We start from the raw sequence: 230686 nt of genomic DNA, 5'->3' as shown, positions 1-230686 counted from the left end.
AATGAAACAACTTATAAAGAAGGCGATATTAAACCCGCCATTTGTGAAATGGTGTAGCCAGACAATTTACCAAAGTCTATTGGGTTGTATTAAGCTTTATGAATTCACTAGTGATTCTAAATGGAAGTTTAGGGCGGATGATATTTTCGAGATATTATACACCATACAACAAGAGGACGGAGGTTATGATATTGGATATGATTTTAATTTTGGCTTGCTTCACAAAAAGGGAGAAAGTACATCTCCAGAAATGATTGGACTATTAGCCACAGTAGAATATGGTCGGGTTTTTGGGTTTAATGATAAGGTTAGGGATTCTTGTGACAAATCCATAAACTGGATTAAGAAATATGCAATAAACTGTGGTGACGAAGGATATTATATTCCGTATGCTCCATATTCAACGTCTAATGTAATGGTTTATAATGGAACCAGTTTTGTTTGTGGGGCATTAGGATACTACCTTGGAATATTAAATATAACTAATGATAGTGAGTTAATTTGTATATATAATGGAATGGTAAAGTATTTGGATATAAATCTGTTAAATTCAGATAGATATTTAGGTAGATTTTGGCCATATTATGACCAAAAGAGAACGGATATAAAATCTCCTCAAAAAGATAAAATTGATAACTATCACCAAATGCAGCAGGTAGAGATGCATTCATATGCTGAAAGGGTATGTCCGGCATTTAGGCAAGATAAACTAATTAGGGATGCCGCAAATTATGTAGTTGATATTTTTGATCAAGAAGGGATAGTTCCATATACAAATAATCCTAAGGATTTTGGTGGAGGCATTCATCTATGGGGATTTAGCTCAATCTTGTCAGGTTTAATTTTAGCAAATCGTGTTCTCAAAGATAACCCTAAATCTATAGATCGTGTAATTGAATCGGTAGTCAAGTTTATTATAGACAGTGGATGGAATGGGAAATATTTTTATCCCGTTGTCAGTATTCAAGGCAACAAGATGAGTGATGTTTATATGGTTAGATCAGATGCTTGGGTTTTTAATAATCTGGCCTCTGTTTTGGATTACAAAACAATTAAAATTGATAAGAATGCTTTAGTTAATATCTTGGATCGTTGCTATGTGATGATGCATTCTGTTAATTTTTCGGGAAAAGAAAGCCATGCTTCAAGCTTAAGAACTCGATTTGTTGGGAAGATTATAAAATTGTTTAAATAGGATAACATTCAAATTGAATATCAATATAATGCTTTAATTAAAAATATGATACGAGTTTTTGAATTGATAAAATCAGATCTTTATCGTTATTATGGAAAGACTGACAAAAGGACTTTTTTAAAATCATTTTTTTTAGTAGAAGGATTTAGATTTATGTTTTTCTATAGAATTAAGTCCACTTTGTCTAAAAAAAATCCTCTGTATTGGCTCTTTTACATAATCGTTAGACATTATAGCTATAAATATGGTTTTCAGTTTTTTTCAGCCAAAATTGGAAAGGGATTCTATATCGGCCATTTTGGGAATATAATAATAAATGGAGGGACTCATATAGGTGATAATGTTAATATATCTCCAGGTGTGGTCATAGGTCAGGTAAGTAGGGGTAGGCTTAAAGGAGTTCCTAAAATTGGGAATAATGTTTGGATTGGAAGTAATGTGGTTATTGTGGGAAATATAAAGGTCGGAAATAATGTTTTGATTGCCCCAGGAACGTATGTTACAACTGATGTCCCAGATTTCTCTTTAGTAAGAGGGAACCCCTGTGAAATTAGTAGTAGTCGAGGTGTAGAAGGTTATGTTTGTAATGCTTGGTTAGTTGAAGATGGAAATGAATAGTCAGAATGTACTTATTATAACATACGAATTCCCTCCTATTATTGGAGGGGCCGGAGTTTATGCTCATGATATGGCAATAGGTCTAGCATCGAATCAATGTAATGTTGACATCGTAACATATAATCATTTGCAAGAAAGTTCCGTTATCAAAAATCGCTTAAAATCCTCCTATGATATTAATGTCTTTGATTTTATCCCTCGAAATGGGCTGCATTTTTTGCAGTTTTTCTTTTTAATAAAGAAAATTATAAGAATAAAAGAATATGACTTTATTATTTTAAGCGATGGTAGAGCAAAAAAAATATTTTCTGTATTTAGTCAGTCCTTTAAGAAAGAAATTCCAAAGTCTATTAGTGTTTTTCATGGAAATGAAATTAATTCTTTTTTTGTCAAGCCTTCTAGGCTTATACGCTTTTTTAGCTTAAGTGGAAAATTAAAACGATTATTTTCTAGACAAAGACTTTTGATTACCGTAAGTGAAAATGAGAAACAAACTTGGAATAAGTTTATGCCAGAACTTAAAAATAAAATTGCTTTGGTTCAGCACGGGGTAAATGAAAATACCTTTTATGTAAGAACTCCAGATGAAATTAGTGAATTAAAGAATTTTTTTGGGATACCCTTAGGTAAAAAAGTACTTCTTTCTGCTTCCCGGTTAATTCAAATGAAAGGGCAAGATAAGGTGTTAGATGCCTATTCAAGGATTTTAAGTGAACTTTCCGACGTTTTTCTCCTGATTGTTGGTGATGGATGTTATCTTGAAAGTTTGAAGAAACAGGCAGAAAGTTTAGGAATAAGCAATAGTGTCAATTTTGTTGGCGGTGTAGATAGAGAAACACTTTCTAAATATTATGCTATTGCGGACCTTTTTGTCTTGCCAAGTAGGTTGGAAGAATCCTTTGGTCTAGTATATATAGAAGCGGCTGCATGTGGAGTGCCATCAATTTCAGGGAACTTGGGTGGAGTGTTTGAGGCAGTTAAAGATGGTTTAACAGGTGCAATTGTAGATTCATTTAATGTGGATGAACTAGAAGGGAAAATGAAATATCTATTAATTAATAATTCTGCTAGAAGGGAATTAGGTCAGAATGCATTGAAGAAATTTAAAAGTAGCTTTACTAGTAAGGTTATGGCGCATAATTTGATTGTAAATTTGAGAAAACAGTAGATGAATAGAACTTTGATTTTGGTGCTTTCCGTTTTATTTTTTTCTCTAGTGATGTTTCTAGAGCATAGGCTGTCAATTTTTATTTGGGCATGTTTCTGGATTTTCACAGGAAGATTAATAATTTCCACAACCATAAAAAAGTATAAAACTACCTCTGTTAATGTTTTTTATCTGTTTTTTCTTATTTATAGTATATATTCGATAGCGTGTAATTATTCATATGTGTCAAGCCCGCTTGTTGATTATTTTTATGCAAAGGACTCTGTGCATTTTTACAATTACGCTTCGATGCTAGGAGAGTTGCCAACAATGTGGAATGTGATTTTGACTTCTTTCACTGATTTCGTCTGTGCAGATTGGAAAGCTTTTGCCTTAATTTCTGGAATGATTGCTTTTGTTACAAATCATATAGATGGGAACAGTATTATTGTTCAAAAATTAATCATTGTGTTTTTTTCATCAATGATTTTACCTTATGTTTTTATAATAGCCACTCATTATTTTGATAAAAGAAAAGCACTTTTTGTTACTTTATTATATGGCTTTCTTTCTTATTCTTTGTTCTACTCTGCCGTTTTAGTAAGAGACGTTCCTATTGGTTTTTGTTTTATATTATTGATCTATTTGTTTTACACAAAGCAAAGCTTAAGTAAAGTTCCATTATTTTTGGCTTTATCGGTAATAGTGTTTTTGTTCCGCCCGGAACATGGTATATTTTCATTGATATTCCTATTCGCTTATTTATATCTTTATTTAGAAGAAAATGATTCAAAATATAAGTTTGTTCTTGTCCTTCCAATTTTTTTACTGGCGATTTTAGCAATTAGTAATCAAATTGGAAATTTCTTCAATATGTTAAATACAACCTCAGATGTGTATCTTGGTTATTCAAAAGATGTCGCTTCAGGGGATTCTTTGGGTGCGTCTCTTTTGAAATTGCCTTGGGGGATTCGCCACATAGCTGCGGGACTGTTTTCACAAACGTTGCCTTTCCCATTTTATGTAGGTTTAGATAAGGAAGGATTAGGGTTTATTCCATTGAGTATAGCCGCTTTATTTTGGTTTTTTATTTGGGCCCAATTATTGCTACTTCTTTATTCCGCAAAGCTTAGAGCATTAATAGATAGAAGACTTTTTGTTCTTTTTATTATTGCACTCATCCTAATTCTTGGCGCTTCAGTAAACGCAGACACCAGAAGGATTATGGCGATCAATCCAATAATTTTGATAGCCAGTATGAATGTTTATTTGGGAGCTACTAAAACTATGAGATTAAATTTGGCTCTCTTAACATTATTTTTATATCTGTCACTACTTGGGATGTATTTTGTAATTAAGGGTTAACCACTTTGAAAAATAATATGAAAAAAATACTTTTATTATTGTGTAGCTTCTTTTTTATTGAATCTTCGTTTGCACAAAAAAGCAACTGGTACTATCCATGGAATAACCGTTTGGATAATCTCCAAAAAGTTAAGTTAAATGATGTTATTCCAGTCTTATTAAGTGGTTCCAATTATAGACTTCTAGCTGTAAATAATTTAAAGGGAAAAAGAGTTGAGGGCATAAATGTACTTTCAAAATTTGCAAGTGTGAAAATATACTATTTACCCCTTATGACGGACTATAAGAATAGAAATATTTTAGATAGAATGGTTCCGGTTGAGGGTTCTGAACTCCAACCTTATAACAAGACCCAATATTTTTTAGTTCGTTTTTATGGTGTAAAATATGGTAATGAGACTTTAAAGATTACGATAAATACAGACGAGGACTCTTGTATCCTAACTAAAGAAATCAAAGTATCTGATATTAAGTTTCAAAATCCATTAAGTTTGAATGTATGGGCGTATTTTGATTATAACTTCTTGACAAAGGGGAATAAATCAAAAATTGTTGATGATTTAATTAGCCATAACTCCAATGTGTTAGTTATCCCTCCAGGCTTATTCCCCGCTGTTGGGAATATTAGTGAAGCAGGGTTAAGTAAGTTAAGGGGGTATTTGAAGGGAACTAATAATAGATTTAAGTACTATTTACTGTACCTTGGTTATAATCAAAATACAAAGAGTGTTTTAACAAGTTCGTGGAAAGATAGTTTTCTTAAATGGAATAAAGTTGTATCCAATATATTCGCCGATCTGAATATCCCAGCTCAAAATGTTTTACTCTATCCTTATGATGAGCCAAAAGGCAATAGTGTAAAAACACTAAGCGAATTATATGATTGGTGTAGATCAGAGAATATTAATAATCCTTTTTTTGCAACAATAGGCAATTACGATGCGATTCCTTTAGCAAAGAAACTGGAGTATTTACAAGTATACTCTGGTAGCATGGAGTTCGTAAAAAAAATTAATGAGCTTAAAAAGCCTACTACCGCTCTTTGGTTGTATGAAATTCCAGCTGGTAGCCGGAATATAATGGCCTCCTTATATCAAAAGATTGGAATTAAGGCCTTTTCTTTAAACGCAATGGGTATAGGAGCATGGAATTATGCAGATGTTAATTCTGCCGTTGGCTCTCTTGGTCTAAAACAGTTTAGCGAGGGACGAGGTTCTTGGGATATTAGTACAAAAATCCCTACAAGCGATAATACATTGATATATAGAAAAGGTAATGAGATTTTTTCTAGCTTAAGGTGGGAGGCTCTAAGTTATGGAATGGAGGAATATGCATTTCTTAATATTTACAAATTGAATCACGGAGAAAATTTATCAAATTCCCTTGTAAATAAATTGCTATCTGGAGCGATTGATGCTAAGGAATGGGAATCTATTAAATACCAGGTTTTAATTGGATTCTAGATGACGGATAAGAGGATATTGTTAGTCGGAACAATGCCACCTCCATTGGGGGGGTGACTGTTCATTTGTCAAGACTTGTTTATACATTGCTAAATAAGGAGGTTCCATGTGACTTTTTTGATTATAAAAAGGAGAAGTTGAGGGAAGCTTTCAGTAAGATAATAAAAGCAAAAATAATTCATACTCACTTTAGCAATAAAATAGTTAGACTTTTAACTACATTTTTATTTAGATGTATGAATAAGAAAGTCATAATAACTTTTCACGGAAAATATTCATTTAATAGTTTCTTTGATGTTATGACTCTTAAATTTTCATCTTGCAATTTAGTATTAAACGATTATAGCTACAGAAATGCTCTAAAAAAAATTAATAGCCGAAATAAAGTACAACTTATATCAGCATTTATCCCACCAATGGAAAGCGAGTATGAACTTTCAAATAAGATAAATGAACTACTTTGCCTTAAAATAAATGAGAAGGATATAATAGCTTGCACCAATGCTCATAATTATGTGCTTGATGAGAATGGAAATGATTTATATGGGATCGATTTTTTGCTCAATATTTTCGTGACAATACCTAATTCATGTCTTTTAATTTCAGATCCATCGGGAAAATTAAAGGAACAGTATTCAGCTTTTGCTTCTAGCGACAATATTCTATTTATTTCTGAACCTCATTCTTTTGTAGAAATAATAAAAAAGTCAAATGTATTTATAAGGGCAACAACATCTGATGGAGATTCGTTATCGGTTAAGGAAGCATTATATTTAAATACAAAGGTAATAGCTTCTGATTGTGTAGATCGCCCAGAAGGTTGTTTTATTTACGTAAATTCAAGTAAAGAATCTTTTTTAGATTGTCTATATGAAAATAAAAATCGAATGCCTGTTTTTATTCAAAATAGTGCAGATCAGGTAATGGAATTATATAAGACCATACATTAATATTTAATGATTATAAATCCCAATAATGAGCATAGCCGTTTTTCTTAAAGAAAATTTAAGATGTATCCCACCCAGTATAGGAATGCTGGTTAATAAAATTCCTTATTCGTTAAGGCCGGGACTTGCCACTATTTATAAAAAGAGAGCAGTAGAAATAAAGAAGTTTGAGAGACTTTCAGCAAGGGAAAAGCAGACCTTTATATTGAATAGAATAAAAGATTTAACGGAATTTAGCTATTCTAATACCAAGTTTTATAAAAATTACTATGATAGTAAAGGATTTCACCCTAGTAAATTGAAATTATTTGATGATATTCAAAAAATACCTCTAACATCAAAATCAATATTAAATGAATATGACATTGAAGACAGAAGTTCATACGTTTCAGATAAATATATTGTGAATACTGGTGGATCCTCTGGTACTCCCTTTAGTTTTTACATACAACCAAGTTCAATGGGTCATGAATGGGCCCATATGCATCATGTATGGGGCAAGTTAAATTATAAAGTGTCTGATTTTAAATTGATGTTTGGAGGAAGAAGTGATTTAAGGAAAGCGATCGAATATGATGTTGTTAGGAATCATTTTGCGGTCGATATATATGCGGAGTACAAATTGGTTGCAGATCAACTAAAAAGAATTCTAAAAAAACATACAATTAGCTATCTCCATGGCTATCCTAGTTCAATTTATGATTTTGCTATTTATTGTAAAAATGAAAATAATGAACTTGGAGCCTTGTTAAAAAAAGGACTTAGGGGGGTTTTTTTGGGCTCTGAATATCCTCATGAGCATTATAGAGCAATTATTGAAGAAATTTTTAATGTTAAGACCATCTCTTGGTATGGACATACTGAAAGGGCAATTTTAGCTTATGAGAAAGAGGAACGATTTAAGTACGAGCCTTTTGGAACTTATGGTTTTTCAGAAGCTCTAAACTCAGAGGAAAATGATTATCGGTTAATTGCCACAAGTTATTATAATTTTGCTTCACCTTTAATAAGGTATGATACAGGAGATAGAATATCGGAAATTGAAACGGATGAAGGAATTCTTAATAGTTTCAAAATAACAAAAGGCAGAGAAGGAGAATTCATATTGGATAATAATGGTAAAATGATTAATCTCACAGGATTGATATTTGGAAGACATCACGAAATTTTTAATTATTCAAAATTTATTCAAGTAAAACAAATCTCAGTAGGAAAGATTGAAATTCATTTTGTTTCTGATTCAATTGAGGTAGATGAAGCCAGTAAATTTTTTGACGAAAGGAATCTGAATCTAGAAATAACTTATGTAAAGCGAGATCAACCATATAGAACAAGTTCAGGCAAGACCGCTTTACTTATTAAATAATAACATAATGAAACAAATTATTCAGGATCTCAAGAACGGAAATACTATTTTAGAAGAAGTACCTGCGCCAGTTGTTAAGGCTGGTCAAGTGTTGATCCAAACTACAAGAAGCTTAGTCTCATTAGGGACCGAGAGAATGTTAGTTGAATTTGGAAAAGCTAATTTTTTACAGAAAGCCCGCCAGCAACCTGATAAGGTAAAGCAGGTTCTAGATAAGGTAAAAACCGATGGGTTAAAACCAACTCTCGATGCTGTTTTCAATAAGCTTGGGCAGCCTTTACCTTTAGGTTATTGTAATGTCGGAAAAGTCATTGCGGTTGGTAAAGGAGTTAGTGACTTTAAAGTGGGTGATCGAGTGGCTTCTAACGGAAACCATGCGGAATATGTTTCAATACCACAGAACTTAGTTGCAAAAATTCCGGATGATGTTTCAGATGATGAGGCGGCATTCACTGTTATAGGCGCGATAGGTTTGCAAGGTATCCGTTTGGCAAACCCTACCCTAGGAGAAACCTTTGTTGTTGTTGGGCTGGGGCTAATTGGCCTTTTAACAGCACAGCTTTTAATAGCAAATGGATGTACTGTTATTGGCTTTGATTTTGATCCTCAAAAAATCACTTTGGCTAAAAGCCTTGGAATTACTGCAGTAAATCCTGCCGATGGTAATGATCAGGTTCAATTTGTTGAATCATTTACAAATGGAATTGGAGCCGATGGTGTTATCATAACAGCTTCAAATAAGGGCAATGAAATAATTGCTCAATCTGCAAAGATGTCTAGAAAACGTGGACGTATAATACTAGTTGGTGTTGTTGGTTTGGATATTAGTAGGGCAGATTTTTATGAAAAAGAATTAACCTTCCAAGTTTCTTGCTCCTATGGTCCAGGTAGGTATGATGAAGATTATGAACAGAAAGGGCGCGACTATCCTCTAGCATTTGTTCGGTGGACTGAAAAAAGAAATTTTGAAGCAGTTCTACAGTCCATCAGTAAGAAAAATATTAACGTACTTCCGTTAATCACTGAACATGTTGACTTGAGTGATTTTGAGAATATCTATGGCAATATGTCTGGTTCTAAATCGATAGCTTCTATTCTTGTTTATGAGAATAAAGAACAGGAACCAGAAAGAGTAATAACATATGATAGCAAACAGTTTTCAGGAAGTAATGGGGTTGTAGGTATTATTGGAGCTGGTAATTTTACAAGTGCAATGATATTGCCATCTTTGAAAAAGACGACTGCTCTAGTTAAGTATATCGCAAGCTCTGGAGGACTATCTGGAACAACACTAGCCAAGAAATTTGGTGTTTCAAATTCGACGACTGATTACAGTAATCTGTTAACAGATAAGGATGTTGATTTAATTCTCATTACAACTCGCCACAATTTGCATGCAAAGATGGTGATTGAATCATTAAAAGCTAATAAGCATGTTTTTGTTGAAAAGCCTCTCGCGTTAAATTCTGAAGAACTGCAAATGATATTGAGTACCTATGAATTGACAGATAAAACTATAAATGTCGGATTCAATCGAAGGTTTGCCCCCTTAGCAATTAAAATGAAGTCTTTATTGGGAAATGAAGCCACCCCAATAAATATTATAGCCACAATGAATGCAGGGGCTATACCGGCAAATGCATGGGTGCATGATATGTTAGTCGGAGGCGGAAGGATTATTGGCGAGGCATGTCATTTTATTGACTTATGTACGTTTCTAGCCGGATCAAAGGTGAAGTCAGTTTGCATGAATTCAATGGGTATTAGTCCTAGTGAGGAAACTGATAATGCATCAATTCTTCTAAAATATGAAAATGGGACAAATGCAGTAATAAATTACTTCTCTAATGGGAGTAAATCATATTCAAAGGAACGATTGGAAATTTACAGTCAAGAGCGGACTCTGGTAATGGATAATTGGAGAAAGCTTCAGGGATTTGGGTTTAAAGGATTTTCATCTGAAACATCAGGTCAGGATAAAGGGCATTTGAATCAGTTCAAGGTTTTAATGGAAAGTGTCAGAGGTGGTGGGAAGCCTATCATTGAAATGGAGGAAATAATTAACACAACATTAGCCAGTTTTGCCGCAATAGAAAGTATGAAAACTGGAAGTTGGATTAATATATAGAAATTATATTTCATAATAAAAACATTTATAAAAAGTATGCTTATAGACATTATTGCGGGGGCTAGGCCTAATTTTATGAAAATTGCTCCAATTATAGCGTCAATTCGAGACGCAATGGAAGCAGGAAACGATATTTCTTTTCGCTTAATCCATACTGGACAACACTATGATAAGAAAATGTCTGGTGACTTTTTTGAGCAATTGGGAATTCCGGAGCCTGAAATTAATCTTGGAGCAGGAGGAGGCACACAAGCAGAACAAACAGCCTCTATCATGGTCGGTTATGAAAAGCTTTTATTAGAAAATAGGTCTAGTTTGTGCCTTGTAGTGGGGGATGTTACTTCTACAATGGCATGTGCAATTACCGCTCAAAAACTACATGTAAAAGTAGCACATGTTGAGGCAGGAATCCGATCAGGCGATTGGACAATGCCAGAAGAGATTAATCGTATGGTAACGGATAGCATTACTAATTATTTCTTCACTACTACTGAAATTGCTAATGAAAGTCTCAGGAGAACTGGTGTAACCGATGATCGTATTTTTTTTGTTGGGAATACAATGATTGATACTTTGCTGAAGAATAGGGCTAAATTTATTAAGCCAAATATTTGGACAGACTTGAATCTTAATGAACAGAAGTATATCGTAATGACTCTGCATCGGCCTGCAAATGTTGATGAAGAAGGAAAGCTTAAAAAACTTATTCACGAAATAATCGATAATAGTGAAGACCTTCCTTTGATTTTTCCTGTACATCCTCGGACTGCCAAGATGCTGGAAGGTCTTGGAATTAGCCATGATCGATTACATATGATCGAACCATTAGGGTATTTGGAATTTAATTATCTAGTTGAACGGGCAAAAGCAGTAGTAACTGATTCAGGGGGTATCACGGAAGAAACTACCGTCATGGGTATTCCATGCATGACTTTAAGGGATAATACTGAGCGGCCCGAAACAATTACAATTGGCACTAATGAATTGCTCGGAACAGATCCAAGATCCATAAAACCAGCTATGACCAAATTGTTCTCTGGGGAATGGAAAAAGGGAGCAATACCAGAGTTATGGGATGGTAAAACTGCTGATAGAATTGTGCAACATCTATTAAAAATAAAAGCCTAGTTTTTATTTAGATGATTAGTAGATTCAGATTATTATTTGATACTGTAAGACATTTAAAACTTGTTCAAATATATTATCAGGTTTTTTATCGCTTAAAAAAGAGAAGGAACTTGAATTATTACAATTCTAGTTCTAAGGGTGACTCTTATTTTAATCGGTTGTCTTTTAGTTTGAAAAATTCTCCAGGAGGATTTGCTAGTGACGATAGGGCTTTTAATTTCCTTAATCTATCCCAAGACTTCCACGACAAAATTGACTGGAATTATCAAGGATACGGTAAGCTTTGGAATTATAATCTTCAATATTTTAATTATTTAAATCATGATGATTTAAGTGTAGAAAGTAAAAATGATTGGCTTTTAAATATAACAGACTGGCTTAACGATGGACGTTTAAAGCTAGAACCCTATCCGGTTTCACTAAGAATTATGAATATGATTCATTATTGTTCTTTTGAAAATAGACAAGATTCTATAATCGTTGATTCAATTTATAGGCAAACAAAATATCTTAGTAGACATCTTGAATATCATTTATTAGGTAATCATTTATTAGAGAATGGTTTTGCGTTGATTATGAGTGGGTATGCTTTTGATGAGAAAGATTGGAAAGTAAAAGCTGAAAGTATTCTATTTAAAGAGTTAGAAGAGCAAATATTAGATGATGGAGGTCATTTTGAATTAAGCCCAATGTATCATCAAATTATATTGTTTCGGGTTCTTGAACTATGTGATTGGTATACTAAAGTAGAGGGACAGAATCCTGTGTTTTTAGCATTCGTACAGCAAAAGGCTATTAAAATGTTGAATTGGTTAAAAAATATGACTTTTTTGAACGGAGATATACCACACTTTAATGATAGTGCGACTGGAATAGCATTGAGTTCAAATATACTTTTTGATTACGGAAATAGATTGGGGTTTTCCCAAGCCCTGATTCAAGATTTAAGCGAGTCAGGATATAGAAAATTCAGCTCCAATACTTATGAATGTGTTGTTGATGTAGCCCCCATAGGTCCTTCATATCAACCCGGTCATAGTCATGCTGATGCCTTATCTTTTGTATTGTATGGAAATAAAAAGCCATTTATTGTTGATACAGGGACATCCACTTATCAAATAGGAAATATTAGAAGTTGGGAGAGATCAACTGAGGCTCATAATACGGTTGTTATAGACGCTACTAATCAATCAGAAGTCTGGGGAGGTTTTAGAGTTGGTAAGCGTGCCAAGGTGAAGATCATAGCAGAAGACCATAAACAGTTAATTGCCGAGCATGATGGTTATCGCCATAACTTTAAGACGCTGCATAAAAGATCATTTGCCTTTGCAGGGAATAAGATCGAGATTTTGGATGAGATTGGATCCTGTAGTGGCATTTTGGCATTTCATTTCCACCCATATTGTATAGTGCAGCTTTTGAATGAAAAATCGATTAAAATAGAAGGGATTGGGGAAATTACTTTAGAAAATGCCGAAAGCCTTTCATTGATTCAATATGAATATGCGAATGGTTACAATAATTATTTAAAGGCCAGTAAACTTATCGTGAATTTTAAGAATAATGTTAAAACCACTATTCATTTTAATTATTAAATAATGAAAAAGTTATTATACTTTAGCTTCTATTTTGAACCGGACTTATGCGCAGGGTCATTTAGGAATTCCCCCTTGGCGAAAGAACTTGCAAATCAGATAGAAGGTAAAGCGGAAATAGATGTAATTACTACTTTACCAAATCGTTATGGTACATTTGATGCTTCAGCGCCTGCTTTTGAGGATCGTGGTAATATCAAAATTTATAGGATCCTTATCCCTAAGCACAAAAGTGGATTCATGGATCAGATAAATTCTTTCAAAACGTATTTTATTGAGGCAAACCGATTAATCAAGGACAAGAAATACGATATGGTGTTTTCATCATCTTCACGCTTATTTACTGCATATTTAGGATATAGATTTGCTAAAAGGCAGGGTATTCCGTTGTATCTGGATATTAGAGACATATTTATTGATACGATGAAAGATGTTTTGAAAAATCCAATATTGAAGGCAGGTGTGATGCCTGTTCTTAAAATTATAGAAAGAAAAGTGTTTTCGTATGCAACCCATATCAATTTAATATCTGGCGGGTTTAAATCATATTTTGAAAAATTCAAACAACCTAAGTATTCGTATTTTTCAAATGGAATTGATCCTGAGTTTCTAAATCTGGCTGCAACAAGTGCTAAAGATCGTCCGTATAAACTCATTACCTATGCTGGTAATTTAGGTGAAGGACAAGGTTTACATATTATAGTACCTCCGGCAGCAAAAGCTTTAGGTGAAGGTTACCGCTTTCTAATTATAGGTGATGGAGGGGTTAAGCAAAAGTTAATTGATGAAATTGAACGTCTTCAATTGACAAATGTAGAGATAAGGAAGCCGGTGCCTCGAAAAGAATTATTAGAGATTTACGATGATTCTGATTTTTTGTTTTTACATCTTAATGATTACGACGCATTTAAGAAAGTTCTTCCATCTAAAATTTTCGAATTAGGAGCTTACGATAAACCGATTATTGCGGGTGTTGCTGGTTTCGCTAATCAATTTATCGATGAGAATATTCCTAATCGTATTCTTTTTTTACCGGGACAAGTTGATGAGATGGTTAGGCAGTTGGGGGAATATAAATATCATACGGCTTTTAGAAATGAATTTAAGGCTAAATTTAAGCGTGATGTAATAAACACCCAGATGGCTAAATCAATAATAGAGAATTTGCCATGAGTAATATATTAATTTCTGGAATTAAGGGTTTCGTAGGGTCAAATTTATCATCGTATCTTAAAAATAATAAATACGTTGTATCAGGTTTAGGCAGAAGACAGCTGGATCAAAATTTAAAGGATTATTCTGAATTTACATGGGATGACCTTTCTTTGATTAAAGAGAAAGAGTTCTGTGCTATTATTCATCTTGCAGGAAAGGCACACGATCTTAAAAAGACGGCAAATGATGATGAGTATTTTAAAGTAAATACTGACCTAACGAAATTGTTATTTGATCTTTTCCTTCAGAGTGAGATTAAGGATTTCATCTACTTTAGTAGTGTTAAAGCTGTAGCTGATAAAGTTGACGGAATTTTGAAAGAAGATGTGATACCATCACCTTATACTCCTTATGGTCAGTCAAAACTACAAGCAGAATCTTATTTATTAAGTAAGTCGTTGCCTGCGGAGAAAAGACTTTTTATAATTAGACCTTGTATGATTCATGGGCCAGGAAATAAGGGGAATCTTAACTTGCTTTATAAAGTGGTGAAGAAGGGAATACCATATCCACTTGCAGGATTTGAGAATCAGCGGTCTTTTTTGTCTATTCATAATCTTAATTTTATTATCGAAAAAGTAATTTCGAACCAGGATATAGCTGGTGGCATTTATAATGTTGCAGATGATGAAGCTTTATCTACTAATGATGTGATTAAGATAATTGCAGATGCTGATGGTAAAGAAGCAAGGCTTTGGAAAATAAATTCCGGAATTATTAAGACTTTCGCGTCGATAGGAGACAAATTAGGCCTTCCATTGAATTCAGAAAGGCTAAAGAAACTTACGGAAAGCTATGTAGTATCTAACGATAAGATTAAGCATGCGTTGAAAATTGAAAATTTACCTACATCCTCCAGAGAAGGACTTTTAACAACTATAAAAAGTTTCCGTTCAAGTTAAGATTATGCTTTACATTTTTATTTTTATTTTTTTGTTCCTATCTATGTTGATCTACTTCAAGATTGCGGACAAGTTCAATATCATAGACAAGCCGAATGAAAGAAGCTCGCATACTAAAACGACTATAAGAGGTGGTGGTATAATTTTTCTAATATCTATAATAGTATCTGGTATTCTAGAACAAGAATACCAGGTTCCGGTAATTGGAGCAACTATTATTGGTGGTATAAGTTTTTTAGATGATCGTATTACCCTTTCTAGCAGAATTAGGGTTTTGTTTCATTTGGTTGCAGTAACATTAATGTTTTATTTCTTGCCTGTGTTTGGAATTATACACTGGTGGGGAGTTGTAATACTTTATGTTCTTGTTATAGGTGTAATTAATGCTTATAATTTTATGGATGGAATAAATGGAATAACCGGACTGTATAGCGTGGTTATTTTAGGGGGATTGCAGTATGTAAATTTATATAAAACCTCTTTTGTGACTCCAGATGTAATTTGGCTTCCAATGATTTCTTGCCTAGTCTTTCTCTATTTCAATTTCAGAAAAAAAGCAAAATGCTTTGCTGGTGATGTTGGAAGTGTAACAATGGCCTTTTGGATTATTATGCTAATACTCCAACTCATGATAAAAACAAACAACTACTTGTATATTTTGTTTTTAGCGGTATATGGTGTAGATGCGGTATTAACAATCATACACAGACTAGTTTTAAAACAGAATATTTTTGAGGCACATCGCCTGCACTTTTATCAAATACTGGCCAATGATCAAAAAGTACCTCATTTAGTTGTTTCTTCAATATATGGAGTATTGCAATTATTGATAATCGCATTGATAATTTCAGGAGGACTAAATTTTTATGTTTTGGGAGGGATAGTTTTAATTCCTTTGATCTTGATTTATATAGTAATGAAACCAAAATTGATGCTTAAAACAGCTTAATGGAAAAATCTTATGTAATATATGGAGCGGGTGGACATGCTAAGGTTATTGTTGATTTAATACTAGAGCATAATGGTACGGTTGAATGTGTTTTTGATGATAATGTAGAAGAGAATGCAACGTTCATGAGTATCCCGGTTTTAAAATATGACCCTGAATTATATAAGCATTCAAAAATGATTATTGCTATTGGAGATAATAACGTTCGCAGATTGCTAGCTCATAAATTGAAACACAATTTTGCAACCATAATTCATCCTAAGGCATCAGTCTCAGAGTTTGCTTTAATCGGCAGAGGAACCGTTGTTCTTGCTAATGCCGTAGTGCAAGCAGAAGTAAGTATTGGGGATCATAGTATCGTAAATATAGGTGCATGTGTAGATCATGAAGTTAGTATTTCAGATTTTGTACATATTGGTCCTCTGGCTTATATTGGAGGAGCTGCTTTGATAAAAAATGGAGTAAAAATTGATCCGGGTGTAATTGTATTGAGGAACACAGAAATTGCGGAAAACAGCCACATAACGCCTCTTTCGTTAGTGAAAGAATAACCATTTGCTTGCAAATAACAATATACCTATTTTTGGGTATTTAAATTTTGGTTTAATTATTGTTAGTTTGGTCTTTGAATAAAAATCACCCAATGAATGTTCGCTAAAGTAGAAATTGTACCGCGCTGGATTATATTTGCAATAGATATTTGTTTGAGTGTTTTTGCACTGATTTTAGCAAAAGTTCTCAAGAATAACTTCATTATTGAGAATATTAATTCACTTGCATTATATAAATCTATATTGCTCGTAGTAGTCGTAAATACTTTTGTTTTTTTTAATATTAAAACTTTCGCCGGTATTGTTCGCTATACCAGCGCTCAGGATTCATTCAGAATCTTATTTGCTGTTGTGCTAAGCTCATTAACCATTTTCTTTTCAAACGCAATTATTATTGTATTAAATGGAGACCGAATAATCAGCAATGTTACTATTATTACCTATTCCCTGTTCAGCTTTCTGTTCTTAATAACCTACAGAGTTATTGTGAAGTACTTTTTTATGTACATTAAAAATGCTAAACTGGACAAAATCAGAATAATTATTTACGGAGCAGGAGAAGCTGGTGTTGCCACCAAAAGAACCTTTGACCATGATGCCAAAGTAAATAAAACTATTATAGCGTATGTTGATGATGACCTGCGCAAAGTTGGGAAAACCATTGATGGGGTAAAAATTCTGGATGCTGCAACACTGGAAACATTAATCATCAAACACGAAGTGGATGAAGTGATCTTTGCATCTTATACAATTCCAGCCGACAGAAAGGAACAAATAGTTGATGTTTGCTTGGAGAATGATGTTAAGGTGTTAAATATTCCCCCACCAGATGTATGGTCGAGAGGAGATAGAAGCACAGCCCAAATTCAAAATCTTAATATTGAAGATTTATTAAATAGAAAACCAATCCATATTGATACTGAAGCCATACAAAACCAGTTAAAGGGCAAACGCATCCTTATTACAGGAGCTGCGGGATCTATTGGGAGTGAAATAGTAAGGCAGGTATTGAAATTTGGATCAGGCCTGATCATTTTATGTGATCATAGTGAAACTGCCTTGCACCATTTGCACCTGGAACTGGAAGAAACCCACAAAGACATTAATTTCCACGCCTTTATTGGGGATGTAAAAGATGAAAAACGAATGAACTTCCTGTTCGACACTTTTAAGCCTCACTACGTGTATCATGCCGCGGCATACAAACATGTGCCTATGATGGAAGATAATCCGGCAGAGGCCATTAAAACCAATGTACTGGGCACAAAAACAATTGCTGACCTGTCGGTGAAACATGGTGTACAAAAATTTGTAATGATCTCTACAGATAAAGCGGTTAACCCAACTAACATTATGGGGGCTTCTAAACGTATTGCGGAGATCTACGTACAGTCGCTAAACAACTCGCTGTCGACGGAGGATTTTATATTCTCTAATGGCCTGGGATATATCAATGATTTAAATGTTAAACCAATTACCAGATTCATTACTACACGTTTCGGTAATGTATTGGGTTCTAATGGTTCAGTAATACCAAGGTTTAAGCAGCAGATAGAAAAAGGTGGGCCTGTTACAGTTACCCATCCGGAAATTACCCGCTACTTTATGACCATCCCTGAGGCATGCCGATTGGTACTTGAAGCAGGCTGCATGGGTAAAGGTGGTGAAATCTATGTTTTTGATATGGGCAAGTCTGTGAAGATTGTAGAATTGGCCAAGAAAATGATTCGTCTTGCCGGTTTGGTGCCTAATGAAGATATTAAAATTACTTACTCTGGCTTAAGACCAGGTGAAAAGTTATACGAAGAGCTGTTGAATGATAACGAAAATACCATGCCAACCCACCATGAGAAAATCATGATTGGTAAAGTGCGCGAGTATGTTTTCAATGAAGTAGAAGCTCAGATCTATAAATTGGTAGATCATGCTGTGATTAACGACAATAGAAAAGTGGTGATCCAGATGAAAACAATTGTTCCTGAATTTAAAAGCAAAAACTCGAAATTCGAGGAGTTTGATGTGGCATCAAATTAATTTTTTTGTCTATCAATTAATTGATCAATTATTTGTTTCAGCAATTTTGCTGCTCCTTCAGCTTCTTCAACCTGGTAATGACCAAAACCTAACAGCATATAATTAACCTTACTGTCCGTTTTTTGATTGTTCGGGTGAAAAGGAACCTCAATTCCCATATTTCCCAGCTGAAGGAGCAAAGTATTTAATGCAACCTCGTCTCGAAACTTTAACCAGAACATCAGTCCGTGTTCAGGCATTTCAAAACTAATATGATCGCTAAGGTAATTGCTTAAAACCCATTGCAAATTATCACGATTCTTTTTTGCATTTAGCCTGAGGGTTTTCTGGTAAGCAGCCAGCTCCCCGTTCATCATCATATCGGCAAGTGCATTTTCTGTAATTACCTCGCGCTGCTCAATAGATTGCGCAGGTAAGGTCCTTAGTGCAGTTATGAATTGGAGGGAAGCTGCAATAATGCGCACGGAATGGGTATAAGGAGTGGCCATACTTAGCCTGCCGAGATAGATCACGTGCCCATCATGGTCATAACACGCCAAAGGCTTGTAGGATGATGAACCGTAATAGAATTCATGATCTTCGTCTTCTTCCAGAATGCAGGTGTTATATTTCTTTGCCAGGTCAATAAGCTGTATGCACTGGGCTTCTGTTAGTGTACAACGCTCAGGGAAGCTGCTTTGAGGCCTTACATAGATGGCCCGGACTTTTGTTTGCTTAAGCAGCTGTTCTATTTTCTTTAAAAAATGCTGGTCCTCAGTGCTTAAGGTATGCACAATGGCACCACATTCTCTTAGCACATTGGTTAACATTAAATCGAATATGCTGGTATTGATAACCACCTCATTGGGCTGATGTAATAAGATTTTAAAGACCCTTTCCAGGCAAGGTTTTCTGTGTATTATAATTTCAAGCATTTCTGCTTTTATGCCAAAACCGCGCTTTTGGTTTAGCTCTGTAAGCACTGCATGCTTAAAACGCTCGCCTTTGTAAGAGGTAAGCATTTTGGCCTGACTTAAATTCGCATTTCTGATCTGATGGATTGCACAGTATTTATTAAAGCTATCCTGTGGAAACAACATTTGTAGCGGAGCGTAAGTTCCAATTGCCACAAAAGGCTGCGGTATATAGTGGGGTGGTGGCTGAGAATGTTTTTTACGTATTTCCAGGCCTGCCGGAAACCTGTCGGGGAAGCCCGAGGGGCGGTACGGAACCTCCTCGCCGGGAATTCTTTGGGCTACAAAAGTGCCTCCACCAGGTTTTGTTGAAAGCCAGCCTTGAACAATAAGGTTAGAGTAGGCCCTTTTAATGGTGCCCACACTTAACCCGTTGATTGCTGCAAATTGCCTGTAGGGGAGCAGTACATTGCCGGGTATAAGGTTCCTGCATTTTATGTGTGTTACAATAAAATTTTCAGCTTGTAAACGCGGCTGCCGCTTATCCAGCTTAGGAATAATCCAATTAAATGGGGTCTTATTCATAAGGAACACTATTGAGTTTCTTGACTAAATGATAAAGTTGTTAACTCGAAGTTAATGGAAAAGTTTAGTAAAGTGGTAATAGAAAATTGGGTACAGCGAAAAAAATCAAATTGGGTACAATGTAAATTATTGTAAGACAAGATATTGTCTTTTGTAGAAGCTAAAATAAATACTTACTAATAATTAAGATTGGATGATACAGCAAAAAATTTATATCGTATTGGTTACAGGGGCTAATGATGCAGATCCGATTGCCGACATATTTTACCATCATGAGGATGCGGTAATGTGTGCAGCCGGATTAAATAAAACCTATCAGATCATTGAAAAGAACTTGCCGCTGCATCAGCTGTTTCAGCCTCTTTTTACATTTTTTTAAACCAGGTTAAAATGCGTAAGCTAAAATATGATAACAATGGTATTTCTAAAATATTCAAGAAATAACCTTTTCCGGACGGTGCTAGCTGGAACAGGTTTCACACCAATAATGAGCAGGAAAGGAAGGGGTATGAATAGTGTGATATTACATACCCATTTACCCCAGACTCAAAAAAACGCGCAAACGTTTGATTTTACCATTAAACCGCGAAAAATAGAAAAAATGATTAGAAAATCTGATTTTAAAGCTTTATGTTTGAGGAGTTTTAGAACCCATTTTTTATTTATTTACCTATTGAAAAAAATATGTGTGGAATAGTTGGTTACATAGGCCATAGAGAAGCTTGGCCTTTAGTTATTAAAGGATTAAAACGGTTAGAATACCGTGGATATGACAGTGCCGGAATAGCGCTGATCAATGATGACGGTTTGAACATATACAAGAAAGCCGGAAAAGTTCAGGATCTTGAAAATTTTGCTGAAGGCAAAAACTTATCCGGTACCATTGGTATCGGACATACCAGATGGGCAACTCATGGTGCACCATCCGACAGGAACTCACACCCTCATACTTCGCACAGTGGTGATTTAACCATCATACACAACGGAATTATTGAAAATTATGCTACCCTTAAAGAAGTGCTGATCAGCAAAGGGCATGAATTTAACAGTGATACCGATACTGAAGTGCTGATTCACCTGATTGAAGAAATTTATAAACAGGAAAGTGTTGATCTTGTTGAGGCGGTAAGGCTTGCGCTTCATGAAGTGAACGGTGCTTATGCCATTGTAGTGATGGACGAAGCTCAGCCTGATCAGCTTATTGCTGCCAGAAAAGGTAGCCCTATGGTAATAGGTGTAGGCCAGGGCGAATATTTTATCGCTTCGGATGCTACGCCAATTGTAGAGTATACTAAAAATGTAATTTACCTGAACGATAATGAAATCGCATTTTTAAAACGCGATGAGTTAGTGATTAAAAGGTTGGATAACGTGGTTCAGACACCATTTATTCAGGAGCTGAACCTGAAACTTGAAATGCTGGAAAAAGGTGGTTATGACCACTTTATGCTTAAAGAGATTTATGAGCAGCCACGTTCTGTAAGGGATTGCTTAAGAGGCCGTATTTATCCTAACGAAGGTAGGGTACAGCTTGGAGGAATAAGTGAATTTGCCCATAAACTGAAAAATGTTGACCGCATTATCATTGTTGCCTGTGGTACTTCGTGGCATGCCGGGCTGGTTGGCGAGTATTTAATTGAAGAATATTCGAGAATTCCGGTTGAGGTAGAATATGCTTCGGAATTCAGATACAGAAACCCGATTATTACTGAAAAAGATGTGGTAATTGCCATTTCTCAATCGGGAGAAACCGCTGATACCATGGCTGCTATTGAAATGGCCAAAGAAAAAGGTGCAACTATTTTTGGTGTTTGTAATGTGGTTGGTGCTTCAATTCCGCGCCTTACCCATGCAGGAGCTTATACCCATGCCGGTCCTGAAATTGGTGTGGCTTCAACAAAAGCCTTTACTGCTCAGGTTACAGTATTAACTTTAATTGCTTTCCACCTTGCACAGCAAAAAGGAACCTTAACAAGTTCGAAACTTGCTGAGCTGCTTACAGAGCTGGATAACATCCCTCAAAAAATTGAAAAGGCGCTGGAATCAGAAAGTCTGATCAAGGAAATTTCTGCTAAATTTAAAGATTCAAGAAACTGCTTGTTCCTGGGCAGGGGAAGTGGTTTCCCTGTAGCGCTTGAAGGTGCATTGAAGCTTAAGGAGATCTCTTACATCCATGCTGAAGGTTATCCGGCGGCAGAAATGAAACACGGTCCTATTGCCTTAATTGACGAGGAAATGCCGGTTGTGGTTATTGCTACCAAAAACTCATCTTACGAAAAAGTAATCAGCAACATTCAGGAAGTTAAAGCCAGAAAAGGAATTGTTTTGGCGATAGTAACCGAAGGTGATACTGAAGTGAGAAAAATGGCTGATTACTGCATCGAGATTCCTGATGCAAGTGAAGCATTCCTGCCACTATTGGCTACAATACCATTGCAGTTATTATCATACCACATTGCGGTAATGAGAGGTTGTAACGTAGATCAGCCAAGAAATTTGGCCAAATCAGTTACCGTAGAATAAAATTTTTAAGAAGAAAGGCGGTAAGTACCGCCTTTCTTCTTATCTTGTGTGCCGGGCATGGCAATCAGCTCTAGGGTGCAAGTCCCGAACACACTTTGCAGTAGGAAGTGTTAGCCAATAGCAAGGGTGTCGCAGGCGACTGCGAATCCGAAGGAAGCTGGCGGCAAATATGGGGACTTACGAACAGGAACTGTATATAAGGCGAGGTGATATGGGTGATGTTGCAAGACAAACAAAAGCCCTATACTGCACAGAATATCACTATGTAGATACAGAGGTCACATCCATAGAAAGCGGGTTGCCTTACCCCGGGAGATCTCCCTATAATCTGTCGAGAGCAAGTGCGATTGCTGTAGAAGAAACAATGGACAGTATCGTAATGCCCATCTGGTACAGGGAGAAGTCAGCCGAGGTCATAATACCTATATTTTTTTAGGGAAGGACTGAATGTTGGGATGGCAAAGGAAACAGAAAGTTTATGGCAGAGTGATTACAGCGGAACCACTTTAGAGAACTGCTTACATGATGGTAGGACGGAATCCGAGAGTAGACTGTAAGAGGAGCTGAGCCGAGCCGTGCAACCAATGTGCACAATGCCTGGGAAAGAGTTTTTTTTTAGTAGTATGCTTGAAGAAATATTAGACATCCGAAATGTACAAAGCGCCTTTAGGCAGGTAACCGCCAATAAGGGAGCTGGTGGTATTGATGGTATGCAGACCGATGAACTTCGGGACTACCTGAATATCAACTGGCAGACATTACGGTCTGATATTTTGAACGGCAGTTACCGCCCGAGTGCGGTAAGAAAGGTAGAGATACCCAAGTCTGGTGGGGGAGCAAGGATGCTTGGCATCCCAACGGTCATTGATCGGTTGATTCAACAGTCTATTTCCCAATGGCTGAGTCCGAAATATGAGGGCGACTTTTCTTTCAGTAGTTATGGTTTCCGTCCAAAGCGCAAGGCTCATCAGGCAGTGCTCAAGGCACAGGAATACCTTAATGCTGGTTACACATGGATTGTGGAGCTTGATCTGGACAAATTCTTTGATCGGGTAAACCATGACAAACTCATGTGCCTGCTATCAGGAAAGATAAAAGATAAGCGTACATTAAAGCTTATCCGTTTATATCTGAGCAGTGGTATGATGGAGAACGGGCTTGTTTCCCCAAGAAAAGAGGGCACACCACAGGGCAGTCCACTTAGTCCGCTTTTATCCAATATTGTTCTTCATGAACTGGATGCTAAGCTCGAAGAGCGGGGTCACAAGTTCGTACGATACGCTGATGATTGCAGTATATATGTTCACAGCAGAAAATCGGCAGATAGGGTGATGGATAACATTACCAGCTATCTGGAAGGAGGTCTAAAGCTGAAAGTGAACCGTGAAAAGAGTAAGGTGAGCAGACCATCACAGAGTACCCTGCTGGGCTTCTCGTTCTACAAGACGGGCAAAGATTGGAAAATGAGGATTGCAACCAAGTCTGTTAAGATTATAAAACAGAAACTCCTTGGACATACTAAACGCAATGATCCAATTACTATCATCGAACGGATCAGAAAGCTTGATATGACCATTAGGGGTTGGGTCAACTATTTTTCCATTGCAGGGGCTAAGCATGTGATGATAAGGCTGGATGAAATGACACGGGTCAGACTGCGGATGATCATCTGGAAACAGTGGAAGAATGCAGGATGCCGAAGCCGAAACCTGATCAAACTGGGGGTTGGAAAGCAGAAGGCATTCGAATGGTCTAATAGTAGGAAGTCCTATTGTCGACTGGCACGTAGTCCAATCCTTCAGGGTAATCTGAGTATTGAGTATTTCGCAAAGCTGAAGTACATTGGATTTGCCAACTACTACTATTGGAAAACTGAACACCAAACGAAGTTATTCTAACAAACCGCCGTATGCCGAACGGCACGTACGTGTGGTGTGAGAGGACAGATAGGGAAATAATCCCTATCTTCCTACTCGATTAGATTTAATCTACCTACTAATGATAAAACGTTTCTCACTCATTGCTTTTTGTATCATCCTCACAATTGCTTCGTGCAAAAAGAAGGATTCTGGAATTAAACCTGAAGAAATTCTAACGACTCTTGACAGGGTAAATATTGACGACCAGTTTGAAGCATTTTTAGAATACGATAAAAAGGATAGACTTGTAAGATATTCACGAGGTTCTGAAGAAGAGTATTTTGAATATAATGATAAGAATGAGGTAGTAAAGGTTACTGAGATTAATTCTTTTGCCTCTCCATCATTTAATTCAAGCACCACCACAATTTTTTATAAGAATGGTCTTCCTTTTTCCGGATCCAGAATAGATAACCCCCCTTATTCTAAAAGCCCTAACCATGAATACTATGTAGATAGTGTAAGCTATAAAGTGGTAAGTAATGCGGTAACGGAAATAAAATATTTTGACCGAAAATCATATAATTACTATACCCGGGAGCTTGTAAGGTCAAGTACTGATACATTGGGGAGATATGTTTTTTCTTATGTGAATAAAAACCTTGTATCTGAAACGTTAGTCGGAGATAATACAATAAAATATACATACGGATCAAAAAAGGGGATTTTATCTGCTAAGAAACTTCCTTTTGTGTTGTACGGGAGTGCTCTCCCAGTTTTATACGCTGAAAATGAGCTGTTAACTACCGAAGATAAAGTAGAAACCCGAACCTATAATTACACCTATAATCAGGCTGATTTTCCCGTTTCTGCAAAAGTTGTGGTGACTTATAAGGCTGATTACGCTCCAATGTCTTATAATCAAAGTTTTATTTACAAATAGTTCTTTTACCGAGACGATCGGGTATGATTCAGACTTTTAAGTTTAACCTGATCAGTTCTATTTTACTATTGATTTAAGTGTCTGATAGATATTCTTATTTCTTTAAAGGATCAAATACCGCAACCGCTACTCTGGAGTCGGCACAACCGTAATATAAAAACCATTTTTGCTGGTGGTAAATAAGCCCCTCAACAAATACAGTTCCTGCAGGGTATTGTCCGCTTTTCTCAAATGATTCTGTTGGGACAAAAAATGGTTTATCCAATCTGCTAATCACTTTCTCAGGGTTTTTAGCATCAAAAAGTACCTGTCCGGCTGCATAGGTGTTGGCGGTATAGTTTTTATCGGCCTTGTCTCCGGAAGCATTTTTTCCGTTGTACAATACCAGGATTCCTTTATCGGTTAACAGTGCAGGTGGGCCTGCTTCTGTGAGGTCACTATCGAAGTAATTCTTTCTTGGCTTAATCAGCTCTTTAATCTTTCCCTCGGCATCAAGCGTTGGCGCCCAGTTTACCAGATCATCAGAGGTTGCGGCGTTCAGGAACTTTTCGCCCCAGTACATCAGGTATTTTCCATTCACTTTTGCAATCACCTGTTTCCCATTTACCAGTTTGGTAACAATGGAGGCAGATTTGGTAAACATATCATAGAATTTGCCATTGTAGGCCTTTGCAAATGCGGGTCCGTGTTTAGTCCAGTTCACCAGGTCTTTTGATGTGGCTACCCCCAAACGGGCTACTTTTTTGTTCCATTGTGTGTAAAACATAACGTAAGTGCCGTCGCTGGTTACAGCTATTCTGGGATCTTCGCATCCGCCCGGATTTTCATGTTCTTTTTGACTGTCGTTGCCCGGATAAAACACAGGCTCAGGTTTTCTTTTAAAAGTTAGTCCATCGGTACTGTAAGCATATCCAAGTCTGGATGTTCTGTGTCCTATTCCAACTCCTGATTTATCTTCGGCCCTGTAAAGGACTACAATTTCTTTCCCTTTTACGGTTGCTGCGGGATTAAAGGTATCATTTGATTCCCAGTCGACATATTTACCGGATAACGGGTCTAAAAAGGTAGTGCTGGTATTGGGTGAGATAATGGGGTTTACACCGGCAGGTCTTAAAAAAGGCCCTAATGCCCATGAGGGTAATTTTTCGGCTGTAGTTTGTGCGCTGAGTTTTTTTGCGGAAAGACCGGCAGTAAGAATGAGAAGTAACAGGAGCTTGTAGTGTTTCATTTGGTTAACTTATGGTGGTGTGAACCCTAAATTAAGATAAAATAAAGCGTTTTAGCAAATCGATCAAATTTGATACAATGGTTTTTATGAATTATCATTAAAAATTATTAACTCACATTTATTATGAGAAAAATACTTTTATTTCTGTTCTGTGTTTTGTTGTATACCCAGGGTTTTGCCCAGGCAACAGCTTATGAAATTAAGAAAAACATTAGCTATTACCCGGCATCGGAGAAGGCAGATGCCTATCGCGAGGAGCGATGCAAGCTTGATGTGTATTATCCCAAAAATAAAACGAATAGCTCAGCTATAGTCTGGTTTCATGGCGGCGGCCTTACCGGTGGCGACAAAGAAATGCCAAAAGAACTGCTTGAAAAAGGCTTTATTGTAATTGGAGTTGGCTATAGGTTGTCGCCAAAAGTACCTGTTGCAGCTATTATTGAGGATGCAACGGCTTCAGTAGCATGGACTTTTAATAACATTGCCAAATACGGCGGAAATGATAAGCTGATTTTTGTTTCAGGTCATTCGGCAGGGGCTTACCTGGGTATGATGCTGACCTTAGATAAAAAATACCTTGCAAAGTATAGTATTGATGCCGACTCCATTGCCGGGTTGATTCCTTTTAGCGGGCAGGCCATTACCCATTTTACAGTTAGACAAGAGCGTAAAATAAGAGATGTTCAGCCAATAATTGATGAATATGCCCCCTTGTACCATGTTCGTGCTACGGCACCGCCAATGCTATTGCTTACCGGCGACAGGGAAATGGAAATGCTGGGGCGTTATGAAGAAAATGCTTATCTGGCAAGGATGATGAAACTTGCAGGAAATAAAAATACGGTGCTGCATGAATTACAGGGTTATGGCCATAATATGGTTTATCCTGGTATTCCTTTGCTGATAAATGAGGTAAACAGGTTAAGTAAGGAGATTAAGGCAAATTATAAGATCGGCTTATAAAATTAGGTGTAAAAATTGATGCATATGCCGTTCTGTTCCTGGTCTTTGACGGTCCAGTGCAGATCTTCTTTGTTTATTAGTTAAAATGTTCAATTATACATAAGTTCGTTCGAAAAAATGTAAAAGTTAGCAATAATACAAACGTACATGTGTATATTTGTTTTGAAAATGGGAGGAAATATGTATCGGAATGAATTTGAAGATTTACTAGCCTGGAAGACTAAAAAGAACCGCAAACCGATGATTATCCGTGGAGCAAGGCAGGTTGGTAAAACATGGTTGATGAAGGCATTTGGTAAACAGGAATACGCACAAACTGCTTATGTTAATTTCGAAAGTAACAAACTACTTAAAGGAGTCTTTGAGGAGGATTTTAACATCAACAGAATCATCACCGCATTACAAATAGAAACCGGGATAGTGATACAGCCAGAAAACACACTGATTGTATTCGATGAAATCCAGGAGGCGCCAGGAGCGCTGACCTCACTGAAATACTTTTATGAAAATGCGCCGGAATATCACATCATTTCTGCGGGCTCATTACTCGGGGTTGCTTTGAATAGACAAACGTCCTTCCCCGTTGGAAAAGTGGAGTTTTTAGACCTTTATCCACTGAGCTATATAGAGTTCCTTAATGCCAAAGGTCAGCAAGCGCTGTTAGAAGTGTTAAAAAGTCAGGACTGGAGCCTGATTAAGGTGTATAAAAATAGATATATTGACCTGCTGAGACAGTATTATTATGTAGGTGGCATGCCCGAAGCTGTTCTTGCTTTTACACAAGAGGAAAATTTCAGAGAAGTAAGGGCAATACAAAAACGTATTTTGGAGGCTTATGAGCAGGATTTTTCCAAACACGCACCTCATGAAATTGTGCCGAGAATCAGGATGCTGTGGAATTCAGTCCCCTCTCAATTGGCAAAAGAGAACAAAAAGTTCATCTACGGATTAATCAAACAAGGCTCCCGCGCCAAAGAATATGAACTGGCTATGTCATGGTTGATTGACTGCAGGCTTATCCATAAAGTATCTCGCTCAAGCAAGCCTGCAATCCCACTGAAAGCCTATGAAGATCAGAGCGCTTTCAAATTATTTTTGCTCGATGTTGGCCTGCTTGCAGCAATGGGTGACATTGATGTAAAAACCCTACTGGAGGGGAATGCAATATTTGAAGAGTTTAAGGGGGCCTTGACAGAGCAATATGTACTCCAGCAATTGAAAACAACAAAAGAAATAAACGTTTACTATTGGTCAGCCGAAAATGCCACTGCAGAAATCGATTTTCTTGTACAATATGACCATAACATTATCCCAATAGAAGTTAAAGCCGAAGAAAATCTCAGGGCCAAAAGCTTACGGAACTACGTAGATAAGTACGGGCCAAAACTTCCCATACGAACCTCCATGTCTGATTTCAGACAGGAGACCTGGCTGAGTAATCTTCCTTTATATGCGATCAGCCAATTAACATCATTATAACGGGATCGTCTTTTCACAAACAGAAGCGTATTGGTGGTGCAATGGGCGGACAGTTCACAGCCAATTGCTGAGGAACTGCTTCATTGCATCTTTATACTGCTCGCCGATAGTAATGTTTATGCCCCCGATTTGCACCGTATTTTTGGTGACTGCATCAATTTTATCAAGCGCGATGATAAAGGAGCGGTGTACCCTCATGAACCTGCGGGCGGGGAGTTTATCTTCAAGTGATTTTAAGGTAATAAGGGATAGCAGAGGTTTGGCCTCGCTAGCAAGGTGGATTTTTGCATAATCTTTTAAGCCCTCGATGTAAACGATGTCTTTTATGGCCACACGAACCAGCTGATATTCTACCTTAAGAAATATGTATTCTTCGTGATCAGCAGGTGGTTGTTTGGTATTGAGCATTTCGGCATAGGTTTTAGCTTTGCCCGCTGCCTTCAGGAATTCCTCGTAATCGTAAGGTTTTAGCAGGTAATCGAGCGCATCAACCTTGTAGCCCTCTATTGCATAATTGTTAAAGGCGGTAGTAAAAATTACGCGCAGTTTTGTGCTTCCGGGTCTGCTTTCGAGTGTTCTGGCCAGTTGGATACCGGTGAGATCAGGCATTTGAATGTCCAGAAAAATAAGGTCTATCTGCTGCTGATACAAGGCTTCTAAAGCCTTTATTCCGCTCGAAAAGCTTCCCGCCAATTTTAGAAAAGGTGTTTGCTCAATAAAACTACAGATCAGGCCAAGGGCCAGGGGCTCATCATCAACTGCTATGCAATTCAGTATCATTGAGGGTTAGGGTTAAGTTAACAATAAATGCCTGCGCATCTTCAGTGGTATGGGCACTAAAAGTATGCTTGCCGGGATATAACAATTCAAGCCGTCTTTTGGTGTTGCTTAAGCCAATTCCGCCATACTCATCGGCAGTTACAGCATTGTTTTTAAAAATGGAGTTTTTTACGGTCATGGTTAACTGTTTGTCCTGCAATTCGAGCGAAATGGATATTTCAGAAGGTTCTGTTGTACTGACCCCGTATTTAAACGCATTTTCGATATAGGGAAGGAACAGCATGGGCGCGATCTGAGGATCGGACTTAAGCACCGGTTCCTGGAACATTACAGTGGTGATGTCGTTTAAACGCAGTTTCATCAGTTCAATATAATCAACAATAAAGGAAACCTCTTTACTGAGCGGGGTGATGCCCGATTGAGTTTCATAAAGGAGGTAGCGCATCATACGCGACAACTTGTGCAATGCCTTTCTGGACTTCTCTACATCTACATGGGTTAAGGCATAGATGTTATTTAAGGTGTTAAAAAAGAAATGAGGATTGATCTGGGCTTTTAAAAAGGATAGCTCTGAGCCTATTTTCTCTTTCTCGAGGGCTTCGCGGCTTTGTTTATCGGCCTGCCATTTCTGAATAAGAGTAACGCTGGTGCTGATGCCTACCATAAACATGGTCATCATGATTAGAAATACATCGACCTTGTCTGACCTTTTTGGCGGTCTGGGTATCCCGAGTTCATTAAATGCCTTTGTCATAAGGGCCGGTAAATTTAATGTGTTGTCTATCACTTTTATGAAGGGACCTGCAAAAATGGCTATAGCCAAAATAACCAATACAAAGGTTAGTGTTTTGTTTTTTAGCAGCAACTGAGGGACCAGGATTTTGCTGTTCACATAAAATACGGCAATGAGCATAAGCAATATACAGCCTTGCTTAATCCAGAACTGAAAAGGCAGGGTAATATTCCATGATAGGGGCTGGTGAAAAAGAAGCACAAAAGCAAATAGCAGCCATGAAAATACATGGAGTAGGATGCTGATATAGGAACGGCTTTTTGAGGAAACCATCGGTTTAAAATTTAGTGAATATTATTGAGTACAAGGTAGGGAACCTATTAAGATAAGTGCAAATGTTTCCGTCGATTCCTATTGGCTCCCCGTCGATGTATTTGGGATGCCGGTCTATCGCGTTTTTTTTTGATGCAGAATAGCCCTTGTTTTGATCAGGTAATATGGTTTTATATACATAGATATGTCAAGATTAACAAGTAAAATTCTGCTGCTTTTATGCCTCGCCTGCTTCAGCCTCCGTGGTTTTGGTCAGGATACGGCATTAAAGATGTTGCCTCCGGTCTGGGACCTGGAAGCATGTTTGCAGTATGCAAAGGCAAATAACATTCAGCTTAAAAGCCTGCAACTGAACAAGCAAAGTGCGCAGCAGGATAAGCTACTGGCGAAATCGGCTTTACTGCCTGATCTATATGGTTCGGCTTCTCAATCCTTTAACCATTATAACATGGCTACCAATGGTAGTTCTGATGCGTTTAATTATTCGGGATCTTATGGTTTAAGCTCGTCGTGGACGCTTTATAAAGGAGGCTACCTTAAAACAGATATTAAGGAAAAGGACTTATCGGTTCAGTCGGCCAATTTGAGCATCCTTGAAAATGAAAACGACATTACTTTACAGATTACGCAGGCTTACCTGAATATTCTGGTAGATAAGGAGAGCATCATTTACAACCAGGGTCTGTTAAAAACATCGCAGGCACAGCTTGATCAGGCCCAGTGCCAGTTTGCGGTTGGATCTGTAGCGCGTAAAGTTGTAGCCCAGTTTGAAGCACAGCTTGCATCGGATAAATATAATTTAACTACTTCGGAGAATGCAGAACGTCAGGATAAAATAGCACTTAAACAGTTGCTGCAATTGCCGGATGCTAAAGAATTTGATGTAGTGAGACCGGACACTGTAATTTCGACAGCGAGTATTACTGACCTGAATACGGTACAGCAGTATGCTTTGCAGAACCGTCCGGAGGTTAAGAATGCAGAGCTGGGTGTACAGATCTCGGACCTTGGGCTTACTAAAGCAAAATCGGGTTACCTGCCTTCGCTAACATTGGGTGCAGGTATGGGTACAAGCTATGCGAAAGATCCGAACTATAATGCCTTCAGGCAGTTTGATAATAACTTTTATCAGCAGGCTGGCTTAACCTTGTCTATCCCCATTTTTACCAAAAGGCAAAATAAAACCAATGTTGCCAAAGCAAAAATTGAGATTGCACAGTCTAAACTTACGCTGGAAAACACAAAGACCACACTGGCCTTAACTACTGAGAAGGCATATATTAATGCGCAAAATTCGCAGAACCAGTTTTCATCGGCAACGGAACAGCTAAAGTATAATCAGGAAGTATACCGCATTGCCAACCAGGAATTAAAGATAGGAGCTGCAAATATTGTAGAGTTTTACCAGCAAAGGAATTTATATGTACAGGCTATGCAGCAATACATACAAGCCAAATACAATGCGGCACTGGCTGCAAGAATCTATGAATTTTACTTAGGAACACCCATTAAATTATAAGTCATGAAGTCCAGAAAAATTATTCTAATCATTATCTCCATTATAGTTGTACTTGGTTTGGTCTGGTACTTCTTTTTAAGGGGTAAAGAACAGCACGTGGTGCTTACCAAAGAGCAACCGTTAAGGGGTTCAATTTCGACAAGTGTTACCGCTACCGGAACGGTACAGCCGGTAGATACGGTGACTGTTGGAACACAGGTTTCGGGAACCATTTCTGCACTATATGCCGATTTTAACTCCACTGTTAAGAAAGGGCAGCTGCTTGCTGAACTGGATAAAACACTGATACAGGCGCAGGTTGATCAGGCCAAAGCCAGTTTGGCGCAATCTCAAAGTAACCAGACCTACCAGCAGGCAAACTATGGCCGGCAAAAACAGTTGTTTGAAACAGGCTCTATCAGCAGGGCTGAGTATGATCAGGCATTGAATACATTGCAGGTGGCAAGTGCGAATGTGAACAATGCAAAAGCACAGCTCAGATCAGCAGAAAGGAACCTTTCTTTTACACAGATCTATTCGCCCATAGATGGCGTGGTATTGGGACGAAGTGTGAGTATAGGGCAAACTGTTGCAGCAAGTTTTAATACGCCAACGATTTTTACCATTGCCAAAGACATTACCAAAATGCAGGTTCAGGCAAAGGTGGATGAGGCGGATATAGGAAATGTGGTTAAAGGGCAGCGTTCGACTTTTACCGTTGATGCCTTTATAAACGACACTTTTAACGGAACAGTAAAGGACATCAGGCTGCAGCCTTCCATATCATCGAACGTGGTTACGTATGCCACACTGATTGATGCGCCCAATGACGATAAGAAATTAAAACCGGGCATGACGGCGAACATTGTAATTTATACCAAAGAGGTAAATGATGCTTTGCTGGTTTCGGCACAGGCTTTAAAATTTAACCCGGATTCGAGTTTGACCAAAGAATATGAAATTGTGCCACTTGAGGGCAGGGGAATGGGCAAAAGAGCAGGCAAAGGCAGGATGAGAAAAGATGCCGGTATGGCTAAACAACCAAAGGTTAAGGAGGGTGAAACGGAAGTAGTAGAACCTTCTTTTGTATGGGTACTGCAAGGCCGTAAGCTTATTCAGAAAAGGATAAAAACAGGATTGAACGACAATACACATGTTGAGGTGCTTGCCGGATTGAATGAAAATGATGTAGTGATAAGCGCAGTGGAAGGAGGCTCGTCTGGAGTTCCGGCAGCAGCAGCTTCGAGTCCGTTTATGCCAAAAAGACCAGGAGGAAACAGACGATGAACCACAAGATTCTTCATATAGAAAATGTAAAGCGAGAGTTTAAAATGGGTACCGAAACTGTGAGGGCATTAAAAGGTGTTTCGTTTGATGTAGAGTCGGGAGAGTTTTTGACTATAATGGGAAGCAGCGGATCCGGTAAAACCACTTTGCTGAATATGCTGGGTTGTTTAGATAAGCCTACTGAGGGTACTTACATGCTGGATAATGTAAATGTAAAAGAGCTGAGCAGAGATGAACTGGCAAAATTAAGAAACCATAAAATTGGTTTTGTTTTCCAGTCGTACAACCTGTTGCCTCGTACCTCGGCGCTGGATAATGTGGAGCTGCCTTTATTGTACAACCCAACTATTGGTGCGAAAGAACGGACAGAGCGTGCCATTGCGGCCTTACAGGCTGTAAAACTTGATGGCAGGTTTGATCATATGCCCAACCAGTTATCGGGCGGGCAGCAGCAGCGTGTTGCTATTGCCAGGGCGCTGGTTAATGAACCCGTGATGATCCTTGCCGATGAGGCTACCGGAAACCTGGATACCAGAACATCGTACGAGATCATGTCGCTGATGCAGGAGCTGAACCACAACGGAAAAACGATAGTATTTGTTACCCATGAACCGGACATTGCTGCATTTAGTACCAGAACGGTGATGTTGAGGGATGGGAAGGTTCAAAAAGATTCAATGAATAAACACATCCGCTCGGCGAAAGAGGCTTTGGCTTCTTTGCCTGCGGCAGACGATTATTAAGGAGGAATTATGAAATTTATTAATCTGATAAGACTGGCAATTAAAGCCCTGCAGCGCAACAAGCTACGTGCATTGCTAACTATGCTGGGCATTATTATAGGAGTTGCATCGGTAATTACCATGATGTCTATTGGAGAGGGCTCTAAGCAGAGTATTAATGCCTCGCTTGCCAGTATGGGCTCGAACATGATTACCATTATGCCTTATAGCAATGAACCCGGTGGTGCACGTATGATGGGCAGCAGCCTTAAAACACTTACCATTAAGGATGTAGATGCGCTGAAAAAGAATGCGGTGAATATTGCTGAGATTTCGCCGCTGGCATCGTCAAGCGGGCAGTCTATTAACGGAGCCGCCAACTGGCCTACTTCTATTCAGGGGGTTAGTCCGGAATATCTGGACATCAGAAAGCTCTCTGTTAAGGAAGGCATTATATTTTCGCAGCAGGATGTCCGTTCTTCGGCCAAGGTATGTTTGTTGGGTAAAACGGTGGTGGATAACCTTTTTCCAAATGGGGAAGACCCGATAGGCAAGATCATCAGGTTTGGTAAAATTCCCTTTCAGGTGATTGGCGTACTTACGCCTAAGGGTACTAGTAACTTTGGCCAGGATCAGGATGATATTATTATAGCCCCATATACTACTGTTCAGAAAAGGATTTTATCGTCTATTTATTTTGGACAGATCTATGCATCTGCCACCAGTGAGGCCGCTTCGGATGCTGCGGTTGCAGAAATAACCAGTACCCTTAGGGAAACACACCGCCTGAGAGATGCAGAGGATAATGATTTTCAGGTAAGAACACAGGCGGAGCTGATGACGATGATGAACTCGACAAGTAGTATGATGACTGCTTTGCTAACTGCAGTGGCAAGTATTTCGCTGATTATTGGTGGGATAGGCATTATGAATATTATGTATGTTTCGGTTACAGAAAGGACCAGGGAAATAGGTTTAAGAATGTCGATAGGTGCAAGAGGTATAGATATTTTGCTGCAATTTCTGATAGAGGCCATTGTGATCAGTGTAACTGGTGGGGTGATTGGGGTGATATTGGGAGTTTCGGCAGCGATAATAGTGCCCGCATCATTGAACTGGCCTACAGTAGTTTCGGAATTCTCTATTGTGATCTCGTTCCTGGTTTGTGCAATAACAGGGATTTTCTTTGGTTATTATCCGGCACTTAAGGCCTCCAGGTTAGACCCAATAGAGGCGCTTCGATATGAATAATCGGGAGGGTTATAGACCTGATTTTCGCAGAAAAAGATGTGTTAACCGATGAATTTGACCTGTTCATCTCAATTAACATTTGTTAACATATGAATTTACAAAATTCGCTTTTAGAATATGAAGCGAATTTTACTATTACTTGGATTTACTGGGGCCATAAGCATTAGTGCATTGGCACAACGCCCGCTAAAAACGCAGGCAGCAATTGATGGTTTTTACAGTTTGCCATTGGCAAGGATGCTGGATACCCTTTCGTTGAAATGCAAGATCAGGATCATTTATGAACCGGAGATGCTTAAAGATTATATGGTAACAGATCGTTACCTGAATGAACCGGTAAAGGAGGTGCTGGGGAAGATTTGCAGGGAAAATAAGTTGTATTACTGGCTGGATCCGGATCAAAACATTTACATCATCCGCAGGCCGGAGGATGTAGGGCGCCTGAAAAGGATAGCGGCAGATAAACCGGTTTTAAGGGAGGTGCAGGTAAATTCTGCTGCTGTACTGAGCGAAGAAAAAATAGAAAAGACCAGGATGGAGCCATTTAAAATAAAAGGGAGGGTTGTTGATAATGGCAGCGGAGAATCTTTACCTGCGGCTATTGTGAAAGTTCGCAATACGGGTATCAGCACCGCAACCAATGCGGATGGATATTTTACGCTTTTGAATGTACCCTCGGATACGGGTGTGCTTGATATAAACTATATAGGCTACCGGCCTGATGTGTATGCACTGAACAAAACAAATATTAACGGAGAAATTGTGATAGCGCTTTTTCCGGCAGTAAAATCACTAAATGAAGTGGTGATAACTGATAAGAGAAGAGATAATGCCATGAGTACCGACAAGCGAAGGGTAAGCGTATTGCAAATTTCTCTGTCGAAACTGGAAGAGTTGCCGAACATAGGTGAAAAGGATATTCTGAGGTCGTTTCAGCTAATGCCGGGTATTAGCGCCAGTAACGAATCTTCGTCGGGCGCCTATGTAAGAGGGGGAACACCAGATCAGAACCTGGTACTTTTTGATGGTTTTACGGTTTACCAGGTTGACCACCTTTATGGGTTTTTCAGTGCATTTAACAGTAATGCTGTTAAAGATGTGACTTTATATAAAGGGGGCTTTTCTGCAAAATATGGCGGACGTTTATCAAGTGTGACGGATATAGTTGGTAAAGAAGGTAATAATAAAGAAACCAATATTGCCGGAGATCTGAGCTTGCTAAGTGCCAACGTGTTTTTGGAAAAACCGTTAAACCCTAAATCGACATTGCTATTGGCTTACCGGCATTCGTATCAGGGGCCATTGTACAATAAGATCTTTAATAAATTCAACAGCAGCACAGCTGTTGCTTCTGTGCCAGGGGGTGGACGTATGGGAGGCGGCCCCCCGGGTGGCGGAGGTGGAGGTTTTGGTGGTGCTGCGACCGTTACCACACCATCATCGTCGTTTTATGACTTGAATGCCAAGTACACTTATGCTCCCGATGACAGGAACAGGTTTTCGTGGAGTATTTACCAGGGAAATGATAATCTTGATAACAGCAGGGACGTAGCCTTACCGGCATTTTTATCGGGCGGAGGAAGTATCAGTTCAACCGATAAAACAACATACGGTAATTTGGGATCAAGTTTTAAGTGGTCGAGCAGGTGGACTTCAAGACTATATTCCAATACTTTACTTAGCTATTCTACCTATCATAGCGACAGGGATAACAGCAATAAAATAACTGTTCAGGATAGTGAGGGGGTTGATCAGGAAATTTCGACAGGAACTTTTGAAAAGAACAATCTGAAAGATTTTAGTTTGAAATCTGATTGGGAGTTGCAGGCTACGGGTAAATTAAAGGTGTTGTTTGGAGGCTTTGCATCAAGACAAAATGTTGCTTACGAGAACAGCTTAAATGATACCAGTACCTTAATTAACCAGAATACCAAGGCACTAACCGGAGGCGGATATGCAGACCTGGAGATTACACCGCTAAGGGGTTTACAGCTAAATCCGGGCTTTCGCAGTACGTATTATGACCTTACCGGAAAAGTATATATGGAACCCCGGTTTTCGGCAACTTACACGCTTATAGACAGGCTAACGCTTAAAGGCTCGACCGGAAAATTCTATCAGTTTACGAACCGGGTAATTAAAGAAGATATTCTGGCGGGGAGCCGCGATTTCTGGGTACTATCAAACGGGAGTACCATTCCGGTAAGCTCTGCCTTGCATTATGTTGCAGGGGTTAGTTATGAGACAGATCAGTTTTTGATTGATGTGGAGGGCTATTATAAAAGCCTTGATAACCTGAGTGAATATTCGCAACGGCAAACAGGCCGAAGAATGGGCTCGGCAGGAACCCTGGAAGAGCATTTTTACAATGGAACCGGCTATACCAAAGGGATTGAGTTTTTGTTGCAGAAAACACATGGCAAATACACAGGCTGGCTGAGCTATACGCTTTCAAAAGCCGTAAATAATTTTGAAGTGTATGGCGGAGAGTTTCCTGCAAATCAGGATACGGGGCATGAATTTAAACTGGTTAATGTTTACCATAATGGCAAGTGGACCTTCTCTGCTACCTGGATTTATGCAACAGGAAAACCTTATACTGCCCCGTTAACAAGTTACACTGTGAATGACTATGCTGGCAGGAGCCATACTTTTTTAACGATTAGTGAGAAAAATGGGGCACGTATGCCGGCATACCATCGCTTGGATGCCTCGGTTACTTATGATCTGATAAAGATAGACAGCCGTAAAACCGGCAGTATCGGGTTTTCACTGTTCAATATCTATAACAGATCAAATGTATGGTACAAACAGTACTCAATAATAAACAACCAGGTACTTACTTCTAATGTAAATTATCTGGGTTTTACCCCCAACATTACACTAAGTTTAAAATGGAAATAAAGATAAGTACCCTACTTGCCGTGGCATTTGCAGCTTTTTTTATGTGCGCCTGCAAAAAAGACAGTTCATTAGAAGATTATACAAGGCCTGTGGTTGAAGGTTACCTGGTGCCGGGTAAAACAGTTCTTGTTAAAGTTTATTACCAAAAATATCTTGACGATACCATTTCATTAGGTTTCCCTGTTACTGACTTAGCCCTTAAAATATCGGACGGAACCAAAACGGTTGACCTGACAGAAAGTACGGATGGGAACTACGTTTACGGTGATTCAACTTTTATTGCTGGAAATAAAACCTATTCCCTCAGTTTTAGCTACAATAATAAAACAATTAGTGCCCAAACCACTGTTCCTGATAAACCTACAGGCTTTGTAACTTCTGATTCTTTGCAGCAAGTACCGGTAATGGGTTTTGGGACTACCCCTGCTACGTTTGTTCCGATAACGCTAAGCTGGAACAATAATACGGGAGGTCATTATATGATGGTGCTGAAAAATAAAGAGAGTAGCAGAACAAGCATAAATCCAAGGAATAATGGCTCGTACAGAGATGCGGAGCTGATATTGGGTCAGGTGTCGTCTTACCAGACCCAGCAGATGACCTTTAACTACCTTGGGAATTATGAGATGGTTCTGTTTCATATTAATAAGGAATATAGTGATGCATTGAACAACAACGGGGGGAGCTCATTAAACCTGACTAATCCCTACACTAACGTTGTAAATGGGCTGGGCATTTTTACCTCAATGCAGGCTGATAGTTTAAAATTACGCGTGTACCAATGATGAGAAATTCGAAATACTGGCGCTTAATTAGTACTACGGCCCCTTTGCTGATCTGGCTGCTGATACTTTGCCTGCCATTTTTGTCGAGGTTTGGCGGAGCTCCGCCTGAGTTTAGAAATGACATGCTGAAGAACATGTTCCTGTCTAATGTTTTGCTGATCATAATTTTCTATGTACATAGTTTTGTTATCTATCCGGTAAGAGAAAAAAGGCATGGCATGTATTTTTATGTGCTGTTACTGATTATAACCCTGCTTTTATTTATCCTGGCCAATCACTTTCTACATCCTGAAATGCGCAGGTTTCCGGGACGGGGAATACCCCCACCGAGGCCTTTAATGAGTATTTTGCCTTTCACCTTTGTTATAGTGGTTAGTTTTTGCTATCGACTTTATATGGATAAGGTTAAGACAGAGCTGGAATTTTTATCCTCCCAGATCAGCCCTCATTTTATGTTCAATGTGCTCAATACATTGGTTTACATGTCGAGAAAGAAGCCTGAACTGATAGAGCCATCGTTGATCAGCTTGTCGCAATTGATGCGCTATATGCTTTACGATAGTGATGAAGGCAAGATTACGCTGGCAGAAGAGGTGGAGTATTTGAAAAACTACATTAACCTGCAGTTGCTAAGATTTGGCGACGATATTCAGGTAAATCTTTACCTGACGGGCATAACTGACAAGTACACCATTGAGCCGATGCTGCTGATCCCTTTTGTGGAGAATGCTTTTAAACATGGAATAGGGATGCTTCCTGATCCGATAATAGATGTATCTGTTAAAGTTGAAGGCAATAAACTGTACATGGAGGTGATGAACGGGATTGCGCCGGTGCGGTCCTGGCCATCTACATCAGATAAAAAGGATTCAGGAATCGGGATGGTGAATGTGCGCCGGAGGTTAGCGCTGATTTACCGTCGGAACCATGTATTAAAAATAGAGGAGACAGAAAATACCTATACCGCTAAACTTCAAATCAACTTATAGATGAACTGTATATTAATTGATGACGAAAGCCCGGCGCTGGAGCTGCTGGAAGATAATGTAAGGCAAATTCCTTATCTGAATGTAATTGCATCTGTTCGCAGCCCGATGCAGGTGTTTGACCTGATAAAGGAGAACCAGGTTGACCTGATGTTTCTGGATATTCAGATGCCCGGTATAAATGGCCTGGAGTTGTTGCGGTCGTTAAAACAGCCGCCAATGGTGATTATGGTGACGGCCTATCAGGAGCATGCACTTGATGGATTTAACCTGGATGTGGTGGATTATCTGGTAAAGCCTGTGCCGTTTTCGAGATTTCTTAAAGCTGTTGAAAAGGCAAGGGAACTTTACCAGGTGCGGCATGGGAAGCCTAAAGCAATACAGCCGGAGAACGACCACGTATTTGTAAATGCAAATTACTCGCTGGTTAAGGTAAAGATGCAGGACATCACATTTATAGAGGGTCTGAAAGATTATGTTCGGATTAATATTGAAGATGGTAAACAAGTGATTACCAGGATGGGACTGAAAGGGGTAGAGGAAAAGCTAAGTTCGGGGAGATTTATGCGGATTCATAAATCATATATTATTTCTCTGGAGAAGATTGATGCTGTGCAAAAGACCCAGGTGATTGTTGCAGGAACCGAAATTCCGATTGGCGAAGGATACCGTTCTGCACTGCAGGCCTATGTGAACGGAAAAAATCTATAAACTTTTTAATAAACTGATATGAATATTTTTAAAAATGTAATGCTGGCCATTACACTTGCTGTTTTATTTGGTCCCTGCAAAAAGGAAGATACTGATGCCACCGGCGTGTCGTCGGTAGCGATTATTAATGCTTCGCCAACACTGGCAACTTACAATACCTATATAGATGGAACAAAAATTATTGAGGGAGCTTTACCATTTGGAGGTGCTATTCCGTATGTACAGGTAACTGCAGGAAGCCATACTTTGAAGTTTACAGCAGAAACCGACCCGACTTCATTGCTAAGTAAAACGATAACGGTAGAGGGGAATAATGCCTATTCATTTTTTATGATTAATAGAAATGAGGATATGGATGGGTTGCTGATTTCAGATAATTCCACATCTTCATCAACAGAAAAGGCCTTTATAAGATTTATAAACCTGTCGCCGGATGCGCCTGCGCTTGATTTTTTGTTGAGTAATGCAGCTCAAAATCTGGTGACCAATAAATCTTATAAGGAGGCCAGTGGGTTTGCGGAGATTGATCCTGGAACCTATTCTTTTGATGTAAAGAACGATGCCACAGGACTGGTTATGAATACTTTAGGTAATAGTGTTTTAGAGGCGGGTAAGTACTACACATTTATGTCTATAGGGTTGGTAACCCCAAATGATGTAGAAGAATCTTTTAAATTGCAGGTGTATACCCACAAGTAAGGCAGTTATTTTTCATTTTTGCCAACCATGTAAACTTTACGGCCACAAGAGCTGCAAGAATATCGCTTAAGGTCGAGCCAAAATAAAAGTGATTTCACCAATGCACCTCTTTTAACTCTGGAGTCGAGATCTCCATGTTTACAGTGGGGGCATTTTTTGTAAGTTTTACTGGCGTTTAACCAGGTAGTTTCTGAGGGTTCCATTCTGTTGGGATTGATTAAATTGCAGCTAAAATTACTTGCCCTGAAATATCTTTATTTATTATTAACGAAAGTAACCAATAAGTTATTTTGTGCCAAAGAAAGAAAAGTGAATTGAGTCCTGATATATAATGCAGGACTTAATTTTGTCCGGACCTGGCATACTCGGCAGGAGTCATACCGGTATTTAGTTTAAATTCAGCAAAGAAAGCACTTCTTGAAGAGAAGCCTCCTTCACTTCCTACCGCTTCGATGGTTAAGTGCTGCCAATCTTTAATATTTTGAAGTTTATTTCTGACGTAGTCGACTCTATAGGAGTTTACAAAGGCGCTAAAGCTTTTTCTGTAGTGAAAATTTAAAATGTGTGATAGCTGATGAGCAGGTATATTCAGGTCGCCCGACATTTTTGGCAATGTTAAGCCATGCTGTTTAAATGCCTGCTGACCGACCATGTAGTTTTCAATGACTTGAAAATAGGCCTGCAATGTTGCTTCATTTGGCTCTTTTACCTTTTTGAGGATTTTATAGAGTGTTTCGGGTTTTATGTCGAGCAGGTCGGCAATATATCGGGGGGGAATTCTTTGTATGTTATGATTTGTTGTGGAGAGGTAGAATTCGTATTTCTCCTGTGCGGTTCCCATTCTTACGAGATTAGAACGCTGGTGCGCTGATTTATAAAAAGATTCGACGATCTTTCTGATGATGATATTCATCTCAAATGAGGTTTCCAGCCATTCTAAAAGGTTGCGTATTGGCAGGCCGATAAGATGGGAATCTTCAACGGCATAAATACTTTCGCCGGATGGCCCCTCGCCATACATTCCTTTTATGGCTGAAACGGATTCGCCTTCGAGACATATGTATGTGGTAAGCTTTTTATTCTTTAGCATGGTGTAGCCCACAACGAGGCCCTGAATGATGAAATACAGGTATTCACTGATTTCGCCCTGCTTAAGGAGGTATTCATTTTTTTTGACTTTAGCATCAAACAGGCAGGCCCTGACTTTGTCTTCGAGGGCTTTGGGAAGCGGATGATAGGAAGAGATGTGATTTATTGCCAGATCCTCCAGATGAGGGTCTGGCCTTATAAATGGTTGGTGCCTTAAATTTGAGGCCTTTGGCATTAGGAGGCCATTGTTTTTGTAGTTCTGCTTATGGCAATCTTTTTTACTGTATTGATGATTGCTGCAGTATCATAACCACAGAGAGACCATAACTCGGCCTGTTCTCCATGCTCAATAAAATCATCAGGGATACCCAAGCGGATTACCTGAGCGTTATAGGCATTGTCGGCCATGAATTCAAGTATTGCACTTCCTACACCGCCTTGTAAACATCCATCTTCAATTGTTATGATGTGTTTATATCTGCTAAATACATCATGAAGCATGGCCTGATCTAAAGGTTTGGCGAAACGAAGATCGAAATGTGCAGGGTGGATGCCTTCGCTATTCAGCTCTTTACATGCATCTACTGCAAAATTACCCACATGACCAATGGTAAGTATGGCTACATCTTCGCCATCACAGATTTTTCGGCCTTTTCCTATTTCTAACGCTTTTAGCGGTCGTTTCCAATCAACAATAACACCGTTTCCACGAGGATAACGGATAGAGAACGGCCCCATGTTGTCCTGTTGTGCAGTATACATTAAGTTACGCAGTTCTTCTTCGTTCATTGGTGCAGTAACTGTCATTTGTGGAATTGAACGCATGTATGCAAGATCGTATGCGCCATGGTGAGTGGCTCCATCGGCTCCTGCCAAACCTGCGCGATCCAGACAAAATACTACGTTTAAGTTTTGTATGGCTACATCATGAATTACCTGATCGTATGCGCGCTGCATAAAGCTGGAGTAGATGTTACAAAATGGGATAAGTCCCTGAGTGGCCAATCCTGCCGAAAAGGTAACCGCATGCTGTTCGGCAATGCCGACGTCAAATGCACGGGCAGGCATTGCTTTCATCATGATGTTCATTGAAGATCCTGATGGCATGGCCGGTGTTACACCTACAATTTTTTTATTGGCTTCGGCAAGCTCTACCAAAGTATGACCAAAAACATCCTGGTATTTTGGAGGCTGCGGTTTATCGGGAACAGATTTTTTAATCTCTCCTGTAATTTTATCAAAAAGACCCGGTGCATGCCATTTGGTCTGATCTTTCTCTGCAAGTGCAAAGCCTTTTCCTTTTACTGTAACACAATGTAAAAGCTTAGGGCCGGGGATTTCTTTAAGGTCTTTGATTACCTGAGTTAAACGAACTACATCGTGACCATCTACCGGGCCAAAATATCTGAAGTTCAGTGCTTCAAACAAATTACTTTGTTTGAGTAATGTGCCTTTTATGCTTTTCTCGATTTTCTTAACAAACTTATGCGCGTTAGGACCCAGCTCAGAAAGCTTGATGAGTACACTTGAAATGTCATCGCGGAAGCGGTTGTAAGATTTTGAGGTAGTAATGTTTGTTAAATACTCTTTTAATGCACCAACATTAGGATCAATAGACATGCAATTGTCGTTCAGGATCACCAATAGGTTTGAATTTTCAATACCGGCATGGTTTAACCCTTCGAAAGCCAATCCTGCTGTCATGGCACCGTCGCCAATCACAGCTACATGCTGACGATCGGTTTCGCCTTTATAGTGCGAGGCTACAGCCATACCTAAGGCTGCCGAAATGGATGTGGAGGAGTGGCCAACACCAAAAGTATCGTACTCACTTTCGCTGATTTTTGGGAAGCCGCTAATGCCGTTTAATATTCTGTTGGTGTGAAAAACTGACCTGCGACCGGTAAGGATTTTATGTCCATATGCCTGATGGCCAACATCCCATACTAATTTATCGTAAGGTGTATTTAATGCATAATGTAAGGCAACTGTAAGTTCAACAACACCAAGGCTGGCACCGAAATGACCGCCATTTACACTTACTACATCTATAATATACTGACGAAGTTCCTTGCATATTTGTTCAAGGTCTTGTTCCTTATACTGCTTTAAATCAGTAGGATAATTTATGTTGGGTAATAATGGACCGTTAATATCTTCCATGCAGGGGTTTTATCAATAGAAATACAAAGTAAGGTATTTTGTTATCAAAGTAAGAAGGAAAATTGCTAATTTTACAAAAATATACTTCGATAAATGACTAGAGATACTTTAATTTTTGATTTGATTGACAGGGAATTGGACCGTCAGGAAAATGGACTTGAACTGATAGCTTCAGAAAATTTTGTAAGCAAGCAGGTAATGGAAGCTGCAGGTTCTTGTTTAACAAATAAATACGCTGAAGGCCTGCCGGGCAAGAGATACTATGGCGGATGCCAGGTAGTTGATGAGGTGGAAACTATTGCTATTGAACGTGCAAAGAAACTTTTTGGTGCTGAATGGGTGAACGTACAACCACATTCTGGTGCACAGGCTAATGCAGCAGTAATGCTTGCGGTAATACAGCCGGGAGATAAAATTTTAGGTTTTGATCTTTCTCATGGTGGTCACTTAACTCATGGTTCTCCGGTTAATTTTTCAGGAAAATTGTATCATCCGTTATTTTACGGGGTTAAAAAAGAAGATGGTTTAATTGATTATGCTAAACTTGAAGAAGTAGCTTTAGCTGAGCGTCCGAAATTAATTATTGTTGGTGCTTCTGCTTATTCAAGAGAGTGGGATTATGCTTTTGTACGTAGTGTGGCTGATAAAATTGGCGCATTGTTAATGGCCGATATTTCTCACCCGGCAGGGCTTATTGCCCGTGGATTATTAACCAATCCGCTTCCTCATTGCCATATTGTTACTACAACAACACACAAAACATTACGTGGCCCACGTGGCGGTATGATTATGATGGGTAAGGATTTTGAAAACCCATTTGGATTAAAAACCCCTAAAGGTGAAATCAGAATGATGTCGTCTGTATTGGATATGGCTGTTTTCCCTGGTACACAAGGTGGTCCGTTGGAGCACATTATTGCTGCAAAAGCAATTGCTTTTGGAGAGGCTTTAAGTGATGAGTATTTAGCTTATGTTAAGCAGGTACAGGCAAATGCTCAGGCTATGGCTAAGGCATTTGTGGCCAAAGGTTACGGAATTATTTCGGGTGGAACGGATAACCACTTGATGCTGATTGACTTAAGGAATAAGAATATTACCGGTAAACTTGCTGAAAATGCACTTGAAAAAGCTGATATTACCGTAAATAAAAATATGGTTCCTTTTGATGATAAGTCTCCATTTGTTACCTCGGGTATCCGTGTTGGAACTGCAGCAATAACCACAAGAGGATTTAAAGAAAAAGAAATGGAAGTGATTGTTGATTTAATTGACCAGGTAATTACCAATGCTGAGGATGAAGACAACCTTAAGACGGTAAAACAAAAGGTAATTGAGTTAGTGAGCAAGTTCCCCCTATATAAATAAAAAGGGAGTTATAAATTCAATGTTATCGAAGAGCCGGGATTCGTTTGCCAATGAAAAGGAGCGTGTTAAAGCATTGCATCAGTATAATATTTTAGATACACCATCAGAGGATAAGTTCGATAATATTACCAAACTTGCAACTTTAATATGTAATGTGCCTATGGCATTTATTATCCTGGTTGATGAGACCCGGCTCTTTTTTAAATCCTTGATTGGAATAGATGCCAGCGATGTTCCGAGGGAAATATCTTTTAGTGATGAAACCATTAAAAGTAAGGGGATACTTGAAATACAGGATGTTTTAAGTGATGGCAGATTTAAAGCCCACCCTATGGTTACCGGTAAACCCGGTGTTCGTTTTTATGCAGGTGCACCCTTGCTGGATGAAAATGGATTTAATATTGGCGTTATTGGTATATTTGATGTTATAACCCGAACGTTAACGAATGACCAACGAGATGGTTTGGTAACTCTTGCCAATGAGACCATTACTCATATTACCTTAAAAAGGAAAACTACAGAACTTGAGGCTAAAAATAAACGTTTTGAGGAGCTGCTAAATCTTTCTACGGTTTCGCCTGAGATTCATTGTATTTTAGATTATTCAGGAAAAATCTTATTTATAAATGATGCAGTAACCAATATTCTGGGGTATACTGTTCAGGAATCTATTGGGTTAAGCATCTGGGGTTTTTGCGATCAGGAAGATGTGAGCAGATTGGTGGGGGTTATTGAGGAGGGCTTGAAGAAAAAGATTAAGGAGTTCAATGTAGAATTCAGGGTAATCAGTAAGCAAGGGGCCGTACGTTGGCTTAGCTGGAATATGGTTGCCAGAGACGGACGCTGGTATACCTACGGAAGAGACATTACTGAAAATAAGCGGGTAGAAAGTGAGCTGGTGAAGCTTTCTTTTGTAGCAAGTAAGATTAATAATGCAGTAGTTATAAGTGATGCCCGTAACCACGTAACCTGGGTAAATGATGCATTTGAAAAGATTACCGGGTATACCATAAATGATTTAAAAGGAAAGCGTTTGGGTGATTTGATAGCAGGACCGAAGACGGATATGGAACTGCTGGAAAAAGCACGGGCCATGATAAAGCAAAACCGGTCTTTTACTGTTGACCTGCTTTCCTATAGAAAAGATGGACAGCCAATCTGGTTGTCTATTTATAATACCGTAGTGCTGGATGATAAAGGTAAGATTGATATTGAGGTTGAAATCATTATTGACATTACGGAAAAGAAAAAAGCAGAGGAGGAGTTACAGGTTCTTTCGTTGGTGGCAAGTAAAACAGATACCGGCGTTAACATTTCTGATGCAGATGGTAAAACTACCTGGATAAATCAATCGCTAAAAAAAATAACGGGTTACACACTGGAGGAACTGAAAGGTACTGAGCTTGGTGATATTCTGTCGAAGGACGAGTCTGATAAGGAGCTGATTTTAAGTTCCAGGGCCAAATCGAGGCAAAATGAATCATACTTAATTGAGGTACAGGCGAAGACCAAAGATGGACAGGCGATTTGGCTATCGGTTTCTAACACTCCTGTTATGAATGATAAAGGTGAGCTTGAAAGGCAAATTGACCTGATATCTGATATCACCCAGCGTAAACAAATAGAGCATGACCTTCTTGAATCCAAAGAGCAGGCATTGCAGCTGAGTGATGCTAAGGAAATGTTCCTTTCGGTAATGAGTCATGAGATCAGAACTCCATTAAATGCAATAATTGGGATGACGCATTTGCTGATTGACAATGATCCTAAAGTATCGCAGGTAGAAGATTTGAATGTGCTTAAGTTTTCGGCAGAGAATCTGCTACATATTATTAACGATATTCTGGATTTTACAAAAATAGAAACCGGCAATCTGGAGCTGGAATCCATACCGTTGGATATAAAAAATCTTGCCGGTGATATTGTGAATTCATTGCAGATTAATGCGGGCCAAAAGGGAAATCAGCTGGTGTTGCAATGGGATGATAAAATTCCGGTGAATATTCTGGGAGATAAAACCAGGTTGTACCAGATATTGATGAATTTGCTAGGAAATGCAATTAAATTCACTGATCAAGGGAAAATAGACCTCAATATTGAGCTGGTGAGCGAAAATAATGACGCTGTATTGATTAGTTTTTTAGTAAGGGATAACGGCATTGGAATACCTGAGGATAAGCAATCGTACATTTTTGAAACCTTTACCCAGGCTAAAACGGATATATCAAGAAAATACGGGGGTACCGGACTTGGTTTAGCGATTACCAAGAAACTGTTGAAGCTGTACCAGTCGGACATTAAAGTGAAAAGCAAGGAGGGGAGTGGAACCGAATTCTCCTTCGATATTAAATTCAGCAAAGCCACTCAAAATACCCGGGCTTTAAAGTCAGCTGAAATGCCATCAGTATTTGTTGGCAAAAGGATACTGGTTGTTGATGATAATGAAATCAACATTCTGATTGCAAACCGGATACTTAGTAAATGGGGCTTTGAACTTGAATTTGCCGGAAATGGTAAAGAAGCCATTGAGAAGGTGATGAAGAAAACCTTTGACCTTATTTTTATGGATATTCAGATGCCGGGGATTGATGGATTTGAAACCACAAGTATTATAAGAGAGTTAGAGGATGAGTATTTTAAAACTGTACCGATAATTGCACTTACAGCTTCTACACTGCAGAATGAGACGGGCAAATTCAAAGCCTGTGGGATGAATGGACATATATTGAAACCATTTAAGCCTGAAGAAATAAAGCATATTATTTCTATAAACCTCTCGAAATAAGTAAATTTTTATTGGATTTCTGTTAAAAGATAAAGGGCCGATAGCCCATTAGCATGGAATTATCGACCCTTAAATTAACGCTCTCGTAACAAAGGAACGAATTATTTCTCAATTGCCAAAAAATAAAAAGCTTATTTGAAAATAAAAAGTAAAGGGCCGATATTCTCTATCAAGAATATCGACCCTTACCATCTAAATTAACGCTCTCATCAACATAAACGACGTTATTTTGAAATTGTTGTGGAGAGGTGGTTTTTAATTATTTTCGTAACAGCCAGGTTCTGACGGAAATATTCTGGGCTGGTTATTAAGGTCTTTGTTTAGGAAAATACCAAAAGCAGGATCAGTACTTAAATCACGGCCTTTATTTATAATTGAACTATTGTTTTTGAGCATAAAATTATCTTTGAGTGGCTCGATAAAGTTGGGGTCGGTATTTAGGAGATTAGAATTGCCCTCATAGGTTTTTAGTATCGTTTTAATCACATTGTTGCTTACTTCGGCATCAATGCCCGCAGTGGTCTTTTTATCAATCAGCAGCTCTTCAGTTAAACTGCCCCAAATGATATTGTTCATGAGCAGGAGTTGTAAGTTTCTGGCGGGTAGCGCGTTACTTAGGTCAGAAAAATATAGTGCGGGAGTTCTGCGGGAGAATTTGGCATTATAGCCCGCAAATGTATTTTGTTTAAGATTGTACTTTCCGCCTGAAACACCATACAAAAGGTATTGCCCGGCATTGTAAAACAGGTTGTTAAATGCATTGAGATGTGCGTTGTAGCCTACAAAACCAGCGATGGTCATGTTCTTAACAATGCTATTGGTAAGCGATAGTCTGGGAGTTTGGGTTTTGGAAAGAGAATCGACAGTGAGTCCAATTATTGCATTTTTAACAACAGCATAGTGAAGTTTTGAATTTGAACTGCTACTGTAAAAGTGTAACCCATTCCATTGTCCTGGTTCATCTGCATAAATACGCTCCGTCCGGTCGCCCGAAAATAAAACAGGGCTTGCCGGGGTGCCATTTGCCAGTAATGTTCCTTTAATATGCATCCCTGAATTGCTGTGAAAAAGTACTTTGGTACCAGGTAGTATTGTTAGGGTTGCATTTGATGCAACAGTTACAGATTTGTAGACAATATAGGGGAGTAAGCTATTCCATGTGGTATTGGCTGTAATTGTCTGATTATTTATAAAAACTGCATTTTGTCCGTAGGCAACCAGTGCAACAGTTTGTTTGTTGCCATTTGTGTTAAATACAATAGAGTCTTGCGCAATAAAGGGTTTCGTCTGGCTATTTGCGTCAATGGTAGCCTTTACATAGATGCTGATGGAATCATTGCCGTCAATTTGAAGGTTTGATTTCTGACTAACAGGTTGTCCGTTTATGATGAGGCTAAAGTACGAGCCTGAGCCCCCACTGAGCTGGATCTGGCTGATGTTAACCGCCTTTTGGTTGGTGTTGTAAACTTTGAGCTGTTTATTGGTAGTTCCTGATGAGGTAAATACGGTATCGAACAGGACCGTGTCTGTAGAAAAAGAGAGTTTTGCTTTGGCATCTGTAGTAATTCCCTCGGATTTACGGCAGGCCGTAAATGCCAGAAAGAGCAGAAGAACAGCTAAATAAGACAAACGCATATCACAAACTTAAGATAAATTTATTCTGCAAAGGCAGGGGCTGCAATACTTAATTTTTTTATGCCGAATTTATGCAGTCCAGCAGATTTCTATGGTAACGGCAGTTGTAGTCACACCCGGCCAGCGAAATCCTGAAAATGCAAGCTTAGGGAGTTCCCCGCTAATTTAATTGCTTTTTGTGTTTTAGGGATCAAACAGGGGGATTAGCTTTGTTGTTTTACGGCAAGCTGCCCGCAGGCCGCGTCTATATCTTTACCGCGACTGCGTCTGATGTTAGTATTGATACCCTGGCTTTTCAGGTAGTTGGAGAATGCATCGATCTTATCACCTTCGGCATTGACGAAATCGGCAAACTGAATTGGGTTATATTCAATCAGGTTTACTTTGCATGGAACATGTTTACAAAACTTTGCGAGTTCCATGGCATCCTGAATTTCATCGTTGAAGTGATTGAATACGATATATTCGTAGGTAACGGGGTTTTTGGTTTTAGAGTAGTAGTATTTTAATGCTTCTTCAAGCGCCTTTAATGTGTTGTGCTCATTGATAGGCATAATTTCATTGCGCTTTTTATCATTAGCTGCATGTAACGATAAGGCAAGATTAAATTTAACACCATCATCGCCCAGCTTTTTTATCATTTTGGAAATACCTGCTGTAGAAACGGTAATCCGTTTGTATGACATATTTAAGCCATCGGGAGCTGTGATCCGCTCGATTGACTTTAATACGTTAGCGTAGTTCAGGAGCGGTTCGCCCATGCCCATATATACGATATTGGTTAACGGGGCATTGTAATTTTGCTTGGCCTGCTGATCTATGAGTACCACCTGATCATAAATTTCATCGGCATTAAGGTTGCGTTTGCGGTCCATGTAACCGGTTGCGCAGAATTTACAGGTTAAGCTGCAGCCAACCTGAGAGCTTACACAGGCTGTCATACGTTCATCCATAGGAATTAAAACCCCTTCTACAATGTTTCCATCGTAAAGTCTGAATGTGTTTTTAATGGTATGATCGTTACTGAATTGAGAGTTGTTGACTTCTACTACATTGATGGCATAATTTTCATCGAGCTTGTTTCTAAGGTCTTTAGAAAGGTTGCTCATTTCGGAAAATGTACGTGCTGATTTTTCCCAAAGCCATTGGTAAACCTGTTTAGCCCTGTAGGAAGGTTCTTTCATGGCTATGAAGTGCTGTTGCAGCTGTGCCAGATCTAATGAACGGATATCAGTTTTCTTTGTAGTAAGCATTATAAATGCAAAGTTACCTAAAAAATATTCTTTTCCTTATATATTGATGCATGATCCTGAATTCATTTCAGGATTATGAAGATCGCTTTATTGGAATAGTTAAATTAACGTTTAGGGCTTTTGGTTTTTGCTCCGGGAACTCCTGATCTGCCTTTTGTTGGCTTTACGGATCTTTTGCTTGGACCCCCGCTTTTGTTCCAGTCGTTGCCTGAAGCAGCTGCTTTAAAACCACCTGAAGATTTCGGAGCAGATTTGCCTTTGCCACCTGCTGGGCGATCGGTTCTGCTTACGTTACCAGAAGCAGCTTTGCCATGAGGCTTTTTAGGACCTGCGGGTTTGCCTGATGACCTTTTGGGTGTTACATTTTCAAACAGATCCTCTTCCGGTCTGGCTTTTGGTTTTTTATTTATTCTATTGGGGGCAGAGGCACTTTCTGATGAACTTGATTTTGCAACCAGGTTAAATATTACGGTTTGCTCTTCAGGAGTAAGTTCACGCCATTCACCAACAGGAATGCCTTTCAGGCTGATGTTCATGATCCGAACACGTTCCAGTTTCGTTACTTCGAAGCCAAAATATTCACACATACGTCTGATCTGGCGGTTTAAGCCCTGAATAAGTATAATTTTAAATACAAAGGGGCTTTCCTGGGTTACTTTACATTTTTTGGTCATTACACCTAATACCGGTACGCCTTTGGCCATTCCGGTTAAAAATGATTCGGTAATAGGTTTGTTTACAGTAACTATATATTCCTTTTCGTGATTATTGCCTGCCCTGAGTATTTTATTTACCAGGTCGCCATTATTGGTAAGGAAAATCAGCCCCTGAGAGTCTTTATCCAGACGTCCGATTGGGAATACCCTTTCACTATGGTTTACGTGGTCTACGATGTTGCCTTTTACGCCAGCCTCGGTTGTACTGGTAATGCCAACAGGTTTGTTGTAGGCAATAAGTACAGAGTTTTCGACCTCTTTAGGCTCAATGGTCTGTCCGTTAACCGTAACGATGTCTCCAAAGATGACCTTGTCTCCAACTTTAGCCCGCTTGCCGTTAATAAATACGTTGCCCTGTTCAATATATCTGTCGGCCGCTCTGCGAGAGCATAAGCCACTTTCACTAATGTATTTATTTAACCGGATGTTGGAATCAGACATGGATATTGGAGTTATAAATTGATTTCTTTTTTACAAAGGAATCAATTTATAACCAAATATGCTATCAAAATATTTTGAAGGGACTTATTTTAGAAAGAAAGTATGGTCATTCTTATCACAAAAAGTCCCCATTTTAAAATAGCGCAGATCATTTTAAAAGGCCATATCGTCAGCACTGGGGCCAAAACTTCCGGGAATTGGAATATCAAGAAGTCTTAAAAATACGCCTAATTGTGCCCTGTGATGAATAATTTGATTAATGCTCATACGAATCACATCTGCTTTGGGTTCAACACTGTAAATCTGTTGTCCGTTTCTCAAAGTCCAGTCTTTATCTAAAAGATTTTCGTTTTCTTCTTTAAGTTCAGATCTGCCATCGGCCAGTGAACTTTCGAAATAGGCCAGCAATTCTTCAGTAGTATTTACATCGGTTGGTTGATAAGGGTTATCAGCGAAGTCGAGTTCATCAGTTTTGATGGCCATAGTAATCCAGGTTGGAAGCTCAGCAATGTGAGTGGCCAATCGCTTAATGGTCATGCTTTTTGGATGTGGCTGCCACGAAAATTTATCGGTTGGCACTCTTTGCAACATTTTGCGTGTGGTTAATGCCTCTTGCTCCAGTTCCTTTAAATACATTTTAATTCTGCTCATAACTTTGTTTTTTTGTTTTGTAGTACAAAGAAAATGAGTGCAACTGACAACCCTATGGCAGTCTGTTTTTGAACAATAAAATTTATTTTAATAGTTTACCGGAAGGAGCTTCATATACTCGCTTAACTGCATGTGTCCGGTTTTTCGGAATGGAACTTCCAGACTTTTTACACCTTCAATTCGGGATACTTTAAAATCGCGATATTCATTGCGGAGGTGGCACCAGGCGATTAAATGCCAGCTAAAGGCATAAAATACAAGACCGATTGGTTCGAGTTCCCTTTTAGTAGTTAACGCGTTATTATTGGTGTAAGCTATTTCTATTATGCACTGTGATGATATTGCGTTTTGTAAGGCCGACAAGTATTCGAATTCATTTTTTATAGAATCCGGTAGCTGCAGGATCATATTGTTGTTAAGTAGCTCCAGTTTTTCTTTCTGATTGTTGCGTAATACCGCTTTGACTTTATTTAGTGCGGTGGTATAATGTTTAAGAATAGACTGATCGGTAAAGCCGGATACCAAACGTTCCATTATTAATAGTGCATTTGCCTCTTCGGAGTTAAAAGAAACAGGCGGAAGAAAATATCCCTGAACAATAAAGTAACCTTTTGGCTGCTCAAAACTAATTGGAATTCCCTGCTCGGTAAGGGCTTTTATGTCGCGGTAAACGGTACGAATGCTGATCTCAAATTGATCTGAAATCTTATCGGCCGTAACATATTTTTTTGTTTGAAGTAGGACAAGTATTCCAAAAAGTCTGTCTATCCGGTTCATTTATAGGGTTGTTAGATGTTTTTTAAGCTGATGTAAATTTGCTTTTTGCGTGTACTAATTTATAGATTTCTGCTCTTATTATCCGTTCTTTGTAATTATGGTTTCTTATATATCCGGGTCTTATGTATTTCCTGTAATTGGCCCCCCAATAAAAAATGGGGTTATAGGAGTTGAAATTGATGGTACAATACGTAGTGTTTTAACACCTGAAGAAGCAGAACATGCGAAAATAGGAGATATTACACCTTATGAGGGCTTATTGGTTCCGGGTTTTGTGAATACACATTGCCATCTGGAATTGTCGCACCTGAAAGGTCAGATTGAAACCCGAACCGGGCTATTGGGGTTTGTACAGGCCATAATGAAATTGAGAGCTTCGGATGAAGCAACGCTGGATCTGGCGATGTTAAGGGGCGACAGGGAAATGTTTGAAAATGGGATAGTTGCTGTTGGAGACATCTCCAACCAGGTTATTTCAAGAGGTACCAAGCTGGGAAGTCCTATTTATTATCATACCTTTCTGGAGGTTATGGGCTTTAATCCTTTAACTGCAAAAGAATCTATAAAACGTGCGCTTGAATTTAAAGAAAAGTTTGATCCGCTTAAAGTTTCTATTGTTCCACATGCACCATATTCCGTTTCGGCAGCGTTGTTTAAAGAGCTCCGTAGTAATGCTGAAGCAAGTGATGAGGTTCTAAGTATCCATAATCAGGAAACGGAAGATGAAAATCTCTTTTTTGAACGTAAAGAGGGTGCCTTTTTGGAACTGTATAAAGTTTTGGGGCTTGATATTGATTTTTATGAGGCCTCGGGTAAGACATCCTTACAAACTTTTTTACCGATGTTATCTGATAAGCAGAAAACGTTGATGGTTCATAATACTTTTACTACGAGAGCTGACGTTGAATTTGCAGAAGCTTATAATCCTAATTTATACTGGTGCCTTTGTCCGAATGCCAATCTTTATATAGAGAACAGGTTGCCGGATGTAGAGATGCTGAGGAATGCCGGAGTTAAAATAACCCTTGGTACGGATAGCCTTGCCAGTAATAACAGGCTGAGCATATTTGCAGAGATGCAAACTTTACAAATCAATTTTGGAATTGATTTTGACGATCTTTTAAAATGGGGGACACTTAACGGTGCAGAGTTTTTAGGTATTGAGGAGCGTTATGGTAGTTTGGAAGTGGGGAAAAGGCCGGGGATAAACTTGCTGGATTTTGAGGAGATAAGTGGGATGATTATGTTGGGATCGAGAGTAGAGCGATTGTTTTAAGTTTTATTTAGATAAATATCTTTTCTTTGTATCAGATGAAGAATAGAATTACATCTCTTTTTGGTATTCAGTATCCAATAATTCAGGCCGGTATGGTTTGGTGCAGCGGATGGAAACTAGCTTCAGCGGTATCTAATGCAGGCGGTCTGGGTGTTATTGGCGCCGGATCTATGTATCCTGAGGTTTTGCTGGAGCATATTCAAAAGTGTAAAAAAGCAACTTCAAAACCTTTCGCGGTAAATGTTCCACTGCTTTATCCGGGAGTAGAACATGTGTTGGATATTATAGTGGCAGAAGGGGTAAAGATTGTGTTTACCTCGGCAGGAAATCCGTCTAGCTGGACTGGGTTCTTAAAGGAAAAGGGAATTATTGTAGTTCATGTTATCGCCAATACAAAGTTTGCATTAAAAGCAGAGGCTTGTGGAGTGGATGCAATTGTAGCCGAAGGTTTTGAAGCAGGAGGACATAATGGAAGGGAAGAAACGACGACCATATGTTTAATACCTATGATTAAAGCGGCAGTTAAAATTCCGGTGATTGCTGCCGGAGGAATTGGAAGTGGCAGTGCAATGCTGGCTGCGTTTGCTTTGGGTGCTGAGGGTGTGCAGGTTGGGTCGGCATTTGCGGTAGCAGAAGAATCATCGGCGCATCCCAATTTTAAGCATAAGATTGTAGAATCTGTGGAGGGGGATACTAAACTGAGGATGAAAAAGCTGGTTCCGGTTCGTTTGTTAAAAAATGAGTTTGCAGATGCAATAGCCACAGCAGAGGCGGAAGGTGCCAATGCTGAGGAGCTGAAGCAATTACTGGGGCGGGCACGCGCAAAATTGGGTATGTTTGAAGGGAATATGGCTGAGGGAGAGTTGGAAATAGGACAGGTATCGGCCATGTTGCGTGATATTAAGCCGGCGGCTGTAATTCTGAAAGAGATGTGGGAGGGGTTTTTGTTAGCAAGAACTCGTATTTTGAATAGTTAGACATCCCTATATTTGTTGGGTAAAGCGTAAATTTTAAATGAAAAAAGTACATAATAATATCAGAATAACTGGTAAGGTGCAGGGGGTTAGCTTCAGAGAAACGACCAAATATTTTGCAGATCAGGCGGGAGTTAAAGGTTTTGTGAGGAATGAAGCGGATGGTTCTGTATATATAGAGGCTGAAGCTGAGCAATGGGAGCTGGATTCGTTTGTGGAATGGTGTAATGAGGGGCCGGACAGGGCTAAGGTTGAAGGTTGTGAGGTGGTAGTGAGTGATGAACTGAAATACTTCAGGGATTTTGTGATCTTAAAGAAATAGGATGTCGGCAATCAGAAGATTTCTGGGACAAGCAGCTATTTACGGCGTAACAACCGTGGTTTCCAGGATGTTTAATTTTATCCTTACTCCGTTATTTACCGGAGTATTTCAGCCCGGAATCTATTCCATTTTTACAAAGATGTATGCTTCTGCATCCTTGATCAATGCAATATTAGCTTTTGGGATGGAGAGTACCTTTTTCAGGTACCTGAATAAGCATGAGAATAAGAAACAGGAGGTTTATAATAATTCTTTTTTCTGTATCGCTTTATTGTCGCTGCTGTTTTTGATTACCGGGTTGGTTTTTACAAGACCAATAGCCGTGCACTTTTCAGGTGGGCCAGAGGAGGTTGCCGATTATATTAAATACGTACATTACTTTATTTGGCTGCTGTTTATTGATGCCATCTGTGTAATTCCCTTTGCGAAATTGCGTGCAGATGAAAAGCCAATGCGTTTTAGTTTGATCAAGTTTTTGAATATTGGAAGTTTTATTGGCTTTAACCTGATCTTCCTGTTTGTTGTTCCGGCAATAATTAACACAGGAGGAGCTGCTGGTGAATGGTTTGCATCATGGTATCGTGAAGGATGGATCGGTTATGTGTTCATTGCTAATCTTATTGCAAGTGTGCTTACCTTATTGTTGCTGATTCCTGAACTGCTTAAACTTCAGTTTAAGTTTGATAAGGCCTTGTTTGGGAAGATGGTTTCTTATTCCTGGCCTGTTCTGGTAGCAAACCTTTCGTTTGTAATCAATGAGAACCTGGATAAGATGATTCTTGAGCCATTGGGTGTTTCTGCTTATAACCTTGGGGTGTATGGTGCAGTATGTAAGATTGCTGTGTTTTTAAGTCTTTTTATTACAGCATTCAGACTGGGAGCAGAGCCTTTCTTTTTTAGCCATGCCAAGAATACCAATGCAAAACAAACTTATGCAACAATCCTGAACTATTTTGTGGTAGCACTTGCGGTGATTTTTGTTGGACTGGTGGCCAATATTGAGATTCTTAAACATTTTATAGATAAGGATTATTGGGTTGGCCTGGGAGCTGTTCCGATTTTATTATTTGGCTATGTTTGCCTGGGCATCTATAGTAATTTATCGATCTGGTACCGTTTGTCTGATCAAACTAAATATGGACTGTATATTTCAGTAGTTGGGGCGATTATAACAATTGTACTTAATATAGCATTGGTGCCCAGCTTTGGTTTTATGGGCTCTGCATGGGTATCATTGCTTGCCTATTTTATCATGATGGTAATTTCGTACATTTTTGGGCAGCGGAACTACCCGATTCCATATGATTTGAAAAGGATTGTGGCTTATTTGCTGATATCACTGGTTCTTGTGGTACTTTCCTTTTGGGTATTTAACAGGAATATTTATATTGGTAATGCATTGCTACTTGTGTTCCTTGGAGGGGTTATTTATTTTGAGAAGGATCAGTTGAAATCTATTTTATTAAAAAAATGAACATAAATATTATAAACAATTCCGGACATCCACTACCTCAATATGAAACTGAACATGCTGCGGGTATGGACTTACGCGCTTTTATAGAAACTGAAATTACGATTAAACCTTTGCAGCGTGTTTTGATTCCAACAGGTTTACATATTGAAATTCCGGTTGGTTATGAAGCTCAGATTCGCCCACGTAGTGGCCTGGCTTATAAACACGGAATCAGTATTGTAAATGCACCGGGGACAATTGATGCAGATTATCGTGGGGAACTGAAAGTTTTATTGGTTAATCTGTCGGACACAGATTTTGTGGTGAATGATGGTGACAGGATTGCTCAGATGGTGATTGCTAAGCATGAAACGGTAAGCTGGAAACCTGTTGGTGAATTGGGTGATACCACACGTGGAGCCGGTGGTTACGGACATACAGGTAAATAATAGATGATGAAAGGTAAGTGGTTTTTAATGTTAATGCTTTCTTGCAGCACGGCAGTGTTTGCCCAGGAACCTGTGGTTTCTGCATTAGATAGCATGGCTGTAAAAACACTTTTCTTTGCCGGTTTAAAAGAAAAGCTGAATGAGAATTATCCTAAGGCAGCTGAGAATTTTGACCGACTGCTAAAGATCGATCCTGACAATTCTGCTGCTTATTTTGAAATTGCTACGCTGAATTACAGGCAGAATAAACTGATGGAGTCGGAAATGGCCATAAAAAAGGCTACTTCGCTGAATCCTAATAATGTATGGTACTGGAAATTACTTGCAGAGCTTTATAAGCGAAAAGGGGACATGGATAACCTGGTAGGCGTTTTTGATAAGCTCATTGCACTTTCTCCGGATGAGGACTCGTATTATTTCGATAGATCAAATGCTTTGCTTTTAGCAGGGAAAGAGGAAGAAGCTTTGAAGGGATATGATTTGCTGGAAAAGAAATTTGGGCCTTCTGATGCATTAACGGAAGCAAGGCAGCGCGTGAGTATGTCAAAGGATGATGTTTTTGATAAGAATGCGGTTGAGAAGATTTTAGCTGAAGATGTAAAAGATGTTAAGCGTTTATTGTATACAAGCGGACTATTAATTCAAAAAAATCAGAATGCTGAAGCGCTCGCCGTACTTAAAAAGGCAAGTGAATTGGAACCTGATAATTTTGAAGTGGACCTGGCTATGGCCGATGTTTATGGTGCGCTAAAAAATAATGCAGACGCACAGCTATCCCTAAAAAAAGCTTTTGAGAGCCCAATGATGCCTATTGACCAGAAGGTTAAAATAGTAGTGATGCTTTTAGGGGGTAAGAAAAATCAGCTGAGGATGAATGATGCTGCTGAACTGGCAATGGTTGCTGTTAAAGCTCATCCGGATGATCCTAAAGTTTTTGCACTGTATGGTGATGTACTTTATCAGCAGGGGAATTTGCAGGGTGCATTAACGCAGTTCCAATCGGCTTTAAAAATAACCGACCAATTATATGCGGTATGGGAACAGGTACTGAACATACAGACTTCGCTCGGTTTATATAAGGATGCCATTAAAACTGCCGATGATGCTTTGACTGTTTATCCAAACCAAGCAATTTTATATTATTATATGGCCGTGGCGCTTCAAAATGATAATCAAAATGCCCAGGCTTTAACAAATATTAAAGCAGCATTACAATTAGATGCTGAAAATCCGTTATATATAGAGTACTACGGTGATGTTTTGTTTCTGAAGGGAGATAAAGAGCTGGCATTAGCCCAATGGAAAAAGGCTAAAAGTGCCGGTAGTGATTCGGAGAAGTTAAATAAGAAAATTAATGAGAAGAAATATATTCAATAGCTTGCTATTTTTGGCTCTTGTTTCGGTAATAATGGCCTGTAAGACTAAAAAAGCCATTGTTAAACCGCCATCAGTTGTGGAAACCAAGGAAGATACCAGGAAATCGGAAACCATAAAGCTGCTTAGGGATAAGGATATTTCTTTTAGTACGCTTTCATTAAAAGCAAAGGCAGGGCTTGATATTAATGGGAACACCAATAATGTGAACATGAATATCAGGATGGAGAAAGATAAAAAGATCTGGGTAAGCATTACAGCACTTGGTATTGAAGTGGCGAGGGCATTAATTACCCCTGACAGCATTAAAGTAAGAAACAATTTACAAGGGGTATATTTAAAGAAGCCTTTTAATTACGTACATACCTATACCAATAAACAGGTTGATTTTGCGTTGTTACAGGCCATCTTCTCGGGGAATACTGTTGGGGATTTCTTTAGAGATGAAACTTTGATAGCGCAGGAAAATGGTGTTTGGACGCTTAGTGGGGTTAATGAAGGGCTTGCCTATAGAGTGATTTTTAACACCCTGTTAAAGGTGAATGAGCACAATTTGAATGATATTGCATCGGGCAGGGCATTGCGGGTTCTGTATGGAGAATATCAGAATATTAACGGTTATCTTTTTCCGACTAATCTGAAAATTAACTCGATGGCCGGAGATAAAAGAATTAATATCAATTTGGACTTTTCGAAAATTGAGCGCAATGTAGAACTTGAATTTCCGTTTAATGTTCCAAATAAGTATGAGGTAATAAACTGATTTTTTATACTTTTGATGTAATGAAGCTAAACAAAGTACTTTTACTCCTCTTATTTTTATTGTCTGCCTCTGTTGTTTTTGGACAAAGTAGCGCAGAGTTGAAAAGAAAAAAAGAAGCAATACAGCGCGAAATTGATTTGTTGCAGAAAAATGCCAATAAAGCTGCAAAGAACAAAAAGCTTACTTTGAGTCAGATCAATGCATTAAATGCCAAAATTAGGTTAATGCAAAGTAAGATATCTGTGATTAACTCGGAGATGAAGAATCTTGATAATCAGATTCATGAAAATACCAATGTCGTTCATAATTTAAAAGGTCAGCTGGGTCAGCTTAAAAAAGAATATGCCAGTATGATCAGGTTTGCACAACGGAACAGAAACTCATATGATAAGATGATGTTCATTTTTGCAGCAAAAGATTTTAATCAGGCATATAAACGGATTAAATATTTACAGCAATTTGGTCAGTACCGTAAAAAACAAGCCGACTATATTCAGGGTAAGCAGAAGGACCTTAATTACAAGATTGTAATTTTAGATAAAAGCCTAAAGGAAAAGAGCAACCTTTTGCATGAACAGGAGCAGGAGAAAAGCAAGTTGGGTAAGAATAAGAGTGAACAGTCTCAGGTGCTGAACAAGTTTAGTAAGGAAGAGAAGCAATACAGACAGGATATTGCAACGCGGAAGAAAATTGCAGCACAGCTTGATAGAAATATCCGTGCTGCAATTGCAAGAGAGATTGAGAAAGCCAGAAGAGAAGCTGAAGAAGAACGTTTAGCGGCTGAAAGAGCAGCTGCAGCGAAAGCAAAAGCTGAAAATAAGCCGGCACCTGCTACAGCGGCACCAAAAGCAAAAACAAGCAGTGGGTATTTGACTGCAACGCCTGAGGCAGCAAGATTGTCATCGCAATTTGAGAGTAACAGAGGCTCGTTACCATGGCCTGTTGCGACTGGTTCTATTATTGAGCGATTTGGCAGACATATGGAGGGGCAGGCATCGTATACCAATGATGGTGTAAATATTGAAACTTCTGAAGGAGCTGCTGTACGTGCGGTATTTAACGGTAAGGTTACTACCGTTATGGAGCAATACGGAAGGTATTTTGTGCTGATAAAACATGGTGAATATTTTACGGTTTACCAGAACTTAAAATCTGTGAACGTGTCTAAAGACCAGGAAGTAACTACTAAGCAAACGATAGGTACTGTTGGTAATACGGAGGGTACGCCTCAGCTACAATTTCAGATCAGAAGAGGGATGTCGGCACAGAATCCTGAAGCATGGATAGCAAAATAGGATATTGTGGATTATAAATGCTTATATTTGTATTAATTAATTATAAATCAGTAAGAAAATGTATAGAGGGACGTTAATAGAATTCCTGAACATGGGTGGCGGCGAGATTATGCTTATCCTGGCGGTGGTACTTTTGTTATTTGGGGGTAAAAAATTACCTGAATTGGCAAGAGGTTTAGGGAAAGGAATCAGAGATTTTAAGGATGCTTCTGAGGGGGTGAAAAGAGAGATCCATCGCAACATAAATTCCGTAGGTATTGTTGATGATATTGAGTCGGTGATTAATGACACCAATGTTAATCGTCATCATCCTTCTGAATCAACCCCGGAGCAACATGCTCAGGATGCAGAGGAAACTAAAGAGCCGGTAGATTTTGAAAAGCAGGATCTTGTTGCGGCAAATGACAATACAGAGAACACAAAAATAGAAACAGATAAAACTAAACTTTAACTAAAATATCATGTTAAACACAACGATATCAGCCGCGTTAGGTGGCATGGAAATAGCCGTTATTCTTGTAATAGTACTTTTGCTTTTCGGAGGTAGAAAGATTCCTGAACTAATGAAAGGTCTTGGAAAAGGTATTAAAGAGTTTAAAGATGGCAAAGACGGAGTTGATGATAATGAAACGGTAGAAAGAAACCGCACCAACAAACCGTTATAGGTTTTTTAGAACCTAATTTTTAATCTTAATGTATTCTTGAATTTGAAGAAGTATAGCTCCTTAACAGAGATACAAACTCTTATTGATCAAAAAAAACTCAGTTTACCTGAGTTGTTAGATTATTATTTTAAGCAAATAGAAGCTCATCAACACCTCAATGCATTCAATGAGGTGTTTTTTTATTCGGCTGCTGAGCAAGCTAAGCTTGTGCAGGAAAAAATAGACAATGGAACTGCCGGTAAGCTTGCGGGGATGGTAATTGGTATAAAAGATAATATATCTTATAAAGACCATATGGTTACTGCTTCATCAAGGATGCTTGAAGGTTTTGTATCTCCCTATTCAGCTACCGTTGTGGAAAGACTGATCAGTGAAGACGCTGTTATTATTGGCAGGTTAAACTGTGATGAATTTGCAATGGGGGGGTCAAATGAAACTTCTTATTATGGCCCGGTAAGCAATGCTGCAGATACTGAAAGGGTAGCAGGAGGATCATCAGGTGGATCGGCTGTTGCTGTCCAGGCTGATTTATGCTTGTCGGCCTTAGGAACTGATACCGGGGGCTCAGTAAGGCAACCTGCTGCTTTTTGCGGATGTATTGGTTTTAAACCAACTTATGGACGCATTTCGAGATATGGTGTAATTGCCTATGCCTCATCATTTGATCAGGTGGGTACAATTACTTCTTCTGTCAGTGATGCCGCTATATTGCTGGAAGTTTTAGCCGGAGCGGACGAGTATGACAGTACGGCTTCTAAAAAGGAAGTGCCTGCATATTCTGCAATCGCTGCCACAGGTGCCAAAAAGAAAATTGCAGTTATAAGAGAGACTTTAGAGAGCGAGGCATTAGACCCTGCTATTAAAGATTCGATATTGAATGCTATTGAGCGATTTAAAGCTCAAGGCCATACGGTAGCGTATGTGTCATTCGATTTGCTCGATTATCTGGTTCCTGCATATTATGTGTTAACTACAGCAGAGGCCTCGTCTAACTTATCGCGTTATGATGGGGTGCATTATGGACACCGAAATCTGGAAGCCACCAATTTAAATGAGCTTTATAAAAAATCAAGAGCTGAAGGTTTTGGTGAAGAGGTGAAAAGAAGGATTTTGTTGGGGACCTTTGTTTTGAGTGCGGGATATTATGATGCATACTATCAAAAAGCACAGCAGGTAAGAAGGTTGATAAGAGAGAAAATGGAAGAAATGCTTAAAGATTTCGATATCGTTTTAACTCCTGTAACCCCAACTCCGGCTTTTAAAATAGGGGATAACATTGATGATCCGTTGGTGATGTACATGGCAGATATATTTACAGTATTGGCCTCTTTAACCGGGATTCCGGCGGTAGCAATTCCATTGGGCAATAATACAGATAGTTTGCCGTTAAGTATTCAATTGATGACCAAACATTTTAGGGAGGAAGAGTTACTTTCCTTGTCCCAAACATTTTTAAAAGGAAGTTAAGCTAAGGGGTTCTTTTTGAGTGCCTTGGAAGCAGAATGAAATGCCTATGAAAATAAAAGTACACATTGTATCCTATTGCATCCTAGCATTAATTAGCTTTTCGGCAGCTGCCCAGCAGCATGGTTTAATTTTAAACGACACAACCTCAGTACCTGAGGTTGATGAAACCCCGTTATTTAATAACTATAATTACAATTACAAGAACAGACTGGATTCTATTCAGAAAACCGTTCCGCTTACTTATAATGAATATGTGCAGAAGTACATTGACATTTATACCGGGAGGAAGGATATGATGGGTAGGATGCTGGGGCTGTCTGACTATTATTTCCCCATCTTTGAAAAGGCGCTTAAGAGCCTTAACATACCGGAAGAAATTAAGTATCTCCCAATAATAGAATCTTCTATGAATCCGCATGCTGTTTCCAGAGTGGGTGCTACCGGATTGTGGCAATTTATGTTTGGCACTGCCAGAGAGTACGGGCTAAATATGGATAATTTTGTTGACGACCGGAAGGATCCAATACAGGCAAGTTATGCCGCAGCAACTTATTTTAGAGATGCTTATGAAGAATTGGGAGATTGGTTGCTGGCAATTGCGGCCTATAATTGCGGAATGGGAAATGTAAAGAGGGCGATGGAAAAATCGAATTCCAACGATTTCTGGACACTCAGAAGATTCCTGCCAACCGAAACAAGAAATTATGTGCCTGCATTTATTGCTGCAGTTTACGTAATGAAATGTTCAGATAAGCATCATATTAATTCGCAACGACCATCGTACATAAAAATTACGGATACTATTCAGGTTAATCGCTTTATTGCTATTCCTACCTTAGCTAATGCTTTGAATATGGATGTGGAAGAACTGTGTAAGTTAAACCCTTCTTATAAGAAGAAGATTGTTAACGGGACAGCAGAAGATCCCAAACGTGTGATAGTTCCAAAAGTTAGTCTGGCTAATTTTGCCAGGATTTATGAAGTACTCAATTCAGATCCGGAAGCGAGTATGAAAGTGGTGTTGGCCTCAAATGAAGAGAGACGGCCCGAAAGGAGTGTAAAATCGAAGCCTGTTTACTTTTATCATAAGGTTAGGCGAGGGCAAAACCTGGGAGAAATTGCGAACAAATACCATGTTGAAGTTCAAGATATTAAGGTTTGGAATAAGTTAAGAAGTTTAACTATTGTTCCGGGCCAGAAGCTGAAAGTGTATACCACGACTCCCGAAAATGAGACCTCCGGTCGCCTGAAAAGCTAGCGTTCAGTTTGTTTATTTTCCTGTTCATTTTGTTCATAATTGCATTTAAACCTGTATAATATGTAATTTAATTGGCTTTTTTTTATTTTAAGCCCTAATAAAAGAATTGTAACTTTGGCTCTTTACAATTGACAATTTTATGACTAAAATAAACAGGAAGCAGGATGCTTTAGATTACCATTCGCAAGGGCGGCCTGGGAAAATTCAGGTTATCCCAACAAAACCAACAAACTCTCAGAGAGATCTGGCACTGGCCTACTCACCAGGAGTTGCGGAGCCATGCCTAAAAATTGCTGATAATACTGAAGACGTTTATAAATATACTGCTAAAGGAAATTTAGTGGCTGTAATTAGTAATGGTACTGCGGTATTGGGCTTAGGTAATATTGGGCCTGAAGCAGGCAAGCCGGTAATGGAAGGAAAGGGACTTCTTTTTAAAATATTTGCCGATATTGATGTTTTTGATCTGGAACTGGATACTACAAATGTTGATGATTTTGTTAAAATAGTAAAGGCACTGGAGCCTACTTTTGGTGGGGTAAATTTAGAAGATATTAAAGCCCCCGAATGCTTTGAGATAGAGCGTCGTTTAAAGGAAGAGATGACAATTCCTGTAATGCACGATGATCAGCATGGTACTGCTATTATTTCTGCTGCGGCATTGTTAAATGCATGTGAGCTGCAAAAAAAGAAAATGGATAAGATTAAGATTGTAGTGAATGGGGCAGGTGCTGCTGCTATTTCCTGCTCTCGCTTATATGTTTCTTTAGGGGCCAGAAAAGAAAATATTGTGATGTGCGACCGTTCCGGCGTGATCAGAGATACGCGCGAGAATCTTGATGCAATTAAAGCTGAATTTGCGACTTCCAGAAAATTAGATACGCTGGCAGAGGCAATGAAGGATAGTGATGTGTTCATTGGATTGTCATCTGCAAATTGTGTGACGGAAGACATGCTAAAGTCGATGGCAAAAAATCCTATCGTGTTCGCTATGGCCAATCCTGATCCGGAAATTGCTTATGAACTGGCACTTAATTCCCGTAAGGACATCATTATGGCTACCGGCCGTTCTGACTATCCTAACCAGGTAAATAACGTTTTAGGATTTCCATATATTTTTAGAGGAGCGCTTGATGTGAGGGCTACTGCCATAAACGAACCTATGAAGATAGCTGCCGTAAGGGCAATTGCTGAACTGGCTAAAAAGCCGGTACCTGAGGCAGTTAATATGGCTTACAATGAAAGGAACATTAAGTTTGGCAAGGATTATATTATCCCTAAACCAATGGATCTTCGTTTGATGACGAATGTTTCTGCTGCTGTAGCTAAGGCTGCAATTGAATCGGGCGTTGCACGTAAAGTGATAAAAGACTGGGATGCTTATGCAGAGGAACTGAAACATAGATTGGGTGGTGATGATGCAATTATGCGCGCCATTACAAATAAGGCCAAATCGGATCCTAAACGCGTAGTATTTGCCGAAGCGGATAACTATAAGATTTTAAAGGCTGCCCAAATTGTAAAAGACGAGAATATTGCTATTCCTATTTTGCTTGGTAACAAGGAGGTCATTAAGAAGATCATTGAAGATAATGCTTTAGAATTAGAGGGCGTTACCATTATTGACCCTTTTGAAGAGCAGCAGCGCATGGCTAAATATGCGAATTCATTGTATGAGAAACGACAAAGAAGGGGCGTAACTTTAATTGAGGCTACTAAATTTTTGCGAGACAGGAATTATTTCGGGGCTTCGATGGTTGAATTTGGAGAAGCTGATGCAATGATTTCCGGTCTGACAAAAAACTACGTTTCGACCATTAAACCAGCTTTGCAGGTCATTGGTACTGAGGAGGGTGTGAATCGTGTTGCAGGTATGTACATGATGATGACAAAGAAGGGTCCTGTGTTTTTTGGTGATACTACTGTTAATGTTGATCCAACGGCAGAAGAGTTGGTTGATTTGACCTTGTTACTGGAACGTTCGGTAAGTAAATTTAATATACAGCCAAGAGTAGCTTTACTTTCATATTCTAACTTCGGGTCTAACGAAGGTATTGTGCCGGAAAAGGTAAGGAAGGCAGTAAAGATTTTGCACGAAAAATATCCGCAAATTATGGTGGATGGTGAAATGCAAGGAAACTTTGCTATTAATAATGAGATGTTAAAAGATAATTTCCCTTTTAGCAGATTAGTAGGTGGGCCGGCAAATACCCTGGTTTTCCCTAATCTGGAATCTGGTAACATTGCCTATAAATTATTACAGGAGCTTGGAGAAGCTGAAGCTGTTGGCCCGATCTTGCTGGGATTAAAAAAACCGGTACATATTGTGCAGCTGGGCAGTTCAGTAAGAGAAATTGTAAATATGGTAACCATTGCGGTTTTAGATGTACAGGCTAAGGAGCAGGAAGCAAATCCGAAAAAAGGTCTATTAAAAAGAATTTCAAAAAAATAAAATATGTTTGCATATATTGATGGTAAGTTAACCTTTAAATGCCCTGCGTATATTGTAGTGGAAGCCGGGGGTGTTGGCTACCATATTAATATATCTCTAAATACCTACAGTAGCCTTGCTGATACTGAGCGTTGTAAAATCTATACCTGGCTTCACGTTAAGGAGGATGCCCATACACTTTATGGCTTTGCCGATGAAGGTGAAAGAAGATTGTTTCTGCACCTGATTTCGGTATCAGGCATAGGGCCAAATACGGGAAGGATGATGCTTTCGTCTATTACTCCCAATGAAATTCAGGCGGCTATTATTAGCGGAGACCTGCCACTTATACAACGTATAAAAGGAATAGGTGCAAAGTCTGCACAGAGACTTGTTCTTGAACTGCAGGACAAACTAAAGAAAGAAGGAACGGGGTCGTTAATTGCGGCCCCTTTAAACAATACCGTAAAGGAAGAAGCTTTATCAGCTTTAATGATGCTTGGTTTTGCAAAACCTGCCTCAGAAAAAGCAATTGATGGCGCAGTGAAGGTGGGTGGTCAGGATTTATCAGTAGAACAAATGATTAAACTAGCCCTGAAGAATTTATAATTTTTTTTACTCTTGAAAAACAAATTAACGCGAATACTACCGCTCCTCCTGGTAACACTTTTTTGGGGGAAAATGGCTCTCTCTCAAGTTGTTGTTGGGCGGGTTGCCAGTGATACGTCAAAGAATTTATTCGGTTTAAAGGAGAAGCAAAGGTTGGGTATAAGGCCATCATCAAATTCTTTTAAGCCTTTGCCTGATAATGTGAAAAGGGATGTGGAGTATGATGCGGTAAATAAAAGATATATCATAAGACAGCTGATTGGTGACAAGTTGTTGTCTGCACCTCAATACCTTACCATCGATGAGTATCAGCGACTGATCAGCAGTGAAATTAAGCGCGATAACTGGAGGGTGCTTTCAAATGAAGAGATTAATGATGTAAGAAGAACGGGGATTATTCCTAGTTTGAGTATTAACAGCAAGGCTTTCGAGAGAATATTTGGGGGTAATACCATTAATATCCAACCCAGGGGAGAGGCTGAACTGACCTTTTTGGGCAGGATAAATAAAAACGAAAATCCGCTGTTTAATGAACGGCAGCGACTTCAGGGGAATTTTGATTTTAACCAGCGCATCCAGATGGATGTGATTGGTAACATCGGTACCAAGCTGAAGGTAAATATGAACTACAACACCGAGGCTCAATTTGATTTTGAGAATCAGATTAAGCTGGATTATACCGGTGGGGATGATGATATTATAAAGAAAATTGAGGCAGGTAATGTGAGCCTTCCATTGAATACTACCTTAATTAGCGGAACCCAGGCATTGTTTGGGATAAAAACACAATTGCAGTTTGGTAAACTGAATGTGAATACGGTTTTTACCCAGCAAAAATCGCAATCCAGGGAAATACAGATCAATAATGGTGCGCAGCAGAATGAATACAGACTAAGCGCTGATAATTATGAGGCCAATAAACACTATTTCCTTGCCCAGTATTTTAGAGATAACTACAATAAATCGCTTTCAAATCCTCCAACGATTACTACTGGTGTTATCATTACCAAAATAGAGGTATGGGTAACAAATAAAGCAGGTAATACCCAGGATTCAAGAGATGTGCTTGCATTTATGGATTTAGGAGAAAATAAACCTTATAATACGACTCTAGGTGGAGGGACTTCAGTGCTTCCTTCGGGGTTTAAGAATATCCAGTTTCCAAAGCATTCCAATAATTTATTGGATATGTTGCCGGCAGATGCGAGGCAAACCAATTCCAATGCAATTATTTCTTTCTTTCAACAGGCAGGGGGTACAGATAATTATGCAAAGCTTACTTATGCAAGACGGTTGACAGAACGTGAATTTACCTTTCAGCCTAAGCTGGGTTATATTTCCTTAAATAATGCCCTGAACACTGATGAGGTACTAGCTGTTGCTTATCGTTATACTTACAATGGTGTTGAATATCAGGTAGGTGAGTTTACTACTGATGTACCATTTGACCAGGCCAACCCTAAAGTTTTATTTGCAAAATTATTAAAGAATGAAACAACAAAAGTTAACCTGCCTACCTGGGGGTTAATGATGAAAAATATTTATTCTATTGGTGGGTACCAGATCAGTCAGCAGAATTTTAAGCTTGATATATTTAGGATTGATGAGAAGACAGGTATTGAAAGACCTGTAATTACTGAGGGCGAGAAGCTGGATGAATTTAAAAGGCCTTTAAAGGATAAATTATGGATACAGGTTGCAGGTTTGGACCGCTTGAATCAGCAGGATGAATTGAAGCCAGATGGGATTTTTGATTTTCAGACGGAGAACAATCCATTTAATTCAAATGCCAGCTCCAATGCTTCCAACTCATTTGGGAACAGCAATTCGCTGAATAATACCAATAACATTAACAATACAAGTGGAAATACAGCCTATGTGCTTTCCAATACCAAAAATGGCTATATCACTATAGATCCATTAAATGGCCGAATAATTTTTCCGCTGGTTGAGCCTTTTGGGAGGGATTTAGCGAGCCAATTTTTGCCAACGGAACAGGCTTTTATTGATAAATATACTTATACGGCATTATATGATTCTACCAAGGTTGTTGCACAGCAATTGTTTACCAAACAAAACAGGTACATTATAAAGGGAAGCTATCAGTCAGATATTGCGTCGGAGTTTAGCCTGAATGCCATCAATGTGCCTGAGGGATCAGTAAGGGTTTTTGCCGGTACAATCCCTTTGCAGGAAGGTGTTGATTTTACAGTAGACTATCAGGGAGGCAGGGTTAAAATATTAAATACAGGGATCTTAATATCAGGTCAGCCCATTAGGATCTCAACTGAAAATAACGAGCTTTTTGGACTGCAGCAGCGCTCCTTATTTGGTGCCAGGCTGGACTATAAGGTAAATAATAAGCTGAATTTGGGGGGTACAATAATGAACCTTTCCGAAAAGCCATTAACCCCGAAAGTAAATATTGGAGAAGAACCCATTTCAAATACCATTTGGGGCTTTGATGTTAATTACAATTCTCCATCCAGGTTTTTAACCAAGCTGGTTGATAAATTGCCTTTCCTTTCAACAAAAGCCCCTTCGAGCATTACGTTTTCGGGAGAGTTTGCCCAATTGTTACCGGGCCACCCAAATGCCCTGAACTTTGGAGGTAAGAGTGGTGGGGTAAGTTACCTTGACGATTTTGAAGCATCGAGGTCTGTGATAGATCTTAAAAGTGCTGTAGCCTGGCAATTATCAGGTACACCGCAATTATTTCCTGAATCGAACCTGATCAATGACCTTGCTTATGGATATAACAGGGCGCGGATAGCATTTTATAATATTGATCCTACTTTTTATAACAGGAATGCCAGTAACTTACCTTCCAGTGTAAGGAGTAACCGTACAGAATTGTCTAACCATTACGTGCGCGAAATTATAGAGCAAGAGGTTTTTCCTTTTAAGGAGACCAGTACCGGTCAGTCGATCACCTTACCAACTTTAGACGTTGCTTTTTATCCGACCGTAAGAGGGCCATATAATTACGCACCTACCGGATTCAGTTCTAATGGATTGTTAAATAATCCTAAATCAAGATGGGGTGGTTTATTCAGAAGGATTGAAACCAATGACTTTGAAGCACTGAATATTGAGTTTATAGAATTATGGGTTATGGACCCGAATATTTATAAACCGAATTCTGCGGGTGGTGATTTGTATTTTAATATCGGAAATATTTCGGAAGACATTCTTAAGGACGGTCGTAAATCATTAGAAAATGGTTTGCCTGCCAATGGTGATCCGAGTAAATTTGATGAAACAAACTGGGGCAGGGTACCAAAACTGCAACCGGTAGTTCAGGCATTTGATAATGATCCCGATGCCAGAAGAAGCCAGGACGTAGGATTGGATGGATTGTCCAGTACAGATGAGCGTTCAAAATTCGCAGCACTTATTAATCAGATAAAAGGGCAGCTGAATCCTGATGCTGCTGCTGAATTAGAGAATGACCCCTCATCGGACGATTATTCATATTACAGAAGTAATGCACTGGATCAGGAAGGAGCAGGGATTTTAAAGCGCTATCAGCGATACAATGGCACTGAAGGAAACTCTAAAACCCCTCAGCAATCTCAGGAAGATTTTGGTGTAGAAAATTCAGCTTCTACATCTTTACCAGACGGAGAAGACATCAACAGAGATAACAATATGACTCAGTCTGACGAGTATTTTCAGTATAAGGTATCTATGCGCCCCGGCGATTTGATGGTGGGGCAAAACTTTGTTACCGATAAGGTGACCTCGCAGGTTAAGCTGGCTAACGGACAAACTCAGCCTGTTACCTGGTACCAGATCAGAATTCCATTGGCACAGTACCAACAGAAGGTTGGCAATATTCAGGATTTTAAATCTATCCGGTTTATCAGGATGTTCCTGACCAATTATGCCGATACTACTGTATTAAGATTTGGAAAAATCCAATTGATAAGGGGAGAGTGGCGTCAGTATAATGCAAAGAATGATCCTGCACAGGTTATTGTTGATCCGGTGTTACAACCTATCGGGGCAGACAATTCGACAATTGAAGTGGCAACTGTAAACATTGAAGAGAATGGAAAGCGTACACCAATACCTTACGTTGTTCCGCCAGGTATTGAAAGAGAACGTGATTTTAGCAACTACCGCGGTGATACCAGGCAGAATGAGCAATCGCTGGCGGTAACGGTAAAGAATTTAAGAGATGGTTATGGAAGGGCGGCATTTAAAACTGCTATTAATGACTTTAGATCTTATAAGCATCTGGAAATGTACATTCACCTTGAAGCCCTTGGCAGCAATGTGTTAAACAATAATGATTTGAGTGCTTTTTTAAGGATTGGTACCGATAACCAGGATAATTATTACGAGTACGCACAGCCTTTAAGAGTTACTGGTCCGGGAACAAGTGATCCTTATGCAATCTGGCCAGATCAGAATAAATTGGACATTGAACTTGAGATTTTTCAAAAGGCTAAAATAGCAAGAAACAAGGCGATGCTTAACGGTCAGCCATGGCCGGTAAATATTCCTTTTGAATTTATTGAGAACGGAAAAACGATTACCATAAAGGGGCAGCCTGATATGAGTAAGGTTAGGGTTTATATGCTTGGGGTGAAAAACCCGCTCCGAAACCCTGTAAATCCAGGCGAAGATGATGGGCTGGACAAAAATGCCCAGATATGGTTTAATGAATTAAGGCTAACCCAATTTGATGAAAGGGGCGGCTGGGCTGCAACGGCAAGGATGAATGCGCAACTTGCAGATTTTGCGGATGTAAATATTTCAGGAAGTAAATCGACCATAGGATTTGGTTCGTTGGAAAAAAGAGTAAGCGAAAGAAACAGGGCAGACAATGTGTTTTTTGATATCTCCTCGAGTATGGAGCTGGGTAAGTTTTTACCTCAGAAATCGGGTGTGAAAATTCCTATGTTCGTGAGTTATTCAAGTCAGATCAGTACCCCTCAGTATGATCCAAGAACGCCCGATATAGAATTGAAAACAGCACTTGAAGGAGCTACCAGAGCAGAGAAAAAAGAGATTTTAAACTATGCCCAGGATTACACTACCCGCAATAGCATCAGTTTTACCAATGTAAGAAAGGAACGTACAGATCTTGATAAAAAGCCACAGCTTTGGGATGTAGAGAATTTAAATGCTAGCTATGCCTATACTAAATTTGCCCATAGAGATTTTATAAATCAGAATAATATACAGCAAACTTACAGAGCTTCGTTAGCCTATAATTATGCAGGCCAGTCAAAAAGTTATGAGCCTTTTGCGAAGATCATTAAAACCAATACACTGGCATTGTTGAAAGAGCTAAACTTTAGCCTGCTGCCAAATTCAATCAATTTCAGGATTGATCTTGATCGTTATTATTCGGAAAACAGCCTTCGCAACAATGATCCGAATAATGCCATTCCTATAAATACAACTTTTAATAAAAACTTCCTGGTTACAAGGGTATATGGTATTTCCTGGAACTTTACACGTTCCCTTACTTTAGATTTTGATGCGACCAACTACTCCATTATTGATGAGCCGGAAGGCAGAATTAATGGAATGAAAAGGGACACACTGTGGCAGAATTTAAAACGACTGGGCAGAACTACAGACTACTCACATAATTTAAATGTGACCTATAACCTGCCGATAAATAAGATTCCGGGAATGGACTGGTTAAATGTAACCACACGTTATGGAACAAGTTTTAACTGGCAAACAGAACCTTTGTCGACCCTTAGAAACCCACTTATTGATTTGGGTAATACCATTCAGAATTCAAGAATTATCCAGATAAATCCAAATCTGAACCTTGCCAGTCTTTATAATAAATTTGGCTTTGTCAGAAAGGCCGGAACCGGTACTGCCGATAAGCAATCAGGGGCAGGTTTTTTTGTGGGCTTACTTACCGGTGTTAAAAATATTGTAGGTGCCTATACACAGACCAGAGGGATATTTATGCCGGGGTATTTGCCCAAGACCAATTACTTTGGTATTGATGATATAACCGGCGCACCTGGATTGGGATTTGTGTTTGGAAGTCAGCGCGACATACGAAGCATGGCGGTTAATAATGGCTGGCTTACAACAGATACCTTACAATCGCAACTCTATGTAAATACACTAAGAGAGGATTTAAGTTTTACTAGTTTAATAGAGCCAATTCGGGACCTGACCATTACCCTTACTGCAAATAAAAACAGGACATCGAATTTCTCAACAAACTATAGGTATAACACTGATAAACGTGAATTTGAGGATTTGAGTCCATACACAACCGGCGACTATAGCGTTTCATTTATTTCTTTACGCACGGCGTTCTCAGAAAAATCGGGCAGTACGGTTTCTAGTCTGTTCAATCAGTTTATGGCCAACCGACAGGTAATTTCACAGCGTTTGGGTGCGCAAAATCCAAATTCAAGAGGTATTATTAATGGCTATGCAGATGGGTACGATAAGAATGCTCAGGATGTAGTTGTTTCCGCATTTTTAGCGGCCTATTCCGGCCGAAGTGCTTCTTCTGTAAGCCTGAACTCACTGCCAAGTATTCCTTTGCCCAACTGGCGTTTAAATTACCGTGGGTTAACCCGTATTGCTTTCCTTGCAGATCGTTTTAACTCCATAGATGTAAGACATTCGTATCGCTCAGTTTATAGTATAAACAGCTTTAATTCTTTATTAAGGTATCAGGAAAGTAATGGCGCTGTAATTAGTAGGGAAGATGCCAATGGTGGGAATTTCCTGCCTAAGTTCCAATATTCGCAGGTTACCATAGCCGAACAATTTGCACCGCTTATTGGTGTTGATACCAGGTTAAAAAATAACATGACTGCTAATTTTGAGTACGGACGATCGAGATTACTGGGCTTAAGCCTTGCCAACAGTCAGCTGGCCCAATTAACAGAAAACAATATGGTGTTTGGACTTGGATACAGGACAAATAAATTCAGGTTCCCATTTGGATTATTTAAGGGGCTAAAAACCGACAATAACATGGACTTTAAACTGGATATTGCATTAAGGGACAATAAGACTGTAATTTACCGTGCAGATATTACAGAGGCAGAAGTTTCCTCGGGTGCCAAAAATATAACCTTTAGGCCAAGTGTAGATTACGTGCTTAACCAGCGTTTTAATGTGCGTGTATTTTATGATTCTAATGTTACCAAACCATATACTTCGCAAACCTTTAACACTTCTTTCAGTAATTTTGGATTTAGTTTACGGATTACTCTTAATTAAGGATTGTTATAAACACTGATATTAATTACCTTTGAACGCGCGCAACATATTTAATGTGTTGAGCGGTAAAAGATTTACGAAAAAATAAATTTAGAGAAATGAATTTTCCATCAGAATTAAAGTACACTAAAGACCACGAATGGCTTAGAATTGAGGGTAATGAGGCTTACATTGGTATTACTGATTTTGCACAGCGTGAGCTTGGTGATATCGTATATATAGACATTAACACTGTAGGTGATGAAGTGAGCAAAGATGAGGTATTTGGTACTGTTGAAGCGGTTAAAACAGTTTCAGACTTGTTTATGCCAGTAACAGCTACTGTTACCGAAACTAATGCTGCTCTTAATGATAACCCTGAGCTGGTAAATTCTGATCCATATGGACAGGGATGGATGGTTAAAGTATCAGTTTCTGATCTTTCTGAAGTTGATGGTCTGTTAACCGCCGATGCTTACAAGGCACTTGTAGGAGCATAATTGATGAATAAATTCGGGGAATTAAAATATCAGATATGGGCCATTGTCTGGACCGTTGTAATTTTAGTGCTTTGTAATATAAAAATGCCTGATACCAGTGGTTCAGGCTTTTTTTTTGAAGGCTTTGATAAGTTTGTCCATTTAGGTTTTTTTTATGTGCTTACTATCCTTTTATTTTTCGGTAAAATAAGGCACCAGCACAATTACAGCTTTCGCTCTTTAACCATATTTAAGATCATTGTTATTACGGCTGCGCTTGGTGGTGGTATTGAACTGTTGCAATGGAAAGTATTTACTTACCGCTCTGCAGAATGGTGGGATTTTGGTTGCGACATGATTGGTGTTTTAATGGGTGTTTTTAGTTATATTTTGCTGCATAAATCTAATTACAATGAAAAAGCAAATTAATTTACTGGTGCTGTTAATACTGGTAGGATCAATTAGCGGCTGTGGTATTTTTAAACCGGGCTGTAAATGCCCTAGGGTTAGCTATTCCAGCTATCCACAAAAATAACAGCGGGTTCTTTATGACCGTATATAAACATTTGCTTATTTGGATTTATTATAAATTAAGTCTAAATTGCGCTCCAAAATAACACTTATACATAGATGAAACTTTCGCAGTTAAATCCAGGAGAACAGGGTACTATCGTAGCATTTACAGATCTCGAAATGTCTGTAAAATTAATGGAAATGGGATGCTTGCCTGGTGAAACAGTAGAGGTGGAACGTTTTGCGCCCCTTGGTGATCCAATTGCTATTCGCGTTGCGGGATATCAACTTTGTTTGCGCAAAAACGAAGCATCTATTATTATAATTCAATAATAATTTTGGCAAAAGATATTAAAATTGCTTTAGTTGGTAACCCCAACACAGGGAAATCTACACTTTTTAACCTGCTTACAGGATTAAACCAGAAGATTGGGAATTTCCCGGGTATTACTGTTGATAAGAAAGTAGGCTATTGCAAACTAGCCGATAACAAACAGGCCGAAATAATTGATTTACCAGGTACTTACAGCTTATACCCTAAAAGTAAAGATGAAAGTATAGTATTTCAGGTTCTGGCTGATAAAAAGAATTCAAGCTATCCGGATATTGTTGTGCTGGTAGCAGATGCAACAAATCTTCGAAGAAATTTATTACTCTACTCGCAGGTAGCCGATTTAGGTGTTCCAGTGGTTTTGGCACTTAACATGACCGACATGGCCAAAAAAGAAGGTATTGATATCGATATCAATAAGCTTTCTGAAAGGTTAGGGGTTCAGGTTGTAGCAATCTCTGCCCGAAGTAATTCGGGCCTGGCAGAACTTAAGCAAGCCATTAATAACACAACAGCCATTGCTACGCAGGTTGAAGGAACTGACGTACATGTATTGGCACCTGAGGCTATTGCCCTGGTTAAGCAGCATATAAAGACAGACAACAATTATCTGGCTTTGCAGATATTGCACCAGCATCAGCATCTTAACACATTTTCGGCCCAGGATCATGAACTTTTTGAACGGATTATAGCTGAGCATACTTTTGAATCATCCAAGTTACAGGCAGCTGAGACCATTGCCCGCTACAGATATTTAAGCGGTGTTTTAAGCGGTGTAGTAAAGGATACCGGGGCTGCAAAAAAATTCGTTTTTAGTGATAAACTGGATTCAATACTTACCAATAAGTTTTGGGGTTTTCTAATATTTATTGGTATCCTCTTCTTCATTTTCAATTCTATTTTCTCCTGGTCGTCTTATCCAATGGAGTTAATTGAATATGCTTTTGTATGGCTTACTGAATATGGTCATCAACATCTGCCCGACGGGATTTTAACCAATCTTCTTTTAGATGGTGTATTGGCCGGTTTGGGTGGGGTGGTGATTTTTATACCTCAAATAGCAATCTTATTTGCTTTTATATCTATTCTGGAAGATACCGGCTATATGGCCCGTGTTACTTTTATGATGGATAAGATTATGCGAAAGTTTGGCCTAAGCGGTAAATCTGTAGTGCCAATGATTGGAAGTCTGGCCTGTGCGGTTCCATCAATAATGAGTGCCAGAAATATTGAGAGCTGGAAAGACCGGATTATAACCATTATGGTTGCCCCCTTGGTAAGCTGTTCGGCAAGATTACCTGTTTATACCTTGTTGATATCTCTGGTCGTTCCTGAAAAAATGGTTTGGGGGTTTATCAATCTGCAAGGTTTAACTCTTATGGGTATGTACATTATCAGTATTTCGGCGGCTGTATTGGTAGCTTTTGTAATGAAGTTTCTGATAAAGGCCAAAGAGAAATCATATTTCATTATGGAATTGCCTGTTTACAGGATGCCAAGATGGACAAATGTAATTTATACGATGTATGAGAAATCTAAAACCTTTGTTTTTGAAGCAGGTAAAGTGATTATTGCCATCTCAATTATTCTTTGGGTATTGGCAACATACGGGCCATCGGAGCGATTTGCCGAGATTGATAAAAAATACGAGGCTATAGAGGCGCAGAAAGACAGCGTGCAAATTAGTACACTGGAACGGGATAGAGCGGCTGAGAAGCTTGAAAACTCTTATGCCGGAATATTAGGTCATGTGATAGAGCCTGCTATAAAACCTTTGGGCTTTGATTGGAAAATAGGTATTGCCTTAATTACCTCATTCGCTGCAAGGGAAGCTTTTGTTGGTACTATGGCAACTATTTATAGTGTAGATAGTGACGGGGAGGTGGCTACCATCCGCAATAAAATGCGTGGTGCCAAAGATCCGGATACCGGGTTGCCTGTATTTACATTTGCTACGGCGTTTTCATTAATGTTGTTTTATGCCTTTGCCATGCAGTGTATGAGTACAGTAGCTATAGTTTTCAGAGAAACTAAATCGTGGAAGTGGCCGGTTATTCAGATCTTGTATATGACCGGAATGGCATATGTTGCGAGTTTGATAGCTTATCAACTTTTAAAGTAATTTAATTATCTTGCCTTTGTGAAAAAGGAGCATATCTTAGCACAATACATGCCTGCTGCTGCGGCTCCCATTATAGCCCGGTGGATAGATTATTTTCAATGTGAATTTAAGATTTCTAAGAACAGGGCTACAAAACTGGGCGATTACAGACATCCTTTTAAAGGTGCAGGGCATAAGATTTCGGTTAATAATGACCTTAATGCATATGCGTTTCTGGTCACCACTGTTCACGAATTTGCGCATTTACTGACCTGGAATGATCACAAGAATAGAGTGAAGCCCCATGGAGATGAGTGGAAGCGGAATTTTAAACGAATGATGGTGCCTTTTATTGATCAGAATATTTTTCCTCAGGATGTACAGTCTGCAATTATCAGTTATTTAGATAATCCTTCGGCCGCCAGTTGTACTGATTTAAAGCTATCAAGGGCCTTAAAGAAATATGATGCCCTGATCAACGTATCGCGCCTTGAAGAGCTCCCTATAAACACCATATTCAGCATAAAGGATGGAAGACAATTTAAAAAAGGAGAGCGTTTGAGAAAAAGATACCGTTGCGTTTGTCTTGATAACGGAAATATTTATCTTTTTAATCCGTTAGCCGAGGTAACATTGGCGGCTACTGGCACATAAACTGCTTCTTTGTCTTTTACTTCCCATTTTATATTCAGTTTTTCGCCCTTAAAGGCTAGTGGATCTTTTAACAAACTATCCACATAGGCATCCGGAGTTTGTACAGAGATACTTGCAGTATAGCCATTCGGTACTTTACTTTTTAAAAGAATATGGCTTTCTTCCGGTGTAGATATGATGTTATCGAAAACCAGGTCAAATTTATCGGCCCCATTTACCGCATCATTTAAGGATTTTATATCATTACTATATTCTTTTGTCTGACTGGATATTGTTTTCTTTTTGTGCTGGAAGTGCTCACTCTTAAGCGCCGAGAGGCTTGCTGAACTCCGGTATTCTTCTGTAAAGGGAATATTGTTTCTAAGATAAATGCGACGGTCTTCAAAAATATCTGTTCCCTCTTTAGTTACCTTAGCACCTTCATTTAATAGAATCAAACTATCGTTCTTAAAATAGTACTTTTTTATTCTATTGCTTATTCCCTCGTCGTTTTTAAACTCAGAAAACAGTACTGGTTTTCCATTTAAGCTGTACTTTTCTACACGCATAGTCGCCTCTCCAAGCTGATAAACAAGGCTTACGTTCTTTTCATATGTGTTAAGGGTAGCATCAATAGAATCCGCATAAAATAATATTGTAGCTTCGGTCATTGGTGTGCCGATGCGTGCATTAACAAGATCCGCCTGAGGATGCTTTGGCCCCTGATTACAACTAATTATTGCCAGTGATAGCAGGCAAAACAGAGATAATAATTTCATACCATTAATTTAGCTTGTGCTTAATTGACAGGCTATTATCATGCCAAGTTAATCCCGAAATTATGAACTGTCAAAATTCCTGGTGTTGGAATTATGTCGCAGTTGTTAAATACCATTCACACCTGTCTTGCAGCCACTTTCCCTTTATTTGAGATTTTACTACGATCTTATTTTTTCCTTCCTGCAGTGGTATGTTATCCCACACAATAGTATTGAGCTCATTCTTTTCTTTTTTGCCATAACTCTTTCCATTAACCAGTAATTCTGTTTTTTTCCCATTGGAAAAAACCTTTATACTCGTCAGAGATTTGGTGCGCTTGGTGTTCCTGCGCTCTGAAATGTACAGTACTGGCTCAGGGTTCCAGTTTGCTTTATAAAAATAAAAAGCATCCTTTTTTATCTTTCTGTCGTAAGTCAGCAGTCCTTTATCGTTAATCGCATCTTGGTCTCCTTCTGTCCGTATTGATGACCCGAAATCAGCCAGTACCCAAACATATTTTCCCCATATATATGGGCGCTTTTTGAACTCTGCCCAGTGTTTTTCATGAAAGGCAGTCTGCCATTCTTCAGGATGAAATCTTCCTTTCGGAACTGGCTTTTGGAGCTCTTCAGTATGTTTAAAGGGGCTTGCTCCGGCTCCATATTCGCTGACTGATATTGGTTTGTTTGGCAGGGCCCGATGTATTTCATCTGCCCATGTTCCTACCTGCTCAAAAACCCCATCATACCAGCCAAAATATTGGTTCCAGCCCATCAAATCACTTAAGTCTGTAAATGTATCACTACCTAGGTTTGATGCCAATGTTGTTAAGCGGTCTGGGTCCTCTTTTTTTGCAAGTACATTTAATTCGTTGATAAAAGGCTGAGGGTTATCGTAATTTAGTTTTAGCTCATTAAACAGGCCCCAGAAAAATATTGAAGGATGATTATAATTTTGCCTGATCATCTCCCTAAGTGTTTTTCTTATGTTTGCTTCTAGTTTTTCATTTTTTATGTACCCGGTTCCATTATATCCACCGGGGCCAACAAAGGGGATCTCCGTCCACAAAATAAGGCCGGCACTGTCACTTAGGTTATAAAAAAGCTTATTCTGGGGATAATGTGTTAAACGAACCGAAGTTGCTCCGAGTTCTTGAATAAGGCTCATGTCTCTATATTGGTCCTCAATAGTCAGCGCAGATCCCCGACCGGAAACATCCTCATGTCGACCAACACCATATAGATTGAGATATTTTCCATTAAGAAAAAACCCTTTATTTGGTTCAACAAGGAAACTGCGTAATCCCAGGGGTTGAACTATCTTGTCAATGGTCACCTCATCTTGTAGCAGGCTTACCTCTACGGCGTAAAGGTAGGGGGAAGCTTTCCCTTCCCATAAGTGCGGTTTATTTATGTGTAGGTCTTGTTTCAACTCATTTTCTGAATTAATTTTGGTAATTACAGATGATACGGGTTTTTTATCCTTATCATAAATGATAGTTTTGAGCCTTAGGCTCTTTCTATTTAATATTGATAGCTTACTTAAGACTTCGATGTTTGCGGATTGGGCAGATAGATTTTTTTGCTTGATATATATGCCCGGACTACCGTAATCTAAGGGGCTAATGCAATTTTGATTGGTAATAATTAAAGAGACTGGACGATGTATACCTCCATATACATTAAAATCGCCATGTAATGGTATTACATCCTGCCTGTAAGCATTACTTACCTGCACAGTTATAGAATTTTCTCCAGGGGTAATAAAATTCGTTATTTCAGCACAAAATGCAGTATAGCCTCCCTGATGATCAGTTACAAACTTATTATTTATCAATAAGGTTGCTACACTGTTCGTTCCCTCAAAATAAAGGAAAAGGCGTTTTCCTTTCCAGTTGTCTGCAACATTAAGCTTATTTTCATAAACTGCTGAAGTTCTTTTATAATCCGCCACACCATTTAAAACCTCGGCAGCATTCCAGGTATGTGGTAAATTAACCAAATCTTTTTTAATATTTGTTTCGAAGTTATAGGCGAAATAGAATTGCCAGCCATTGTTCAATGGTATGATAATTCTGTTTGTTTCTCTGGCATGAGTCAAAGCAGCTTCTGCAGGTGGAGCATTCAATAAAAAAAGGATAAGTAAAACAATAGTATTTCTGTTGCGCATATTGTATTTGTCGTGAGTATTAATATTTGACCAAACTTCCAGAAGCTTGCCAGATTGATGAATTGAGGGGGTAAAATGACTAGTGCATTTTTACTTTTAGCTTTTTAAGAAGATTCCAGGGATATTGTTTGGTGTCTTTATTGGTTAAAGATGTTTTGCTTTCAGTTACATTTAACAGTTTATTTTTTCCGGTGATGTTTCCATCAAAGCAGTTGCCCTTCCAGGTAATCGCTACATATTGCTTGTCTGATTTAGTGAAAATGCCTGCGACATTGCCCCCGTAATGAAAAATGTTATTTTCGAAAATTACATTCTTTGGAACGCCATGTTCAATATCAATAAGTTCCATGTTTACCATATCTTTCGAGTCATTATAGAATAGATTCCCTGAAACAAGTGTGCTGTCAGTTACCAGAGCAAAGTTGAAAAGACGTTTTCTGTTATGACCATCATTAATGCTTAGGTTATTTCTAATTATACTGTTTTTTGTCATGCTGCTTTTAGCATTTATCGCATCTGAGATGACCAGCATAAAACCGCCTTCATTATCATGACTATAGTTGTTTTGGATGATGGTATTGTTACAATTACCATCAATATCAAACGACTGCCCGTCATTAGACCAATCTTGATTTTTTGTAAATGCAACCTCGTTGAATTGAATAAGGGTATTGTCACTGCTATGTGGCCATATCCCAACTGCATTGTCTCTAGCACGGGTTCTGATATGGAATAATTTGTTGTGCTCAATTACTGAGCCATCAAATCCTTTTATAACAATTCCATCACCTCCTATATCTTTAAGCGAACAGTTTCTTATGATGAGGTTCTTGTTTGGAAACCAATTATCGCGAAAGGCGAAAGTTCCATTTCCCCTGATTCCATTCCGATCTACCCGTACGACTTTACAATATTCAATCTGCAGATTTTCTATGTTACTTTGCTTTGGCCCCTGGCAGTCCCAAAATATTCCATGACCTTCTTTGCTCCCTTTTTTATTGTCACCATTAATATCATGTATATATAAATTTGTTAATTTGATATTAGATATGGTACCTATATCTTCTGCCATTACCCTTACACCAGTAGGACCGGTCTTTTGCTCTCTTACAGTAGAATCTGTGTTTGACAGGTCGAGGTCCTGAACAATGATGTTACTCAGGTTCTTTAGCAAAATTACGTCCCGGAATTTGCCTGCCGCAGCAATTGCAGGCATCGGTCCTTTGTCGTAGGTACCAATAGTAATAGGCGACAATTGAGAGCCTGAGCCCTGAGGAACCAACTGGCCTTCCCATTTACCTCCTCGTTTAAAAAGGATTTGATCACCAGGTTTAAAACTTGCCTTGTTAACCCGTTCGAGGCTTTTCCAAGCCTGTTTTTCTGTAGATCCAGATTGGGAGTCGTCGCCATTTTTATGATCTACATAATAGGTTACAGGCTTTGTCAAATTTTTGGCCTGCAAATTATAGATTGCAAATGCTGTAATTAATATTAGCATCAAACAATGGGTTAAATGTTCTCTTTTCATATCTATTAAAAGGTTAAAAGGCAGGTGTCAAACTATACACGTAAAAACACATCTGCTACAGTTAATTAACCGCAGCAGATGTACTCTAATTAATTTGCCCACCCGGGATTTTGTTTCAGATTGCTATTCATCTCAATTTCTACCTGAGGAATCGGCCAATTATATAGCTGGTCACCCATATAATCATAACTGCTTACATTGGCACCCCAAACTTGTTTTACTCCATTTCCGCTCTTGAAACTTTTTTCTTTCAGTGTCATCCAGCGAAGTTCATCAAAGTAATTGATACCTTCATTTGGAAATTCTATTCTTCGTTCGTTTCTGATTCGTTCCCTCATTGTTATTTGGTCTGCAACATAAGCAGGAGCTGTCGGATCAAAAGACTGAAGCGGTGCTACTCCGCCTCTTGCCCTAACAAGATTTACCAAATTTACAGCTTCCTGATTGAATCCCTGTTCATTGATTGCCTCGGCCCACATAAGCAGTACATCGGCATAGCGAATAATTGGAAAATCAATCGGACCATAATTTCTATCAATAATCTCTGAGTTTCCTTCATAAACGAATTTTCTGTATAGGTAATAGAAAAGACTTTGTGTATCAGAGCGCAGATCTGCGGTAGTTAAGGCATCCGATCTGTAAGGCCAACGCGAGGTAACTGCAGAATTTGTTGCACCATTTACACCATTATAGATGGAATATGGAGTGATAACATTTGCCGCCAAACGTCCGTCTCTATTGGCATATGCAGCTTTAATCCTTTCCTCATTTCCTTGTGGCAGGTATAAGCTCATTTCTGCTCCTCTGGCTGTTGCGGCAGTAATTTCCGCTGCTGAGAGATTGTTTCTCAAAAAGAATACTTCGCGTTTGGCGGGGCTCATTGCTGAATAACCCGGAATCACCTGTTCCCAATTAAATAAAGTACCGTCGGCATTATCATAGAGGTCAACCAGATTAGGAGAAACTAAATAAGTGTTCCAGCAAGAACCGAATGATGAGCGGGTACCGCAATACCATTGTGTTGATGATCCAAATCCTGCAAGACTAATGTTTTGGATGGTAAAGATCATTTCATCGCTTTGTTCATTCGCCTCTTTAAATAAAGATTTATAGTCACTAAACAGGGTATAACCGGCTTCTTTTACCTTGCTGAAATCGGCTGAGGCAAGGATCCATTTTTTTTGATATAGATAAGCTTTTCCTCTTAGAGCATATGCGGCACCCTTGGTGATATGGCCAAAATTAGCATTCCCCTTTGTATATTTCTGAGGTAGATTTGGCTCTGCAATGCAATCATTCAGGTCAGCGATGATTTGGTTCCAGACTTCCTCCTCTGTTGAGCGTCCTTTGGTAGCCTCAGTATCGGTAAAAGGCTCCAAATAAATAGGTACACCTTTCCATAGCTGGTTTAAACGGAAGTAAAAATATGCCCTTAGAAACTTGCATTCAGCTATATATCGTGCTTTTTTCTCGTTTGCTGAAGGGGAGGTTGGTAGGTTCTTTATAGCGTCGTTCGCCCGTTGGATACCCTCATATAAGCCCCGCCAATTGCCGCTAAACAAACCGTTTCCTGGAGTAATTGTACCTGCCATTAAGGATTGAACATCACGGGTTTGTCCAGTATAACTGTATTGATCCATTTGATAAAGGTCGCGGCCTGCTACGGTAGAAGAATTGAGTGCAGCGTAAACTCCTGTAACACCAAGATCTGTTAAGTTATCAGTTGTCCACATATTTGAGGAGGCAATTGAACCATAAGGTTCTGTATCCAGCAGATCTTTTTTACATCCTGTAAGTACTGCTATGACTATTAAAATATTAAATATTTTCTTCATGATTATCTTATTAAAATGTAATGTTTAAGCCAAGAGAGTATTGTCTCATGGTAGGATAGTTGACACCAGCACCGATTTCAGGATCTAGTCCAGGGTAATTTGTTATGGTGAACAGATTTTCTCCTGATAAGTATAACCGCGCTCTACTGATGGCGGCTTTTTTAGTTAACTTTTCTGGGAGTGTGTAACCAAGTTGCAAGTTTTTAAGTTTTACATACGATGCGTTGTATAGATAGAACCTACTATCTAATCCATTTTGGGCATCACTAGTGTTTTTTAACCGTGGATTTGTAGCAGTAATGTTGTTACTTGGATCATTAGGATTAGCTTCATTGTAATAATAATGATCATTAGCAATTAAAGTGCTTACCGCATTACCTAATGATACGATTGAGTTGTTGTATCCTATTGCATTCCAGTAATACTTCATACCTGCACTACCCGACCAAAGCATGAAAATATCAATGCCTTTCCAGGAAGCTGATGCCTGAAGGCCAAAATTATACTTTGGTGTAGAAGATGCACCGGTGAATTGCTTGTCAAACGTATTTCCATAACTACCATCGCCATTATTATCCGCATAGATAAAATCGCCGTAGTATATTCGGCTTTTACTTATCGTGTTTCCAGGAAGGAACTTATATCCTGCGGAGAGCATTGCATTTGCCCAATCCATATCGGCAGGTGTTCTAATCATTCCATCTTTGGGGCCACCGTTGATATTAACTGAGCCATCTGCATTTTTATAACTACCATCACCCTTATATAGACTATATAGATAATATTCATTGATTTTATGCCCTTCTAAAATACGCTCTGTACCTCCGCTGGATACACTGCCAAGATTGGTGGAATAAATCATATTTCCTTGTGTGTCAGTTGAATATGATTCCTGGAATTGTCCTTTGTATTTGGTTACCCTATTGTAATTGTAGGCAAAGTTACCGGATGCAGAATACTTAACATTTCCAGCGCTTCCCTGGTAACCCAGCGTTACCTCAATACCCTGATTAAGTACTGCAGCGATGTTTCTGGTAGGTGCACTGGCTGTCCCGGCAGTAATTGGGATGGGTGGGGTAAAAAGTATATCAGTTGTTTTTTTATTGTACCAATCCAACTCAAAATTCATTGCCCCTTTAAATAAAGTTCCATCAAGGCCAATATTTGTAACTGTAGTGGTTTCCCATTTCAAATCCTTGTTGGCAATTTTATTTTGGGCTAAGCCGGTAGCCGCAACATTATTAAAAGAATAATTCTGTTTGCTGTAAGTGGCCTGATAGTCGTATTCTCCAGATGCATTATTTCCGGTTTGTCCCCACGAAGCGCGAAGCTTTAGATTACCAATGTAGTCATTTAGCCCTTTTATAAAATTTTCTTCTGAAATTCTCCATCCCGCCGAGAAGGCTGGAAAGAATCCCCATCTGGTTGCTGAGGCAAAACGCGAAGAGCCATCATACCTAACTACTGCCTCCAGGAGATAGCGCTGCTTGAAAGCATAGTTTGCACGACCAAACCAAGATCTCATAGATCTGTCATACTCCTGACCACCAATGCTGCTCATGGTTGTAGCTGACCCAAGAGTGGTAATGTCTGCATCAATCAGACCTAACTTGCTTGCATTAAAATCATAGTAGTTATAATAATTTTGATTATAGCCTACAAGTGCCCCAATCTCATGATTCGGACCGATAGTTGTATTGTAACGTAATACGTTATCTACAGTGAGCGTATAGTTTTTATCAAATGAATAATTTGTGCTCAGCTGACCTGGCTGTGCAGCCGGACTTTTCAGCTCATTTGTAGCAAAGTTCCATCTTTCATTAGGTATACTATGAGAATTATTTTCACCAAAGCGTGCCTGATAGTTAAACCTGGATTCTAGTTTTAGCCCTTTGACTAGGTCCAGGTTTGCATACAAAGTTGTATTAATTCTTGATTCCCTGTCACTCCCCCCGTACTGTTTAAATAGGTAAGGATATTGTTGGCTGTAGCTGATTCTTCCGGAGCCTGAGGGAAACCATACTTTCCATCAAGAACTGGATAGACACCAGGCGTGGTTTGACGCAGAAAGTTAAATGCATTTGCTGTATTTGCCATTCCTGCAGTTTGCATGGAAGCAAAAGTTTGTGTTCCAACCGTTAAGAATTTAGTTACTTTGGCCTCAACGTTTGCTCTGAACTGATATCTGTTAAGCTCAGTGTTCTTCATGGTTCCTGGATTTCCAAGGTAGCCTGCGGATAACAGGAAGCTGATGTTCTCTGCTCCGCCATTTAAAGAAACATTATGGTTCTGAAGCACCTTATTTTGAAAAATTACATCACCCCAGTTCGTGTTTGGATAGGCTATATTATTGGGTACACCGAGACTATTCACTCCCGTTGGATTTTGATTAGCATCAGTCCAGGTATCAATAGTTGCCTGGGTATATATATTGTTTTGACCTAGATTTCGGTAACCTTCATTTACAAGGTTCATGTGCGTAACATAATCCGACACAAATGTTGGCAGATTGCTTGGTTGTGTTTGGGAAAGGATTCCACTATAGGTCACCACAGTCTTCTTCTTCGACCCTTTTTTAGTGGTAATTAGTATAACCCCATTTGCAGCAAGAGAACCATATATTGAGGCTGAAGCTGCATCTTTTAACACAGAAATGCTCTCGATATCTTCAGGGTTTACGGCATCCATGACACCCTGTATTCCATCTATTATTACCAGTGCGTTGTTACTATTTAGCGTTCCTGTGCCCCTGATACGTATAGTTGCGCCATCAGATCCAGGCCGGCCTGATGATTGTCGAACGAATACACCGGGGGCCAATCCAGCTAAGGCAGACGACACGTTTGTAATTGGTCGATTTTCAAGTGATTTTGATTCAATTGTGGCAACAGAACCGGTAAGGTTTACTTTCTTCTGCATTCCATAACCAACTACTACAACTTCATCCAGGCCTGTTGTAGATGACAGCAAAGTAATATTGATGGTTGTTTTATCGCCTACTTTAATGGTTTGCGTATCGAATCCTATATACGAGAACTCTAGCTCGTCTGCTGTGGTTGCAGCAATCTGGTAGCGTCCTTCTGCATCGGTTTGAGTCACATTTTTAGAATTCTTTATAACTACTGTAATACCCGGCATAGGTATTTGTTGCGCATCAGTAACAATTCCTGTTACGGTTCTACTTTGACCTTTGGTAACAAGTGGTAGAAAGAAGATAATGAAAATACCCAGTAACAGTACTGGACATTTTAAATCAAACCCCCTAAAGTTTGAGTCAAGTTTTTTCATACAATGTTGATTTAGTTGTTTGGTTATTTTGTTTATTTGTAGCCTAATAGTAATGTTAGACCAGAGGTAAAGTTGAAGGGATTCAAAGGATATCCGGGGGGAGGATTCTGTTTATTTGGGGTGAAAATCTATTTTTGATACTGGAATAATGAAACAAACCATCTTACTGCTGTCATTTATACTGGTACAACTATGCTGTAAAGGACAAGAGCTTGTTTTTAGTCACCTCATGGCTGAGGATGGATTATCTCAGAATTCAATATTCGCGATCACACAGGATAGCAGAGGCTTTATGTGGTATGGGTCTAGGTTTGGCCTCAACAGATATGATGGTATACATTTTCGACTGTACAAAAGTTTTGAGGCTGATACCACGACACTTACTGATGATTATATCACCACACTGCATACCGATAGTAAAGGTATATTATGGGTAGGCACGGCTAATGGACTTAATAAATTTGCTCCCCGGAAAAATTCTTTTGAAAGGATATATCTCTTACCGCCAAGAACGAAACCAGAACCGAATTTCATCAGGTGTATTTATGAGGATAAGAAAAAACGGTTATGGGTCGGGACAAGCAATGGGCTTTATTTGTCGGTAACCGGAAGTGCCAGCAGATTTATTTATGCTGAGCACCTTGGCCTGCAAAAGCAAATTGCCAGGGGTGAAATTCTGAGTTTACAAGAAGATGCAGAAGGGTTTTTATGGATTGGCACTAATGCCGGCTTGATTAAAGTATGGTTTGATCAGCAGATTTCAGTGGTTAATACTTTTGTTAACAGTAAAGACCCGGGAAGTATAAGTGACAATTCAATTACCGGGATTATTGAAGACCAGAATAGGGATTTATGGATTGCTACAGAAAACGGAGGACTTAATTTGCTTCGTAAAAATGCAACTTCCTTTACTCGGTTTGTTCATGATCGGAAAAACAGTAACAGCTTGGTCCATAATGCTATAAGAAAGATGATTAAGGATAAATCTGGTAGGCTATGGATTGGAACCCAGGAAGGAATTAGTATTCTTGATCCGGACACTAAAGAATTTAAAACCGTTCAGCATAGTAAGTCAAATAGGCGAAGCCTTAATCAGAATTCTACCTACAGCTTGTATCAGGATTACAATGGCTCAATCTGGATAGGTACCTATTACGGCGGGGTGAATGTCAATTATGCTTCCTCAACGAATTTCAAAAGCTGGCAGCACAATGAACAACTGCCTGGCCTTAATCATAATGTTGTTAGTTCTATCCTTGAGGACAACCAGGATAATTTATGGATGGCAACTGAAGGAGGAGGTTTGAATTATTTTAATCGGGCAACTAAAAAATTTGGAGCTTACCTTTATGAGCCCAATAACCCCCGCAGTTTAGGATCAAATTTGGTAAAAGTAATTTATAAGGGCAGGAATCAGAATCTTTGGGTTGGGACACATGGTGGGGGCCTGAATTTATTCAACCCTTCACAAAATAATTTCCGGAGGTTTTCAATAAATAAAAGTGACATTAACAAAACCAGATCTGAAATTGTTGCGATATTTGAGGACAGTGATAACGTGCTGTGGGTGGGGAGCCAAACTGGACTCAGGCTGTTTAATCAGGATAATAATGAACTAAAAATTAATCACAGTTCAGACAAGCTTAGGCTTTTCGGCAATAAAAACATCAAAGTACTCTTTAAGGATTCCAGAGGGGAGATCTGGATTGCCACAACAACAGGACTATTTCTTTACTCAAAAAAATCCAATACGCTATTGTCATTCAAGCTTCCGAAAGGGAGCAATAGTGTAAGTACCAATTCGAACTATATTAATTGCATACAAGAAGATGCTAAGGGCAATATATGGGTCGGCCTTTATTATGGTGGACTAGCTAGATATGATGCTGGTCGGAAGTTCTTTACGGTAACCTATACCACCAAAGACGGGCTTTCCAATAACAATGTAGTGGGCATACTGGAAGATGCGAAACATAAATTATGGATCAGCACTTCCAATGGTTTATCAAAATTTGATCCCGAAACTAAAATATTTCAGACTTATTCAACCAGCGACGGAATGGCCGGGGATGAATTTAATTATAATTCATTCTTTAAAAGCAGAAATGGGGAGCTGTTTTTTGGTGGCTATAATGGTGTTACTCACTTTTTCCCTAATGAGATAAAAAAAAATGAGTTTCGTGCGCCTATTGTATTTACTAGATTGACACTGTTTAATATCCCTGTTGCTATTGGCGCATTTAATGGGTTATTAAAAGAAGACATTAGTTATACTGATCATCTTCAGTTTAAGCACAATCAAAATATTTTTACAATTGAGTTTGCCCTTCTTAATTACATCAAATCAAACAAAAACAAATATGCTTATAAATTAGAGGGTGTAAATAGTCAATGGGTTGAGACAAACATTCCGTTGGCTACTTATACTAATTTGCCTTCCGGAACTTATAAGCTTCTGGTTAAAGGAGCAAATAATGATGGTGTGTGGAGCTCCCCTGGCAGTATAAATATAGCTATACTCCCTCCATTCTGGAAACAATGGTGGGCATTTTGCATTTATGCAGTTTTGCTTAGTATAATCTTGTTTTTTATTACCCGGTATTTTTATCTAAAACAATTGCTTACCAAAGACGAAGAATTGCATCAGATAAAGCTCAATTTTTTTATGAATGTATCCCATGAAATCCGCACTCACCTTACATTGATTATGGCCCCAATCGAAAAAATTCTTGAGGGAACACAACACAATATAGTTATTAACAAACAGCTGAATACGGTAAAAAACAATGCTGATCGATTGCTTAGGCTAGTAAGTGAATTAATGGATTTCAGAAAGGCGGAAACTAAGAATCTAAAGTTGAAAGTTGCAAGTTCTGATTTTATCCCTTTCATCAGAGGAATCTATTCTTCTTTCGAGGAGCTTTCGATTAAAAGAAATATTGCCTTCAATTTAGTCTTGCCTATAGAAGAAATAATAGTTTCTTTTGATAAAGAACAATTGGAAAAAGTTTTTTTTAACCTCATATCCAATGCTTTTAAGTTTACGCCTAAAGGTGGCAGCATAACGGTGAGGGTTAATATCCAGAATGACCAGGTATTTGTCGACATAGAAGATACTGGGCCGGGAATTGCCCCTGAATATTTGGGGCGGCTCTTCACTAACTTTTTTCAGGTAGAGGATCATCATATACAAAATACGGGTTATGGTATAGGACTTGCACTGGCAAAAAATATTGTAGAACTACATAAAGGGCGTATTGAGGTCTCCAGTAGGGTGATGACGGATAACCAACAGGGATACACCAACTTTACGGTCACGCTTCAAAAAGAAAATCAGCATTTACAAAATGCAAGTTATCTAAAGGATATATCATCTTTTAATACAGAAACCGAGGTACAAAAGGCCCCGGCTCAAAAAATGGATTCTGTTGATTCAAGTGAGAGAATTGGAGTAAAGCATAACAGAACCATTTTAATTGCTGAAGATCATCCCGAACTGCAGGAAATGATTAAAGAAACGCTGGAAACAGACTATCACGTAATTATTAGTAAAGATGGATTAGAAGGCTGGAACAGAGCAACTGAAGAGATTCCCGACCTTATTATTAGTGATGTAATGATGCCAAAGATGGATGGCTTTACCCTTTGTAATCATCTAAAAACAGATGAACGGACCAGCCATATCCCGGTGATACTGTTAACTGCCAAAAGTTCGGAAACCGATCAGATAAGTGGGTTAACTAATGGCGCTGATATTTATTTAACAAAACCGTTTAGCAGTAAAATCCTTCAGCTCCATGTGAACAATCTTCTCCAGGCACGGGAGACAATGAGGAGCAAATTCAGTAAATTACTCTTACTAGAACCTAGTCAGGCTGTTGTAAACCCTTTAGATAAGGAGTTTCTATCTAAACTGATCACTATAGTTGAGGATCATATGGATGATGAAAATTTAGGTGTAGATCTGTTATCTCAAAAAATAGGTATGAGCCAATCTGTATTATATAAAAAACTCAAAGCACTGACAGATATGTCAGTTAATGATTTTTCTAAGTCCATCCGCTTGAAAAGAGCCGCGCAATTACTAAAACAAAAGCAGTATACTGTATATGAAATTGGATATATGGTTGGCTTTACAGATCGTAAATATTTTAGTAGGGAATTTAAGAAACAATTTGGCAAAACCCCAAGTGAATATATTTAAAATAAGATTTGTGTAATAAAAGAAATCAATCTAGTAAGCCAACAAATGCTTAACAGTATCTGCCAGGTTACTTTTTGCAAGGAAGCTATCTTCAAGCGTTTTACTCATAGGTATAGCGGTGTCGGCACTTGCACATCGCATAACCGGGGCGTCAAGATATTTAAAGCAATGTTCAGAAATCCATGCGGCCAACTCAGCGCCAAATCCGCAGGTTAAGGTATCTTCATGTAAAATCAAAGCCCTGCCGGTGGTTTTAACAGCTGTGGCAACAGTTTCTTTGTCCCACGGCTGCAAACTTCGTAAATCTATCAGAGTGGCTGAAATGTCAGGATTTAAATCAAGATAAGAAAGCGCCCAGTGAACACCTAATCCGTAAGTTATGATGGTTAGCTGTGTTCCATTTTTTAAAATGCTGGCTTTTCCGATTTCTATATTATAATATCCCGATGGTACGTTTCCATTCAAACTTCTGTAAAGGTATTTATGTTCAAAATACATTACCGGATTGGGATCATCAATTGCTGCCAGCAGCAATCCTTTCGCATCATAGGGAAAGGCCGGATAAACCACTTTTAGCCCGGGTGTTTTGGTAAACCAGGCTTCATTGCTTTGGGAGTGGAAAGGACCTGCACCGGTTCCCGCTCCTGTGGGCATGCGGACTACCACATCGGCTTTTTCTGCCCACCTGTAGTGGGTTTTTGCCAGGTTATTCACGATTTGATTAAAACCACAGGTAACAAAATCTGCAAACTGCATCTCTACAACTGCTTTATATCCGTTTATTGAAAGGCCCAGGCCGGTACCCACAATAGCCGATTCGCAGATGGGTGTATTTCTGACTCTTGCTTTGCCAAATTCATTTACAAAACCATCGGTAATTTTAAATGCACCACCGTATTCAGCGATATCCTGACCCATTAAAACAAGATTTTTATATTTTGTCATACCGGTTTTCAAGGCATCTGTAATTGCATCTAAATAGCGCATTTCACTAACAGAGTCAGTTGGTTCAACAGCTTCAAACTGGTATGGCGAATACATATCATTAAGCTCTGTTTGTATATCGGCAACAGGTTCCGGGTCCTGAAATGCCATTTCTACTTCTGTTTCAATCTCTGCTTTAAATGAGGTTCTTATTTCCTGAACAAGGGTTTCAGTAATAACATGTTGTTCAAGTAGGTACTGTTCAAAGTTTTTTAGCGGATCTTTCGCAGCCCATTCATCAAATAGTTCCTGAGGAACGTATTTGGTGCCCGATGCTTCCTCATGACCTCTCATTCTAAATGTAAGGCATTCAATAAGAATCGGTCTTGGATTTTTACGGATAGCGTCGGCTACTGAATTTATGGTGTCGTAAACCTCAAGAATATTATTTCCATCTATTTGCATTCCTTCTATTCCATATCCTACAGCCTTATCTGCCAGATTTTTGCATTTAAATTGCTCATTAATAGGAGTAGAAAGCCCGTAGCCGTTGTTCTCTATAAGGAAAATGACAGGTAAATTCCATACCGCTGCAACATTTAAGGCTTCATGAAAATCACCTTCGCTTGTTGCCCCTTCACCTGTAAATACCAGCGTGGCCTTTTCTTTTTGTTCAATTAAGTCTGCCAGTGCAATCCCATCGGCCAATGCCATTTGAGGGCCAAGATGAGATATCATTCCAATAATTTTGTAGTCCTGAGTTCCAAAATGAAATGAACGGTCTCTGCCTTTTGTAAAGCCTGTAACTTTGCCCTGCCACTGTGCCATCAGCTTTCGCAAAGGGATATCGCGGGTGGTAAATACACCAAGGTTCCGGTGCATGGGAAGAATGTATTCCTGAGCTTGCATTGCCATGGTACTGCCTACAGCAATTGCTTCCTGGCCGATTCCTGAAAACCATTTGCCTATACGACCCTGACGAAGCAGTATTAACATTTTCTCTTCGACCATTCTTGGATAAAGTAAACGCTTATAAAAGTTTAATAATGCGCTGTCACTTTTGTCTTTTCGGTCGAAGGTCATGCTTATAAGTTTTTAGATTCCTTATTTTTTTCTTCCCATTGCTTTGCAAAAGATTTTGGAGATATTACCGGCATAGAGCGATACTTACCCCATATTTTTCTGAATAGATTTTTGAGGAAAAAGTTTTTGATTTTTCCACTGAGGAAATCCATTCTGGATCTTTTTAACATTCCTACCTTCCAGATTTTCCAGCCTACCTCTTCCACTTTAGTGTTGTCGTGGTTTGCAGCGGCATCCCTTCTGTTAAGCAACAGCATTTTATGGATATCTATTTTAGCGGGGCATACTTCAGAGCATTTTCCACAAAGGCTTGATGCATAGCTTAAGTGCTTAAAGTCTTTCATCCCCCTAAGATGTGGGGTAATAATAGAACCTATCGGGCCACTGTAAGTGGTGTTATAAGTATGGCCACCAATATTTTTGTAAACCGGGCAGGCATTTAGGCAGGCACCACAGCGGATGCAATACAAACCCTGGCGCTGCTCTTTTTGAGCAAGTAAATTGGTACGTCCGTTATCCAGTAGTATTACATACATTTCCTCCGGGCCATCGGTTTCTTCACCTCGTTTGGGGCCACTTAGAATGGTATTGTAAACGGTTAGATTTTGTCCTGTTCCATGACTGGCCAAAAGTGGCCAGAAAAGGTCTAGATCGGCCATCGAAGGAATAATCTTTTCAATGCCAACAATGGCAATATGAATTTTCGGAAAAGTTGTACATAGCCTGGCATTACCTTCATTTTCAGTTAACGCAATGCTCCCGGTATCGGCTATTAAAAAATTCCCGCCACTAATTCCAATATCGGCTTTCAGGTATTTATCCCTTAAAAGTTCACGCGCTTTTTGGGTAAGCTGTTGTGGTGTATAATCTAGAGGAGTACCAAACTTTTCATGAAACAATTTTGCAATGTCCTCTTTATTTAAGTGCATTGCAGGTGTTACAATATGGTAGGGGGGCTGCCCCAGTAATTGAACTATATATTCGCCAAGGTCACTTTCCAGCGATTCTATTTCATTCTTTTCCAGGAATTCATTTAAATGAATTTCCTCGGTGGTCATTGATTTCGATTTTATAACCGTTTTGCCACCATTTCTTTTAATGATATTCAGAATTTCTTTTTGAGCCTCATTAGTATCATTTGCCCAGATCACTTTGCCACCTCTGCGCTGAAAATTGGATTCAAACTCAGGCAAGAACTTATCCAGGTTCTCCATAACACGCCACTTAATTACGTGCGCTTTTCTTTTGGAGTTTTCTAAATTTTCAAATTTGGATAATCCACGTTCAACGGCAACATTATACTTGCCAATGTTATGGTTTATAGTGTTGCGATGTCCTAAATCGAAGGCTTTTTCATCCGCCTTCTCCAAAAAATCCTCTGATATACCCATCCTTGTCGCCTGTTTTTTTTACCAATTCAATTCACCCAATATTACATCTTTGGGGTACCGTCGTCGTTTTTATCAACCACAGGGCGTTTTAGCCCATTTGCAAGCTCCCATGCCGTAAAATAAACCAATTTGGCCCTTTTGGCAAGCATAGGAAAATCTATTTTACTCACCTCATCTCCTGGCATATGGTAATCGTCATGTACACCGTTAAAATAAAATATTACCGGAATGCCATGTTTGGCAAAGTTGTAATGGTCAGAACGATAATAGAACTGATTAGGATCTGTACGGTTATTGTACTTTTCATCAAGGTTAATGTTGACGTAAGTTTTATTAGCTTTTTTACCAATCCTATCCAGATCTGAGCTTAACATATCTGATCCAATGATGTAAACGAAGTTATTATCACTTTCGTGTGCCTTGTCTCCGCGGCCAATCATATCTATGTTTAGGTTTGTTATTGTATTTTCCAATGGGAAAACCGGATTTTCAGAATACCATTCCGATCCAAGTAATCCCTTTTCTTCACCTGTAACAGTCATAAACAAGATGCTCCTTTTAGGTCCCTTGCCTGCTTTTTTTGCTTTTGCAAAGGCCTCCGCTATTAAGAGTACACCTGTAGTACCAGAGCCATCATCATCAGCGCCGTTATTAATTTTGTCGTCGCCCTTAGCATCAGGTGTTATCCCTATATGATCATAATGGCCTGTTATTACTAAAACTTCACGTTTTAATTTAGGGTCAGAACCTTCCAGGAAACCTAAAACATTCTCTGCTCTAACTTTATTTTCTACTTTGGTGGCACTGGCACAAACACTGATTTTTATTTCCTGCGAGGATGGCTTTCCACTATCGGCAATTTTCTTTTTAAGCGTTTCTATACTTGTGCTTGCTCCGGCAAGAATTTTATTGGCAAGTGCTGTTCCTATAGAAATAACCGGCATAGGTTGAGCAACCTCCATACGATCCGTAGTTTCCTTATTCTTCAATACCATTTCTTCCGATTGCAGATAGCCCCTTACATTATCAGGCATATTGTCTACAAGTGGATCAATAAGCAGAACCGCCTGGGCATTTTGTTCAGCAAGGTATTTAAGTTTCGCGTTTAAAGCACTTGAATTTCTTAATGATGCCGTGGCAGGGGCGGTAGAACCAGGTTCGCCCGACTTAAAAATCATCACTACCTTACCGGTGAGTGTTTGATCAACAAAGTCATTATATCCATCTTTGGTTAAACCATATCCGGCAAAAAGGATGCTATTTGCATTAAAAGCAAAACCCTTGGCCGAAACTGTTTTAGGCATAATGAAAAAATCATTCAAAGCCTCTGCAGGCTGGCCATCAACCGTTACTATTTGCGAAAGGCCATAGGATACAAGATTAATCGGCTGAAAATAATCACCGGCTACGGGCCCTTTTAAGCCAATGCTTTTAAAATGATTCTTAATATATTCTGCCGCCATCCAGCCGCCTTTTTTCCCTGTTTCCCTACCTTCATATTCATCAGATGCTAATACAGACAAATGTTTGTAAGCATTATCTTTATTAATGGTTTGACTGAATTTTATGGCGTCCCTATTCTGTGCAACAGCGGTACAACCAATAAGTAGTAAAAAACTTGAGTATAAAAGTTGCTTTTTCATGCTGGCCAGATTAAATTTTTTAGGTCTTTTTATTTTGATTGATCTTTAGCAGGATATTTTTCCAACTCTTCCTTCATGTCGACCTCCTTCAAAAGGAGTATTAATGAAGGTAGTTGCCATTTCCTTTGCAAGATCTTCTGAAACAAATCTGGCAGGGATACACAAAACATTCGCATTGTTATGTTGTCTGGCAAGGGCGGCAAGTTCATTAAGCCAGCAAATTGCTGCCCTTATTTGCTGATGCTTATTTGCCGTAATGGCAACTCCGTTTGCACTTCCGCATACCAAAATGCCGAAAGCATATTCACCGCTTTCAACTGCCGAAGCTACCGGGTGTGCAAAATCAGGATAGTCAACAGATTGGGTTGAATAAGTTCCAAAATCTTTAACCTCATAATCAGTAAGGTATGATTTTAATAATTCTTTGTATTCAAAACCTGCGTGATCAGCACCAATTGCAATTTTTATTTTATCTGTTGACATTTTAAACGTTGTTATTAAATTAAAATATTTTTTAAAGCCTATTTTACCTTGGCTACACCATAAATATCCTTGTTCCTTTTCTTCTCTATGCTTGCCGATATAAAGATACTCAATTCATAAAGTAAGAATAAGGGAAGGGCAACAATAAGCATCGTATACGGATCAGCAGTAGGGGTAACTACGGCAGCAATTATTAAAATAAGTACTGTTGAGTATCTTCTGCTGGCACGCATAAATGCAGGGGTCATGATGCCTAATTTCGATAAGATAAAGATGATAACCGGTAACTGAAATATCACTCCCGAACCTAAAGTTAAGGTCATTACAGATGAAAGGTAAGAATCAATTGTAAAGGTGTTTTGAATCTCAGGACTTACAGTGAAGTTGGTAAGGAAGTTAATAGAAAGCGGACAAATGATATAATATCCAAACATTATACCCAGGAAAAACAGAAAGGAAGCAAAAGCAACAAAGCCACTTGCAGATTTTCTTTCGTTTTCGTGTAGTGCAGGTTTAACAAATAACCAAAGCTCAAACAACAAGTAGGGGATACCCAATATAATTCCTACCATAACACATGAGTTCAACTGAAGTGTGAACTGTCCGGCCATCTCAGTATTGATGATTTTTGCATCAATTTTTGTGATACAAAACTCAGGACCGATAGACGGGAAGCGTTCTACCAGTTTACACATCATACGATAGGTCCAGAAGGTGGGGTTTTTGGGCCCCATAATGATCGTATTAAAAATAAAATCTGTATAGTAAAATGCTCCAATGGTTAGAACCAGTACAACACCCAAAGCACGCAATAAATGCTTTCTAAGTACGTCAATGTGGTCAAAGAAAGACATTTCCGCTTCTAATGTTTTCCCTTTTTCTTTTATAGCACCAATCAGGTCCCTTTTTTTAGTATCACTCATGTACGTTATTTGTAAAACAAAAATACCATTCTATTTTATTCAGAATGGTATTTACGCTTTAAATCTTATAAATAGTTTTTTCTATTCTGAAAATTCGAAGGTTTCCATAAACTTCGTGGTAAAATTACCAGCCCTAAAGTTAGGATCTTTCATCAATTTTAAATGAAAAGGTATCGTAGTTTTTACACCCTCAATAACAAATTCACTTAAAGCACGCTCCATAGTACTAATTGCTTCTTCACGTGTTTGTGCCACGCAGATCAATTTAGCAATCATAGAGTCGTAGTTAGGCGGAATCTGATATCCGGCATAAACATGTGTATCAACTCTTACACCATGGCCACCTGGTGAATGGAAGTTAGTTATTTTACCCGGACTAGGTCTGAAATTGTTAAAAGGGTCTTCAGCATTGATCCTGCATTCAATTGCATGCATATCAGGCATATAGTTTTTACCTGAAATAGGAACGCCTGAAGCCACTTTAATTTGTTCTTTGATCAAATCGTAGTTAATTACTTCTTCAGTAACCGGATGCTCAACCTGAATACGGGTATTCATTTCCATGAAATAGAAATTGCGGTGTTTATCAACCAGGAATTCTATGGTACCCGCACCTTCGTATTGTACCGCAATTGCACCTTTAATTGCAGCTTCACCCATTTTCTCTCTTAACTCAGGAGTCATGAAAGGAGAAGGGGCTTCTTCTACAAGTTTCTGATGGCGACGTTGAATTGAACAATCACGCTCAGATAAGTGACAAGCCTTGCCATACTGATCACCAATAATCTGGATCTCGATGTGACGAGGGTCTTCAATGTATTTTTCTAAATATAATCCGTCGTTACCAAAAGCAGCACCCGATTCTTGTCTGGCACTATCCCATGCGTTCTCAAAATCTTCATCTTTCCATACCACACGCATACCACGGCCACCACCACCGGCAGTAGCTTTTAAGATAACCGGATAACCCATCCCGTTAGCTAATTTTATTCCTTCTTTAACACTTTCCAGTAATCCTTCAGATCCTGGAATAGTAGGCACACCTGCTTGCTTCATAGTTTCTTTGGCCGAAGCTTTGTCGCCCATAGAATTGATTTGCTCAGGTGTTGCACCAATAAATTTAATCCCGTAATCACGGCAAACAGAAGAGAATTTAGCATTCTCTGATAGAAATCCATAACCTGGGTGAATTGCATCTGCATTTGTTAATTCAGCAGCAGATATAATATTAGGAATGCTCAGGTAAGAATCTTTACTTGGTGGCGGCCCTATACAAACAGCCTCATCAGCAAAGCGCACATGTAAGCTTTCTCTGTCGGCAGTAGAATATACAGCAACCGTTTTAATGCCCATTTCTTTACAGGTGCGAATAATTCGCAAGGCGATCTCACCCCTGTTGGCAATTAATATTTTCTTAAACATATATTTTTCCTTTTCGTCATCCTGAATAATCAGGAGTAGTATTTATTGATTTTTTGTTTTCAAGAATGCTACGCGCACCATTTCAGCATTTATTTAACACTGAAATTTAGCATGACGGATTAAATTGGTTCTACTAAAAACAATGGCTGATCGTATTCAACTGGTGATGCATTATCAACAAGTACTTTTACGATTCTTCCAGAAACTTCACTTTCTATTTCATTGAACAATTTCATTGCCTCAATAATGCAGATAACTTTACCTGTAGAAACCTCGTCGCCAACATTTACAAATGATGGTTTATCAGGACTTGATGAGCGATAGAATGTCCCGATCATTGGAGATTTAATAGTAATGTATTTCGAAGTATCTTCAGCTGCAGGTGCTGCTTTGGTTTCTGTAGCTGACACCGGTTGTGGAGCCGCAGCTGCAGGGATTGCAGATGTAACAACAGGAGCTGGAACAGTAGCATGAACAACTGTTGGGGTCTGATTTGTTTTAATAGTGATCTTGAAGTCTTTTTGCTCAATTGCGACTTCATTTACGCCCGAACGAGAAACAAATTTAATAAGTTCCTGAATTTGTTTGATATCCATTTTTTGGTGTTATTTTAAGAAAACAATGTGTTTTTAGATTAACTAAGTTATGATTAATTATATTAAAATCATCATGAGTTTGCATTCAATAAATCAATAAATGCTGCTCTTAATGAGTTAACAGTCTTTAAGTTGTAATCTGATTAATAATTTAATAAGCCCATTTTAAATAAACCGACCCCCATGTAAAACCACCGCCAAAGGCTGCAAGTATAATGTTGTCGCCCTTTTTCAACTGGCTTTCCCATTCCCATAAACATAGCGGAATAGTACCGTTGGTGGTATTGCCATAACGTTGGATATTGATCATTACCTTTTCAGAACCAACACCCATTCTTGAAGCCGTAGCATCAATAATGCGTTTGTTTGCCTGATGAGGAACCAGCCATTTTACATCTTCAGAGGTAAGGTTATTACGGTCCATAATTTCAGCAGCAACATCTGCCATATTGGTTACCGCAAACTTGAATACTGCCTGACCTTCCTGATAAACGAAATGCTCTTTGTTGTCAACTGTTTCATGAGATGCAGGTCTTGCAGATCCGCCAGCTTTCTGGTGCAGGAACTGTCTGCCTGAGCCATCACTTCTAAGGATTGAGTCCATTACGCCAAAACCTTCTTCATTTGGTTCCAAAAGTACTGCGCCACAACCATCCCCAAAAATAATACAGGTGGTACGGTCCTCATAGTTAATTATCGACGACATTTTATCGCCTCCAACTACCAGTACTTTTTTGTGTTTGCCCGATTCTATAAACTGGGCTCCGGTCGAAACACCGTAAATAAAGCCTGAGCAAGCAGCCTGAAGGTCATAACCCCACGCATTTTTTGCGCCGATTTTGTCGGCCAGTATATTAGCTGATGCAGGGAAAGGCAAATCAGGAGTGGTAGTGCAGAAGATGATCAGTTCAATCTCTTCAGCAGTTATTCCACGTTTTTTAAGCAAGCCATTAACGGCATGTACTGCCATATCAGAAGTGCCTAAACCTTCTCCTTTTAGTATTCTGCGCTCTTTTATGCCTGTTCTGGATGTAATCCATTCATCCGTAGTGTCTACAATCGATTCTAGCTCTTTGTTTGTAAGCACGTATTCTGGAACGTAGCCATTAACAGCCGTAATCGCAGCATGAATTTTACTCATTTTTTGATATTAATTATTAAAAGCGGCTTGTATTTTGCCTACCAAGCCTGTAGTAATCATGTCTCTTGACTGTAATATCATATTTTTTACTGCCGTCGGACTAGAAATTCCGTGTCCAATAACAACCGGAGCATTTACTCCAAGAACAGGGCTTCCGCCGTAGTTCTCGTAATTAAAGCGGTCAAAAAATTCATCTTTTAAACCTCTTTTTAAAGTTAGTACATAGAATGACTCTGCAAGTTTAAGCATTACATTTCCTGTAAAGCCATCACAAACAATAACATCGGCTTTATCGTTAAATAAATCCCTGCCTTCTACATTACCTATAAAGTTAAACAGATTGGTGTCTTTCATCAAGGGAAAAGTTGCCAGACTTAGCATATTTCCTTTTTCGTCTTCCTCACCAATGTTCATCAGTGCTACTTTAGGGTTACCTATACCCATTACATTTTCGGCGTATAAGCTTCCAAGTACACCAAATTGTAATAAAATATCAGGCTTGCAATCTGCGTTCGCACCTACGTCTACCATTAAACCTACTCCACCGCTAAGCTTGGGTAAAAAAGTTGAAAGGCATGGCCTGATGATTCCGGGAATAGTTTTTACACTAAAAACGGCACCAACAAGCATAGCCCCAGAATTACCGGCGCTTGCAAATGAATCAAGTTTACCTTCTTTAAGTAAATTGAAACCTATAGAAATACTGGAGTTGGGCTTCTGAACGATAGCCTTTGTGGGATGTTCACCCATACCTATTACCTCCTCAGTATGAACATATTCAAAGAGATCCGGATCAAATCCGTTTTCGGAGAGTAAAGGTTTTATCTGCTTCGTATCTCCAATAAGAACTATTTGCTCATCTGGAGATAACAATGGATGGGCAGCTATTGCTCCTAAAACATTTGCTTTAGGAGCATAGTCTCCGCCCATTATATCGAGACCTATTTTCATAGTAAAAAATCAGTTTGTGTATAAGGTAAAATCACCCTTGTTTCCAGTCTCTAAGTTAAACTTTCAAAGACTTAAAACACAAACTATTTTTCAGAAAATTAACCTATTGATGTGTTTTCAATAACCAATTTGCCGTTGTAGTACAAGTTGCCATCAACGTTGTAAGCGCGGTGAGGTGTGTGAATTGCACCTGTTGTTTGACAAGTAGCTAAAGAAGGGGCTTCTGCTTTATAATGAGTTCTTCTTTTATCTCTTCTGCTTTTAGAAACCTTGCGTTTTGGATGTGCCATTGCTGATTTATTTAATTATTATTTTAATTTTTTTAATGCTGCCCAACGCGGGTCATCATTTTGTTGTTCTTCTTCTTTTTGTGTTCCTACAGAAAGACTTTCCAGTCTTGCTATCATTTCCTGGTCGCATAGCTGGCCATTGCCATCCTGCTCACAGATTTTTATATAAGGTACAGATACTGTGATGAATTCATAAATAAGCTCTGATACATCGATCTCACTTTCTTTTTTACTTAGGGTAATAATCTCCAGATCATCACTATCCAATTCATCTTCAGCAAACTTTACAATCTGCCTTTCCTGTATACTTATTGGTGCCTCAAAATCGGCTAAGCATTTGTCGCAGTCTAAAATTATAATTCCCTCTATGTGGAACTGTAAAATCAGCATTGTCTCCTGCTTATCTAATTCAACGCTTGCTTTTAAAGCTCCTTTTTTTACTAAAGAGTATTCAAAAGCATCAAAAAAGCTGTTATCAATCTCAAAATCAAACTGATGTTTGCCAATTTTTAAACCGGTAAATGGGATTGAAAATTGTTTTAATGGTTTCAATTGTAACAAAATTTTAGCCCGCAAATGTAAGAATTAATTTGACATTTCGAAAATGTTATTGAAAAATAAATACTCTTAATTTGCGTCATCTTTCATATCTGCAGCGGTTTCTATAATTTTTCCACCACTGCGCAGTTGATTTTTTAATAATTCTTCCTGCTCCCTGCGGTTTTTCACAATGTGAACAGCTGCAAAAACGGCTTCTATAAACGAAGTCGGATCGGCAACATTCTTTCCTGCAATATCATACCCGGTTCCATGATCCGGTGATGTACGTACAACCTTTAGTCCGGCGCTGTAATTAACCCCCGTACTAAAAGCGATAGTTTTAAAAGGAATTAAGCCCTGGTCATGGTACATGGCCAGCACCGCATCAAACTGTTTATAACCTCCGCTGCCAAAAAAGCCATCGGCAGGATAAGGGCCAAAGCAAATTACCCCTTTATCAAAAGCTTCCTGAATTGCAGGCGTAATGATATCGGCCTCTTCTTTTCCTAGTAAACCATTATCACCGGCATGAGGGTTAAGACCTAAAACAGCAATTTTTGGTTTTTCTATCCAAAAATCTTTTTTCAGACTTTCATTCATCATGACCAGTTTCTTTACAATTTTGTCTTTGGTAATACTTGCCGATACCGCGGTAATGGGAATATGTCCTGTTACTACTCCAACACGAATGTCCTCGCTTATTAAAAACATCAGCACATCATCGCCACCGCTGCGTTGTTGCAGGTACTCCGTGTGTCCGGGGAAATTAAAAGTATCAGATTGGATATTGTGTTTGTTTATCGGAGCAGTTACCAGCGCATCAATATTGCCGTTAACCAGGTCGTCGGTTGCCTTTTCTAATGATAAAAGTGCATACCTTCCCCCAGTTTCGTTTGAAACCCCAAGGTCTATTTTTACATCCTCTTCCCAGCAATTAATCAGGTTTGCTTTTTTCGGATTTGCCGCATCAGCAGTGTTAATCACATTAAAAACGAGATCATTCATCCCTAATGCTTTGCGGTGATAAGAAGCAACTTTAGTATGGCCGTAAACAATTGGCGTGCAATAGTCTAAAATGCGGTTTTCAGATAAGGTTTTAAGGATAACCTCTAATCCTATGCCATTTATATCGCCTATACTTATGCCGATTTTAATTTTATTGCTCATATCCAAATAAAAAATTTGGTGCAAATTACAGAATTTCACCTTAATGTTAGTCCGATACTGGTAAAACTTTGCTTATTTTGCAGTTTTTAATAGATCAGGATATGAGTTTGGTAAAGGCAAAAAAACATTTAGGGCAACATTTTTTAACGGATAAAAACATTGCGGCAAAAATAGTAAACGGCCTTATTCATACAGATAAGTATAAGCAGGTACTAGAGGTTGGTCCCGGTATGGGAATCTTATCAGATATCTTACTGGAACGAACAGACCTCGAAACTTTTCTTATTGATATAGATGTTGAATCGTATCATTTTCTGAAAGAAAAATATCCTCAACTAGGCAACAGGCTTATTAATGGCGATTTTCTGGCATTAAATCTTTCTGATATTTTTCCAGCCAAATATGCCATCATCGGAAACTTTCCTTATAATATTTCGTCCCAGATCTTGTTCAAGGTCCTCGAAAACAGGGCCAATGTGGTTGAAATGGTAGGGATGTTCCAAAAAGAAGTTGCAGAGCGATGCGCCTCTAAAGCAGGAACAAAAGACTACGGTATATTAAGTGTACTGATTCAGGCTTACTACGATATTGAATACCTGTTTACCGTTAAGCCGGGTACGTTTAATCCTCCGCCTAAGGTAAATTCAGGGGTAATCAGATTGAGCCGTAATAATGTAGAAACACTACCTTGCGATGAGAAGCTTTTTTGGCGTACCGTAAAAGCGGGTTTTAATCAAAGAAGAAAAACTTTGCGCAATGCCTTATCAGGCGTTGTCTCTAAAGATAAAATGGACAATCATATATTTTTTGATAAACGTGCAGAGCAGCTAACCGTTGCCGATTTTATTGCCCTTACCCAGCATTTATCGCATTTATCTCAATAGTAGTAAATAGAATCCCAAAAATGACCAAAGGAAAAATATTAATAGTTGACGATTTGCATCCGGCATTTAAAGAAAGTGCCATTGCAATGGGATATGAAGTAAACGATCAGCCACTTATCACCAGGGCCGAAACGCTTGAGGTAATTGCCGATTATGATGGAATAGCTGTCCGCACAAAGTTTTTAATTGATAAAGAACTTTTAAGTGCCGCCACTAAGTTAAAGTTTGTTGCAAGGGCAGGAGCTGGTTTGGATAACATAGATGAAGCCTTTGCAAAAGAAAAAAATATTGAACTGCTAAATGCACCCGAAGGGAATATGGATGCTGTAGGCGAGCATGCCACTGGTTTGCTGCTTGCACTTATGAATAACTTTCGCAGGGCAGATATAGAAGTAAGAAATGGTGTTTGGGATAGAGAGGGTAGTCGTGGCTTTGAGCTTAAAGGTAAAACCGTAGGGATTATCGGTTATGGCTTTATGGGTAAAAGCTTTGCTAAAAAACTGGCAGGTTTTGAAGTTAATGTTATGGCATACGATAAGTATAAAACAGGCTTTAGCGATGCCTACGCTAAAGAAGTAAGCATGGAAGAGATTGTAAAACAAAGCGATGTGCTGAGCTTACATATCCCGCTTACGGCAGAAACCAGGCAAATGGTAGATGATGAGTATCTGCTTCATTTCCGTAAACCTATCTTTTTTATAAATACCGCAAGGGGCGAGGTGGTAAACACCAAAGCAGTTTTAAATGCAATAGCAGCAAATAAAATATTGGGTGCCGGGCTAGATGTACTGGAAGTTGAGAAATTCCCGGCATTGGGAACACAAAACTGGTATCAGGAACTGGCTAACTCCGATAAAGTGATCCTGACACCACATGTTGGGGGCTGGACTTTCGATTCGTACAGAAAAATTTCAGAAGTTCTTGCCGAAAAATTAAGCCGCTTATAATTTCTTTACCCAAATATTGTCGGTTGGCTGTGCATCCATAAAAATACCACCGTCTAAAGTAACAGATTGTATGGGGGCATTGGCCCTGACTTCAAAAAATGTCTCCATACGATTGTTTTTCCAGGTTTCCGGGGTTTTATGGATCCGCTGCTCCTTGCCGTCATTATAAATCACCTTTAAATCAAAAGGAACAGCAAATCCGCCTTTATTTTTTACCGAAATTGTGTAATTGTTTCCTTTTATAACTACCTTTTCAATAGCTAGGTCAATATAGTTATTGCTAAAAAACCAATTGTTCCAAAACCAGTTCAAGTTCTGTTTTGTGGCATTATTAAAAGAATAAAAGAAATCCCAGGGAATTGGGTGCTTGCCATTCCAGTTATCCATATAACTGTGCAGTGCTTTGCCAAAAACCTCATCGCCAAGCATATCTTTAAGCGCAAGGTATGCTAATGAAGGCTTGCCATATGCGTTATTTCCGTATCCGGCATCTGATACCTGGGTAGACATGGAAACAATCGGCTGGTCCTGCTCTGTTGATGGGTCAGATATCCAGCGTTTAACCCTGAACTTCTTATAGTTTTCGGCCGCTTTTTCTTTACCCAGCTGTTGTTGTCCAATCAAATACTCTAAAGTTGTGGCCCAGCCCTCATCCATAAATGCGTAACGGGTTTCATTGGTGCCCATATAAAAAGGGAAATAAGTATGGGCAATTTCATGGTTAAGTACAAATTGTGAAAACTCCAGATCCGGAGTGCTCGAATCATTAACCATCATTGGGTATTCCATATCGGCAAAGCCCTGAAAAGCGGTCATTTTTGAAAAAGGATAAGGAACACCAGGCCAGTTGTTCGAAAACCAATCCAATGCAATTCTTCCCCATTCCACTGCATGCGAAAAATCATTGGCCACTTTACTATATGCCGCCTGTACACTTGCCCTTCTGTTGGTTTTCTTGTCAACCACAACACTTGCGGCATCCCACACATAGCTGCTGCTTAGAGAGAAGGTAACATCCGTTATATTTTTCGCTTCAAATTTCCAGATATTGCCATCAACAGGCTTTGTCACTCCGCCTTTTTGCATTTCAGCGGCGGTGGCAATATGTATTACCTCATCAGAAGTATAAGATTTTTTTAGTCTCGAAGCATATTCCGGTTCCAGAACCTCGTCAGGGTTTAGCAAATCTCCGGTTGCCCAAACCACATAATTCTTTGGTGCTTTAACAGCAAGCTTATAGTCGTTAAAATCATTATAAAATTCAGTCCTGTCGCTATGCGGAATCATATCCCATCCATTATAATCATCGTAAACTGATATTCTTGGGTATGCATAAGCTACAAAAAGAGAAGTCTCATCAATTTGCCCTTCGCGCCCGCTTTGTTTTGATAACGGGTAATTCCATTCAATAACAAACGTTGCCGATTGGCCTGCAGGCAATGCTTTTTTAAGTGTAACAGCTGCAACTGTGCCCCAATTGGCACTGTTTACATCATACTTTTCGCCATTTACTGTAAATGAGGTGATTTTTAAGCCGCTTGATAAAAAATCGGCGCCAACATAACCCGCTCTTGGCGCTTCCGGTTTATGAATGTTGTTTACAAATCTTATTGCTGCTGTTTTTAGCGTGTCGGGGCTATTATTGGTGTAAATAATTGTTTCTTTTCCACTTACAGTCTTAGTTTTTTCGTCTACCGATACCTGAATGTCGTACTTTCCGCGGTTTTGCCAGTAATTCTTTCCTGGTTTGCCATCGTATGAGCGTGTTTCATTATCATATGCATTTTTTATATTTCGTGGCATATATAATTCCTGGGCACTAGCTGTAAATGAAGTGATTAAGAATAGGAGTAATGCTTTTAACGTGTTCATTCTATAACTGTTAACTTATTGGAAATATAAAAGTAGCCTTATTTTCTTCATAACTGCATCATTTTAGATCAATAATTTGTTTTTGTGGTATTACCCCATTATCTTCGTTTTAATTGAAGCAAGACTATGTAGGTTAAAACCCCATGTAGTCTTGTTTGTTTTTTAGAGTAATTAACAAAATAAACGAGCTATGACAGAGGTAACATATTATACCCAAGATGGTTTAGAGAAACTAAAGGAAGAGGTGCACTATTTAAAAACTACCGGAAGGCAGTTAATATCTAAGGCGATAGCAGAAGCCAGAGATAAAGGAGACCTTTCTGAGAACGCGGAATACGATGCAGCAAAGGAAGCCCAAGGTTTACATGAAGCCAAGATAGCGAAGCTTGAAACAACACTTTCAACAGCAAGGCTAATTGACGAGTCGAAACTGGATACTTCTAAAGTACTGGCATTATCAATCGTAAAGATCAAGAATGTTAAAAATGGAGCCACAATGAGTTATCAATTGGTAGCTGAATCGGAGGCCGATTTAAAAACAGGAAAGATTTCAGTAAAATCTCCTATTGCCCAGGGGTTATTGGGTAAATCTGTTGGCGATAAAACTGAAATTCAGGTGCCTGCAGGTAAAATAGAATTCGAAATATTGGAAATCACCAGATAAAACCCAAAAGCATGTCAAGCATATTTTCAAAAATTGTTGATCGCGAGATTCCGGCACATATAGTTGCCGAGACCAGCGAATTCCTTGCCTTTTTAGATGTGAGTCCATTGGTAATGGGCCATGTGCTGGTAATCCCTAAAAAGGAAATTGACTACATCTTTGATATGGATGACGAAAGTTATTTCGGGCTAACTTTATTTGCCAAAATAGTGGCGAATGGTTTAAAAGAAGCTTTCCCTTGTAAAAAAGTAGGTGTAGCAGTTATCGGACTTGAAGTACCTCATGTACATATTCACCTGATCCCGATGAATGCCGTAAACGATATGAATTTTAGTAAAGAAAAACTAAAACCTACAAATGAGGAATTAGCAGAAGCTGCGGCTAAAATTAAAGCAGCACTAACCCTCGATTAAAAACATTTTTTTTAAATACCTGAAAGGCAGTGCTTAAAAGTGCTGCTTTTTTTGTTAAGTATTATCCTGTTATTTTAACTTCTCATTGTTTTTATGCCTTTCCGCATCGCGGATATTCTTTTTAACCAGGTTCTTTTCAAGAGCGGCGGTCAGGTCAATTCCGGTTTGGTTGGCCAGACATATCAAAACAAAAAGCACATCTGCCATTTCATCACCCAGATCAACGGCTTCATCACTCTTCTTAAATGATTGCTCGCCGTATTTTCTCGACATGATCCTTGCAACCTCACCAACTTCTTCCATTAAGATAGCGGTATTGGTTAATTCATTAAAATATCTGATTCCTGTAGTATTAATCCATTGGTCTACAGTTTTCTGTGCTTCTTCTATTGTCATTTTAATCTTCTTTCATTTCTGCCCTTAAACGGGCATTAATATCAATTTTAGCATTTTCTAATAAATAAACTGATGTCCCATATTCGCGGGCCATTTTATTTTCGACAGTGCCAATTTTTATTACCCGTTCAAATATAGGTCTTTCCACTTTTCTATCAGGGTCATCATCCTCAATACTGTTAACAAGAATAACGTTTTTAATTTGTTTGTCCAGATTAACCCAGGTAATGTAATCTGCACTGAATGAAACAGCATGGATATTTTTAAAAGCCGAATAATGATTTATGGCACCGGCTTCTCCATAATTATCACAAAGAATAATCAGGCTTTCTTTCTCCGGAATCTTTTTATAGACCTCATCAACAATCTTTGCCAGCTCTCTCCAGCCAAGCATATCTGCAAAGTCCTGAGGTAAATGATGGTTTTTCCCGTCTTCCCATTTCAAAGCCCCCACCATTTCAAATTTCTTCTTTTTAAGGGTAATTTCTCCCGGTGTTAATATGGGATAAGTCAGCCGGATGGTAAGAAAAAACATGATCAAAGCAGTACATAAGGCAACGGTCTTAAGATGCCTTTGCCATCCAAGTTTAAGTGCCGTACCCAAATAAACTGATCCATAGGCTAACAAAACCGGATATAGCCCCGCTGCGTAATACGCCTTTGCCCTAAACCAGGTAAATAAGATAATAGCGGTTAGGTAACTTAAGCCTATCCATCTAAAATCTTTAAAGGGCTTGTAAATAAAAAATGCAATTGCAGCAGCAAAGAGAATCCAGAGGTCGCCAATGTAATACAGCAATTGATCTTTAAGGAAATCTATGCGGTTTATCTTGTCCAGCTGGGTTGCTGCAAGTTCCTTCATATGCCTAACCACAGGAAAATGATTTTGATATTGCCATATTAGGTTTGGCAAAACAAGTAGTAAACCTATGCAAGCAGCAATGTATAAGTGCTTCGTTTTAAATATATACCGTTGTGGTGATGCCAAAAATCCAACCAATAAACCTATAATCAGAAATCCGATACTGTATTTGTTTAAAAATCCTACTGCAATGGCCAATATTGCATAGTAAATAAACCTGGGTTTGCTGGTAGATATGTATTTTACAAAGTAATAGTAGGTGGCTGTCCAGCTTAGAATATCAAAAGCATTGGGTTGAAACAGCATGTCTAAACGTGCAATGGCACATGCAAACAAAGCCACCATGCATAATACTTTAGCAAACAGATTACCTTTTAGCTCTTTTACAATAAACCACGAATATACCAATGTGCCAGCACCAAAACAGGCAGTAACCAGTCGTATGATGAAGACACTGCCTCCAAGTACTTTTATAATCCAGGCGAAAATGGAAGTAGCAGGAGGTACAGATTGAAAGCCCCATGCCAGATGATTTGCCTGGTCCAGATGTAAAAATTCATCCCGGTGTAATTCATATGCCGGATTAATCAGGAAACAATGTAAAAAAAGCTTCAATACAACAAAGGATACTAAAACAATTGTTTCAGTTCGGGGTTTTTCAAGTGGCATACCAGGCAGTTTAGATAATATCAATTTACGGTGAATAAACTTACCTAAAATTCAGTAAAGCTGTTATTCTTTGTTTTTGGTATCGATACTTATGGTAACCGGACCATCATTTACGAGGCTGATCTTCATATCGGCACCGAATATTCCGGTTTGAATTTCTTTATTCAGTAAAGAAGACAATTGTTTGATCATAGACTCATACAATGGAATGGCCTTATCGGGCCTTGCCGCTCTGGTAAAGCCAGGCCGGTTGCCCTTTTTAGTAGAGGCAAATAATGTAAATTGACTGATCAGTAGAATGTTTCCATCAATATCCATAAGCCCCTTATTCATCAGCCCGTTTTCATCGCCAAAAACCCGCATATTTACTATTTTTTGCGACAGCCAATCCAGGTCTTCCCCGGTGTCAGCATCTTCAATGCCCAGCAAAACCAGAAAGCCATTAGTAATAGCACCTGTTACTTCGCCATCTACTTTGCAGCTGGCTTCAGTAACCCTTTGAATAATAGCTCTCATATTGCCTAAGCCCTTGTTTCGTTACCATTATAAATACTAAGGTAGCTTTCGTACCTGCTTAGTTCTATTTCGCCATTTTCTACCGCTTTTATAACCGCGCAGCCGGGTTCATTAACATGTCGGCAGTTGTTAAACTTACATTCATGCATCAAATCCCTCATCTCTCTGAAATAATGACCAAGCTCTTCAGGCCTGATGTCGAATATCCCTAGTTCCCTTATACCCGGAGTATCTATCAAGTAGCCTCCGAACGGCAAAGTATGCATTTCTGCAAAGGTTGTAGTATGCTGACCTTTGTCGCTGGCCTCTGAGATTTCACCTGTTTTAATACTTCTTCCGGGTAACAGTGCATTAATAAGACTTGATTTTCCAACACCCGAATGGCCGGAAAACAAGGTAGTTTTATCTTTAAGTAAGCTTTCTATCTGAGAGATATTGGTTCCCTCTATGGCCGATACTGTATAGCAGGGATAACCGATGTTTTCATAAATGGCTGCATACTCAGCTAAAATAGCCAGGCCATCCTCATTAAAAAGGTCTAGCTTATTAAAAATCAGAACTGCAGGAATAGAGTATGCTTCGGCAGTTGCCAAAAAGCGATCAATAAAGCCTAACGAAGTACGGGGAGAGGCAAGTGTAACCACCAAAAAAGCCTGATCCATATTGGCTGCAATAATTTGCGCCTGCTTGGATAAATTGATCGATTTGCGGATAATATAATTTTTCCGGTCATGCAGTTTATTGATGATTCCATTGTCGGAGTTTGGCTCAAGCTCAAACTCTACATGATCTCCAACCGCAATGGGATTTGTGGTTTGAATACCCTGAATTCTAAACTTGCCCTTAATCCGGCAGTCGTAGTCGATGCCATCTTCTGCATGAACCTGATACCAGCTTCCTGTTGATTTAATTACTAATCCTCGCATATAAAGCTGTAAAGGTAATAATTGTTTTAAGTACTCAATACTATCTACTAAGTACTACCTTACACTAAAATATTTTTATAATCATTTGCTAATTAGAAAAATATAACTTTACTTTACACCGTAGCACACTAAGTGTAAAAAATACAATGTATATGAACTCAACAATTACAACCACTACCACCACCACCGGGATTTCTCGGAGGGAAGGTAAGCTAATGGTGTAACTGAAAAAATAAAAAACCACGAAAAGCGCCTTCCTCTAAACCGGGAAGGCGCTTTTTTTTTAACCAACAACTATGAATATTTTAAAATTTGGAGGCACATCAGTCGGTTCTGTCGAAAGCATAAGCGCTTTGATAGAGATACTTAAGCCACTGCAGGGAGAGGAGAACCCTATAGTAGTTTTATCAGCAATGGGCGGTGTTACCAACGCATTACTCGACATGGCAGAAAATGCCCGGAACCTGAGAGACTATAGCGATGCACTGAAACTTGTTGAGGAGAAACACTTCAAAGTAATCAGAACTTTATTACCAGCCAGTGCACAAAACCCTGTACTTACTAAGCTTAAAATTTATTTTAACGAGCTTGAAGATATTTTACAATCCGTATATAACCTTCGTGAGCTTAGTGCTCAAACCAAAGATCTGATTCTTAGTTACGGAGAGCGCTGCTCTACAGTAATGATCAGCCATATTGCTAAAAGACAATTCCCAAATGCAGTGTATGTTGATGGGGCTGAGCTGATTAAAACAGATAGTAATTTTGGACAAGCTAAGGTAAATACTTACATGACCGAAATGCTCATTAACGACTTTTATGAGGCCAACCAAAACAACCTCCTGTTTGTTACCGGTTTCATATCCAGCAATGATGAAGGGCGTGTAACTACACTTGGCCGCGGCGGCAGCGATTATACCGCCGCAATATGGGGTGCCGCATTAAACGCATCAGAAATACAGATATGGACAGATGTTGACGGGATGTTAACAGCCGATCCGAGAATTGTTAAAAAGGCTTTTTCATTGCCTGAACTGAGTTATACTGAAGCAATGGAGCTTTCTTATTTCGGTGCCAAGGTGATCTATCCTCCAACCATGATTCCGGCATTTTTAAAGAAAATCCCGATTGTAATTAAAAATACATTCAATACAGACTTTGCAGGAACCTATATTAAGCATGGCATAAGTCCTTCAAATCTTCCGATAAAAGGGATTTCGTCAATTGATGAAATCAGCGTTTTAAACCTTTCAGGAAGCGGAATGGTAGGCAAGGCAGGCTTTAGCGGCAGGCTTTTCTCTATGCTTTCGCGCGAGCAGGTTAACGTTGTACTTATTACGCAGTCGTCATCAGAGCACAGCATTACCTTTGCGGTAAAACCGGCCGATTCTTTAAAGGCATTGTCATTAATCAATAAAGAATTTGAATTGGAACTGCAGGCGCGTAAGCTGGAATATCCGGAAGTAGAAAACGGACTTTCTGTGGTAGCTATAGTAGGCGAGAACATGAAGCGCACACCGGGCATGTCGGGCAAACTGTTTGGCGCCTTAGGTCGTAACGGTGTAAATGTTAGGGCCATTGCACAAGGTTCTTCAGAATATAACATCTCGGTAATTATCTCAAAAACCGACTTGTCTAAAGCTGTAAATGCCATACACGATGCATTTTATTCAAATCTTAAAAAGACCCTGCATATATTTTGTCTGGGTACCGGAAATATAGGTAAAACCTTGTTTAAGCAACTTCAGGATCAGATGCCTTTCCTTGCAGAGAATAACGACCTGCAGGTTAAAGTAATGGGTGTAAGCAATACCCGTAAAATGTACCTTGACCCAAGAGGTATTGATCTTAATACCTGGGAACAAGACCTGAACAATCAGGACACTAAAGCAAGTCTGCCTGATTTTATCAGAAGGATGAAAGCAATGAACCTGCCGAACTGCGTATTTGTAGACAATACTGCAAGCCATAACCCTGTTGAGTTTTATCTGGATATATTGCAATCGAGCATCTCTGTAGTTACCTGCAACAAAATAGGAAACTCTGCAGATTACGAGCAGTATGCGGCCTTTAAACAGGCAGCAAGAACTTATGGTGTCGACTTTTTCTATGAAACCAATGTAGGAGCCGGCCTGCCAATCATTCGCACACTTAAGGACCTGATGTTAAGCGGTGATAAGGTTGCTTCTATTGAAGCGATCCTTTCAGGTACCATCTCTTACATCTTTAACAACTATAAGGACGGAGTACTTTTCCATGAGGTTGTAAAAGAAGCGCAGGAAAAAGGCTTTACAGAACCCGACCCGAGAGATGACCTTAATGGCAAAGATTTTATGCGCAAAATGCTTATTCTGGCTCGTGATGCCGGATATGCTTTAGAAGAAAAAGATATAGAACTGGAAAATATGTTACCTGCATCGTGCATGGCTGCAGAGAGTGTGGCCGACTTTTACAAAGAATTAAAAAACAACTCAGCACACTTCGAAAACCTGAAAAACCAGGCTACTCAAAATAATAAGGTATTAAGGTATATTGGTAAAATGGAAGGTGGTAAAGTTTCCATCAACCTGCAAATGGTAGATGAGAACCACCCGTTCTTTACCCTTTCAGGTAGTGATAATATCATTTCATTTACTACCAACCGTTATAAAGACAGACCTTTGGTAGTAAAGGGACCCGGTGCGGGCTCAGAAGTAACTGCCGCTGGTGTATTTGCTGACATCATAAACGTGGGTAAGCGATGAGAAAGTCTATAAAAGTTTTTGCTCCTGCCACTGTAGCCAATGTGGTTTGTGGATATGATGTTTTAGGATTTGCTGTAAACCAACCGGGCGACGAGGTAATTATGACACTTACTGAGGGTAAAGGTATTACCATTTCAAAAATCACCGGTGATGATGGGAAACTGCCATTAAACCCCGCAAAAAATACGGTTAGTGCCAGTGTACAACATTATTTAAACCATATCGGCAAACCTGATCTGGGTGTTGAAATTGAACTTCACAAAAAGATGCCAATAGGCAGCGGGCTCGGTTCAAGCTCTGCAAGTACTGTAGCCGGTCTGTTTGCTATAAACACTTTGATGGATAATTTGCTGACCAACAAAGAGCTTGTACCCTTTGCCATGAAAGGCGAGGAACTGGCATGTGGTTATGGCCATGCAGATAATGTTGCTCCTGCTTTAATGGGTGGGTTTGTTTTAATAAGAAGCTATCAGCCATTGGATATCATTAGCCTGCCTTTTCCAGAGGAAATGCATGCTGCCATTGTATATCCTGAAGTTGATGTTCCAACCAAAGATGCCCGCCAAATGATCCGTTCTAAAGTATTGCTAAAAGATGCCGTAACCCAATGGGGCAATGTGGCCGGATTAGTTAGCGGCTTGTTTATGAAAGACTACGATTTAATTGGAAGAAGCATGACAGATATACTTGTTGAACCAACACGTTCTATATTAATCCCTGATTTTTATAAACTGCGCTCTATTGCAATGAAGAACGGAGCGGTAGGTTTTGGTATTTCAGGATCAGGGCCGTCAGTATTTGCACTTACAAAAGATGCAGAAACTGCAAGCAAAATCACTGAAAAATTAAAGCAGCATTTAAAGAGTATCTCGATAAACAGCTTGTCTTTTGTTTCGGAAGTAAATAAAAAAGGACCTATAATATTGGATTGATGTGTTTAGAGTAATTAGTAGGTAGTATTTAGACATAGTTTATTACTGAAAATCTAAACACTACCTGCTAAATACTAAATACCCGCCATGTCTAAATACTACCTACTAATTACTAAATACTAAAAATGAAACTATACAGTACCAATAACCAAAGTTTAAAAGTAGATTTTGCCACTGCTGTTTTTAACAGCATGCCTTTAGACAAGGGTTTATATATGCCGGTAAACATTCCGGAATTGGATAAGGAATTTATTGATAACATAGACCAGTTCTCCTTATCACAAATTGCCTTTAAAGTAGCTTCGGTATTACTTAAAGATGCAATGCCCCTTGAAGATCTTCAAAGCATTATTGATGATGCTATCAATTTTGAGGCTCCGGTAGTACCACTTGATGGAAACACAGGGGTATTAGAGTTATTTCATGGTCCCTCGCTTGCTTTTAAAGACTTTGGTGCCAGATTTATGAGCCGTATTATGGCTTATTTTTTAAAGGATAACCAGAAAACGCTTGATGTGCTGGTTGCTACCTCAGGTGATACAGGCGGAGCGGTAGCTTTAGGCTTTTTAGGTGTGCCCAACACCAGGGTAACTATTTTATATCCTAAGGGAAAAGTTAGCGAAATTCAGGAATTACAGCTGTGTACAAACGGACAGAACATTCATGCCATTGAGGTCGACGGAACTTTTGACGACTGCCAGGCACTGGTAAAACAAGCTTTTGCCGATGAAACGTTAAATGCCAGGCTAAGGCTAACCTCTGCAAATTCTATTAATATTTCGCGGTTAATCCCTCAAACTTTTTACTATTTCAATGCCTACGCCCAGCTAAAAAGACAAGGTAAAGATGAAGTGGTGTTCTCTGTGCCAAGCGGAAACTTTGGTAACATTGCCGCAGGACTGTTGGCCTATAAAATGGGGCTTCCGGTAAAGCAATTTATTGCAGCAACCAATGTAAATGATACCATTCCCCGTTTTTTAGAAACAGGTATTTACGAAACTAAACCATCCATACAAACCTATTCTAATGCAATGGATGTAGGTGCCCCAAGCAACTGGGTAAGGATAATGGATCTGTTTAAAAATGATAAAGCGGCATTGCAGCAGATCGTAAAAAGCTATAGCTTTACTGACCAGGAAACCCTGAAAGGTATTAATGAGCTATATGAGCAGTTCAATTATATTGCCTGCCCGCATACGGCAATAGCATGGCTGGCCTTAGAAAAATATAAAGCAGAAAACCCTGATGGTAATTACGCGGGTGTATTTCTTTCTACTGCACACGCCTGTAAATTCCCTGATATTTTCCCGGAAGCAATTAAAGCAAACATCGAAGTCCCTGATCAGGTAAAAGACCTTTTAGCCAAACCAAAAAAGGCAGAGCAAATGAGTACAGATTATGAGGCGTTTAAGGGGTATTTGCTTAGGTATTAGTACTTAGTATTTAGAAGTGATGTTTAGATTTTCATTAACAAACTATATCTAAATACTAAGTACTAATTACTAACTACTTTCTTACTAAACCGCATAATAGCGATATCGCCCATCATAAAATTAAGGGTGGTATCGCTTGTTACCGCATAACTACCTACTTTTCTTAACATTTGTAGAAATGTGGCTTCTCCTTCGCCGGGGCATGCCATTTTTGTCATTGCAAAAGGAGCAGTAAAGTTTATTGAACTATCGTCAGCAACAAGTGCTCCTGTGTAAGAGTTGCAGCTGGTATTGCCACTAAACTTTTTATCACCTATTTCGAATTTTATAGTCGGTTTTTTACCCGGATATAAGCCGTTAAACGCTATTCTTGGTCCCGATATGTAATTAAGCTCCCAGGTTCCACCCAATTGCGACAATCCACCGGTTCCTATTGTTCCAGATTTCATGGTAGTACATGCAGTAAAGGCACTTGCAATTATAAGAGTAAGCAGCGTCAGTTTTTTCATGGCGGTAAAATTAGTAGAGTTAACTTAAAGGTACAAAGACTATTTTAAAAACAGGAATATTAAGCTTTAAGTATGCCGAGAGGGGGTAAGTTTTTTATTACACATTTTTTATAACACACATGTCATCATGAAATAAGTTCAGGATGACGTGTGTTAGTAGTAATATTGTATTAGAATTTACTAGTGATGTCGTATTAGAATATAGCTTGTGCTATTTTTTTTGTAGGCTCGGGGTTACTCATGGTATAGAAGTGTAATACCGGTGCGCCAACCTGAATCAGCTCCTTACATTGCTGTATCATCCATTCTATGCCCACCTCTTTTACCTGTTTCTCATCCTTGCAGGCCTGTACTGCTTCAGTGAGTTCCTCCGGAAGGTCAATATGAAATACCTTTGGCAGGCTGATCAGCTGTTTCGAGGATGTGATTGGTTTTAAGCCCGGAATAATTGGCACATTGATGCCGTTCTCTCTGCACTGCTGTACAAAATTCACGTATTTATTGTTGTCAAAAAACATCTGGGTTACAATAAATTCGGCACCCATATCCACTTTTTGTTTCAGGTATTTAAAGTCAGTCTTCAAATTAGGTGCTTCAAAATGCTTCTCCGGATAACCGGCCACACCAATACAAAAATCTGTTTTAAAAGCTGAATGATCTTCGTGCAGGTACTTTCCGCTGTTCATGTCGGTTACCTGTTGCAGTAAATCTGTAGCAAAGGCATGGCCACCTGGAGTAGGTATAAAAGAAGAATCTGCATGGCGGGCATCTCCCCTTAATACCAGCACATTGTCTATCCCCAGAAACTGGAGGTCTATCAATGCATTTTCAGTCTCTTCTTTGGTAAAACCACCGCAAATCAGGTGAGGCACCGCATCAACTTTGTATCGGTTCATAATAGCCGCACAAATGGCTACTGTACCTGGTCTTTTGCGATAGGAAACCTTTTCTAAAAGACCATTGCTATGCTGTTTATAAATGTAGTCTTCTCTATGATAAGTCACGTCTATAAAAGGAGGGTTAAACTCCATCAACGGATCTATGGCTTTGTATATTTCTTCTATGCTTTTGCCTTTTACAGGCGGTAATAATTCGAAAGAGAACAAGGTTTTACCCTTGGCATTATTAATATGGTCTACAATTTTCATTGTTTGTCTGTTTATTTAATGTTATTCGTTATCCTGAAATAAATTCAGGAAGACGAGGGTGTTAATAGGCTAAATTAGGGCTTAACCATCTCTCTACTTCATCTATCGACATGTTTTTACGCACAGCATAGTCCTCAATCTGGTCTTTGGTTATTTTGCCAAGTCCAAAATATCTTGATTCAGGATGGGCAAAGTAAAAACCACTTACGGCTGCGGTAGGATGCATCGCATAGCTTTCCGTTAAGCGCAGGCCAATTTTGGCCTCCGCATCAAGCAATTCAAATAAAGTACCTTTTTCGGTATGCTCCGGACAAGCCGGATATCCCGGTGCGGGGCGAATACCTGCATATTCTTCTTTAATCAGCGATTCGTTATCCAGATTTTCATCCTTTGCATAACCCCAGTAATCTTTACGCACCAGCTCATGCATTTTCTCGGCAAAAGCTTCGGCAAGCCTGTCGGCCAATGCTTTGGCCATAATGCTGTTGTAATCGTCGTAATTGGCCTCAAATTCAGCTACCAGTTCATCACAACCAATGCCTGCAGTAAGTGCAAAGCCACCAAAATAATCAGGAACACCTGTTTCCTGCTGAGCAATAAAATCAGATAGTGCATAGTACGGCTGTCCGGCAACCTTTTCAGCCTGCTGGCGTAAAGTATGTATTACCACCTCTTTACCTTCCACATCAAGTACAATATCATCGCCTTTTGCATATGCCGGCCAGAAACCAATTACCGCTTTTGCAGTAAGTAACTTCTCGTCAACAATTCTTTTTAACAAAGCTTTGGCATCACTAAAAAGCTTTTTAGCCTCATCGCCCACCACTTTATCTTCAAGAATACGCGGATAACTGCCGCGTAGTTCCCAGGTCTGGAAAAACGGAGTCCAGTCTATATAAGGTACCAGCTCTTCAAGCGGGAAGTTTTCAAATACCCTGGTTCCCGTAAAAGAAGGGGCAGGAGCAACCAGTGAGGTATCTATTTTATAGTTATCCTGTCTGGCTTCTTCAATTGTTTTAAAGCGTTTATCAGAGCGTTTGTTTAAGTGCGCTTCACGTGCTTTGTCATATTCTTCGCGGATTCCCTGAATGTACTCGTCGCGGGTATCTTTGTTCATTAAAGTACTGCACACCGTTACACTTCTTGATGCATCCAGCACATGTATAGCCGGGCCGGAATAGTTAGGCGCAACTTTAACGGCAGCATGGATTCTGGAAGTAGTAGCACCGCCAATAATTAAAGGAATGGTAAAACCTTCGCGCTCCATCTCTTTGGCAAAATGAACCATTTCATCAAGCGATGGGGTAATTAAACCACTTAAACCAATAATATCTGCATTTATTTCTTTGGCTTTTTTAATGATATCCTGTGCAGGGACCATTACACCCATGTCAATAATTTCGAAGTTATTACATGCCAGAACAACGCCCACAATGTTTTTACCAATGTCATGAACGTCACCTTTTACAGTAGCCATCAATACCTTTCCGGCTGATGAATTCTGATCCTGATCCGGGTTGTTCAGTTTTTCCTGCTCAATAAACGGCAGCAGGTAGGCCACGGCTTTTTTCATTACACGGGCAGATTTTACAACCTGTGGCAGGAACATTTTGCCGGCTCCAAACAAGTCGCCCACAATGTTCATCCCATCCATTAAAGGACCTTCAATTACCTGAATTGGCCTGTCGTATTTCTGACGTGCCTCTTCCACATCGGCATCAAGGTATTCTATAATACCTTTAACCAGGGCATGAGAAAGTCTTTCTTCAACGCTGGTTTTACGCCATTCCTCGTCTCTTACAATCTCTTTTCCTTTAGATTTGATGGTGTCTGCAAACTCAACCAATCGCTCAGTAGCATCTTCACGACGGTTTAACAATACATCCTCAACAAGCACTAAAAGCTCTGGCGGAATTTCCTGATAAACCTCAAGCATACCTGCATTTACAATCCCCATGTCTAAACCTGCTTTAATGGCATGGTATAAAAATGCGGAGTGCATCGCTTCCCTAACGGTATTATTTCCTCTGAATGAGAAGGAAATGTTCGAAACACCACCACTTACTTTTGCATGGGGAAGGTTTTCCTTAATCCAACGGGTAGCATTTATAAAATCTACCGCATAGTTGTTGTGTTCCTCTAAGCCGGTAGCAACGGTAAGGATATTCGGGTCAAAAATGATGTCCTGAGGCGGAAAGCCTATTTCATCAACTAAAATATCATAAGATCTTTTACAGATCTCTTTTCTTCTTTCGTAATTATCGGCCTGTCCCTGCTCGTCAAAAGCCATAACCACTACAGCAGCACCGTAAGTCATGATTTTGCGGGCGCTTTCGCGGAATTTTTCTTCACCTTCTTTAAGAGAGATGGAGTTTACAATTCCTTTCCCCTGCAGGCATTTAAGCCCTGCCTCAATAACCGACCATTTAGATGAATCGACCATGATTGGTAGCTTGGAAATATCAGGTTCAGACGCAATCAGGTTCAGGAATTTAGTCATCGAGGCTTCAGAATCAATCATCCCCTCGTCCATATTCACATCAATAACCTGTGCACCACCCTCAACTTGCTGACGCGCAACAGCCAGTGCAGCTTCAAAATCCCCACCTAAAATGAGCTTGGAGAATTTTGGAGAACCTGTAATGTTTGTACGCTCACCAATGTTTACAAAAATACTTTCAGGAGTTATGGTAACCGGCTCCAATCCGCTTAAACGCATATGAGGCGCTAGTTCAGGTATTTTACGTGGCGCTACATTTTTAGCTTTTTCGGCTATGCAACCGATATGATCAGGGGTAGTTCCACAGCAGCCACCTACAATATTTACAAAACCATGCTGAATAAAATCTTCTACCAGATGAGCGGTTTCATGAGGCATTTCATCGTAAGCACCAAACTCATTTGGCAGGCCTGCGTTAGGATATGCCGAAACATAGCATCCTGCTTTGGCAGAAAGCTCTTCGATGTGCGGCCTCATGTCTTTTGCCCCTAAAGCGCAGTTAAAACCTATGCTTAAAGGATTGGCATGGATTACTGAGTTTAAGAAAGCTTCGGCAGTTTGCCCTGATAAAGTTCTTCCGGAAGCATCCGTAATGGTTCCGGAGATCATGATCTCTATTTTACGGCCAATTATCTCCTCGTATTTTTTGATGGCAAATATGGCAGCCTTGGCATTTAAGGTGTCAAAAATGGTTTCTATTAAAAGCAGGTCTGAGCCACCATCAACCAATCCGCGGATTTGCTCATAGTAAGCATCAACCAGCTCATCAAAAGTAAGTGCCCTGAAACCCGGGTCGTTTACATCCGGAGAAATAGACAGGGTTCTGTTGGTAGGGCCTACAGCACCTGCAACAAAACATTTCCTGTCGGGGTTGGCAGCCATGAACTCATTAACCGCCTCTTTTGCTATTTTTGCCCCCTCAAAGCTCATTTCATAATCAAGCTCTTCCATCTGGTAATCGGCCAGCGAAATGCGTTGGGTACTAAAAGTATTGGTCTCAATGATATCTGTACCGGCCTTTAAATATTCGGTATGAATGGCCTTAATGATATCAGGACGGGTAATGTTCAGTAAATCGTTATTACCTTTTACATCACAGGGGTGATCTTTGAACCGTTCGCCCCTGAAATCTTCTTCAGAAAGGACGTAACGTTGTATCATAGTGCCCATCGCACCATCAATGATCAGGATACGTTTTTCTAACTCTGCTCTAATGTCCATTTTTAATAGTAATATGAGTAGGTAACAAGCTAAAGTTGATAGAGGCTGAGCCTAAACAAGTGCCGAACTTATTACATACAAAGCTTATTCGAAAAGTCCGGTTTAGGTGTCGACTTTTAACTTATCTTTCGGGAACCGATGGTTTGGCTCCAGTAGAATGTAGCACCTTGTAAGCACAGGTTGCTAAGACTTCGCAGGGTCTAATCCCTCCGTCTTTCTCTATAAGCTTTACAAAGGTGCAACAAAGAAAAATCATTTCCAAAATTTAGGCTGCTAAAGCAGTATAAAATTGTACGGAAGAGCCAATTAGCAATAGGCATCGAAATTTTATTTTGGAATTTGAGGGTTGTACAGCAAAATTTTAACGTGCAAAAATGTGTTAAAATTAAGCTTTTGGAACACATTGAATTACAGTGGTTTGAAGGAGTTTGTACAATGATGGAGCAATATGTGGCCAATTTTGTTATGTATAAACGCTGAAAAAAGTTCGATTTTTTACCTAACCGACCTATATTTTTGGCTTAACATTTAAATGATAGCATAAAAAAGGCCAAGCTGAGCAGCTTGGCCTTTCATTCAATATGGTTTAACAAACAGGTTATTATCTTCTGTCGCCGAATATTCTTAATAATGATAAGAATATGTTGATGAAAGTGACGTAAAGTGACATTGCACCAATGATGGCTAGTTTTTTAGCATCAGTATCAAGCATTTGCGCGCCGCTTTCTTCTATTCCCTGTCCAATTCTTTTTAACATTTGAACGTGAAAAGCTGTTAATGCAGTAAAAATAGCAATACCTGCATAAGCCATAAACAAGCTAAAGCCTTCGCTTTGAATGAATATGTTTGCCACACTTGCGATAATTAAGCCTACAACCCCGATCATTAAGATAGGGCCAAATTTGCTTAAATCAACGTTAGTGGTATAGCCCATAAATGCCATTATACCGAATATTCCGGCAGCGCCTGCAAAGCAGCTAATGATAGAAGCAGAAGTATATACCAGCAAAACAGAACTAAGGCTTATGCCCAGTAATGCCGCAAATAGTATAAAAAGACCAACTATGGCACCATACGACAACCTGCTTAGTCCTCCGTTCATCACCAATGATATTCCAAGAGGCGAAAGCATCACTACCCAGCCAAGTATATTAGGTTTTCCGGTTTGAGCATCAAAAAAAGTACGAAGCAATTCGGTATTGGTAGCCAGATAAAATGCTACTACTGTAGAAACACTTAGTGCTACAAACATCCATAAAAAAACATTCGCAAAGAATTTCTTGGCAACCTTACCGGTTAAGTCTTCTACGAAAACCGATTGTTGCGACCAATCATTATTATTGTTATTATTCATGTGTTTTAAATTTATTTAAAGATACAAATTGTTTCATTCTAACAAAAGCTATGCCCCTAGCCTTTTTGTCAGGATTTCTTCAACTTTCTTGAAAAACTGGAGTGGTTTTAGGGTTCTCCATGCCATATCGTCAAGTTCGCCACCAAAATTGATGTAGTAATCGATATTACTGCTGCGGAATTCATTGATCACATGCTCCTGGAAATTAACCCCTGTAATCCATCCGTCTTCCACTTCCTGAAACCACTCTTCGTAGTAGCTATCTTCAGAAGCGTGAAAGTTCAGTATGTTTTCGCCGATCAGTATGAATTTGTTTATGCCTTCGTCCATCATCAGTTCAATGATTTCGCGCTTCAGGAGCATAATGTCGTTGCCAATAGCATCGTTCCATTCGCCAATAAACTCAATTATTGCATAATTTCTGTCGTAATCAACAAAAAGTACTTTAAGGTACATGGTGCTTGATCCGAAATCGTCCCACTGGGGGTGAATAAGAAAATTATACAGCTGTTTATCGAAATAAAACTCCGAATATTCAGTGTTGTAGAATGGCGAACGCTCATCTTCTGACGCGATATAATCATCGCGCCATTGATAGTAAGGTTCTATTTCGTGCATGTTGGGTTATTTATGAGTAGATTCGACCGCCTTGCGTACGCTTCCGTAACGGATAAGCAGGTCGGCGGCATGTTCATAATCTATCTTCAGTTCGTCCATTACCATTTGCGTGCCCCTGTCAACCAGTTTATGATTGGTCAGTTGCATATCCACCATTTTATTGCCTTTTACCCTGCCCAGTTTTATCATCACAGTAGTACTTAGCATGTTCAGCACCAGTTTTTGTGCAGTTCCAGATTTCATGCGGGTAGATCCTGTTAAAAATTCAGGGCCAACTACAACTTCAACGGGGAAATCGCTTTCTGCAGCTATAGGGCCACCCTCATTACATACAATGCAACCGGTTAAAACACCATTTTTACGTGCAGTGTTTAGCCCACCAATAACATATGGTGTGGTTCCCGATGCGGCAAGGCCAATTAAACAGTCGTTAGCATCTATTTTAAATTCCTGCAAATCAAGCCATGCTTGTTTGTCATCATCTTCAGCATTTTCAACGGCCCTGCGTATAGCGGTGTCGCCACCGGCAATAATCCCAACCACCCAATCAAACGGAACGCCAAAGGTAGGAGGACATTCTGATGCGTCAACAACGCCTAACCGGCCGCTTGTACCGGCGCCGATGTAAAATAACCTTCCCCCTTTATCATTCGCTCGGCAACAGCAGAAGCCAGTTTCTCTATCTGGGGAATTACCTTTTCCACAGCATCAGGTACTGTTTTGTCTTCATCATTTATGCCCTTCAGAATTTCCAGTACAGACATTTTATCAATATCGTGGTACGTTGACTCTTGCTCGGTTACTCTTATCATTAGTCTAATTTTTGTTAAAATTCGTGATTTTCTTGTTAACGCGGAAATAATAGGGGAAATCAATTCAAAATTAGAGAATTGATTGTAAGTTTCGAAGTAATAGAAAAAATACTAAACAAATGTAAATCAGAAGAGGTTAATTTATTATATAACAGTGTAATTTTGTACCTTTACGGTGTATTTACCAATGAAAAAGAATACCCGATATAATCTCTTAATTGCCCTCACTTATTCTGTAACTTTAATAGGTGGGATGTTTTTTGGGTACAAGTTTTTGAAGGACCAGGGGTACAACTTCCAAAAGGTAACTTATGTGGCAGATAACAATGCCCAAAAGGTGAACGAAATTCTTCATATCATCAATAAAAACTACGTTGATGAGGTTAATGCCGATAGTTTAAATAACCTGCCTATTGATAGTTTATTGCATAAACTGGACCCCCATAGCATCTATCTTCCGCCGGCAAAAGCAAATGAATTTGCCGAAACTTTAAATGGAAATTTTGAAGGGATTGGTATTGAGTATTATATTTTGAATGATACACTGCTGATTACCAATGTAATTAAAGATGGGCCGGCATTTTTAGCAGGAATAAAGCAGGGCGACAGGATTATTAAAATAGATACAATTGCTGTAAGCGGGCAGGCTTTGCCACGCGAGCAGATGATTGGCAAAATTAAAGGGAAAAAAGGTACGGCGGTAAAATTGACTATTGTGCATCCGGGCAGTACGCTGGCAACTGTTTTTACTGTAAAACGCGCCAGGGTAGTTGTGAGCAGTATTGATGCTTCGTATATGTTGAATAATGAGGTTGGATATGTGAGGATCAGTAAGTTCGGTTCTGAAACCGACCGTGATTTTGTGGAGTCGATTAAGTCGCTTAAGGCTGCGGGGATGAAAAAACTGGTGCTCGATCTTCGTGATAATGGCGGCGGATATTTAACGGCTGCTACCGGGTTGGCCAATCAAATTCTTGAGGAAAATAAGCTGATTGTTTATACAGAGGGAAAGCATGAGCCACGTACGGATTATGTGGCTACGGGTGGTGGCGAGTTTGAAGACGGTAAGCTGGTAGTGCTGATTAATGAAAATACGGCTTCGGCCAGCGAAATTCTGGCAGGTGCGGTTCAGGATCTTAACAGGGGCCTTATTATTGGACGCAGGTCTTTTGGTAAAGGGCTTGTTCAGGAGCAGTTTCCTTTTGTAGATGGGTCGGCATTGAACTTAACCATTGCACGTTACTATACCCCATCGGGCAGAAGCATACAGAAATCGTATAAAGATGGCTATAAAGCTTATCAAGAAGAGATTGAGAACCGCTTTAATGATGGCGAGCTTACTTCAAAAAGGTTAGTTAAAAAGGATAGTGTAAAGGGCAGATTTGCTGCTGGTGGCATACAGCCTGATATTTATGTTAAAATGGATACCATGGGGTATAACAAATGTTATACTACGCTGGCCTCGAAAAAGATATTGTTTGATTTTGTTTACGATGTTCTGGCCAGCAGGTACTCGGCTCCGTTTATTGAGCAGAACCTGGCTACTTTTAATGTGAGCGATGCTGACTATAGGGATCTGCTGAAGTATATCCAGAACCGGAATGTGGTTGTTGACCAAAAGCAGCTGGCTTTGGCAAAACCACTTATTTTAAATGATATGAAGGTGCTTTTATGCAAGTATCACTTAGGTGATGCGGGTTATTATAAAGCGCTTAACCTAAGTGATGCTATGGTAAAACAGGCGTTAACAAGCTTGCAATAAGCTTATTTCTGTCTGAAATAAATCTGGATTGGCACTCCGCTAAAATTGAAATGTTCGCGAAGCTTATTTTCTATAAACCTTTTGTAAGGTTCTTTAATGTATTGAGGTAAGTTACAGAAGAATGCAAACATTGGAGATGTTCCGTTGATCTGTGTAATGTATTTTATTTTAATGTATTTTCCTTTTAACGCAGGTGGCGGATAGTTCTCTATAATCGGCAACATTACATCGTTTAACTTAGATGTAGGGATTTTTTTGCTTCTGTTTTTATATACTTCAAGCGCTGTTTCTATTGCCTGGAAAATACGTTGTTTGGTTACTACTGAAGTGAAAATAATTGGGATATCAGTAAATGGCTGTAATTTCTGACGGATCTGGTCTTCAAAAGCTTTAGCCGTTTTGTTGTCTTTCTCTATTAAATCCCACTTGTTTACCAGCACTACAACGCCTTTTTTGTTTTTCTCTGCAAGGTGGAAGATGTTTACATCTTGCGACTCCAGGCCTTCAGTTGCATCAACCATCAGGATAACCACATCGGCTTCTTCCAATGCTTTAATGGTACGCATTACAGAATAGAATTCGATGTTCTCTTTTACCTTGGTTTTTTTACGTAAACCAGCAGTATCGATAAACATAAATTCATGGCCGAACTGGTTGTAGTGGATATGTATAGAATCTCTGGTAGTTCCTGCTATTGGAGTAACAATGTTTCTGTCCTTGCCGATCAGGGCGTTGATTAAAGATGATTTACCAACGTTTGGACGGCCTACAATTGTGATTTTAGGAAGGGTGTTTTCTTCTTCAGGAAGATCTTCAAAGTTTTTGATCACCTCATCAAGAAGGTCGCCTGTTCCTGATCCTGTCATAGACGAGATAGGGTAGATTTCGCCAAGGCCAAATCCGTAGAATACAGCAGCGTCGTTTTGTAATTGGGTGTTATCAACCTTGTTTACTACTACAAATACAGGTTTATTGCTTCTTCTAAGTAGTTGTGCAATTTCATCGTCAAGGTCGGTAATTCCGGTTGTTACATCAACCAGGAATAATAATGCTGTTGCTTCTTCGATAGCGATAACAACCTGTTCGCGGATTGCTGTTTCAAAAACATCTTCAGAGTTGGCTACGTAACCACCGGTATCAATTACGGTGAATTGTTTGTCTATCCATTCGGCCGAACCGTAATGGCGGTCGCGGGTTACGCCGCTAAAATCATCGACAATTGCTTTACGACTTTCTGTTAAGCGGTTAAATAGGGTAGATTTGCCTACGTTTGGTCTTCCGACGATTGCGATAATATTGCTCATATTGTGTTGTGAATTGTATTAATTATTAAGGGGTTGCAAAGGTAAGCTTAATTTTCGTACCCGAAACCTTTTAAGTAGTTCTTTTTACTGCGCCAGTCGGGAATTACTTTTACAAAGGTTTCAAGAAATACTTTCTGATCCAAAAATTTCTCGATATCCTTGCGGGCTTCCATGCCTACTTTTTTAAGACTTGCGCCGCCTTTTCCTATCAGGATGTTTTTTTGAGAATCGCGCTCTACAATAATTTCAGCACTGATTCTTGTGATTTTTTCTTCTTCTTTAAATGAAGTTATCACTACCTCTGTGCTGTAGGGGATTTCTTTCTGATAGTTGTTAAAGATCTTTTCTCTGATGATTTCTGATACGAAGAATCTTTGGTTACGATCTGTAAGGTCATCTTTATCATAAAAAGGTGCATGTTCAGGCAGGTGGTCTAAAATCATGGCCAGAATGCCTTCAAGATTGTAGTTGTGCAGGGCAGAGATGGCATATATATGCTTTGGATTTAGTTTTTCTTTCCAGTACGCTGCCTTTTCATCTACCTGTTCCTGGGTTGCATTGTCGATTTTGTTGATTAGCACGATCATTGGAATTGTAGTATTGATGATTTTCTCTAATACATCATTCTCGTCGTGCTGTTCATTTATGTCGGTAACAAAGAGGATCAGATCGGCATCAGTTAGTGCACCTTTTACTGAGCTCATCATAGAATCCTGCAGGCCATATCTAGGTTTTATGATGCCCGGGGTGTCAGAAAAAACTATTTGGTAGTCTTCTTCATTAACAATTCCTAAAATACGGTGGCGGGTTGTTTGGGCTTTCGGAGTGATGATTGAAAGCTTTTCGCCCACCAGGGCATTCATTAAGGTTGATTTACCCACATTGGGCTTACCTATGATACTTACAAAACCTGCTTTATGCGACATAAAAATATTTTTTGAAATAAATTTGCACCACAAAGAAACGAATTATATCTTTGCATTCCAATTCGGAAGAAGAGTTAAGGATTTAACAAAAGCTGCCAAATTGTATATAGTGCGGGGTGGAGCAGTTGGTAGCTCGTCGGGCTCATAACCCGAAGGTCATCAGTTCGAGTCTGGTCCCCGCTACCAAGTTGATTTACTGAGGTTGATCAAATTAATGGCCCGTTCGTCTAGGGGTGAGGACGCCAGATTTTCATTCTGGAAACAGGGGTTCGATTCCCCTACGGGCTACAAGAGACCGCTTTAAAAAATGAGCGGTTTTTTTATTAAAAAGACATAGTGCGGGGTGGAGCAGTTGGTAGCTCGTCGGGCTCATAACCCGAAGGTCATCAGTTCGAGTCTGGTCCCCGCTACCAAGTTAATTTACGGTTGTAGATTGACGAATTACGAAAGCAATTAGTAATTTAGAAATCTAAGATTGGTCAAATTAAACTAAATGGCCCGTTCGTCTAGGGGTGAGGACGCCAGATTTTCATTCTGGAAACAGGGGTTCGATTCCCCTACGGGCTACTTAAGGAAACAACCACAATGTGTTGTTTCCTTTTTTTATGCCAATAAAAATCTGTGGCCCAAACTGTTATTATATAGCGCTTGCTATATATGCTTTCATTGGGTATCTTTGTGATATGCACACTGCAGTACAAAATAAGCGGACATTAATTTCATTGCTCAAGGCTAATGGCCAGAAATTGAGATCATATGGTGTTTCTAGTCTTAGTGTTTTTGGTTCATTTATTACAGGTAAATACAATGCTGATAGTGATGTTGATCTTTTAATAGATTTTGATCCGAAGCAGAAAAGTTATGATAATTTCATGGACTTATCGTTTTTTTTAGAAGATTTGCTGGGTAGAAAGGTAGAAGTGGTTACACCGCAATCTTTAAGCAAATATATAGGACCACATATATTAAAAGAGGCTGAACATGTTGCTATCTAACATCGAATTACTTAATCACATACTTGACGAGGTTTCTTTTGTACTGAATGCAGTTAAAGGAAAAGAAAAGGATTTCGTGATAAACGACCCTGTATTGTCAAGAGCGATTATCCGAAGCCTTGAGATTATCGGCGAAGCAAGTGCAAAAGTGGATCCTGATTTTAAATTGGAGCATCCGGAAGTGGAGTGGAGAAAGATGTCGAATACTCGTAATCGGCTGATTCACGATTATTTTGGCGTTGATTATGATATTGTCTGGGATATCATAATTTCAAAGCTGCCTGATCTGGAACAAGCTGTTAAGTCTATTGTTTCTGAAAAATAACCCATTATTAGTTCATAGCTGGATGAGATCGTATAATTTATTTACCCGATTTCTAATATGCTTATCCTATTATGGACAGTCCTCTAAACCGGCTGCTGCATGCAAATCATCTATAAAAGAGTTCGACATTTGTAGCTTATGGGCTACATAAAAAGTAAAAAGTTGGTTTAAGGCGATACCGCTGGATACCAACTTTTTTTCGTTTACGGGCATCGTTTGGTATCGTCTACTTTATAACTCTTGCTTCCCCTATAATTTCCCCTAATCCGGTTTAATTTTATCTTTTCTCCTATACCGTTGTCGTTTATAATATCGGATCTTGCCTGTTGTCCCAAAAGTATAGTACCATGATGGATTCTTCATTCACTTTTTAGAAAGCGCTTTTAGACCTCTGTCAATTTAGCTTTCAGTTTAAGTACAATTTTAGTTTGTATTTTATTGGTAACTAAAATATTTACAAAGTTTACATTTTTATTTACAATCCAAACCACTCGACCCGGAAAATATCATAGTAGATTCGTTCAATCAATTTGAAAGGATATGAAAAATAAAAAAAATGTTATCTATGCGCTGATCCTACCACTGGTTGTGGTGAGCGGACTAATATTTGCTAATGGTGGAATAAAAAATGAAACTGAAGGCCCCAAAAAGCCGTTATCTACTGCTGAGGTGAAAGCCCGCATGGAGGAAGGCAGGAAAAAATGGGAGGCTTCTCCTGACGGTCTAAGGTACAAAGCTTGGGAGGTTTCTCCTGAAGGTAAAAAAGTGCATGCCAGTCATGATAAAATAAGGAAGAATATAGAGGCTTTTTCTAATATGGAGGCCGTGGTAACTTCTGTTACTTTTCGTCGCGAAAACGCGAGGTCATCAGGGCCAAAATGGCTTATAGTTAAGATTAATGGCGAAGAATATATGATGCAATTTATTCCTAAGGAATTTGAGCAGTTAAAAAGCTTGAAAGTTAATGACAAAATAATTTTAAAAAGTCGTAGCGCAGGGTATTCGCCTAATCATCCATATTTGATTCTATCGGGCGACTATATTGAGAAAAATAACAAGGTGCTTTTTAAACGTGATTTTAGCAAAAATAACCGTTGCTGAGGAATTGCTGCGAATAGCCTTTTACTTCCCACCACGTTGCCGCACATCTTTTGCTTTATCAAAAGCTGCCAGGCAACTGTCCAGGGGTTGGCCTTTGGTATAAATGCAGTCGCAGAAGATTTGGCAGGCTTCTGGGTTTTTGCTGCCGGTACATTGGTTTCTGCAGGCCTCTTCGGAGTTGCAGGGGCCGATTTCAAATAGATAGGAAGTTCCGGCGATGATGAAGGCTAAGGGGGCAATGGAGCCTCCAAAAAATAGGATGCGAAGGCGTATGCCTAAGGGCTTTCTTAGCAAAGGTGGTGGTTCTGCTTTGGGCTGTTTAATAGGTAAAATGTGCTTTAAGCGGTCATAATCCCAAATTAATAAGAACAGGCAGGCCAATACCATAAAGGTGACGATCCGGGTACCTTCAAAGCGGGTAGCATAAGTGAGCACACAAATATTGATGATTATGGGAAAATACATAAGTGCGCCAAGAAGGGAACTCCTCGGGATCAGCAATAATATTGCTGTTATGATTTGAGCAACGCCAATAAAAGTATAGTAGTATCCTGTGAGCTGTAAGGCGTCGAAATAATGACCTAAAGGGTTATTGGAGGGGAGGCCTTCGGCGAATCGTTCGCCCATAACTTTAACAAAACCGGCCGGAAGAAAGCTCGCTGCTAAGGCGATACGGCAAAAAACAGCGAACCGTTTAAACTAGTTGTCGGCTTTTGCCTCATAGTATATTTCTTCAAATCTGTTCATAACGGCATGTGCTGTAAATTAATGTTTTTTGCTGGCGAATAGTTTACTGATGATAAAATGCAGAACTGATGCTATAGCAGTCCAGTATAAGGAGAAAGTGAAGAGCAAAATTGGGGGTGCGGGATCAGGGTCATTAAATATGGGTGATAAAGGGCCAACTAAAACCAGTTTGATGGGGTATATAATTGTGGCTATAGTGCTTTTCCATGCTACTGATGATGCTGATCCGGGAAACCAGTCCCCGTTTATTGGAAAAAGCCTGACCTCTGATCCTAAAAGTGAATTGGAGATAAACTGAAAGGCAAAGGCCGAAATGACGAAAACGATAATGAAGTTTGTCATCGAAAAGCGTATGCGTGTTTTGGTCGTTTCCATGGGTATAGTGTAATGTTTTCAAATAATAATCAAATATAATAAAGCGCTTTGTATTTCAAAGTGAATGTTAACAAAATAAATATTCAACCTAGTTCTCCATACGGAGAATAAGCTGCTCACCACTTTGGGCAGATGTTTTTATTAGTCCACATTTAGCTCATATCGGTTTAAGGGAAAAAGAGGCAATTGAATGTAGGGTCGGATTATGGAACGCTTAGGGATGCCATTTACACTCGCCTCTCAATGAAGGAAGCGTTTAACGATTTGTATAGCTTAATTTAATTGCTAATACTTTACCTGCCAGGTTTGTGGGCCTGATTTAACATTTTTGATTACCCAAAAATTGCCTTCTGGGGTTGCTTTTAGTGATTTTCCGTTTAGAAGGAGTTGGTCTTTTTCTGTTTGTTTTGGTAAATAAACTACTGCTGTTGTATTGGGTGGGATGCTGGTTTTTAATTGGAACTGAGCTGGGGTTTTATTGAAGGCAACATTTATTTTTCCGTACAGGGTTGATAGTTGGATCCGGGCAGAGTTAAGTGTGCCTGGCTGTGGTTTTATTTGTATGGTTTGAAAGGCTGGTGATAAGGGTTCGATACCCATAAGTTTCCTTACAATAACATTGGCAGGTGCTGCTCCCCAGGCATGGTTCCAGTCTTGATTGTTTTTGTAATCTGTATCCCAGGCTTCGGTAGTCATGGTGGAACCGGTACGGAGCATATTGTACCAGCTGCGCTTATCTGTTGAGGTTAAAAGCTGTAGTCCGTACTCTGCCTCATTGGCATTGTATAATGCATCGAGCAGGAACTGCGAACCATAAACGCTGCAGGCCATGCCCCGTGTACGGATGTGGGCTATTACACTGGCTTTGTTGTTTTCTGGTACCAGGTTAAAGGCCAGGGCAAGCATGTTGGCATGTAATGAGCTGTGCGGTGTGGTTTCTCCATCTTTTACTGTTCCGGTTTCGGGATCTATAAAACTTTTTTGAAAGGCTTGCTTTACCTGGTTGGCCTGCCGTTTATAAAGTGCGGCGTCTTTTTTTTCTCCTAACGCCTGAGCCAGATCTGACATGCAAACTAACGCTTGATAATGAAAGGCATTTACTACTGAATTATAATTTGTAAATACAAAACCATCGGTTTCGCCTGGGTAGGACTCGGGCAATCCGAAGCCTCCTTTTTGTGGCCAGTCTACAATATCCTTTAATACGGTTTCGCCATTAAAAGTAGAGAAATGAATGGATTTGGTAAAGGTGCTGTCTTGTTTGCCGGTTCTGGTACTGATAAGGCCATCGGGCCTGGCAAGGGCAAGTAACAGCTTGGGTTTTAATTGGGGGTAAAGTGATTTTACAGCTCTGATGTCGCCCGAGTAGAGGTAATCGTTCCACGCTATCTGTAGGTTTTGCAGCGACCATTCGGTTGGCCATGTGGCATGATAAATCAGGTAATCTAATGATCTTTTGGCCATGTTAAATTCAGCATCAGAGGCATAGTGCGATAGCTGATTAATTAATGCATCGGCTTCGTAGGGAATCCGTTCGCGGTCGCCATCTACATAAAATCCGGTAAAGGATGTGGCTTTAATGGTATGTTTAGAGAGCGCCCAGATCTGGTTTAGCAAAGTGTCGGAGCTTTTAAATGATGAGGCCTGATCATTAAAAGGATAGTTTACGGTGTAGCGTTGCACCTCTATTATTTTGTTGTTGCTGTTTTCAAGTTCAACATACCTGAAAGGAAGTACCTCGCCTATATAATGGGGCATAAGTATGGCCTTGGGCCCGGTGTTACGTTGATCGGCAGGGAATTTAAGATCGTAACTGTGTTCTCCTTTTTGTAACGGCAGTTTTAATAAACGATAGCGGATGGTGCCTCTTGGTTTTCTTTCGACTTGTCCTTCGGCATCTATTGCTTCGCCTACATGAACTTTTAAGGTATCGCCATCGGCAGCTGAGCTGACGCGTACTTTTACTTGCGCAAAGGCATCTTTACCGAAATCGTAAAATGTATTGAGGTTGTTTAATTGTTTGCTGACAACGGGGTTTTCTAAAGATCTAATAAGGGGTTGATGAGCAGTTTGGTAGGGTTTTAAGGTGCTGTCGGTAAGAAAAGCGGTGCGTTTTGAAAAATCACTTTCGGTTTGTTTGTGGTTCCATACTTTTACTTTCCAGTAGTAAACTGTATTTGGCCTGAGCTTACGCCCTTTGTAACTGATTCCGGTTTGCTGGTTTTTAAGTACTTTGCCTGAGTCCCAAAGATCTCCTTTATTGGCTTTGAGGTTTTCGACTGAGGATGCAACCAGCAGCCTGTATGCGGTTTGAAAACTGCCGGAAGAATTATCTGTTATTACCCATGAAAAGTATGGGTTTTGGTTGGCTATGCGTGCCATTTGATAGGTGCTGCCTGATTGTTTTGCCTGTTGAAGTGACAGGCCTACCGGCAATCCGTTTTTCCATACTTTATCGGCATTCAAAAGCAAATCGACCCGCAGATCAGATGGCGGGTTAAGTGATTGTGCGTTTGTTTTTAAGCTAAAAAATAAAAGTATGGCTATTAAAAGATTGCCTGGGATGCGCATAGGTATACTTGGTTTTAACAATAATAAATAATTAATTTACAAAATGAACCATATTTTAGATAATCCTATTTACCATGCTTTAAATTCTGCCCACAGTAATTTTTCGGTAGGAACTGGTCATGTAAAGTATTATTTGGAGGAAATTGCGGCGTTTGCAGGCCTTAAGGATAACTCGAAACTTGATTTTGATACGCTTTACGAAAATAGCGCTGCGGAGAGCCTGTTTGTTGTTTTTACAACATCGGAGGTTAGCATACTGGATCAGTGGAAACTTATTGCCCGGATTGATATGTTTCAGATGGTATATGAGGCTAAGGAAGTTCCGGCAGGTATTGATATAGATTTTGTGGATCTGGATGAATCACATGTTGATGAAATGACTGCTCTTGTGGAATTGACCCAGCCGGGGCCATTTAAATCGAGAACAATTGAGCTTGGAAATTATACGGGTATAATTAGCGATGGTAATTTAATTGCAATGGCAGGGCATAGGTTTAATCCAACTCCTTATACTGAGATTAGTGCCGTATGTACCCATCCTGATCATCTTGGAAAGGGTTATGCTTTTGAGTTGCTGCGTGAACAGATCAGGAGGATATTGAATAAGTCTGAGGTTCCGTTTTTACATGTAAAAAGAGACAATCATGGTGCTGTAAAGCTATACAGGAAATTAGGGTTTGAGGTAAGAAGAGAGATGTTTGCTTACGTGATTAAGAAATAAAAGAGGCTGTGTAAAATTTCAGCCTCTTTGTAGTAATTATTTTTGAATATACTTTAGTAGTCTTTTGAATATCTCGGTGTTAGAATATACACCCCTGAAATCGTCTGAATGAGGGCCATAGGCGAAAACAGGAACCGGAACAGCGGTATGGTCGTTTGTTGAAAATTCGCCAAGTACATAGCCTGATTGGATGTCGCCATCGAGAAGTGTTAAACCTCCTGTTTCATGATCGGCAGTAATTACGATAAGTGTTTCGCCATTGCTATCGGCAAATTCAAGGGCTTTTCCAATTACCTTATCGAAGTCAAGATTTTCTGTGATTACTTGAGATACATTGTTTCTGTGGCCTCCGTAATCAATTTGTGCCCCTTCGAGCATCATGAAAAGGCCTTTTGGGTCTTTGCCGAATTGCCCGGTTGCTTTTTGGAAGGCCTCGGTTAGGAACTCGCCGCGGCCTTCAATTTTTGGTCGGGTTTCATTATCGGCAACAAGGCCAACCAGTTTATCTGCATTGCTTTTTTTGAAATCTTCGAAGTTGTAGGTTACGGTATATCCTTTTTTTTCTAATAGCTGAACTGCAGTTGTACCGTTTAGGTTTTTCTTAAAGTTGGAGGCACCAGAGCCCAGGAGCATATTGATGCCTGAGGTATGCATGTCTTGCGCAATTTGCGGTTCCATTGAACGGTCTGGCTGATGTGCGTAGAATGCTGCGGGGGTAGCATCGGCAAGATCACCAACGGAAATAACGGCTGTTTTTTTGCCTTCTTCTGCCGCGTAGACTGCCAGTGATTTTAGGGGTTTGCCTGTTGAATCGGCCCCAATTGCACGGTTGTTTGTCTTTTTTCCTCCGGCCATTGCTGTTCCGCCGGCTGCTGAATCGGTGATGTAGGTGTCTGCTGCATTAGTAACGGAAATGCCAATGTTACGTATTTTAAACAGATTGAGCTGGCCCTGATTTGCGGTAAAGGCCGAATATATTTGGGTAAGCCCCATGCCATCGCCAATTAAGAGGATAACGTTTTTTATTTTTCCGTTTTTCCCATCGGACTGATAGGTTGGCTGGTAAGTTTCATGGATTTCTTTATTAATATAAATATTTTTAGACAGGTCTTTTATGAAGTTGCCAAGTGATTCGACTGCGTCGGTTCCTATTAAGTCGGCATGAAGGTTCATTAGCGCCAGCCAGCTGCTTTTTGTATCGGGCGTAGCCCAAAAGCGGATCTTTTTCCCTTCTGCATGTACACTATCAATAAGGCCTTTAACCCTGGTGTAGTCGGCATGTTCTAATCTACCTTTTCCATTCCATTTGCTGTAGGCGGTGAAAGGGAAACTGACTAGTTCTACATGTTTTGATTCCTCTGGCGTATGTTCTAACGGCCATTCGCCATCAAAATAGATATAATCGGGGTAGTTTTTATAGTCCTTTGGTTTTGGGCGTGACCCGCTTATAGTAATGGTTAGTTGGCCGGCATGTGTGCTTGTTTTAAGGATATCTTTATGAGGATCCAGCTGCTTAACCAGGATGGCCAAAGCAACGGGATAATTCTCTTTAATGTCGATTAGTAAATGAAGCTTGCGATTGGGATCTTTTTGCAAGGCTGCTATTGCCGGTTTAAGGTAGGTGCCGTATAGGGTAATTGCTGGGTCGAGGTGTTCTTTACTATGTGCAACAAGCAATTCGTTGTTTACCGGGAATATATCGGCCTCGATAGAGCCAAATCCTTTTTGAAAGGCCCTTTGAAAGGGGATGTCATTTTCATAATCGTTATGAGAATGGGCGTTGGATAAGTTGTACTTAGCTTCGTTGCTGGCAGCCTGCTGAGCCTGGGAATAGGTAGCCCCTGCGGATAGTAAAAGCACAAAGAGACTTGTTTTGATGATTTTTTGGATAAGGTTTTTTGTTTTCATTCTAATCTGTTCTTGTTTGCAATATGGTTGGTATTGCATTTATGTACGTTTAGCATTGATTTGATCTATTTGTTGGATCTAAATGCAGATCAGTTATGTAAATCTAACAAATGGTTTTGTTAGGTTGCTGATGATTTTAATAAAAGCAAAAGGGTGTCCGGTAATTTCGGACACCCTTTTGACTGTGTTGCTGGTTTACCAGCCCGGTGTTTGTTTGTAAGCACCGTTACTTCTGGAAATTTCGTCTGGATTTATTGGCCATGCCATATGTCTTGCCGGATTGAAATTACGTGCCGGCCATATTTCATTTACAGTAAATGGTGAATTGGGATCGGTTTTATTGGAGTGATTCTGTCCGTGAAGAGGTGCATTAATTTTTGCAAAGTCTCCCCATCTTTTAAGATCGGCCAAACGGTCGGTCCATTCACAAGCCAATTCAACACGACGCTCATGTTTTAAATCGTTTAGGGTTGGATTACTTATAGAAGATAGCCCAACTCTTGATCTGATTTCGTTTAAAGGAACGGCAGCATCACCACTTTTGCCTAATTCTATTAGTGCTTCTGCTTTAAATAATAAAATTTCCGCGTAGCGCATTAAAGAAAGGTTAAGCATGGTGGTTGGATAATCGCCACTAGGATTTATTTTGGTGTTGGTACCTGCATTTCCATCAGTTCCGTAGCTGTAAGGCTCCATGTATTTGTTGATCTGAAAACCTGAAAGACTATTGGTAGAGTAGTATGATCTTTCCTGACCGAAGAAAGTGAACTTGTCGCCAAATTTTAAGATGGTAACTTCACGGCGTGGATCGTTTGCTTCATATTCATTGTACAATTCCAATGTAGGTTGGAAATATCCCCAGCCATTGAAAACGCCCCAGCCTTTGTTTTCGAGTATTACACCCGGAAATTCAGAACCTCCCTGTACGCCAGAGGTAACAGACCACATGTATTCAGAGCTCCAGTTGTTGTCGATTGTAAACACACTGCGATAATTGGTTTTTCCATTTTCTTTGCCTGTGATTAGCGCTCTGTGACCTTCGTTTTTAATTTTATCGCAAAGATCTGGAATCGGCTGCCATTTGGTTTTGTCGTATTGTGCCCAATATGCATAGGCTTTTACCATATATCCCCATGCAGCTGCCTTGTGCGCCCTGCCACGATCAGCATCGCCATAGGTTTCAAATAATGGAAGCAACTCAGAAGCTTTTTGTAAATCGGCAATGACCTGTGCATAGTTGTCGGTAACCGATTTTAATTGTGGTGGTATACGTTTACCATATTCAGGGTTTTCGACAGCTTCAAACGGAACGCCCTGATCTTTATGTCCCCAAATATAAGCGATCCAGAAATGAGCAAAACCACGTACAAAGTACGCTTCTCCGAGGGCTCTGTTGCGAACTGATTCGCTGGCTGCGGTTACAGTAGGGATATTTTTTATGGCTTCGTTGGCTTTATTGACCATCCAGTAAAGGTCATTCCAGCCACTGCTCAGGTATCCTTCTCTTCCCGTAGGGATAAAGTTTTTGATGTTCTCTGCATCGGCTTTAGTTCTACCGACAACAAGATCGTCACTTGCATTTTGGACCCAAAAAAGATCTCTTCCCCAGGTTGATTCGTAGCGCATGGGTACATAAAGTGCAGCTGTGGCTTTTATGATGTCGTCTTCGCTTTTCCAGAAAAATGCAGTAGTAGGTGAGCCATTAGGTTTGGTGTCGACCCAGCCTTTTTTACACGCACTTACTGATAATAATAAGAGCAGAATAAAAGTATAATTAATTTTCTTTTTCATGATTGTGTTGATTTAATCAGAATTTAAGTTTTAGTCCAAGTGAATAAATGCGTGATAAAGGGTATTGACCGCCATCAAGTCCTACGCCCCCAACTTCAGGGTCCATGCCTGAATAATTGGTGAAGGTTAACAGGTTGTCGGCACTAACAAATACCCTTAAGCTACCGTTGAAAGGCATTTTAGCGAAAGTGTAACCCAAAAGGACACTTTTTATACGCAAATAATCGCCACTTTCTAGATACCAGTCTGATGGTGTCTGGAAGTTTTTATTTTTGTCACTTGCCGAGATTTTTGGAATATCGGAGCCAGTGTTTGTAGGAGACCATGCATCAAGGATCTTGTCCCATCTGTTGTATCCCTGTTCAGATCCATTTAATGTAGATTGTTTAAATGCGTGGAATAATTTTGCACCACTTACACCTTGTAAGAACAAGCTGAAATCGAAGTTTTTCCAGGCAAGGTTGGTTGTGAAACCGTAAGTTATTTTAGGGAAAGCACTTCCCATGTATGAGCGGTCGGCATCATCAATTTTTCCATCGTTATTTAAGTCTCTGAACTTTAAATCTCCTGCTTTAGCTTCAGGCTGGATTTTTTTGCCATCTTTAACATAGGCATTTGCTTCTGCATCTGACTGGAAAATGCCTTCGTTTTTGATTAACCAATAAGAATAGGCAGGCTGGCCTACTACGGATCTGTATGGCGTTAATACCCCTCTCCAGCTATCGCCATAAGCCCAGTAAGAATTTGGGTTTTGATCAATATAATCAACTCTGTTTTTTAGTGTGGCTATATTAGCACCAACATCATAGGTTAAGGCACCTGCATTGTTTTTCCAGTTGGCCGCAACTTCAAAACCTGTATTTCTGATTCGGCCCTGGTTTATTGTAGGAGCTCCAAATCCGAAAGTGTTTGTCCATTCGGTATCCTGATTTTTAATTAGGTCGAAGGTTAGTTTGTTAAAATAATCGGCTGTAATACTTAATTTATTATTGAATAAACTTAAATCAGCACCAAGGTCATATTGCTCAGATGTTTCCCATGAAAGATTTGGGTTATAAAGACTCCCTACATACATGGCATTGGTTTGAGGCGCGCCGTTACCAACCTGATAAGTGTAATTAGAGGCCAAAGGCAGATAGCCGTAATAAAGTGGAATAGAACTAAGATTTCCGACTCTTCCCCAACTTGCTCGTAATTTAAATAGATTCACTGCAGGTAGATCAAAGAATGGCTCGGAACTGATTTTCCATGCTGCGGTAACTGCAGGGAAACCTCTTAAGCGATTGCTGGCAGCTAAACGCCCGGCATTGTCGTAACGATAGCTTCCTGTAAGGAAATACCTGTCGGCCCAGCTATAAGAAAGCCTTCCTACGTATGAAATATTGCGATCAGCATAATCATAATCAGCTGGTTTTATCTGATCAAAGATACCTGCATTTATGAAGAATTGCGCCCAGTCTTTTTCATTGTCGAAACCTTTGGCACCTGCACTGAATCCGCGTGCTCCGTTTTCCTGTGCTGTGGTTGAAACCATTGCACCAATGGTATGTCTGTTAAAAACACGGCTATAATTTGCGGTATTTTCCCAGATCCATGTATAGCCTTTATTTGTAGAATAACTTAAAGTATTTTGGTCGTTCGGTTTACCAGGCTCAGTTCTTCTTGGTTCAAAGTTTTTATACAATGAATTGGTTTGACGATAAGAAAAACGCGAAAGCACTGTTAATCCTTTTATAACTTCTGATACGGAAAGCTCTGTAACAGACTGAAGATCATTGCTCTTGTTGTAAGGTTGGTTTCTGAGTAAAGTAGCTACAGGATTGATTGCATCCCCATGAATACCTAGGTATTTTGAATCTCTTGGGCCTACACCGCCAAAAGTACCGTCTTCGTAATAAGGGGTAGCCGACCTTGGCATGTAAATGGCTGACAGAATGCTACCGCTATATCCGCTTGAGGCATCTGTTCCGCGATTGTCGTTATTGTTCCAGAACAACTCCTGACGTAGTTTAATGTTTTTGTTAAACTGGTAATTTGAGTTAAAACGAAGAGAAAGGTTTTTGTTATAAGTGTTTAATAGTGTGCCTTCTTCTTTTTCGTAACGGCCCTGGATGAGGTTAGAGAATTTCTCTGTTCCCGCATTGATGCTTACATTGTGCCTTTGGATTAAGCCTGTTCTAAATATTTCATCAACCCAGTCGGTTCTTGTAACCTGAGCATAGGGGTTTAGTTTTGCATCCCATCCGCCAAGAGGATCTAAACCTGCGTTGGTATAGGCAAGATTGGAAACCTTTGCCTCATCTGCTGCGGTAAGTGATTGTGGTAAACGCCATGCATTTTTAATGCCTGTAAACCCACTATATTCAACGCTTGGTTTGCCTTGAGCTGCCTGGCGGGTTGTAATCAGGATTACGCCACCTGATCCTGAAAAGGCGCCATAAATAGCTGCAGAAGCTGCATCTTTTAAAATGGTAATTGATTCTATATCGGCAGGGTTGTAAGGTGCTCCAAGAACGCCATCGACAACATACAAAACATTGCTATTGTTCTCTCTTGAACCGGTCCCCCTGATGGTAATTGATGGAGAACCATTGGGATGTCCGCCATTATTTATGGCAGTAACACCCGGGACTTTTCCCTGTAGCATAGCGCCAACGCTTAAAACGGGGCGATCTTTTGCTTTCTCAATATCGGGCACTTGATACGGCAGAAGAAAGATCTTGTTTTTTTGCTGTTCCGTAGCCTATAACCACGATTTCGCCTAAGGATTTTCTATCTGTTTTGAGCACAATGTTAAGAACTGCGGAATTGCCTATGGTAACTTCTTGTGAGAGGTAACCCATGTAGCTAAAAATAAGGACAGACTGATCATTGTCGACCGAGATACTATACTTACCTTCTGAGTTTGTTACGGTTCTCTTATTTGTTCCTTTTAACTGCACAGTAACCCCAGGTAGCGCCCCTTCAACATCATCGGCGGTTACGGTACCGGTTGCAATACGTTCCACAAGTGGTGTTGCCGGTTTAGGTGGTGCAGGCTTTTCATCAATGATGAGATCATCCCCAATTTGTATACATCGTAGGTTGGTTTCGTCCAGAATTAGCTTTAGAGCCTTTTCCATTGATATTTGATGTGCACTAATGGTGGTTTTTTTATTGTTTTTTTTAATAAGCGCCTCTCCGAAGGAGAACTTTAAGCCGGTTTGCTTTTGCAGGGTTTGGAAGCATTCTTTTAAACCTGCGTTTTTAAGCTTTAGGTTTAACTGTATCTTGTTCAAATCCTGACTACTGGCGCTGTTTGCAAACAACATTCCTGTTAAGGTAAGTTGTACAATTAGTGTGATTGCAGATATCTTCATAATAAATCTGATACATGGGTGGAGGTACAATCCTTTTTGCATATTTTTGTTTGTTTAGTAGGTTTTTCCCAAAGAAATGGGGTAATAAATCTGTTAGCCTTCTGAGCTTTGCTCAGTTGTTGATCCTTTAAGTCTTGAGGCCTCGTAAACCAATGACTGAATGGATTTTAAGTGAATTCGCCCTGTTTAACAGGGCGTTTTTTTTGTAGCTTTTCTGTTTACATAGTTTGATTTTTAATTAGTTAGAAATTATAATTTGATCATCATCTAGTTTATATTTAAAATCTGCAGCTTTGCTTAAAACGTCCATGACTTTGGTTATAGATTCGTTTAATGAGCAAGTGGTATTTATGCGGAAATTGGATAGCGAATTTGAAGTGACATTGATTTTTACGTTGTAGCATCTTTCCAATACAGCCAGCACATCCGCCAAACGCTGGTTGCTGAAAATGAGATTCCCATCCTTCCATTGCTCCAGTTCATGAGGGTCTATTGTGGATAAGCTTGCTTTATTTGTTTTTTCATCCCAATTTACCACGTTTCCCGGTGTAAGAACAGCCACAGAGGTAAGCTGCTTTTTATTAGGAGTAGTTTCCCTATCTACCCTAACTTTTCCTGTTGCCACGCTTACAGCAATAGGGCTTCCCTTAAATGCTTCAATTTTGAAAGATGTGCCTAGAACTTTAGTTTGAACGGTATTGGTATGGATTATAAATGGCCGGCTTGGGTCTCTTTTTACCCTAAAAAATGCTTCGCCTATTAATTCCATTTCCCGGACATTGGAGAATATTTTAGGGTAGCGTATTTTACTGTTTGAGCCAAGGTAAATCAATGTTCCATCTGATAAAGTTACAATTGAACGTTGGCCTTTTGGGTTGTATGATTCTATGAGTGCAACTTTAGCAACAGTTTCTTTCTTGCTTTTTGAGAGGTGGTAAAGCCCAAACACAAGCGGAAGAATCAGTATTGCAGCATATTTTAACAAGTGGGTTGGCCTGAATTTGGTGATTTTGGGTACACTTTCATTATTGTTTTGAAGCTTCTGCATTATCTGCTGGCGGTAAGACGCCATGGCATGGAGGTCCAGTTCAGGTTCTTCCATCTCATTCCATGCTTCATTAAGAACAGACCTGAATAGATCTGCTGATTCTGGTTGCCGCAGAAATTGCCTTACCTGCTCCAATTCCTCATCAGTGCAGGTATTGTTTAAATACTTTTTGAGTAATAATTTGTTCAATTTGGTTTGGTTTTTTGGCCTTCAATGGGGAATACGTAAAAAAGGAAAAACACCCTGAATGTAAAATGAAAGTTTTTTGTAATTAACTGATTGTCAGCTATAAAAAATGAACAGTGACGATGATTATAATGAGGTTTACGTGGCTACTCATTTTTTTTCTTAGAAAATGAAGCGCAGCAGAAACATGGCTCTCAACAGTTTTTACTGAGAGATTTAGGTTGGTGGCAATTTGATGGTAAGTAAGGTTCTCGTGTCTGCTCATTTCAAACACAAGCTTCCTTTGCGGACTTAATTGATTAAGATGGTCCAGATAGATTTTTTGAAGCTCATTATATGAAACTGCTTCGTTGGTTGTATCCTGGGTTAGAGAATCTTCGATTAACTTACAAATGGGAGTTGTAGAGAGCTCCTTTTTTCGGAAGTAATCAATCATAGAATTTTTGAGCGCTTTAAAAAGATAAGGTCCTAAAGAGCCTTCTTCCTGGAAATTGTCCTTTTTTTCCCAAACCTTTAACATCAGATCCATGATGAGTTCTTCTGTTACGGATTGCTGGCGGATGTATTTTAAGGCAAAAAGATTTAGCTTGTTAAAATATCGTTCAAATAGCAAATCGAATGCGCGGGTATTACCTTCCCGGCATCTTTGTAACAATTCATGATCTGGTAAATTTCTACTTGCCATTACGCAACAAAATTAGCTACTTACTTGATTTGCTTTTATTATGTTTTAGTTAATTACAGTTAACATTTATTTAACATGACGTTTCCCTAAGGAAGTACTTCTGGTCTGGTATCATCATTAGCTCAGAAAACCCTATTACTTTTCTGCTAAACGGTTTTTGGTGTTTATAAATGGTTTTGTTAAGGTACATATTTGTGTGATTTTACCGAATTTTTTTAAAGGAATTTTTATGGTTAATTTTAGAATATGAAACATATATCTATCCTGGTTCCCAAGGGGGCTATTTTGGGGAGCCTTGAAGGATCCCGTCAATTGTTTAGTCAGGTGAATGAGTTTTTTAAGGCGAAAGGCCAGCCACCTTTATTTAAAGTTCAATTAGTAGGTTTAACTAAGGAGACACCTGTTAGCGGAGGATTGTTTACTGTGAATGCAGATCTTTTGATTGGGGATATAGAAAAAACAGACCTTATCATAATACCTGCTATTGATGGGGAAATAAGCGGAGCTATTGAAAAAAATAAGGATTTTGTTCCGTGGATTGTAAAACAATATGAAAATGGGGCCGAAATAGCAAGTTTATGTTTAGGGGCATTTTTATTAGCATCTACAGGTTTGCTTAAAGGAAGGAAATGTGCTACGCACTGGCTGGCAGAAAATGATTTTAGAAGAATGTTTCCGGATGTAAGCCTTGTTACAGAGAAGATTATTACGGATGAACATGGAATATATTCTAGTGGGGGTGCTTTTTCTTATCTGAATCTTATTTTGTATCTGATCGAGAAATATGCAGGTCGTGAGATCGCTGTTCTTTCAGCTAAGGTTTTTGCTATAGAGCTTGATCGTGAAAATCAATTGTCGTTTACCATATTCCAAGGGCAAAAGGAGCACGAAGATGAATCAGTTAAGAAGATTCAGGAGTTTATTGAGAAAAATTTCCAGGAGAAAATAACGATTGATCAATTGGCTTCTATGCAGGCTATTGGTAGAAGAAACCTTGAAAGAAGGTTTAAAAAGGCGACTTCTAATACTATTGTAGAATATATTCAGAGGGTGAAAATGGAAGCCGCAAAAATCAGTTTAGAATCTTCGCGTGAAAATATTAACGAGGTGATGTATAAAGTTGGCTATACTGACAACAAGGCTTTTAGAACAACTTTTAAGAGAATTACAGGCTTATCACCTATTCAATACCGTAGCAAATACAATAGAGAAATGGCGGTGTAAGCTTGTTTGGGTTAAATGGAATAATACTTGTAGGGATTATTGACGTTATAGTTAAAAGGTTAATATGAGTAGTTCCCCCAGAAAGAGTTTCATGAAATCGATAAAAGGTAAGGTAATTGTAGCCTTGCTGATGGCATGTTTTGCTCTGTTTATGGCTTGGGGAGTAAGTAGGGTGGCATTTAAAGAGATGTTGAGTACAGTTGAAAATATTTCTGCGCCAAGTGAAAGATTAAGGATTGTGAATGTTATTTCCCGAAAGATTAGCGGCCTTGATCAGCAGCAGAAGAAGCAGGCTTTTGATGATCCGGGAAACTATAGGAAGCTTTTTAAAGAATCGAAACAGCTACGGTCTATTTTGGATAGTTTAGGGTCGTTATATACTAACGATTCTATTCAACTGGAACGGATATCAATCATTAAAAAACTGTTGAGCGAACGTGATAAGCAATTTATTAATTACTTAAAAGTTAGGGAGCGCCTGGTTAATAACAAGTCGTTTTCTGATCAGGTTCAAAATATAAATGATATTGTTTCCAAAAGTGCTGAGCAGGCAGATAGTACCATTCTGGCTACTGAAGAAAAAACATCGACCACAACAATTTATCCTGATGAAGATAAGCCAAGAAGTTTTTTTGGAAAGATTTTTGGCCGTAAGAAAAACGAGAATAACAATTCAATAAGGATTGTAAGTGAAGAGAAGGTAAAAAGAGATACCATAGCCTTATCTGCTGAGGAGAAAATGGCCAGTGATTTGAAGAAATCTTTAAAGATCATTGAAAATGACCAGAAAAAGCAGAATGCGAGCTTTCTAAATAGGGAAGCAGTGCTTGCAAATGCAAATAGTGTGTTGATTAGCCAAATGCTTGACATATTGAGAAAGGTGGAAAGTGAAGTTGTAAGTCAGATAGAAGTAAACGGAATTCAGGCAAAAAAGGTAGTTAATACCGGAATTAGCACGATTTCGTTAATTATGCTGGTGTTTTTAGTACTGACGGGGGTATTGCTTTATCTTATTTTGACCGATATCACCAGAAGTGGGCGGTATAGAAATGAACTTGAGCTGGCAAAGGACGAGGCGGAATATCACGGAAGAGCTAAGCAGCGATTTCTCTCCAATATGAGTCATGAAATTAGAACGCCTTTGCAATCGATAATTGGTTATGCGGAACTCATTAGGAAGCAAAAATACCCACAAGCCAAGGATATTGACGCGATCTATCACTCATCAGAACATCTGTTGCAAATTGTTAATGAGGTTTTAGATTATAACAGGATTATTTCGGGGAAATTCACTTTCTCGAATAAAGTATTTGAGGTGGGGCAGCTTTTAGAGGAAGTTATATCAGTAATAAGACCTCAAGCAGAAGCTAAGTCATTAAAAATGCTTACAGATTTTGACCTGAAGGGACTAAAATATATTTATGGAGATCCTTTTAGATTAAAGCAAATCCTGTACAATCTATTGGGGAATGCGGTTAAATTTACGGAGACCGGAAGTATTGTGCTTTCAGCATTTTACAAAAGACAAAATGAAAATATCCATTTCACTTTTATAGTAAAGGATACCGGAATTGGTCTGTCTGAAGAGAACAGTAAGTTAATCTTTAATGAATTTGAGCAGGTTAATGCTAAGGAAACTGAAGCTGTAAATAGTACGGGGGCAGGATTGGGATTAACAATTATAAAATCACTTGTTGAGAACCAGGGTGGTAGAATTTACGTTAAAAGTAAGGTAAATGAAGGAAGTGCTTTTACTGTTTATCTGACGTTTACTTATGCCAATAAACCGGAAGTCGATAATAACCTGACTTCAACTTATGAGTCGTTGTCAAACCATAAAGTGTGGATTGTTGATGATGATCAGTTGATACTGGATTTATGTGAGATTATTTTTAAGAAAAACGGTGTTAGCTATAGGAGCTTTAATTCTCCAACGCAGTTGTTAAATGCTGATTGGGATAAATCTGTTAATTGTGTATTAATGGATATGAGAATGCCCGAAATGGATGGTATAAAGCTGTGTATGCTTTTAAGAGAAAAGGTAGGAGAGGATGTAAATATTTATGCCATTACTGCTCAGGTTTTGCCGGATGAGCGTGCATTTTTATTAGAAAATGGTTTTGATGGAATAGTCATGAAACCGTTTAGAGAAGCGGAGCTTTTAGCAGCACTGCGGGAGCATGCAGGTAATAACGCGGCTATATTATATAATGTAGAGCTAAACTTATCGTCGCTGAAAAAAATGACTTATGATGATACAGAGCAGTTGAATAAAGTGCTTTTAAGATTTAGGGAAGACAGCCTGAATGATGGTGATGAAATTAGGCAGGCATTAGCAGAAAAGAACGTGAAACTGCTGAGTTTGTTAACACATAGATTGGCTGGCAGAATAGCTCAGGTTGGTTCGAAAGACCTTGCCAAAGCATACAGGGAATGCGAATTAAAATTGAATAGTACAGAGCAGTTAGAAGAACCTATAAAACAGGAAATAATATTGTTACTTGAAAAGCTGGACTTATTATTATTTAAAGTTGATGAAGAGCTGCAAAAACCAGACTATTCTATTTCGTAACGCTCTATTTTGCTGTATAGAGTTTTCCTGTCTATATTAAGAAGTTTGGCGGCTTTTGATTTGTTGTACTTAACCTTTATAAGTGTTTCTATGATCAGTGCCTTTTCATTGACTTCGTTAATTGCTTTGAGATCTGATCCACTTGGTTTGGGCGCCTGTTTAATGGCAACAATCATCTCCTCTGGTAAAGAATCTACTTCGGCCGTATCGTTTGGCGTTAATAATACCATTCGCTTAATTACATTTTTAAGCTCTCTTAAATTCCCTGGCCAATCGTACTGAAGCAATAATTCTTTTGCAGGTGATGATACATTTAATACATTGCGTTGTAGATCAATGTTGGATAACTTAATGAAATGGCTAATGAAAAGCTCAAGGTCTTTTCCACGGTCTCTTAATGCAGGAAGGTGTATTTTAAATTCGTTTAGACGGTGATATAAGTCTTCTCTAAATGCTCCGTTGCTTACGCTTGTTTTAAGATCGTCATTAGTAGCAGCGATGATGCGGACATCGACTTTAATGGTTTTGGTGCTGCCAACCGGTTGTATTGTTCTCTCCTGAAGTGCTCTAAGTAGTTTTACCTGGACTTCGTAGCTTAGATTTCCAACCTCGTCTAAAAATAAGGTTCCTCCATTTGCTATTTCAAATTGCCCTTTTTTATCGTTTAGTGCGCCCGTAAATGCTCCCTTTGCATGACCAAAGAGCTCGCTGGCAGCAAGGTCTTTAGATAGTGCACCGCAGTCTATCGCTATAAAGGGCTTGTTTTTGCGCTTACTTTGCATATGTAAAGCTCTTGCAGCATACTCTTTACCGGTACCACTTTCTCCCTGAATAATTACCGACATATCGGTTGGTGCCACCAGATTTATATGTTCGTACAATTTGTCAGCAATGGCACTTTTTCCTTTTATGGCATCAGTATGTTCTACAGTATTAGTGGTGCTTTCTGATTCTTTTTTGCCTAAAGCATTATTAATGATCATTAACAGTTCCTCAGGATTGACAGGCTTTGTAATATAGTCGAAGGCGCTAAGCTGGATAGATTTTACAGCTGTTCTTACATCATTAAAACTTGTCATGATAATGATAGGCTGAAGTGATCCTTTTTCACGAAGATGAGCTAACACATCTAAACCAGTTCCATCAGGTAAACGATAATCAACTAAAAGTAAATCGAAGCTTTGTTTTTCAAGTATCTGGAAACTTTTTTTTACTTCGTTTATAGCTAATGGCTCGTGCCCGTGCTTTTTTAAAAAGCCTTCTAATATCTGAGAGAAAGTTAGATCGTCTTCAATAATAAGTATTTTCGCCATAGGGATTAAGCAGGTAAATATAGGCAAAAGTACAAAAGCCAGATGAAATTTGCCTTGTATTCTATACAAATTGCTAATACTTAACTTTTATGTTATCTTATTTATCGTTAAGGGCAGGTAAATGCACTTTATGGATTATGTGTTTATTTTTTTTCTATTTATTTAAACTTTCAGTAATATTTGAACTTTTGATATTTAAATATATTTTTGGCTATGGAATTATCAGAAGGAAGATTAAAATTTATTGAAGCTTGGGGGAAACTAGGGTCTGAATGGGGCATTAATAGAACAATGGCGCAAATTCATGCCTTGCTTCTTATTTCGCCGGAGGCATTAACTACTGAGGAAATTATGGAGGAGCTTACCATATCAAGGGGCAATACCAATATGAATTTAAGGGATTTAATAAGCTGGGGACTGGTTGAGAAACAGCATAAGTCGGGTGAGCGCAAAGAATATTTCTTTGCAGATAAAGATACCTGGAATATTGCAAGACAGGTTGCCAAAGAAAGAAAGAGACGTGAGCTGGATCCTATAATAAAGCTTTTAAATGAGCTGTCGGAGGTGAAGGGGGATGATAAGGATAAGAATTATAAGACATTTAGGAGTTCGATAAAGGATATAAACAAATTCGCAAAAAATGTAAATAAGACTCTTGAAACTATGCTGAAGGCTGAAGAGAGCTGGTTTTGGAGTTCAATTTTCAAAATATTTAAATAGATTTTTAAAGTTTCAGTAAAAATTGAAAATTAGGATAGCTTATTTTTGTTGGTGGTAATTGTTAAAGGATGTAGTGGTTTTTGATTTTAAGTGGGAGAGGTTTAAAATTTTATTCTGTAAAAACTATAGATTATACTATTTTTACTAGCTTTGTTATAATATGCTGTCTAAGAAAACGAAATATGCGATAAAAGCACTGGTTGCTCTTGGTAAGAACACGGGTAACCCTCCGATGCAAATAGTAAGATTAGCTGAACAGGAAATGATTCCGAGGAAATTTCTGGAACAAATCCTGCTAGATATGCGTAATGCTGGATACCTGTATAGTAAAAAGGGTGCCGGAGGTGGTTATAGTTTAAATAAAGACCCTCAGGATATATTTCTGGCGGATATCCTGCGAATTACAGATGGACCTATAGCAATGGTGCCATGTGCCAGTTTGAAGTTCTATCGGAAATGTGACGAGTGCCATGATGAAGTAACCTGCGGTATTAGGAAAACATTTATTGATGTAAGAAATGCGACCTTAAATGTATTGGCGCAGACTTCTATAGCCGATGTGATTGCTCGCGAGACTGATGAGAACAAAGTTTCTTAAAATAAAGACATTTTAATTTTGTTACTAGGGAACCAGATATAAATTATCTGGTTTTCTCGTTATATATGGTGATAATCACACATTTGTTATTAACACCCTGAACTTTTATTTAATTAACTTTGTTTTTAAAACTTATATATATGATTAAAAAGAACTTGAGTAATTTTTCTTCTCGAATACTTGGAATGTCTTTGTTGGCGATTATTCCTTTTATGTCATTCGCTCAAAAATCTAATTGGCAAAATTTGGATCTAAAAGCAGACTCTACCTTTGGTATTAGTACAGAAAGGGCATATAATGAATTGCTGAAAGGTAAAAAGTCCACTAAAGTAATTGTTGCTGTTTTAGATGGTGGAGTAGATATAAACCATGAAGATCTCAAATCAGTTATCTGGATAAATAAGAAAGAAAAGGTAGGTAATGGCAAGGATGATGATAAAAATGGTTATACAGACGATATAAATGGTTGGAATTTTTTAGGGTCTGCTAAAGGATCAATTAATTATGAAACCTTAGAGTTGACCCGTTTGGTGCGCAGGGATAGTGCTAAATTTGGAAAGGCAGATGCGACTTCAGTCCCGGCAAGTGATTTAACCGCTTTCGAAGCTTATCAGAAAAATAAAGCTGAACTAGATAAAGAACTGGCTGAAGCAAAGGAAGGGCTGGAAAATTATTCGGCAATTAAATCTGCAATTGATGATTTAGTAAAGAAGTTAGGAAAGGATAAGCCGACTTTGGAAGATATCGAGGGATTTAAGCCGACATCTGATATTGAAACAAATGTACAAAGGGTATTATCGCAGCAATTAAAGAATGCAACTTTCGACGAATTCTATACTGATCAGATACTGGCCGGTTATGAACATTTTAAATCGCAGGTAGATTATAATTTAAACCTTGATTACGATCCGAGATCTATAGTAGGCGATGACCCTAATAATAGCAAGGAGAAGTTCTATGGCAATAATGATGTTGCAGGTCCTGATGCAAGACACGGATCTCACGTGGCAGGTATTATTGGTGCAGTAAGGAAGAATAATCTGGGTGTAGATGGTGTGGCAGATAACATTGCAATTATGGCTGTTCGGAGTACTCCAAATGGAGATGAGCGTGATAAAGATGTTGCAAATTCAATTCGTTATGCCGTTGATAACGGCGCAAAGGTAATCAATATGAGCTTCGGCAAATCGTATTCGTGGGATAAGGCTATTGTAGATGATGCAGTTAAATATGCTGTTTCTAAAGACGTTGTTATTGTGCATGCTGCCGGAAATGATAACGAAAACCTGGAAGTAGCCAACAATTTTCCGAATCCAAATTATGAAAAGGGTGGAACTGCTGCTTCATGGATTACTGTAGGAGCATCAGGGCCAAAAAATGATGAGACAATAAAAGCCAGCTTCTCAAACTATGGAAAAAATACTGTAGATGTTTTTGCTCCTGGGGTGGATATAAATTCAACTATACCAGGGTCTAAATATGAGAAGCTAAACGGAACCAGTATGGCCTCTCCGGTGGTAGCCGGCCTGGCAGCATTAATTCGTTCTTACTATCCTAAACTAACAGCAGTGGAGGTTAAGGATATAATTATGAAGTCAGTTGTTAAGGTTGAGCAAAGCGTAATAATTAAGGATGAAAATGATGATACAAATAAAACTGTACCATTCGCAGACCTTTGTGTTACCGGAGGGATCGTAAATGCATACAATGCATTAAAACTTGCTTCTGAATATAAGAAATAATCTAATAAGATGACACCAGTCTACACCTGCAGACTGGTGTCAGCCTTTAAAATCTCTTTGTTTCGTTTGGTAAAGCAAACAGATGGTGTGATATTCTATTATCTTCCATAAAGCAAAGACGTTCGTATTTATACTCATTAACTTTCACCGGATCCTTAAGAGCTGTGAAAATTTCAATTATAAGGTTGTATATGCTTAAGCAAATCATGTTCAGATGATTTCTTTTGAATAGCTCCAGAGAATCATTGCAGTAATGGAAAGCAATAGTGTACTCCTTTCTGTTTTTGGCCTGATAAGCCCGCACTATTTTTATAATTGATTCTGTATATTTTGTAATCTTGAATCTTGATTTATCATTAGCCAAAGAAATAAGGATTTGCTCCAATCTGTCGGTTTCTTTGTCAGGATTTATTTGTGAACTAATGAAGGTAAAAATACTCATTAAAAAAATCGACATGGGTGCCCTTTTTGAAAGTGCCTTTGCATGTTGAAATGAAATTGACTTTATAAGGTTTAGGGTTGTCGTCTTTTCCTCAAACAGTTGATCTAATATAATAATAAGTAGATAGGAAATAGCTTGTTGAGGGGTTACATCATTAGGATCTTGCATTAAAATCAATGCCTCTATATCATTATAGGTCAGTTGTTCTTCAGAATATGGTAGGCCTACGATTTTAGCGTAAATCATCGAAACGATATCGTGAGGTGCTATTAACCATTTAGAGCTCTTAAATTGAGCAAGTATCTCAATTCTTTCTTTAATTGGTCCATTATTCAAACTCAAAATATCAAATAAGGCGAGTAATGAATGATATATCAATAGGTTCTCATTTGTATCAGCTACTTTGATAAGTACCGATATAGCCTCTTTATAAGAAGAATCTATAAAGTCAAAATTAATTAGCTCCCTAATAATGGAGTCATGAAGTTTGTGCTCCTTTAACAACTTAATTGTTTCAGGACTATATTTGTTTCGATATTCTAAATTCTCAGCTATAAAAAGAATTAAGTAGTTCTTCTCATAGTTATTTAATCCCAGATCAAAGATGTTGGTTAATGATTTAAAATCACCAATTCTAATGATGAACCTGAGGGTCCACTGTAAGAGTTGAAATCTGGAGTTACTATCCCTGTACTGTTCTTGAATATAGTTGAAGAAAGAGATATCTACTTTTAAATGATTTTTTTCGAGAAGCTCAATAAATAGGAAATATTCAAATATATGGGGATGAATAAAACGAACATACTCCCTTGGGTGAAATTCCTGTTGGCTTTTCTCTTCCATTAGGATGCCCTCTGTTAAAAGCTCCATGTATGCATTTTTAAATGCAGACAATTCATTTATAAGATCATCTTTTGGGACAGAAGTAGTATTTTTTCCATAATTGGTTAACTGAATGATCTTCTTTAAGAAAAGGATTTTTTCAGTATAATAATTGGAACGGTATATCTTGTCTTGAATAAAACGAGATGTCAGCTCATAGAATGTAATATTTGTAGAATAGTTAAAATCAGGGTCTTCTTCTTTTAACTGATAATATAGTTGTACATGAAACGGAAACTTTAACTGAGATTTAAGTTTAGAGTTGATTTTATTTGAATCAATTTTGTTAATTTTTGTCAGTATTAAATCAACTTCTTTTTCTGTAAGTGGCGGTACATTGGAAATATCGTTAACATTGAAGTAATTTCCAGGGAACCACTTTGTTTTTAAAAAAGCGGAGTGTCTTATCCGGTCATAAAATTTGATCCACGTTGTGGATCTCATACTCATTACTAATTTGATGCATTCGTTTTCTTCGATGTTGCATATAAAGTTTATGATACTTTCGAATAACTCCTTTTTGAGATCACCTTTCATTATTAACTCCGAAAAGCCATCGAGGAATATTATGAATTTACCACCGGTAGTATTATAATTTTGATTGATATAATTAATTAGACTATCCTTAGGATGGATTCCCAATTGCAATTTTAATTGATCTTCAAAATTCAGAGATATGTGATCTTTATTAATAAAGCTGTAAGCACTAATAAATAGGAGTGTAGAGTCTTTATATTCCGTATGATTAGTGTTAAGGAATTTTTCTGCCAAATGACTTAGAATGATAGTTCTGCCATAACCTGGCTGTGAAATAAAACAGGTAAAACTGTAATTGTTCTTAAAGAAGTCTTCAAAGTCATGCTCAGCAAATTTCCGCCCTATGGTTAGCTCGTATGGCATTCCAGATCGGTTTTTTATACTTTTTAATGTAAAGTCTGTTATTTTGGTCGCCTTGTCATGGATTTCTTTCCAACTGCGAAGAGAGGTCTGCTTACTGAGGTTTAATTGGTTGTCTATATTTTCGGCATATTCGTCATTAACATATTCCGATAGTGTGGTTAGTGTGAATTTTGAAAAGTTATGTTTGACCATAGCAAAGCCAAACAGTCTCTTAATTGTTGTTTCACTAACATTCTTATTCAATGTTTTGCTGATCTCAATTGAAATTCTTTTACAATCTGCAGGGGTGATGGTTCGAATTCCTGTTTTGGATAGAATTAAGCTTTTAAGTTCGTTTAAGATAAATGTTTCATCCATACATTATAATTGAGCGTCAAATTCTTGAACGAAACGAATATAATGGTTTATGTAGGAACAATGAATATTTCTTCAATGGATAAAAAATGAACGTCAATGAATTAATTTTATAATTACCTGTATTACAGTTTATTACGAGTAATGTCTTCTGTTTGCTTGTTTTTTTTATTCAAAAATGAACAAAATGAATGGCAAATAAGAGTTCTGAAGCCTTAAATGAACAATTCGAATGCGGTTTGCGATCTAATCTATGACTAAAATTGTACCAAGTAAATTAGATAATCTCAATCCCTCTCCTATGAAATGGACATCTACCCTACCAGGAACTCTTAAAAAGTCTATTCTTATTATTATAAGTATTGTAGCAATAACGTTATTAAATACAAAATCGTATGCGCAAGCTAAACAACGTGTATATGCGAGCACCGACAGAACCGGTACCCTTGGGCTTTGCCTTATCTGTGGCGTTGACAATAGAGGGAATGCAATAGACGCAGGTGCTGATTTTTTAAATACGGCCTCAACTATTAATGTTGGAGTTGGTGTAGCTGGGCAGCAATATCAGGAACTTATATTTCCTTCGGGTAATTTACCAGGCGCGACGACCGGGTCAGTAGTTAAAGTCTCAACCGGAAGCGTATTAAGTGTAAGTGCATTGGGTGCAATTACAGTACAGGCTTTTAATGGTTCAACTGCTGTCGGAAATCCGGTAGATGCAGGGTCATCATTATTGAACCTTTTGGCAAGTGGTAACCAGGCTGAGATTTTTCTGCCTGCTCCCGGAGCGGCTTACGATAGAGTTCGTGTTAAGGTGAATGGGGGATTACTAGCAGTTGCTGCTAGTATTAATGTATACCATGCTTACTTTTTAAAGGATGCTATAAACGGAGCATGCGATGCTCCAATTGAAGAGCTTCATGGGGTTGTGGGAAATATTGCTGCTCTTGGCGCGGTAGTAGATCCCCAAAATGCAATTGATGGGAGTGAGGCAACAAAATCTGTTTTAAATGCTTCAGTCGGACTTGCAGCTTATGCTCAGCAAACTATTGTATTTTTAGGGAATTCTGTAATTGGAGATTCTGTGCGCATGGTTGTATCAACACCTGCGGCATTAATAGAAGCACAACTTTTAAATTCTATTTCAATTCAAACATTTAATGGAAATGTACCTGGGGCAGTTGTTGCAGGTTCCAGCGGTCTGCTAAATTTAAGATTACTTAATGGAGGAGGCAATACAGCGGTTATTACATTTGCACCGACAACACAATTTGACAGAGTGCAAATTAGGTTGGGAGGAGTGTTAAGTGTTTTGGCCTCAATAAACCTACATGAGGTAAGCAGGATAATGCCTACAACCACAGAGATAAATGGAGTGGTAAGTAAATCGGCAATTGTTTGTATTGGTGATCCGGTAGTTTTAAAGATAAATGGACCTCAGGCGGGTGCAACATATACATGGTATACGCAAGCCTCTGGTGGTACCGGAACTACAGGTACAACTTACACACCTGCAAATCTGGTAGCAGGAATAAACAAATTCTACGTAGAAGCAAAACGAACAGATTGTACTAATACTTCACCCCGTACCGAAGTAACTGTAACAGTTAATGATCCAATTCTACCAGTGGTAACTACCCCACTACCTATATGTAATGGAGGTACAGTTACGCTTCAGGTGGATTCACCTGTGCCCGGACAGACATATAGATGGTATGATGTTTCTACTGGTGGCACCGCTTTGGCTACAAGTGTAACTTTTAACTCGCCAGCATTGGCTGCTAATAAAATATATTATGTTGAGTCTGTAATTGGTACTTGTGTAAGCTCAAGGGTTGCCGTAAATGTAACGGTAAGTCCTGTAGTAGCTCTCGCAATAATTACAACTAATAATGAAGTAATCAGCGCAGGTCAAACAGCCACACTTCAGGCAACAGCCGATGCAGGCAATACCATTAAATGGTATGCAGCTGCAAGCGGAGGTTCCGCACTGGCTAGCGGGCCAAGCTTTACCACACCTGCTTTAGCAGCTACTACTACTTATTATGTAGAAACTGAGAACGGATCAGGTTGCGTAAGCTCATCAAGAGTAGCGGTGAAGGTAACTGTGACCCCAATCTCTACAGGTTTACCATGTAATGCAGCCATAGCTCAGCAGAGCGGTATTGATGGTCTGTGTTTATTATGCGGAGTTGATAATCCGGGAGCATCTACAGATGCAAATGCTACAAACTTTACCAGCATTCATTTGGCGGTAGGTGTGGGAGCAACAGGTTATCAGCGTCTGATTTTTGCAAATCCGGGAACTGCAACTGACAGTATCCGTATAGATATAGAAAATCCAAATGGCTTATTAGACTTATCTCTGCTTGGCGGAATAACCGCAAAGGTGATGAATGGAACTACTGATGTAATTTCTTATCCATTAAACTCATCGTTATTAACACTTCGCTTGTTAAGCGGAAATAGGGCAAAGGTCACAATTCCGGCAAGTGCTGTATACGACAGGGTAGAGATTCGTTTTGGTGCACTGGTTTCTGCTTTAGACAATTTAAATATTTATGGTGCAGAAGTTATTTATCCAAACCCTACAGTAACCTCAGGTGATCAGTCGATCTGTTCAGGCAGTACAGCTGTACTGAAAGCTACAGCCAATGGCGGTACTACGTTACGATGGTTTGCTACAGCCAGCAGTACTACCGTACTTGCAACTGGTGAAACCTTTACTACCCCAGCACTGACAGCTACTACAACCTATTATATAGAAGTAAGCAAAGCTGGTTGTGCCAATGTAGAGCGTGTACCTGTTAAAGTAACTGTAAATCCTGCAATAGTTTTTGCTACTACAGTACTGAGCAATGCAACAGTAAGTTCACCATATTCAAAACAGATTACAGCAGCTACAGGAGGTACACCTGCATTTACCTATGCCCTTGCGGCAGGCAGCAGTTTACCTGCAGGGCTGACCTTATCGGCTAACGGTACAATTGGAGGAACCCCGACAGCATCCGGAGATTTCACTTTCTCTGTTGTTGCCACCGATAGTAAACTGTGTACAGCAACAGCTACCTATACTTTAAAAGTAACCGCAGCGTTATCGCTTCCGGCGGCTACTTTACCAAATGGTATTGTGGGAACCACTTATCCTACGCAGACTATACCTGCGGCTATCGGAGGTACTACCCCATATACCTATACGGCAACCAATCTTCCTCCGGGTCTGAGCTTTAACCCTACGACCAGGGAGATCACCGGTACACCAACAACTAAAGGTACATTTGTAATTCCTGTTACGGCTACTGATGCCAATGGCAACAGTGTATCCCGTGATTATACCATCATAGTAAGAGACCCATTGGTATTACCGGCAGCTACCCTTGCAGATGGTACCGTAGGAGTTCCTTATCCTGTACAGACCATTCCGGCAGCAACAGGAGGAGCGGGTCCATATACTTACAGTGCCACAGGAGTTCCTTCCGGCCTGAGCTTTGATCCGTTAACCCGTACCATCACAGGTACGCCGACTACAAAAGGTACCTTTACCATTCCAGTAAAAGTTACCGATGCAGATGGTAGCAGTGTTACGAGAAATTATACCATAAAAGTAAGCGATCCACTGGTACTGCCTGCAAAAGTTCTGGCAGACGGTACAGCGGGTACATTATATGCTACCGAAACCCTTCCATCTGCAACAGGTGGAACAGGGCCATATACTTATGTTGCCACTAACCTTCCTGCGGGCTTAAGCTTTAATGCCACTACCCGTCAGATCAGTGGTACACCAACTCAGTCTGGTTCCTATAACATAAACGTAGAAGTTACCGATGCAGTTGGTACAAAAGCAACCCAGATTTATGCTTTAAAAGTAAACGGAGTATTGTCACTTCCTACAGCAGTTTTACCAGCTGGTCTTGTAGGTACAGTTTATCCGGAGCAGACACTTCCGGCAGTAACCGGAGGTACTTCACCATATACTTATGCGGCCACAGGCGTTCCTGCAGGATTAACCTTTGACCCATTAACCCGTAAACTTACCGGTACACCAACCACAGGAGGTAACTATACGATAAAAGTAACCGCTACTGATGCAAACAACCTTTCAACCAGTACAGATTATGCCCTTGTAGTTAATGTTGGCGCACCGGTAGTTGCAGCAGCTACCACCTGCAGTGGTACTACAGCAACACTAACCGTATCCAATACCCTTGCGGGTGTAACTTACAGATGGTATGCTTCAACTGGCAGTACATCAATTGCCAGCGGATCAAGCTTTACTACCCCAGTGTTAACCGCTACTACTACTTATTATGTAGAGGCCGTATCAGGCACCGCAGTAAGCAGCCGTACATCAGTTGTTGTTACGATCAATGCAGCTCCGGCACTGGCCACTATTGTTACCAATAATGAGACCATCAGTTCAGGTCAAACAGCTACACTTCAGGCAACAGCCGATGCAGGCAATACCATTAAATGGTATGCAGCTGCAAGTGGAGGTTCCGCACTGGCTAGCGGGCCAAGCTTTACCACACCTGCTTTAGCAGCTACTACTACTTATTATGTAGAAACTGAGAATGGATCAGGTTGTGTAAGCTCATCAAGAGTAGCGGTGAAAGTTACGGTAACCAGCGGACCGGTAAATCCGAACTGTAATGCAGCCATAGCTCAGCAGAGCGGTATCGATGGTCTGTGTTTATTATGCGGAGTTGATAATCCGGGAGCATCTACAGATGCAAATGCTACAAACTTTACCAGCATTCATTTGGCGGTAGGTGTGGGAGCAACAGGTTATCAGCGTCTGATTTTTGCAAGTGCAGGATCAGCTACCGACAGTATCCGTTTAGATCTTGAAACTCCTACAGGTCTTGCAGATGTAAGTGTACTTGGAGGCGCTACAGTTATTGTACTAAACGGTACCAATGTGGTGAACAGCTATCCGTTGAATTCATCACTTCTAAAACTAAAATTATTAAGCGGCAACAGGTTTAAAGCTACCGTGCCAGCTGGCGGTATCTACGACAGGGTAGAGATTCGTTTTGGTGCACTGGTTTCTGCTTTAGACAATTTAAATATTTATGGTGCAGAAGTTATTTATCCAAACCCTACAGTAACCTCAGGTGATCAGTCGATCTGTTCAGGCAGTACAGCTGTACTGAAAGCTACAGCCAATGGCGGTACTACGTTACGATGGTTTGCTACAGCCAGCAGTACTACCGTACTTGCAACTGGTGAAACCTTTACTACCCCAGCACTGACAGCTACTACAACCTATTATATAGAAGTAAGCAAAGCTGGTTGTGCCAATGTAGAGCGTGTACCTGTTAAAGTAACTGTAAATCCTGCAATAGTTTTTGCTACTACAGTACTGAGCAATGCAACAGTAAGTTCACCATATTCAAAACAGATTACAGCAGCTACAGGAGGTACACCTGCATTTACCTATGCCCTTGCGGCAGGCAGCAGTTTACCTGCAGGGCTGACCTTATCGGCTAACGGTACAATTGGAGGAACCCCGACAGCATCCGGAGATTTCACTTTCTCTGTTGTTGCCACCGATAGTAAACTGTGTACAGCAACAGCTACCTATACTTTAAAAGTAACCGCAGCGTTATCGCTTCCGGCGGCTACTTTACCAAATGGTATTGTGGGAACCACTTATCCTACGCAGACTATACCTGCGGCTATCGGAGGTACTACCCCATATACCTATACGGCAACCAATCTTCCTCCGGGTCTGAGCTTTAACCCTACGACCAGGGAGATCACCGGTACACCAACAACTAAAGGTACATTTGTAATTCCTGTTACGGCTACTGATGCCAATGGCAACAGTGTATCCCGTGATTATACCATCATAGTAAGAGACCCATTGGTATTACCGGCAGCTACCCTTGCAGATGGTACCGTAGGAGTTCCTTATCCTGTACAGACCATTCCGGCAGCAACAGGAGGAGCGGGTCCATATACTTACAGTGCCACAGGAGTTCCTTCCGGCCTGAGCTTTGATCCGTTAACCCGTACCATCACAGGTACGCCGACTACAAAAGGTACCTTTACCATTCCAGTAAAAGTTACCGATGCAGATGGTAGCAGTGTTACGAGAAATTATACCATAAAAGTAAGCGATCCACTGGTACTGCCTGCAAAAGTTCTGGCAGACGGTACAGCGGGTACATTATATGCTACCGAAACCCTTCCATCTGCAACAGGTGGAACAGGGCCATATACTTATGTTGCCACTAACCTTCCTGCGGGCTTAAGCTTTAATGCCACTACCCGTCAGATCAGTGGTACACCAACCCAGTCTGGTTCCTATAACATAAACGTAGAAGTTACCGATGCAGTTGGTACAAAAGCAACCCAGATTTATGCTTTAAAAGTAAACGGAGTATTGTCACTTCCTACAGCAGTTTTACCAGCTGGTCTTGTAGGTACAGTTTATCCGGAGCAGACACTTCCGGCAGTAACCGGAGGTACTTCACCATATACTTATGCGGCCACAGGCGTTCCTGCAGGATTAACCTTTGACCCATTAACCCGTAAACTTACCGGTACACCAACCACAGGAGGTAACTATACGATAAAAGTAACCGCTACTGATGCAAACAACCTTTCAACCAGTACAGATTATGCCCTTGTAGTTAATGTTGGCGCACCGGTAGTTGCAGCAGCTACCACCTGCAGTGGTACTACAGCAACACTAACCGTATCCAATACCCTTGCGGGTGTAACTTACAGATGGTATGCTTCAACTGGCAGTACATCAATTGCCAGCGGATCAAGCTTTACTACCCCAGTGTTAACCGCTACTACTACTTATTATGTAGAGGCCGTATCAGGCACCGCAGTAAGCAGCCGTACATCAGTTGTTGTTACGATCAATGCAGCTCCGGCACTGGCCACTATTGTTACCAATAATGAGACCATCAGTTCAGGTCAAACAGCTACACTTCAGGCAACAGCCGATGCAGGCAATACCATTAAATGGTATGCAGCTGCAAGTGGAGGTTCCGCACTGGCTAGCGGGCCAAGCTTTACCACACCTGCTTTAGCAGCTACTACTACTTATTATGTAGAAACTGAGAATGGATCAGGTTGTGTAAGCTCATCAAGAGTAGCGGTGAAAGTTACGGTAACCAGCGGACCGGTAAATCCGAACTGTAATGCAGCCATAGCTCAGCAGAGCGGTATCGATGGTCTGTGTTTATTATGCGGAGTTGATAATCCGGGAGCATCTACAGATGCAAATGCTACAAACTTTACCAGCATTCATTTGGCGGTAGGTGTGGGAGCAACAGGTTATCAGCGTCTGATTTTTGCAAGTGCAGGATCAGCTACCGACAGTATCCGTTTAGATCTTGAAACTCCTACAGGTCTTGCAGATGTAAGTGTACTTGGAGGCGCTACAGTTATTGTACTAAACGGTACCAATGTGGTGAACAGCTATCCGTTGAATTCATCACTTCTAAAACTAAAATTATTAAGCGGCAACAGGTTTAAAGCTACCGTGCCAGCTGGCGGTATCTACGACAGGGTAGAGATTCGTTTTGGTGCACTGGTTTCTGCTTTAGACAATTTAAATATTTATGGTGCAGAAGTTATTTATCCAAACCCTACAGTAACCTCAGGCGACCAGTCGATCTGTTCAGGCAGTACAGCTGTACTGAAAGCTACAGCCAATGGCGGTACTACGTTACGATGGTTTGCTACAGCCAGCAGTACTACCGTACTTGCAACTGGTGAAACCTTTACTACCCCAGCACTGACAGCTACTACAACCTATTATATAGAAGTAAGCAAAGCTGGTTGTGCCAATGTAGAGCGTGTACCTGTTAAAGTAACTGTAACTTCAACTCCAAGTGCTCCTGCAGTAGCAGCTGTTGGTCCTGTTTGCTCCGGATCTCCAGTAACACTATCTGTGAACAGTCCGGTAGTTGGAATAACATATACCTGGTATTCTGTTGCTACAGGTGGAACCGCACTGTCTACAGGAACCAGTTTCACAACTCCTGTATTATCAGCAAATACAACTTATTATGTACAAGCTTCTGCAGGTACCTGCTCAAGTACAACGCGCACTGCTGTGGCAGTTACGGTTAATCCGCTACCTGCTCAGGCAGTTGTCAATACAAACAATGTTTCAATAAGCTCCGGGCAGACTGCAACGTTGGTAGCCACTGCAAGTGCAGGGTTAACAATGAATTGGTATGCTGCACCAAGCGGAGGATCTATACTTGCAACAGGTGGAAGCTTTACAACCCCTGCATTAACAGCAACTACTACCTACTATGTAGAAACTGTAAACGCTACCGGCTGCGTTAGCTCGGCAAGAGTTCCAGTTACGGTTACCGTAGTTGGAGGCCCTGTTAATCCAAACTGTAATGCTGCAAATAGCCAACAAAGTGGCATCGAGGGCATCTGTCTGTTGTGTGCAATAGTTGATCCAGGTAATTCTGTTGACAATAATTTCACAAATTATACTTCAATAGCACTTCCAGTTGGTGTTGCTGGTTCTGGCTATCAAAGATTATTGTTCCCAACTTCAGGTGCTGCAACCGACAGTATCCGTCTGGATCTTGAAACTCCTACTGGCCTGACCGACGTAACGGTGCTAGGCGGTATTCAGGTAAGAATAATGAACGGTACATCAGTTGTTAAAACCTATGATCTTAACTCTTCATTACTATATCTAAAACTTTTGAGTGGTAATAGATTCTCGGCGACCCTACCGGCAACCGGAATTTACGATAGAGTAGAAGTTAGAGTTTCAGGACTTGTATCAGCCTTGGTAAATCTGCGTATTTACGGAGCCGAAGTGATTTATCCAAATCCAACTGTTTCTGCATCCGGCCAAACAATCTGTTCAGGATCTGCAACAGTTCTTTCTGCGGCCGCAAATGGTGGAACAACTTTAAGATGGTACACTGAAGCCACAGGCGGAACTTTAGTTCATACTGGAGAAAACTTTACAACTCCTGTATTAACTACAAATACAACTTACTATATAGAAGTTAGTAAAGGAAGCTGTGCAAATAAAACACGTATTCCTGTTACAGTTACAGTAACTACTGCTCCGGCCAAACCAGTGGTAGCTGCAGTTGCTCCTATTTGTTCAGGGTCTTCAGCAGTGATCCCAGTTACAAGTCCGGTAACAGGTACAACCTATAAATGGTATACTGCCGCAACAGGCGGAACCCCAATTTTCACTGGTGCAATATTTACAACGCCAGCATTAACCGCAAATGCAACTTATTATGTTGAAGCAGCGAATGGTACTTGTGTAAGTGCAACACGTACGGCTGTTGCTGTGAGTGTAAATCCACTTCCGGTACTTCCACAAATTCAGGCATCTGCAACTACAATTAACCCAGGTCAGACTGCTATATTGACGGCAACCTCTACCGATGCAAATGTTACATTCAAGTGGTATACTTCGGCTACTTCAACCACTGCTATAGCAACGGGACCAACTTATGTAACCCCACCGCTTACTGCAACAACTACCTATTACCTGGAGGCAATTTCAAACGCTACAGGATGTTCTGCACCGAGCCGAGTTCAGGTAACAATTAATGTAAATGGTGGCGGTAGTCCGAATCCGGTTCCTTGCGAAGCTCCAACTTTAGAAGAGCACGGAGTAACAGGTGTTGCGCTTCTTTCAGGAGTATTTAATCCGGAATTAGCTATAGATAACAATACCAAAACCGGATCTTCTTTGGTTCTTGCAGTAGGAGCATTAAACGCATCAGTTTATCAGCGTTTGGGCTATTCCAGCTTATCTAATATTGGCGATACTGTTCGTGTATTGTTAAGTGCTCCTGGAAAATTACTTTCACTGGGCATTCTTTCAAGCATTCGTGTAGGTACTTATGATAATAATACAAATAACAATGATGGTTTAGCAATAAACGATCCTCTGGTACGTGTGGAATTGTTAAGTGGAAACACCGAAGCTTTAGTTTCATTTGTGCCAACTAAGAGGTTTAATAAAATTGAGGTGAGTGTAAATTCAGGTCTTGCAGGAGTATTGACTACTGTTGATGTAAATTATGCACAACGTGTTCCTGTAGCTCCTGAAGTAACTGTACCTAATATTACAGCTTGTGCTTCTCAAACAGCTACACTTACAGTACAAAACCCTAAGGCAGGTATCACATATAAATGGTACGATGCAACAGGTGTTTTCCAGGCAAATGGAACTAGTTTCACTACACCTGCTTTAACTGCTAATACAAGATATTTTGTTGAAGCTAATACGGCCTCTGGTTGTACAAGTTATAGAACTGCTGTAAATATTACAGTTACACCTGCTCCTCAAACACCTGTTCTGGTAGCTAACGATATCAATACCTGCTCGGGTAATGATGTTACTTTAGCTGTTAGCAATCCACTTACCGGAATTATTTATAAATGGTACGATAGTAATAACGTATATCAGGCTGGTAAAGATGGAGTAACCTTTACAGTAACAGGAGTTACGGCAGCTAGTAGCTATTCCGTGTCTGCGGTTAATAGCTGTTTAGTTGAATCGGCAAAAGCAAGTGCTACCATTAAGGTAGGTACATTGGATAAACCAGTAATTACCCCTGCCTCAGTTACCGTTAGATCTGGTTCTCGTGCCATTCTTACTGCTACCTCAAGTACAGCGGGTGCATTGTTTAAATGGTATGATTCACCAACTTCAACAACAGTTCTTGCTACTACGGCTGAGTATACAACAGATCCATTAGTAAATACAGGTACGGTTGATATAACAAGAACTTTCTATGTAACTGCAGAGTTAGCGGCAGGATGTCCGGCTTCAGCCAGAGCATCTGTTGTAGTAACTGTTACTCCAAATGCATCTCCGACGGACATCCCTTGTGAAGCAGCAACTGTTGATCTTGGATATGGTGTTGATGGTTTGGGTATACTAACAGGGGTGTTCAATCCAGAAAAAGCAATAGATGATAATGCAGAAAGTGCTTCTTCATTTGTTATGCCAGTTGGTGCATTAGGTGCTTCGGTTTATCAAAAAGTTGGTTTCACAGGTCTATCTAATGTTGGTGATACACTTCGTGTTCGTGTAAGTTCTCCTGGTAAATTATTGTCTCTTGCAATTTTATCATCTGTTGAATTGACAACACTTAAAGCAGGGGTTAGTAACAATGATATGATTGTTGTTAGCAATCCGATCGTTCACCTGGAACTGCTTAGCGGAGACAGGGGGCAATACTTTCTTTCGTTCCACAGAAACAGTTTGATGGAGTGGAGTTAAGAATAAGATCAGGTCTTGCTTCAGTGCTAAATACGCTTGATTTTAACTATGCTCAGCGTGCTATTGTTGCTCCAACTGTTCAAAGCGCAACAGTTAGTGCTTGTGCTGGCACATCAGCTACCTTATCTGTAAAAAATCCAATTGCTGGTATTGTATATAGATGGTATAAAGGAACTGAGTACTTAACCGGTAAAGATGGCGTGAGTTTAGCCACTGACCCTACACTTGCGGCAGGAACATATGATTACTTCGTGGCCGCATTACGTAATGGCTGTCAAAGTGCCAAAACGAAGGTAACAGTTACCATCCTTGCATCACCAGATGCTCCAGTTGCTGCAACAGGAAATCCTGCAACAACTTGTCCGAATACTCCGGTAGCGTTAAAAGTGAATCCTGTAACAGGCGTAACCTTCAACTGGTACGACGCATTAACAGGTGGCAGCCTTTTGGCTTCAAATACCGATACTTATACAACCCCTGCAAGCTTGTCTGTAGGGAAACATGACTTCTATGTAGAAGCAGTAAATGGTAATTCATGTGTAAATACAACACCACGTACCAAAATTACTTTAGAAGTAAATCCAACTGCACTTGCGGCTGACATAGCTGTTGCAGGAGCGAGCGCACCTTTCTGTGCTGGCGCCCAAGCAACATTAACAGCTACAAGCACAACGGTAACATCACCAGTATTTACGTGGTATAAAGATGCTGCATTAACTGATGTAGCATTTACAGGTGCAACATTTAAAACACCTGTACTTACTACAACAATAACTTATTACGTAACAGTAAGAGGCGCAAATAAATGTGAGAACACTGCTGCAGGTGCCAAAGCCGTAACTATAACGGTTAATCCGCCTGCGACAGCGGCTGATCTTGAAGTAAGTGGAGCCGATGCACCATTCTGTGCAGGTACAATAGCAACATTAACAGCAACCACAACTACTGTTACCAATCCAATATTTACATGGTATAGTGATGCTGCGTTAACTAATCAGGTTTTTGAGGGTGCTGTTTACAAAACGCCTGCTCTTAACGCATCTACAACACTTTATGTAACAGTTAGAGGTGCTAATAAGTGCGAGAACTTAAGTTCAGGCGCCGAGATTGTGACAATTACAGTAAACCCTCCTGCAACTGCAGCAGATATTGCTGTGAGCGGAGCGGGAACACCTTTCTGCGCCGGAGCAATAGCAAATCTTGTTGCCAGCAGTACCACAGTTACAAATCCTGTGTTTACCTGGTACAGAGATGCGGCCTTAACAGACGTTGCATTTACTGGCGCAACATTTAAAACGCCAGCCCTTACTGCAACTACTACTTACTATGTTACAGTTAAAGGATCTAATAAATGCGAGAATACTGCAGCTACGGCTAAAACAGTTACTTTAACTGTTAACCCACCTGCACTTGCTACTGATATAAGTGTAGATGGAGCAGATGCACCATTCTGCGCAGGGAATCCAGCTAAATTAACCGCAAGCAGTACAACTGTTGCAAACCCAGTGTTTACCTGGTATAGTGATGCTGCCTTAACAAATGCAGTCTTTACCGGAGCAATCTTTAATACTCCGGCACTTACAGCTACTAAAACCTACTATGTAACGGTTAAAGGATCTAACAAATGTGAAAATACTGCCGCAACAGCTAAAGCGATCACATTAACTGTTAATCCACCGGCCCTGGCAACCGATATTAATGTTATAGGAGCCGATAAACCATTCTGTGCAGGTTCAATTGCCAAATTAACGGCAAGCAGTACAACTGTAACAAATCCGGTATTTACATGGTATAGTGATGCCGCATTAACTGATGTAGTATTCACTGGAGCTGTATTTAATACACCAGCGCTTACTGCTACCAAAACTTATTATGTAACCGTTAGAGGTGCTAACAAGTGTGAGAATGCAGCAGCAAATGCTAAAGTTGTAACATTAACTGTTAACCCACCTGCAATAGCATCTGATATTGTAGTGGCTGGAGCAGGGGCGCCAATATGCTTTGGAACAACTGCCAAACTAACAGCAAGTAGTACAACAGTAACTGATCCTGTATTTACATGGTATACTGATGCGGCATTAACTAATGCAGTATTTACCGGAGCAGAATTTACTACTCCTGTATTAACAGCAACAACAACTTACTACGTAACTGTAAGGGGATCGAATAAATGCGAGAACACAGCTGCTACAGCAAGGGTAGTTACCTTAACTGTAAATCCTCCGGCAGTTGCTTCAGACATCAGCGTGGCTGGTACCAATGATCCAGTTTGTGCAGGTACAACAGCTAAACTGACTGCAACAACTACAACAGTCACAAATCCTGTATTTACCTGGTACAGTGATGCTGCGTTAACCAATGCAGTATTCACGGGAGCAGAATTCACAACACCTGTGTTAACTGCAACTACCAGCTACTATGTAACAGTAAGAGGATCTAACAAATGTGAAAACACATCATCTTCAGCAAAAGTGGTTACTGTAACAGTTAATCCACCGGCAACAGCCGCCGATATTAATGTAGCAGGGGCTGATTCTCCATTCTGCGCAGGTACTTCAGCTAGGCTAACTGCAAGCAGTATAACAGTAACAAACCCAGTGTTTACCTGGTACAGTGATGCTGCCTTAACAAATGCAGTCTTTACCGGAGCAATCTTTAATACCCCAACGCTTACAGCTACCAAAACTTACTATGTAACAGTAAGGGGCGATAACAGATGTGAAAACACAGCTGCTACAGCTAAGGTTGTTACTGTAACAGTTAATCCACCGGCAACAGCCGCTGATATCAATGTGGCAGGAGCTGGCTCTCCATTCTGTGCGGGTGAAACTGCTAAACTAACTGCAAGCAGTACAACTGTAATAAATCCAATATTTACATGGTATAAAGATGCTACATTAACTGATGTAGCATTTACCGGAGCGGAATTTATTACCCCGGTATTAACCGCTACTACTACTTACTATGTAACAGTAAGGGGCGATAACAGATGTGAAAACACAGCTGCTACAGCTAAGGTTGTTACTGTAACTGTTAATCCACCTGCACTAGCATCTGATATTATGGTGTCAGGAGCAGGGGCACCATTCTGTGCAGGTACTACAGCAACACTTACAGCAAGCAGTACAACTGCAATTAATCCAGTATTTACCTGGTACAGCGATGCCACCTTGACCAATGCAGTATTTACCGGAGCAGAATTCACTACTCCTGTATTAACTGCAACCACAACTTATTATGTGACTGTAAGAGCATCTAATAAATGTGAAAATACAGCAGCAACTGCAAAAGTCATTACAATTACGGTAAATCCTCTACCTGAAACACCAGATGTAGCTACCGTGGGAACAAGTATATGCAGCGGCGAATCAACTGTGTTGACAATAGAAAATGCGGAAGCAGGAATACTGTATCAATGGTACAGCGCTGCAACAGCAGGCATATTGTTGCACACTGGAGAACAATTTACTACTCCGGCCCTAACAGCTAATACAGATTACTACGTATTGGCGGTAAGCGCTTCAGGTTGTGGAAACGCAACTGGTAGAGTTAAAGTGACTGTAACTGTTTCGCCAAAACCACTAACACCGGTAGTAGTTTCAGCAGTGGTAGATGCTTGTATAGGAAGCCCTGCGGTATTGAGTGTGTCAAATCCTCAAGCCAATGGAGTAACATACAAATGGTATACAACTGCATCCGGTGGAACCGCTGTTGGTACAGGTGCAACCTTTACTACACCAGTCGTAACTACAACAACTACTTATTATGTTGAAGCTTCAACCGCATCTTGTGTAAGTACTGGCCGTACAGCAGTTAAAGTGAATGCTGCACCAATTCCTACAGCACCAACTGCAGTATCAGGAGCTGATGGTCCATTGTGTTCAGGTACAAGTATTACACTTTCGGTAACCAACCCAGATGCAGCACTTACATATAGTTGGTATACAACTGCAACGGGAGGTACTTCAATTGCTCAGGGAGTTACATTTACAGCCCCAGCATTAACCACCACCACAACTTATTATGTGGAAAGTAGTAATGCAACCGGATGTACAAGTACTTCACGTACATCAGTTGTAGTAACCGTACTAGGTAAACTTGATGCACCGGTTGTTACCGTAAAAGAGAATAAAGCAACTGAAATAACATTCCAGTGGAATCCAATACCAGGAGCTACTGCTTACGAAGTTTCATTAGATAACGGAGTAACGTGGGTGACAGTTACTGGTGGAGCTACCGGAACTACTTACCTGGTTCCTGGTCTAAAACCTGATCAGAGTGTAACCATAAGAGTTAGAGCTAAAGGTCAGCTTGACTGTCAGCTAAGTGACGCTACAAGCTTAACCGCGAAGAGTGATAATCCTTTAGGAAACACAATTTTTGTTCCTAATACATTTACTCCAAATAACGACGGTAAGAATGATATTCTGTACGTGTACGGAAATACAATTGCAAAAATGAAGTTGCGTGTATACAACCAATGGGGGCAATTTATTTACGAATCATTAAGCATCCAGAACGGATGGGATGGAACGTATAAAGGTGATGTACAGCCGAATGGTGTGTATGTGTATTTCCTGGAAGCGGAATTTAATGACGGGACTAAAACCACTAAAAAAGGCACAATAACCCTATTAAGATAAAAGATGTTTCCAGTTAATATTAATCATTTACCTAAAAACTCGAAAAACAAATTTGTTATGAAGAAACTAATTAAAATAATAGCAGTAGGAGCGTTTTTAAGTTTGGGAGCTGTAAGGGTAGTTGCACAGATTGATCCTCACTTCTCTCAATATTACGCCCACCCGCTATGGCTAAACCCAGCACTAACCGGAGTAACGGATGGTGAATATAGGGTTTCCTTGAATGCCAAACAGCAGTGGGGAACTATTTCAAACTCATTTTTAACCGGGGGAGCGTCATTTGATATGGCCCCGGTTAAAAACTTAGCGTTCGGAGCAATGGTTTTAAACCAGAATGCTGGAGATATTAGTTATAATCATCTAAGCGCAATGGTTTCAGGAGCTTACCGCATCCATTTCGGAAAAATCGGCTTAAATATGATCAACTTTGGTTTGCAGGCAGGTATTCTTAATAAAAGCTTCGATCCTTCGAAGATTACCTTGGGAGCCCAATTCAATCCAATAACCGGTTATGATCCAAACTTTGGAATAAACGAATCTTTTGCATCATCTAATACCTTAGTGCCAGATGTGAATGCAGGGTTTATGTATTTTGATGGAAACCCAGGACAAAGAGTTAACGTGTTTGGAGGTGCAATGGCTGGTCATATTACCAGACCGGTCGATAAGTTTTTAGGTAACAGTGTTCGTATGCCAATCAGGTATGCGGCTCATGGAGGTGCCAGAATAAAGATGTCAGAGGTGCTTGATATTACACCCAATGGTTTATATATGAAACAAGGTAATGCGCGTGAAATAGCAATTGGTGCCTATGCACAGCTTATGCTTAATCAGGAGTCTGATTTGCTTTTCGGATCTAACTATAGAGTTGATGATTCCGCAATAGCTTTCTTCGGATTGCACTTGAAAAATATGGTCTTTGGCGTAAGCTATGATTTTAATACTTCAAGTTTAAGTAGAGCTACCCGCAATCAGGGAGGTTTAGAACTATCCATTTCATTTACCAGTAAAAAAGGAATTACAGGACCTAACTTCTTTTGTCCAAGATTATAAACTAACGCGATATGAACCGAGCATGATTAATCATGCGAGCTCATCTGATCACCTAAACATAAATAAATCACTTACAGATGAAACTGCTTAAAACATTACTGATCCTGTGCTTATTTACAGCTGCTGCAAACGCGCAATTTGTAACCAATAGTAAGAGAGTAGCGGATGTCTATTTTCAAAATAAAGAGTATTACGCAGCTGCAGAATATTATAAAAGATCTTTGCAACTATCATCAGCAGATAGTGCTGGTTTTGTAGTTCCTTATGGTTTTGCAAATAAGATAAAACAAGATAACCCTAAAAAGGAAGATTACGAATACAGCGTATTTCAATTGGCCGAATCATTAAGGCTTTATAAAAACTTTACCGACGCAGAGAAGTGGTATGCTTTGGCTAAAGAATTTAAAGATCCGAAATATGTACTTGCTACATTCTGGTATGCTGAATCTTTAAGGGCCAATCAAAAATTTGAAGAAGCAATAGCCGCATTTAACCAATTTTCTGGAAAATATAAGCTTAATGATACCTATGTTACAAAAACAAAATCCGAAATAGCTTCTTGTCAGTTTGCATTATTCGAACTACGCTATCCAAGATTGTTTAAGTTAACCAAGCTTCAAAATGATATTAATCAGAAGGGATCTAACTATACACCAGTTATAAAGGATAGTAAATTTTATTTTACTTCTTCCAGGCCAGTAGGTGATGCAGGGAAAAAGCAAGTTTTAACTGATCAAAACAATGCAAAGGTTTCAAAAAAGGAGAGTCCATATTTAAATGCTGTGTACGAAACTCCCGGGAATCCTTTAACAGGCGGCATTACAATTAAAAAAGTTGCCCTAAACAGTTTAGATAAAGAATCGGCAGCTCCGGCTTTTCATCCAAATGGAAAAGCTATTTATATTACCAGTTGGACTGCTCAGGGAGACAAAAAGATATATCAGTTAACTTCTTCTGATAAGGGATGGAGCGATCCTGTTGAATTAGGTAGTCAGGTAAATGTTAAAGGATTTAATTCTATTCAGCCATTTGTTACTAAAGATGGGAACTACCTAATTTTCTCATCTAACAGACCTGGGGGACAAGGTAAATACGATCTATGGTATTGCCCTTTAAGAACGGATGGATCACTAGGTCAGGCAATAAACTTAGGTAATAAGATAAACTCTTCAGAGGATGACCAGGCACCATACTATAATGCCCAAACCAAGAAACTACTTTTTAGCAGCAATGGCAGAATAGGTATGGGTGGTTTTGATTTTTATGAAAGTGAAGGTGACTTCACTAATTGGTCAGAGCCACGCAATGTTGGTTATCCTTTTAACTCCTCAAAAGATGATATTTATTATACCCCGGCTGATAATTCTGATACAGAAGGTTATATCAGTTCAGACAGAGAATCACTATGCTGTCTGGAGGTTTTTAATGTAAAACGTGAATATCTTACAGTTAAAGGTATCGTTTACGATTGTGATACAAAATTACCTTTGTCCGATGCAACTATAATACTTGTTGATTCGTTACAAACACTTAAAACAACCACAAATCAGGCAGGTGAATATATTTTTAAAGTAAGTTCTAATCGTAAGCTAAAACTTACAGCAGAAAAGGATAAGTACTTCTCTAAGATTCTAAACTTTAGTTACGATGACCTGGCAAAAAAAGATACCTTGTTTAGCCCGGATATTTGCTTAACACCTTACGAAATTGATAAGCCTATAGTACTTAAGGATGTTTTGTATGAGTTCGATAAAGCAACCTTAACCGAAGATTCAAAAGGTAAGCTAGATCACTTATTCTCAATAATGGAAGATAACCCTAAAATTGAAATTGAGCTAAGTGCACATACTGATAGTAAAGGGTCAGATGCTTACAATATGGATCTTTCGGTAAGAAGGGCAAAATCCTGCGTAGACTATTTGGTTTCAAAGGGAATACCTATCTCAAGAATGACAAGTAGAGGTTATGGCGAAACAAGGCCCGTAGCTCCTAACGAATTACCTAATGGAAAAGATAATCCAGAAGGCCGCGCACTTAACAGAAGAACAGAATTTAAGGTAACTAAGAAATAAGCTGCAATACTCTTATCTATTACAAGTCTTCGGAATTTCATATTCCGGGGGCTTTTTTTTTGAAATTTTTGCTATAAATATTGGGAAAATACTTCCAGTTTGAGTAAAGTCTGCCCCTCAGGATTATAAAGGTTGTAGCTTTTGTAATACACATTTCTGCAATTTTATAGCTTAATTCCAATCTTAAACTCATGATGAAACATCTATCATCTAATAAAGAAGTGGGTCTTTATTGGATCTCGGCCATAAAGAATACTTGTTTTACAGCCCAAATATAAATAGGGTATGGTAATTGCCATATTGGTGATGGAGTTAAAGACTTTGCAATACCTTGATTGCAAGTGTTATGGGCTAACGTCAAGTTTAATTTTTTGTGGATTGTAAGTATGATTGGAACCAAAGTAATTTCACCAAGTGAGCACAATTGTTTAGAAAATTTAGAACAATATGAAATTTTGAATGCCAAAACAGACCTTGTGTTTGATAAGTTGGTTGCTATGATGGTAAAGATGTGGAATGTTCCTTTAGGGATAATTAATTTTATAGATAATCCTGCTGTATGGGGTACTGCAGAACAATTAGAAAATGCTGTTGCATATACATCCAAGGATAGGAATATATGTTCAATTGCTATCCAGAGAGATAGAGTTGTAAAATTTGAAGAATTAACTAAAAACCCCGGTTTAATTTTAAATCCAATGGTACTTGGCGAACATGGCTTAAATTTCTTTGCCTCAGCCCCGATCATTACTAATAGCGGACTTCATGTAGGAACGTTGTGTATTGCCAGTGACCAATGGAAAGATTTTAATTCTATTGAACAAGAAAAATTAGAATTTATAGCAACTATGGTGACTAATGAAATGAACAGGCGGATGGCTGTTAATGCAGTAGCTTAAGTAATTATTGTTGCAACCCAAAAGCATAATAATCCAACTAATTATTTTAAATAGCGTTGCTATAGCCAGGGCAATGGAGAATCCCGGACCTCCCAGAGGTGAGCCGGATTTACCAGTTAATGCTGGAGTAAGTTTATTACTTGCCGCAGGGGTACTTTATGGACTAAAAAATCAGGCAGCTTAAACCATAATGCCTTCTTTTCTTAAAATATAGTTATAAATACCCTCAATAGGTTTTTGATATATTTTACCAACTTTTATCTGGTTGTTAAGGCAAACCTCTCTCAAAATGTCCTGATAATAAAAGGCTATTGAACCTACAAAGTGAGTGTCAAGGCTTTTGTAATTAGGGTAATCCTTAATGTTCGAATCAACAAACTCCTGGAAACCCTCACGTAAAATATTAATAATGAAAGGATGATCAGGATGTAAAGCCATAAAACGACTTATAGAAGCCAGATAGATGTTTGGCGCCGGTTTCTGATAAAGATTCGTAATAACCGATTCCTTATCAACCTGATAAGTTTCAGCAAATTCAACCGCAAGATCAGCCGGCATATGATGATAAAGATAGCTTGTAATCAGTTTGCGGCCAAAATAAGTGCCTGAACCTTCATCGCCCAAAGCATACCCTAAGCCATGTGCACCGTTATGAACCTCTTTGCCATCGTAGTAAGAAATATTAGACCCGGTACCTAAAATACAGGTCAACCCTTTTTTATCACCACAAGTTGCATATGCAGAACCAATCAAATCATGCTCAACAGACACATAAGCCTTGGTAAAGAACGAAGAAATCCCATTAGAGATTACCTCTATTTTATCAGGAGATGAGCAGCCTGCCCCAAAGAAATAAATTTCTTTAACCTTATCGGCGTAAGCAGCAATCTCCTTCTTCTTCGAAAACAACTTAAAAATATCATGTGCATTTAAGAAATAAGGGTTTATTCCTTGTGTGCTAAAGTTGATTTTTTCATTGGGGCTGTAACCCATCCAATCGGTTTTCGAAGAACCACTGTCTGCTACTAGAATCATGCGATAAAAATACTAATCTTATTGGATATTTAATGTGCCACTTATTTCTTTTAAGCTGATTTCCGTAAGTTTTGCCTGATATTGGGCCTCCAGGAACCTGGTAATTGCATTTATAGAATTTCTTTGAGCCTCTCTAAGCTCCAATGGGGCAATGCTTCCGAGCCTGTATTTTGCCAGAGTGATATCCAGATTTTGCTTGGCAATGTCTACATTTTTAGTCTCTATCTTTAATAAATCCAGGCTGGTTTTATAATTTTCAAATGCAGTTAGCAGCTGAGCATTAATGGTTAATCTGGTTTTTTCAAGAGCTACTTCTGACGAATTAATGGAAACCTTAGCATTTCTTTCATTCTGGCGCTGTAAAAAGCCATTAAAGATATTCATGCTGGCCGTTAAACCATACGAAATACCCTGGCCTCTAAATTTCTGATTAAAGCCCGTTGGGTTGGCACTTCTCGAAAACGCATAGCCACCATTTACGCCAACTACCGGATACCGCTGTCCCTTAACCTCCTTTAAGCTAAGCTCCGCCACCTTTTTATTTATAAATGCATGCTGTAAATCAGGATTAAGCTGTTGAGTTTGCTCTTGCAATAATGCGTAATCAAGTTTATAATCAATGTTCATGCCTTCTTCTGCAGTAAATTTAACATCAATAGCCCTGGCCATAACCTGGTTTAATGTAATCATAGCAGTTTGCAGCAGGTTCTTTTGTTGCAAATAGGCCGATGTATCCGTATTATAATCAACCTGAGCAGCCAAAACATCAAGCTTAGAACCCTTGCCAAGCTTCAGTTTATTGTCGGCAATAGTTAATCTGAACTTCGAAATATCCAAAGCACTATCATTGGCAAGAACAAGCCGCTGTTGTTTTACCACTGCATAATATGAACTAATAACATCAGCGATAGTAGTTAATATGGTAGCCTTGGCAGTCACTTCACCCTGTTTTTGCAACTCCTTTAATTTATCATAAGTAGCAAACATCTTAAAGCCATCAAAAATAGTCCAGTCCAGCGCTACGCCATAGTTCATGCTGGTGTTTCTAACCCCATCAGCAACCCTTTCAGCACCGGTCGATGTGGTCTGTACCGTATTTTGTCTGCTTCCATCAGTAGCAAAGCTGCCCGTAACTCCAGGTAAAAAACCTGCATTTCCGATATTGGTATTGTTCTTTGCAATTTGCAGATCATTATTAACCAGTTTTATATCGTAATTATTTTGCAGTGCAATGGTAATTGCCTGTTCAAGCGATAGTTTTTCCTGTCCCCATGCATTTTGTACAAAGGCTGCAAAAAGTATGATTAAAATAAAATTAAGCTTTTTCATATTTCTCTTTGTAAATGGCCCCTTATGCATTTTCCGTTTTCAGTGCAGCTATTAACGAATCCTTAAGTTCTGAGTTTTCCTTATGTTCTTTAGACCAGTACGAGTAAATAGCCGGAATAACAAACAGCGTAAGAATAAGCGCGAATATAGTGCCGCCAACAATTACAATACCCATACCCATTCTGCTTTTAGCAGCCGCACCTAAAGCCATTGCAATAGGAAGCGCGCCAATAGCAATTGCCAAACTGGTCATTAAAATAGGCCTTAACCTGGATACAGAGGCCTCTCTGATTGCATCATGAACACTTTTGCCCTTCTCTTTAAGTTGATTAGCAAACTCTACAATTAAAATACCATTCTTGGTTACTAGACCAATTAGCATAATGGTGCCAATCTGACTAAAAATATTCCAGCTCTGGCCAAACAACCAGAGCGATAAAAATGCACCAGCCACAGCCATCGGTACCGTTAATATAATGATAATAGGATCTTTAAAACTTTCAAACTGTGCGGCAAGGATCAGGTAAACCAGTAATAATGCAAGGCCAAAGGCGAAAGAAGTATTCGAAGCACTTTCTCTAAAATCTCTCGATTCGCCACCCAAATCTGTAGAAAAAGTTTCGTCCAGTACCTTTGCCGATATCCTGTCCATTGCCTCCAAACCCTCGCCTATACTTTTACCTGGAGCCAAACCTGCCGAAACAGTAGCTGCCGTAAAACGGTTATTACGGTACAATTGTGGTGGACTGCTTTCCTCCTTAGTCGAAACCAGGTTATCAATTTGAATTAACTCACCTTTGTCATTCCTAACATATACTGAGCTCAAATCAACCGGTGCCTTCCTGTCTCCAACTTCAAACTGGCCAATTACCTGATACTGCTTTCCGTTCATAAAGAAATAAGAAAAACGCTGACCACTTAAGCCCAATTGCAGGGCCGAGCCAATATCTGCTACAGAAACCCCAAGGTTTTTAGCCTTCGCCCTGTCAATGGTAAGGTCAATTTCAGGCTTATTAAACTTCAGGTTCACATCAGAAGTAGTAAAAGTAGGGTCCTTTGCCACTTCGTCCATAAATAGAGGCACTTTTTCGCGCAACTTTTCAAAATTCTGTGCCTGTATAATATAATTGATAGGTAAGCCACCTCTTCGGCCAACAGAAATAGTAGGCTGTTGTGTTACCACTACCTTACCTTCGGTATATTTTCTGGTGATTTTAGTTAAAGCATTAGTAATATCAGCCTGCGAGCGTTCTCTTTCGTGTGGATCTGTTAAGCCCATTCTTAAAAAACCACTATTTGTAGATGCTGAACCCCCAAAACCAGGCGAAGTTACCGTAATCGCAACTTTCTTTTCAGGCACAGAATCCTGAACCATTTGAGCCACCTTACCAACAAATTCATCAGTGTAAGCAAAAGACGAGCCCTCAGGCAATGTCATATTCATATTAATGGCACTCCTGTCATCATATGGAGCGGTTTCTTTAGGCAATATCTTCCAGAACAAAACAATAAGCCCCAAACACACCAAAATAATAGGTAATGCCAGCCATCTTCTGTCCAGAAACTTATTTAGTTTTTCCTCGTACCAATCATTCATGGCCACAAAGTAAGGTTCAGTCAGGTCATAGAATTTAGATTTCTTATGCCCGCTCTTTTTCATCAGGTAGGCATTCAACATCGGCGTTAACGTTAACGACACAAATGCCGATATCAGCACAGCGGCCCCAATTACTACCCCAAACTCCCTAAACAGCCGCCCTACAAAACCCTGCAAAAATATAACCGGTAAAAACACAGCCGCCAGCGTAACGGAAATCGAAATAACAGCAAAAAAGATTTCATTAGAACCTTTAATGGCAGCCTCAAAAGGAGAGTAGCCCTCTTCAACCTTTTTAAAGATATTTTCAGTAACCACAATCCCATCATCAACCACCAAACCCGTTGCCAGTACAATTGCAAGCAGCGAAAGCACATTAATAGAAAACCCAAAAATGTACATGATAAAAAAAGTAAAGACCAGCGATACCGGGATATCTATCAACGGTCTAATGGCAATTGCCCAATCTCTAAAGAACAGATAAATAATCAGAATAACCAGCACCAGCGACAATATAATCGTCTCTGCCACCTCAGTAACCGAACTCTGTATAAACCTTGTATTGTCTAAGGAGATATTAAGTTTTATATCCTGCGGAATATCTTTTTGAAGCTGATCAAAGCGCTTATAGAACTCCTTAGAAATATCAAGATAATTGGCCCCCGGCTGCGGAACAAGGCCTACAGCAACCATGGGTTTGCCAGACTCCCTTAAAACAGTTTCCTCATTCTCAGACCCTAAAACCGCATAGCCAACATCCTTTAACTGAACTACATTGTCAGAGTCATTTTTAAGTATCAGGTTGTTAAACTCATCCTCATCAGTTAATTTGCCTAAAGTTTTTATGACCAGTTCCGTGCTTGCACCCGTTATTTTACCCGAAGGCAACTCCACATTTTCCTTATCTAAAGCCGTAACAATATCTTGCGATGTAAGGCCATAAGCAGCCAGTTTATTAGGATCAATACGAATACGCATGGCGTACTTTCTTTGCCCTTGAATCTGTATACTACTAACCCCGGTTATTGTTTGCAACCTATCAGCAATAACATTTTCAGCATAATCACTCAGTTGCATTACATTTCGTTTATCACTCTGAATGGTCATCGTAATAACAGCATCCGAGTTGGCATCAGCCTTACTTACCACCGGGTTGCCATCAATATCTTTAGGTAGGCTTCTGGCCGCCTGCGATACCTTATCTCGCACATCATTTGCAGCATCATCAATATTCTTATCCAGATTAAACTCAATAGTAATATTGCTGCTTCCCTGGTTACTTGACGAAGAAATGTTCCTGATCCCATCAATTCCGTTAATAGATTTCTCGAGCGGTTCAGTAATCTGCGATTCAATAATATCAGAGTTAGCCCCCGGATAAGAAGTCCGTACCGAAACCACCGTAGGGTCAATATTCGGAAACTCCCTAATTCCCAAAAAGTTGTATCCAATAACCCCAAACAGCAGGATCATCAGGTTCATTACAATGGCCAGAACAGGCCTTTTTATACTAGTGGTCGAAATACTCATCCTGCCGCTCTTAGTTTTTAGTAACTGTTACATGTACCGGGGTTCCCGTTTTAAGTGCCATAGCACCAGTAGTTAAAACTGTATCCCCAACCTTTAATCCCGAAGTAATTACAATGGCTTTTGCCGTACGCGTACCCGCTTCAACAGGAACCTGCTGCGCTTGTCCACCTTTAGTTATAAACACCGTTTTCCCATCAAGTACCGGAATAATTGCCTCATTAGGTATTAAAATGGCATCATTTAAAGTAGTAAGGGCCAGTTTAACCCTTGCAAAAGCCCCTGGTAAAAGCTCGTTATTAGGGTTAGATGCCAGTGCTTTAATCTGCAGTGTTCTTGTTTGTGAATTTATTCCCGGTTCAATGGCAAACACCTTGCCGGTATACGATTTTGCAGAACCATCAGTTTTAAAAGAAATTTCAGAGTTTATTTTAATCTGTCCGGCATACTTCTCCGGAACCGCAAAATTTATTTTAATAGGATCAATACTAAGCAGGTTTACAATAACACTTGCGGGAGTAATATACTCGCCAACAGATATAGAGCGCAAGCCTACCTTACCGCTAAAAGGCGCATAAATAGAAGTTTTGGCCAGTTGTGCACGGATTAATTGCGTTTGCGACTTAAGCGATTGCAAATCTGCAAGCGAAGTATCATACTCCTCCTGGCTAATAGCACCCTTTTCCAAAAGCTGTTTCGCGCGGTTCTCATTAGTAGCCGATAACCTTTCCTTAGTCAGTGCGTCTTGCAATTGCGCCTGTATATCTCTATCGTTTATTTTTACAAGCAAAGCACCCTTGCTCACATTTGTACCTTCCTTAAAATGAATACCGGTAACCAATCCCGATACCTCACTTTTCAAAGTAACCGCCTCATTAGCCTCAATAGCCCCTGTGATTTCTAAATCATTATTAAATGCCGAAGCATTTACAACAACGCCATTCACATTCATCGCTTGTCCACCGCCTTTAGCACCTTTGCCTCCACCTTTTCCGCCACCTGAATTTTCGATGGCCTTATTGGCCGAAATTCTGTAGTAGATTAAATAAAGAAACCCTAAAATAATTAGGGCATAAACGATATACTTAAGCTTCATAATGCTGGGATAACTAAATGTTCTATTGACTAACTAGTATTAGCGCACAAAAATATTCAAATATAATGCCCCACAAACCTTGTATTAAGGATGTTACAGCCCATTTAACGTAATATTTTGCTTACGGGCCGCATAAAAAGACACATAAAATATACGCTATATAACTAACATTTGTGTAATTTTTTTAGAGCTCTTTGCCAATGCTAAAGCACTTTTATATAAGTTTGGAGCAGTAAAAGATGAACTAACTTATATTACAAAGATTTTTTGATGAAAACATCATTAGCAGGATTAATAGTATTACTATCAATTAGTATGACAGCAAAGTCGCAGGTACAGATCGGGTTCGAAGTAAATTTTACAGAACCACAAGCACATTACGTTGAAATGGAAATGAACATTTCAGGATTATCTAAGGATTATGTAGATGTAAAAATGCCCGTATGGGCACCAGGATCATATCTTGTTCGTGAATTTGCAAAAAACGTAGAGGGTTTTTCGGCGACCGCAAACAACAAGCCCGTTAAATTCGAAAAAGTAAGAAAAAACGCCTGGCGAATTTATTCGGCCAAGGCAAAAAACGTTAAAATAAAATACCGAGTGTATGCTTTTGAAATATCTGTGCGTACATCTTTTGTTGATGAAAGTCATGCATTCCTGTCAAGCACCGGAATATTCATGTACCCGGATGGTATGCTGGACCTGCCAATCACCGTTAAAGTAAACCCTTATAAAGGATGGGAGAAGGTATCAACAGGTTTAGAGCCTGTAACCGGAAAGCCATTTACTTATAAAGCCTCAAACTTTGATATTTTATTCGATAGCCCAATTGAAGTAGGTAATCAGGATGTTTTTGAGTTTACCGCATCAGGAGTTAAACATGAGGTGGCCATGTATGGTGGTGGTAATTATGATGCCGATAAGCTTAAAATTGATATGGCGAAAGTTGTGGAGCAAGGGACCGCAATTTACGGCGAAAACCCAAACAAACATTATACTTTCATTGTACACAACCGTGCAACCGGAGGTGGTGGTTTGGAACACTTAAATTCAACAGTGCTTGGTGCATCCAGAGATAAATATGCTGACACAAAAGGCTATAAAGATTTTTTAAATCTTGTTGCACATGAGTATTATCACCTTTGGAACGTAAAACGTCTGCGCCCTGTAGCTTTAGGACCTTTTGATTACGACAACGAGAACTACACCACCAATCTTTGGGTTGCCGAAGGTTTTACATCGTATTACGAGAATAAACTAACCCACCGCGCAGGTTTTTTTACTGTGGATGAAACTGCGCAAGCTCTTGCAACTGCTATTGCAAATGTTGTAAATACACCGGGTGCAAAAGTTCAGTCGGCTGCCGAAGCTAGCTACGATGCATGGATTAAGGCTTATCGTCCTAACGAAAACTCTAACAATTCAACCATTTCTTATTACAGTAAAGGTGAGGTAGTTGGTATGCTTATGGATCTCGAAATTGCCCATGCTACTAAAGGAACCAAAAGTTTAGATGATGTAATGAAAACCATGTATCATGAGTACTATAAAAAATTAGGGAGGGGTTATACTGATGCTGAATTTAAAGCCATGGTCGAGAAAATTAGCGGCATTAGCTTTACTAATTTCTGGGCCAAGTATGTAAACGGAACGGATGCTATTGAGTATAAAAAATACTTTGGCTATGCAGGAATTAACGTTGTAGATGAAAATGAGGGTAAAAGCGTACCTTATTTAGGTGTAGCATCTAAAAAAGTAGAAGGTAACATCATTGTATCTGCTGTTTCTCGTAATTCTGCTGCCTGGGAAGGTGGCCTAAATGTTAACGATCAGGTAATTACTGTTGATGGTGTACCTGTTGAAGTAGCGATAGAGAAAATGCCTGTTGTAACCGGTAAAAATGTTGGTGATGTAATTACAGTAACTATTAGAAGAGATGGTTTGGTAAGGGACATCTCGCTTAAATTAAAGGCTAATCCGAATGTTAAATTGGTAACAACAATTAATGAGAATGCCAGCGAAGGGGAGAAGAAAGTAAGGGAACGTTGGCTTAAAGGGTAAAAAAAGCTTGCATAGTAAGGAGCTACCACCATCACCTGATCCTGAGTTTATCTCAGGATCCCAGACTAGCAAGGCCATTTGGTAAGTTTTGATACAAGCAAAATCTTGATATAGAAACAAAGGCTGCGAATTTATATTCGCAGCCTTTGTTGTTTTTCAATTGGGAAGATGTTTAAAATTCTTGCTTTTAGAACGCGTAACGCAATGAAATACCAAAACGTGCTGCGGTAAATTCTGTTCCTTGATTAAGGGTAAACATTGGGCGCCAGTCAAATGCGAAATCAATTGGTGCGTTAGGGATTTTGAAATCTAAACCAGCAGTAGGTCTAAGTTGAACTGCAGTGGAGTGTTTTCCAAACAAGAAGTTCGGACCAACACCTAAATACCAATCTAATCCTCTTGCACCTGCAATTGGAGCCTGATATTGAAATTCTGCGCCTAAACCAACAACGTTTCCATCAAAAAAGATAAGGTTAGCATCAACTGCGCCGTTTCTAGAGAAGAAATGTTTCACGTTAAAACCAACGCCGGTTGAACCGTCGCCAGCATCAATGCGCATACCTAGCGCGGTTTTATAGCTTTGAGCATTTGCTACATTAGATGTTAATGCTAGCAATGCTGTACAACAAAATAGAGTAAAGATTAATTTTTTCATAATGTCTGTTTTTAACTTTTAATTAGATGAAAGCAATGATAACAACTATTGTGCCATGCCATGACATTCAGATTATAAATGCTGGTTTTCAGCTATGTATTTTTATATAATGGATGATTTTATAACGGTAATCTAAGTAGCAAGTGTAGCTTATCTCTTACAGAAGAACTTATCCTAAGAGCATTCCAATACTGCATTTATTATAGTTATGCTATGCGGTTATTATTTGTTGATCAGGCTGACTAATAATGGAAGTTATTCTTGTTAATTTAAAATGTTAGAGACACATATGCTTTGGGATATGTTGTGGCATGATGAACACTGTATATGACGAAAATCACATTGTAATTCTAAAATATTATTAATTATTTTTAGTTAAGTTTGGGAAACAAGGGGTATATAGAAAGAATATATGGACGTACCTTGGTTAAACCAAATTCTTATAGTGTAAATATTAAGCGAAGTACCATGGCTGTAACGATAACAAGAGTATTCGACTTGCTTCAATACAATTTAGAGAAATTTCCAAAGGAAGAATTTGTTAGTGGTAAAATAAACGGGCAATGGGTAAAATACAGTACTCAAAAGTTTTGTGATACGGTTGATGCGCTGAGCCGTGGGCTTATTGGAATAGGTATTGAAAAAGAATCCAGAGTGGCGGTAATTTCACATAACAGGCCAGAATGGAATATTGCCGATTTTGCCATCATGCAGATAGGTGCTTATCAGATACCGCTTTATCCAACACTTGCAGAGCACGATATTAAGTTTATCCTCGAAAATGCAGCTGTTACCGTGGTATTTGCGGCTGATGAAACGCTTTATAAAAAACTAAAAAATGTATGTGCCGAACTGAAATCAGCCATTAAGGTATATACATTTAATGAGGTTTCTGGAGCCGAGAACTGGTCTGTATTACTGGCCGATGGTATAAAGCAGTTTCAGATAAATCTGGACGAATACCGAGCGCAAATAAAGGCCGACGATATTTTAACTCTTATATATACTTCGGGAACAACCGGAACGCCTAAAGGGGTTATGCTTACGCATGATAATCTGGTTAAAAATTTCCAGAATTCGGCAGTGCTTTTACCAGATGGAATAAGAACAGGGCTTAGCTTTTTACCACTGTCTCATATTTTTGAGCGCATGGTTGTGTACCTGTATATGTTTACAAATACTGGTGTTTATTATGCTGAAAGCATGGATACTATTGTGGCCGATATTCAGTTTGTAAAACCTACGGTTTTTTCGACAGTTCCGCGGTTGTTGGAAAAGGTTTATGAGAAAATCATGGAAAAAGGCAAGGCGCTTACCGGTGTTAAAAGAGGGATTTTCTTTTGGTCGGTAACGTTGGCAGAGAAGTTTGAAATTGAAAGCGGCTGGTTCTATAATTTAAAACTAGGCATTGCCCGAAAACTGGTATTTAAAAAATGGCAGGAAGCCCTGGGCGGCAATATCATTGTTATTATTTCGGGCGGGGCAGCTTTAAATCCGCGGTTAGCAAGAATCTTTTGGGCGGCAGGTATGCCGGTGTTTGAAGGTTATGGATTAACAGAAACATCGCCGGTAATTACAGTAAACCATTTTGGTAATACCATGTTTGGTACTGTAGGGCCTGCAATTGAAGGGGTAGAGGTAAAGATTGCCGAAGATGGAGAGGTTTTGGCGCGTGGCCACGATATTATGAAGGGCTACTATATGCGCGATGACCTTACTGCCGAAACCATAGATAAGGATGGCTGGTTCCATACCGGCGATATTGGCGAGCTGGTAAATGGCAGGTTTTTGAAAATTACTGATCGTAAAAAAGAGATATTTAAAACTGCAGGCGGTAAGTATGTGGCGCCTCAAATGATAGAAAATAAATTTAAAGAAACACCATTGGTGGAACAGGTTATGGTACTTGGCGAAAATCGTAAGTTTCCATCGGCTTTAATTGTTCCTAATTTTGTTGCTTTAAAAGTCTGGGCCGAGAAAAAGGGAATAGGGTATACCACCGATGCTGAAATGGTGAAGGACCCGAATGTGTTAGAAAAATTTCAGCAGATTGTGGTGTTATCGGGTAAGGATTTTGGTAAATGGGAGCAGGTTAAACGCTTCGCTCTGTTGGCCAAACAGTGGACTATTGATGGTGGCGAGCTTACGCCTAAACTTAGTTTGAAACGTAAGATTATTCTGGAAAAGAATAAAGATATTATTGATAAGATTTATGTCGACGCAGAGAACTATAAAGAAGAGAAACACGAATAAGAACATTGTATTCTCGGCGGTTGCCTTTTTGCTTGCAGGGTTGATGCTATCCGGATGTGTTGGCGGACAGCTTGGTAAGCGCAATGGTAACGAATATAGAAATGGAATGGTAGTTTCGGCCAGTCCGCTTGCTTCTAAAGTTGGCCTTGCTATTTTAAAAAAGGGCGGTAACGCGGTTGATGCTGCGGTTGCTGTGCAGTTTGCCCTGGCTGTTGTTTATCCTAATGCAGGCAATTTGGGTGGTGGTGGTTTTATGGTTTATCGCACTGCTTCGGGAGAAGCAAATACATTGGACTTTAGAGAAAAAGCGGCAGCATTGTCGGCAAGAGACATGTATTTAGATTCTGCCGGAAATGCCATTGTCGATAAAAGTTTGTATGGCCATTTGGCTGCGGGGGTTCCGGGCTCGGTAGCCGGAATGGTTCAGGCTCATCAAAAATATGGAAAACTAAAATGGGCCGATTTAATTGGGCCTGCTATAGATCTGGCTAAAAATGGCTTTAAAGTTAGCGTAAGGCAGGCCAGAGAACTTAACGGACTAAAAGAAACATTTGCTAAGTTCAACCCTGATGGTACTGCTTTTTTAAAAGCAGACGATTGGAAGGAAGGTGATATTTTGATTCAAAAAGAACTGGCCAATACGCTGGAATCGATTAGAGACCATGGCAACGCTGGATTTTATGAAGGGCCGGTTGCAGATAGTTTGGTGGCCGAGATGCAACGAGGGCAGGGAATTATCTCTAAAGAAGATCTTAAAAATTATAAGGCAGTTTGGCGTAAACCTATAATAGGCAATTATAAAGCGTATAAAATTATTACAATGCCGCCGCCATCAAGCGGGGGTATTGCGCTGTTGCAATTGCTGAAATCGGTAGAAAGTTATCCGTTAAAACGATGGGGTTTAAATGCTGATTCAACTGTTCAATTGGTGGTTGAGGCCGAGCGTAGGGTATATGCTGATAGGGCTGCTTACCTTGGCGATCCTGATTTTTTTAAAGTGCCGGAGCAGCAGCTTTTAAATAATGCTTACATAAAAGGTAGGATGAGCAATTTTAGCTGGAACAAGGCAACTCCAAGTACAGAAGTTAAAGAAGGCGATTTAGCTATTCGTGAGCATGAGGAAACTACTCATTTTTCTATTGTAGATAGGGATGGGAATGCGGTAGCAATTACCACAACTTTAAACGGGTCGTACGGTGCAGCAGTAGTAGTAAAAGGAGCGGGTTTCTTGTTAAATAACGAAATGGACGATTTTTCTGTAAAGCCCGGTACACCTAATATGTATGGATTGGTTGGTGGCGAGGCTAATGCCATAGCCCCCGGTAAGCGTATGTTAAGTTCTATGACGCCTACTATTATAGAAAAGGATGGTAAGTTGTGTATGGTAGTGGGCACGCCGGGTGGTTCAACCATTATTACATCGGTTTTTCAAACCATATTAAACGTAATAGAATTCGAAAAGAGTATGCAGCAGGCGGTATCGGCTAAAAAGTTTCATCACCAATGGTTACCTGATGAAGTTTATACAGAGGATAATACGCTTGATAGTTTAACCACTTTAAAACTTAAGGCTAAAGGTTACCATATTGTGCCCCGTGGGCCAATTGGCAGGGTAGATGCAATATTAAAAACCAAGTGGGGGTATTATCAGGGTGGTGCCGATCCAAGAGGCGATGATAGTATTGCCGCATGGTAGTTTTTGTATAGTATATAGTACAATCGATCTCTCTTTTAACTCCTTTAAAAGGTAGTTTAGGCCGTTTGGCCTAAGTATTGAAGGTTAACATTTAAAAATTCTATATATGAAACTAAGATTATTTAAATGTTTACCATTAGCCGTTGCAGGCCTTTTTATAGGTGGTGCAGTTCAGGCTCAGGATTCAACACGGGTTACAAGTGGCGATGCAAATAAGTTAAATACGTGGTCTATTGGTATAAATGGCGGTGCATTAGCTCCAATTTCTCCGTTAGGTGGAAAAAATGATTTCTCGAACTGGAAAAGTAATTTCGGCTACGGATTATACATTAAAAAGCAAATTACACCATATTTCTCATTGCGTTTAGATGGGGTAAGGGGTAAGTTAACCGGCGATAATTCTGAACCATATAAAAGTGGTGCAGTAAACGAGAGTCCGTTTAGTGCTTTTGAAACCAAGTTGGATTATTCAGCAAGTTTAAATGCTGTAGTGAATTTGTTTAATATTGATATGTTCAATAAAAACAATGCATTGCAGTTGTATGCATCGGCAGGTGCTGGTGTTGCAGGTTATAAAGTTAAAACTGCTACAGCAGGTGGTACTTTGACCGACTATAAAAATGGCGAAACACTTAATGAACTGGTTATTCCGGTTGGTGTAGGTGCTAAGTTTAAACTATCGGACAGGATAAACCTTGATCTGGGCTGGACAATGAACTATCTTGATAATGATGATCTTGATGGTTACTATCGCGGAAGCAATGATAAATACTCGTATGCTTATGGTGGTTTAGAATTTGCTTTGGGTAGCGGACAAAAACAGCTTGCATGGCATAATCCTGTAGCTTTAACTTATGATGAGGCTTTACAGGCTAAACAAACTGCCAATGCTTTAAAAGGTGATTTGGAAGCTCAGAAAGCTGAGAACCAAAAGCTAAGAGGCGAAATGAACGATTTGCTGAAAGATACAGATGGCGATGGTGTTGCTGATAAACTGGATAAATGTCCGGGTACGCCTGCAGGAACTGTTGTTGATGGATCTGGATGTCCGCTAAAAGTACCTGCTCCGATTGAAAAAGTAGTGATAACTGAAGCTGACCGTAAGGTTGTTGCTGATGCGATTAAAAACTTAGAGTTTGATTTGGGTAAAGCTACCATCAGGGCAAAATCTTATGCTACATTGAATCGCGTTGCGGCGCTGTTGGTTGAGAAAAACTTTAGCTTAAAATTAGCAGGTCATACTGATAATACAGGATCTGATGCGTTGAATATGAGGTTGTCTAAAGCCAGAGCAGAATCTGTGAAAGCTTATTTAACATCGCAAGGAGCCAATGCTTCGCGTATAGAGGCAACAGGATATGGCGAGAGCCAGCCTATTGCATCAAATAAAACTGCATCGGGCCGTCAACAAAACAGAAGGGTAGAGTTTACGCTTTACTAGTCTGAAACGGTATTAAGTTTGAAAACCCACTCTAAAATAATAGAGTGGGTTTTTTATGTTATAATATTTTGAGAAATATACTTGCAAACTAATTTTTATTTCAATAGCTTTGTTATGCAAGCATAGTATTTAATGAAACAGCAGGAGACAATAGATTATTTTTTAAAAGTAGTGTGGCAAAACATGGCCAATACTTATAACCAGATCGCATCTGGATTCGGGATTACACAGGCAATTGGGTATGTATTAATTAATATAGATAAAGAGGGAACGGCCGTGTCTCAGCTTGCGGGTTTGCTTGGCGTTAAGGCTACAAGTTTATCCAGAATGTTAAACAATATGGAGGATCTGGGGTTAATATATAGGGAAACTTCTGCGGGTGATAAGCGATCGGTTAAGGTTTACCTTACAGATTTTGGTCGTGAGAAAAGGCAGCTTGCAAAAGGTGTGGTTATTTCATTTAATGAGTACCTAAATGAAAACTTAAACTCTCACGAAAAGAACAATTTAATACAATCCTTACAGAAAGTAAATAAACTGACTTTGGCTTATAAAATACCTGTAGAAAACGGCGAAAATAAAGGCTAATTGGGGTATTGCCCGATAATCATTAAAAGCAAAATATACTGATGGAAATGATAAACAAAAAGATAAATAAGGTTGCGGTATTGGGATCTGGTATTATGGGATCGCGTATTGCCTGTCACTTTGCAAATATAGGTGTTGAGGTCTTGTTGTTAGATATTGTGCCAAAAGAGGGGCCTAGAAATGGTATAGTTGATGCAGCATTGCAAACAGCTGTGAAAACTAATCCCTCGCCAGTTTATTCAAAAAAAGTACTTAGCAAAATTACTACCGGTAATTTTGATGATGATATGTCGAAAATTGCAGGCTGCGATTGGATTATTGAGGTTGTTGTAGAGAATCTGGATATAAAGAAAAAGGTATTTGAGCAGGTTGAACAACACCGTAAAGCAGGTACTTTGGTTACTTCAAATACATCTGGTATTCCTATTCATATGATGGCAGAGGGTAGAAGTGATGATTTTAGGGCTAATTTCTGCGGTACGCATTTTTTTAATCCACCACGTTATTTAAGGTTACTTGAAATTATTCCTACGCCGCATACTAAGCCGGAACTGGTTGATTTTCTGATGTATTATGGCGATAAGTTTTTAGGTAAAACGACTGTTTTATGTAAAGATACGCCTGCGTTCATTGCAAACAGGGTTGGGGTGTATTCTATTATGGCGCTATTACATCTAGTTGAAAAGATGGAGCTTACGGTAGAGGAAGTGGATAAATATACCGGTCCGGCCTTGGGCCGACCAAAATCGGCAACTTTCCGTACTACTGATGTGGTTGGGTTAGATACCATGATTAAGGTTGCAAAAGGACTTTATGATAATTGCCCGGATGATAAGGCACATGATCTTTTTAAACTTCCGGCATATGTAGAAAAGATGGAAGCCAACAAATGGCTTGGTGATAAAACCAACCAGGGTTTCTATAAAAAAACAAAAACTGCTGAGGGCAAAACAGAAATTCTTGCACTCGATTTAAAAACACTGGAATACAGACCGCAGGTAAAGGTTAAGTCGGCCACGCTGGATTTGACCAAGCCGATTGAGAACGTAAGAGACAGGATGAAGGTATTTGCTGCTGGAAAAGACAAAGCGGGCGAGCTTTTTAGGGCTTCGTTTTTTGGTCTGTTCGAGTATGTATCTGACAGGATTCCTGAGATTTCTGATGAGCTATATAGAATTGATGATGCCATGCGGGCTGGTTTTGGATGGGATTTGGGACCGTTTGAAGTTTGGGATGCTGTGGGTGTTGCAGAATCTATTGAAGGCATGAAAAAATATGGACATGAGGCTGCGGCCTGGGTTCATGAAATGCTTGCTGCGGGCAATACTTCGTTTTACAAGGTAGAGGATGGTGTGCGTAAATATTATGATATCCCTACTAAAAGCTATAAAGCGGTACAGGGTGCTGAGGCATTTATTATTCTTGATAATTTAAGGGCCAATAAGGTGATCTGGAAAAACTCCGGTGCATCTATTATTGATCTTGGCGATGGCATTATTAACGTAGAGTTTCATTCTAAAATGAATACCATTGGTGGTGATACTTTACAGGCTATTAATAAGGCTATTGATATGGCAGAGAAGGATTACAGAGGGGTGGTTATTGGTAATGATGGTGCAAACTTCTCGGCAGGTGCCAATGTAGGGATGATCTTTATGATGGCGGTTGAGCAGGAATGGGATGAATTGAATATGGCTATAAGGATGTTTCAGAATACTTCTATGCGCATCAGGTATTCATCTATTCCGGTGGTTGTTGCTCCACATAACCTTACGCTTGGTGGGGGCTGTGAGTTTAGCTTACATGCAGATCATGTGCAGCTGAATGCCGAAACCTATATGGGTTTGGTTGAGTTTGGTGTAGGGGTTATTCCTGGTGGTGGTGGTACCAAAGAGTTTGCTTTAAGGGCTTCTGATGAGTACAATGACGATCAGATTGTTCAAAATGTGCTTAAGGATAGGTTTTTAACTATTGGTATGGCTAAGGTTTCTACTTCGGCTGCTGAGGCATTTGAATTGGGTTATTTGCAAAAAGGTAAATATTCTATTTCTATGAACCGCAGCAGACTTATTGCCGATGCCAAGGCTAAAGCAATTGAACTTGCAGATGCAGGTTATACCAAGTCGGTTCAGCGTAAGGATATTAAAGTTTTGGGTAAACAGGGCTTGGGTATTGTTTATGCAGGTGCTAATACCATGTATTCGGGCCATTATATTTCTGAGCACGATAAAAAGATCTCTGAAAAATTAGGCTGGGTAATGTGTGGAGGTGATCTTTCATCGCCTACGGAAGTAACCGAGCAATATTTGCTGGATTTGGAAAGGGAAGTGTTTTTATCGCTCTGCGGTGAAAGGAAAACGCTTGAACGTATCCAAAGCATTGTAACTAAAGGTAAGCCGTTAAGGAATTAATTTTTGATTAAAAAAGATAAGACATGCAAGAAGCATATATTATAGCAGGATATCGTACCGCAGTAGGCAAGGCCCGCGGGGTGTATTTCGTTTTACAAGGGCCGATGATCTGTCTGCCGAAGTGATCAGACATTTGGTGGCTTCGGTGCCAAACCTTGAAAAGGAACAGATTGATGATGTAATTGTGGGTAATGCAACTCCGGAGGCTGAACAGGGGCTGAATATTGGCCGTATGATCTCGCTGATGGGTTTAGATACAGATAAGGTGCCGGGTGTAACTGTAAATAGGTATTGTGCATCGGGATTGGAGACTATTGCAACGGCTGTTGCCAAAATAAAAAGCGGTATGGCCGATTGTATTGTTGCCGGTGGGGTTGAAGTGATGTCGGGTATGCCTTTTGGCGGTTGGAAAGTTGTTCCAAATGCTGAGGTAGCAAGGGTTAATCCGGATTGGTATTGGGGTATGGGGTTAACTGCTGAAGAAGTTGCCCGTGTATACAATGTGAGCAGGGAAGATCAGGATGAGTTTTCTTACCAATCTCATCAGAAGGCAGTTGAGGCTATTAAAAATGGTCATTTGAAAGATGGTCTTTTGCCAATTACAGTAAATGAGAACTATCTGGATGCTGATATGAAAAAGAAAACCAGGACCTATGTAGTGGATACTGATGAAGGGCCAAGGGCTGATACATCAGTAGAGAAACTGGCTAAATTGAAGCCGGTATTTGCAGCCGATGGTTGTATAACTGCCGGAAACTCTTCGCAAACATCTGATGGTGCTGCATTTGTATTGGTGGTTTCTGAAAAGAAAATGAAAGAGTTGGGTGTTGAACCTATTGCAAGGTTGGTAAGTTATGGTATAGCTGGTGTTCCTCCGCGGATTATGGGTATTGGCCCTATATATGCCATTCCTAAAGCTTTGAAACAGGCAGGTATGACGCTTGATCAGATTGAATTGATTGAATTGAATGAGGCCTTTGCTTCTCAATCGCTGGCGGTTGTTAGAGAATTAAGAATCAATAAGGATATTTTAAATGTTAACGGAGGTGCTATTGCACTTGGTCATCCGCTTGGATGTACCGGTGCAAAACTATCTGTGCAGTTGTTTAATGAATTAAAAAGAAGAAAACAGAAATACGGTATGGTAACCATGTGTGTGGGTAGCGGGCAAGGTGCTGCCGGTATTTTTGAAATGCTTTAATCTTATAGGTATATGGAGACTACAGACAAAAAGACTATTAAGGGTGGAGAGTTTTTGATAACAGAAACCGCCTATCAGGATGTATTTATTCCTGAAGAATTTGATGAAGAGCAGAAAATGATTGCACAAACCTGTCGTGATTTCCTTGTGGCAGAGGTGTATCCAAATCTGGAGCGTATTGATATGCAGGAAGAGGGGTTGATGCCTTCACTAATGGATAAAGCAGGTGAGTTGGGTATTCTTGGTGTTTCTATACCTGAAGAGTACGGTGGTTTTGGAAAGAACTTTAATACCTCGATGCTGGTAGCCGATGTTATTGGTGCTGGTCATTCTTTTGCTGTTGCGCTTTCAGCCCATACCGGAATTGGTACTTTACCTATTCTGTATTATGGAAATGCTGCCCAAAAAGATAAGTATATACCTAAACTGGCTACTGGCGAGTGGAAAGCGGCATATTGTTTAACTGAACCAAACTCTGGTTCTGATGCCAACTCTGGCAAAACAAAGGCTAAGCTAAGTGCTGATGGTAAACATTATGTAATTAATGGTCAGAAAATGTGGATTACCAATGGTGGCTTTGCAGATATATTTATTGTTTTTGCTAAGATTGATGATGATAAAAACCTAACTGCTTTTATTGTTGAACGTGAGTTTGGTGGTATTACCATGAACCCTGAAGAGCATAAGATGGGTATTAAAGGCTCGTCGACCCGACAGGTGTTTTTTAACGACTGCCCTGTACCTGTAGAAAATATGCTATCTGAGCGTGAGAACGGATTTAAGATTGCCGTAAATATTTTAAATATTGGAAGGATTAAACTTGCAGCTGCGGCTATTGGTGCTTCTAAATCAGTTATAGATACTGCCATTAATTACTCGAACGAGCGTATTCAGTTTGAACGACCTATTTCTAAATACGGCGCTATCCGCCATAAACTTGCTGAGATGGCATCTAAAGTTTATGCTGTGGAATCTGCTAATTACCGTGCTGGTCAGAATATTGATGATGCTTATGATACCTTGGTTGCGGGTGGTATGGATGCAGGTAAGGCCAAATTAAAATCTACTGAGCAGTTTGCAGTAGAGTGTGCAATTTTGAAGGTTTGGGGTTCTGAGGCATTGGATTTTGTTGTTGATGAAGGTGTGCAGATTTATGGTGGTATGGGATTTTCGGCAGAAGCGCCAATGGATAGGGCTTATCGCGATGCGAGGATTAACAGGATATTTGAAGGGACTAACGAGATAAACAGATTGCTTACGGTTGATATGATGTTGAAGCGTGCAATGAAGGGTGAATTGGATTTGATGACACCGGCAACTGCTGTGGCTGCTGAGTTGATGTCTATTCCTGAATTTGGTGAGGAGGATGATACTTTGTTTGCCGCTGAGAAAAAGATTCTTAAAAACCTTAAAAAGGCTACTTTAATGGTTGCCGGCGCCGCTGTTCAGAAATTGATGATGAGCTTGTCTAAAGAGCAGGAAATTCTAATGAATATTGCTGATATGGCTAGCTATGTTTATGTGGCTGAATCGGCAATGCTAAGAACTGAGAAACTGGTAAGTTTAAGAGGGGAAAAGGAATGCGAAGGGCAGTTGAATTTAATGCGTATTTACTTTGTAGAAGCTATTGATGCGGTTCAAAAAGCAGGTAAAGAAGCGTTATGGGCTTTTGCAGAGGGTGATGAGTTGAGAATGATGATGGTTGGTTTACGCAGGTTTACTAAAGCAGAGCCATTTAATGTTAAAAATGTTCGCCAAAGTGTGGCACAGCAGTTGATTGCTGCAAATAGATATTGTTACTAACTTATTTTATACTAGAAGTAACATTTCATAAATAAACTGGGCGCCCCTAAATGTTTTAGGGGCGTTTTTTATGTGAATTGTTAAAATTGGTTAAAAATTGTTCTATCGCCAATAAAAGACTATTTTTGTGCATTATGTTAAAAAATAGGCTTTTATTAGGGATAGCTGTCATTGTTGGCATTTTAGCTGCGTGTACAAAACCTGAAGTCTATGATGAAAATGCTCAGTTTGAGATTGATGAAACAATAATTAAGGACTGGGCAACGGCAAAAAAGGTCACTTTAGTGAAAGATACCAGCGGGCTTTATTACAAGATTGACACTCTTGGTACCGGGGCTGACGACCGTAATGCAACTGACACCTTAACTGTGGAGTATGAAGGCAGGTTAATGACGGATTCAGTTTTTAGTAAGGCTACCGCCGATAATCCGTTTAAGTTTATCCGGGAAAGTGTAATGCCGGGCTGGAGAATAGGCTTGTCTTTAATTAAACCGGGCGGACGGATAGAATTATTGGTTCCCTCAAAGCTGGCATATAGGAATTATCCTACTCCGGGAGTGCCGGCAAATTCAGTTTTACATTTTGTTATTGATTATAAAAAAGTTGCTAAAAAAGTAGATAAATAAAAATAGTATGTTAAAAAAAATAACCTCATATACCTTTCTTCTTGTAGGTTTAATTCTTCTAAATTCTTGTAAAAAGGAATATGAGTCCATTCAAAGTATAGATGATACTAAAATAAAAGATTACATCTCACGTAATAATATCACCGATGCAATTGAAGATCCTGATAAAACCGGATTCTATTACCAGATTAAAACTCAGGGAACAGGGGAGCTGTTTAAGACCACTGATTCTGTTTTGTATTCTGTATCGGTAAAATCGTTGCTTAGCGGAACGGATTATTACACCACTCCTTCAATTACTAACCTTGGAACATACGTGGGTTATGCCAGTTCTTTTTCTTATGCTACTACCAACGGTTCTGTAGGTTTTGCACTTCCTGCTTTAAGGAAGGTATTACAGACGCTTAAACCAGGTGGTGTTGCAAGAATATTATTGCCTTCGTACCTTGCTTTTGGTAAAAATGGAGCTACTCTTTTAAATGTTCCTTCGAACGAGAACATAGAATTCACGCTAACTACTTATCCTGAAAAATCGCAAAGATTGCTGGATGACAGAAGAATCAGAGAGTTCCTGCAGTCAAAAGGCTTAACCGCTACAAAAGATGCCTCAACAGGTGTTTATTACGCTGTTACTGATGCCGGGACGGGTACTGCTATAGAACTTACTTCTACTTTGAAGGCTAAATACACAGGGCGTAAACTTGATGGAAATGTGTTCGATTCAAGTACTGATGGTACATTCTCGACTACGTTATTGCAAGTTATTTCAGGATGGGAAGTATTAAAGAATTTTAAAAAGGGTGCGAAAGTACGACTTTTCATTCCGTCTTTAGAGGCCTATGGAACTGCTGGTAGTTCAACAGGAACTATTCCTGCTAATGCCTGTTTAGATTTTGATATTGAAGTTGTTGATGTTACCAATTAACATATTGAAGTAACACTGAATAGGGTTATTCATTTAAGGCCTCCTTAAAAACTTTTAATACCCTTTCTCTTGCAAAAGCATGTTCAACTATAGGTTGTACATGCTTTTGTTGTTTATACTCGGGTAGCCATTTGTTAACGTAAGCCTGATCTGGATCAAACTTTTTGGCTTGCAGCTCGGGGTTAAATACCCGGAAGTAGGGAGCAGCATCGTTTCCGCAGCCACATGACCATTGCCAGCCTCCAATATTACTGGCCATTTCATAATCTAATAACTTCTCTGCGAAATAGGCTTCACCCAAGCGCCAGTCTATTAGCAGGTGCTTAGTTAAAAAGGAGGCTACAACCATTCGCACTCTGTTGTGCATATATCCGGTTTGATTGAGTTGTCTCATGCCTGCATCTACCAATGGATAGCCTGTTTTTCCGTTACACCAGGCCTCGAACTCTGATTCATTGTTCCGCCACTTTATATTATCGTATGCCGGTTTAAAAGATTGATGAACAATTCTTGGGAAGTGCCAGAGTATCATCATGTAAAAATCTCTCCATGCCAATTCAGATAACCACTTGCGGGCATTTTGTTTTATTGCCTGACTGGCTGCTTCACGGATACTAATTGTGCCAAAACGAAGGTGCATGCCAATCTGTGTGGTAGCGTCGAGAGCGGGAAAGTCTCTCTTGTCTTCATAGTCAGTAAGTTTCTTGTTGAAGGTCTTTGTCGGGAATTTTTGAGGTGATTCTTTAAAACCTATATCTGCCAATGTAGGTATTGGCAGAGGTGCAATTTTAAGAAGGTTATTGAAGTAATTATTTGAAGGATATGACTTTGTGTAAAACTCATTAAGTTTTGATTGCCATTGGTTAAAGTAGGGCGTAAAAACGGTATAAGGCTTGCCATCGGCTTTTAAGATTTCGTTCTTTTCAAATATTACCTGATCTTTTAGTGTTTTGAATTCAATCTGCTCAGATGCAAGATATTCTGCCAGTGCATCGTCTCTTTTAATGGCATCAGGTTCGTAATCATGGTTGGTATAAACAGCTTTTACATTGTATGTTTTTAAAATCTCACCCCATACCTTTTCAGGTGTGCCGTGTTTAATGGCTATGGTAGATTTATGTTTTGTTAGCATTGAGTGGATTTCCTCTAATGTTTGATGTATAAAGGTGACCCTGGAGTCGTGCTGGTTTGGAAGTTTACTGAGGATTTTTGTGTCAAATATGAAAAGGATAAGCACCGGATATTGTGCTTTTAGCGCTGCATAAAGAGCGGCATTATCATTTAATCTTAAATCTCGTCTGATCCAGCAGATGCTTATTTCTTTTTCCACTATTTATAAATATCGGTTAACGCATCCTCTAAATGGGTGTATTTAAATGTAAAACCTGCATCCAGGAGTTTTTGTGCCGATGTATTTGTACTTATCAAGGGCAGGATACTCATTTTTCCAAGAATCATCTCCAGCACTTTTTCTGGTACATGTATGGGCCATACAGGGCGTTTTATGGTTTTTGCTATTGCTTTTGTTAAGGTCTCGTTAGTTACCGGAAAAGGCGCACATGCGTTGTAAGCACCCTGGTATAGTGGGTTCTCGACTGCAGAGACAAACATATTTACAATATCATCAACATGAACCCAGGGTGTCCATTGCTTGCCGCTACCAAGGGGAGCGCCAACGAAATAACGGATTGGCTTCTCTAAAGAGGCCAGACCTCCTTCTGATTTGTTGAGCACAAAGCCAATTCTGAATTTAACTGTCCGTAGGCCGTATGAGGTGCCTTCATCTACAGCTTCTTCCCACAATTTACAGCACCTGGAAAGAAATCCTGTACTGGTTCCTGATTCTTCTGTTAATATTTCATCACCACGATTCCCATAATAACCAATTGCAGAGGCAGAAATAAAGGTTTTTACTGGGGACTGTGTTTCTTTTATGGTTTTGTGAAGTAGTTGCGCAGACATTACCCGGCTATCTATAATTTGTTGTTTGCGCTCTTTTGTCCATTTCTTTTCTGCAATGCTTTCTCCTGCCAAATGTATGATCGTATCAATTCCCCGCAAGCAATTGTGGTCAATAGTTTGCTTATAAACATCCCACAAATACACGGTTGCATTTTTAATATTATTCGCTTTTCTGGCTAATACTGAAACCTTATGCCCGTTGTTGTGTAAGGCATTTATTAGTTTTTTGCCTACCATACCGGTTGCTCCAGTAATCAAGATTTGATTTCTCATACTTCAATAACCCATTAGTTTAGCTTTAAGTTTTGCAAAAAAGCGCTTTTTATGGCTTCCATTTGTTTCGCTAGTGTAAATATTGACCTTCTGATTCTTATTCGGATAAAAAATCGTATATTTTTGTAATTAGTACACAAAACTCAGTTGCAAGTTAATGAAGTCTAAGAAAATATTGGTGTGGTTCAGGAATGATCTTCGCTTACATGATAATGAAATGTTAGTTGAAGCAATTGCTAAATCGGACTGTATTTTACCTATTTATTTTTTTGATCCACGGTATTTTGAGAGTACTTCTTTTGAGACAGAGAAGACGGGAGCACGCAGGGCGCAGTTCTTATTGGAAAGTGTCTTGGCACTGAGAACGGCATTTCAAAAATTGGGTGGAGATATATTGTTGATTCAGGGTAAACCTGAGGAGCATATCCCTATTATTGTTGAACAGTTAGAAATTTCGGAAGTATATCATCACCGGGAGGTGGGGCCAGAAGAGACTTTAGTATCTGGTTATGTAGAGGATGCCTTATGGAAGCAAAGGGTTAATTTGAAGCATTTTATTGGGCATACACTTTATAATAAAGAAGATTTACCTTTTCCCATAAAGGATATTCCTGATGTTTTTACTCAGTTTAAAAAGAAAACTGAACGAGATGCGATTGTGAAATCCTGCTTTGAGTCGCCTTTAGAAATTACTTTTGCTGAAAATGAAAATTGGGGTGCACTACCTTCTTTATTAGAACTGGGGCTTGCTGAGCCTGGGTTTGTAAGTTTTGATAATGAAACCAGGGGAGGAGAATTGGATGGACTGGAGCATTTGACGAAATTACTTGAGCCAGGATCAGAAATTTATACCAAATACAGCTCAAAGGTTTTGGCAGATAAACAGGGATTTACTTCTAAAATTTCCGGATGGCTTTCATTCGGTTGTCTTTCGCCAAGAAAGGTTTATTGGATGGTAAAAGAGGCTGAGGCAAGTTTTGGGCCTAACCCTAATTTTAATCAGATATTGCTGGGATTGCTTTGGCGTGATTACTTTAGGTTTATGTTTAAGAAACATGGCATTAAGTTTTTTCAGGAGCCTGATTTTGAAGAAATGATTTTATCGCCAGTGGAAGTTGACGTTGCCCAGGTAAAAAAATGGAAAAATGGGGAGACCGGACATTTACTGGTTGATAAGTATATGAAGGAGTTGAATGACTCTGGATTTATTCCGCATGCAGCGCGTTTGGTGGTTGCCACTTTTCTGATTCATGTTTTAAAAGTGCACTGGACCATTGGTGCTGCTTATTTTGAAGAAAAGCTTATTGATTATGCGCCTGCAAGCAACTGGGGTAATTGGGCAAATGTTGCGGGTGCCGGCCTTGACCTTAAATCAAAGAATACATTTGATCTTGATAAGCAAATGAAAATTCTGGATGTAGTATCTCCTGATACTGCGCCTGTTGCCTGATATTTCCTTTAGTATTTTTTGTTTTTGCGCGCTTGTTTGAAAAAATGTTAAACAAAAATTGTTTTTTAAACAAAGTTGTTTAACATTTGTTGTTCAATATAGTGTGAAAAAATACTCAATTAGCGATATCGAAGGCCTTATAGGCATAAAAGCACATACCATTAGGGCATGGGAAATACGGTACAATCTTGTACCGCCCAAAAGGACGTTAACCAACATCAGGTATTATGATGAGGAGGATTTAAAATCACTTTTAAATATTGTTACGCTTAATGAAAACGGCTACAAGATTAGCAAAATAGCTAAAATGAGTAAGCAGCAGATTTTTGATCTGGTTACTCAACTTAAGGCCGACTGGCATAATGATTCTGTTCAGATACTTAGCCTTTCTAATGCAACTATCGATTATAATGAAGAGGCTTTTTCAAATACCCTGGCTGGCTGTATTGAGGAAATGGGTTTGATTCAAACTATGGATCTGGTATTGTTCCCTTTTATGAAGAAGGTTGGTATGCTTTGGCAAACGGGAGCTATTGATCCTTCTCATGAACATTTTGCTTCTAACCTGATAAGAGATCGTATTATTGTTGAGATTGATAAGGTTGAGAAGCCTCATAAGGATGAACCTAAACGCTTTCTGCTTTTTTTGCCAGAGGCTGAGATGCATGAGGCTGGTTTGTTATTTGCGAGATTTTTACTGAAAAGCTGCGGACAGGATACATTGTACCTTGGTTCGGGAATACCTTATGCTGACCTGAAAAAAATAATAGCGGCCTATAAACCTGACTACTCTTTTATTGTGCTGACCTCATTAAATTTAGGTAAGGATATTAATAAAATAGTAGGAAAGGTGATGGATAATTTGAACGTACCGCTGTTAGTGGCAGGGAGTTTGATATCTGAATTTGACATTCTTGTGAAGGATCAACTGACTCCACTAAAAAATGTTTGCGATATGGTTGATTTTCTTGAAGATTTATAAGGAAATTTACCTGTTTTTTAAGGTAAAAAAACCTAATTTTGCAACACTTATAGCAATTCATACATAATGGATAATTTATCTTATCTCAACGGCGCAAATGCCGAATACATAGAATCCTTATACCAGTCTTATAAACAAGATCCTAATTCCGTTGAATTTGGTTGGCAAAAGTTTTTTGAAGGCTTTGATTTTGGAAGAGGATCTTCAGGAACATCTGTTAGTTCTGAAACCCCGGAGCATTTTTTAAAAGAAATTAATGTTCTTAATTTAATTAACGGGTATCGCCAGCGTGGTCACCTGTTTACCCAAACTAATCCGGTAAGGGAAAGACGCCATCATTTACCTACTTTGGATATGGAAAACTTTGGATTAACAAAGGCAGACCTTGACACTGTATTTAATTCTGGAATTGAGATTGGTATTGGAGCGGCCAAACTGAGTGATATAATTGATTTTTTAAAGCAAACTTATTGCCGTTCTATTGGTGCTGAATATAAGTATGTACGTACTCCTGAAGTTCTTTCGTGGATTGAAAATAAAATGGAGAGCGTACGTAATACTCCAAATTTCTCTATTGATGAGAAAAGAAGGATATTAAAGAAATTGAATGAGGCGGTTAGTTTTGAGAATTTCCTTGGAACTAAGTTTCTTGGTCAGAAGCGTTTTTCTCTTGAAGGTGCTGAAGCTTTAATACCTGCCCTGGATTCGGTAATTGAGAAAGGTGCAGAACTTGGAATTGAAGAGTTTGTAATTGGTATGGCACACAGAGGGCGCTTAAACGTTCTTGCCAATATCATGCAGAAAACCTATAAGGATATCTTTGCTGAATTTGAAGGTAAAGGTTACAGTGCTGAATCTCCTTTTGGAGGTGATGTGAAATACCACCTTGGTTACTCAACTGACGTAACTACAAATAATGGTAGTAGTGTGCATTTGAGTTTATGCCCTAACCCGTCTCACCTGGAAACAGTGAATGGCGTGGTAGAAGGTATGACCAGATCTAAAATTGACTTTAAGTACGGTGGCGACAATGCGCGCATTGCACCGATTTTAATACATGGTGATGCTTCTGTAGCGGGACAGGGTATTGTTTATGAAGTAATTCAGATGGCTGGTTTGGATGGTTATAAAACCGGTGGTACAATTCACCTGATTATTAACAACCAGATTGGTTTTACTACAAACTATAAAGATGGCCGTACCAGTACTTATTGTACTGATATTGCTAAAGTAACCCTATCGCCGGTATTTCATGTGAATGGTGATGACCCTGAGGCTTTAGTATATGCCATTAATTTAGCAATGGAATATCGTCAGAAATATAGAAATGATGTATTCATTGATATATTATGTTACCGCAGATTTGGCCACAATGAGGCTGATGAGCCTAAGTTCACCCAACCACTTCTATACAAAAGTATAGAGAAACATGCTAATCCACGTGATATTTATATTCAGCAATTGATTGGTGAGGGTAAACTTGAAGCGAGTTTGGCTAAGGAAATGGAGAAAGAGTTCCGTGGTATATTGCAGGAACGCTTAAATGAGGCTAAAGAAATAACTTCTACATATCATGAGGTGAAATTTGGCGGTGCATGGTCAGACATGCGTTTAGCTACACCTAAAGATTTTGAAACTTCGCCAAATACTTCTGTTAAAAAATCAACATTGCTTGAAGTTGCTAAAAGAATAAGTACGCTTCCATCAAATAAAAAGTTCTTCAAGAAAATAGAGAAACTTTTTGATGAGCGGAGTAAAATGGCCAATACTACTCATGTATTCGATTGGGCAATGGGTGAGCAACTGGCTTATGGTACTTTGTTAGCTGAAGGAAAAAGAGTGCGTTTAAGTGGTCAGGATGTTGAACGCGGAACATTCTCGCACAGACATGCGGTTATTACTCTTGAAGATTCTGAGGAAGAATATATCCCATTGGCAAATATTTCTGACCAGCAAGCTCCTTTTGATATTTACAATTCGCATTTATCTGAGTATGGTGTGTTGGGCTTTGAATATGGTTATGCAATGGCTAATCCTAATGCGCTTACCATTTGGGAAGCCCAGTTTGGTGACTTCTTTAACGGGGCTCAGATTGTTGTAGATCAGTATATTGCAAGTGCTGAAACTAAATGGCAACGCGAAAATGGTTTGGTAATGTTATTGCCTCATGGTTATGAAGGACAAGGGCCGGAGCACTCATCTGCAAGGATTGAGCGTTTTATGGAGCTTTGTGCTGATTATAATATGCAGGTAGCTAACTGTACAACTCCAGCTAACTTTTTCCACGCATTACGCAGACAGTTTAAACGTGATTTCAGAAAGCCTTTGGTAGTGTTTACGCCAAAAAGTTTATTGCGTAACCCTCAGTGTGTTTCGAAGCTTACTGAGTTTACCGATGGTAAATTCCAGGAGGTTATTAACGATGAAAATGTTAATGCAACTGATGTTAGAAGGGTATTATTCTGTTCGGGTAAGATCTATTATGAGTTGTTGGAAAAACAACAAAAAGATCAGATCAAGGATGTTGCTATTGTTCGTGTGGAGCAGCTTTATCCAACTCCGTTGGAACAAATGGAAACCGTGTATAAGAAATACAAAAATGCTAAGGAGGCAGTTTGGGTACAGGAAGAGCCTGAGAATATGGGCGCATGGCCATATTTGTTACGTAAATTAAGAAGAACTATCTTTAGTGATATTGAACTGATTTCAAGAAAAGAAAGCAGTAGTACTGCCACTGGATTTGCAAAACAACATGCAGATCAACAGGCATATATTTTAGCAAAAGCTTTTGAAGCACCTGTTACTGAAACAGAGAAAAAGATTGCTAAAAAATCAGTGAACAAAGTTTATAATGTAGATTAGAAAAAATAATACATCAGTTATGAGTATAGAAATAAAAGTTCCGCCAGTAGGCGAGTCGATAACCGAAGTTGTTTTATCACGTTGGGTAAAAAACGATGGGGATGTAGTTGAAATGGACGAAGTAATTGCCGAATTGGAATCTGATAAGGCAACGTTTGAATTAACTGCAGAACAAGCCGGAACTTTAAAAACAGTAGCTGCCGAAGGTGATACACTTGCCATTGGTGCTGTAGTTTGTAAAATTGAAGATGGTGGTGCTGCACCTAAAGCTAAAGAAGAACCTGCTAAGGAAGAAAAACCTGCTGCTACTGCAGATAAAGCCGCTGTTCCGGTTGCTGAAAAAGGTGGTGAGAATTATGCTACAGGTACTCCTTCGCCAGCTGCAGGAAAAATCCTTGCTGAGAAAGGCGTTGATGCTGCTTCTGTAAAAGGAACTGGTGTTGATGGAAGAATTACTAAGGAAGATGCATTGGCTGCTGAGAAATCTCAACCAAAAACTGCTGCTCCTGCTGCTGCTAAAGCTGCTCCTGTTATAGCTGCTGTTGCAGGTTCTAGAAATGAGCGCAGAGAGAAAATGTCGCCATTGCGTAAAACAGTTGCTAAACGTTTGGTTACTGTTAAAAATGAAACTGCAATGTTGACTACATTTAATGAGGTTAACATGAAGCCGATTATGGATTTAAGAGGCAAATATAAAGATCAGTTTAAAGAGAAATTTGGTGTAGGCTTAGGCTTTATGAGTTTCTTTACTAAAGCTGTTTGCGAGGCGTTAAAAGATTTCCCTGCAGTAAATGCTAAAATTGACGGTGAGGAAATAGTTTATAATGACTTTGCTGATATCTCTATCGCTGTTTCTGCGCCTAAAGGATTGGTTGTTCCGATCATTAGAAATGCAGAAAGCATGAGCCTTGCTCAGATTGAGAAAACTGTTATTGAGCTTGCTACTAAAGCTCGTGATAGCAAATTGACTATTGATGAAATGACAGGAGGTACATTCACAATTACAAATGGTGGTGTGTTTGGATCTATGATGTCTACTCCAATTATTAATGCTCCTCAGTCAGCAATTTTAGGTATGCACAATATTATTGAACGTCCGGTAGCTGAAAAGGGAGAGGTGGTAATTCGCCCGATGATGTACGTAGCTTTATCTTATGACCACAGAATTATTGATGGTAGAGAGTCGGTAGGCTTTTTGGTAAGGGTTAAACAATTATTGGAAGATCCAGCCAGATTATTGTTAGGAGTTTAAGAACTTAAACGATATAGAAAAACCCCAATGTTTTTAAGCATTGGGGTTTTTTATTTAATTGCGTGTTTGTTTATATCTTTCTAACGCCTCCAGATCCAGATACGGATTTCTGAATTGTAGGATTGCCTGAATAGCTTATATTTCCTGATCCGCTTATTGCGGCATCAATGCTTTTTTGTGCATCAATGTAAATATTTCCAGAGCCGCTTACATGGGCTGAAATGGTTTCTACTGAGAAATTCTTTCCAGAGAATGTACCTGAACCACTAATAGCAATTTCTGAACTCTTGGCTTTTCCATTAATTGACAAGTCTCCGGAACCACTGATTGCACCCTCGAAGCTATTTACGCTAGCTGAGGCTTTGATGTTTCCAGAGCCACTTACAGCAACACTTAATGAAGAAGAATTGATTGTTCCTTCAACATCTATACTTCCTGAACCACCCAGTCCCAATGATGTGATCTTTTTTGCTGTGATATAGGCTGTTATTTTTGCGTTTTTGAATTTCTTAAACCAATCGTTCCATTTCGTTTTTGGTTTAATGGTTAGCACACCATTTTTTACTTCAGTAATAAGGTTTTCTATAGCCTCCTGATCGCCTTCCAGTCTAAGACTTTCTGTGTTCCCAAGCTTAACTTTTGCGTTAATAGAACCGCCAATTTCGATACCTGTAAAATTGCTTACCTGTCTCTGTTGGTTTGAATGGTAGGTAGCGCTGGTAGTACTTAGGTTAGAAGCCTTACTTGTCACTCCGACTGCTAAGAATGCCAGGATTAATATTGAACTTAGTTTTTTCATTTTGTTTAGGTTTTTCTATAAGACGCAGAGAAATGGAATTAGTTGCACTATTTTAGAAATTTCTATGATTTTTTAAGTTTAATATAGAAGTTACGGTCTGCTTTAAAAGTATTTTCTGTTATGCCTTTGCCTAATTCAGCCGTTTTCCATTGCATTGAGGGGTGCAAAAGCGAAAAAGCACCTTCTTTTAGGGTTACTTTAACAGGCATGTCAAAGTTCTTTACATCTGCCAGCCAACGGTAAGATAATTTTGAACCTTCAATTTTATATTCTAAAGTAGGGATATTGGCATAACGTAGGTACTGGTCAAATATCTTGTCCAACTTTAGGCCAGATTGCTTTGCGATGTAGTTTTCTACTTGCTTAGTGGTAACTGTTTTATGATAAAATACTTTGTTTAAACCCCTCAATATGTTCCTGAACTTCTCGTCATTGTTGATCAGTTGACGGATGATATGGATCATATTTGCTCCTTTGTAATACATATCGCCCGATCCTTCTTTGTTAACATCGTATTGCCCAATGATTGGAATGTCGTTCTGGATATTGCGTCTGATGCCTACAACATAATCTGTTCCGGCTTCTTTTCCATGTTCAGATTCTGTAAACAGGGTTTCAGAGTAGTTTGTAAATGCTTCATGAATCCACATGTCAGCTATATCTGTGGAGGTGATATTGTTTCCAAACCACTCGTGTCCGCTTTCGTGAATAGTAATGAAATCGAATTTTAAACCCCAGCCTGAATCTGATAAATCTCTTCCGAGATAGCCCATTTTAAATTGATTGCCATAGGCTACTGCACTTTGATGCTCCATACCTAAATGAGGGGATTGTACAAGCTTATAACCATCTTCATAAAACGGATAAGGGCCAAACCAGTGCTCAAAAGATTTTAGCATAGGTTTTACATCTGCATTCCAGTGGGGCCTTGCTTTAAGGCTATCTTCCTTAAGTGCCCAGTAGTCAATAGATAAGTTGCCTTTTTCGCCCTGAAACTGATCAGACCAGTGGACATACTTGCCAACATAAAAGGTCACATTATAGTTATTTATTGGGTTGGCTACAAACCAATTATACTGGGTGTAGTTGTCCGGTTTTTGAACTATGTTTCTTAATCGGCCATTGGAAATATCCTGAAGGTCTTTAGGTACGCTGATACTGATCAGCATGCTATCAACCTCATCGCTTTGGTGGTCTTTGTTGGGCCACCAGCAGCTTGCACCAAAGCCCTGGCAGGCTACAGAAACCCAAGGATTGCCAGATTTATCTTTAGTGAAAATAAAACCCCCATCCCATGGCGGATTCTTTGCAATTACCGGACTGCCGGAATAGTATACAGTGAAACTTTCTTTTGCTCCTTTTTTAATTTCTTTAGGAAAGGTTACGAATACAGCATTGAATTCTCTTTTGAAAGGTAGTTCTTCATTATTAAAAACTACTTTCTCGACATTAAGATTATAGAACAGGTCAAATTGTAGTTTGCTGAAGTTTTGAGTTGCAGTAAATCTAAATTCATTACTTCCACTTATGGATTTATCATCTATATTGATTTTAACATCCAGGTGATAGTAATTAATATTATAACAGGTTCTTAATGGGGTAAGAGCGCCTCTAAGACTATCGGCCCTTGAAGATTTCTGGACTCCGTTAAGTAGCTGTGCTTTTGCAAAAGTTATTACACAAAGCATGGCAATGGTGCTGAATAATAGCTTCTTCATTTACTTATTGTTTTAATACGGTTACACTTAGTGAAGAAGAGTTATGTACATCATGGAATATGCGATGAGTGGCCTTTTGGAAATCAGCTGGCTCGGCCTGATAGATGTCCATAAATTTTTGAGGATTTCTATCGGCAAGCGGGAACCATGAATTTTGTATCTGTATCATAATCCTATGGCCTTTTTTAAAGGTGTGGGCAACATCAGGAAGAGTGTAGTTGATCTTAGTGATTTCTCCGGGATTAATTGCTTCTGGTTTTTCAAAGCTGTTACGATATTTTCCGCGCATAATTTCTCCGCGAACCAGCATTTGGTAGCCACCCATGATCAGATCTTTTGGATTTGGTGTAGGATTTGGGGAATTTTCTGGATAAACATCGATTAGTTTAACTACATAATCCGCGTCTGAACCTGTTGTAGATACAACAAGATTGGCTAGTAGGGGGCCGGTTAGCGTAATGTCTTCGGTTAATGTATCAGTTTGGTATACTTTAACATCTGGCCTGCGGGCAGCGAAGCGTTGATCATCGATCATATATTCTCGTGTTCTTCTGGCCTGAACTCCATCCTGATACGGAACAGGACTATTAGGGTCGCTAACGTATTCATCCCAGCTATCTGTTCTTTTAACTTTTTCAAAGCTCAGTTTTCCGTTAGGCTGTAAATACAGGTTTTTAGTTTCAGTATCCTTAGGTGGCCATGTATTAAATTTTTTCCATTCATTGCTGCCAGTTACAAATATATTTGCCTCTGCAGCATTAAAATCGCCCTCGCCTTTAAGGTAATGTTTGAAGAAAGGAAGTTCAAAATTTTCCTGATAATATGTGCTCGTAGTTTGTCCGAATTGAATATCGCCAAAGCTGCTTCCTGTACTACGTACCCAACCACCATGATACCAAGGGCCCATAACCAGAATGTTATTTGCATTTGGATTCTGCTGCTCAATGGTTTTATACGTTGCAAAGGTGCCATAGGCATCTTCGGCATCGAAGAAACCACCTACAACCATAACGGCCGGTTTTACATTAACTAAATGGGGCTGGATATTTCTTGCCTGCCAAAAGGTATCCAGATTTGGGTGTGCAAAAAGGTCATTCCAGAATTTAATGCTATCGGCAAAGTATTTATCCTTTAGGTTTTTAATTGAACCAGATTCGAGGTAGAAGCGATAGTTGTCTTGAATTGGGAATTGAAAACCTTTTGGGCCTTTATCAGGTGTTATAGGTTTTGGTCTTGGGACACCAAATGTGCTCATAAAGCTAAAAGCATCAGCTACAAACAGAGTTCCATTGTGGTGGAAATCGTCGCCACGAAACCAATCCGTAACAGGTGCCTGTGGCGAAACAGCCTTTAGCGCCGGATGTGCTCCGGGCAGGGATGTGGTGGAGTAAAATCCAGGATAAGAGATGCCATAAATACCTGCTTTACCATTGTTGTTAGCTATGTTTTTTACCAGCCAGTCAATAGTGTCGTAGGTATCGGTACTCTCATCTATATCCTTTTTGCTTTTCTTTTTGGCTACCTGGGGCCTGATGTCATCAAACGTGCCCTCGCTCATCCATTTTCCTCTCACATCCTGATAAACAAATATAAATCCTTCTCTCATCATTGCCGGAAAGTTGCCTAAACTGGTTTTGTATTTGTCGGCTCCGTAAGGCGCTACGGTATACGGCGTTCTGTTGATCAGAAAAGGGTACTTTTTTGTTTTATCTTTTGGAATATAGATCGACGTAAATAATTTCACACCATCTCTCATGGTAATACTACGTTCAATCTTAGTGTAATTTTCTTTTACATATGCTGAGTCTGATTGCTGGGCAAAGACAGATGAGAATGTAAAAATGTGGATAGCAGCAAGCCAAAGGAGTTTAATACGGGCCATTATGGGTTAATAAGTTATAAATAGTAAATATAGTAAATGGAAATGTTTTAGGCTAATAAGTGTCAGATTTTGCCTCAGGTTTACTAACTTTGTTTAATAAAAAAAACCTTTAATATGCAATACGATGTAGTTGTAATTGGCTCGGGCCCGGGCGGTTATGTTGGAGCAATAAGATGTGCCCAATTAGGCCTAAAAACGGCAGTTATAGAAAAATATAAAACTTTTGGTGGAACCTGCTTAAATGTTGGCTGTATTCCATCTAAAGCATTGTTAGATTCTTCGGAGCATTTTCATAATGCTGCTCATACTTTTAAAACCCATGGCATTGATCTTAAAGATTTAAAGGTTGATATGCCGCAGATGATTGCCCGCAAAAATGATGTGGTTGCTCAAAATACTGCAGGTATTCAATATCTTTTCAAAAAGAATAAAATAGATACTTTTGAAGGAGTAGGTTCATTTGTTGATAAGAATACTATAAAAGTTACCAGTGCTGATGGTAAAACTGAAACAGTAACAGCTAAGAATGTAATTATTGCTTCAGGATCTAAACCAACTGCGCTTCCTTTTTTACCTGTTGATAAAAAACGTATCATTACTTCAACTGAAGCTTTGAATATTACTGAAGTGCCAAAGCAAATGATTGTTATTGGTGGTGGTGTAATTGGTTTGGAGTTAGGTTCTGTTTATGCCCGTTTAGGTACAAAAGTCTCAGTTGTTGAGTTTATGCCTTCTATTATCGGTACTATGGATGCTGGTTTGGGTAAAGAGCTACAACGTGTTTTAAAGAAATCTTTAGGCATGGAGTTTTATATGGGTCATAAAGTTACCGGTGCAACTACAAAAGGGAAAAAGGTTACTGTTACAGCAGATAATGCTAAAGGAGAGCAAGTAAAACTTGAAGCTGATTATTGCATTGTTGCTGTAGGACGCACGGCTTATACTGCCGGGTTAGGCTTGGAAAATATAGGTATCCAAACTGAAGAGAGGGGAAATAAAATTCCTGTTAATGAGCATCTTGAGACTTCGGTGCCCGGAGTTTATGCCATTGGTGATGTAATTAAAGGTGCTATGCTTGCGCATAAGGCAGAAGATGAAGGTGTTTATGTAGCTGAGAGATTAGCCGGACAAAAACCACATATCAACTATAACCTTATTCCAGGTGTAGTTTATACCTGGCCAGAAGTTGCTTCTGTAGGTTATACTGAAGAACAATTAAAAGAAAAAGGTGTTCAATATAAAGCAGGTTCATTCCCTTTTAAAGCTAGTGGAAGAGCTAAGGCAAGTATGGATACTGATGGTTTTGTGAAAGTATTGGCTGACGCTAAAACGGATGAAATCCTTGGCGTTCATATGATTGGTCCCCGTGCTGCGGACATGATTGCTGAAGCCGTAGTTGCTATGGAATTCCGTGCCTCTGCAGAGGACATTGCAAGAATTTGCCATGCACACCCAACATATACCGAAGCTATTAAAGAGGCTGCTATGGCCGCTACAGAAAACAGAGCTATACATATTTAATAGGTATAGATTATTAAAAACAAAGGCCTTAGGATATTATTCTAAGGCCTTTGTTTTTAAAGCAGGGTAGGTATCGTATAAGGCTTTTACCGCAATTTCAATAAGCCTTAGATTCTCGTATTGATGGCCATGCTGAACTTCTACATTTATGTAAGGGATGTTTTTTCCCATGGCGTAAACAGATAGGGAGCCATCATCGGGGGCATCAGGTGATTGCAATATCACATTTACCTTTTCTTGTTTTAAACGATTAAATAACTTCAGGTCGGTTACCAGAATAAGATCATCATTATCCATTTCAAAATTGATGAATACGGAATCAGCTGCACTTTCGAGTTCATAACCTTTCAGGTAAGATGAAATGCCAAATCCACCATCTGCATTATTGTGTAGTGTGAAAATGTATCCTAATTTTTTAGGGTTGTAATAGGTAAGGATTAGATTTCCTGTTCGTTCAAGTTGCATTAGAACCTCGTCATTATCTACATTTCCATATTTTACGAGCCCCATAATAATTCCTTCCTGTGTATATATGCTGTTGGGGTCTGTCTGGAAATTAAAACCATCCTTAGAAAATTTAAAGTTTCTGGTACCTCCATACTGACAATCAATAATACTGCCACCATTAAACTGAATGTACTCAAAAGCTGCTTTTACACCAGTATCTTCATCATCGTGTATGGCCAAAAAACTAATCTTTGGTTTTCCATAGCTATATTTTACAAGATTGATGTTTAGATCGTTTAGTGCAATAGCATTTGTATCGGTTACCATTCCTTCAAAAACCGGAGGGTGCTGCGCTTTTATATCGAATAAAAAGCTGCATAGCAGCAGAAGTAATGTTATGTGCTTCAGCATATTTCCTGTAATTACAACAAAACAATTATAATTGTTTTAATTTTTAAAACAAAAAGAGGAACTTTTTAGGGTTCCTCTTTTTGTTGTTATTATAGATTTATAATGCTATTCAGCAAGGTCATACTCCAAAACATCTTTATGGTCGTATGGTTCTTCTAACATTTCATCAATTGTTTTTCCTTTTTTGTTAAACCCTAATTTATCTAATATTATATCAAAGATCAGATAAACTACCGGTACAACAATTAATGTTAAAAACAGTGAACTGGTTAGACCACCAACAATAACCCAGGCTAGTCCATTTTTCCATTCGGCACCGGCACCACTTGCCAGGGCAATTGGTAGCATACCAAAGATCATGGCTATGGTTGTCATTAAGATGGGACGTAAACGTGCGTGGTTAGCTAAAACTAATGCTTCTATTGTCGATTTTCCTTCTGCTTTCATGTGGTTTGTAAAATCGACCAATATAATCGCATTTTTGGCCACCAAACCCATTAGCATAATTAAACCTAAGATGGTGAAAATACCAATTGAATTGTTTGTTAAAGCAAGAGCAAGGAAGGCTCCGATTAATGCAAGTGGTAAAGAGAACATTACTACCAGCGGATAGACAAAGCTATCATATAAAGCCACCATAATTAAATAAACCAAAATTACGGAGGCTAGTAGGGCAATACCTAAAGTACCAAAACCTTCAGCCTGATTTTCCTGATCTCCTGCCCATGCATAACTTACGCCAATTGGAGCTTTTAGCTTACCATTTTTTTGCAGTTCCTCTAACTTCGATTGAAATTCAGCAACTACGGTTCCGGTAGGTCTACCTATTGATTGTGCTTTAACAGATACCGAGGTTGATTTGTTTAAACGCTCTAACTGACTTGGTCCTGAACCTTCAGTAATTGTTGCAAACTGCGATAGTTTAATTTGCGCTCCACTTGCATTTACAAAGATAAGGTTGCGTACATCGTCAACATTTTTTCTGTTAAAATCCTGGTATTGGATATTAATGTCGTACTCGTATTCGCCTTTTCTGTATTTACCATCTGTATTGCCCGCAAAAGCTGTTTGCATGGTAGAACCTACGGTTTGTAATGTTAGTCCAAGTGCTGACATTTTATCCCGATCAACCTGAACATTAATTTCAGGAGTTCCTTTTTCTACAGATAACTTAATCTCTGTTGCACCCGGAATTGTTGCAAGTACTTTTTGTGCACCTTCAGCGTATTTTAATGCGCTATCAAGGTCAGAACCCATTACTACTAATTGTATCGGAGCGTTTTCAGCAATACCCAAAATACTAATTGGTACCGTTTTAACTTTTGCACCAACCAATTCTTTAGAAAGTGCGCGGCTCATTTTGGTTGCAAAAATATCTGATGAGACACCCTCGCGTTCCTTACGTTCAACCAGTTTTACGTTAATCTCCGATTTATAGGCTGTGGCCTGAGTTCCACCGAAATCTCCACTGGCCTGACCTACAGTAGTAATTAACTGTGTGATTTCTGGTTGTTTATCTAAAAATGCTTCTGCTTTTTGTGTGTAAAAGTTTGTTTGCGACAAGGGTGCATCTTTTGGTAATTCAATTTGAATTAAGAACTCGCCTTTATCAGATTTAGGGAAAAACTCTGAACCAATAAAGCCCGCACCAGCTAACCACATTGCCCCAACAAATAATACAACAACCGCTACGATGGTGCGTCTTTTATGATTTAACGACCATGTTAGGATGTTTGTAACCCAATGAGTGAATTTTTTTAATTGTTTTTCAAACCAAAGGATAAAACGGCCGAATGCATTTTTGCCTTCGATGTGCTCTAGTTTACCATATCTTGAGAAAAGTAGGGGCACAATGGTAAATGAAGCTAGTAATGAAAGTAATGTTGCGATAATTACAACCACACAAAACTGACGTAGAATGTTAGATACCAGACCTGTACTTACTGCAATAGGGAAAAATACAACCACAATTACAAGGGTAATGGATACAACTGTAAAACCGATTTCCCGTGTTGCATCAGATGCGGCCCTTACTTTATTTTTGCCCATCTCCATGTGTCGTTGGATATTTTCCAGAACCACAATAGCGTCATCTACAAGAATACCAACCACAAGAGATAGTCCTAATAAGGACATCAGGTTCAAAGTAAAGCCAAATAGGCTAATACCAATAAACGTTGCAATTAATGATGCTGGAATGGATACCATTACAATTAATGCATTACGTAAACTATGTAGGAAGAATAGCATTACAAATGCTACCAGTACAACTGCCAGAATTAAATCGTGAATAACGGCATCCGCAGACTCTAAAGTGAAGATAGAGCTGTCGTTAACAATTTTAATGTTAAGTTTATTTGCAGCGTATTCTACTTTTAGTTTCTCAATGATTTTATGCACACCTTTACTTACTTCTACCGCATTTGCATCACTCTGTTTGATGATTTGTATGGCAATTGCACCTTTTCTGTCAATACGCGCCAGTTTTTCAGTTTCTTTTTTAGAGTCTTGTACGTCGGCAACGTCACCCAAACGAATTTGTGCGCCATCTTTTGAAGTTGTTAAAACAAGGTTCCTTAACTCATCAAGATTCCTGTATTTACCAGATAAACGAATTAAAACGTCTTGATTTTCTGTTTTAACACTTCCGGTAGGGAAGTCTAGGTTTGAACTTAAAATCATCTGCTGCACTTGAGGTACAGAAAGCTTGTAGCCTTGTAATTTATCTGCATCTAATGAAACCTGGATTTCTCTTTCAGATCCACCAATAAGGTTAACCTGTGCAATCCCGCTAACCCTGGAAATAACCGGGGCAATTCTTTGATCAATTAAATCGTAGAAGTTAATATCATCCATGTCTGCAGAAGCTGACATCGTGATTACCGGTAAGTCATCTAAAGAGAATTTACTTAACGAAGGTGTTTTCACATCTTCAGGTAAATCAGAAAGAATGGCATTTACCTTACGTTGAGCATCATTTAATGAAATATCAATGTTGGCTGCATCAGTTAACGTAATTGTAACTGTTGATAAACTCTCAAATGAAACAGCGTTTATTTTTTTGATGTTCTCCATTGATGATACCGCATCTTCAATTTTCTTAGTTACGGTATTTTCAACCTCAGAAGGAGAGGCTCCGGGATAAATGGTTGAAATAGATACAACGTTGTTTGAGAATTTTGGTAATAACTCATAGCCCAACGAAAAGTAACTTAATAGCCCTAATAGAGTAAGCGCGGTAAATACCACAATTACCAGGGAGGGCCTTTTTATCGATATGTCTGTTATCTTCATTTTCTTTTTTTATTGCGTGTTGCGATTGGCAATCGCGATCATTAACTTATTTTACAATGCTTACAGGAGTGCCTTCAGCCAAGTTAATCTGTCCGCTTGTAATTACAGTTTCTCCTTCATTAAGTCCATCAAGGATTTCAACAGAATCGCCTAGAATACGGCCTGCAATTACCTGACGGATTTTAGAAGTATTGTTTGCTTTATCTAACACAAATACCTGATTGCTACTTACACTGCCCACAAAAGCAGTACGTGGGACTAAAATGCCTGGAGCCTGCTTAGGGAAGTTGAATACAGCTGTTCCGTACATTCCGGCTTTTAAGCTGGTTTTTGCATTGTTGTCTACTTCAATTTCGATAGGGAAGTTTAACGTTTCATCGGCCTTTGCTGCAATGAAAGTAACTTTACCATTGAATTTGTCTGTCGGAAAAACAGAAGATTTGATGTCAATCTTATCTCCGATTTTTAGGTTAGCAACCTGCGATTCGTTAACGTTTACCCTAAGTTTTAATTTAGAAACATCTACTATCTCAAATAACTGAGTTCCTTGCGTGTTTACGAATGCCCCAACTTCAATGTATCTTTTATTAATTATACCAGTAATTGGCGCTTTAATGTTGGCATCACTTACTTTACGTTGTGAGGCTTGCAAGCGTAGTTTTGCATTTTGAGTTGCTAATTTAGCCTGATCCAATTGCTGTTGGGTTACACCACCAGTTTCATATGAGCTTTGGTATCTGGCTTCGTCTCGCAATGCATTTTGATAGTTTGCTGCTGCTGTTTCTTTATCAGTATTGATAATTTCAGCATCAACACGGGCTAAAACTTGTCCTTTAGTTACATGATCACCTTCATCTACATAGATTTTACTTACCCTGCCAGCATTTTCTGAAAGGAAGTTTAATTCTTGTTTAGGTACAAAGTTTCCATTGGCAACAAAGTCAAGGTCAACTACTTTCTTCTCGACCGTTGCAATTCGAACAGCTACAGCGCCACCACCTTGTGCAATGAAAGCCGTTTTTGCTTCGTTTTTCTTTTTATTGTTGCTTAAAACATAAGCTATTCCGCCAAGGGCGACAACAATTACAACAATTATAATAATTACTCTTTTCATTTCTATTTTGCTAGCGATTTAATATTTCCGTTCGATTTGATTAATTGTATTTCGGCTATTTTGTAATTTAATAGAGCCTGTATATAGCTATTTTGAGCCTCAGTAAGTGAATTTTCAGTGTCTAATAGATCTGTTAGATTTGCCAAACCATTATTGTAATTGTTTTGGGTACTTCTGTAAATTTCATCTGCCAGTTGTGCATTTTTCTTTTGTGCATTAATTGTATTTATATTATTGCGCAGCTGGATTTTAGCATTTTCATACGCTAAGTTTAATGAATTTACTGATTCTCTTCTATCTTCTTTGGCTTTTCTGATATCAACATCGGCCTGACGGATTTTTGAACGGGTTAAGAATCCATTAAAAATGGGTACTTTTAACGTTAAACCAACCGCCGAAGAGCCAAAACCTATTGCAGTATTGCTTGATTTTAAAAAGTCGAAACTTCCACTTTGGCTTGAATAAGTATAATTACCTGTTAGAGCAAGACTTGGGTAATATTCTGCTACATAAGCTTTGCGTTGCAGGGATAAAAGTTTGTCCTGATTATCTAAAAGTTTAATTTCTGTGCGATTGTCGAAATTAAGTGAGTCTGAAAGTTCGGGCAATTGCGTTACTTCTGTAAGTTCTGTTTTAGGTAAAGTAATGTTTGCACTTACAGGCATACCCATCGAGAATTTTAACTGGTTTTCCAATTGTGTAATGGCATTTAAAATTTGTGAGCGTTGTGTTTCCAAATTGGTAAGGTTAACTTTAATACGATCAACGTCAATTTTTTTAGCCAGACCATTTTTGTACTGATTAGAGATGATGTTTTCAATTACCTTTACGTTTTTAATGTTGGTGTCAATTACATTCATCTGTTGTCTGTTTACCAGAACCTGATAATAATTGCCGGCTACCAACTCTATAATTTGCTCTTCTGTATACTGAGAGGTAAGATTATAGTATTCCTCACTCGATCTGGCAGCTTGTAATCCCGTAAAAACTTGTTGGTTAAACAGTTGTTGAGAAAGTTGCACACCAGCAGTGGAATTCCATTTTTGACCCATCTTAAATGATTGTGTTGTGCCTCCTATATCTGCTACTAATTGACCAATAATAGGGTTGTAAGTTAAACCTGCATTACCTGTAATTTGGGGCAAAGCTTGTGCTCTTACTTCTTGCACTTTATACCTGCCTCCTTCAATGTCCATTTTGGACTTCTTTACTTTTGCGCTGTTTTCGATGGCATAGTTTAGTGCATCTTTTAAGCTAAGCGTTTGTTGTGCACTAACTGTATTTGATAATATCAAACCCAGCAATAAGAGGGGAATTGTTTTTATCTGTTTAATAATAGTGTTCATATGATATAATTAGTAGTCTGTTTATTTTAGTCCTTTAAGGAATATATTCGAAAGATTTATTTGTTTATCTAACATTGCTTTCATCTCTTTTTTGCTTGGCAATAGCTCTTTGTTGCCATGTAAAATACACAGGGAAGTTATTCCGGCTAAACTATCAAGATATAGCTCTGCTATTTTATTTGGATCGGCCAAAGCCAATTCACCTCTATCCATTGCGGCTTTGAAGATGTCTGCATGGAAATTCTCATTTTTCGATTTCATTTTCATGAAATGTTGTCTTAATTCATCAGAATTTAAGGATGAATCCGGGCTGCCTCCAGATAAATGAAGCATATAGTATTTTTGAAAGAAACGATGTTTAACTTCTATGAAGCCGGTCAAACGCTCTTGGATAGACATTTCAGTTAATTTGTCCTTTTCAATAATTTCGAAGTAATCTGAAAATATCTTGTCAATAACTCCAAATACTAAGCTGTTTTTATCAGGGAAATAATAATATAAAGAAGGTTTTGATACTGATAGATCATCGGCGATCTCGTTCATTGTGGTTTTGTTAATTCCATAATGTATAAATCGTTTAATAGCCCCCTCAATTATAGCATCCCTTTTTTTATCAATCTCTACCATTTTACTTTTTTACTTTTTGACTTTTTTATTTCAACAGTCAAAAATACTGCCATTATTTTACTTGAAGAATTTTAGTGTTAAAATCCCTTTAAACTGACAAATTAATGACAGAATCAAGCTTGTTTTAGAAAGAATTGTGTGGTTGACAGTCTTTTACGAATATGTCAACGATGAAATAAGGACAAGTGTTTTAAGTTATTTTGCTCTTAAGCCAGCCAGGAAAATCTCTGCGAGCATTTTTTCTTTTGCAAAAATTTGCTTGAATTGTTCTTTGCCGGGGAACATAATTTTATCCTTGCTAAGGATGTTGAAGTGGATGCCTGAGAGGGCATCAATGAATACATCTGTAGCTAATTTAGGGTCTTCTATTGTTAATTCCCCACTTGCTATGCCCCTGTTAAAAAGAGAGCCAATGATAATTGCTTCGAAAGTTCGTGCCCTTTGGAATTTTTCATAAAGTCCTTCTGGTAGTTCTGTACTAATTACCTGATTAGATTCAAATAGATTATAATATTTCTGAATGTAAGCCTGACGCTTTTGGAGTAGCTTAAGTACACCCTCTGTTGCCGTTGTGGTTTTATCAATGGATTTGACTAAGTCTCTGCTCATTATTTGCATCAGGTGCTCAATAGAATTTACATACAGGCTTAACTTATCAGGGAAATAATAATAAAGAAGTGCTTTTGAAAAAGAAATATCTTTGGCAATTTCTGTCATTGTGGTCTTTGATAATCCATAATGAGCAAATCTTTTTAATGCGGCTTCGATAATTAAAATTCTTTTCTTATCCTGATTTTCCATAGAAATATTAATGTTCTCCCTTGTTGTTCTTGAAGTTACCTCAACAACCTTTGATAGTAAAAGGATGCTGCTGAGCTAAAATTTCATGAAAAATAGTCAAAATTTTTAAATATTGATTTTAACATGTTTATTACAGGGCTTATCGATTACATTTGCAGTGTTTACTTAATCTGTTGAAACTTCTATGTTAAACGTGCAAAAGAATAAATCATTAAAGCCTTACAATACATTTAGTATATCTGTTGATGCAAATTATTTTGCTGAAATCCTTTCAGAACAGGATCTTTTGGATGTGCTAAAATCGGATCTAATGAAGCAACAGAGCTTACTGGTTCTGGGAGGGGGAAGTAATGTCTTGTTTACAAAGGATTTTGAGGGATTGGTAATGAAAATAAGTATCCCTGGAATTTCCAGTGCTGTAAAAGGGGATGAGATTGTTGTTACGGCTGGTGCAGGAGTGGTTTGGAATGATCTTGTAAAATATTGTGTTCAAAATGGTTTTGCCGGTATAGAAAATCTTAGCCTTATTCCCGGCACTGTGGGGGCTTCACCAATACAAAACATTGGTGCTTATGGTGTGGAATTAAAGGATGTTTTTGAATCTTGTGTAGCTTATGAAATTGCGACTTCAGAAAAGCGAGTGTTTAATTTTAAAGATTGCCGTTTTGGATATAGAGATAGTGTTTTTAAGAATGAACTTAAAGGACAATACATCATTACCTCGGTTAGCTTTAAGCTAAGTAAGTCGGCAAAAATTAATTCTCAATATGGTGCTATACAGGAGGAATTAAGTAATAAAGGTATTGCTACTCCAACCATTAAAGATATTTCTGATGTTGTTTCGGAAATAAGGGTTGCCAAACTCCCTGATCCTTCTACAATAGGGAATGCCGGGAGCTTTTTTAAAAATCCCGTTATTACAAAAGATGAATTTGAAATTGTAAAGTCTTTACACCCAAATGTAGTTCACTATCCGGCCCCTGATAATAAGGTTAAACTTGCAGCAGGCTGGTTAATAGAACAGTGTGGGTTTAAAGGTATTGTTGTTGGGCAAACAGGAACATGGAAAAATCAGGCCTTGGTTCTGGTTAACCACGGTAGCGCAACTGGCGAGGAAGTGTATAGTTTTTCAGAACAAATTATAAATAATGTGGATGCCAAGTTTGGTGTTAAGTTGGAAAGGGAAGTAAATATCCTGTGACAACGCCCATTCAATACAGTGGGCGCCGAAAATTAATTTGATAACATTGGGATCTTTTTTTTGGTACATAAGTTGTATATGTTTTTGAGTATAATATTAAACAAACTGGTGAGCGCCACTCTTAAAACTTTGTTTGTTTGCTTTTATAAACCCTAAAACTTAAAACATTATGACAAAAAATGAATTCAACCTCAAATTAAATGACCACTCGGTCTCTCTACAGTCATTCGCTTTAAATTTTACAAAAGATATTGAAGATGCAAACGACCTGGTACAAGATACTATGTTGAAGGCTGTAACTTATTATAGTAAGTTCAAAGAAGGAACAAACCTTAAAGGATGGTTGTTTACGATTATGAAAAATACCTTCATTAATAATTATCGCCGTTTGGTAAAAACAAATGCATTAATTACTCAGTCTGATGATATTTCTTCGGCAAATCTTCATTACAGTGCTTCTAAAAACACCAGCGACAGCAAGTTTGTTATAGGTGATATTAATAAGGCTCTGGCTACTTTACAGCCAGAATATCATATTCCATTTGTTAAGTATTTTGAAGGGTACAAATACCATGAAATTGCAGAGATGCTTAACATTCCTATTGGTACTGTGAAAACAAGAATACATGTTGCCCGACAGATTTTAAAAAAGTATCTAAAAACATACTCTAAAGATGTTCTTGGAGCTGATATAGTTTAAGAAATTCAAAAAAAAAGCGGGTGTCAAACAAGAAGGGCACTGAAAAAGTGGCTCGAAAATAACCGAGAGAAATAAAATTATGAAATAATTGAATTTGACCATCTCAGGGGCGGCTACAGAAAATTTTAACTAGAAAAACTTCTTACAACTTAATGAAAATGGGGCAATTCATGATTTATGAACTGCCCCATTTTTGTAAAGGACTTTTTCAGTGCCCTCCAAACAAGGCACCCGCTTTTTTTTGGTTTAACTATTTTTCTACAAAGGCCTTTAAGTTGGCTAATCCTTTTTCGTAATCTTTTCCGATCATGGAGTCATATGCGAGCGACATCCATTTTGAGAAAATAGATGTATTCTCTCCTCTAAAGTCCCAGGTTACTTTTGTGCTGCCATTGGCGGTAGGCTCAAAATAGAACGAGGTTGTTGCAGTGCTTTGAAATGGTTTAATGAATTCTAGTTTTTCGTCGATTTGCTTGTTTGGGTTAAGTTTTTCAATTGTAATGCTTCCGGTTCCTACTTCTTTTCCTTCCCAGCTAAATTTTGAACCTACAGAAACACCATCGCCCGTTACCGTGTGCTTAGCAGTCTTGTCCATTTGCATCCATGGGTTCCATAATCCAAAATCGTTAAAATTTAATGTTTTCTGATAGGCTATGCTGTCAGGTTTGTTAATTTCAATGGATCTGCTTACGCTGTAAGTTTTAGGAAGGAAGAAACCAATGATAAAAAAGAGGGCAATGATTACTACAATAATGCCCGCTAAAACTTTAATTATTTTCATTTTTATTTGTTTTGGTTACTTAAAATTAACTTAAAAAATTTTATTGGGCAAACAATTAATTTTTAGAATGTATAGGTAGGAGATAAGGTTGTTTAACTGTATCAAAATCATATTTTTGAAGCTAAATTAATTTTCATACATGAATTACTTCTATTTACTGATCAATCTGATGCTGCTTCTTTTGTCATTTATGTTGGTTTTGGATAAAAAAGCAAACCCTATGAGAAGCTGGAAGCATATGGCTCCGGCAGTATTAGTTTCAGGAGTTGTATTTTCGGGTGCTGCACTTTTCTTTAATCAATTTAAAATATTCTTTTTTAATCCTGAATATACTGTTGGAGTTAATATTCTTCAATTGCCCATTGAAGAAATTATGTTTCACTTTGTTTTGGCTTTTGCCGGGCTAAATATCTATGTGGTTTTGAATGCGCATTTTCCCAAAAATAACCTCGAAAAATTCAGTCTTTCCATCAGTAATTTATTGTTGGGGTTGCTAATTGCAATGCTATTTTTTGCCCACAGTAAATTATATTGTGTTGTTACCTTTTCTATGCTGTTCATATTACTTTTTTATGTAGAGTATGTAAACAAGCTTAGGTTTACATATAAGTTTTATAGGGCTTATGTAGTATTGCTTATCCCTTTTTGTTTGTTGTATATGTTTGTTGGGGGTTTGCCAATTCTAACTTATGCAATTGATAAAACTATTAACCTAACCTTAGGCCCGATTCCATTTGAATCCTTCTTTTATCTTATGAGTGTTCTTTTGACAAGTGTTTATTTATTTGAAGTACTTAAAAGTAAAGCCTAATGGAGCTGCCAATTTACACAAAGCAACAGCTTGCATTGCGCAACGGACAGGATAAGCCACAAATATGGATTGCCTATAAAGGAGTTATTTATGATGTAACAGATAGTAGAATGTGGAGGAATGGAAAGCATTATGAACATTGGGCCGGTCAGGATCTGACAGATGAGTTGCCCGATGCTCCGCATACAGAGATGGTGTTTGAAAAGTTTACGGCAATTGGGAAATTAAGTACATAAAGAATCTATCTGTTTGTATTTCTTTATGTACTTAATTGTAGAAGCTTATGATTCTATTGAAAATGAGCTTAGGTTTACAAATTCCTGAACGCGTGCAGTAACTTCTTCTGCTGTTAAATTTAAGATCTTTTCAGTTCCAAATTTCTCTACACAGAAAGAAGCAAGGGCAGAGCCAAAAATTATGGCATTTTTCATATTGTTAAAGTTAACAGTCCCTACTTTAGCCATGTAGCCAATAAAACCACCTGCAAAAGTATCTCCTGCACCAGTCGGATCAAATACCTCGGCTAATGGTAAAGCCGGAGCCGAGAAAATTTTATCTTCATGAAATAACAAGGCTCCATGTTCGCCTTTTTTAATGATCAGATACTTAGGCCCCATTGCCAAAATCTTCTGAGAAGCTTTAACTAACGAATACTCTCCTGACAGTTGACGTGCCTCTTCATCATTGATGGTAAGTACATCTACCATTTTAAGCGTTTCCAGCAAATCAGGCATCATGATGTCCATCCAAAAGTTCATTGTATCTAAAACGATTAATTTAGGTTTATTTTTCAGACGTTTGATAACAGTTTGCTGAACAATAGGAGTAAGGTTGCCTAGCATTAAGTACTCGCAGTCTTGGTAGCTATCAGGAATAATAGGGTCAAAGTTCTCCAGAACATTAAGTTCAGTAACTAAGGTGTCGCGGCTATTCATATCATTATGATATTTTCCGGACCAAAAGAAAGACTTTTCTCCGTCTTTTATCTGCAATCCCTCTGTGTCAATTCCATGGTTTGTAAAAGTATTTATGTCTTCTTGATGAAAATCATCACCTACAACACCAACAATTTTTACTTTATTGTAGAAGTAAGAAGCAGCTAAACTTGCATAAGTTGCGGCACCACCTACTATTTTATCTGTCTTTCCGAAAGGAGTTTCGATTGCATCAAAAGCTACAGTACCTATGATTATCAGGCTCATATGAAATAATTGTTTTTTTTTAATTTTTTTTCTCCGCAAATATTGCATAAATAAATTAAAACCCCTAATATTGCATTCCCAAAACGAACAAGGCGATGCGTTCTTAAGAGTGCATCAGAAGCGTTTTTGGAAGACCAGACTCCTTCTTAGCTCAGCTGGTTAGAGCATCTGACTGTTAATCAGAGGGTCGCTGGTTCGAGCCCAGCAGAGGGAGCCATAATGGGCAAGCACGGTAAAACGGTCGCTTGCCCTCTTTTTTTTGTTCTAATCTATTGTTAGTCAGGTAGATAATGGGATCAATGCCAAAAGTTGTGGAGCAATGATTAAAAATATAGCTTTGTATTTTTAGTGATCCTTACCATTTATGCCATCCACTACCAAGTCTTTACTGAGCCTATTTTTACCAGAATTTATCTTAGAGAATTTTGAATTCACCAATGCGATTGAAGAACCAGATACTTTTCATATTCAGTTAGAAGAGCTCAATACTCTGCCAACAGAATGGAATTCGATCAAGGTGCAGTCCAAAGGCTTCTTTCCAGAGATTGTAGTTCAGGATTTCCCTATCCGTGGCCATAAGGTTTTTTATCACATCAAACGGCGGCGATGGATGAATCTGGAAAGTGGTAAGGTGATCTACCGGGATTGGACTTTAGTAGAAAAGGGAACGCGAATGACAGGAGATTTCGCGGCTTTTTTAAAAGAAATCAATCAATACAGCACCCAATAGCATTGACAGTATCAGCTCCTTTTATGGGGTAAACGCCAAAAACCTGCTTCGCCAGTATCGTGATTACCTGAGTGAATTTAAAAGCTGGAATCAAAAATCACATGCTAAGAAGTGGCTTTTATTTCCTCAGAATCTTGGTAAACATCTTTCTATTGATGAGACTAGCCTGTCTCATGGAGAACTCTATACAATCGTTACTAATAAAGCTGCTAAAGGCAAAAAGGGCGCGATCGTGGCCATTGTAGCTGGTACCAAAGCAGAAACCGTAATTTCGATATTGCACCAAATTCCAGAAAGGGACCGCAAAAAGGTTACTGAAATCACATTAGATATGGCAGGTAATATGGAGCTCATTGCCAAGAGATGTTTTCCCGTGGCGGTAAGAGTAACAGACAGGTTTCATGTACAGAAACTGGCTACTGAGGCACTTCAGGAAATGCGGATCAAATACCGATGGGAAGCTATAGATGCTGAAAATGAGGCCTTGGAATCTGCAAAGAAGACTGGTGCCGACTTTGGTATGGAAGTACTTGCAAATGGAGATACCTTGAAACAATTACTAGCAAGAAGCAGGTATGTACTGTACAAGAAGCCTTCAGACTGGAAACAGAGCCAAAAAGAAAGAGCAAAACTCCTATTTGAAAAATATCCAGACCTTAAAACAGCCTACGGACTCAGCATAGGGCTTAGTCAGTTATTTGAAAATACAAAAGATAAAGTCTTCGGATTGGCTAACCTGGCCAGGTGGCACGAGAAAGTAAGACAGACTGGCTTCAAATCCTTCAACACAATTGCACGCTCAATTCAAAATCATTACACCACCATTCTGAACTATTTTGATAACAGATCTACAAATGCTTCGGCTGAATCGTTCAATGCTAAAATAAAGGCTTTCAGAACGCAATTCAGAGGGGTGAAAAATATAGAATTCTTCCTGTACAGACTAACTCAACTGTATGCCTAAAATCCTAAAAAAGCTGCCCTGCTCCACAACTTTTGGTATTGATCCAGATAATGCTGGAGCGGAATTCTTGGGGGGAATGAAATAAATTCTTTCTTTTGCACTTGTAAATCAAACGACAATTTTCATTTTGAGCGAAGCTGCAGAAACCCTTATCAGTTTATTATTACCAGAAGGCATTCTGGATTATTTTGAATTAACGCAAGTAGAAAAAGAAGGTAAGATGTTGAATATCTACCTTGAAGAGAAAAATATAGCCCCTGATGGCTATGCAAACAAAGACCTTGAGTCCAAAGGCTTCTTTCCAGAGGTGAGTATCCAGGATTTTCCAATTCGAGGTCAAAAAGTCGCTTTACGCATTAAACGGCGTCGCTGGACAGTTAAGAAGACCGCGGAGATCATCAGCAGAGATTGGGATTTAGTAAGGAAAGGGGCACGAATGACAACGGAATTCGGTCTTTTTTTAAAAGGAATATTTGGATAATCATCCAATCAGCTGCTATCATTTAGGTCATTACTTTCAGGTAGATGGCAAACAGCTTCAAGAACAATATAAAGAGCATATCAGCGATTACAATAGTTGGGAACAGAAAGATCATGCAGACCAGTGGATGTTGTTCACAAAGAATATCAGTCCATATTTAAGCATCGACGAGACTGCTTTATCCAATGGAGAATTATATACCATCATCACCAATAAGACTGCAAAAGGTCGTAAAGGCGCTATTGTAGCAATGATCAAAGGTACAGTAGCCGAGGATATTATCACCGTACTGAAGAAAATACCCGAAAGGCTTCGAAAACGAGTACAGGAAGTCACCATGGATATGGCTGCAAATATGCAGTT

170 protein-coding genes, 5 tRNA genes, 2 pseudogenes and 1 riboswitch (2 of these 178 running past the window's edge) are annotated in these 230686 nt (G+C 39.2%); of the genes and pseudogenes, 106 read left to right on the top strand and 71 right to left on the bottom strand.

All coding sequences use genetic code 11. The features are described from left to right. From CPT03_RS16565 to CPT03_RS16490, 16 genes are all read left to right on the top strand, one after another. On the top strand, positions 1–5 hold the 3' portion of the coding sequence (locus CPT03_RS16565) for an acyltransferase (protein WP_099439871.1). Its footprint begins 556 nt before the window's first position; only the last 5 of its 561 coding nucleotides appear in the window; the start codon falls outside the window, past its left edge; the stop codon is at positions 3–5. Next, positions 2–1195, top strand: a complete 1194-nt coding sequence (locus CPT03_RS16560) for a hypothetical protein (RefSeq protein WP_099439870.1) — start codon at positions 2–4, stop codon at positions 1193–1195. Before CPT03_RS16565 ends, CPT03_RS16560 begins: the two co-directional genes overlap by 4 nt. A 45-nt stretch (positions 1196–1240) precedes the next feature. Then, on the top strand, positions 1241–1813 hold the full coding sequence (locus CPT03_RS16555) for a serine O-acetyltransferase (protein WP_099439869.1): 573 nt from the start codon (positions 1241–1243) through the stop codon (positions 1811–1813). Continuing rightward, on the top strand, positions 1806–2981 hold the full coding sequence (locus CPT03_RS16550; protein WP_172954195.1) for a glycosyltransferase family 4 protein: 1176 nt from the start codon (positions 1806–1808) through the stop codon (positions 2979–2981). Before CPT03_RS16555 ends, CPT03_RS16550 begins: the two co-directional genes overlap by 8 nt. A gap of 222 nt (positions 2982–3203) precedes the next feature. After that, positions 3204–4325 carry a hypothetical protein gene (locus tag CPT03_RS16545; RefSeq protein WP_172954194.1) on the top strand — a complete coding sequence of 374 codons (1122 nt, stop codon included), beginning with the start codon at positions 3204–3206 and terminating at the stop codon, positions 4323–4325. A gap of 17 nt (positions 4326–4342) precedes the next feature. Beyond that, entirely contained in the window at positions 4343–5788 is a 1446-nt protein-coding gene (locus tag CPT03_RS16540; protein ID WP_099439866.1) for a hypothetical protein, read from the top strand. A 236-nt stretch (positions 5789–6024) separates the two neighbouring features. Further along, on the top strand, positions 6025–6738 hold the full coding sequence (locus CPT03_RS16535) for a hypothetical protein (RefSeq protein ID WP_157766474.1): 714 nt from the start codon (positions 6025–6027) through the stop codon (positions 6736–6738). A 25-nt stretch (positions 6739–6763) separates the two neighbouring features. Further along, a complete protein-coding gene (locus CPT03_RS16530) occupies positions 6764–8101 on the top strand; it encodes a hypothetical protein (protein WP_099439864.1) in 1338 nt (445 codons plus the stop codon). Between the two features lie 7 nt (positions 8102–8108). Beyond that, on the top strand, positions 8109–10229 hold the full coding sequence (locus CPT03_RS16525; protein WP_099439863.1) for a bi-domain-containing oxidoreductase: 2121 nt from the start codon (positions 8109–8111) through the stop codon (positions 10227–10229). 36 nt (positions 10230–10265) lie between these two features. After that, complete coding sequence (gene wecB, locus CPT03_RS16520) at positions 10266–11357, top strand: non-hydrolyzing UDP-N-acetylglucosamine 2-epimerase (RefSeq protein WP_099439862.1); 1092 nt, start codon at positions 10266–10268, stop codon at positions 11355–11357. Positions 11358–11527: 170 nt separating this feature from the next. Continuing rightward, complete coding sequence (locus tag CPT03_RS16515; RefSeq protein WP_172954193.1) at positions 11528–12952, top strand: alginate lyase family protein; 1425 nt, start codon at positions 11528–11530, stop codon at positions 12950–12952. A gap of 3 nt (positions 12953–12955) precedes the next feature. Continuing rightward, positions 12956–14125: a glycosyltransferase family 4 protein gene (locus CPT03_RS16510; RefSeq protein ID WP_099439860.1), complete on the top strand. Its 1170-nt coding sequence runs from the start codon at positions 12956–12958 to the stop codon at positions 14123–14125. After that, a complete protein-coding gene (locus CPT03_RS16505) occupies positions 14122–15069 on the top strand; it encodes an NAD-dependent epimerase/dehydratase family protein (protein ID WP_099439859.1) in 948 nt (315 codons plus the stop codon). Before CPT03_RS16510 ends, CPT03_RS16505 begins: the two co-directional genes overlap by 4 nt. 4 nt (positions 15070–15073) lie before the next feature. Next, a complete protein-coding gene (locus tag CPT03_RS16500; RefSeq protein ID WP_099439858.1) occupies positions 15074–16018 on the top strand; it encodes an MraY family glycosyltransferase in 945 nt (314 codons plus the stop codon). Then, positions 16018–16569, top strand: coding sequence for a transferase (locus CPT03_RS16495; RefSeq protein ID WP_099439857.1), 552 nt, complete (start codon positions 16018–16020; stop codon positions 16567–16569). Before CPT03_RS16500 ends, CPT03_RS16495 begins: the two co-directional genes overlap by 1 nt. Before the next feature lie 96 nt (positions 16570–16665). Then, positions 16666–18603, top strand: coding sequence for a polysaccharide biosynthesis protein (locus CPT03_RS16490; RefSeq protein WP_099439856.1), 1938 nt, complete (start codon positions 16666–16668; stop codon positions 18601–18603). On the opposite strand, the gene CPT03_RS16485 is transcribed toward CPT03_RS16490, so the two are convergent. After that, on the bottom strand, positions 18600–20081 hold the full coding sequence (locus tag CPT03_RS16485; protein ID WP_099439855.1) for a GntR family transcriptional regulator: 1482 nt from the start codon (positions 20079–20081) through the stop codon (positions 18600–18602). The genes CPT03_RS16490 and CPT03_RS16485 overlap by 4 nt on opposite strands. Before the next feature lie 193 nt (positions 20082–20274). Between CPT03_RS16485 and CPT03_RS16480 the strand changes: the two genes are divergently transcribed. The 4 genes from CPT03_RS16480 (at position 20275) to CPT03_RS16460 (ending at position 25406) form a co-directional block, all read left to right on the top strand. Further along, entirely contained in the window at positions 20275–20460 is a 186-nt protein-coding gene (locus CPT03_RS16480) for a hypothetical protein (protein ID WP_099439854.1), read from the top strand. Positions 20461–20765: 305 nt separating this feature from the next. Then, the gene (gene glmS, locus CPT03_RS16470) at positions 20766–22604 is read left to right on the top strand and encodes a glutamine--fructose-6-phosphate transaminase (isomerizing) (RefSeq protein ID WP_099439852.1); all 1839 of its coding nucleotides are present in this window, start codon (positions 20766–20768) and stop codon (positions 22602–22604) included. Between the two features lie 623 nt (positions 22605–23227). Beyond that, the gene (ltrA, locus tag CPT03_RS16465; protein ID WP_216641563.1) at positions 23228–24502 is read left to right on the top strand and encodes a group II intron reverse transcriptase/maturase; all 1275 of its coding nucleotides are present in this window, start codon (positions 23228–23230) and stop codon (positions 24500–24502) included. A gap of 100 nt (positions 24503–24602) precedes the next feature. Further along, positions 24603–25406: a hypothetical protein gene (locus CPT03_RS16460; RefSeq protein WP_099439851.1), complete on the top strand. Its 804-nt coding sequence runs from the start codon at positions 24603–24605 to the stop codon at positions 25404–25406. A 94-nt stretch (positions 25407–25500) separates the two neighbouring features. Here CPT03_RS16460 and CPT03_RS16455 read toward each other — a convergent pair whose 3' ends face one another. Beyond that, positions 25501–26634, bottom strand: a complete 1134-nt coding sequence (locus tag CPT03_RS16455; RefSeq protein WP_099439850.1) for a glycoside hydrolase family 130 protein — start codon at positions 26632–26634, stop codon at positions 25501–25503. Between the two features lie 123 nt (positions 26635–26757). Between CPT03_RS16455 and CPT03_RS16450 the strand changes: the two genes are divergently transcribed. Together CPT03_RS16450 and CPT03_RS16445 are read left to right on the top strand one after the other, a co-directional pair. Then, the gene (locus CPT03_RS16450; protein WP_099439849.1) at positions 26758–27597 is read left to right on the top strand and encodes an alpha/beta hydrolase; all 840 of its coding nucleotides are present in this window, start codon (positions 26758–26760) and stop codon (positions 27595–27597) included. Between the two features lie 147 nt (positions 27598–27744). Further along, positions 27745–29076 (top strand): ATP-binding protein, encoded by a 1332-nt coding sequence (locus tag CPT03_RS16445; protein ID WP_216641562.1) that lies wholly within the window; start codon positions 27745–27747, stop codon positions 29074–29076. 54 nt (positions 29077–29130) lie between these two features. Here the strand turns inward: CPT03_RS16445 and CPT03_RS16440 are convergent, their stop codons facing one another. Both CPT03_RS16440 and CPT03_RS16435 read right to left on the bottom strand, forming a co-directional pair. Next, positions 29131–29856, bottom strand: coding sequence for a LytR/AlgR family response regulator transcription factor (locus tag CPT03_RS16440; protein WP_099439848.1), 726 nt, complete (start codon positions 29854–29856; stop codon positions 29131–29133). Further along, positions 29831–30922 carry a sensor histidine kinase gene (locus CPT03_RS16435; protein ID WP_099439847.1) on the bottom strand — a complete coding sequence of 364 codons (1092 nt, stop codon included), beginning with the start codon at positions 30920–30922 and terminating at the stop codon, positions 29831–29833. The genes CPT03_RS16440 and CPT03_RS16435 overlap by 26 nt, the downstream gene beginning before the upstream one ends. Positions 30923–31106: 184 nt before the next feature. Between CPT03_RS16435 and CPT03_RS16430 the strand changes: the two genes are divergently transcribed. The 9 genes from CPT03_RS16430 to CPT03_RS16390 all read left to right on the top strand — a co-directional run bounded on the left by CPT03_RS16430 (position 31107) and on the right by CPT03_RS16390 (position 41765). Beyond that, positions 31107–32441 carry a TolC family protein gene (locus CPT03_RS16430; RefSeq protein WP_099439846.1) on the top strand — a complete coding sequence of 445 codons (1335 nt, stop codon included), beginning with the start codon at positions 31107–31109 and terminating at the stop codon, positions 32439–32441. Between the two features lie 3 nt (positions 32442–32444). Continuing rightward, complete coding sequence (locus CPT03_RS16425; protein WP_099439845.1) at positions 32445–33707, top strand: efflux RND transporter periplasmic adaptor subunit; 1263 nt, start codon at positions 32445–32447, stop codon at positions 33705–33707. Then, positions 33704–34450, top strand: coding sequence for an ABC transporter ATP-binding protein (locus CPT03_RS16420; RefSeq protein ID WP_099439844.1), 747 nt, complete (start codon positions 33704–33706; stop codon positions 34448–34450). The genes CPT03_RS16425 and CPT03_RS16420 overlap by 4 nt, the downstream gene beginning before the upstream one ends. Positions 34451–34459: 9 nt before the next feature. Next, complete coding sequence (locus tag CPT03_RS16415; protein WP_099439843.1) at positions 34460–35680, top strand: ABC transporter permease; 1221 nt, start codon at positions 34460–34462, stop codon at positions 35678–35680. 117 nt (positions 35681–35797) lie between these two features. After that, positions 35798–38584 carry a TonB-dependent receptor gene (locus CPT03_RS16410; RefSeq protein WP_099439842.1) on the top strand — a complete coding sequence of 929 codons (2787 nt, stop codon included), beginning with the start codon at positions 35798–35800 and terminating at the stop codon, positions 38582–38584. After that, positions 38575–39369: a DUF4249 family protein gene (locus CPT03_RS16405; RefSeq protein ID WP_099439841.1), complete on the top strand. Its 795-nt coding sequence runs from the start codon at positions 38575–38577 to the stop codon at positions 39367–39369. The genes CPT03_RS16410 and CPT03_RS16405 overlap by 10 nt, the downstream gene beginning before the upstream one ends. Then, positions 39366–40358, top strand: a complete 993-nt coding sequence (locus CPT03_RS16400; RefSeq protein WP_099439840.1) for a sensor histidine kinase — start codon at positions 39366–39368, stop codon at positions 40356–40358. The genes CPT03_RS16405 and CPT03_RS16400 overlap by 4 nt, the downstream gene beginning before the upstream one ends. Further along, positions 40359–41066 carry a LytR/AlgR family response regulator transcription factor gene (locus CPT03_RS16395; protein ID WP_099439839.1) on the top strand — a complete coding sequence of 236 codons (708 nt, stop codon included), beginning with the start codon at positions 40359–40361 and terminating at the stop codon, positions 41064–41066. Between the two features lie 18 nt (positions 41067–41084). Continuing rightward, on the top strand, positions 41085–41765 hold the full coding sequence (locus tag CPT03_RS16390) for a DUF4397 domain-containing protein (protein WP_099439838.1): 681 nt from the start codon (positions 41085–41087) through the stop codon (positions 41763–41765). Between the two features lie 5 nt (positions 41766–41770). On the opposite strand, the gene CPT03_RS22835 is transcribed toward CPT03_RS16390, so the two are convergent. The 3 genes from CPT03_RS22835 to dxs all read right to left on the bottom strand — a co-directional run bounded on the left by CPT03_RS22835 (position 41771) and on the right by dxs (position 45017). After that, entirely contained in the window at positions 41771–41968 is a 198-nt protein-coding gene (locus CPT03_RS22835; protein ID WP_157766473.1) for a hypothetical protein, read from the bottom strand. Positions 41969–42105: 137 nt separating this feature from the next. Then, the gene (locus CPT03_RS16385) at positions 42106–43089 is read right to left on the bottom strand and encodes a helix-turn-helix domain-containing protein (protein WP_099439837.1); all 984 of its coding nucleotides are present in this window, start codon (positions 43087–43089) and stop codon (positions 42106–42108) included. Next, positions 43089–45017, bottom strand: coding sequence for a 1-deoxy-D-xylulose-5-phosphate synthase (gene dxs, locus CPT03_RS16380; RefSeq protein ID WP_099439836.1), 1929 nt, complete (start codon positions 45015–45017; stop codon positions 43089–43091). The genes CPT03_RS16385 and dxs overlap by 1 nt, the downstream gene beginning before the upstream one ends. A 93-nt stretch (positions 45018–45110) precedes the next feature. Here dxs and glyA point away from each other — a divergent pair, with 93 nt between their 5' ends. Beyond that, positions 45111–46382: a serine hydroxymethyltransferase gene (gene glyA, locus CPT03_RS16375; protein WP_099439835.1), complete on the top strand. Its 1272-nt coding sequence runs from the start codon at positions 45111–45113 to the stop codon at positions 46380–46382. 19 nt (positions 46383–46401) lie between these two features. After that, on the top strand, positions 46402–49167 hold the full coding sequence (locus CPT03_RS16370) for a PAS domain S-box protein (protein ID WP_099439834.1): 2766 nt from the start codon (positions 46402–46404) through the stop codon (positions 49165–49167). A 255-nt stretch (positions 49168–49422) separates the two neighbouring features. Here CPT03_RS16370 and CPT03_RS16365 read toward each other — a convergent pair whose 3' ends face one another. The 5 genes from CPT03_RS16365 to CPT03_RS16345 all read right to left on the bottom strand — a co-directional run bounded on the left by CPT03_RS16365 (position 49423) and on the right by CPT03_RS16345 (position 54640). Beyond that, the gene (locus CPT03_RS16365; protein ID WP_099439833.1) at positions 49423–50802 is read right to left on the bottom strand and encodes a hypothetical protein; all 1380 of its coding nucleotides are present in this window, start codon (positions 50800–50802) and stop codon (positions 49423–49425) included. Positions 50803–51005: 203 nt separating this feature from the next. Then, positions 51006–52055 (bottom strand): 23S rRNA (adenine(2503)-C(2))-methyltransferase RlmN, encoded by a 1050-nt coding sequence (gene rlmN, locus CPT03_RS16360; protein ID WP_099439832.1) that lies wholly within the window; start codon positions 52053–52055, stop codon positions 51006–51008. A 104-nt stretch (positions 52056–52159) separates the two neighbouring features. Beyond that, positions 52160–53212, bottom strand: coding sequence for a 23S rRNA pseudouridine(2604) synthase RluF (gene rluF / locus CPT03_RS16355; RefSeq protein WP_099439831.1), 1053 nt, complete (start codon positions 53210–53212; stop codon positions 52160–52162). Between the two features lie 153 nt (positions 53213–53365). Beyond that, entirely contained in the window at positions 53366–53863 is a 498-nt protein-coding gene (locus CPT03_RS16350; protein WP_099439830.1) for a DinB family protein, read from the bottom strand. Positions 53864–53950: 87 nt separating this feature from the next. Beyond that, positions 53951–54640, bottom strand: coding sequence for a helix-turn-helix transcriptional regulator (locus tag CPT03_RS16345; protein WP_099439829.1), 690 nt, complete (start codon positions 54638–54640; stop codon positions 53951–53953). 97 nt (positions 54641–54737) lie between these two features. On the opposite strand from CPT03_RS16345, the gene CPT03_RS16340 reads away from it, so the two are divergent. From CPT03_RS16340 to CPT03_RS16245, 20 genes are all read left to right on the top strand, one after another. Continuing rightward, the gene (locus CPT03_RS16340) at positions 54738–55916 is read left to right on the top strand and encodes an amidohydrolase family protein (RefSeq protein WP_099439828.1); all 1179 of its coding nucleotides are present in this window, start codon (positions 54738–54740) and stop codon (positions 55914–55916) included. A gap of 35 nt (positions 55917–55951) precedes the next feature. Then, positions 55952–56893 (top strand): NAD(P)H-dependent flavin oxidoreductase, encoded by a 942-nt coding sequence (locus tag CPT03_RS16335; protein WP_099439827.1) that lies wholly within the window; start codon positions 55952–55954, stop codon positions 56891–56893. A gap of 37 nt (positions 56894–56930) precedes the next feature. After that, complete coding sequence (locus tag CPT03_RS16330; RefSeq protein ID WP_099439826.1) at positions 56931–57212, top strand: acylphosphatase; 282 nt, start codon at positions 56931–56933, stop codon at positions 57210–57212. A 1-nt stretch (position 57213) separates the two neighbouring features. After that, a complete protein-coding gene (locus CPT03_RS16325; RefSeq protein WP_099439825.1) occupies positions 57214–58686 on the top strand; it encodes a lipopolysaccharide biosynthesis protein in 1473 nt (490 codons plus the stop codon). Next, positions 58683–59114 carry a dUTP diphosphatase gene (dut, locus tag CPT03_RS16320; RefSeq protein WP_099439824.1) on the top strand — a complete coding sequence of 144 codons (432 nt, stop codon included), beginning with the start codon at positions 58683–58685 and terminating at the stop codon, positions 59112–59114. The genes CPT03_RS16325 and dut overlap by 4 nt, the downstream gene beginning before the upstream one ends. Before the next feature lie 3 nt (positions 59115–59117). Then, positions 59118–60491, top strand: a complete 1374-nt coding sequence (locus CPT03_RS16315; RefSeq protein WP_099439823.1) for a tetratricopeptide repeat protein — start codon at positions 59118–59120, stop codon at positions 60489–60491. Continuing rightward, positions 60469–61251: a DUF4292 domain-containing protein gene (locus CPT03_RS16310; protein ID WP_099439822.1), complete on the top strand. Its 783-nt coding sequence runs from the start codon at positions 60469–60471 to the stop codon at positions 61249–61251. The genes CPT03_RS16315 and CPT03_RS16310 overlap by 23 nt, the downstream gene beginning before the upstream one ends. Before the next feature lie 20 nt (positions 61252–61271). Then, positions 61272–62546 (top strand): murein hydrolase activator EnvC family protein, encoded by a 1275-nt coding sequence (locus tag CPT03_RS16305; RefSeq protein WP_099439821.1) that lies wholly within the window; start codon positions 61272–61274, stop codon positions 62544–62546. Between the two features lie 58 nt (positions 62547–62604). Further along, on the top strand, positions 62605–62997 hold the full coding sequence (locus CPT03_RS16300) for a twin-arginine translocase TatA/TatE family subunit (RefSeq protein WP_099439820.1): 393 nt from the start codon (positions 62605–62607) through the stop codon (positions 62995–62997). A gap of 10 nt (positions 62998–63007) precedes the next feature. Continuing rightward, entirely contained in the window at positions 63008–63211 is a 204-nt protein-coding gene (locus CPT03_RS16295; RefSeq protein WP_099439819.1) for a twin-arginine translocase TatA/TatE family subunit, read from the top strand. 36 nt (positions 63212–63247) lie between these two features. Beyond that, complete coding sequence (gene gatA, locus CPT03_RS16290; RefSeq protein WP_216641561.1) at positions 63248–64678, top strand: Asp-tRNA(Asn)/Glu-tRNA(Gln) amidotransferase subunit GatA; 1431 nt, start codon at positions 63248–63250, stop codon at positions 64676–64678. A 46-nt stretch (positions 64679–64724) separates the two neighbouring features. After that, positions 64725–65936: a lytic transglycosylase domain-containing protein gene (locus tag CPT03_RS16285; RefSeq protein WP_099439817.1), complete on the top strand. Its 1212-nt coding sequence runs from the start codon at positions 64725–64727 to the stop codon at positions 65934–65936. 139 nt (positions 65937–66075) lie between these two features. Beyond that, positions 66076–68388 carry an NADP-dependent malic enzyme gene (locus CPT03_RS16280; protein ID WP_099439816.1) on the top strand — a complete coding sequence of 771 codons (2313 nt, stop codon included), beginning with the start codon at positions 66076–66078 and terminating at the stop codon, positions 68386–68388. A gap of 3 nt (positions 68389–68391) precedes the next feature. Further along, complete coding sequence (gene ruvA, locus CPT03_RS16275) at positions 68392–68976, top strand: Holliday junction branch migration protein RuvA (RefSeq protein ID WP_099439815.1); 585 nt, start codon at positions 68392–68394, stop codon at positions 68974–68976. 72 nt (positions 68977–69048) lie between these two features. Continuing rightward, entirely contained in the window at positions 69049–76203 is a 7155-nt protein-coding gene (sprA, locus tag CPT03_RS16270) for a cell surface protein SprA (RefSeq protein WP_099439814.1), read from the top strand. Positions 76204–76301: 98 nt separating this feature from the next. Then, complete coding sequence (gene gcvH / locus CPT03_RS16265; protein WP_099439813.1) at positions 76302–76682, top strand: glycine cleavage system protein GcvH; 381 nt, start codon at positions 76302–76304, stop codon at positions 76680–76682. A 3-nt stretch (positions 76683–76685) separates the two neighbouring features. Further along, the gene (locus CPT03_RS16260) at positions 76686–77090 is read left to right on the top strand and encodes a VanZ family protein (protein ID WP_099439812.1); all 405 of its coding nucleotides are present in this window, start codon (positions 76686–76688) and stop codon (positions 77088–77090) included. Positions 77091–77291: 201 nt separating this feature from the next. Beyond that, positions 77292–77507 (top strand): ferrous iron transport protein A, encoded by a 216-nt coding sequence (locus CPT03_RS16255; RefSeq protein ID WP_048903622.1) that lies wholly within the window; start codon positions 77292–77294, stop codon positions 77505–77507. Positions 77508–77512: 5 nt separating this feature from the next. Then, positions 77513–79627 (top strand): ferrous iron transport protein B, encoded by a 2115-nt coding sequence (gene feoB / locus CPT03_RS16250; protein WP_099439811.1) that lies wholly within the window; start codon positions 77513–77515, stop codon positions 79625–79627. 48 nt (positions 79628–79675) lie between these two features. Continuing rightward, on the top strand, positions 79676–80260 hold the full coding sequence (locus CPT03_RS16245; protein WP_099439810.1) for a SprT-like domain-containing protein: 585 nt from the start codon (positions 79676–79678) through the stop codon (positions 80258–80260). Here the strand turns inward: CPT03_RS16245 and CPT03_RS16240 are convergent. The 6 genes from CPT03_RS16240 to CPT03_RS23255 form a co-directional block, all read right to left on the bottom strand. Next, on the bottom strand, positions 80209–81018 hold the full coding sequence (locus CPT03_RS16240) for a hypothetical protein (RefSeq protein WP_099439809.1): 810 nt from the start codon (positions 81016–81018) through the stop codon (positions 80209–80211). The genes CPT03_RS16245 and CPT03_RS16240 overlap by 52 nt on opposite strands. 91 nt (positions 81019–81109) lie before the next feature. Then, positions 81110–83167 (bottom strand): glycoside hydrolase family 2 protein, encoded by a 2058-nt coding sequence (locus CPT03_RS16235; RefSeq protein ID WP_099439808.1) that lies wholly within the window; start codon positions 83165–83167, stop codon positions 81110–81112. A 79-nt stretch (positions 83168–83246) separates the two neighbouring features. Beyond that, on the bottom strand, positions 83247–84695 hold the full coding sequence (locus CPT03_RS16230) for a right-handed parallel beta-helix repeat-containing protein (RefSeq protein ID WP_099439807.1): 1449 nt from the start codon (positions 84693–84695) through the stop codon (positions 83247–83249). 89 nt (positions 84696–84784) lie between these two features. Continuing rightward, a complete protein-coding gene (locus tag CPT03_RS16225) occupies positions 84785–86530 on the bottom strand; it encodes a RagB/SusD family nutrient uptake outer membrane protein (RefSeq protein ID WP_099439806.1) in 1746 nt (581 codons plus the stop codon). Positions 86531–86540: 10 nt separating this feature from the next. Then, positions 86541–88460 (bottom strand): SusC/RagA family TonB-linked outer membrane protein, encoded by a 1920-nt coding sequence (locus CPT03_RS23260; protein WP_262497718.1) that lies wholly within the window; start codon positions 88458–88460, stop codon positions 86541–86543. Next, positions 88427–89818 (bottom strand): SusC/RagA family TonB-linked outer membrane protein, encoded by a 1392-nt coding sequence (locus CPT03_RS23255; RefSeq protein WP_099439804.1) that lies wholly within the window; start codon positions 89816–89818, stop codon positions 88427–88429. The genes CPT03_RS23260 and CPT03_RS23255 overlap by 34 nt, the downstream gene beginning before the upstream one ends. Positions 89819–89966: 148 nt before the next feature. On the opposite strand from CPT03_RS23255, the gene CPT03_RS16210 reads away from it, so the two are divergent. Continuing rightward, positions 89967–94022, top strand: coding sequence for a two-component regulator propeller domain-containing protein (locus CPT03_RS16210; RefSeq protein ID WP_099439803.1), 4056 nt, complete (start codon positions 89967–89969; stop codon positions 94020–94022). 30 nt (positions 94023–94052) lie between these two features. Here CPT03_RS16210 and CPT03_RS16205 read toward each other — a convergent pair whose 3' ends face one another. From CPT03_RS16205 to pdxA, 12 genes are all read right to left on the bottom strand, one after another. After that, positions 94053–96029: a thiamine pyrophosphate-dependent enzyme gene (locus CPT03_RS16205; RefSeq protein WP_099439802.1), complete on the bottom strand. Its 1977-nt coding sequence runs from the start codon at positions 96027–96029 to the stop codon at positions 94053–94055. A gap of 2 nt (positions 96030–96031) precedes the next feature. After that, positions 96032–97420, bottom strand: a complete 1389-nt coding sequence (locus CPT03_RS16200) for a LutB/LldF family L-lactate oxidation iron-sulfur protein (RefSeq protein ID WP_099439801.1) — start codon at positions 97418–97420, stop codon at positions 96032–96034. Between the two features lie 41 nt (positions 97421–97461). After that, positions 97462–99063 carry a M28 family peptidase gene (locus CPT03_RS16195; RefSeq protein ID WP_099439800.1) on the bottom strand — a complete coding sequence of 534 codons (1602 nt, stop codon included), beginning with the start codon at positions 99061–99063 and terminating at the stop codon, positions 97462–97464. Between the two features lie 45 nt (positions 99064–99108). Further along, positions 99109–99546 (bottom strand): ribose 5-phosphate isomerase B, encoded by a 438-nt coding sequence (gene rpiB, locus CPT03_RS16190; RefSeq protein WP_099439799.1) that lies wholly within the window; start codon positions 99544–99546, stop codon positions 99109–99111. Positions 99547–99584: 38 nt separating this feature from the next. Further along, complete coding sequence (gene tatC, locus CPT03_RS16185) at positions 99585–100469, bottom strand: twin-arginine translocase subunit TatC (RefSeq protein WP_099439798.1); 885 nt, start codon at positions 100467–100469, stop codon at positions 99585–99587. Between the two features lie 81 nt (positions 100470–100550). Then, positions 100551–101891, bottom strand: coding sequence for an acetyl-CoA carboxylase biotin carboxylase subunit (gene accC, locus CPT03_RS16180; protein ID WP_099439797.1), 1341 nt, complete (start codon positions 101889–101891; stop codon positions 100551–100553). Between the two features lie 119 nt (positions 101892–102010). Next, a complete protein-coding gene (gene accB / locus CPT03_RS16175; protein ID WP_099439796.1) occupies positions 102011–102487 on the bottom strand; it encodes an acetyl-CoA carboxylase biotin carboxyl carrier protein in 477 nt (158 codons plus the stop codon). Between the two features lie 151 nt (positions 102488–102638). Further along, positions 102639–103628 (bottom strand): beta-ketoacyl-ACP synthase III, encoded by a 990-nt coding sequence (locus CPT03_RS16170; RefSeq protein WP_099439795.1) that lies wholly within the window; start codon positions 103626–103628, stop codon positions 102639–102641. A gap of 9 nt (positions 103629–103637) precedes the next feature. After that, positions 103638–104579, bottom strand: a complete 942-nt coding sequence (gene plsX / locus CPT03_RS16165) for a phosphate acyltransferase PlsX (RefSeq protein WP_099439794.1) — start codon at positions 104577–104579, stop codon at positions 103638–103640. 98 nt (positions 104580–104677) lie between these two features. Beyond that, positions 104678–104869 carry a 50S ribosomal protein L32 gene (rpmF, locus tag CPT03_RS16160; RefSeq protein WP_084239301.1) on the bottom strand — a complete coding sequence of 64 codons (192 nt, stop codon included), beginning with the start codon at positions 104867–104869 and terminating at the stop codon, positions 104678–104680. Between the two features lie 18 nt (positions 104870–104887). After that, entirely contained in the window at positions 104888–105421 is a 534-nt protein-coding gene (locus tag CPT03_RS16155; protein ID WP_099439793.1) for a YceD family protein, read from the bottom strand. Positions 105422–105496: 75 nt separating this feature from the next. Beyond that, a complete protein-coding gene (gene pdxA / locus CPT03_RS16150) occupies positions 105497–106576 on the bottom strand; it encodes a 4-hydroxythreonine-4-phosphate dehydrogenase PdxA (RefSeq protein WP_099439792.1) in 1080 nt (359 codons plus the stop codon). 101 nt (positions 106577–106677) lie between these two features. Between pdxA and rsmA the strand changes: the two genes are divergently transcribed. Both rsmA and CPT03_RS16140 read left to right on the top strand, forming a co-directional pair. Then, positions 106678–107460: a 16S rRNA (adenine(1518)-N(6)/adenine(1519)-N(6))-dimethyltransferase RsmA gene (gene rsmA / locus CPT03_RS16145; RefSeq protein WP_099439791.1), complete on the top strand. Its 783-nt coding sequence runs from the start codon at positions 106678–106680 to the stop codon at positions 107458–107460. Positions 107461–107480: 20 nt separating this feature from the next. Continuing rightward, positions 107481–108407 carry a 2-hydroxyacid dehydrogenase gene (locus tag CPT03_RS16140; RefSeq protein WP_099439790.1) on the top strand — a complete coding sequence of 309 codons (927 nt, stop codon included), beginning with the start codon at positions 107481–107483 and terminating at the stop codon, positions 108405–108407. Here CPT03_RS16140 and CPT03_RS16135 read toward each other — a convergent pair. Beyond that, complete coding sequence (locus CPT03_RS16135; RefSeq protein ID WP_099439789.1) at positions 108402–110279, bottom strand: M1 family metallopeptidase; 1878 nt, start codon at positions 110277–110279, stop codon at positions 108402–108404. The two genes, CPT03_RS16140 and CPT03_RS16135, sit on opposite strands and share 6 nt — an antisense overlap. A 190-nt stretch (positions 110280–110469) precedes the next feature. Here CPT03_RS16135 and greA point away from each other — a divergent pair, with 190 nt between their 5' ends. Together greA and CPT03_RS16125 are read left to right on the top strand one after the other, a co-directional pair. Next, on the top strand, positions 110470–110943 hold the full coding sequence (gene greA, locus CPT03_RS16130; protein ID WP_099439788.1) for a transcription elongation factor GreA: 474 nt from the start codon (positions 110470–110472) through the stop codon (positions 110941–110943). A gap of 11 nt (positions 110944–110954) precedes the next feature. Beyond that, positions 110955–111356, top strand: coding sequence for an HIT family protein (locus CPT03_RS16125; protein ID WP_099439787.1), 402 nt, complete (start codon positions 110955–110957; stop codon positions 111354–111356). Positions 111357–111425: 69 nt separating this feature from the next. Here the strand turns inward: CPT03_RS16125 and CPT03_RS16120 are convergent, their stop codons facing one another. The 4 genes from CPT03_RS16120 to rsgA all read right to left on the bottom strand — a co-directional run bounded on the left by CPT03_RS16120 (position 111426) and on the right by rsgA (position 114725). After that, positions 111426–111752 (bottom strand): nucleotide pyrophosphohydrolase, encoded by a 327-nt coding sequence (locus CPT03_RS16120; RefSeq protein WP_068888219.1) that lies wholly within the window; start codon positions 111750–111752, stop codon positions 111426–111428. 1 nt (position 111753) lies between these two features. Continuing rightward, the gene (locus tag CPT03_RS16115) at positions 111754–113283 is read right to left on the bottom strand and encodes a glycosyltransferase family 39 protein (protein ID WP_099439786.1); all 1530 of its coding nucleotides are present in this window, start codon (positions 113281–113283) and stop codon (positions 111754–111756) included. A gap of 63 nt (positions 113284–113346) precedes the next feature. Next, positions 113347–113799 (bottom strand): D-aminoacyl-tRNA deacylase, encoded by a 453-nt coding sequence (gene dtd / locus CPT03_RS16110; protein WP_099439785.1) that lies wholly within the window; start codon positions 113797–113799, stop codon positions 113347–113349. 5 nt (positions 113800–113804) lie between these two features. Next, a complete protein-coding gene (gene rsgA, locus CPT03_RS16105; protein WP_099439784.1) occupies positions 113805–114725 on the bottom strand; it encodes a ribosome small subunit-dependent GTPase A in 921 nt (306 codons plus the stop codon). Between the two features lie 296 nt (positions 114726–115021). On the opposite strand from rsgA, the gene thrA reads away from it, so the two are divergent. The 3 genes from thrA to thrC all read left to right on the top strand — a co-directional run bounded on the left by thrA (position 115022) and on the right by thrC (position 119834). Next, positions 115022–117469: a bifunctional aspartate kinase/homoserine dehydrogenase I gene (thrA, locus tag CPT03_RS16100; RefSeq protein WP_099439783.1), complete on the top strand. Its 2448-nt coding sequence runs from the start codon at positions 115022–115024 to the stop codon at positions 117467–117469. Continuing rightward, entirely contained in the window at positions 117466–118401 is a 936-nt protein-coding gene (locus tag CPT03_RS16095; RefSeq protein ID WP_099439782.1) for a homoserine kinase, read from the top strand. Before thrA ends, CPT03_RS16095 begins: the two co-directional genes overlap by 4 nt. 125 nt (positions 118402–118526) lie before the next feature. Beyond that, on the top strand, positions 118527–119834 hold the full coding sequence (thrC, locus tag CPT03_RS16090; RefSeq protein WP_099439781.1) for a threonine synthase: 1308 nt from the start codon (positions 118527–118529) through the stop codon (positions 119832–119834). Positions 119835–119896: 62 nt separating this feature from the next. Here the strand turns inward: thrC and CPT03_RS16085 are convergent, their stop codons facing one another. The 6 genes and pseudogenes from CPT03_RS16085 to murQ all read right to left on the bottom strand — a co-directional run bounded on the left by CPT03_RS16085 (position 119897) and on the right by murQ (position 127996). Continuing rightward, a complete protein-coding gene (locus tag CPT03_RS16085) occupies positions 119897–120343 on the bottom strand; it encodes an META domain-containing protein (protein ID WP_099439780.1) in 447 nt (148 codons plus the stop codon). Positions 120344–120537: 194 nt separating this feature from the next. Continuing rightward, entirely contained in the window at positions 120538–121491 is a 954-nt protein-coding gene (gene metF / locus CPT03_RS16080; protein WP_099439779.1) for a methylenetetrahydrofolate reductase [NAD(P)H], read from the bottom strand. Positions 121492–121552: 61 nt separating this feature from the next. Continuing rightward, the gene (gene metH / locus CPT03_RS16075) at positions 121553–125212 is read right to left on the bottom strand and encodes a methionine synthase (protein ID WP_099439778.1); all 3660 of its coding nucleotides are present in this window, start codon (positions 125210–125212) and stop codon (positions 121553–121555) included. Positions 125213–125330: 118 nt separating this feature from the next. Then, positions 125331–125440: riboswitch (SAM riboswitch) on the bottom strand. A gap of 373 nt (positions 125441–125813) precedes the next feature. Next, a complete protein-coding gene (locus CPT03_RS16070) occupies positions 125814–126566 on the bottom strand; it encodes a Bax inhibitor-1 family protein (RefSeq protein ID WP_099439777.1) in 753 nt (250 codons plus the stop codon). A gap of 48 nt (positions 126567–126614) precedes the next feature. Continuing rightward, entirely contained in the window at positions 126615–127184 is a 570-nt protein-coding gene (locus tag CPT03_RS16065) for a hypothetical protein (protein ID WP_099439776.1), read from the bottom strand. A gap of 6 nt (positions 127185–127190) precedes the next feature. After that, a pseudogene (murQ, locus tag CPT03_RS16060) lies at positions 127191–127996 on the bottom strand (N-acetylmuramic acid 6-phosphate etherase). Positions 127997–128183: 187 nt separating this feature from the next. Between murQ and CPT03_RS16055 the strand changes: the two are divergent. Next, positions 128184–129758 carry a S41 family peptidase gene (locus CPT03_RS16055; protein WP_099439775.1) on the top strand — a complete coding sequence of 525 codons (1575 nt, stop codon included), beginning with the start codon at positions 128184–128186 and terminating at the stop codon, positions 129756–129758. Between the two features lie 2 nt (positions 129759–129760). Here the strand turns inward: CPT03_RS16055 and der are convergent, their stop codons facing one another. Both der and era read right to left on the bottom strand, forming a co-directional pair. Further along, complete coding sequence (gene der, locus CPT03_RS16050; RefSeq protein ID WP_099439774.1) at positions 129761–131062, bottom strand: ribosome biogenesis GTPase Der; 1302 nt, start codon at positions 131060–131062, stop codon at positions 129761–129763. A 47-nt stretch (positions 131063–131109) separates the two neighbouring features. Further along, entirely contained in the window at positions 131110–131988 is an 879-nt protein-coding gene (era, locus tag CPT03_RS16045; RefSeq protein ID WP_099439773.1) for a GTPase Era, read from the bottom strand. 110 nt (positions 131989–132098) lie between these two features. Here era and CPT03_RS16040 point away from each other — a divergent pair. From CPT03_RS16040 to CPT03_RS16010, 7 genes are all read left to right on the top strand, one after another. After that, positions 132099–132174 (top strand) — tRNA-Met (locus CPT03_RS16040). 30 nt (positions 132175–132204) lie between these two features. Continuing rightward, a tRNA-Glu gene (locus CPT03_RS16035) sits at positions 132205–132276 on the top strand. A gap of 49 nt (positions 132277–132325) precedes the next feature. Next, a tRNA-Met gene (locus CPT03_RS16030) sits at positions 132326–132401 on the top strand. A gap of 82 nt (positions 132402–132483) precedes the next feature. Beyond that, positions 132484–132555, top strand: a tRNA-Glu gene (locus CPT03_RS16025). A gap of 116 nt (positions 132556–132671) precedes the next feature. Further along, positions 132672–132983 (top strand): nucleotidyltransferase family protein, encoded by a 312-nt coding sequence (locus tag CPT03_RS16020; protein ID WP_099439772.1) that lies wholly within the window; start codon positions 132672–132674, stop codon positions 132981–132983. Then, positions 132970–133308: a DUF86 domain-containing protein gene (locus CPT03_RS16015; RefSeq protein WP_099439771.1), complete on the top strand. Its 339-nt coding sequence runs from the start codon at positions 132970–132972 to the stop codon at positions 133306–133308. Before CPT03_RS16020 ends, CPT03_RS16015 begins: the two co-directional genes overlap by 14 nt. A 540-nt stretch (positions 133309–133848) precedes the next feature. Next, on the top strand, positions 133849–134409 hold the full coding sequence (locus tag CPT03_RS16010) for a hypothetical protein (RefSeq protein ID WP_099439770.1): 561 nt from the start codon (positions 133849–133851) through the stop codon (positions 134407–134409). A 21-nt stretch (positions 134410–134430) separates the two neighbouring features. Here CPT03_RS16010 and CPT03_RS16005 read toward each other — a convergent pair whose 3' ends face one another. After that, positions 134431–135036, bottom strand: coding sequence for a hypothetical protein (locus tag CPT03_RS16005; protein WP_216641560.1), 606 nt, complete (start codon positions 135034–135036; stop codon positions 134431–134433). Positions 135037–135205: 169 nt separating this feature from the next. Here CPT03_RS16005 and CPT03_RS16000 point away from each other — a divergent pair, with 169 nt between their 5' ends. Next, positions 135206–135454: a hypothetical protein gene (locus tag CPT03_RS16000; protein ID WP_099439769.1), complete on the top strand. Its 249-nt coding sequence runs from the start codon at positions 135206–135208 to the stop codon at positions 135452–135454. Between the two features lie 362 nt (positions 135455–135816). Here CPT03_RS16000 and CPT03_RS15995 read toward each other — a convergent pair whose 3' ends face one another. Further along, a complete protein-coding gene (locus CPT03_RS15995; RefSeq protein WP_099439768.1) occupies positions 135817–138102 on the bottom strand; it encodes an alpha-L-rhamnosidase C-terminal domain-containing protein in 2286 nt (761 codons plus the stop codon). 43 nt (positions 138103–138145) lie between these two features. Here CPT03_RS15995 and CPT03_RS15990 point away from each other — a divergent pair, with 43 nt between their 5' ends. Next, on the top strand, positions 138146–138823 hold the full coding sequence (locus CPT03_RS15990; RefSeq protein ID WP_099439767.1) for a GNAT family N-acetyltransferase: 678 nt from the start codon (positions 138146–138148) through the stop codon (positions 138821–138823). A gap of 36 nt (positions 138824–138859) precedes the next feature. On the opposite strand, the gene CPT03_RS15985 is transcribed toward CPT03_RS15990, so the two are convergent. From CPT03_RS15985 to CPT03_RS15965, 6 genes are all read right to left on the bottom strand, one after another. Further along, positions 138860–140731: an alkaline phosphatase gene (locus tag CPT03_RS15985; RefSeq protein ID WP_157766472.1), complete on the bottom strand. Its 1872-nt coding sequence runs from the start codon at positions 140729–140731 to the stop codon at positions 138860–138862. 195 nt (positions 140732–140926) lie between these two features. Beyond that, positions 140927–142522, bottom strand: a complete 1596-nt coding sequence (locus tag CPT03_RS15980) for a RagB/SusD family nutrient uptake outer membrane protein (RefSeq protein ID WP_099439765.1) — start codon at positions 142520–142522, stop codon at positions 140927–140929. A gap of 16 nt (positions 142523–142538) precedes the next feature. Beyond that, complete coding sequence (locus tag CPT03_RS15975; RefSeq protein WP_245869866.1) at positions 142539–145169, bottom strand: SusC/RagA family TonB-linked outer membrane protein; 2631 nt, start codon at positions 145167–145169, stop codon at positions 142539–142541. A gap of 37 nt (positions 145170–145206) precedes the next feature. Next, positions 145207–145881 (bottom strand): carboxypeptidase-like regulatory domain-containing protein, encoded by a 675-nt coding sequence (locus CPT03_RS22990; protein ID WP_216641558.1) that lies wholly within the window; start codon positions 145879–145881, stop codon positions 145207–145209. 238 nt (positions 145882–146119) lie between these two features. Next, positions 146120–147118: a FecR family protein gene (locus CPT03_RS15970; RefSeq protein WP_099439764.1), complete on the bottom strand. Its 999-nt coding sequence runs from the start codon at positions 147116–147118 to the stop codon at positions 146120–146122. A 97-nt stretch (positions 147119–147215) separates the two neighbouring features. Further along, the gene (locus CPT03_RS15965; protein ID WP_099439763.1) at positions 147216–147800 is read right to left on the bottom strand and encodes an RNA polymerase sigma-70 factor; all 585 of its coding nucleotides are present in this window, start codon (positions 147798–147800) and stop codon (positions 147216–147218) included. A gap of 246 nt (positions 147801–148046) precedes the next feature. Between CPT03_RS15965 and CPT03_RS15960 the strand changes: the two genes are divergently transcribed. Beyond that, the gene (locus CPT03_RS15960) at positions 148047–149024 is read left to right on the top strand and encodes a GlxA family transcriptional regulator (RefSeq protein ID WP_099439762.1); all 978 of its coding nucleotides are present in this window, start codon (positions 148047–148049) and stop codon (positions 149022–149024) included. 91 nt (positions 149025–149115) lie between these two features. Continuing rightward, a complete protein-coding gene (locus CPT03_RS15955) occupies positions 149116–151596 on the top strand; it encodes a hybrid sensor histidine kinase/response regulator (protein WP_245869865.1) in 2481 nt (826 codons plus the stop codon). On the opposite strand, the gene CPT03_RS15950 is transcribed toward CPT03_RS15955, so the two are convergent. Next, positions 151581–152909, bottom strand: a complete 1329-nt coding sequence (locus tag CPT03_RS15950) for a sigma-54-dependent transcriptional regulator (protein ID WP_099439760.1) — start codon at positions 152907–152909, stop codon at positions 151581–151583. The genes CPT03_RS15955 and CPT03_RS15950 overlap by 16 nt on opposite strands. A 213-nt stretch (positions 152910–153122) precedes the next feature. Between CPT03_RS15950 and CPT03_RS15945 the strand changes: the two genes are divergently transcribed. The 3 genes from CPT03_RS15945 to CPT03_RS15935 all read left to right on the top strand — a co-directional run bounded on the left by CPT03_RS15945 (position 153123) and on the right by CPT03_RS15935 (position 155969). Continuing rightward, complete coding sequence (locus CPT03_RS15945; protein WP_099439759.1) at positions 153123–153629, top strand: GbsR/MarR family transcriptional regulator; 507 nt, start codon at positions 153123–153125, stop codon at positions 153627–153629. A 160-nt stretch (positions 153630–153789) separates the two neighbouring features. Beyond that, positions 153790–154227, top strand: a complete 438-nt coding sequence (locus tag CPT03_RS15940; RefSeq protein ID WP_099439758.1) for an RrF2 family transcriptional regulator — start codon at positions 153790–153792, stop codon at positions 154225–154227. Positions 154228–154367: 140 nt separating this feature from the next. Then, positions 154368–155969 (top strand): S8 family peptidase, encoded by a 1602-nt coding sequence (locus CPT03_RS15935; protein ID WP_099439757.1) that lies wholly within the window; start codon positions 154368–154370, stop codon positions 155967–155969. Positions 155970–156015: 46 nt separating this feature from the next. Here CPT03_RS15935 and CPT03_RS15930 read toward each other — a convergent pair whose 3' ends face one another. Then, positions 156016–158550 (bottom strand): hypothetical protein, encoded by a 2535-nt coding sequence (locus CPT03_RS15930; RefSeq protein WP_099439756.1) that lies wholly within the window; start codon positions 158548–158550, stop codon positions 156016–156018. 250 nt (positions 158551–158800) lie between these two features. Here CPT03_RS15930 and CPT03_RS15925 point away from each other — a divergent pair, with 250 nt between their 5' ends. The 6 genes from CPT03_RS15925 (at position 158801) to CPT03_RS23395 (ending at position 178652) form a co-directional block, all read left to right on the top strand. Next, complete coding sequence (locus CPT03_RS15925) at positions 158801–169801, top strand: putative Ig domain-containing protein (RefSeq protein WP_099439755.1); 11001 nt, start codon at positions 158801–158803, stop codon at positions 169799–169801. Then, positions 169792–174444, top strand: a complete 4653-nt coding sequence (locus CPT03_RS15920) for a gliding motility-associated C-terminal domain-containing protein (RefSeq protein WP_099439754.1) — start codon at positions 169792–169794, stop codon at positions 174442–174444. Before CPT03_RS15925 ends, CPT03_RS15920 begins: the two co-directional genes overlap by 10 nt. A 57-nt stretch (positions 174445–174501) precedes the next feature. Then, positions 174502–175497: a PorP/SprF family type IX secretion system membrane protein gene (locus CPT03_RS15915; RefSeq protein WP_099439753.1), complete on the top strand. Its 996-nt coding sequence runs from the start codon at positions 174502–174504 to the stop codon at positions 175495–175497. 77 nt (positions 175498–175574) lie between these two features. Then, complete coding sequence (locus CPT03_RS15910) at positions 175575–177569, top strand: OmpA family protein (RefSeq protein ID WP_099439752.1); 1995 nt, start codon at positions 175575–175577, stop codon at positions 177567–177569. 386 nt (positions 177570–177955) lie between these two features. Further along, positions 177956–178468, top strand: a complete 513-nt coding sequence (locus tag CPT03_RS15905) for a GAF domain-containing protein (protein ID WP_099439751.1) — start codon at positions 177956–177958, stop codon at positions 178466–178468. Positions 178469–178541: 73 nt separating this feature from the next. Beyond that, entirely contained in the window at positions 178542–178652 is a 111-nt protein-coding gene (locus tag CPT03_RS23395; RefSeq protein WP_410522615.1) for a PID-CTERM protein-sorting domain-containing protein, read from the top strand. Here the strand turns inward: CPT03_RS23395 and CPT03_RS15900 are convergent. The 4 genes from CPT03_RS15900 to CPT03_RS15885 are packed head-to-tail and all read right to left on the bottom strand — an operon-like array spanning position 178649 to position 185052. Then, complete coding sequence (locus tag CPT03_RS15900) at positions 178649–179503, bottom strand: N-acetylglucosamine kinase (protein ID WP_245869864.1); 855 nt, start codon at positions 179501–179503, stop codon at positions 178649–178651. The genes CPT03_RS23395 and CPT03_RS15900 overlap by 4 nt on opposite strands. A gap of 18 nt (positions 179504–179521) precedes the next feature. Next, positions 179522–180832 (bottom strand): TolC family protein, encoded by a 1311-nt coding sequence (locus CPT03_RS15895; protein WP_099441149.1) that lies wholly within the window; start codon positions 180830–180832, stop codon positions 179522–179524. 22 nt (positions 180833–180854) lie between these two features. After that, the gene (locus tag CPT03_RS15890; RefSeq protein WP_099439750.1) at positions 180855–183959 is read right to left on the bottom strand and encodes an efflux RND transporter permease subunit; all 3105 of its coding nucleotides are present in this window, start codon (positions 183957–183959) and stop codon (positions 180855–180857) included. Positions 183960–183969: 10 nt separating this feature from the next. After that, the gene (locus CPT03_RS15885) at positions 183970–185052 is read right to left on the bottom strand and encodes an efflux RND transporter periplasmic adaptor subunit (RefSeq protein WP_099439749.1); all 1083 of its coding nucleotides are present in this window, start codon (positions 185050–185052) and stop codon (positions 183970–183972) included. 270 nt (positions 185053–185322) lie between these two features. Here CPT03_RS15885 and CPT03_RS15880 point away from each other — a divergent pair, with 270 nt between their 5' ends. After that, positions 185323–187113, top strand: coding sequence for a M61 family metallopeptidase (locus tag CPT03_RS15880; protein WP_245869863.1), 1791 nt, complete (start codon positions 185323–185325; stop codon positions 187111–187113). A 187-nt stretch (positions 187114–187300) separates the two neighbouring features. Here the strand turns inward: CPT03_RS15880 and CPT03_RS15875 are convergent, their stop codons facing one another. Next, a complete protein-coding gene (locus CPT03_RS15875; protein WP_099439747.1) occupies positions 187301–187768 on the bottom strand; it encodes a hypothetical protein in 468 nt (155 codons plus the stop codon). A 468-nt stretch (positions 187769–188236) separates the two neighbouring features. On the opposite strand from CPT03_RS15875, the gene CPT03_RS15870 reads away from it, so the two are divergent. From CPT03_RS15870 to CPT03_RS15830, 9 genes and pseudogenes are all read left to right on the top strand, one after another. Beyond that, positions 188237–190021, top strand: coding sequence for an AMP-dependent synthetase/ligase (locus tag CPT03_RS15870; protein WP_099441148.1), 1785 nt, complete (start codon positions 188237–188239; stop codon positions 190019–190021). A gap of 43 nt (positions 190022–190064) precedes the next feature. Further along, complete coding sequence (gene ggt, locus CPT03_RS15865) at positions 190065–191717, top strand: gamma-glutamyltransferase (protein ID WP_099439746.1); 1653 nt, start codon at positions 190065–190067, stop codon at positions 191715–191717. A gap of 106 nt (positions 191718–191823) precedes the next feature. After that, positions 191824–193158 carry a DUF6089 family protein gene (locus CPT03_RS15860; protein ID WP_099439745.1) on the top strand — a complete coding sequence of 445 codons (1335 nt, stop codon included), beginning with the start codon at positions 191824–191826 and terminating at the stop codon, positions 193156–193158. 132 nt (positions 193159–193290) lie between these two features. Next, positions 193291–193746 (top strand): MarR family winged helix-turn-helix transcriptional regulator, encoded by a 456-nt coding sequence (locus tag CPT03_RS15855; RefSeq protein ID WP_099439744.1) that lies wholly within the window; start codon positions 193291–193293, stop codon positions 193744–193746. Between the two features lie 47 nt (positions 193747–193793). Continuing rightward, entirely contained in the window at positions 193794–196157 is a 2364-nt protein-coding gene (locus tag CPT03_RS15850; RefSeq protein WP_099441147.1) for a 3-hydroxyacyl-CoA dehydrogenase/enoyl-CoA hydratase family protein, read from the top strand. Positions 196158–196180: 23 nt separating this feature from the next. Next, positions 196181–197358: pseudogene (locus tag CPT03_RS15845) on the top strand (acetyl-CoA C-acyltransferase). Positions 197359–197370: 12 nt separating this feature from the next. Further along, the gene (locus CPT03_RS15840) at positions 197371–199161 is read left to right on the top strand and encodes an acyl-CoA dehydrogenase family protein (RefSeq protein ID WP_099439743.1); all 1791 of its coding nucleotides are present in this window, start codon (positions 197371–197373) and stop codon (positions 199159–199161) included. A 134-nt stretch (positions 199162–199295) separates the two neighbouring features. Continuing rightward, complete coding sequence (locus CPT03_RS15835) at positions 199296–199787, top strand: FKBP-type peptidyl-prolyl cis-trans isomerase (protein ID WP_099439742.1); 492 nt, start codon at positions 199296–199298, stop codon at positions 199785–199787. A gap of 7 nt (positions 199788–199794) precedes the next feature. Then, positions 199795–200712 (top strand): FKBP-type peptidyl-prolyl cis-trans isomerase, encoded by a 918-nt coding sequence (locus tag CPT03_RS15830; protein WP_099439741.1) that lies wholly within the window; start codon positions 199795–199797, stop codon positions 200710–200712. A 25-nt stretch (positions 200713–200737) separates the two neighbouring features. Here the strand turns inward: CPT03_RS15830 and CPT03_RS15825 are convergent, their stop codons facing one another. Both CPT03_RS15825 and CPT03_RS15820 read right to left on the bottom strand, forming a co-directional pair. After that, a complete protein-coding gene (locus tag CPT03_RS15825; protein WP_099439740.1) occupies positions 200738–202042 on the bottom strand; it encodes a cryptochrome/photolyase family protein in 1305 nt (434 codons plus the stop codon). Further along, positions 202042–202947: a TIGR01777 family oxidoreductase gene (locus tag CPT03_RS15820; protein ID WP_099439739.1), complete on the bottom strand. Its 906-nt coding sequence runs from the start codon at positions 202945–202947 to the stop codon at positions 202042–202044. The genes CPT03_RS15825 and CPT03_RS15820 overlap by 1 nt, the downstream gene beginning before the upstream one ends. A 157-nt stretch (positions 202948–203104) precedes the next feature. Here CPT03_RS15820 and CPT03_RS15815 point away from each other — a divergent pair, with 157 nt between their 5' ends. The 4 genes from CPT03_RS15815 (at position 203105) to odhB (ending at position 209493) form a co-directional block, all read left to right on the top strand. Further along, entirely contained in the window at positions 203105–204397 is a 1293-nt protein-coding gene (locus CPT03_RS15815; protein ID WP_099439738.1) for a DASH family cryptochrome, read from the top strand. A 103-nt stretch (positions 204398–204500) separates the two neighbouring features. Beyond that, positions 204501–205379 (top strand): MerR family transcriptional regulator, encoded by an 879-nt coding sequence (locus tag CPT03_RS15810; RefSeq protein ID WP_245869862.1) that lies wholly within the window; start codon positions 204501–204503, stop codon positions 205377–205379. Between the two features lie 66 nt (positions 205380–205445). Next, entirely contained in the window at positions 205446–208241 is a 2796-nt protein-coding gene (locus CPT03_RS15805) for a 2-oxoglutarate dehydrogenase E1 component (protein WP_099439737.1), read from the top strand. A gap of 19 nt (positions 208242–208260) precedes the next feature. Next, positions 208261–209493: a 2-oxoglutarate dehydrogenase complex dihydrolipoyllysine-residue succinyltransferase gene (odhB, locus tag CPT03_RS15800; RefSeq protein WP_099439736.1), complete on the top strand. Its 1233-nt coding sequence runs from the start codon at positions 208261–208263 to the stop codon at positions 209491–209493. A 70-nt stretch (positions 209494–209563) separates the two neighbouring features. Here the strand turns inward: odhB and CPT03_RS15795 are convergent, their stop codons facing one another. From CPT03_RS15795 to CPT03_RS15785, 3 genes are all read right to left on the bottom strand, one after another. After that, positions 209564–210292: a head GIN domain-containing protein gene (locus CPT03_RS15795; RefSeq protein ID WP_099439735.1), complete on the bottom strand. Its 729-nt coding sequence runs from the start codon at positions 210290–210292 to the stop codon at positions 209564–209566. Between the two features lie 62 nt (positions 210293–210354). Then, positions 210355–212010, bottom strand: a complete 1656-nt coding sequence (locus tag CPT03_RS15790) for a M1 family metallopeptidase (protein ID WP_099439734.1) — start codon at positions 212008–212010, stop codon at positions 210355–210357. Between the two features lie 4 nt (positions 212011–212014). Further along, a complete protein-coding gene (locus CPT03_RS15785) occupies positions 212015–213892 on the bottom strand; it encodes a CocE/NonD family hydrolase (protein ID WP_099439733.1) in 1878 nt (625 codons plus the stop codon). A gap of 114 nt (positions 213893–214006) precedes the next feature. Between CPT03_RS15785 and lpdA the strand changes: the two genes are divergently transcribed. Next, positions 214007–215413: a dihydrolipoyl dehydrogenase gene (gene lpdA, locus CPT03_RS15780; RefSeq protein WP_099439732.1), complete on the top strand. Its 1407-nt coding sequence runs from the start codon at positions 214007–214009 to the stop codon at positions 215411–215413. 36 nt (positions 215414–215449) lie between these two features. Here lpdA and CPT03_RS15775 read toward each other — a convergent pair whose 3' ends face one another. From CPT03_RS15775 to CPT03_RS15750, 6 genes are all read right to left on the bottom strand, one after another. Further along, the gene (locus CPT03_RS15775) at positions 215450–216271 is read right to left on the bottom strand and encodes a hypothetical protein (protein ID WP_099439731.1); all 822 of its coding nucleotides are present in this window, start codon (positions 216269–216271) and stop codon (positions 215450–215452) included. Positions 216272–216376: 105 nt separating this feature from the next. Then, positions 216377–219565 (bottom strand): efflux RND transporter permease subunit, encoded by a 3189-nt coding sequence (locus CPT03_RS15770; RefSeq protein ID WP_099439730.1) that lies wholly within the window; start codon positions 219563–219565, stop codon positions 216377–216379. A 46-nt stretch (positions 219566–219611) separates the two neighbouring features. Further along, positions 219612–220679, bottom strand: coding sequence for an efflux RND transporter periplasmic adaptor subunit (locus CPT03_RS15765; protein WP_099439729.1), 1068 nt, complete (start codon positions 220677–220679; stop codon positions 219612–219614). 2 nt (positions 220680–220681) lie between these two features. After that, positions 220682–222025, bottom strand: a complete 1344-nt coding sequence (locus CPT03_RS15760; RefSeq protein ID WP_099439728.1) for a TolC family protein — start codon at positions 222023–222025, stop codon at positions 220682–220684. A gap of 21 nt (positions 222026–222046) precedes the next feature. Beyond that, positions 222047–222652, bottom strand: coding sequence for a TetR/AcrR family transcriptional regulator (locus tag CPT03_RS15755; protein ID WP_099439727.1), 606 nt, complete (start codon positions 222650–222652; stop codon positions 222047–222049). Between the two features lie 195 nt (positions 222653–222847). Further along, the gene (locus tag CPT03_RS15750) at positions 222848–223453 is read right to left on the bottom strand and encodes a TetR/AcrR family transcriptional regulator (RefSeq protein ID WP_099439726.1); all 606 of its coding nucleotides are present in this window, start codon (positions 223451–223453) and stop codon (positions 222848–222850) included. A gap of 184 nt (positions 223454–223637) precedes the next feature. Between CPT03_RS15750 and murB the strand changes: the two genes are divergently transcribed. Next, a complete protein-coding gene (gene murB / locus CPT03_RS15745; RefSeq protein ID WP_099439725.1) occupies positions 223638–224654 on the top strand; it encodes a UDP-N-acetylmuramate dehydrogenase in 1017 nt (338 codons plus the stop codon). A gap of 169 nt (positions 224655–224823) precedes the next feature. Continuing rightward, positions 224824–225354, top strand: coding sequence for an RNA polymerase sigma factor (locus tag CPT03_RS15740; RefSeq protein WP_099439724.1), 531 nt, complete (start codon positions 224824–224826; stop codon positions 225352–225354). Positions 225355–225604: 250 nt separating this feature from the next. On the opposite strand, the gene CPT03_RS15735 is transcribed toward CPT03_RS15740, so the two are convergent. Further along, the gene (locus CPT03_RS15735) at positions 225605–226135 is read right to left on the bottom strand and encodes an SRPBCC family protein (protein ID WP_099439723.1); all 531 of its coding nucleotides are present in this window, start codon (positions 226133–226135) and stop codon (positions 225605–225607) included. 139 nt (positions 226136–226274) lie between these two features. Between CPT03_RS15735 and CPT03_RS15730 the strand changes: the two genes are divergently transcribed. Beyond that, positions 226275–226946, top strand: a complete 672-nt coding sequence (locus tag CPT03_RS15730) for a lycopene cyclase domain-containing protein (RefSeq protein ID WP_099439722.1) — start codon at positions 226275–226277, stop codon at positions 226944–226946. Beyond that, positions 226946–227182, top strand: coding sequence for a cytochrome b5 domain-containing protein (locus tag CPT03_RS15725; protein WP_099439721.1), 237 nt, complete (start codon positions 226946–226948; stop codon positions 227180–227182). The genes CPT03_RS15730 and CPT03_RS15725 overlap by 1 nt, the downstream gene beginning before the upstream one ends. A gap of 45 nt (positions 227183–227227) precedes the next feature. Here the strand turns inward: CPT03_RS15725 and CPT03_RS15720 are convergent, their stop codons facing one another. Next, complete coding sequence (locus CPT03_RS15720; RefSeq protein WP_099441145.1) at positions 227228–228148, bottom strand: PfkB family carbohydrate kinase; 921 nt, start codon at positions 228146–228148, stop codon at positions 227228–227230. 140 nt (positions 228149–228288) lie between these two features. Here CPT03_RS15720 and CPT03_RS15715 point away from each other — a divergent pair. The 5 genes from CPT03_RS15715 to CPT03_RS15695 all read left to right on the top strand — a co-directional run. Next, positions 228289–228365, top strand: a tRNA-Asn gene (locus CPT03_RS15715). Positions 228366–228512: 147 nt separating this feature from the next. Then, positions 228513–228878: a transposase gene (locus tag CPT03_RS15710; RefSeq protein ID WP_099439720.1), complete on the top strand. Its 366-nt coding sequence runs from the start codon at positions 228513–228515 to the stop codon at positions 228876–228878. Further along, positions 228859–229842, top strand: a complete 984-nt coding sequence (locus CPT03_RS15705; protein WP_099439719.1) for a transposase — start codon at positions 228859–228861, stop codon at positions 229840–229842. Before CPT03_RS15710 ends, CPT03_RS15705 begins: the two co-directional genes overlap by 20 nt. 127 nt (positions 229843–229969) lie before the next feature. Beyond that, complete coding sequence (locus tag CPT03_RS15700; protein ID WP_172954192.1) at positions 229970–230323, top strand: transposase; 354 nt, start codon at positions 229970–229972, stop codon at positions 230321–230323. Then, on the top strand, positions 230316–230686 hold the beginning of the coding sequence (locus tag CPT03_RS15695; protein ID WP_099439718.1) for a transposase. Its footprint extends 613 nt past the window's final position; the window shows 371 of its 984 coding nt (coding positions 1–371); it begins with the start codon at positions 230316–230318; its stop codon lies beyond the right edge, outside the window. The genes CPT03_RS15700 and CPT03_RS15695 overlap by 8 nt, the downstream gene beginning before the upstream one ends.

The sequence above is a fragment of the Pedobacter ginsengisoli genome (genome assembly GCF_002736205.1).
GTDB lineage: Bacteria > Bacteroidota > Bacteroidia > Sphingobacteriales > Sphingobacteriaceae > Pedobacter > Pedobacter ginsengisoli_A.
Note: the sequence above shows the minus strand (reverse complement) of the source record. Positions and strands in the feature narration are given on the sequence as shown.

Excerpts from the sequence above, each read along its gene's own strand:
- sprA (WP_099439814.1), top strand. The coding sequence starts at position 69,049 with ATGGCTCTCTCTCAAGTTGTTGTTGGGCGGGTTGCCAGTGATACGTCA.
- CPT03_RS15740 (WP_099439724.1), top strand. The coding sequence starts at position 224,824 with ATGACAAAAAATGAATTCAACCTCAAATTAAATGACCACTCGGTCTCT.
- murB (WP_099439725.1), top strand. The coding sequence starts at position 223,638 with ATGTTAAACGTGCAAAAGAATAAATCATTAAAGCCTTACAATACATTT.
- dut (WP_099439824.1), top strand. The coding sequence starts at position 58,683 with ATGAACATAAATATTATAAACAATTCCGGACATCCACTACCTCAATAT.
- CPT03_RS16280 (WP_099439816.1), top strand. The coding sequence starts at position 66,076 with ATGACTAAAATAAACAGGAAGCAGGATGCTTTAGATTACCATTCGCAA.
- CPT03_RS16000 (WP_099439769.1), top strand. The coding sequence starts at position 135,206 with ATGATAAAATGCAGAACTGATGCTATAGCAGTCCAGTATAAGGAGAAA.
- CPT03_RS15730 (WP_099439722.1), top strand. The coding sequence starts at position 226,275 with ATGAATTACTTCTATTTACTGATCAATCTGATGCTGCTTCTTTTGTCA.
- CPT03_RS16255 (WP_048903622.1), top strand. The coding sequence starts at position 77,292 with ATGAAACTTTCGCAGTTAAATCCAGGAGAACAGGGTACTATCGTAGCA.
- CPT03_RS16325 (WP_099439825.1), top strand. The coding sequence starts at position 57,214 with ATGTCGGCAATCAGAAGATTTCTGGGACAAGCAGCTATTTACGGCGTA.
- CPT03_RS15910 (WP_099439752.1), top strand. The coding sequence starts at position 175,575 with ATGAAACTGCTTAAAACATTACTGATCCTGTGCTTATTTACAGCTGCT.
- thrC (WP_099439781.1), top strand. The coding sequence starts at position 118,527 with ATGAAACTATACAGTACCAATAACCAAAGTTTAAAAGTAGATTTTGCC.
- CPT03_RS16195 (WP_099439800.1), bottom strand. The coding sequence starts at position 99,063 with ATGAAAAAGCAACTTTTATACTCAAGTTTTTTACTACTTATTGGTTGT.
- CPT03_RS16300 (WP_099439820.1), top strand. The coding sequence starts at position 62,605 with ATGTATAGAGGGACGTTAATAGAATTCCTGAACATGGGTGGCGGCGAG.
- CPT03_RS15790 (WP_099439734.1), bottom strand. The coding sequence starts at position 212,010 with ATGAAGAAGCTATTATTCAGCACCATTGCCATGCTTTGTGTAATAACT.
- dxs (WP_099439836.1), bottom strand. The coding sequence starts at position 45,017 with ATGGAAGATATTAACGGTCCATTATTACCCAACATAAATTATCCTACT.
- metH (WP_099439778.1), bottom strand. The coding sequence starts at position 125,212 with ATGGACATTAGAGCAGAGTTAGAAAAACGTATCCTGATCATTGATGGT.
- CPT03_RS16235 (WP_099439808.1), bottom strand. The coding sequence starts at position 83,167 with ATGCGCAACAGAAATACTATTGTTTTACTTATCCTTTTTTTATTGAAT.
- CPT03_RS16485 (WP_099439855.1), bottom strand. The coding sequence starts at position 20,081 with ATGAATAAGACCCCATTTAATTGGATTATTCCTAAGCTGGATAAGCGG.
- CPT03_RS15815 (WP_099439738.1), top strand. The coding sequence starts at position 203,105 with ATGAAGTCTAAGAAAATATTGGTGTGGTTCAGGAATGATCTTCGCTTA.
- CPT03_RS16295 (WP_099439819.1), top strand. The coding sequence starts at position 63,008 with ATGTTAAACACAACGATATCAGCCGCGTTAGGTGGCATGGAAATAGCC.
- CPT03_RS15905 (WP_099439751.1), top strand. The coding sequence starts at position 177,956 with ATGATTGGAACCAAAGTAATTTCACCAAGTGAGCACAATTGTTTAGAA.
- CPT03_RS16540 (WP_099439866.1), top strand. The coding sequence starts at position 4,343 with ATGAAAAAAATACTTTTATTATTGTGTAGCTTCTTTTTTATTGAATCT.
- CPT03_RS16450 (WP_099439849.1), top strand. The coding sequence starts at position 26,758 with ATGAGAAAAATACTTTTATTTCTGTTCTGTGTTTTGTTGTATACCCAG.
- CPT03_RS15785 (WP_099439733.1), bottom strand. The coding sequence starts at position 213,892 with ATGGCCCGTATTAAACTCCTTTGGCTTGCTGCTATCCACATTTTTACA.
- CPT03_RS23255 (WP_099439804.1), bottom strand. The coding sequence starts at position 89,818 with ATGAAAAAACTTGACTCAAACTTTAGGGGGTTTGATTTAAAATGTCCA.
- CPT03_RS16415 (WP_099439843.1), top strand. The coding sequence starts at position 34,460 with ATGAAATTTATTAATCTGATAAGACTGGCAATTAAAGCCCTGCAGCGC.
- CPT03_RS15995 (WP_099439768.1), bottom strand. The coding sequence starts at position 138,102 with ATGCGCATCCCAGGCAATCTTTTAATAGCCATACTTTTATTTTTTAGC.
- CPT03_RS15875 (WP_099439747.1), bottom strand. The coding sequence starts at position 187,768 with ATGAAAAAATTAATCTTTACTCTATTTTGTTGTACAGCATTGCTAGCA.
- CPT03_RS15990 (WP_099439767.1), top strand. The coding sequence starts at position 138,146 with ATGAACCATATTTTAGATAATCCTATTTACCATGCTTTAAATTCTGCC.
- CPT03_RS16200 (WP_099439801.1), bottom strand. The coding sequence starts at position 97,420 with ATGGGTATATCAGAGGATTTTTTGGAGAAGGCGGATGAAAAAGCCTTC.
- CPT03_RS16460 (WP_099439851.1), top strand. The coding sequence starts at position 24,603 with ATGATAAAACGTTTCTCACTCATTGCTTTTTGTATCATCCTCACAATT.
- rpmF (WP_084239301.1), bottom strand. The coding sequence starts at position 104,869 with ATGGCACATCCAAAACGCAAGGTTTCTAAAAGCAGAAGAGATAAAAGA.
- CPT03_RS15930 (WP_099439756.1), bottom strand. The coding sequence starts at position 158,550 with ATGGATGAAACATTTATCTTAAACGAACTTAAAAGCTTAATTCTATCC.
- CPT03_RS16390 (WP_099439838.1), top strand. The coding sequence starts at position 41,085 with ATGAATATTTTTAAAAATGTAATGCTGGCCATTACACTTGCTGTTTTA.
- CPT03_RS15725 (WP_099439721.1), top strand. The coding sequence starts at position 226,946 with ATGGAGCTGCCAATTTACACAAAGCAACAGCTTGCATTGCGCAACGGA.
- CPT03_RS22835 (WP_157766473.1), bottom strand. The coding sequence starts at position 41,968 with ATGGAACCCTCAGAAACTACCTGGTTAAACGCCAGTAAAACTTACAAA.
- CPT03_RS16305 (WP_099439821.1), top strand. The coding sequence starts at position 61,272 with ATGAAGCTAAACAAAGTACTTTTACTCCTCTTATTTTTATTGTCTGCC.
- CPT03_RS15915 (WP_099439753.1), top strand. The coding sequence starts at position 174,502 with ATGAAGAAACTAATTAAAATAATAGCAGTAGGAGCGTTTTTAAGTTTG.
- gcvH (WP_099439813.1), top strand. The coding sequence starts at position 76,302 with ATGAATTTTCCATCAGAATTAAAGTACACTAAAGACCACGAATGGCTT.
- CPT03_RS16490 (WP_099439856.1), top strand. The coding sequence starts at position 16,666 with ATGTTCGCTAAAGTAGAAATTGTACCGCGCTGGATTATATTTGCAATA.
- CPT03_RS16140 (WP_099439790.1), top strand. The coding sequence starts at position 107,481 with ATGACCAAAGGAAAAATATTAATAGTTGACGATTTGCATCCGGCATTT.
- CPT03_RS16205 (WP_099439802.1), bottom strand. The coding sequence starts at position 96,029 with ATGACCTTCGACCGAAAAGACAAAAGTGACAGCGCATTATTAAACTTT.
- CPT03_RS16170 (WP_099439795.1), bottom strand. The coding sequence starts at position 103,628 with ATGAGTAAAATTCATGCTGCGATTACGGCTGTTAATGGCTACGTTCCA.
- CPT03_RS15980 (WP_099439765.1), bottom strand. The coding sequence starts at position 142,522 with ATGAAAAAGAAAATTAATTATACTTTTATTCTGCTCTTATTATTATCA.
- CPT03_RS16005 (WP_216641560.1), bottom strand. The coding sequence starts at position 135,036 with ATGGGCGAACGATTCGCCGAAGGCCTCCCCTCCAATAACCCTTTAGGT.
- CPT03_RS16500 (WP_099439858.1), top strand. The coding sequence starts at position 15,074 with ATGCTTTACATTTTTATTTTTATTTTTTTGTTCCTATCTATGTTGATC.
- CPT03_RS15870 (WP_099441148.1), top strand. The coding sequence starts at position 188,237 with ATGGCTGTAACGATAACAAGAGTATTCGACTTGCTTCAATACAATTTA.
- CPT03_RS15895 (WP_099441149.1), bottom strand. The coding sequence starts at position 180,832 with ATGAAAAAGCTTAATTTTATTTTAATCATACTTTTTGCAGCCTTTGTA.
- ltrA (WP_216641563.1), top strand. The coding sequence starts at position 23,228 with ATGCTTGAAGAAATATTAGACATCCGAAATGTACAAAGCGCCTTTAGG.
- CPT03_RS16510 (WP_099439860.1), top strand. The coding sequence starts at position 12,956 with ATGAAAAAGTTATTATACTTTAGCTTCTATTTTGAACCGGACTTATGC.
- rsmA (WP_099439791.1), top strand. The coding sequence starts at position 106,678 with ATGAGTTTGGTAAAGGCAAAAAAACATTTAGGGCAACATTTTTTAACG.
- CPT03_RS16455 (WP_099439850.1), bottom strand. The coding sequence starts at position 26,634 with ATGAAACACTACAAGCTCCTGTTACTTCTCATTCTTACTGCCGGTCTT.
- CPT03_RS16495 (WP_099439857.1), top strand. The coding sequence starts at position 16,018 with ATGGAAAAATCTTATGTAATATATGGAGCGGGTGGACATGCTAAGGTT.
- CPT03_RS16070 (WP_099439777.1), bottom strand. The coding sequence starts at position 126,566 with ATGAATAATAACAATAATAATGATTGGTCGCAACAATCGGTTTTCGTA.
- CPT03_RS15955 (WP_245869865.1), top strand. The coding sequence starts at position 149,116 with ATGAAATCGATAAAAGGTAAGGTAATTGTAGCCTTGCTGATGGCATGT.
- CPT03_RS15710 (WP_099439720.1), top strand. The coding sequence starts at position 228,513 with ATGCCATCCACTACCAAGTCTTTACTGAGCCTATTTTTACCAGAATTT.
- CPT03_RS16435 (WP_099439847.1), bottom strand. The coding sequence starts at position 30,922 with ATGGTTTCCTCAAAAAGCCGTTCCTATATCAGCATCCTACTCCATGTA.
- ruvA (WP_099439815.1), top strand. The coding sequence starts at position 68,392 with ATGTTTGCATATATTGATGGTAAGTTAACCTTTAAATGCCCTGCGTAT.
- CPT03_RS16310 (WP_099439822.1), top strand. The coding sequence starts at position 60,469 with ATGAGAAGAAATATATTCAATAGCTTGCTATTTTTGGCTCTTGTTTCG.
- rlmN (WP_099439832.1), bottom strand. The coding sequence starts at position 52,055 with ATGCTTACTACAAAGAAAACTGATATCCGTTCATTAGATCTGGCACAG.
- tatC (WP_099439798.1), bottom strand. The coding sequence starts at position 100,469 with ATGAGTGATACTAAAAAAAGGGACCTGATTGGTGCTATAAAAGAAAAA.
- CPT03_RS15860 (WP_099439745.1), top strand. The coding sequence starts at position 191,824 with ATGAAACTAAGATTATTTAAATGTTTACCATTAGCCGTTGCAGGCCTT.
- CPT03_RS16430 (WP_099439846.1), top strand. The coding sequence starts at position 31,107 with ATGTCAAGATTAACAAGTAAAATTCTGCTGCTTTTATGCCTCGCCTGC.
- CPT03_RS16365 (WP_099439833.1), bottom strand. The coding sequence starts at position 50,802 with ATGCGTTTGTCTTATTTAGCTGTTCTTCTGCTCTTTCTGGCATTTACG.
- CPT03_RS15925 (WP_099439755.1), top strand. The coding sequence starts at position 158,801 with ATGACTAAAATTGTACCAAGTAAATTAGATAATCTCAATCCCTCTCCT.
- accB (WP_099439796.1), bottom strand. The coding sequence starts at position 102,487 with ATGGATATCAAACAAATTCAGGAACTTATTAAATTTGTTTCTCGTTCG.
- CPT03_RS16400 (WP_099439840.1), top strand. The coding sequence starts at position 39,366 with ATGATGAGAAATTCGAAATACTGGCGCTTAATTAGTACTACGGCCCCT.
- accC (WP_099439797.1), bottom strand. The coding sequence starts at position 101,891 with ATGTTTAAGAAAATATTAATTGCCAACAGGGGTGAGATCGCCTTGCGA.
- CPT03_RS16405 (WP_099439841.1), top strand. The coding sequence starts at position 38,575 with ATGGAAATAAAGATAAGTACCCTACTTGCCGTGGCATTTGCAGCTTTT.
- CPT03_RS16115 (WP_099439786.1), bottom strand. The coding sequence starts at position 113,283 with ATGCCACTTGAAAAACCCCGAACTGAAACAATTGTTTTAGTATCCTTT.
- CPT03_RS16420 (WP_099439844.1), top strand. The coding sequence starts at position 33,704 with ATGAACCACAAGATTCTTCATATAGAAAATGTAAAGCGAGAGTTTAAA.
- CPT03_RS16210 (WP_099439803.1), top strand. The coding sequence starts at position 89,967 with ATGAAACAAACCATCTTACTGCTGTCATTTATACTGGTACAACTATGC.
- CPT03_RS16350 (WP_099439830.1), bottom strand. The coding sequence starts at position 53,863 with ATGAGCAGAATTAAAATGTATTTAAAGGAACTGGAGCAAGAGGCATTA.
- CPT03_RS22990 (WP_216641558.1), bottom strand. The coding sequence starts at position 145,881 with ATGAAGATATCTGCAATCACACTAATTGTACAACTTACCTTAACAGGA.
- CPT03_RS16010 (WP_099439770.1), top strand. The coding sequence starts at position 133,849 with ATGAAAAATAAAAAAAATGTTATCTATGCGCTGATCCTACCACTGGTT.
- CPT03_RS15735 (WP_099439723.1), bottom strand. The coding sequence starts at position 226,135 with ATGAAAATAATTAAAGTTTTAGCGGGCATTATTGTAGTAATCATTGCC.
- CPT03_RS16245 (WP_099439810.1), top strand. The coding sequence starts at position 79,676 with ATGCCTGCTGCTGCGGCTCCCATTATAGCCCGGTGGATAGATTATTTT.
- CPT03_RS16550 (WP_172954195.1), top strand. The coding sequence starts at position 1,806 with ATGAATAGTCAGAATGTACTTATTATAACATACGAATTCCCTCCTATT.
- CPT03_RS16015 (WP_099439771.1), top strand. The coding sequence starts at position 132,970 with ATGTTGCTATCTAACATCGAATTACTTAATCACATACTTGACGAGGTT.
- CPT03_RS15850 (WP_099441147.1), top strand. The coding sequence starts at position 193,794 with ATGATAAACAAAAAGATAAATAAGGTTGCGGTATTGGGATCTGGTATT.
- CPT03_RS16340 (WP_099439828.1), top strand. The coding sequence starts at position 54,738 with ATGGTTTCTTATATATCCGGGTCTTATGTATTTCCTGTAATTGGCCCC.
- CPT03_RS16345 (WP_099439829.1), bottom strand. The coding sequence starts at position 54,640 with ATGAACCGGATAGACAGACTTTTTGGAATACTTGTCCTACTTCAAACA.
- CPT03_RS15965 (WP_099439763.1), bottom strand. The coding sequence starts at position 147,800 with ATGGCAAGTAGAAATTTACCAGATCATGAATTGTTACAAAGATGCCGG.
- CPT03_RS16085 (WP_099439780.1), bottom strand. The coding sequence starts at position 120,343 with ATGAAAAAACTGACGCTGCTTACTCTTATAATTGCAAGTGCCTTTACT.
- CPT03_RS16285 (WP_099439817.1), top strand. The coding sequence starts at position 64,725 with ATGAAAATAAAAGTACACATTGTATCCTATTGCATCCTAGCATTAATT.
- CPT03_RS16395 (WP_099439839.1), top strand. The coding sequence starts at position 40,359 with ATGAACTGTATATTAATTGATGACGAAAGCCCGGCGCTGGAGCTGCTG.
- CPT03_RS16535 (WP_157766474.1), top strand. The coding sequence starts at position 6,025 with ATGAATAAGAAAGTCATAATAACTTTTCACGGAAAATATTCATTTAAT.
- CPT03_RS15720 (WP_099441145.1), bottom strand. The coding sequence starts at position 228,148 with ATGAGCCTGATAATCATAGGTACTGTAGCTTTTGATGCAATCGAAACT.
- CPT03_RS15820 (WP_099439739.1), bottom strand. The coding sequence starts at position 202,947 with ATGAGAAATCAAATCTTGATTACTGGAGCAACCGGTATGGTAGGCAAA.
- ggt (WP_099439746.1), top strand. The coding sequence starts at position 190,065 with ATGCTATCCGGATGTGTTGGCGGACAGCTTGGTAAGCGCAATGGTAAC.
- CPT03_RS16525 (WP_099439863.1), top strand. The coding sequence starts at position 8,109 with ATGAAACAAATTATTCAGGATCTCAAGAACGGAAATACTATTTTAGAA.
- CPT03_RS16530 (WP_099439864.1), top strand. The coding sequence starts at position 6,764 with ATGAGCATAGCCGTTTTTCTTAAAGAAAATTTAAGATGTATCCCACCC.
- CPT03_RS15750 (WP_099439726.1), bottom strand. The coding sequence starts at position 223,453 with ATGGAAAATCAGGATAAGAAAAGAATTTTAATTATCGAAGCCGCATTA.
- CPT03_RS15775 (WP_099439731.1), bottom strand. The coding sequence starts at position 216,271 with ATGCTGAAGCACATAACATTACTTCTGCTGCTATGCAGCTTTTTATTC.
- plsX (WP_099439794.1), bottom strand. The coding sequence starts at position 104,579 with ATGAAAATAGGTCTCGATATAATGGGCGGAGACTATGCTCCTAAAGCA.
- CPT03_RS16480 (WP_099439854.1), top strand. The coding sequence starts at position 20,275 with ATGATACAGCAAAAAATTTATATCGTATTGGTTACAGGGGCTAATGAT.
- CPT03_RS15945 (WP_099439759.1), top strand. The coding sequence starts at position 153,123 with ATGGAATTATCAGAAGGAAGATTAAAATTTATTGAAGCTTGGGGGAAA.
- CPT03_RS15960 (WP_099439762.1), top strand. The coding sequence starts at position 148,047 with ATGAAACATATATCTATCCTGGTTCCCAAGGGGGCTATTTTGGGGAGC.
- CPT03_RS16230 (WP_099439807.1), bottom strand. The coding sequence starts at position 84,695 with ATGAAAAGAGAACATTTAACCCATTGTTTGATGCTAATATTAATTACA.
- CPT03_RS16315 (WP_099439823.1), top strand. The coding sequence starts at position 59,118 with ATGATGAAAGGTAAGTGGTTTTTAATGTTAATGCTTTCTTGCAGCACG.
- CPT03_RS16055 (WP_099439775.1), top strand. The coding sequence starts at position 128,184 with ATGAAAAAGAATACCCGATATAATCTCTTAATTGCCCTCACTTATTCT.
- CPT03_RS16095 (WP_099439782.1), top strand. The coding sequence starts at position 117,466 with ATGAGAAAGTCTATAAAAGTTTTTGCTCCTGCCACTGTAGCCAATGTG.
- CPT03_RS16445 (WP_216641562.1), top strand. The coding sequence starts at position 27,745 with ATGTGTATATTTGTTTTGAAAATGGGAGGAAATATGTATCGGAATGAA.
- CPT03_RS15765 (WP_099439729.1), bottom strand. The coding sequence starts at position 220,679 with ATGAAAAGAGTAATTATTATAATTGTTGTAATTGTTGTCGCCCTTGGC.
- CPT03_RS15885 (WP_099439749.1), bottom strand. The coding sequence starts at position 185,052 with ATGAAGCTTAAGTATATCGTTTATGCCCTAATTATTTTAGGGTTTCTT.
- CPT03_RS15975 (WP_245869866.1), bottom strand. The coding sequence starts at position 145,169 with ATGCTACAGGGAAAAGTCCCGGGTGTTACTGCCATAAATAATGGCGGA.
- CPT03_RS15935 (WP_099439757.1), top strand. The coding sequence starts at position 154,368 with ATGATTAAAAAGAACTTGAGTAATTTTTCTTCTCGAATACTTGGAATG.
- CPT03_RS16425 (WP_099439845.1), top strand. The coding sequence starts at position 32,445 with ATGAAGTCCAGAAAAATTATTCTAATCATTATCTCCATTATAGTTGTA.
- wecB (WP_099439862.1), top strand. The coding sequence starts at position 10,266 with ATGCTTATAGACATTATTGCGGGGGCTAGGCCTAATTTTATGAAAATT.
- CPT03_RS15835 (WP_099439742.1), top strand. The coding sequence starts at position 199,296 with ATGTTAAAAAATAGGCTTTTATTAGGGATAGCTGTCATTGTTGGCATT.
- CPT03_RS16020 (WP_099439772.1), top strand. The coding sequence starts at position 132,672 with ATGCACACTGCAGTACAAAATAAGCGGACATTAATTTCATTGCTCAAG.
- rpiB (WP_099439799.1), bottom strand. The coding sequence starts at position 99,546 with ATGTCAACAGATAAAATAAAAATTGCAATTGGTGCTGATCACGCAGGT.
- rsgA (WP_099439784.1), bottom strand. The coding sequence starts at position 114,725 with ATGCGAGGATTAGTAATTAAATCAACAGGAAGCTGGTATCAGGTTCAT.
- der (WP_099439774.1), bottom strand. The coding sequence starts at position 131,062 with ATGAGCAATATTATCGCAATCGTCGGAAGACCAAACGTAGGCAAATCT.
- CPT03_RS16120 (WP_068888219.1), bottom strand. The coding sequence starts at position 111,752 with ATGACAATAGAAGAAGCACAGAAAACTGTAGACCAATGGATTAATACT.
- CPT03_RS16135 (WP_099439789.1), bottom strand. The coding sequence starts at position 110,279 with ATGAACACGTTAAAAGCATTACTCCTATTCTTAATCACTTCATTTACA.
- CPT03_RS15985 (WP_157766472.1), bottom strand. The coding sequence starts at position 140,731 with ATGAAAACAAAAAACCTTATCCAAAAAATCATCAAAACAAGTCTCTTT.
- CPT03_RS16125 (WP_099439787.1), top strand. The coding sequence starts at position 110,955 with ATGTCAAGCATATTTTCAAAAATTGTTGATCGCGAGATTCCGGCACAT.
- CPT03_RS16410 (WP_099439842.1), top strand. The coding sequence starts at position 35,798 with ATGAAGCGAATTTTACTATTACTTGGATTTACTGGGGCCATAAGCATT.
- CPT03_RS15950 (WP_099439760.1), bottom strand. The coding sequence starts at position 152,909 with ATGGCGAAAATACTTATTATTGAAGACGATCTAACTTTCTCTCAGATA.
- CPT03_RS16240 (WP_099439809.1), bottom strand. The coding sequence starts at position 81,018 with ATGAAATTATTATCTCTGTTTTGCCTGCTATCACTGGCAATAATTAGT.
- CPT03_RS16560 (WP_099439870.1), top strand. The coding sequence starts at position 2 with ATGAAACAACTTATAAAGAAGGCGATATTAAACCCGCCATTTGTGAAA.
- CPT03_RS15940 (WP_099439758.1), top strand. The coding sequence starts at position 153,790 with ATGCTGTCTAAGAAAACGAAATATGCGATAAAAGCACTGGTTGCTCTT.
- CPT03_RS23395 (WP_410522615.1), top strand. The coding sequence starts at position 178,542 with ATGGAGAATCCCGGACCTCCCAGAGGTGAGCCGGATTTACCAGTTAAT.
- CPT03_RS15900 (WP_245869864.1), bottom strand. The coding sequence starts at position 179,503 with ATGATTCTAGTAGCAGACAGTGGTTCTTCGAAAACCGATTGGATGGGT.
- CPT03_RS16225 (WP_099439806.1), bottom strand. The coding sequence starts at position 86,530 with ATGAAGAAAATATTTAATATTTTAATAGTCATAGCAGTACTTACAGGA.
- CPT03_RS15805 (WP_099439737.1), top strand. The coding sequence starts at position 205,446 with ATGGATAATTTATCTTATCTCAACGGCGCAAATGCCGAATACATAGAA.
- CPT03_RS16260 (WP_099439812.1), top strand. The coding sequence starts at position 76,686 with ATGAATAAATTCGGGGAATTAAAATATCAGATATGGGCCATTGTCTGG.
- CPT03_RS15855 (WP_099439744.1), top strand. The coding sequence starts at position 193,291 with ATGAAACAGCAGGAGACAATAGATTATTTTTTAAAAGTAGTGTGGCAA.
- CPT03_RS16440 (WP_099439848.1), bottom strand. The coding sequence starts at position 29,856 with ATGATACTGAATTGCATAGCAGTTGATGATGAGCCCCTGGCCCTTGGC.
- glyA (WP_099439835.1), top strand. The coding sequence starts at position 45,111 with ATGACTAGAGATACTTTAATTTTTGATTTGATTGACAGGGAATTGGAC.
- CPT03_RS16370 (WP_099439834.1), top strand. The coding sequence starts at position 46,402 with ATGTTATCGAAGAGCCGGGATTCGTTTGCCAATGAAAAGGAGCGTGTT.
- metF (WP_099439779.1), bottom strand. The coding sequence starts at position 121,491 with ATGAAAATTGTAGACCATATTAATAATGCCAAGGGTAAAACCTTGTTC.
- CPT03_RS15880 (WP_245869863.1), top strand. The coding sequence starts at position 185,323 with ATGAAAACATCATTAGCAGGATTAATAGTATTACTATCAATTAGTATG.
- CPT03_RS15840 (WP_099439743.1), top strand. The coding sequence starts at position 197,371 with ATGGAGACTACAGACAAAAAGACTATTAAGGGTGGAGAGTTTTTGATA.
- CPT03_RS15755 (WP_099439727.1), bottom strand. The coding sequence starts at position 222,652 with ATGGTAGAGATTGATAAAAAAAGGGATGCTATAATTGAGGGGGCTATT.
- CPT03_RS15795 (WP_099439735.1), bottom strand. The coding sequence starts at position 210,292 with ATGAAAAAACTAAGTTCAATATTAATCCTGGCATTCTTAGCAGTCGGA.
- CPT03_RS15830 (WP_099439741.1), top strand. The coding sequence starts at position 199,795 with ATGTTAAAAAAAATAACCTCATATACCTTTCTTCTTGTAGGTTTAATT.
- CPT03_RS16385 (WP_099439837.1), bottom strand. The coding sequence starts at position 43,089 with ATGCCAAAGGCCTCAAATTTAAGGCACCAACCATTTATAAGGCCAGAC.
- CPT03_RS16335 (WP_099439827.1), top strand. The coding sequence starts at position 55,952 with ATGAAGAATAGAATTACATCTCTTTTTGGTATTCAGTATCCAATAATT.
- CPT03_RS15770 (WP_099439730.1), bottom strand. The coding sequence starts at position 219,565 with ATGAAGATAACAGACATATCGATAAAAAGGCCCTCCCTGGTAATTGTG.
- CPT03_RS16330 (WP_099439826.1), top strand. The coding sequence starts at position 56,931 with ATGAAAAAAGTACATAATAATATCAGAATAACTGGTAAGGTGCAGGGG.
- CPT03_RS15760 (WP_099439728.1), bottom strand. The coding sequence starts at position 222,025 with ATGAACACTATTATTAAACAGATAAAAACAATTCCCCTCTTATTGCTG.
- lpdA (WP_099439732.1), top strand. The coding sequence starts at position 214,007 with ATGCAATACGATGTAGTTGTAATTGGCTCGGGCCCGGGCGGTTATGTT.
- rluF (WP_099439831.1), bottom strand. The coding sequence starts at position 53,212 with ATGTCTGATTCCAACATCCGGTTAAATAAATACATTAGTGAAAGTGGC.
- dtd (WP_099439785.1), bottom strand. The coding sequence starts at position 113,799 with ATGAGAGCTATTATTCAAAGGGTTACTGAAGCCAGCTGCAAAGTAGAT.
- era (WP_099439773.1), bottom strand. The coding sequence starts at position 131,988 with ATGTCGCATAAAGCAGGTTTTGTAAGTATCATAGGTAAGCCCAATGTG.
- greA (WP_099439788.1), top strand. The coding sequence starts at position 110,470 with ATGACAGAGGTAACATATTATACCCAAGATGGTTTAGAGAAACTAAAG.
- CPT03_RS16555 (WP_099439869.1), top strand. The coding sequence starts at position 1,241 with ATGATACGAGTTTTTGAATTGATAAAATCAGATCTTTATCGTTATTAT.
- odhB (WP_099439736.1), top strand. The coding sequence starts at position 208,261 with ATGAGTATAGAAATAAAAGTTCCGCCAGTAGGCGAGTCGATAACCGAA.
- CPT03_RS16505 (WP_099439859.1), top strand. The coding sequence starts at position 14,122 with ATGAGTAATATATTAATTTCTGGAATTAAGGGTTTCGTAGGGTCAAAT.
- pdxA (WP_099439792.1), bottom strand. The coding sequence starts at position 106,576 with ATGAGCAATAAAATTAAAATCGGCATAAGTATAGGCGATATAAATGGC.
- thrA (WP_099439783.1), top strand. The coding sequence starts at position 115,022 with ATGAATATTTTAAAATTTGGAGGCACATCAGTCGGTTCTGTCGAAAGC.
- CPT03_RS15890 (WP_099439750.1), bottom strand. The coding sequence starts at position 183,959 with ATGAGTATTTCGACCACTAGTATAAAAAGGCCTGTTCTGGCCATTGTA.
- glmS (WP_099439852.1), top strand. The coding sequence starts at position 20,766 with ATGTGTGGAATAGTTGGTTACATAGGCCATAGAGAAGCTTGGCCTTTA.
- CPT03_RS16065 (WP_099439776.1), bottom strand. The coding sequence starts at position 127,184 with ATGCACGAAATAGAACCTTACTATCAATGGCGCGATGATTATATCGCG.